This is a genomic window from Acinetobacter sp. NRRL B-65365 (genome assembly GCF_001605865.1).
GTDB classification, from domain to species: Bacteria; Pseudomonadota; Gammaproteobacteria; order Pseudomonadales; family Moraxellaceae; genus Acinetobacter; species Acinetobacter vivianii.
Genome location: NZ_LRPD01000001.1, coordinates 57,672 through 270,914, shown reverse-complemented (window position 1 = coordinate 270,914; position 213,243 = coordinate 57,672). Strand labels below are relative to the sequence as shown.

Genomic DNA, 213,243 nt, shown 5'->3' with positions numbered 1-213,243 from the left:
TAGAAACACCCCCTCCGCTTACGCAGAGGGGGTGTTTTTTATTGCGTGAAATTTTATATACTGAATCCTTTAAGAGCTTTCTCATATGACTTGGATTGTTGTACAAAGCTTTTCATTTCCTTATGAAGCACAAATTGCTAAAACACAATTGGAAGCCGCCGAAATTCCTGCCCGTATTGAAAATGAACATACCATTAATATGGATTGGCTTTATTCCAATGCATTGGGTGGTGTTCGTTTATTAGTTCCGGAAAGTTATTTGAAAGAAGCACAAGCCCTACTAGCACAAGATTTTAGTCAGGAATTAGAACAAGAGTTTGGTTTAAGTGAATGCTGTCCTAATTGTGGAAGCACAGATATAAAGCCTTATACGGAAGGGAAGAGGCCTGCATATTTTGTTTTCTTATTGCTGGGTTTCCCATTATTTTCATATAAACATGGAACTAAGTGCCAACAATGCCAACATTTCTGGACTTAAGTTTGCATAAGCATCGATTAACAGAACCAGATTTGAATTTATGCATGTCGTGCTGTAAAAATAGATAGAAAATTAAAAAAGGAAAAAAGATGGAATACAAAGGAAGTTGTCATTGCGGAAAAATTACCTTCATTGCACAGGGTGAACTGACTGAAGCATTATCTTGTAATTGTTCAATTTGCCAGAAAAAAGGCTCTTTGCTCTGGTTTTTACCGAAAAGCGAAGTCGAAATTACTGTTGAAGAGGACGCACAAGCGACTTATCAATTCAATAAGCATGTAATCGAGCATCATTTCTGTAAGGACTGTGGGATTCATCCCTACGCAATAGGTACTGATCCAAAAGGAGTTTCGATATGTGCAATCAATGTGCGTTGTATTGATGATCTGGATTTGGAAAGCATCAAGGTCAATCATTTTGATGGCCGTTCGGTGTAGCCATAAAATTTAGAGTATAAAAATGACTAAGAATAAAAAGTTAGATCCCGCAGCAGTTGATGCACTATTAGAGATATTAAAGACTCGTTTTGAAAAAAATATGCATCGTCACAAATATCTGAGTTGGTCTGATATTGAAGAACGATTACAGCAGCAGCCAGAAAAGTTATGGTCCCTTAATCAAATGGAAGATACGGGTGGAGAGCCAGATGTAGTTTCATTGGATTCAAAATCATCTGAAATTATCTTTTATGATTGTGCTATGGAAACACCAAAAGGGCGTAGAAGCCTTTGCTATGATCGTGCTGCTTTAGATGCGCGTAAGGAACATAAACCACAAAATAATGCGGTTGAGGTGGCAGAGGCCATCGGAATTGAGTTGTTAACAGAAGAAGAATATAGACAGTTACAGTCTGTTGAGCATTTTGACTTAAAAACCTCAAGTTGGGTCAAAACGCCAGAAGATGTGCGTAAATTGGGCGGTGCAATTTTTTGTGATAGTCGTTATGGTCGAGTCTTTACTTATCACAATGGTGCGCAATCTTACTATGCGACTCGTGGCTTTCGCGGCCGATTAACAATATAGTTTTCTCGTTTTCACTGGCTTTTCTAAGTATTTTTTAACTTTTAATTTTGCCAAGCGCTTGCTTGGTTTTTCTGGTTTTGCTACTTTAGTGCTCATTCAATAAACAATGATGAATAATTGCTAGGAAGCAGATATGCACCTTAATCCTTTGTACTATAACGAGCAGCATCTTGAATTTTCCAAGAGTATTCGACGTTTCGTAGAAAAAGAGATTTCACCTTTTATCAATGAGTGGGATGAAAGTGAGACTTTTCCCAGAGAGCTTTATAAGAAAGCCGCAGATATTGGTTTGTTGGGACTCGGGTTTGAAGAGCAATATGGTGGGGTTGCGGGAACAGATGCATTTTATACCCTGTTAGCTTCTATTGAGCTGGCAAAATGTGCATCAGGTGGTTTAGCTGCTTCTTTACTTTCACATACGATTGGCGCGCCACCGATCCAGCATTTTGCAAATGAAGAGGTAAAATCTCACGTACTTCCACAGATTTTATCAGGTGAAAAGATCTCGGCATTAGCGATTACGGAGCCTGGTGGTGGGTCGGATGTGGCAGCACTTAAAACCAAAGCTGTCCGAGACGGCGATTATTTTCTGGTAAGTGGAGAAAAGACCTTTATCACTTCAGGGATGCGAGCAGATTATTATTCAGTGGCAGTGCGTACTGATCCAAATGCGAAAGGGGCAAACGGTATATCCATGCTGTTGATTGATGCCCATAGTGAAGGGATCAGCAAAACGAAACTGGACAAAATGGGGTGGTGGGCATCAGATACCGCGCATTTGCATTTTGATAACGTTAAAGTGCCAGCAAGCAATTTGTTAGGCCCTGAGAATATGGGCTTTCTGGTGATTATGAATAACTTCAATATGGAGCGTTTTTTCCTTGCAGCTAGTAGTTATGGCTTTGCTTTGACTTGCTATGAAGAGGCACTGGATTGGGCACAGCAACGTCAAACCTTTGGCAAGAGGTTGGTTGATCATCAGGTGATGCGTCATAAGCTGGTAGATATGGCAACTCGATTGACTGCAACCCGTGCTTTACTCGAGGATACTGCTTATCGCTTGGGTAAGCCAGAATTGCAAGGCAGTGAACTAATTGCCCAGATTTGTATGCTGAAGAATGTTGCTACTCAAACCATGCAATTCTGTGCAGATGCGGCAGTACAGACGTTAGGTGGAATGGGCTTTATGCGCGGTACTAAATCCGAACGTATTTACCGTGAAGTGAAGGTAAATATGATTGGTGGTGGCGCAGAAGAAATTATGAAAGATTTAATTAGTAAACAATTGGGTTATTAAACTGATCGCTAGGAGCTTATTGTATGGGTTCAATCCAATAAGCTCCTTTTCCCTCAGGATGAACTGCGATATACCAAATCGATGAACCCTGAGCATAGACCAAAAACTGGAATCCCTGATCCTGCATTTCTTTCTTTTTACCTCGGGTCGCATTATTGATTTTAATTGGGATGGCACCTTGAGCGCTAAAATAGTTGAGATCTGTTGATGAAAAGGTAAAAGAGCCATCACCTCTGCTTAGATCTAAATCATTTATTTCAATAATATTTTTTGTGCTCGGTGGTAAAATTGGAGGTAACCAACCACGTTCAAATGCATGTTCAGCTTTCGCATGCTGCAAATCTGTAAACTTGGTTGTCACTCTATCATCAGTACAGCCGAGAATTAGGCTGGAAAGTAAAATCAAGATTATGCGTTGCATATATTTTCGGCTAAAGAATTGGCATCAGCTTATTTCTAACTGAATACATCAGATATCTCAACGATTAAAAGGCTTGATATTTCGTATCTGTCCAATCCGAATTTAAAATTGCCCAACGTTCATGATCTTTCCATTCTTTTCCACCGACTCGTAGATACTGGCGGGAGAAGCCTTCTTTTATAAAACCAGCATTTGCGACAAGGCGAATAGAGGGTAGATTGTCTGGTTGAATATTGGCTTCTAGTCGATGTAGATTCAGGGTTTGAAATGCTTCTTTTAAAACCAGTTGTAGCCCTTGTCGCATATAGCCTTGCCTTGCATAAGGAGAAAAAGCTTCATAACCTAAATAAGCAGAATGGAAATAACCACGAATAATATTCGAGATATTAAAGGTGCCAACAATGGCATGATTTTCTTTCAAGCAGACAAAATAACGATGTTCTTGAGCGAGATAGTGTTCAAAATCAGTTGGCGGATAGGTCCACGGCTGATGTAGATGAATACTATTTGAGTATGCATGTTTAATTTCGGCTAAATCAGTGAGTTGAGGCTTACGTAAATAAATATGCTGCATTCTCTTCTTTCTATATTTGGCTTATTTGTATTGCTTTAACTCATTTTCTAACTCTTCTTTTAAGTCGAGTGGATCTATAATCCAAACAGAAATATCTAAATTTGGTAGAACCCCAATTTTTATACCATCATCATTTAGAATCTGTAACCATTTTTCGATAAAATTATTCAGATCGACTTTAGTTGGTGTGAAAGAAGGATAAACTTCAAGGAAGGAGGCCGCGTAGTCAGCATGTGGCCATACAGGTAAGTATTCTAAATTTTCTTGAGGTGTAAGGATAAGATAATTTGCCTGTTCATCTTCTAATATCCAGAGTTCTTCCCAGTCACATACTTTTGAAACAAAATGCTCATAACGTTGTTTAGGCGTTAAAGAAAATATATTTTCAATTTGTTTAGGATGCATTCGATAACCCATTATTTCACAGCCATTTCCCAAACCATTTCAGTCAACTCATCAATTTTGACTTTACCCTCGGGTTTGTACCATGTCACCGTCCAAGAAATCGAGCCACCGAGCAGACGACGCCAAATAAAAGCATCGTGTTTCACTTTGCCTTGAGCACGTAATTTTTCAATCACATCCAGCCAAACTTGCTCATATTCATTACGCATTTTTAGAAGGTAGTCTTGTTTTTCCTTTGATAGCGCAAACCACTCATGTACAAGTACCGCCATAGCCGCACCTGTATCACCAGCAATTGATAATAATTCAGCTTTGATGAGGTGGCGTAATTGCTGTTCAGGATCGCTTGAGCGTTCAGCCGCTTCTTTTAAGCGGGCAAAGTTATAAATGATGGTTTGTTCCATCACTGTCGCCAGAATTTCATCTTTACTTTTAAAGTGGTGAAATAAGCTGCCAGATTGAATTCCAATAAACTCACCGAGTTGACGAACCGTGGTTTTGTCATAACCCTGCTTATAAAAAAGATAGGCCGCACCTTGCAATAAACGTCCACGAGGACTGTCATCAAAACAAACAATTTTGGGGATTTGTTCAATTGAAGTTGCGATCATGCCTATCCGTCTATCCTATTTAAGCTGAGGTACATTGTAACAAAATTCATCTGATGCATTGTCTTATCTTTTTATAACAAGCAGTTGCTTGCGTTTGACTGTTTTTGCCAATACAGCATAGCATTATGCACTTTACAAACCAAGCACTTGCTTGGTAATGTTAAGGCGTTTTTAGCAATAACAATGAGAAAGCGCATGACAAGTGTCAAACAGGATGACCAGAGGGTAGTCAAAATCGGGTGTGCATCAGGGTTCTGGGGCGATACCAATACCGCTGCATTTCAGTTGGTACACCTAAGTGATATTGATTATCTGGTCTTTGATTATCTGTCTGAGATTACCATGTCGATTATGGCGAAGGCGATGATGATGGACCCAAGTCATGGTTATGCACTGGATTTTGTCAGTCGTGTCATGTCGCCACTGATCAATAAAATTGCTGAGAAAAAAATTAAAGTGATTAGTAATGCAGGTGGGGTAAATCCGCTGGCTTGTCGTGATGCCTTACAGAAAATCATTGATGAAAGAGGCTTGGATTTAAAAGTTGCTGTGGTATTGGGAGATGATGTATTACCCAAGCATGCCGAATTATTAAAACAAGATATTCAAGAAATGTTTAATGGCGATGCCTTGCCTGCACATGTTGCCAGTAGCAATGCCTATTTAGGCGCTGTTGCGATTCGCGATGCGCTCGACTTAGGAGCAGATATTGTGATTACAGGTCGTGTGGTCGATTCAGCGGTTGTGCTTGCACCATTATTGCATGAGTATAAATGGTCACTTGAGGATTATGACAAGTTAGCACAAGGCTCATTGGCAGGGCATGTGATTGAATGCGGTGCGCAATGTACAGGTGGAAATTTTACTGATTGGCGTCTAGTTCAAGGCTTTGACAATATGGGCTTTCCAATCGTAGAGGTCAGTGCTGATGCATCATTCATCGTGACCAAGCCGAAAGGGACAGGTGGGCTTGTTTCAAGTGCGACTGTAGCAGAGCAAATTGTCTATGAGATTGGCAATCCGCAAGCCTATCTTTTACCTGATGTGATTGCTGATTTTAGTCAAGTCCATTTAGAACAGGTGGGCGAACATCGAGTCAAGGTGACTGGTGCCACAGGTCGTGCACCAACTCAACAATATAAAGTCAGTGCCACATATGCTGATGGCTACCGAGTTTTAGTCAGTTTCTTAATTGCTGGTCGTGAAGCATCAGAAAAAGCCCAAATGATTGCCGATGCCATTCTGAATAAATGTGAACGGGTATTGGCGTTACGATCAGTCCCTCCGTTTAGTGAAAAGTCAGTCGAGATTCTCGGGATTGAAAGTACCTATGGCACACACGCCCGAATCAAAGACAGCCGTGAAGTCGTGGTCAAAATCGCGGTCAAACATCTGTTTAAAGAAGCTTGTATGTTCTTTGCTTCTGAAATTGCCCAAGCTTCAACGGGCATGGCACCTGCATTGGCAGGGATTGTCGGAGGCCGTCCTAAAGCATCGGCAGTAGTGAAATTATTTTCATTTTTGATTGATAAAGATCAACTGAAAGTCGAAGTCGATTTTGCGGGACAGCGTTACCCTGTACAGATTCCTACGGGGCAAAAGGCACCAACTGTCGAGCTACATCCCGTTGGTGAAGTGGCAACCTATCAAGGTGATGAAGTTGAAGTGCCTTTGATTGAGGTGGCGCATGCACGCAGTGGCGATAAGGGGAATCATAGCAATATCGGGGTGATTGCACGCCAAGCGGAATATTTACCTTGGATTCGTGCAGCACTGACTGAAGCCAATGTTGCCGCGTATATGCAGCATGTTTTAGATCTTGAAAAATCAAAAGTGATTCGTTATGAATTACCTGAGATGCATGCGCTGAATTTCATGCTGGAAAATGCTTTGGGTGGTGGTGGGATTGCCAGCTTGCGGATCGATCCACAAGGTAAAGCTTTTGCACAGCAATTATTGGATATGCCGGTGAAAGTACCAGCACAACTGTTAGAAAAATAAGTAAGGATGTAAACATGGGTTATCAATCAATTTTTAGGGCAGATGCATTTGCTGACAAAGTGATTATCGTGACAGGCGGTGGTTCAGGGATTGGCCGCTGTACGGCACATGAGTTGGCATCCTTAGGTGCGCAAGTTGTGATTACGGGACGTAAAGTTGAAAAATTAGAAAAGGTCAGTCAGGAAATTCTGGAAGATGGCGGCAAAGTTCATTTCATCGTCTGTGATAACCGTGATGAAGAACAAGTTAAAAACATGATTGCTGAAGTCATTGAAAAATTCGGCAAACTCGATGGTTTAGTGAATAACGCAGGAGGACAATTTCCTTCTGCGCTTGAAAATATTTCTGCCAATGGTTTTGATGCGGTGGTTCGTAATAACCTGCATTCAACCTTCTACTTGATGCGTGAAGCCTATAATCAGTGGATGGCAAAACATGGTGGCAGCATTGTCAACATGACCGCAGATATGTGGGGCGGTATGCCGGGTATGGGCCATTCAGGTGCAGCACGTTCAGGTGTCGATAACCTCACCAAAACTGCTTCGGTTGAATGGGGGAAGTCAGGTGTGCGTGTCAATGCGGTCGCACCTGGCTGGATTATTTCTTCGGGCATGGATAACTATAGTGGTGATTTTGCCAAAGTGATTATTCCAAGTCTGGCGAGCAATGTCCCGTTAAAACGTATGGGTACAGAGTCAGAAATTTCTTCTGCGATTTGTTATTTACTCTCCGATGCTGCTGCTTTTGTATCAGGGGTAACACTCCGCATCGATGGAGCTGCTTCACAAGGCACACGCATGTATCCATTGGCAGATGCGACCAATAATGAAGCCTTTAATGGTTTCCATCGTGCTTTTATTCCAGACATATTCAAAACAGATGGAGAATAAATATGAGCATTCTCCAATCTGAAATTGCAGTGGGTAGTGAGCAATATGAGCAAAATCGAGAGGCGTTATTAACGCAGCTGGCTGAAGTGCGTGCGGTGCAGCAAAAAAGCATCGATAAATCTTATGCGGCAAAACCCAAGTTTGATAAGAAAGGCAAAATTTTGCCCCATGAGCGTATTCGACTGTTATTAGATGCGGATTCACCTTTTGTCGAGCTGTGTGGTTTGGTTGGCTACAACATGCATGATGATAAAGATGGCTCCGAGGCTGGTGGGGGGGTGATCGCTGGCATTGGTTTTGTCAGTGGTGTACGTGCGCTGGTTTCTGCCAGTAATAGTGCGATCAAAGGTGGCACCATGTCACCGATGGGAGTACATAAAACCCTCCGCCTGCAAAAGATCGCATTAGAGCAAAAGCTGCCAATGGTCACCTTGACTGAAAGTGGTGGGGCTAACCTGAACTATGCTGCGGAAGTGTTTACCTATGGCGGTATGACCTTTGCCAATCAGGCACGATTGTCTGCTGCGGGAATTCCACAAGTTGCGGTAGTGCATGGTAATGCCACCGCGGGTGGTGCTTATCAGCCAGGTTTATCTGATTATGTGATTGCCGTACGCAAACAGACAGAAATGTTATTGGCTGGACCACCACTGTTATTGGCAGCAACAGGTGAGGTTGCAACGGCTGAAGAGCTGGGTGGTGCAGAAATGCATACTCAAGTTTCAGGCGTGGCTGAATATCTGGCCGAGAATGATGCGGATGGTATTCGTTTGGCGCGTGAGATTTTTGAGCATCTGAACTGGAAGGAACAAACTGCGCAATCGAATCAGAATTATAAAGAACCACGTTATGCTGCGGAGGAATTGTTAGGCATTATTCCTCAAGATCCGAAGCAACCTTTTGATATGAAGGAAATCATTGCACGGATTATCGATGATTCAGACTTTCTGGAATTTAAACAGGAATATGATGCTTTAACTGTTTGCGGTTGGGCAAAAATAGGTGGTTTGCATATTGGCATCATTACCAATAATGGTCCCATTACCCCGCAGGGTGCGGCTAAAACGGCGCAATTTATTCATCTGTGTGAACAGACTCAGAGACCGCTTTTATTCCTGCACAATACCACAGGTTTTATGGTCGGAACGGATGCAGAGCAGAACGGTATTATCAAGCATGGTTCTAAACTGATTCAGGCAGTCGCTAATGCGACGGTGCCAAAAATCTCGATTGTGGTTGCGGGTTCTTATGGGGCAGGCAACTATGCGATGTGTGGACGCAGTTTGTCGCCACAATTTATCTTTGCATGGCCAAATTCGCATGTGGCAGTAATGGGTGCGGCACAAGCAGGTAAGGTATTGCGTATCGTGGCTGAGGGTAAACAGAAAGCATCAGGGATGGAACCGAATCCGCAGATGCTGGATTTCCTGGAACAAAGTACAGCAATGAAACTGGAACAGCAGTCGACGGCTTTATTCAATACCGCAATGCTCCATGACGATGGAATTATCGATCCGAGAGATACCCGAAAAGTACTGATTTTCTTATTACAAACCATTTTTGAAGCACAACAACGTGAGTTAAATCCAACACGATTTGGTGTGTCGAGATTTTAATTTTTAACACCCTCATCCTAGCCTTCTCCCTGAGGGAGAAGGGATTCCCTCGCCCTTTTGGGGAGAGGGTTAGGGAGAGGGGGAAAACAATTTTTAAGGAACAAAAACAATGAAATTTACCGCAGAACATGATGCTTTACGCCGTACCACACGCCAGTTTGTTGAAAATGAATTAAATCCATTTATCCCAGAATGGGAGGAGGCAGGGCGTTTCCCGATTCATGATGTGTTTAAGAAAATGGGGGATTTAGGTTTATTGGGGATTTGCAAGCCTGAAGAAAATGGTGGTTTAGGGCTCGACTATTCTTATAATCTCGTAGTGGCAGAGGAGCTAGGCCGCGCTGCTTGTGGTGGTGTACCCCTCGCGATTGGCGTACAAACCGATATGGCAACGCCTGCACTAGCTCGTTTTGGTAGCAAAGAACTACGAGATGAGTTTTTAAATCCTGCGATTCGTGGTGAATATGTCGCGTCGATTGCGGTATCCGAAGTGCATGCGGGTTCTGATGTGGCAGCCATTAAAACCACAGCAAAAAAAGATGGCGATGACTATGTGATTAACGGCAGCAAGATGTGGATCACCAACTCATTACAAGCAGATTTCTTCTGTTTACTTGCCAATACCTCTGATGATAAGCCACACGTCAATAAATCCATGATTATTGTGCCAGCAAAAACGGCAGGGATTAGCTTTTCAGAACCCTTGAATAAATTGGGCATGCGTTCAACCACCACTGCACAGGTCTATTTCGATAATGTTCGTGTACCGCAACGCAACCTTGTGGGTGCAGAAGGCATGGGCTTTATGATGCAAATGATGCAGTTCCAAGAAGAACGGATGTGGGCTTGCGCCAATGCGGTGGGTGGCATGGAAAAAGTCATTCAGCAAACTATTGATTATACTAAAGAACGTACCACCTTTGGTCAGCCCTTGATTAACAATCAATATGTGCATTTCCGTTTTGCTGAGTTGATGACCGAAGTGGAAGCTTTACGCGCATTAACTTATCAAGCCTGTGAACAGCATATCGCAGGTGAAAATGTCACCATGATGGCCTCAATGGCGAAGCTGAAAGCAGGTCGTTTAAGCCGTGAAGTGGCGGATAGCTGTCTGCAATATTGGGGTGGTAATGGCTTTATGTGGGATAACCCAGCATCACAACTATTCCGTGATGGTCGTTTAGGTTCAATTGGCGGCGGTGCAGATGAGATTATGTTGGGGATTATCTGTAAGTTGATGGATATTTTGCCTAAAAAGCAGAAAAACTAGGAGACGAAAGATGGGGCTTTCAACTTCTCTTGCAGACTTGAATATTGATGACAGCATTGAACTAGAGCAACAAGGTAGCATTTTAACCTTATGGCTAAATCGTCCTGAAAGCCGTAATGCTATGAGCTTGAATATGGTCACTGCCATTCAACAGGTGTTTAGCCAGATTGCGGATGATTCATCAATTCGCGCTGTCATTCTGCGTGGTAAGGGCGGGCATTTCTGTGCAGGTGGTGACATTAAGGATATGGCGAGCTTACGTGTTGAAGCTGCAAATAGTGGCAGTTTGCAACCCTACGTCGATTTTAACCGCCGTTTTGGTGCCATGATCGAACAGGTTGACCAAGCACCCCAGACCGTTGTTGCTGTACTGGAAGGGGCGGTGCTTGGTGGTGGTTTTGGTCTGGCTTGTGTTTCAGATATTGCCATCAGCCGTGATACCGCTCAGTTTGGCCTACCTGAAACAGGCTTAGGTATCTTACCCGCGCAAATTGCGCCTTTTGTGGTGAAGCGGATTGGTCTGACTCAAGCGCGTCGTTTGGCTTTATTAGGTTTACGTTTTGATGGTCATGCTGCTTTGAATTTAGGGATGATTCATCAGTTGGCGCAGAATGACGCTGAACTGGAACAGCAGCTTGCTGAGACGATTCAACAGATTAAACGTGCTGCACCTTTGGCTTCTCGTGCCACCAAAGCTTTATTACATCGAACGCTCAATGAACCTTTAACTTCTCTGCTGGATGATGCTGCACAACAATTTGCACAAGCAGTCGGTGGTGCAGAAGGACAAGAAGGAACGATGGCTTTTATTCAAAAACGTTTGCCAAACTGGACTGAGCAGTAAAAGAGCAAAGTATGACTTTGCGTACCGTATCGGTCAAAACCATATAAATACGGTGCTTTGAGGGATTAAATAATGAAATTTTCAAAAGTATTAGTGGCAAACCGTGGTGAAATCGCCGTTCGTGTCATGCAAACGGCCAAAGCGATGGGCTATCAAACGGTTGCCGTGTATTCAGATGCCGATGCCAATGCACGCCATGTCCAGCTGGCAGATGAGGCGGTTTATATCGGTGCTTCTAAAGTTTCAGAATCTTATTTATCGATTGCCAATATTATTGAAGCGTGCCAAAAGACAGGTGCGAATGCGGTACATCCTGGTTATGGTTTCCTGTCTGAAAATACTGACTTTGCTCAGGCTTGTCTTGATCATGGTATTACATTTATTGGACCAACAGCGGCTGCGATCGAATTAATGGGCAGTAAGCGTCTGTCTAAAATTGCCATGATTCAAGCTGGAGTACCTTGTGTGCCCGGTTATGAAGGTGATCAGCAGGATATTGATTATCTAGCTGAACAGGCAGAGAAGATTGGTTATCCTTTAATGGTCAAGGCTTCGGCAGGTGGTGGTGGACGTGGCATGCGCTTGGTCCATCAGGCTTCGGATGTATTGGATGCCTTAAAAACAGCACGTTCAGAGGCAGAAAATGCCTTTGGTTCAGGTGAGCTGATTTTAGAGAAAGCCGTGATTGCCCCACGCCATGTCGAGATTCAGGTCTTTGGTGATACGCATGGCAATTATGTGTATTTGTTTGAACGTGATTGTTCAATCCAGCGTCGTCACCAAAAGGTGGTCGAAGAAGCCCCTTGTCCTGTGATGACGCCTGAACTTCGTCAGCAAATGGGGGAGGCGGCCGTTGCTGCGGCCAAAGCTTGTGATTATGTCGGGGCTGGTACAGTTGAGTTCTTGCTGGATCAATCGGGTGAGTTCTATTTTCTGGAAATGAATACCCGTTTGCAAGTCGAGCACCCCGTTACGGAAATGATCACAGGGCTAGATTTGGTGGAATGGCAGCTTCGGATTGCCAATGGTGAAACTTTAGCTTTGCAGCAACATGAACTGACACTAAATGGGCATGCGATTGAAGTGCGTCTTTATGCCGAAGATCCACGACAGGATTTCTTGCCACAAACAGGTAAAGTGCTGCGTTGGCAGCCTGCGGGTGCTGATGGTATGTTGCCGAATGTCCGTATTGACCACGGCATGTTAGAACAAGGTGAAATTAGTCCATTCTATGATCCGATGGTGGCCAAGGTCATTGCTTATGGTAAGACTCGTCAGGATGCGATTCGATTGCTCGCTCGCGCCGTTGATGATTGTGTCTTGTTGGGCGTGAATAGTAATAAACAATTCCTGAGCAATTTATTGCGTCATCCGATTATTGTCGCTGGGGATACCAATACTGCCTTTATTCAGCAGCATTTTCAGGATGATATTAGTCTACATCAACAAAGCTTAAAGATTGAAACACTTGCGGTGGCAGCAGCACTATTTACTCAACAAAATCAGCAGCAAGTGGCTTGGCAAACAGGTGTCGCGTTGCCATTTCCGTTGAAACTGAAATATGCAGATCAACAGTTATTGCTATATGTACAAAATGATCAGCAGCAGGTCAAAGTTGAATTATGTGACCAACAGGCAACGATCAACATTATAAGCATCAATGGTGAAGAGATTGTTTATTGCTGTGATGGCGTTCGCCGTAAGCTGGCTTATGTATTTGATCAAGATCAGCTGTATTTAGATGTAGGCAATGGCAATGTGGTGATTGAGAATATTACCTATGCAGCACCTGAAGCCGCAGAAGTTGTTGGTGATGGAAAAATCCGAGCACCGATGGATGGGGCGATTGTGAATCTGTTGGTCAATGTCGGCGATCAGGTAGTGAAAGGACAAACTCTATTGGTGCTCGAAGCCATGAAAATTCAACAACAGATCAAATCCGATGTTGATGGTGTAGTCGAAGAACTGATTGGTCAGGTTGGGCAGCAGGTGAAAAAACGTCAGCAATTATTAAATGTTTCATTACTTTAGCTGAATCCGTTGATTGAACCCTTACGATCAGCGATCGCTTGGGTTCGATCGATTTAGGGGAACATTTTTAAGCGTAGACTCTCTAAACGACTCTGATACTGTTTTTGCCATTCTGTCTCTGAGAGTTGTGCTTTTAATGGTTCCATCTCTTGTTGTAGCTGCTGCAAGGCTTGCTGATATTGATCAACTTGCTGCTGTTGCTGAGCTTCGCGTCGTTCTCTTTGCTGAACCTCTTGGCGTTCCTGCTCTGTTAAATATTGCTGTTGTAATTGTTGCTTTAAGCGTTCAGTTTCAGTAGTATTTTGTTGGCCTTGCTGAATCAAATTTAAGGCTTGTTTATATTGTCCGATCTTGCCTTCCTGCTCAGTTGCATCAGGATATTGTTGCTGCAATTGTTCAAAGGCTTTTAAACGTTGTTCAGCGCTGAGTTTTTGATTCTGAGCCAAATCATTATAGGCAAAACGATATTCCGCATAACTGCGCTCTTGCCCAAAACCAAGCATGGTTTCTGCTTTTCCCAAAGTCTGCTCTCTCAGTTTCCATAAGCGATCAAAACGCTCTTTCGGTGATAAAGAGGTGGATAGCACCGTACTTTGCATCTGCTGCTCATACTCAGGCAAACGTTTGAGTAGATTCGCGACCAGTTGTGCAAACTTTTGATCAGGATAATGGGCTAAGGCTTTTGCCAAAGCAGCATTACAGTCAGATACAGGGCAGTTGGCCTTAAAGTCATTGAGAAACTGAGTGATATTGCCAGGTTGCTGCTGTAAATTCTTGATTTGCTTTAAGAGCGAGTCCTGAAAAATTTCATCCTTGCTTTTATTTGGCATGCTGTCATCACGCATCTGTGTCGATGAATCCTGAGATACTGTGGATCTGGTGTGCTGGATTGCAGCGGAAGAGGCGGTGCTCTTCCAGACAACAATCCCAACCAAGACCACGACAACAATTATTATTGTCAGCAATAGTCTTTTATTCATACCCTCTTCCGTTTATGGCTTGTAATTAAATTGGCCCATCACAGGGAAATGGTCTGAGAGATCCCATGTCATGTATAGCGGGTCAGCCGTAGTACGCAAGATACGCACATCATTACGGGACTGAGTGGGCTGACGATGGTTATTCGATGCCACGATATAGTCCAGATATTCAACAGTTGAACCACCTGAACCTGCTGCACCTGCCAATTTATTCACACGCGGATCAAAGGTCGAAGCGGTATAGCCTGTGCTGGTTGCTGCGGTGGCATTCAGATTGCTTAACATATCTTGATAGTCTTGCGGCCAAAGTAGTTTATTTACATTAAAATCACCGCCCATCAATACGGCATCAAAACTTGGAATATTTTGTTGATTGACCAATTGGCGGATTTGTTTGAACTGAACTTGGCGTAGGGCGCGTGCTTCATCGGTATCAAATGAGGCGGTATGCGTTGAAGTCACATGATAAGCCTTACCATTTTTAATGATTTCAGCATACAGCACACCTTTATCGGCGAAGCAATCGGTTCCTGTACAATCTGGATAAATCAATTGAGCCGTTTTCGCGATGGGATAACGGCTGACAATCACCAGACCACTGTCAAACAGGTTATAACCAGAACCGACAGGAATATGGGTTTGATACGGATATTGTTGTGCCAGTTGGTTCAACATGTCTGTACGCGATGAGGCAAATGCTTCTTGCATCATAATCACATCGTAACCATTCAGATGCTTCGGCAGTTCAGCCAGACGTTCACTGATTTTACTCGCCACCATTGGCAGAGTATAAATATTATAGGTCAGCACTTTGAGTTCATTGGCGCTGGCTGAAACAGGCTCTTGCACCGTGTTTTGGTGAATGGTGTAGTGGAAGTCATCATAACCACCCGTATATTCAGCTTTTACTGCCGCCTGAGCGGATAAGCCTGCATAAGGGGTATTGATACGATGAACATTACGATCTGAATACCAAGGGGATGTTGTGGTCGCCGTTTGAATCCCGTGCTGAATGTTGCTACCAGACCAAGTGCCAGTCATGGTTTGTTTTAAGGTCACTTGTGAATTGCCGCTGGTTACTACAGTATCAAAGTTATAGGTTTTACCTGATTTGATCCCTGTATAACGGTTCATTCGTAAAATACGTTTGGTTTCGTAAGGCGCAATTTGTGTGGCTTCCTGTGCCCATTCATTGCCTTGCTGTAATGAGTCTCCAGTTTGATTGACTTGTATCGATACCGTTTGTGGCGTGGTATTGGTCACAAAAACATAGGAATCGGCCATCGCCTGCTGACTTGAAAAACCACAGATAAACAACGCAACCCCTGCGCCGATTTTTAAGCTTTTCAGCTTCATTTTTCTCTCTCCATAGTGCTAATTGTTTGAACAAAGATGGGATGTATTATTAAAATTATTCATTTATGAAAAATTTATGATCGTTATTTGTTCGAAATTTATAATAATGAAAAAATGTTGCTAAATCATTTAAATTCATGACCATTTATCTGATGTTTGAAAAGTCATATCTTATTTATAGTTATGGAGATTTTTGGAAGGAATTAGGAATCGGTATGAAATGCTGTAGTGTTATTAAAATATACAAGTGTTCATAAACGAAAATAAAAAAAGAGTTTTAAATTATACGGTGTATAGATGAAAAAAATCTGACAAGGACTACACCATGCCAGATTATTTGTTCGGTAAGCCGTTTAAGCTTGATCAGCTTCGGAAATGGCTGTGCTTGCTTGCTTTAAACTATAGAGCAGTTGTCCCAATAGTACATCTTTATTACTCAAGGTCACCATCACCATTGGATGATGTTGCGCTGGGATAGAGGTGAGAATCGCTTTACCATTTTCAGCATCCAGCGTAATACTTTGGCATCCTGTTAGCTGAATTTCATTAAGAAAAGCCGTGACCATTGCCAGAATTGAACTGCTGACAGCAGCCAGTTTTGTACTGTTATACGGATTCTTCTTATAAATTGCGGCTAACTCAAAACCATCCGTTGAGCACAGCATAATATAATCCACGCCTCGAATATTCATCAGAATATCATTGGCTTGTGCCTTGGCAAACTGGATCAGCTCTTTCGGTGCTGTACGTTGCTGACTGGGAATACTGAACATAATTCTTCTCTTTTATAAAGTAATTAATTTGTTGCTTTTAAATTGACTTCTAATGCTGCAATGAGAGATTCAATCATGAGCAAGATATGCTCTTGTTTACGCGCATCGATAAAAAATAGGGGATATTGATAGTCATTCTGAATTAACCAATCTCGGTAGATGCTGGTCGATTGCTCTTTGTTTTCATCGACATGCGTGATGCCAATCGAAATATTCTGGGTGTAATCCTTAAATGTTTCCAGATACGCTTCAAGTTCTTCAATCGGCACTTTACTGTTATGGTCGACCAACAGAATAACGCCCAAGGCACCTTGGCAAATCACAGGCCAGATAAAATCAAAACGTGATTGACCAGGCGTACCATACAGGCCGATTTTGACGCCGTCATCCAGCGTGATTTCACCGTAATCAATACCCACCGTAGTTTGCATCTTATTGTGGGCCTGGCTGTCTGTATTTAATGCTTCAGTCGCAAGCACAGGAATTTCTGAAAGCGATTTAATAGCTTCTGTTTTTCCTGCGCCCATGCTTCCTGCAAAGACAATTTTATATTGTTGGAGAATCATAGCATTCCTTAAAGCCCAAAGCGGCGTCTGATTTTGCCGAAAAATTTATTTAAAAAACCTTTTTGTTCAATCGTTTGTTCGTCTGCTTCTGTTTTTAGGTAATGACTTTCTGAAGCTGGAATAATGCCGCCGTTGTTAGAAATCATGCAGGCAGCGATAAATTGTTGAACCGTTTGAATTGGAAGTTTTAACTGTGTTGCAACTTGATAAAGTTGGGCGCCTTGTATAAAGCAGGCTGAAAGCAGAAGGGCGGTTTTACGACCTTCGCTTTGAGCAGGCTGCGGCCAGTATTCGATTTTATAATATTCATTTTCATTGGGTGCCAGACGTTGGAACTCCATAGAGTGCCAGAACAGATTCCAGACCCAGTCCTGTAAGTTATATTCCACTTTACGAGAGACTTTAGTGAAATTGGAGGTGGTTGCAAATTCGTATTTAAAGCTGTGATTGGTTTTTGTATGAATCCGTGTTGGTTCTAGCCATGCAATTTGACTGCGTGTATCAATAATGGCCAAGGTACCATGATCATCGAAAAGGTGAAGTCTGGCATTTTCCGGATTGAGCATATCCGTTAAATACTTTGCATTTATTGCATTGTGAGTTGAAACGGTTTCTGTCTTTGGCTGTTGAGATTGTTGGTGCGATAGATAGCTGAGCAATCGAAGCTGAATCCAGTTTTTTAATGCATCTGTATGCTGAAAAGGTAAATATAAGGTGTTGTGTTGTTCGATATGATGTGAGCCTTCTCCTTTAGCAACTTTTAAGCAGGGAAGTTGTTTTTGTTCTAAAATGCGTTGAATGCCTTCGGTTTCAAAGAAATTTTCATTTATTAATAATAAGTCGATATTGGGATCTGCAATATTGATCCAGTTAATGCCAAACTCGTGCGGTATGGTTTTTCTAAGTTCTATTTTTAATTCATCTGAAACTTTTAAACTTATACCTGAAATTGCGATATTAATGCAATGTCCATTCATAGTATCACTTTAATGTTTTTAAAATATTGGACTGCAAAAAATAGCCATTATACTAAAGGCTAATATTAGGGTGCTTGTATTATTTCTATTTTATTATTTTGAATAAGTAAAACAGAAATATATACAAGAAACCTAATATATTAAATATTTTTAAATTAAGAATTAAGCGAAATCTAATTCTTTTTCGAACGTTTTAAGTTCGTGACGCGCCATTGCAAGATTTGATTTAGTACGATCTAAAACAAGATAAAGGAACAAATTGCCATTGCTTTCTAGTGGACGAATTAAGTGATATGCCTTACCTAATGTAATGAGAATGTCTTCAATATCATCGTTAAGTTTCAGTGAGTTAGCTACACGACGTTTCGCACGGATAACTTCAGTATTACCTGCAGCTGCTAATTCTAAATCAAGTGACCCCCCACCTTGTGTTGCTAGCGCCAAACCGCTTTCTGTATCAACTAAAGCTGCTGCAACGAACCCATCAATATTTGTTAAGCTTTCTAATGAAATTTTAGCCATGATTTTATCTCTACTAATACATCTTTGTTTATGAATTTATATATTCACTACTTTTGTTTCTGATTGGTTTTCAAAAGCAGATAAACTCATTATAGGAAACTCTTTTATTAAATCAATCATGCTTTAAATGAATTGAAATTTAAGTAATGCTAATAATTGACATTTTTTGTCAGATAAACAAATAAAAATATTAATTAAGGTGGGGAATTGGTTTTTAGTGTGATTTTATTCACATTAATATTTGGATTTAATATGTGGTTTTGATTGTAAATAAATGTAAATCTATTAATTAGGTCGATTAAATTGTTGTTTTAATTTTAATTAATTTTTTATTAAGTTAATGATAAAGAAAGAATTTAATTCTTTCTTTATCTAGGTGTTTAAAATCAAGCCGAGATTAATTGGCAATATGAACAATACAAAAATATAAGAATGACCAATGCCACTAAAGGAGAAACGATATACGCCCAAGTTGGTGTTACCAGTGGCGCAACCTCTGCGGCGTCATGATGATCATGAGCAACGGGTTGTGCCTGATTCACCATCTGATTAAATTCTTGCATGGTGGCTTCAAGAGAGACTTCTTCTTGTACAACAGGCTTCGAGCCAAGTAATTCAGTAAGTTGGTTGGTTGACCATACCCAATCTTCCGCTTGACCAGATAAATGCTCGATTTGACCCATTAATAGCTCAGTGAGTCCTGTCTGTCCGAAGCTGCCAGTCTGGTCGAGTTGCTTCAATTCTGCCAATTGTAAGGCCAGTACCTCTGAAAGACTATTTTCGAGTTCTGTGGCTTTCAGCTCAGACTGATTATGAGCTGAAGTCGTCAGGTGACGAGCAATCTCTTGTATATAAAGCGGATCAGCGGTTTGAACTTCCTGATAAAGTTTCTGGGGATTCTGTTTCCACAGACTGATCAATTGACCAAGCGCTAAAACATTGACTTCATCAATATAAGATTGCTTTTCTTTTGGAGAATATTGGCTAAAAAGCTGCGGTTTTTGAATTTTAATCTGTTCAGCAAAATACTGAACCAAGTCAAATGCCATTGTATATATCCTCGCTTAATCTAAAATTCTTAGTGAAGGTTTCTTTTTCGCTGGTTCTGCTTCTTGCTTTGTTTCTTCTGTTTCTGGCACAGCAGTTTCTTCTATCTCTTCATATTCAGAAGGATCAAAGAATAAACCTTGTCCATTTTCTCTGGCATAAATTCCAAGCACGGCACGAATGGGCACATAAATTTCTTTTGCAACACCGCCAAAACGGGCTGAGAAGGTAATTGCGTCATTACTCATGTGTAGTTGGTGAACTGCATGTGGTGCAAGGTTCAAAACAATTTGCCCATCTTTTACAAATTGTAAGGGAACATCGGTATGTGGTTGTGTTGCATCAACTAACAAATAAGGCGTCAGTTGGTTATCGCAAATCCATTCATAAATGGCACGAGCAAGATATGGGCGTGTAGGCGTAAAAGTTATTTGCTCTGACATAATTGAAAAACTTATTAAATCGTAGAAATCAATTCATTGTAGCTGTTTTTTTCTTGAGCTGTCATTGATTTAATGAAAGATGGACGGCTAAAGATACGATGACAATACAAGAAAATCGGTCGGCAATGCTGTGCTGGTAATTCGATCCCCATACTTTTCAGGCGCAAGAAGATCGGGGCCAGCATACAGTCCAGAATTGAAAAGGTTTCCGACATAAAAAATGGAAAATGTTGAAATAGGGGAGTTAGTGAAATCAAGGTATCCCTGAGTTCTTTTTGTGCTTTTTGTTTTTGTTTCAGATCGAGGCTGTCGGCATGTCTAAGCATGTGATCTACCAGTTTGAACCAGTCCTGCTCAAAGCGCCAGATATATTGACGTTGTTCTGCTCTGGCCATTGGTGCATCGGCATAGAGTTTATTCTGGCGATAACGATCATCCAGATATTCAGCAATGACATTGGCTGAAAATAGCTTCAGATTTTGTTCAATCAACATCGGGAGCTGATTGTAGGGATTGAGGTCTGCTAAATCCTCATCTTCATGGTCTGTGATAATGAGCTGATATTTGATTTGTTTTTCAGCAAGCAAAAAACGAATCCAGTGTGAGCGGAAATCATCTGCATGACTATAAAGCGTAATGCCTTGGACAGGGCTTGGGGGATTTTCTAAAGACATAAATCCAAAAAATTCTGATTGACTGTTTAGAATACTAAAATTAACGTTGGAAAGCACTTAAACATTAATAATATGAGCCTTACAGAATAGATTTATTATTCAATAAGTTCAATGAGAGAAAATAGAATGAAGCGAGATTACCTGATTGTATTGTGTGGTGTGTTGTTACTAGGTGGTTGTGCGGGTTCACCTCAGGGAGTGGTACAGAACAATATCTCTTCAGTAGAGAGTGAGGCAGCGGCCGATGCGGTGATTGCTGCTGGAGCTGATGATGATAGTGGTCAACAATATGGTGGCATCAAAAAACAGTATGTGGTCAAAGCTTGTCAGGTGACTATTTATAATGATGGGCCGATCCAGATGGTACATGAAAAAACGGGGCAACCTTGTAATGCACCGATTCCGAAAGATCATCAATTTTCCAAAAGCACTCGAAGCTATCAGGAAAATGGCTGTACGATCACGGAATTCTCTTCTGCCGATGGCACAGGTGATGCAGTCATGGATTGTTCTAAAAAGAAGTAATAAATTAGGGCAATAAAAAAACCTCGGAAAATCCGAGGTTTTTTTGTCCAATTCGTAAAACGATTAACGTTTAGAGAATTGAGGACGTTTACGAGCTTTACGTAAACCAAGTTTCTTACGTTCAACTTCACGAGCATCACGAGTAACGAAACCAGCTTGACGAAGAGCAGGTTTTAAGTTTTCGTCAGCAGCGATCAATGCACGAGTAATACCGTGACGGATAGCGCCAGCTTGACCACCGATACCACCACCTTTAACAGTGATGTAAAGGTCAAATTTTTCAGTAACTTCTAAAAGCTCTAAAGGCTGACGTACAACCATACGAGCAGTTTCACGACCGAAATATTGCTCTAAAGTACGATTGTTGATTACGAGTTTGCCTGTACCAGCTGATAAGAAAACACGTGCAGTTGCGGTCTTACGGCGACCTGTACCATAATTAGTAGCCATGTGCTGTATCCCTTAGATGTCCAAAACTTGTGGCTGTTGAGCAGTATGAGGATGCTCGCTACCAGCGTACACTTTCATTTTTTTGATCATTGCATAACCAAGAGGACCTTTTGGCAACATACCTTTAACAGCTTTTTCTAAAACAGCTTCAGGTTTGTGAGCAATTAACTTCTCGAAGTTAGTCTCACGGATACCACCAGGGAAACCAGTATGGCGATAGTATTTCTTATCAAGCGCTTTTTTACCAGTCACTTGAACGTGTTCAGCATTGATCACAACGATGTAGTCACCAGTGTCAACGTGAGGAGTATAAGAAGTTTTGTGCTTACCGCGTAAACGACGAGCGATTTCAGTCGCAAGGCGACCTAAAGTTTTGCCAGAAGCATCAACAACATACCAGTCGTGTTGAACTTCAGCTGGCTTAGCGCTGAGAGTTTTCATTTAAACCACTACCTATTATAGTTGGTTTGGACGGTGGAATCTGTCCAAACAAAAGGAGACCGAATTCTACATGAGTTTATAAATGCACACAAGAAAAATTAGTCTGAGAAGGCACAAATTGCTGTAATGTGACTGAATTGAGAACTAATCAGCGCTGAGTTGAATCGCCTATTATTTATCTTGAGAGCGGGTGGGATTTAACCTATCATTTTTATACCAATCATTTGAAATAAATAGAAGTATTTACCTCTTCTCTCGGGGAATTTGATGAAGTTGTCGCTTTCTACAAAAATTGTTGTAGTTACAATATTAGTGGGCGTTTGTTCTACACAAACCAATGCACGACGACTATATAAATGGGTAGATCAAACCAGTGTCACCAATTACTCCGAGTTCCAACCAAAAGAAGGCACTAGCCGTAAACTTGAAGTTCTGGAAAGTCGTGGCAATGACCATGTCGATCCTGCAATGGCGGTTACTGCGGAAATGAAAGCGATTGAAATCCCTGTTGATCAAATGAATTTGCAAGGCGCTTCAAGTGTTGCGGGTTCAACGCCAACGACTCAAATACAACAACCCACCACTCAAACGATCGTGAAACAAGGTGCAATTGCTGCGCCTTATACCCGACCTGTGAATACAGTTGCTGCAACTACAGGGGCAGAGAAAAAAGAACCTCAGCTTCAGCAAACTATGCAAGCTTTGGAAAAGAAAGAGAGTGTAAGCAATCCTTCTATTGAGAAGGCTGTGAGTACTGTCGTCGTGAGCGAGAAAAAAGATGAAGTGGCTTTGGTGCAGCCCGAGAAGAAAGTACAACCCAAAGTGAATCCTTGGACGCGTAAGGTTGAGTTTGTCCCATCGAATCTAGTACCACAGAATTTAACCAAAGCTTCGGCACCTTAAACTTAAATTATAAAAATGTAGGGCTATACTGCTTTTAGATTTTCGTTACACTAGAACTGAATCAAAAGATTGGCGGTATGTATGCTTCCTTTATATGTCACTTCAGGTGAACCTGCAGGCATTGGTCCTGATATTTGTCTCAGTCTGGCAGAACGTGTAGATGAGCGGCCGATTGTTATCCTTGCTGATCTACCGATGTTACAGCAGCGCGCTAAAGTGTTGGGTATGGATGTTGAGCTGATTGCTTATCAGGGACAAGCAGAATCCAGTTTGAAAGGGCAACTCTTTGTTGAACATGTATCATTGGCAAACCCAGTGGCTTTAGGGCAGTTAGATCCTGCTAATGCGGCTTATGTACTAGAACAATTACGCCGTTCAGCCGATTATGCAATATCTGGACAAAGTGTGGGTGTAGCAACAGCGCCTGTACAAAAGTCCATTATCAATGAGGCAGGCATCGCGTTTAGCGGACATACAGAATACTACCAAGAGTTTGCCGGTATTGACCGTGTGGTGATGATGCTGGCAACGAAAACGCTACGGGTGGCTTTAGCAACGACACATTTACCCCTACGCGATGTTCCCGCTGCTATTACCACGGAACGTTTGCATCAGGTGATTGATATTCTGATCCACGATTTAATAACAAAATTTAAAATTGCGGCTCCGCGTATTCTGGTGTGTGGTTTAAATCCGCATGCTGGCGAAGACGGATATTTAGGCCGCGAAGAAATTGAAGTGATCAACCCTGTGTTGGAAGGTTATCGCGCGCAGGGTGTCAATATGAGTCTGGCTCTGCCTGCGGACACCTTATTTACGCCTGAAAATCTGAAAGATGCAGATGCCGTTTTAGCGATGTATCACGATCAGGGCTTACCTGTGTTAAAATCACAGGGCTTTGGTGAAGCAGTAAACATTACATTAGGCTTGCCATTTATTCGAACCTCTGTCGATCATGGTACAGCACTCTCTCTTGCAGGCACTGGACAGGCAAAAGCATCGAGCTTGCATGTTGCAGTGGATTTAGCACTTGATTTAGCTCGTCAGTGATTAACGAGTAAATTATTCACGTTGGAATTATTATGTATCAAATTAATGCCCTAAACCCTAAAGATGAAGGGCATCAGGCTCGAAAACGTTTTGGTCAAAACTTTTTACATGATCAACGTGTGATTGCCAAAATTGTACGCTCAGTGAATCCTCGTGCGGGCGAAAACATTGTTGAAATCGGTCCAGGTTTGGCTGCATTAACTTCGCCTTTGATCGGTGAATGTGATGCGTTGACGGTGGTGGAGCTCGACCGAGATCTGGCAGCAGGCTTGCCTGGCCGCGTACCGCATCCTGAGCGTTTGACCATTGTTGAAGCTGATGCTTTGAAATATGACTTTACCCAACTATTTCACGAAGGCCGTCCACTACGTGTAGTGGGGAATTTACCTTATAACATTTCAACACCACTGTTGTTCCATCTCTTGGAGTTTGGCGACAAAGTGAAAGATATGCACTTCATGTTGCAAAAAGAAGTGGTTGACCGTATTACCGCAACGCCAAATACTAAAGAGTATGGTCGTCTGTCGGTCATGATTCAATATTACTGCAAACCCACTTTCTTATTTGAAGTACCGCCGGGATCATTTAACCCACCGCCAAAAGTGACGTCAGCAGTTTTCCGTTTAGAGCCATACGAAACCAAACCTATTGTGGCAAAAAATGAGAAAGCGTTAGCGCGTTTGGTGGGACATGTATTTACTCAACGCCGTAAAACCTTGCGTAATAGCTTAAAAGGCATGTTGGTAGAAGATGGCTTTGAAAAAGCGGGTGTTGATCCAATGGCGCGTCCAGAAACTTTAAGTCTGGCAGATTTTGTGGCTCTTTCTGATCAGATGGTGGCTTGATGTCTAAGCGCTATAACTACGTCATTGGTGATGTGCAAGGCTGTTTCGAAGCGCTGAAAACTTTGCTGAAAGAAATTCGCTTTGATCCAGACCAAGACTTTTTATGGTTTGCTGGGGATCTTGTGGCACGCGGTGAAAACTCGGTGGGTGCATTACGCTTTATTAAAAAGCTGGCCGATCGTGGGGCAGCCGCAACTGTATTGGGTAATCATGATCTGACCTTGATTGCCTGTGCGCGTGGCTTTAAAAAGGCTAAAGAAAAAGATCATACGCAAGAAGTGATTGATGCGATTGATGGCGATGAGCTGATTGATTGGTTGCGTAAACAGCCTTTAAGTTTGTCTCCTAATGAACAGACCTTAATTACGCATGCGGGTGTGCCTTGTATCTGGAGCGCTGAAAAAACTGTTGCATTGGCGCAAGAAGTGCAACAGGTTGTTGCGCATGAAGACCTCTCTGTACTAGATGGATTTCTGGCAGAAATGTATGGTTCTCAACCTGATCTTTGGTCAGATGAGCTGACAGGCATGGCACGGTTGCGTTGCATCACCAATTATCTGACCCGTATGCGCTTAACAGATGCAGAAGGGCGTTTGGAATTCGAATTTAAAGATGCCCTAGATGCGCCGATGCCAGTGGGTTTTCAACCGTGGTTTGAGTTTGAAAGTCAGGCAGCACAAACGCATCAGTTGATTTTTGGACATTGGGCTGCTTTGCAGGGCAAGACCATTAATGCTCAAATTCAGAATGTAGATGGTGGCTGTGTATGGGGGCAACAATTGGTAGCTTTCCGTTTGGAAGATCAGCAGATTTTTGCAGTAGATAATCCATTGGCTTGAATAAGTGCAGTGTGAGTTTGATCTAAATATTTTTATCTAGAGTCTGTTGGGAAAAAATTATCTTAACGGAGTCTTGATAAATTCTCATCGGATTACAGAATCAGCCTGCGGCTCGCCCTACTTTTCTTTTGGGAAAAGTAGGCAAAACCATTGTCATCAGCAAAACCTGTTCACTTTTGGAATTTATTCCAAATGTATCGCAAAAACATTATCTTGCTTAAATCGCGCAGGTTGCTGATGACCTTTCCGAGTACCATATTTCTGATCAAATTTAGGTTAAGTATTTATTGTGTTATGTATAAATACCCAGTTTCAGGTTGGGCATTTTTTATTTTTAGATTGTCAAAAAACTGTCATACATTGATCATTAAAGTGTCAAAAAATGCTTTTAAGCTGAAAGCATGAAAATAACGACACAAATGGATGGCGATATGCAGAGTACATACGCGACATCTCTATTAAAGCAAGAGTTTCCTGAAAATTTTAAATTTTACTTTAAAAGGAAACAACTCAAAAATAAACAAGATGAATTGTCTGAACTTCAAGATTTAGTTCGTCCTCGTCTCAGAATTGCAATTGTGACTGAAACCTGGCCCCCAGAAATTAATGGTGTGGCTTTATCAATGATGCAATTGTGTCAGGGTTTACAGCGACTTGGACATAAAATTTTACTGGTACGACCAACACAAAAAGCAGTATGTACCGAATTCCATCCAGATCAGGAATGTCTGGTGATGTCACAGCCGATTCCTAAATATCCAAGTGTACAATTCGGATGGCCGCAATATCTCAAGGTTTCAAAAGCCTTTGAAAAATTTATGCCAGATGTGGTGCATATCGTCACAGAAGGGCCATTGGGTCTAACCGCTTTGCAGGCCGCAAAATCGCGAAAGGTTGCAGTTTCTAGTGGCTTCCATTCAGCCTTTCATGATTTTAGCCGTTTCTTTGATCTGGCTTTTCTGGTCAAGCCGATTCAGCGTTACTTAACATGGTTTCATAACAGTACCGATGTGACCTGCGTACCAAGCCAATATACAGAGCAGGCCTTACGCGGTTTTGGCGTAACGTGTCCTTTGGTGGTGGTGGGGCGTGGTGTGGATACCGAAAAGTTTTCACCGAAACATCGTTCAGAGCAGCTGAGACAACAATGGGGCGCTGATGCTGACACCCGTGTCATGCTATATGTCGGACGTTTGTCACCTGAAAAAGAAGTCGATGTGTTGGTGAAAAGCTTCCATGCTTTACAGGCACGACAAGGTAAAAACATTAAATTCGTGATTGTTGGAGAAGGGCCAGATCAGACACGTCTGAGCAAGATGGCGCAATCCAGTGATGTTATCTTTATGGGGAGCTTGAGTGGAAAGGAACTTTCGGCAGCTTATGCCAGTGCCGATGTATTTACCTTTGCAAGTCAGGCCGATACGTTTGGGAACGTCGTTTTAGAAGCCATTGCCAGTGGCCTACCTGTGGTTGCCTATGACTATGTCTGTGCGCATCAACATGTGAGACATGAAGTGACAGGCTGGCTGAGTCAGCTTGGAGAGACGACTGATTTTATTCAATCGATTTGTCATTTACCTGCGCTGCCACAGTTGAGACAAATGGGATTGCTTGCCAGCGAAAGCGTACAACAAAGCAGTTGGCAGTTTCCGGTACAACAATTAGAACACGCATTTTATCAGGTCGTGAGGAGTCTCCCATGACGACGACCTAAATCCTGAAGAGGAGAAAAAGTATGAAATTTCAAAATGCAAAAATAAAAATGCTGGATCTCGATTTAAAAGGGTGTGTCTACCTTAATCATCTTTCACAGTCGCAACGAGTCGCTTTATTTTTTAAGACAATCAGTCGTTTGGGCGATGGGCCATTTTGGTATGTCATGTTGTTGTCGGTATGGGTAATGCATGGTTTGGCGTACGGTGTGCAGATCTTGTATTTGATAGGTGCAGGGTCAGTGGGAACCTTGATTTATAAATTTTTAAAAAATAAAACCACGCGTCCAAGACCTTATCAGGTGCATCAGGTGATCATCTTGGGAGAGCGACCACTAGATCATTTTAGCTTTCCCTCTGGTCATACCCTACATGCTGTTATGGTGACCATCACATTGGGCTATATTGAGCCGTTGTTATTGATCCTGATGTTACCGTTTACGATCTTGGTCGCATTGTCCCGCATGATTCTGGGACTACACTATCCAAGCGATGTCATTGTGGGTGCAGTGATTGGTGCATCGGTTGCAAGTGCAATCATTTTGCTGGCACCGAGCTTTAATCTCATTTTGTAACGCATTATATAAATATTTTAGCGACAATTTAGCACTTCAACACTATCTCTTAAATCTGGTGTTTTGTTAAAGTACGCTCAATCACATACTTTTATTCAGGTTGTTATATGGGCTTACGCTGGACAGATACGATTGATATTGCGATTGAACTCACTGAAGCGCATCCAGAAGTCGATCCACAGTGGATTCGATTTACGGATCTACATGCATGGGTGTGTGCTTTACCAGACTTTAGTGATGACCCTACTAAATCAACGGAAGGTTTGCTTGAAGCCATTCAAATGGCTTGGCTGGATGAAGTTCGTTAGAAATTCGTCAGAAATCGCTGAACTTTTGCATTTTCAAGCTGATTATTAGCGATGACATCGGTATAATGCGGCAAATTTTTTTAGTTTAAACCATAATAGGAGTCAATCATGGCGATTGAACGTACTTTATCTATCGTAAAACCAGATGCAGTTTCTAAAAACCACATCGGCGACATCTTTGCTCGTTTCGAAAAATCAGGTTTGAAAATCGTTGCAACTAAAATGAAACACCTTTCTCAAGCTGATGCTGAAGGTTTCTATGCAGAGCACAAAGAACGTGGTTTCTTTGCTGACCTTGTTGCATTCATGACTTCTGGTCCAGTTGTTGTTTCAGTTCTTGAAGGCGAAAACGCAGTTCTTGCTCACCGTGATATCTTGGGCGCGACTAACCCTAAAGAAGCTGCTCCAGGCACAATCCGCGCTGACTTCGCTGTAAGCATTGACGAAAACGCTGCTCACGGTTCTGACTCAGTTGCTTCTGCTGAGCGCGAAATCGCTTACTTCTTTGCTGATAACGAGATTTGCCCACGCACTCGTTAATCCAAAGTATTCGAGCCAGATAAGTGGTATACTACTTATCTGGTTTTTTATTTTTTATAGATTGTATTGTGTAAATAATGCACAGTATTTTTTAGCGCTGATATTGTTTAGGTAAATATACATGAGTTCTGCAGTGGTCGTTTCATCAGAAAATTTAGATGAAAAACAACAGTCTGTTCCTACGCCTGTCGTTCAAGCTGCCGATAATAAAGTAAATTTACTTGGCATGTCTCGAGCTGAACTGGAAAAATTCTTTGAAGATCTGGGCGAAAAAAAGTTTCGTGCGGGTCAGGTCATGAAGTGGATTCATCAATATTTTGTGACAGATTTTGCTGAGATGACCAATATCTCAGGAAAATTACGTGAAAAATTAGAAAAAATTTGTGAAATTAAAGCGCCTGAAGTGGTGCATCGTAACTATTCCAAAGATGGTACCCGTAAGTGGGTATTCCGTGTCGGTGATGGTGATGGTTCGCTGGTTGAAACCGTATTGATTCCAGCAGATGATAAAACTGGCGCGCGTAAAACCTTGTGTATTTCTTCACAAGTGGGTTGTGCACTGGATTGCTCATTCTGTTCTACTGGTAAGCAAGGTTTCCAGCGTGACTTAACTCCAGCGGAAATTATTGGTCAGTTGTGGATGGCGAACTACTCCTACATGGAAGATGTTCCTGTTGCAGAGCGTGAACGTACCGTGACCAATGTGGTTATGATGGGTATGGGCGAACCTTTACTCAATTATGATGCTGTTCTAAGTTCTATGCAGTTGATGCTTGATGATTTTGCTTATGGCATGTCTAAGCGCCGTGTGACCTTATCAACTTCTGGTGTCGTTCCGAAGATTGATCAACTGGCGCAGGATATTGATGTTGCATTGGCAATTTCACTGCATGCACCTAATGATGAGCTGCGTAATGAATTGGTGCCGATCAATAAAAAATATCCGTTACAGCAACTGATTGCGGCTTGCCAGCGTTATTTGGGCAAAGATGGCAATGAAAGCTCTCGTCGCCATGTCACGATTGAATATGTGATGCTTGAAGGGGTCAATGACCAACCTGAGCATGCACAGCAATTGTTAAAATTATTGAAAAACTTACCAAGTAAAATCAACCTGATTCCATTTAATCCGTTCCCGCACGCACCATATGGCCGTTCGAGCCGTAACCGTATTATTTCGTTCCAAAAAACTTTGTCGGATGCCGGATTTGTGTGTACGATTCGTCAGACACGTGGTGATGATATCGATGCGGCGTGTGGACAATTGGTAGGACAGGTTGCTGACCGTACTCGTCGTGCTGAACAGTGGAAAAAGAAAGTGGCGCAACGACAAGAAATATTGCGCACACAAGGATAAAACTTGGGGAAAAAGCGTTGAATACAACTCGATCAAAAACGATTATAGCGACAGCTGTTGTGTTTACTTTACTGGGCTTAACAGCTTGCCAGACGCCATCTACAACATTAAAAAAAGATCCGGAAAAAGCGGTGCAGGTTCGTACACAACTTGCGGCAGAATATATTCGTACACGTGATCTGGATTCAGCCAAGCGTTCGCTTGATCAGGCGTTAAAACTGAATTCCCGAGATGCCAACGCCAATATGATGATGGGCATCTTGCTGCAACAAGAAGGTAGTGCAGCAAATATGGAAAAAGCGGAATCTTATTTTAAGCGCGCTATTTCTACCGAACCAGATAACGCTCAGGCTCGTAATAATTACGGTACATATTTGTACCAGCAGCAACGCTATAATGAAGCCATTGAGCAATTTACCCGTGCGGGCGCAACCCTAGGTTATGATCAGCGTTTTCAGTCGCTGGAAAACTTGGGGCGAATCTATTTAAAACTTGGCGATGTTGCGAATGCTGAAAAATCATTCAAACAGGCGCTACAAGCGAATCGAAACGCAACAATTTCAATGTTAGAGTTGGCGGAAATTTTCTATTTGCAACAAAATAATAGAGATGCATCGCAACTATACGAACAATATGTTCGTAATGTAGGTCAGAAAAACCAAGGTGCCCGTGCGCTTTGGATTGGTTTACGCATTGCTCGCGCAAATGCGGATCAGTTAGGAATGCAAGTGTTAGTCAATCAGTTACGCGCTTTATTTCCTGATAGTCCAGAATATCAACGTTATTTGCAATTACAGTACAGTACTGAGGCCGTATGGAAATAAATCCAAATTCACATCAGCCAACTGGCTCAACCTCGCCATCGTCTGCGTTAGGAAATATTCAACGACCTGGTGAGTATTTGCGTCAAATTCGTATTGCACAAAAGAAAGAAATTGAAGAGATTGCAAACGTATTGAACATGCCTGTCAAAACTTTGACGGCATTAGAGCAAGATGATTATAAGTCATTGCCAGAAGCGACTTTTATCAAAGGTTATTATCGTGCTTATGCAAAGCATTTAAATGCGGATGCAAGCGCGATTATTCAGCGTTTTGATGAAATTTATGTTAATGATACAGGTCTTAAAGCCAGCCATGCCCTGAATAATTCTCCGATTAAAATCATGGGGAAATTATCAGGTTCGAAAAGCGTACGTAACCGCAAATGGTTAAAACGCATTGCGATTGTGGCGGCTATTGCATTATTGGCATGGTTAGCAGTCGTGGCTGTACAGAATTGGACATCAAGCCATAAGGATGATGCGGATGTACCAAAGATTAAAAACTCTGAAGTTGAAATTCTGCCAATGAGCGGAAATACAACAGCAGCAACATCTGGTGACCAATTAGTCCTGAACTTTAACCGTCCAACCTCTGTGCATATTGTGGACGCAACAGGTAAAGTATTGGCAACAGGTCGTCAGGCATCGACATTGAATTTGAGTGGTCAGTCTCCATTCCAGATTCGTTTGGATGATGCGACCGCTGTATCTCTGGTGCTAAATCAGGAACAAATTTCATTGTCTCCATATACCGTCAATGGAAAAGCAGAATTCCGTTTGTCTCGTTAATGACAAAGAGTAGAGCTATACGATGATTGTGAACCCAATTAAACGCCGTCCAACACGTAAAATCCGTGTTGGTTCAGTGTATGTCGGTGGTGATGCCCCGATTAGTGTTCAAAGTATGACGAATACTGAAACTTGTGATGTTGATGCGACCGTGGCGCAAATCCAGCGCTGTGCAGATGCTGGTGCAGACATCATGCGTGTTTCTGTTCCTTCAATGGAAGCGGCAGAGGCATTTGGTGCAATCCGTAAACGTGTGAGCGTGCCGTTGGTTGCGGATATTCATTTTGATCATCGTATTGCTTTGGCTGTCGCGGATTATGGCGCGGATTGTTTGCGTATTAACCCCGGCAATATCGGTTCAGATCAGAAAGTACGAGAAGTGGTTGCTGCGGCAAAACATCATGGCATTTCGATCCGTATCGGTGTAAATGCGGGTTCATTGGAAAAAGACTTGCAAGCAAAATATGGTGAGCCGACAGGGCAGGCCTTGCTTGAGTCTGCAATGCGTCATATCGATATTCTAGACCGTTTAGATTTTCATGAGTTCAAAGTCAGCGTAAAAGCGTCGAATGTGTTTTTGACCATGGACGCTTACCGCTTATTGTCACAACAGATTGATAATCCGTTGCACCTCGGTGTTACAGAGGCTGGCATTTATCGTACGGGTACGGTGAAGTCGGCGATTGCGCTTGGTGGATTATTGATGGAAGGCATTGGCGATACCATGCGTATTTCGCTTGCGGCCGAGCCAGAAGATGAAATTAAAATCGGTTTTGATATTTTAAAATCGTTGGGCTTGCGCTCAAACGGCATTAACTTTATTGCTTGCCCAAGTTGCTCACGCCAAGAATTCAATGTGATTCAGGTGATGCAGGCGCTGGAAGAGCGTTTAGAAGATATTCGTACTCCGATGGACTTGTCTGTCATCGGGTGTAAAGTGAATGGTCCAGGTGAAGCCAAAGAAGCAGATATAGGGATCGTGGGAGCATCTCCTCGTTCACTGGTCTACCGTAATGGCGAAAAGAGCCATTTAATTGACACAAATCAGTTGGTTGATGAAATTGAAACAATGGTTCGTCAACGTGTTCAAGAGCTTGAAGAAGCAAAATCTAAAGAAATTATTCGTAGTTCATCATGAGTTCAATCGTCGCTATCAAAGGTTTTAATGACATCCTTCCAACGCAAACCGCGGCTTGGAGAAGTCTGGAACAACAACTTGCATCTTTAATGGATGCTTATGGTTATCAACAGATCCGCTTACCGATCGTTGAGCAAACTGGTTTATTCAAACGTGCTATTGGCGATGCGACCGATATCGTTGAAAAAGAAATGTATACCTTTTTCGACAAAGGTAATCCGCCTGAATCACTGACCTTACGTCCAGAAGGGACTGCGGGCTGTGTACGTGCGTTGCTTGAACATAATTTATTGCGTGGCGCGACACCGCGCGTGTGGTATATGGGACCAATGTTCCGTTATGAAAAACCACAAAAGGGCCGTTACCGTCAGTTCCACCAGTTTGGTGTGGAAACGTTTGGTGTGGCAACGCCAGATATCGATGCAGAGTTAATTTTACTCACAGCACGTCTGTGGAAGCGTATGGGGGTTGCTGACAAGGTTCAACTTGAGTTGAATACTTTAGGTGAAACCGACGAGCGTGCAGAATACCGTGCAGCATTGGTTGAGTTTTTAAATCAGCACAAAGATGCTTTGGATGAAGACTCTCAACGTCGTTTGACCACCAATCCATTGCGTATTCTGGATTCTAAAGTTGAATCAACGCAAAAGATTCTGGAAAATGCGCCAAAGTTGCATGATTTCCTCAAAGAAGATTCAATCAATCACTTCCAGCAATTACAGCAATATTTAACCGATGCTGGTATTGAGTTTGTGATTAACCAGAAGTTAGTGCGTGGGTTGGACTACTACAACAAAACCGTATTTGAATGGACCACCACCATGTTGGGTTCACAAGGTACGGTATGTGCAGGTGGTCGCTATGACGGCTTGGTTGGACAGCTAAAAGGTAAAGCAGATCAGTCTGTCCCTGCGGTTGGTTTTGCGATGGGAATGGAGCGTTTGCTACTGTTACTCGAGCAAGTTGAACAAGCCAAAGCTGTACGTGATTGCGAAATCTTCTTATTGGCTGAGCCTGCTTATCAAGCTAAAGCTTTGGTATTGGCTGAACAGATTCGTGATCAGTTGGAAGCGGCAAATAGCCCGATTCGTTTAAAAACAGGTTCACAAGGCAGCATGAAAAGCCAAATGAAAAAGGCCGATCAGTCTGGTGCGATCTTTGCGATGATCTTGGGTGAGCGGGAGTGGGAATCACAGCAGCTTCTCATTAAAGAACTTGCGACAGCAGAACAGTCACAAGTTGCTTTAACTGAACTGACGCCATTTTTGATCGAAAAATTTAAACAATAAGTTGAAAAATTTAGGAAAAGGACAATCACATGAGTTTAAGTGATGATGAACAGCTCGACAGTTTAAAGTCGTTTGCCAAAAAATATGGTTCTGCAATCATTAGCGGAATTCTCATTGCCTTGATTGCCTTTTTCGGATGGGAATACTGGCAAAAAAAGACCCTTGCTGAAGCTCAGAACCAGACAGCGAAGGTACAGAAGTTGATGGATGAGGCAAAAGCTGCCACAGGTCAGCCAAATGCCTTTGCAACCTTATCTGAAGCAGCAGATAAAATTGTGAAAGAAGATGCTGATTCTGCTCAAGCGATTCAGACGCAATTTATCATGGCGAAGCTTGCGTATGAAAAGCAAGACTATGCTGCTGCTGAGAAAGCTTTGAAGAAAGTTGAAAACTCAAAAGTGAAAGATGAGGGTTTGCTACAAGTTGTTAAATTACGTTTGGCTGATGCTCAGTTGGCACAAAACAAGTTTGATGATGCGTTAAAAACTTTATCTGCTGTGACAGAGCCTGCGTTCAAGGCCACTGCTGATGAGCTTCGCGGTGACATTTTTGTTGCGAAAAAAGATAACGAATCTGCTCGTAAAGCGTATCAAAGTGCATGGGATAACTTGCTCGAGCGTAAACAAGAGCGTCAGCTTTTACAAATTAAACTCGAAAGTGTTGGCGTTTTAGTAGATGATCCTGAGTTTGAGCGCCCGATCTTAGATACCAAAGTGGATGAGTCTTAATGCAGAATAAACTAAAACTTCCTTTGGCAATTGCAATTGCTTCAGCTTTACTTGTTGGATGTTCGAGCAATAAAGTAAAAGAGGCAAAACCAAACCCATTGCCAAAAATCACGCAAGAACAAAGTTTAAACCTTGTTTTTTCACAAAGTGTTTCGTCTACAAAAGCTGCTGAAGCATTGCGCTTGCAACTGGATACAGACAATGGTGTGATTTTTGCGATTGACCCTGATGGTCAGGTTTCTGCTTACAAAGGTAAAGAACGCCTTTGGAAAAGCAAGATTACCAAACAAGAACTGACTGCGGGTGTAGAAGCAGGGGAAGGGATTGTTGTAATCGGTAATCGCAAAGGACAGTTATTTGGTTTAGATCAGGCCACAGGTGAACAAAAGTGGACGGCAAAATTGTCTGGTGCAATTCTGTCGCCATCGTTGATCCAGTCTGGTCGTGTGATTACCATTGCCAATGATGGTACTGTGTTTGCACATGATACGGTAACGGGTCAGCAAGTCTGGGCTTATAAACTGCCAAACGTACAGTTTAGTTTACGTGGCCAGCCAGCTCCAGTTCGCTTGGATGATCGTACGGTGTTGATTGGTTCTGCAAATGCTTATGTGTATGCGCTAGACATTATCAGTGGTGTACCTCGCTTCCAGCGCCGTGTTGCGATTAGCGATGGTCGTTCAGACATTCAACGTTTGATTGATGTGGTTGGCGATCCAGTGGTTGCGGGTCAATTCCTTGTAACGACCAGCTTCCAGGGTCAGGTAACCGTGACAGATCTTGCTTCACAACGTGTGGTGTGGAGTGAAGATGCAAGCAGTACCAACAGTGCTGAAGTTGCCGAAGATAAAGTATTTGTGACCACAACCGATGGTAAGTTAAACGCGTATAGCTTGGCGACTGGCGAGTTGGTTTGGCAGAATGAAGAATTGTTAAATCGTCAGTTGAGCAACCCTGTGATGTTGGGACAAAACCTTGTTGTTGGTGACTTAGATGGAGTACTTCATCTGATTAATCCAGCATCAGGCAAGTTGATCGGTCGTGCGAAAACCAGCGGTGAAGTCCGTTCATTACGTGTGATTGACAATCAGCTTTATGTTGCCACTCGAAAAGGTGTATTAACCATTTGGCAGAATCGATAATTTTGCCTTAGCTTGTGGTAAAATGCTCAATTAGCTATTGCTAGACAAAACATATATCGGGGTGTTTGATTATCAAAGCCCCGAATTTTTATTTTATTTACTTGAGTTCGGTATCAAATTTTAACTGAAATATGGTACTCGAAAACGTCATCCGCAACTGTTTGAGACAGGACTACATTGATTAGATGTGGTTTCTGTGATGGGGCAAGAGACTCGATAACAATGAACGAGTTTTGCGGATGACAATGGTTTTGCCTACTTTTCCCGAAAGAAAAGTAGGTCGAGCCGACGGCTTATTCCAAAATAGGATGAGTACTCGGCAAGATCCCATTATGATCATTCATACCTCAAGGTTATTCTCTATATCAAGGTTAATCTATGAAACCCGTTATTGCGCTCATTGGTCGTCCAAACGTCGGAAAATCAACGCTATTTAACCAAATCACCAAAAGTCGTGATGCTTTGGTTGCTGACTTCGCTGGTTTAACTCGTGACCGCAAATATGGCGATGCGGTTTATCAAAATAAATCATTCATTGTCGTAGATACGGGCGGTATTGGTGAGAATGAAGGTGGCATTGACTCCTACATGGCAGAGCAGTCAAAAACTGCAATCCATGAAGCAGACATCATTGTTTTTGTCGTTGATGCACGTGCTGGCTTATTGGCTTCAGATGAGCAAATTGCTCGTGAGCTACGTACATTAGGCAAGAAAGTACATTTGGTTGCTAACAAGGTCGATGGTGTACATGCAGAAGCTGCATTAGTTGAATTCTATAAGCTCGGTATGGGCGAACCGATGCAGGTTGCGGCCAGTCATGGTCGTGGTGTGCAGCAAATGCTTGAAGAAGTGTTGGCTGAAGTTCCAGAAGATGAAAATCCAGACGAGCACAACAAAAATACAGGTTTGCGTTTAGCGATTATTGGTCGTCCAAACGTTGGTAAATCAACTTTGGTCAACCGTTTACTGGGCGAAGAACGTGTTGTTGCGTTTGACCAGCCGGGTACAACGCGTGACTCGATTTATATTCCTTATGAGCGTGATGGTCGCCAATACACCTTGATTGATACTGCGGGTGTACGCCGTAAAGGTAAGGTTGATGAGATGATTGAGAAATTCTCAATCGTTAAAACTTTGCAAGCGATGAAAGATGCGCATGTGGTGGTTGTGGTTGTCGATGCACGTGAAGGGATTGTTGAACAAGACTTACATTTGATTGGTTATGCGCTCGAAGCGGGCCGTGCTATGGTTATTGCGATCAACAAATGGGACAACATGACCGAATATGATCGTAAGCAATGTAAACTTGATGTTGAACGCCGTTTTGACTTTATTCCATGGGCAAAAATCCATTTGATTTCAGCTTTACATGGTACAGGCGTGGGTGAGCTTTATCCTTCGATCCATCGTGCTTATGAGTCAGCAAACTTAAAAGTTTCACCTGCAAAACTGACTCAGATTCTAAGTGATGCAACTGAGGCACATCAGCCGCCAATGATCAGTGGTCGTCGTATTAAAATGCGTTATGCGCATATGGGCGGACAAAATCCGCCAACGATCGTCATTCATGGTAATAAGGTGGATAAGACACCAGCGGATTATCGTCGTTATCTGGAAAATGTATTCCGTAGAGTGTATAAGCTTGAAGGTACACCTGTCCGTATTGACTTTAAAACTTCTGAAAACCCATTTGAAGGACGTAAGTCGCAAGTGGATGAACGCGTTGCAGCACGTAAACGTCGTTATGTTCAGAAATTTAAAAAAGCGGAAAAGAAATTCAAGCGTTAAGCCGTACTTAATGCTCAAAAGCCCAAAGTTTGCTTTGGGCTTTTTTGGTTCTATTGTTTTATTAATAAATATTAATAATCAGGTTTTTTGTTTAGCTAGACTTCAGAGAAAATTGACAATAAGTATTTAAGCATAAGTTATTGAAATATAATGAAAATAAATTTTTTGTTAAATTTCGTGCTAGTGCTATAATGCCACCGCAAAATTTCCTTAAATTGTCTATTTTTTAAACCAGATTGGATTGTGCATTGCATGTTTAAATTACATCTAACGCAGCCTCAGCTTACCTATGCACAGCAAAACTATGCTGCGCTAGAGGCTATTCCTGCAATGCAACGTCGCCGTTTATCTCCATTGGCAAAAATGGCTCTCCATGGCGCATTAACCGCTTTGGCAGGCAAGCATGCAGATTATATCGTCTGGGTTTCAAAATACGGGGATGAGCAAAAAACTTTAGATATTTTAAAAGATGTATTACAAGAACAAACACCATCACCTACACAATTTTCAACCTCTGTCCATAATGCGATTGCAGGCTTATATTCGATTTTGTGTCAGGACGATACACCTTCTACAAGCTTGAGTTGTGAATGGACAGAAGCCTTGATTGAAGCCTATGCCATTTTAAAATCCAGCACCACAGTAAAGCGTGTTTTGGTGGTGGCTTATGATCAAGCTTTACCTGATCTCTACAGTGATGCATCTGATTTTCCAGCATTTTCGTTGGCAACGGTTGTGAGTCTGGAAGAGCCTAATTTAGAGATTCTGGCATTATCTGGTTCAGAGCACATGGAAAGTTTGGCTTTTTACCAATTTTGGCAATCTGTAGAAGAAAACCCGTCTGTAGTGAGATGGAAAAAATGTTAAAGCTTAAGCAGATCAAACAAAAAACCAATTATTTTTGGCGTGTTGCCGCCACAGGATTTAGCTTTGCAAGTTTTGGTGCAGGCGGTATCGGCATTGCAACATTGGTTGCGCCTTTGGTTCATGTGACCAGCCGTGATCCACAAATCCGCCAGCAACGTGCGCAGCAAGTGATTCGTTATAGCTTTAAAGGCTTTACCGAAATGATGGTCAAGTTAGGCGTCATGACCTATTCGGTAGAAGGGCTGGAAAAATTACAAAATAGTCGCCAAGAACTGGTGATTGCCAATCATCCCACCTTGATTGATGTGGTGGTGATGATTGGTCTGATGCAACAAGCCAATTGTGTGGTTAAGCAATCATTATGGTCAAATCCCTTTACGCGTGGGCCAGTCCGTAGCGCAGGTTATATTCTAAATGCAGGTTCGCAGCAGTTTATTGAGGATTGCGTGGTTCGGTTAAAAGAGCAGGGCGCAGCTTCATTGTTGATCTTTCCTGAAGGGACCCGCACGGAAAAAGGCGAATCTCTGAACGAGTTTCAACGCGGTGCTGCAAATATTGCCATCCGTGCCAATGTGCCAGTGCGTCCAGTATTGATACGTTGTACACCGTCGACCTTAACCAAAAATGAAAAATGGTATCATGTACCTGCGCAACCCTTTCATATTGAAATTAAGGTACTCGATGCAATTGAGGTCAAAGACCTATTAGCGGATTCAGACGTTAGCCCTAAGCAGGTACGTCAGTTGAATCAACAGTTTTATCAAATTTTTAATGATGAGTTATCTAAAAATGAGCAATCTTGCTGATGAATTAAAGCAAATGATTATTGATGTTCTCGCACTTGAGGATATTAGCATCAGTGATATTGAAACCGACGCTCCACTTTTTGGTGAGGGTTTAGGTTTAGACTCAATTGATGCTCTAGAGTTGGGCTTGGCATTGAAAAAGCGTTACAACATTCATTTGAATGCCGAGTCAGATGAGACCAAACAACATTTTAAATCAGTTCAAAGTCTAGTGGCTTTGGTTGAAGCACAGCAAGCAGTTTAAGGAGTAGATCGATGTTAACTCAAGAACAGGTGCTGGCAAAATTAAGAGAATGGATGCAGGATTTATTTGAAATTGAGCCTGACGATATTCAGCTTGATTCAAATTTATATGAAGATCTTGACGTCGACAGTATTGATGCCGTGGATTTAGTGGTGAAAATTAAAGAACTGACTGGCAAGCAAGTGAAGCCAGAAGACTTTAAGGCCGTCAGAACAGTACAAGATGTGGTTGTTGTCATTCAGAATATGACGGCTGAATGAAACATCTGTTCAGAGGGGGCGTGATCACATTTTTTGTGTTATACCCCTTTATTGTCGGATGGAGTCTATCGCATGGTCAGTTTCTCTGGGTCAGTGGTTTACTCGTCGTTCTGGGTATACTTCGTTTAGTCAGTGCGAAAAAAGACTTGATGTTACCTTTGACTGGACTGGCCATTATTTGTGGTGGTTTGAGTCTGATTTTAAAAGATCATGCCTGGCTAAAGCTTTATCCAGTTGGGATGAGTTTGGGCGCTTTGCTTATCTTTGCCCTGACATTATATAAGCCACCTTCCATGATTGAGCGTTTTGCCCGTCTGATGGAACCTGATTTACCGGCATCGGGGGTACAGTGGACACGTAAAGTGACTGTGGTCTGGTGTATATTTTTCAGTATCAATGCCCTGATTGCATTGGCAACCTGCTTTGCACCAATGAAATTTTGGGTGATCTATAATGGTTTTATCTCTTACGTTTTGATGGGAATTTTATTATTGGGTGAGTTTATCTTGCGCAAAAGACATCAACGTTTAAATCAAACAATATCTTAAAATACTATGCCTATCTTCTTTTATAACGATACCGATTCAGCGAAAACGTTTTGTATTAGTGCTGAATTTAAAACCATTTCTTATGCGGACTTTTGGCAAGATGTTGCTGAACAGACAGCGGCTATTCAAAATTTACCTCAACATATCTGGGCGTTATGGGAGCAGGACAGTTACCAATTTAGCGTTCTGTTTTTTGCAGGCTTGCTCGCGAACAAAAAAATTATTTTACCGCCGCATCGAGTGCGTGATTTAGAGCAACAATTTTTACAGCAAGATATTCATTTTCTTGAGCGTCAACCTGTTCAAGCATCTTTAAAGGGCAGTGAATATGAAGCGAACCTGATGAGCTTACAAAAGGATGAATTCCTCAATCAGGCGGAAGTAATGTTTTTCACCTCTGGCTCAACAGGGGAACCAAAAAAGATTGAACGTACTTTAAAGCAGCTTTTAAATGAAGTTTCAGGCTTGACCAGTAGTTTTCAGCTCAATAAAAAAAGTGCTGCGATTGCGACGGTTAGCCACCAACATATCTATGGATTATTGTTTAAGTTGCTTTTACCGTTGGCAACGGGTCGTCCTTTTTTCAATACACAACTGGCTTTCCCGGAAGATGTTATTCAGGCACAGCAGCGCTTAGCTCAAGCGGGTTGGACGAATTATGTGATCTCAAGTCCTGCGCTATTAAAACGTTGGAGTCAGGATTTAGCTTTAAAACATTGTGAAATGACCTTTAGCTCAGGTGGAAAACTGGATGCAGGTATTCGTCCGAATTTGAATGTACCGATTGTGGAAGTTCTGGGTAGCTCTGAAACGGGGGGCATCGCACACCGTCATCAGGATGAGGCCGCTTGGACAGCATTTGATAATGTTGAGATTCAGATTTCGGCAACCACGCAGCTTATGGTGCAAAGTAACCATGCTGGTGAGTCTGGCTGGATCATTACTGGGGATGCGGCTGAATGGATCGACATCAATCTGAAGCAATTTAAATTATTGGGACGACTGGATCGGATTATCAAGCTCGAAGAAAAGCGTTTAAGTCTGGATGCCATTGAACAGCAGATCAATACTTTGGTTGAGGTTGAACAAAGTCATGCCTTGGTGACGGAACATCAGAATCGCCAAATTCTGGCGTGCATTGTGGTGCTTACACCAGCGGCTCAGCAGCAACTGATTGAACTGGGTAAAGCTACATTTGTGAAGAAGTTAAAGCAGCAGCTCCAGTTTCAGCTTGAAACCATTGCGATTCCAAGACAATGGCGTTTCCTCAGTCAGATTCCACAAAATGCGCAGTCAAAACGAGATAAAAACTATTTAAAAGCGCTCTTTGCACCAATGCTACAACCCGTGGTTTTATCTCAGTGGCAGGTGCAGGATGAGCAGTATCTTTTACTCGAGTTTCCTCCTGAACTGGAATGTTTTAAAGGACATTTTCCGAATCAACCGATTTATCCTGGCGTTGGGCAGATCAGTTTTATTCAGCAGTTTGCCAAGAACAGCTGGTCTGACTTAAATGAGTGTCAGGGCTTGGAGCAGATCAAGTTCCAGAATCTGATACGTCCTTATGCGGTGATACAATTAAAATTAACGCGAAAACAGCATAAAATTAGCTTTGAAATGACTGCTGCAGAACAGACTTTGGCTTCTGGCCGTCTTTCGTTTGCCGTTGATGAGGTGTAGGGGCAGTTATGTTGACATATAGCATTGTGATTCCTGTTTATAATCATCCGCACTATCTGGCTGATCTGGTGCAGCATTTATCCCAGTTCCAGTATCCGATCATCTTGGTTAATGATGGCAGTGATGCTGCCTGTACAGCGATTCTGCATCAACTGGCACAACACAATGCTTTGGTCGATTTGGTTGAGCATCCAGAAAATTTAGGTAAAGGCCAAGCCGTGATAACGGGCCTGCAACATGCAGCACAACGAGGCATGAGCCATGTATTGCAAATAGATGCAGATGGTCAGCATTGTTGGGACGATGTGGCGAAATTTATTGCGTTATCGCAACAGCATCCACAGGCGATGGTAATTGGGCAACCTGTTTTTGATGCTTCTGTACCGAAAAAGCGCCTCTATGGCCGTTATGTCACACACTTCTGGGTCTGGCTGAATAGCCTGTCTTTTGAGATTAAAGACAGTATGTGCGGTTTCCGCATCTATCCATTGGCACAAACAATACCGATCCTGAACACAGCTCGATTCCAGCCGCGAATGGGCTTTGATAGTGAGATTCTGGTACGGTTAAAGTGGGAAAATATCCAGTTTGTAAATGTGCCGACCAAGGTGATTTATCCTGAACATGGCATTTCTCATTTTAATGTGTGGCGAGATAATCTCGGATTAAGCAAAGCGCATGCAAGACTATTTGCTGGCATGCTGATTCGTTTGCCTAAATTAGTCTGGCATAAGATCAAGGCTGACTAATTTTATGGTACAGCACAGAACAGATCGCACTTGGCACGATATTAAAGAGCGTGGCGGGCTTTTACCCTTGATGCTGATGCTTGGTTTTTATCGTTGTGGCGGGCGCTGGTTATGCCGTGTCGTGCTGTACTTTATTATCATGTGGTATTGGCTCTTTGCCGTGACTGCACGTAAGGCATCGCTGCAATATTTACAACGTTTGCATCAGTTTGCAGGCACACAATCACCATTTGAAGCGATGCCGAACTGGACCAATAGCTATACGCATTTTATGCAATTCGGCGAATGCATTTTAGATAAAATTGAAGGCTGGTTAGGTCATATTCCTGAACAAAAATTACAGTTATTCGGGCATGAGCATTTTCAGCAGCATTATCAGAAAGGTACGATTATTGTGGTGTCGCATTTTGGCAATATTGAATTGTTGCGTGCGATAAAATCTGAACATCCACAAAAAATTAACGTGCTGGTCTATCAAAAGCACGCGTCTCAATTTAACCAGTTTTTAAAAAAAATTAATGATAAAGCCGATGTGAATTTAATTTCTGTCGATGAATTGGGAATTGAAACTGCCATATTGTTGCAGGAAAAAATGCAGCAAGGTGAGTGGGTCATCGTGGCCGCAGATCGTGTCCCTGTGCAATCAGATCGTGTGCAAAGCGTACAGTTTTTAGGTCGAGAAGCGGCTCTACCTCAAGGTGCATGGATTCTGGCAAATTTACTCAAAGTGCCTGTGCTAGCAGTGTTTTGTTATCGTGCCCAGCAAAACTTTCAGGTGCATATTCATTTGATTGCTGAACAGGTCGATTTACCGCGTAAAACCCGTTTAAGCAGCATGCAACACATCACACAATCCTATGTCACCGTATTAGAACAGCATTGCTTACGTGCACCGTATCAATGGTTTAATTTTTATCAGTTTTGGACAAAATAACGTGAATGCAAGTCAAATTGAAGTAAGGGTCAAGCCTGTTCTGATTGTGGGGGAACAAGCGCTGAGTATCGAAGATGTGGTGGCCGTTGCCCGACAAGAGATGCAAGTGGCTTTACCTACGTCAACGGCTTGGCGTGAATTGATTCAGCGCGGGGCTGACTTTTTAGATCAACTCTTGCTTGATGAAGGTGTGATTTATGGTGTAACCACGGGTTATGGCGATTCCTGTCTGGTTGAAATTCCCATGCATCAGGTCAATGAACTACCTTTGCATTTGTCTCGTTTTCATGGCTGTGGTTTGGGTGAAAATCTGGACCTGATCACTGCACGTGCGGTTGTGATAACACGTCTTTGTTCATTGGCGCGTGGTTATTCAGGTGTCTCTTTGGCCTTGCTGGAGCGTCTGGTCTGGATGCTCAATGAAAATATCATTCCTGTGATTCCATCGGAAGGTTCTGTTGGCGCAAGTGGTGATTTGACCCCTTTATCTTATATTGCTGGTGCTCTGGTCGGCGAGCGGGATGTCTATGCACAAGCTAAGGTTGTGCCGATCGCCCAAGTCTATACCGAGAAAGGAATTCAGCCGCTCATCTTGCGTCCCAAAGAAGGGTTGGCACTGATGAATGGTACCGCTGTGATGACGGCGATTGCTTGCTTAAACTATAAAAAGGCTGAACAGGTGGCATTGGCAAGTACTTTGATTACAGCCTTAAATGTACTGGCACTTGAAGGGAATCCAAGTCATTTCGATGAAGTCCTCTTTGCACAAAAGCCTCATCAGGGGCAGCAGCTGATTGCACAGCAACTACGTGAATGGCTGAATAGTGAAGTACAAACAGCACATCAAAGTCCACGTTTGCAGGATCGTTATTCCTTACGTTGTGCACCGCATATTATTGGGGTGTTTGAAGATTCAAAAACATGGTTACGCCAGTTTATTGAAAATGAATTAAATTCGAGTAACGATAATCCATTGATCGATCCTGTGAACTTACGGGTACTGCATGGTGGACACTTCTATGGTGGGCATATTGCACAGGCTATGGATAGTTTAAAGATCATGATTGCTAATATTGCGGATCTGATGGATCGTCAAATTGCACAACTGGTTGATCATAAAATGAATCATGGATTGCCGCGTAATCTGACAGGCTCTGGTGCAGACCGCTTGCCACTAAATCATGGTTTTAAAGCGGTACAAATCGGGGTGTCAGCTTGGACTGCTGAAGCATTGAAACATACGCTAGCGGCCTCTATTTTTTCTCGTTCTACCGAATGCCATAATCAGGACAAAGTGAGTATGGGCACCATTGCAGCACGGGATGCAACTCGTGTGATTACCTTGACTCAGCAGGTTCTGGCGGCTTTATGTTGTGCCAGCGTACAGGCGGTGCATTTAAAAGGTGTGGTCTCACAACTCAGTCCAAGTTTAAAAGCCTTTGTCGAATGGACCTTACAAAGTTTTGCATTACTTGAAGAAGACCGTCCATTACAAACTGAATTACAACAAATCATTGATCGTTTCGACAACTTTGAATTGTTCAATCAGTTTCAGGAAAAGGCATAGGAGCGCACAATGCAGGCAGATGTAATCATTGAGATTCCTTTTCATGATGTCGATACCATGAATGTGGTCTGGCATGGACATTATTTAAAGTATTTTGAAATCGCCCGTTGTAAGTTGCTGGAACAGTTTAATTATAACTACAACCAGATGAGAGCATCAGGCTATGCATGGCCCGTGATTGAAAGTCATGTGCGTTATGTACAGGGCATTGAGTTTGAACAGAAAATCAAAGTCCGTGCCATTTTAAAAGAGTGGGAGAATCGTTTAAAAATCGAGTATTTGATTCTGGATGCAGAAACTGGACGCCGCTTAACCAAGGGTTATACCACACAAGTTGCGGTAAACATTGCCAATCGTGAAATGTGTTTTCAGTCTCCGCAAGTTTTACTGGACTGTTTGAATGCTTGGGATGCATTTAAGGAGCATCATCATGATTAATCTGCTCTCGAATATCTTACAGTGCCTGCTGCAAAAACGTCACTGGTTAGCACTGCACAGTGTTGTTTGGAGTTTGTTGCTCAGTTTCAGTGTGGCTGCTTCTGCCAATACTGAACAGGTATCTTCGATTTTTAAGCAGCTGTCTAAAAGTGACATCGTACGTGCTGATTTTGAGCAGCAAAAGAAACTCGCCAGTTTGAATAAAACCTTTACTTCTAATGGTGCCTTGACCTTTGCCAAAGCTAATGGCGTGCTGTGGCAAATTAAGCGTCCTGTTCAGGCAGATCTGATCGTTACGCAAAAGAAACTCGTCCAGAAAACACAGAGAACCTATAGCCAGATTCAGATTGATCAGTCACCTTATAGTTCGGTTGCAACTTTATTTTTACAGTTGATGTCTGGTGATGAAAAGGCACTGGCAAAGAATTTTAATGTCGTTTCAGCGGATTATCGACCAACAGGCTGGAATATTGCTTTAACACCTAAATCAGGATTATTTAAAAAGCTGTTTGTGCGAATAGATGCACAAGGACAGCAATATGTGAATAAAATTGTGATTCAGGAACAGGGCAATAACAGCACCACGATTTTATTCCGTAATCAAAATACTCAACCGAACCAACTCACGGCTGCTGAAGATGCGCTTTTCCAATTGGCAAAATAAATTTACTGCCATCTGGTTAGTTTTTTTAACCATTGTTGGACTTGCGCTTGCAGTGGCATGGTTGAAAAAGGATATTCATATCCAGACCAATATTTTTGCTTTGTTGCCTGAAACACAGCAAAATCCTGAACTCGCGCAAACTCAGAAATATATAAGCGATCAACTGAATGAGAAAGTTTTTGTCGTTTTAGAGAGCTCAGATCAACAGGCCTTAGCGCAAGCGACTCAACTGTTCCAGCAGAAACTGCAACAAAGTGATTTGTGGCAGCCGCTGAAACCACAACTCGATTTAGAACAATTTTCCAAACAGTTGTATCAGCATCGGGCAGGCTTACTGAGCCAGCAAGATCGGCAGGTCTTACAGCAACAGGATTATGAAGCACTGACTGAGCAAAGCTTGATGCAACTCATGAGTGTCGGCATACCGATTACCGCGTCCTCATTGCAGCAGGATCCGTTGTTGTTATTTCCACGTTATATGTTAAATGTGGTAAATCAGGCGGGAAGTCATATCGAGTTGGAAGACGGATTCGCCACGATTCATGATGAGCAGAAAATATCCCGTTTATTGGTGTTGGAATTAAAGAACAGTCCTTATAACATCGATTATCAGGAACAGGTCACAGGCTGGATTGAACAGCTAAAACCGCAGCTTGCACAGCTCAAGGTCAAGTCACATTGGACTGGAACCATTTTATTTTCTAATTTCGGCACACAGTCTGCGAAACAGGAAATTTCAACCATTGGGTTAGGCTCGACGTTTGGATTAATTTTATTGGTCTGGTTTGGTTTCCGTTCATTTCGTCCACTCATCACTGAATTTATCGCTGTATCAACTGGGAGCTTGCTGGCATTTGCAGTGACCCATCTGGTGTTTGGGGAAATTCACCTGATGACGCTGGTGTTTGGGGCAAGTTTAATCGGGGTCTGCGTCGATTTTTCTTTCTATTTTATGGCGATGCAATCCCAGCACCGTCAGCTGGATGGCTTTAAAATTCTAACCCCGTTGTTACCCAGCTTGTTTATGGGCTTAATGACAACGGTGGTGGCTTATATTTTTCTAAGTTTCACGCCATTTCCTGCCTTTAGACAAATTGCAGTCTTTTCGATTGTCGGTCTGGTTGCGGCCTGGATCACCAGTGTCTTGTTATTGCCACGCTTACCGCCTTTAAATGCACAGCCTGCAATTCGCCGTCTGGTCTGGATCGGGCAGGTGAGACAATGGTTTCAGCAGCATCAGAAAGTTCGCTATGGCTTTATTTTAACTATTCTGGTGATCGGTGGTGTCAGTCTATTCGCTTTGCAAGCGAATGATGATATTCGTAATTTGCAAAGCATGGACAGCAAGCTGAAACAGGAAGATCAGTATATTCGTTCTCTATTTGGGCAACAGCAAAGTAGTGACTATTTTGTGGTACGGGCAAACTCGACTGCTGAGCTTGAACAACAGGAGTCAAAATTAGTTCAGCAACTGCAACACTTGCAGGCGCAAGGCCAGATTGAAAGCTTTCAGGCTTTGGGACAATGGATTCCACCCTTCGCTCAGCAACAGCAAAATGTGAAATTGCTGCAGCAAATTCCAGCAACCGCACTGAAAAACTATGCAGAAAGCATGGGTTTAAAGTTTGCAGATGTGCAGCAGTGGCAACAGCAATTGCAGCAGCAACCTTTATTGACACAGCAGGTTTTTCAGCAGCATCCATTGGCATTTTTGCAGCCTAATCCAACCGAACGTCTGGTCATGGTCAGTGGGGTGAAACAGGTCGATATATTGCAGCAACTGGAATCGTCCCATATTGATTTTCAGCAACCTGTCAGTACGCTTTCGCTTGCTTTTGCACAGCATCGCCAGCAAGCCCAGCACTTACTGATTTATGCTTTGCTGAGCTTGGCTATCGGGTTGGGTATCATCTATGGCAAGCATTCAATCCTGCCGCTGGTTCTACCGGTCAGTTTGGCGTTATTGACGACGTTTGCCATTCAGGCATGGCTAGGTGTGGAAATTAACCTGTTTAGTATCATGGGAACTTTCCTGATTATCGGGATTGGCGTGGATTATGCGATTTTCTATCGACATGGACATGATCATCCCCAGATCGTTGGCATGGCACTGTTTTTGTGTATGATGTCGACCTTATTGGGCTTTGGTTTATTATCATTAAGTCATACCTATGCAATTCATTGTTTCGGTTTAACTGTTTTATTGGGCGTCATCTTTTCATTTATTTATGCGACATTGCTTACACCAGCAGATCAAAAACATATTGTGAACTTACAAGAGCATTAGAAGATTTAAGTTTTAGGGGTTGAGATGAGTACTTTACAACACACAGATGTGGTGATTATAGGCGCTGGGCCTTCGGGCAGTTCAGCCGCAGCCTTACTTCGTCAAAAAGGCTATGCAGTGACGGTGATTGAGAAGCAATATTTTCCACGCTTTTCAATTGGCGAATCGCTATTGCCACAATGTATGGTGTTTCTGGAAGAAGCGGGACTATTGGAAACGGTGCGTGCGCATGTTGAAGAGCATGCTTTCCAGTTTAAAAATGGTGCTGCATTTCTATGTGGTGAGAAACGAAGTTACTATGATTTCACTGAGAAGTTTAGTGAAGGTCCTGGTACCACTTGGCAAGTTCGCCGTGCTGATTTTGACCATTTACTGGCTCAGCAGGCACAGCATTATGGTGCTGATATACGCTTTGGGCACGAAGTGATTGCAGTCGATGTTGAGACTGAACATCCAGTTTTGACAGTGATGGATGAAGCACAACAACACTATCAAATTCAGGCCAGATTTTTATTGGATGCCAGTGGATTCGGGCGCATCTTACCGAAGTTTCTAGAATTAGAAAGTCCGTCAAATTTTCCTGTTCGTCGTGCCTTATTTACCCATATTGAAGATGGCATTGGTGACCGTGCCGATTTCGATCGTGAGAAAATTCTGATCACGGTCCATGAAAAAGATCGCCGTGCATGGTACTGGCTGATTCCTTTTGCGGATGGTCGCGCATCATTTGGTGTGGTGGCAGAACAGGATTTCTTTGATCATTATCATGTGGAAGATGTGACACAGAATGAGCCAGAAGCATTATTGAAACGCATTCTGGCAGATGATCCTGCTTTATCTGCGATATTACAGCAAGCAAAATTTGATACACCAGTGCGTACTTTGGTCGGTTACTCCGCCAATGTAAAACATTTGGCAGGGCGTAATTATGCTTTACTCGGCAATGCGGGAGAGTTTCTTGATCCGGTATTTTCCTCGGGTGTAACCATCGCACTGAAATCTTCCAGTCTGGCGATTCCTTTGCTTGATCGTATGTTGCAAGGTGAACCAGTGGACTGGATGCAGGAATATGAAATGCCTTTACGTAAAGGTATTCAGGTGTTCCGTGCTTATGTGGAGTCTTGGTATGAAGGTGAATTTCAGGATGTGGTATTTGCAACGCATCAAAATGACGGAATTCGCCGTATGATTTCCTCACTTTTGGCAGGATATGCATGGGATGATCACAACCCAATTCATAAAAATGCCAAGCGCCGTTTAAGTACTCTGGCTGAGTATTGCCGTGATGGTGTGGCGCAAGAGAAAGCCTTTGAGGTTTAATATGCAATGGATTTGGGCCAGCCTATTGTGCTGTAGTGTATTAGTATTTACGGGCTGTCAGCTGACACCGCATGCGCAAGGGCTGCAAAGCAGTCATTGGCCTGCGCAGCAATATCAACGACAAGATCAAGTTGAAGTGCAGTGGAAAGACAAGAGCTTTGGTTTTTTGCTATATCAGCAGCAGCAGGGACAGCAGCTTAGTCTGGTGGGTCTTGGACTGACAGGACAAGCCTTGTTTCAGTTGCAGTTTGATGGACAGCAGGTCAAGGTACAGCAACGCATTGACCAGATGCGCTTACTTCCTTTTGAGTTTGTGGTTCGGGATATTTTATTTGCAACTTATCCTGAATTTGCAACCTTGGGACAGCAGGGCGTCACTGTTAAAAATGGCGAGTATCAGCAGCAGGTGTTGATTCAGCAGAAAGTCATTTTGCAGATCCAGAAAAATGGCAGTTCAATTGAGTTGGATAATGTGCAAGTCCCTTATCGCATGACTTTAAGTCCGATTGAAAATACTTTAAATAGTGATCAACCTGAGCAAGGGATGCAGCCATGAGTCACTCTTTATCTCAGCAAGCACCGTTGCAAGCGGTTGGTATTCCCCTCAGTGTCGGACTATCCGCATTAGGTCAGGATATTCCGCACATTCGCGAACGTTTAACGACGCCTGACAATACCCTAACACTGGAAACAGGATTTTTAGCTGATCGTCCAGTTTGGGTAGGGCGTTATGCAGATGCATTAATTGAAACCGTGCCAGAATCTTTAAAGATATTTGATTCGCGGAATCTACGTTTTGCCTTGACTGCGCTGCAAAAAATTGAGGTTGAGCTCCAACAGCAGATTGCGGGAATTGATCCAAAACGTCTTAGTATTGTGATGGGAACTTCAACCTCTGGTATTTCTGACAGTGAGAAATTACTCAAGCAGTACTTTAATGGTGATGAAACGCTTGAAATTTCACATCAGCCACAGGAAATGGGCTGTCTGGCAAAAGCACTGCAACATTATCTAGGCTGGCAGGGCGCTGCTTATACCATTTCGACGGCTTGCTCATCGAGTGCAAAAGCATTTGCTGCGGGACAGCGTTTAATTCAGGCTGGATTGGCAGATGCGGTACTGGTGGGTGGTGTCGACAGCTTATGTCAATTGACCTTAAACGGGTTTAATAGTCTGGAAAGCTTATCTGCTGATATTTGCCAACCCTGCGGTATCAATCGTGATGGAATTAATATTGGTGAAGCTGCTGCATTATTTTTACTAACCAAGGCATCTGCACCCATCATGCTCTACGGTGTGGGTGAGTCGATGGATGCATGGCATATTTCTGCACCTCATCCTGAAGGTTTAGGGGCTGCGACAGCGATGCAGCGCGCTTTAGAAAGTGCCGCGGTTACACCTGAACAGGTGGGATATATCAATTTGCATGGGACTGCCACACCGCAAAATGATGCAATGGAAATCAAGGCAGTTCGGCAAATCTTCTCCGCTCAGCATGTGGCATTAAGCAGTACCAAGCACAAGACAGGGCATTGTTTGGGTGCTGCGGGAGCGATAGAAGCTTTTATTTGTACCCAGTTATTAAAAGATCAGAACTGGTTGCCCTTACATCAACACACAGAAATTGATCCTGATCTGGCGGACCAGCACTATGTCACTGATTCTCAGCAGACTGGGAATATTAAGTATGTGTTGAGTAACTCTTTTGCCTTTGGGGGCAGTAATATCAGCTTATTATTTGGTGTGGGAACATAAATGAAACTGGATGCAATTCAATATATTCCGCACGAACAGCCCATGGTCTTTATTGATCATCTGGTTGAGGTCAATGACGGTTATGCGATTGCTGAACTGACCATTTGCCCTGAGCTAATGTTCTGTGAAGCAGCAGGTTTGCCAACATGGACAAGCATTGAAATTATGGCACAGACCATTAGTGCTTATTCTGGCTGGATGGGACAGCAATTACAGCAAGCGCCCAAGGTCGGCTTCCTATTGGGAACACGAAAACTTCAATTACCTTTTGCCTATTTTTCACTTGGGCAGACACTAAAAGTTCGGGTTGAACAGCAATATCTGCATGAAGGCTTAGGGCAGTTTTCTTGTGAAATTCACTGCAATGCGCAGGTGATTAGTGCCATGTTAAGTGTTTATGAGCCGACAGATCCATCGACACAGACTTTATCGTTTTAGGAACAACAATGAATAGAAGAATATTAGTGACAGGCTCAAGTCGTGGGATTGGTAAGGCAATTGCATTGCAACTGGCTCGAGCGGGTTTTGATGTCACCATTCATGCGCGTTCGCGTGAAGCAGAAGCCGCGCAAGTGGTTGAACAGATTCAAAGTCTTGGGCAAAACAGCCATTATTTATTATTTGATGTGAATGAACGGGAACTGGTAAAAAGCCTATTAGAACAAGATGTTGAGCAGCATGGGGCATTCTATGGTGTGGTGCTGAATGCAGGTCTTACCCATGACGGTGCATTTCCAGCTTTAACCGATCAGGACTGGGATGAAGTCATTTCGACCTCGTTAGATGGGTTTTATAATGTGCTTAAGCCTTTGATTATGCCAATGATCCATTTACGTAAAGGTGGGCGTATTGTCACACTTTCTTCGGTATCTGGGATTATGGGCAATCGTGGACAAGTGAATTATAGTGCAGCAAAAGCAGGGCTGATCGGCGCGACTAAAGCATTGGCTCTGGAATTAGCCAAGCGCAAAATTACGGTGAATTGTGTTGCACCAGGCCTGATTGAAACCGAAATGGTCACTGAAGAAGTTAAAGAGCACGCCTTAAAAATGATTCCAATGCAACGCATGGGACAGGTCGATGAAGTTGCTGGTGTAGTGAAATTCTTGTGTTCAGATGAGGCATCGTATATTACCCGTCAGGTGATTTCGGTCAATGGAGGACTGATCTGATGAAGCGTGTTGTGGTTACAGGCATGGCAGGTATTACCTCATTAGGCGAAACTGCGGATGAAATTTTTGCGCAATTCCATGCAGGTAAAAGTGGCATTTGCTATATGCCTGAGTGGGAGCAATATCCAGATTTAAGAACCAAGCTGGCGGGACCTGTTAGTAGCTTTCAGGTTGCCAAGCATTTTAACCGCAAGGTCACGCGTGGCATGGGACGGGTTGCGCTTATGTCCGTGATCAGTGCGGAAAATGCATTACAGGATGCAGGACTTATTGATCACGAAATCCTGAAAAGTGGCGATGCTGGCGTGGCTTTCGGTTCATCGGCAGGTAGCGTCGATGCCGTTCGCGAGTTTGGTAATATGTTGATTGATCAGGATATGAGTAAGATCAATGCCACCACTTATATCCGGATGATGTCCCATACCAGCGCCGTGAATATGACGGTCTACTTCGGTTTAAAAGGATTAACCTTACCGACTTCAAGTGCATGTACCTCAGGTTCAATGGCCATTGGTCAGGCTTATGAAGCGATTAAATATGGCAAACAGACTGTCATGATTGCAGGCGGAGCAGAGGAACTGAGTGCCGCAGGGGCAGCAGTTTTTGATGTGCTATTGGCCACCAGTGGAATGAATGATCATCCTGAAAAATCCCCCCGCCCATTTGATACACAACGTGATGGCTTAGTGATTGGTGAAGGTGCGGGTAGCCTGATTCTTGAAGAATATGAACATGCCAAGCAGCGTGGCGCCACGATCTATGCTGAAATTATTGGCTATGCAAGCAATACCGATGGACAGCATGTCACCAGACCTGATACTGAAAGAATGGGACAATGCATGCAAATGGCACTTAAAGATGCCAAGCTGGATGCCAGCCAGATTGATTATGTCAATGCACATGGAACTTCTACCGATCAGGGTGATATTGCAGAAAGTCAGGCCACTGCACGAATATTAGGACGTAAACCGATTAGTTCCTTAAAAAGCTATTTTGGACATACTTTAGGTGCTTGTGGTGCGATCGAGGCGTGGTTAGGAATTGAAATGATGCAACGCGGACAATTGATTCCCACCCTGAATCTGGATGAAATCGATCCACAATGCGGTGATCTGGATTATATTACTCAACAGGTAAGAACGAGTGATATCAATATAATGATGAGCAATAACTTTGCTTTTGGCGGTATTAATACGTCACTGATTTTTAAACGTGTAACATAACGAGGGGCATAATAATGTCAATGAAACAATTATTTCTAGCAACAATTTTAAGCACAGGTTTTGCTGCATCTGTTCAAGCTGCCGATACTGTACATAATTTTGATTTTAAAACTGCTGTAGATCGTGCAGTTGCTGATGGTACTTTAGATGGGAGCGTAAAGTTCTATCTGAAAGGAAATAAAGCAGGCGGCAAGGTGTTAGAACAAGATATCGTGACCAATCAGAAGACCAATGGCTTTGGCAAGTCGGCTGAAAAGTCATGTGACTGGGTACTTCGTTCTGCATTGATACAGTTAGACAAAGCTGCGAAAGCACGTGGTGCCAATGCTGTGACGAATATTGTAAGTTATTTTAAAAAGAATGAAGCACAAAGCTCAACCACCTATCAATGCTATAAAGGCATGGCGGTAGCAAGTGTTGCGCTCAAAGGCGATCTTGTTAAATTTTAAGCATAGATAAGATCAGGTTAAGCCAATGACGACACGTGAAATTGAAATCCATGTTCAGGCATTGGCTCAACTGCTTGAAAAGAAGAAAACAGATTTTTCTGATTTAAGAAGCTTTAATCATTATAAAAAACAGCAGATTCAGGCCCGACGTAATCAGTTGCTTGCCGAACAACTGGATTGCTGCATAGATAAACTGATTTTTGACAAACATGAGCATGGTAAACCTTTTTTAAGCTCTCATTCCTTACATTTTAATCATTCGCATAGTCAGCAATATTATGCGTTGGCAATGAGTGAGCGTGTTCAAGATATCGGTATTGATGTTGAGGAGCTAGATCGAAAAGTCCGTTACGATGCTTTGGCGCAGCATGCATTTCATCCCGAGGAATACCATATTTGGCAACAGCAAGATCAGGATCTGGAATATTGGTTTAGAGTTTGGACCACCAAAGAAGCGATTTTAAAAGCCTCTGGTTTAGGGATTCGTCTGGATCTGAATAGCTTGAATACGCAGGTTCATCCCTCAAATCAGGGCGGCATGTGTTCACATCCATTGATTGGAACTTTTGCATATCAGAACTTTATCCTGAACCAGAAAATCGTGGTGACTATCGCATGGCGGGCAGAGCAATCTTGCCGAGGTTTTCAGTTTCCAAAAATTCAGATTGTTCAGCATTAAGGCCGACAGGTATTGTAGATTTTAACGCGATAAAAAATGCCAGCATATTGCTGGCATTTTATTTGAATCCAAGAGGAGAGGGATTTAAGGAATCTCTTCTTCTTCAAATTCAGGTTTAACTTGAACAATAAAGTCCTGACGATTCAGACCACGCCATAAAGCGAATGCTGTACCGATATAAATCGATGAGTAAGTTCCCACGAATACACCGACAAACATAGCAACAGAGAACCAGTGTAAGCCATCACCACCCAAGAACATCATGGCAAGTACCACGAGTAATAAAGTCATCGAGGTGTGGATGGTACGACGTAAGGTTTCTGTCAGTGCAATATCAACGATTTCACGAGGTGTTGCACCGCGAATCTTACGGAAGTTCTCACGGATACGATCCGATACAACGATGTTATCGTTGAGCGAGAAACCAATCACCGCAAGTACCGCAGCCAATACGGTTAAGTCGAAAGGCCATTGGAACAATGCGAATGCACCGATGATAATGATGATGTCGTGAAATAACGACATGACCGCACCCATCGCGAGTTTAAACTCGAAGCGGATGGTCACGTAGATCAGCATCAAGATCAATGCAAGCGCCACTGCACCTGCAGAACGCACATAAAGCTCATTACCTACTGCACCACCAACAGAGTCCACTTTATGAACTTCTACGGTGTTATTTGGCAATTGAACGGCTTTAGTAATGCTATTGCTCAGGTCTTCGACGTCCAGATCTTCTTGTACAGGCATACGTACGATCAGGTCAGTATTACTTCCCAAGGTTTGTACCACTGCATCTTTAAAGCCAGCACGATCAAGTGCCTGCACCACTTGCGAAGGCTGCACACCTTGCTTGTAGTTCAATTCAGCAGAAATACCGCCAGTGAAGTCCAAACCGAGGTTTAGACCTTTGGTTGCGATAAAGAAGATACTCGCAATCGTCAGCAGGATCGAGAAGATAGCCGCAGGTTTGGCAATCTTCATGAACGGGATAATTTTCAGGTTATCCGGGCGACCGTATTGTTTTGAGTCTTGTTGAGTCAGATCAGTCATGTGAATCTCCTTAAATACTCAACTTTTTCAAATTACGGCGTTTGCCATAAATGAGCTGTACGATGGCACGAGTTACGGTAATTGCAGTAAACATCGAACACACAATACCAATCATCAAGGTCACAGCGAAGCCTTTAATCGGGCCTGTACCAATAGCGAATAAGATAAACGCAACGAGGAATGTGGTTAAGTTCGAGTCAAGAATGGTGTTATAGGCTCGATCATAACCCGCCACAATCGCCTGTTTTGGCGAGGCGCCCCAGAGCATTTCTTCCCGTATTCGTTCACAGATCAGGACGTTGGCATCGACCGCCATACCGATGGTAATGACAATACCCGCAATACCTGGCAAGGTGAGGGAAGCCCCAATCCAAGACATCACGGTTAAGATCATGGCAAGGTTAAAGACTAAGGCAAAGTTTGCGATTAAACCGAATAAACGGAAGAATACAACCATCCAGATCGCAACCAGTAAGAAGCCGATCTGAGTCGATAACACACCTTTGTCAATGTTTTCCTGACCTAAGCTTGGACCAACTACACGTTCTTCTACGAAGTACATCGGCGCAGCAAGTGCACCTGCACGAAGCATCAAGGCAAGTTCAGCCGCTTCTTGTGGTGAATCTAGACCGGTAATACGGAATTGTGAACCAAGCACCGCCTGAATGGTTGCAGCATTGATCACGACAGATTCAGTATATGGGGTACGAACTTCGGTTTGAACGCCAGTATTCGGGTCTGCAACGTAAGAGATTTTTTGTTTATTTTCAATAAACAGTACCGCCATACGTTTGCCGACAGCACCACGTGTTGCATCTGACATGAGCTTACCGCCCGCAGTGTCTAGCGTGATGTTTACTTCGGCGCCGCCTGAGTCCTGACTAAAGCCAGAGCTTGCATTCTGAACACGTTCACCCGTCAAGATACGGTTACGTTGCAACAGCAACTGACGACCGCTATCAAGTGATTGGTAAGCGAACACTTCAGTGCCTGGAGGAAGTGGCTGACCATTATATTTACCTGTATATGGATCGATATATTGATCATTACTATCCGCAACCAGACGGAACTCTAAGTTTGCTGTACGACCCAAGACACGTTTTGCTTCTGCTGTATCTTGGACACCGGGTAATTCAACCACAATACGGTTGCTACCTTGTGTTTGTACCAAAGCTTCTGCCACACCGAGTTCGTTAATACGGTTACGTAAGGTGGTTAAGTTTTGGTTCACTGCATAAGATTGAATTTCCTGACGACGTGTATCGGTATAATTCAGTCTTAAGGTTGCACCAGATGAAGTCGCAACAGCCTGTTGTGTAAACTCATTCCCATTGCGACGCAAGAAATCAGTCGCTGCATCACGGTCTGCATTGTTTGCAAACTGGACAGTAATGGTGTTGTTGTTTAACGCCAAGTTGTTAAATTTGATTTTGTTATCACGGAATTGACGACGCAAATCAGTCGCAGATGTTTCCATACGCTGACTAATTGCTTTATCCATGTCGACTTCGAGCAAGAAGTGTACACCGCCACGTAAGTCCAAACCGAGTTTCATCGGTTTCGCACCAATCTTTTGCAACCACTCAGGTGTGGTCGGCGCAAGGTTGAGTGCAACTACATAGTCATCACCGAGATCACGACGAAGGACTTCTTTCGCTTTTAACTGCGCTTCAGAAGAACTTAAACGTAATAATGCCGCATTGTTGGTGAAGCTATTGTCGTGACTGCTAATATCGGCAGTTTTTAAAATCTGCTCAGCTTTTTGCACGATAGTCTGATCAATCTTGGTGCCTGCTTTGGCCCCAGAAATCTGGACAGCAGGTTCATCTGGATACAGACTTGGAAGTGCATATAACGTACTGATCACAAGGACAACCAGGATCAGTAAATATTTCCATGCAGGGTAACGCATTCGCTTTCTTCTTAAATGAAAAAGTCGTGCTGAGGCACGACTATTTTATGATTAAAGGTTATTTAATGTGCCTTCAGGTAATACTGAAATGACACTCGCACGCTGGATTTTTACCTCAACACCACGAGTGAGTTCAACAACTGCAAAGTCACCTTCGAGTTTGATAATTTTCCCCATTAAGCCACCAGCAAACACGATTTCGCTGCCTACACCCAAGCTCTCGATCAAAGAACGATGTTCTTTGGCACGTTTCGCTTGTGGTCTCCAGATCAAGAAGTAGAAAATTGCGATAAATACCGCGATCATCAACAAGTTAGCCATCAAGCTTGGACCTTGTGTCGCAGCAGGGGCAGCGTGAGCAGTAGAGATGAAAAGACTCATTTCGTTTTCCTAAAATTAAAAAGCCAAAAAATTAACAATAAATTCCAATTCGTTTTGCAATGTACCTTGTCTTGCGATCAGGCGCAAATCTTGATGAATTAATCTTCAGGGCAAGGTGGAACGTCTAATCCACGACGTGCATAAAAGTCCTGAACGTATTCATCAAATGTGCCGTTATCCAGTGCATCACGCATACCTTGCGTAAGGCGCTGGTAGTAACGCAAGTTATGGATTGTGCCGAGCATTGATGCCAGCATTTCACCGCACTTCTCTAAATGATATAAATAGGCACGCGTAAAGTTTTTACAAGTGTAGCAATCGCAATGTGGGTCTAATGGCCCTTTATCATGACGATATTTGCTGTTACGGATTCTCACCAGACCATCGGTCACAAAATAATGACCATTACGTGCATTACGGGTTGGCATCACGCAGTCAAACATATCGACACCACGGCGCACCGCTTCCACGATATCTTCTGGTTTACCTACACCCATCAAGTAACGTGGTTTGTCTTGTGGCATTTTGTTTGGTAAATAATCAAGTACCTTGATCATTTCTTCTTTCGGTTCACCTACCGACAAGCCACCAATCGCATAACCATCAAAACCAACTTCTAACAAGCCTTTCAGTGACTCATCACGCAGGTCTTCGTACATGCCACCTTGAATGATGCCGAATAACGCATTTTTATTCTTAAGCTCATCATGGTGGTGGGTTTTACAACGTTTTGCCCAGCGTAAAGAAAGCTGCAATGATTTTTGCGCTTCTTCATGTGTCGCAGGGTAAGGGGTACACTCATCAAAAATCATTACGATGTCTGAATTGAGTACCTGTTGAATCTCCATTGAAATCTCTGGAGACAGGAATACTTTTGAACCATCGATTGGCGAACGGAAAGTTACACCTTCTTCTTTGATCTTACGCATTGCACCCAAGCTAAAGACTTGGAAACCGCCAGAGTCGGTCAAAATCGGTTTATCCCATTTGATAAACTCGTGCAGACCGCCGTGCTCTTTAATGACTTCCAAGCCAGGGCGTAAGTAAAGATGGAAGGTATTACCTAGAATAATTTGTGCCTGAATGTCTTCAATATCGCGTGGCAACATGCCTTTCACAGTACCGTAAGTACCGACCGGCATAAATACAGGTGTTTCAACCACACCATGCTCTAAAGTGAGTCGACCACGGCGGGCGCGCCCCGACTGGCCTAATTTTTCAAATTTCATGACACTATCCATCAAGGCGAAAAAACAGTTCGCTGATCAAAAGCGGCTATTTTCCTTGATTATGGCGTCCAGTTCTACTACTAAATGTAGCCATAGCCAAAAAATAATAATCTCCCCTAACCCCTCTTTGAAAAGAGGGGGATAAAGGGATATTTTTTATGAGAAATTCAAATGCACTAAAAATTCGGTTTATAGTCAAAATTTTCAGTGGCAAGATTATCCTTAAACGGACGAATCGTCTTCTTGGATAAGGTTAGGGTATTGATCAAGTTGTTTGGAAACACTTCGATCTGGTTATTAAACAATTCCACGTTACGATTAAAGATGGTAATGGCTGCACCGACATTTTCATTTTGTTCCTGAATGTCATCCATCATTTTGCTATACAGCGCATCCGCTTTAAGTTCAGGATAATTCTCAACCACCACATTTAAGCTGCGGATCAGCTCTTTACTCATTTTCTCAATTTGTTGTAATTGTGAAATATCCGTGTCATTGACATTAAGATTCAGAATCTGTTGACGTAACTCGGTGACTTTTTCCAAAGTTGATTTTTCAAACTGGGTATATTGATCCAGCGTCGCTTCGAGAGCTTCCAATGTTTTTACTTTTTGACGCTCGAAGTTAGCCACTTCTGACCACGCACGTTTGGTGGCATTAAAATATCGTACGATGTTGTTGCGAATAGAAACGCCCCATACGATCAGTACTACAAAAATCCCCAAAAAGATCAGTAAACCTGTCATCACATTCCCCTTATTGTTATTTCCCTTAAATTCTCGCTTTATTAAAAGAGAGCTTGGGAGAATTATTGAATTACATTCAGCATCAATTGTTGAAATTTCTGATATTGCGGCATGGTCATGGTGCGCAAGTGTCCGCGTAATGCTGGAATATCATGAATTTCACTGCGTTTACTGGCGGTTTGGAAAAGATTTTGTTCGCCCACGTAACACAGGATTTGCTCTTGATGATGATAAATTAAATCACCTGTAAAATGTTGAAAAAAATCATGTAATTTTAGGGTTAAACTCGGGCTGATTTCCTTGGCTAACTGATGTTGATTCAATCCAAAAATATTCAATTCCTGATTAATCAAAATATCGCTGCTTTGCCATGAACTGTTATAGGGTTCAAAAAAACGGGAACGCTGATTACTGACAGCAATCCCCAAGTTGGGCATTTGAAAAATAAAGGCGCCCCACAAATCCTTATGAATTTCTTTGACGATTTTCTTATTGTTGCCTTGATCTTGCAAAATCGGCATTTCATTGACGTAATGATATTGAAAAAGCAGCACTTGATGCGTGGTCGTGCCATCATTCCACGTCGTTGATGCATAGTGCGTGATGTCGTTGGATTCACTACCACGATTAAATAAGGGAAAATGTTGCTTTAATTTACTCATCACTAGCAGTGGTTGCGCTTGAATGGGTAAATAAGCAGGCAGTTGCTGGAACTGCAAACCATAACGCAATACAGTAATGCGTTCTTCTAAATAACGAATCACACGAGTCAATGGCTCTTGCGGTTCATACAATAGATAAGCGAGAAAACCGGTCAGAAATGCCCCGAGCAGACTCCAGATGTATTGAATATGCGGATGGAGAAAATAGCCAAAAACCAGCGTTCCGATGCTGATGATACCCAGTAGGTAGGGAAGGGCATTAAAGAAACACAGATTATGGTCTTCACGCCAAGGATGCAGCGCATCTAACAAATCCTGATCACTATGCGATTTTTGTCCAGCCTCCCACAAACGGGCGATATTACGGAACACCTGCGCATTTTTTTTACGTCGGATATGGAGAGCTTGTTGTACTGTATCGATCGGCATGGAGGTTTTATTTCATTATAATTGCTTTGTATGAGCTGAATTATGCTTTAAATTTCAGAAACTAAGAAGTGTGTAATCTGAATTTGGCGGTCTTTTTTATTTTAATAAACAGTGGTCTGTTTAATCTATTCTGAAAAAAATAGGCTAAACCTGAATTTAGCCTATTGATCTGTTTTAAGCGTCAAGCTTGTCCACCAACATCGCATCGCCATAACTAAAGAAGCGATAACGTTGTTCCACTGCATGTTTATAAGCAGCCAAGATATTATCCCGATTCGACAAAGCTGAAACCAACATCAATAAGGTCGATTCTGGTAAATGGAAGTTGGTAATCAAACGATCCACGATACAGAACTGATAACCTGGATAAATAAAGATCTGTGTATCGCCTGTCCACGCTGCAATTTTGCCTTGATTGGCTTGCGCTGCACTTTCCAGCGCACGGGTCGCTGTAGTGCCTACCGCAATCACTTTATTACCGCGTGCTTTGGTTGCCAAAATCAGGTCAATCGTCGCTTGTGGCACATCACACCATTCACTGTGCATAATGTGATTGGTAATGTCTGTAGTGCGTACAGGCATAAAAGTCCCTGCACCAACATGTAAGGTCACAAAGGTTTTTTGCACGCCTTTAGCGGCTAATTGTTCTAATAAGCCTTGGTCGAAATGCAGACTGGCTGTTGGCGCAGCAACACTGGCAATTTTTTCAGGATCATGGAACACAGTTTGATAACGTTCAGTATCAATCTCTTCAGCTTCACGATTGAAATAAGGTGGAATCGGGAGCTGACCGTATTGATCCAGTACTGACAAAATCGGTTGTGAAAACTTCACCACAAACAGATTTTCATGGCGACCTTGTACGGTGACAGGTACTGCATCTTCACCGATATACAGTTCTGCGCCTGCTTTAGGTGAGTTACTTGATTTGATATGGCAATGGGCAGTGTGGGTATCCAACATGCGTTCAACTAGCACTTCGATTGCCCCCCCTGTAGCACGTTTGCCTTTTAAGCGTGCTTTCATGACTTTGGTGTCATTCAGTACCAGCAAATCACCGTCTTCAAGTAGATCAAGAATATCGGTAAAGGCATGGTCATGGTATTGACCTTGGTTATCGATATGCAGCAGGCGAGATGCGCTACGGCTGTCTAATGGATAGCGAGCAATAAGTTCATCGGGGAGATCAAACGAAAAGTCGGAGAGTTGCATACATCGGAAACATTGCAAAAATTGGGCGTAGTATAGTCTTTTTTGCGTTTTCTCGCTGAGTTCGTGTGTTTATAAGCAGAAAAATATCTGAGTGATTTAAAAGTGAGCAATAAGCGTGAGTTAGTGTTTGACAATAAAATCAAACAGGTTATTATACGCAACACAAAGCATCGCACTCTTCCCGAGGTGGTGAAATTGGTAGACGCGGCGGACTCAAAATCCGCTGTCAGAGATGACGTGTCGGTTCGAGTCCGACCCTCGGGACCAAGATTCAAAGACCCCAAGCTGGTATTAAAGGCTTGGGGTTTTTTTATTTTTCATCGATGGGGTTTTCAAAGGTACATTTACAAACTTTGATAAAAATTTTTCTAAACTTATAATTACTTCACCCGTAAGTATGTCAGGATTTACATCATTTTTAAGTTCAAATTCGATATCCGAAAACCTCTTTTTAAGGAGTTTTTGGATTTTTTCTTGGGATAATTTTTCCATGTTCTAAGAAGCCTAAATGGCGTTTTATATTTACATTTATATCATGAAATACGTGTTAATTGATTGATATTAAAATAGAGAAGTATCTAATAAATATATGTTTATCTAACTTTGTGAAGATGATATAAATGTTAAATAATTTATATTTATTTAAAAAGTGATCATGAGTCAGGATAAAAAATATCAGGTTTTTATAAGTTCTACATATAACGATTTAATTGAAGCTAGAGAGAAAGCTACAAAAGTTATTTTAGATCTCTATCACTTACCTGTAGGTATGGAAATGTTTAGCGCTGATGATGATGATCAATGGAAGATCATTACTGATGCCATAGATGTTAGTGATTATTATGTATTGATCATTGGGCACCGATACGGAAGTTTGAATAATAATGGAATAAGTTACACAGAAAAAGAATTTAATTACGCTAAGTCAAAAAAAATTCCAATCATTTCATTTATTAGGGAGAGAGATGTAGCCGTATCTAACTCTCACCGGGAGACTGTACCAGAGTCTTTAATAAAACTAGATAAATTTATTGAAAAAGCTAAAAATGGAAAAATGTGTGCATTTTGGACTGACGTAAGTGATTTAGAACGTCAAATTGCAGTAGCTTTACCCAAATCATTTGCTAGACATAAAGGTGTCGGATGGATACGAGGTGATACAAAATCTGAACATATTGCTGAAGAGATCGCTAAACTAAGTGAAGAAAATCGTAAGTTGCGTGAGGAAAATGAACGATTGAAGCAGTCAGTCTCAACAAAACGACCAATTCTCAAAGTTTCTGTGAACGGTATAAACAATATTGAATATGATGAAGGAGATACTATAGAAATTCGTTGGAAAAAATTAAGAGAAGATTATTTTTATATAAAACCTGAAAAAAGAATTAAAAATTTAGGTTTAAAGAAAACTAACGATTATAGTTCAAGTGCCTTGCTAATTGGGTTTTCTAAAGTTGATGACTTTATCGATGAGTACAATAATGATATAGATAGTGTTACTGATGATATTTTAAAGCAGCATCATATCGCACTAAGAGATTATAATTTTATTGAGATGGAAAATGGACGGTTAAGTATAGATGTATCAAATCTTGGAAATGTTATAGCAAGTAAAGTGAGCATTGAAATTAGGTTTCCTTCTTTCGTTTTTATAGTTGATGATGACTCAATGGAGAATTTAAAATATTATAAAAATGAATTAGATCAATTGATTGTTGGGCATATAGAAACCCCTGAAGAACGACATAAAAGATTTTTTTCTCCAACATTGTCAATGAATAATATAAGCTATATTCCAGATTTTCCTATAGAACATCCTTATAAAAAAAGTAACTCACAAACTGTAATATTTGAATTTGATTCATTATTACACTCCAGAGGTATTTCTAAAAAAAACATTTCAATATTGCCCAAATCATTGGGTGAAGGCACAATATATGTGAATATTATGTGTTCTGAATATGAAGAACCTGTCTATTTTGAAATACCACTTCAAGTAGTGGAGTAGAAATAAGCCTTATTGCGAGGAATTTTGATATAACTATTATTCATAGATATTTAGAAATAATGTAATTTCTTGAAGTTGTTTAATATTTGAATATAAAGAGTTTTTTATGAATTTTGATATGGATATTGCGATTAAACTAGCTTTAGGTTTGGTTGCGATGTGGACGTTATATTATAAGAGAACTGAAATTATAGCTTTGACGCACAAAGATTTTGGATCAAAGTTAGAATCTACCTCTCGATTTTTTAAAGATTTTTTGTATGATAATAAGAAAAGTAAGTTAGAACGGGATAGAGCTGCCCAAGAGATAGCCCGACTGGATTACGTGGATTATGATTTAGTGGCTTATCTGATAAAATTACATGAAGCTAGATTGATTAATTTTGATCAAATGATTCGTTATTATAAACTTGGTCGAAAATTTATTGTGTATACGCCTGGTGAAAACATAACAGCTCAAAACTTCAAGTTGAAATTAAAAGAAGGGCGGACTGTTAACAAACAAGTTCTTATTTATGGTGCTCAATATGTCATTTTTGCTATGCTTTTTATAACTCCCTTAGCATTCTCATCCGAGATTCTTCCTAATATAAATTTTGAGCCTACTTTTTTTCATTATTTATTTGGGGGAATTTATCTATTTGGGTGCTTTATCCTATCTATATTAGCATTGCTAGACACTGGTAAAATTCATGATGCTGAAACATTTTTTGAGCGTGTAAAGAAAGCTGACTCAGAGTATGAAACTATTCGGAAAATTGAACATAGCGAGAATCTGAACAATTCAAGCATAAGTAATATTAGCGAATATCGAAGAAGTAGACACTTCTAAAAAAAAAGCCCTCTTTCGAGGGCTTTTTCTTACTCTTTATTCATAGAATTTTGAACGAGGCGAACTTGCTCTTGAATAATTAATAAAGTTGCATTGACATAATAAACTAAGTAATAGAGGTAGCTCAGCTGTTGTTAATGTTGGACAGGGCTCAAGTTAAAATTCAATGAAATTTCACGTTTTGTTGCGAATTGATTGAATCAACAATTGCCTTTTCTGTTAAAGTTTGTTACTACTAAGTGATAGTTTTCACATTTTTTCTATAAAACGTAAAGAACCGTATAACGATAATATTCGAGAGGCGGGAATGGCGATTCAATTATTAGAACTACAGCAAGCCGAAAAGTTAAGTGCTTGTAAAATCTCTCTTTCTTTGGGGCTAAACTCAGAGCAGAACCTGCTTGAGCAATTTTTACAATTCAATCGTAAATTGATGCAAGCCAGTACGGCATTACTCGCTTTTCATCAGGAACCTTACCTTTGGCATCGTTGTCCTGAAAAGTTACAAGCAATTGATGCTTCAAAGATTACCAAAAGCTTAAATACGCTATTTGTAAATGGCGATCTGGTCGACTGTGATCATCCACAATATCAAACCCTATTGGCATTTTTACATCCCATCAAAAAGAAAGTCCAGTCGGCAATTGCCTTACACCTCAGGCATCCAGACCAAACCTCACTCGGTTATATCATCTTGTTTGATGAAGCTGCACAAGGCTTTAGCGAATTACAAAAACAACTGCTGCAAGAGCATAGTGTCAATTTCATGCAACAACTGGAATTGAAGTTTAACCACGATGAACTCAAAGAATTATACGAACAAGAAGCTGCACTGAATTTTAGTAAAACCAAATTCTTTTCCATAATTTCCCATGACTTACGTGCACCATTTCATGGCTTGTTAGGCTTCTCTGAAATACTCGCGAAAGAGCGTGATACCTTGGATGAGTCAAGTATTCAGAACATTGCCGATTATCTCTACGATACCTCGCAGTCGACTTATAACTTATTGGAAAGCTTACTGAATTGGGCGATGGCAGAGGGTGGGCGCTTTGTCTATCATCCCATTAACTTCAAGTTACGTCAGATCACCAATATTGTGACCGATATCCTGAAAACTTTGGCGATTAAAAAGAATATTCAACTGATTAACGAAGTCGATGAAAACCTGAAAGTCTATGCCGATATGAATATGATTACCTCGGTGATTCAGAATCTGGTCTCCAATGCACTGAAATTTACTGATGTGGATGGTTCTGGCAAAGTTTATATTCAGGCGCAGCACAAGGGCACCTATGTTGAGATCTATGTTAAAGACACAGGCTTAGGTATGACCCAAGAACAAATTAAAGATTTGTTTCAGCCACGCATTACCATGAGCTATAAAGGTACCGCAGGAGAAAAAGGTGCTGGACTGGGGTTAAGCTTATGCAAGCGCTTTGTGGAAATGAATCTGGGTGAAATCAATGTGACTTCCAATGAAGGGGAAGGCACGGTATTTACAGTGCTGCTCCCGATAGAACGTGAGCAGGTTGATTTATGTACAAGTCAGGCAAAAACCAAAGCAAAATTAGTCTAAAGAGATTTTAAAGATAAGCTTGTAACTGATATAACTAACCAAGATGAGATGACGTCAGTCGAGCCTTTTTATATGAATGCGGAACAGCTACAAAAAACCTTGGTCGCAAGCCAATATGCTGAACAAGTTTTAAATTTATACCAAGCAGAATTAGAACAAGATTATAACCAAGATCATTTTCTTGATGCATTGTCGACTGAAACCATCTATCAAAAAGTTCAGCAGGCTGTGGCTGAATGCAGTAATGAACAAGCATGGATGAAGGCTTTACGTGTTTTACGTGCCAAGTTGATGTTTCGCTGGATTTGGCAAGATGCCAATCAATTAACCAATGTGGTCACACTGACGCGAGAATTGTCTGATTTTGCTGATGCCAGTATTTGTGCTGCCAAAGATTTTGCATTACCACCTTTACTCGCTAAGCATGGCGAACCGATTGGTTATTCAGGCCAGTTGCAGGATCTAATTGTCATTGGCATGGGTAAGCTGGGCGCTCAAGAACTGAATCTGTCTAGTGATATCGATTTGATATTTGCCTTTGATGAACAGGGTGAAACCAATGGGCGTAAATGTATTGATGTGCAGCAGTTCTGCATTTTGTGGGGACAGAAATTAATTTACCTACTGGATCACATTACTGCCGATGGTTTTGTATTCCGTGTCGATATGCGCTTGCGGCCGTGGGGCGATGGCTCGGCTTTGGCAATTAGCCATAGTGGTTTGGAAAAATATCTGAGCCAGCATGGGCGTGAATGGGAACGCTATGCATGGATTAAGGCACGCGTGATTACGGGCGGCAAAGCGGGTGCAGAGTTACTGGACATGTCGCGTCCATTCGTATTTCGCCGTTATGTTGATTATTCTGCTTTCGCTGCTATGCGTGAAATGAAGGCGATGATTGAGCGTGAAGTCATGCGCCGTAATATCGAAGAGGATATTAAGCTTGGCGCAGGCGGGATTCGTGAAATTGAATTTATTGTGCAGGTGTTCCAGCTCATCTACGGTGGATCGAAGCGTGAACTGCAAGATCGTCAATGTCTGGTCAACTTGCATCATTTAGGTGAAGCCGAGTTGCTGGATCAGCAAGCGGTGATTGATCTGGAAGACGCTTATCTATTTTTAAGACGGGTGGAGCATGCAATTCAGGCCTTGAATGATCAGCAAACCCAGTCTTTGCCAACCGAACCTGAACTGAGACAACGGATGCTGGATACATTAGGCTTTGCAGATTGGCCTGCATTCCTAGAGGTATTGAATAAGAAGCGTGACAAGGTCAAAGTCCAGTTTAAACAGTTGATTCAGGAAAAAGAATTTTCTGAACCTGTGGATGATTTCGTTCAGCTTGAGCAAAAACTCAATGCGGTACTTGATGACAATGCCAAGAACCTGATTCAAAACTTCTGGCATGGACAAGCCTTACGTAAAATTCCTGCCAGTGCCTTAGAGCGTTTAAAGAAATTTTGGCCACATTTGATTGAAGCGATTTTGCAGTCCGATCAGCCGCAAGTGGCTTTATTGCGTTTAATGCCTTTGGTTGAATCCGTGTTACGCCGTACCGTGTATTTGGTGATGCTGATGGAAAGCCGTGGTGCGTTACAACGACTGGTAAAAATGTCGACGGTCAGTCCGTGGATTTGTGAAGAACTGGCGCAATATCCCGTACTTTTAGATGAATTCCTGTCCATGGATTTTGGTCTGCCACAGCGTCAGGATCTGGAAGATTCTCTGCGTCAGCAATTGCTTCGGATCGAGATTGACCAAGTCGAAGATCAGATGCGGGTATTGCGCTTATTTAAAAAGAGCAATGTATTGACAGTCGCTGCCAGTGATGTGTTGGCCGAAAGTCCTTTAATGAAAGTGTCGGATGCACTTACCGATATTGCTGAAGTCAGCGTACAGGCAACCTTACGCTTGGCCTATGAAGCTGTCGCTGCGCGGCATGGTTATCCTTTGGGTAATGACGGGCAACGTTGTAGTCTGGACCGTAAAGGCTTCGCGGTGATTGCGTATGGAAAATTAGGTGGCATTGAACTGGGTTATGGCTCAGATCTGGATCTGGTATTTATTCATGCGCTTGAAGAGCAAAGTGAAACGGATGGTCGCAAAGGCATTAGTGGAGCTGAGTTTGCCATTCGGGTGGCACAAAAATTTATGTCGCTGATGACCACGCAAACCCTTGATGGACGTGTCTATGAAATTGATACGCGCCTGCGACCTTCGGGTGAAGCAGGCATGTTGGTCACCAGTTTAAAAGCCTATGAACAGTATCAACAGAAAAATGCATGGTTATGGGAACATCAGGCTTTAGTCCGTGCTCGTTCGATTGCGGGTGATCAAAGTTTATGCCAGCAATTTGAGCAGATTCGCTGCCAGATCCTGACGCAAGTTCGTGATGAAAATGAAGTGCGTGAAGAAGTGTTAAAAATGCGTCAAAAGATGAAAGATCATTTGGGATCATCTTCTGAGCAAAAAAAACATGGTATTTTTCATTTAAAACAGGACTCAGGTGGTATCGTTGATATCGAATTTATGGCACAGTATGCTGTACTTGCATGGAGTGGGACGAATACAGATCTCGCCCATTTTTCCGATAATGTAAGAATTCTAGAAGATGCTGCTAAAGCAGGCTGCTTATCCAGTGAAGATGCCACAGCATTAATACACGCTTATCTCCGTGAACGAGCTGAGAGCCACCGTTTAGCACTTGCAAACCAATCTATGCAAGTTAATGCTGCGGATTGGCACGATACCCGCGAGATCGTTTGCAAGTTATGGCAAAGATTAATTGATCCAACTGCGATAGCATTGGAAAGTGAATAATTGTGTAAAAAAGAAAATGGAGTATGTGCGATGAGTTTGGCTGATCGTGATGGTTTTATTTGGCAAGATGGAAAATTGGTTGATTGGCGTGATGCAAAAATTCACGTCCTGACTCACACATTACACTACAGTATGGGTGTCTTCGAAGGCGTCAGAGCTTATGAAACACCGAATGGTACCGCAATCTTCCGTTTGCAAGATCACACTAAGCGCTTATTAAATTCAGCAAAAATTTATCAAATGAATGTTCCATTTGATCAAGCGACATTAGAACAAGCACAAATTGATGTTGTGCGTGAAAATAAACTGGCTTCTTGCTACTTACGTCCACTGATCTGGATTGGTTCTGAAAAGCTTGGCATTGCAGCGACAGAAAACACCATTCATGCAGCAGTTGCAGCATGGGGTTGGGGTGCGTATTTAGGTGAAGAGGCAATGGCACGTGGTATTCGTGTAAAAACCTCTTCATTCACGCACCATCACCCTAACGTGACCATGTGTAAAGCAAAAGCATGTGGTAACTATACGGTATCAATTCTGGCACATCAGGAAGTTGCACGTTCAGGTTATGACGAAGCAATGTTGCTTGACCCACAAGGCTTTGTTTGCCAAGGTGCGGGTGAGAACGTATTCCTGATCAAAGATGGTGTGTTACATACACCTGATCTGGCTGGTGGTGCACTTGAAGGGATTACCCGTCAAACAGTTATTACCATTGCCAAAGATTTGGGTTATGAAGTGGTTGAGCGGCGTATCACGCGTGATGAATTCTACATTGCAGATGAAGCATTCTTTACAGGTACAGCGGCTGAAGTCACGCCAATTCGTGAATACGATGACCGTGAAATCGGTTGTGGTTCACGTGGCCCGATTACCACTGAAATCCAGAAGACTTTCTTTGATGCGGTTCAAGGCCGTAATGAGAAATATGCACACTGGTTAACTTATATCAAATAAGTTCAAATCAGCGCAAAGGCGGAGCTTAGGCTTCGCTTTTTTATTGACGAATTAATAGTAAAAAAAAGCCTAGGCTCTATGCTAAGATGGCAATATATTCAGTGCATATGTCTGAACGTTTTTAAGTTTTATCTAAAGCGGGACAGCATATCTCAAGCAATTAAGGTTATCAGATGGTAGATATTCAACAAGATTCGGCAACTCCTGAAGACAATGTCATTTTGTGTATGAAATGGGGAACCAAATATGGTGCCGAGTACGTTAACCGTCTCTATAACATGGTCAAACGTCATCTGACTTTGCCATTTAAAATGGTCTGTTTGACTGACCGTACTGAAGGGATTGATCCTAATATTCAATGTTTTCCGATTCCATCACTGGATCTGCCTGCGGGTAGCCCTGAACGGGGCTGGAACAAGCTTTCGACCTTTGAACCTGATTTATATGGTTTAAAAGGCAATGCGCTGTTTATCGATCTGGACGTGGTGATTGTTGATAATATTGATTGCTTCTTTCAGGCCGAAGGTGAGTTTTTGGTGATTCATGACTGGAAACGTCCATGGCGGATTACTGGCAATAGTTCAGTATATCGTTTTAAACTGGGAGCTTTCCCTGATGTTCTGCCATATTTCCGCGAGAACTTTAATGAAATCCGCGAGAAGTTCCGTAACGAGCAGGAATATCTGTCTTGGTTTATGCACAAAGAAGGCAAGCTCAGCTATTGGGATAAAGACTGGTGTAAGAGTTATAAATACCATTGTTTAAGAAAAGTTCCTTTTGCTTACTTCCAGCCGCCCGTTAAGCCTAAAGGCGCAAAAATTATTATTTTCCATGGTGAGATCAATCCACCTGATGCGATCAGCGGTGGAGGTGGTAAATGGTATCGTTATGTCTTGCCATCTGACTGGATCAAAGAATCTTGGCAGTAAGCTAAGTGGGTGTCTTGCTAAACTTAGCGATGACAGCAATAAAAAAAATCAGGCGCTTAGCCTGATTTTTTGCATTTAGGGTGCTTACTTAAATGTTGTGATACTGACGATACCAATCCACAAAGTTTTTCACGCCGTCCACAACCGAAGTTGCTGGCTTATAGTTGACATAGTCTTCCAGTGCCGAACTATCAGCAAAGGTATCAGGGACATCACCAGGTTGAAGCGGAAGCAGGTCTAAAATCGCTTCTTTACCAGCAGCTTTTTCAATCGCCTGAATATATTCAATCAATTTCACTGTGCGATTGTTGCCAATGTTGAAAATTCTAAATGGTGCATTGCTGGTCGCAGGGTTTGGATGATTGCTGTCCCAGTTTTCATCCGGTATCGCAATCTTGTCGCTGGTACGGATAATTCCTTCCACAATATCGTCGATATAGGTGAAATCACGGGTATGGTTGCCATGATTAAACACTGGAATTGGTTTACCTTCAAAAATATGCTTGGTGAACTTAAAGAGTGCCATATCTGGACGTGTCCACGGCCCGTATACCGTAAAGAAACGTAGACCTGTCGTTGGAAGTTTAAATAAATGGCTGTAGCTATGCGCCATCAATTCATTGGCACGTTTAGTCGCTGCATAGAATTGTAGAGGGTGGTCAACGCCATGCTGTTCGCTAAATGGCATGGTAGTATTAGCCCCATACACGCTACTGGTGCTTGCATAGGTCAGGTGAGGTGTTTCTGCGTAGCGACATGCTTCCAAGATATTGGTAAAGGCAATCAGGTTGCTTTCCACATAGCTATGCGGATTCTCAAGCGAGTAACGCACGCCTGCTTGTGCGGCTAAATGGATAACACGATCAAAAGCATGTTCTTTAAAACACTGGTCAACCACTGCTTTATTGGCCAGGTTTTCTCTGATCAGTGTGAAGTTGCCTGTCTCACTCTTTTCGGCCACTTGTTGTAATTGTTTGACACGAGCTTCTTTAAGGCTTGGATCATAATAATCATTAAAATTATCAAAACCGACTACATCATCACCGCGTTCAAGCAGTTTTTGTGCAACACTAAAGCCGATGAATCCAGCAGCGCCTGTGACTAGAACTTTCATTCATCGCCTCCAAAAATATCTCGTGTATAAACTTTATCTTGTACATCTAGCAATTCATTGGAGAGGCGATTGGCAATAATCACATCACATGATTGCTTGAATTCATTTAGATCCTGCGTAACTTTCGATTTAAAGAAGCTATCTTCGTGAAAGGTTGGCTCGTAAATAATGATTTCAATACCTTTGGCTTTTAGGCGTTTCATCACGCCTTGAATTGCTGAGGCGCGGTAATTGTCAGAACCGCTTTTCATCACCAGACGATAAATACCGACGGTACTTGGATTCCTTGCGATAATTGAATCGGCAATAAAATCTTTACGGGTACGGTTGGCATCGACAATTGCTTTAATCAGGTTACTTGGAACATTGTTATAGTTTGCGAGCAACTGCTTGGTGTCTTTTGGCAGGCAATAGCCGCCATAGCCAAACGATGGATTGTTATAATGACTGCCAATACGTGGATCTAGACAGACCCCGTCAATCACTTGCTTGGTGTCTAAACCGAAACTTTGCGCGTAGGTGTCCAGTTCATTGAAGAAAGCAACACGCATGGCAAGATAGGTATTGGCGAACAGCTTAATCGCTTCAGCTTCGGTTGAATGGGTCAAAAGTACAAGAATATCCTGTTTGATTGCACCCTCTACCAGTAAGTCTGCAAATTGCTGGGCACGTTCAGATTGCTCTCCAACAATGATGCGGGATGGGTAGAGGTTATCGTGCAGTGCTTTGCCTTCACGTAAAAACTCAGGCGAAAAAATAATATTTTCAGTCTGGTATTTGTTTTTGACGTGCTCGGTAAAACCCACAGGAACGGTTGATTTAACAATCATGGTCGCGGCAGGATTAATCGCGAGCACATCCTGAATCACACTTTCAACACTTTGTGTATTAAAGTAATTGGTCTGTGGATCGTAATCGGTAGGTGTTGCAATAATAATAAAATCAGCATTTTGAAAAGCGTGTTGCTTGTCGGTTGTCGCTTTAAAATTTAAGTTTTTTTCTTTTAAAAATAGCGAAATATCATGATCTTGAATCGGTGATACTTTATTGTTTAGTAGTTCTACCTTGCTTTCTAAGATATCAAGTGCAATGGTCTCATGGTGTTGTGCAAATAGCATCGCATTTGACAACCCCACATATCCAGTTCCAGCAATAGCTATTTTCATAAGTACCTAACAGATTCGAAATACATGATGGACGGTTAATAGGATAGCCAGAGTGAGCCGAGTTTTAAATCCCATTCTACTGGTGTGATCACCATTCGTCCTGCATTTGGGGTGAGCGTAATTTCACTGAAGTAAACGTGATCCTGAGATAATAAGAAATCTACTCGACTATAACCATACGCAAAACAGAGTTTTTCTGACAATTCGATAATATTTTTCAATTGTGGTGGCTTGGCTAAAGCATCAGGTGAGTTATCTTTCAGGTCGACACGAAATGGCTGTAAGTTCCATTCAGTATCATACATGTTTGAATAGTCATTACCTTGGGTATCTTGTACATCAATTTCCAGATATTCTGGACGCCCTTCAAAACAGTGAACACGACAGGTGGTAATGACTGACTGGGTTGCTGGATCGACATATAAATCAACATATTGTTCAATCAGAATTTTGGGGCAAATGTCTTTGTAGTGCCACTCGCGTTTTCTGAAATACATGTTCTTTTTCAAGTGATCCTTGATTTTAGCCTTGACCATGCTGACATCAAGTTTGCTTTTATCACGGCAAATCTTGGCACTACCACTGTCATGGGTACATTTCAGCACAAACTGGTTAGGTAGCTGCTCAAAATCGATTTCATCAGCACAGCCATAGACGCCAACCAGAGGAACCAAATAGTCATTTCCGACTTTTGCTGAAATTAAATCTCTGACGGCACATTTATCCGCCAGTTTAGTCAATAACGGACTTCTTTCGTAGATCATGCGCGCCGTGACTTTTTCATTAAAGCTTTTAGGCGCGCCAAAGTCGGGTGTATAGCCCAACTTACACATAAAACGTTTGGTGAGATACTTTTTATCTGAGACAAATTTAGTTCTAATTACTTTTGCTTGATATTCAAAATAGTCATAGTTAATCATTTTAAAAAAAGGTTTAATCCCATAAAAGTAGTCGATAATTATAGTAAAAATGCTTAAATTCGTCTAATTAAAATGTAATATATTTTTTTACTAACTGATTCCAAAAGGTTTGATTTTGTTAAAGATTGTGAGTTTTAAGCTGATGTTCATGTACAGGAAAAATACGATAAGAAGATAGATGGCATGCTTCATCTAAGACAATAAAATACTGAATAAATATAATATATTGATTTATATGAAATGATTGACTTGTTCGCTCTGGAAGCTATTACGAAAAGAGGCTGACGGTAAACAGATCAGTGGTGTTATCATAGGTCATTAGATTAAACATCTTTAGCCGTATTTTCGGGCTTTCTAATTGTTTAAGAGTGAATTGATGAGTGAAATGATGCAACCGGTTGATGTGGTGATTGCCTGGGTAGACGGTAATGATCCAAAGTTAAAGCAAAAACGCCTCCAGTATCAGGGTAAAAAACAAGCTTCTGATGCAGTGAGTGATACCCGCTTTGCCAGTAACCATGAAATTTATTATAACGTTGCATCGATTTTAAAGTATGTTCCATTTTGCCGTCATATTTACATTGTGACGGATGCCCAGCAACCGCAATGGATTGATGACTTTGTAACCGATGGCATTTGTGAAGCAGGTAAGATTCGTATTGTTGACCATCGTGAAATTTTTGCTGGTTATGAACAGTATCTTCCGACCTTTAATACCCGTTCCATTGAAACCATGTTATGGAATATTCAGGGCTTATCGGATTACTTTTTCTATTTAAATGATGACTTTTTCTTTAATGCGCCTGCGCAACTAGAAGATATTGTTATCGATCAGAAAATGGTGATTTACGGACATTGGCAAAGTAGTTTTGTGCTTAAGGCCAAGCTCTGGTATCGCCAATTATTAAACCAGTATTTTGCCAAGCCGATTCAACCCAAACATATGATTGCGCAAATGTTAGGGGCCGATAGACTTGGATTTAAAAAGTTTTTTGAAATTCACCATTATCCACATGCAGTAGATCGTAAAATACTCCAAGACTATTTGCTTACTCATCCTGAGTTTCTGGAAAAACAGATTCAGTATAAATTCCGCAGTGTAGAGCAAATTAACCCGATTTCATTGATGAATCACTTAAAAATTAAGTCTAATGAGGCGGTGTTAAAACCTGATCTTGAAATTGCTTATTTGAAAAATGAAGGCAGTTTAAACAGTTTCTTGCAAAGCTTGGGTAATGAACAGATTAAATATGGTTGTATGCAAAGTCTGGATCAGTTGAGTGATACAGCCGCCCAGCAGATTTATCATGCTTTAAATCAGAAATTGGCGGGCTACTTACCACACGTTTTATTGGCTCAAACGGCCGAAGGATAAATAATGAAAGTCGTAACTTATCTGATTAATCTGGATGGTAGTGATCAACGTCTGGCGAGTGCAACAGCACAGTTACAGCAACAAGATTGGCCATTTATTCGTTTTTCTGCCTACGATGGTCGTGGCAAAGCGCTCTCTGAGTTTAAACAATATGATGATGCCGAGGCGCAACGGATTTTGGGCCGTAGCTTGATCAACTCAGAGCTGGGTTGCTATTTGAGCCATTATGGGTGTGTTGAAAAATTCCTTGAAACAGACGCCGATTATCTGGTGGTTTTGGAGGATGATATACATGTTCTACCGAACTTTAAAAATAATCTGCAATCACTTCTCAATTATCTAGATCAGCATAAAGCGCTGGACTGGTATGTCGTGAATCTGGCGGCGAAAAAGAAGAAACTTGCCAAGGATATTGTTCAGATGGAGCATTATAACTTGTGGCATGCTTACTATTTCCCGATCCGTGGTGTGGGACTGGTCTGGTCAAGAAAAGGCGCTGAGGAGTTTGTCAGACTCGGGAAAGAGATTCATGTTCCTGTTGATATCTTCTTCCAAGGCTGGCTCAGTAAAAATGGGAAAGGACTCGGAGTCTGGCAGCCGTTCGTGAAACCTGCTGGTCTGGACAGTGATATTTTGGGCACGGTTGCAACACAGGGAATCCAGCGTAAAGATCTGGAAAAACGTGATGCCTCTCATGGCTTAAAAAAACAGAAACGTATGTGGCGTGATCGTTTTTACGCATTCAAGCATCTTTACTTTTAATTAACATTGTCGGGGCAAATCACTTCAGCGCAAAGATGAACTGAAGTGATTTAAAAATATGGCTGAGTGACCTGTATGAAAATATTTAAAAAAATATTCTATCTCTTGAAGTTCTATACGATGTATTCGAATAAAAAGAGAGGGGTGAATGAAGCCATAGACAATGAAGCTGATCTGATTGTGCTTAATCCAACAAGTGTTGATGCGATCATCCCAAAGAAAATCTGGATGTATTGGGAAGGGCCACTGGCTGGATTTGTGGAAAAATGTGTTGAACAGGTTAAAAAGACCAATCCTGATTATGAGGTTCATTTTCTCACACCAGATACAGTGAAAAGCTTTTGTGATATTGATTTTGGTCGCTTCCCCAAGGCAACACCACAACAAAAGGCCGATTTACTCCGTTTTGAATTGATTTATCAATATGGTGGTATTTGGTTAGATGCCAGTACGATTGTATATGAGTCTTTAGACTGGATTCAGGATCTGGTTAAAAAGACCCAGACCAATAGTTTTGCTTATTATCGTGCCAAGAACACGACCATCAAAACTTCTCCTGTTTTAGAAAACTGGTTGTTGGCAAGTGCTGCAAAAAATCCATTTTTTAAGTACTGGTTTGATGAACTGGTTACGGCGATTGAATTAACGCCCAAAGCTTATCTGCAAAAACTCAAAGAAACAGAGCCTGATTATCAGGACTTGATTCAGCATATTGGCCGGCTGGAATATCTGGTGGCGTATGTTGCCTGTCAGAAAGTGATGCGTAATCATTTACCAAGTATGTGCTTAATTAACTGCGATAAGAATGCGCTGTATTTTCAGGTCAAGCACCAATGGGTCAAAGAAAAAGTACTTATTGATATGGCAATTCACTATCCACCTGCTGAAATGCCAAAACTGATCAAGCTTGCAGGAAAGGAAAGAAAAACCCTCAGTCATTATTATGAAAAAGGGATGTATCTGGAAGGTTCATTACTCGATATCTAAAACAAGATCTGTCACAGTTTAAAGCAAGTTTTTTGGATCAATCTTCTCAAAGGCATGTACGGCGCTGGTTTGAGATAGATTAAAAACTTTAATCTCTTTTTCTTGAAACAGCGTTGCAGCAACATCGAAGGCTTGAAATACCTCGTTAACATGGCGGTTTAAGGTGGTGGGTTGTTGTCGTTCACTACTTTCGTAAAAACGCGGCTGTGTGAAATTGTTCATATCCAAACCAGCAATATAAATTTCTTTATAACTTAGGGTGTAGATCACCTGAAGAGCCACATACGCTACCGTAAAGTAGTCGAAGGTTCCTTTGAAAATATCTTGTGAAAATCCAAAACCATTCTGAATAAAAAAATCTTTTTCATTTTGATCGAAATGCTTTGCGCGATCTAAAAAAACTTCAGTGACATTATCTGTAATGGTTTCAATCGTCTTGATCTGACAGCGAATATCTTCTATCGGAACTTGTCTGAGAATTATATCTAGACAACGTGGTGTCGTGAAAAATGTACATTCTGTATTCAGGACTTTCTGAACAAGATCAAAGCGACAGCCAACAAAGTTATGATCGATAATGATATAGCTGGAAAATTTGATTGAATCAAATGCGATTGCGCCGTTGACCCCAATATAATCTATGTCAGTACGATGCAAAATTTCGCGATCTAGTTGCTGAATAGACGGGCCAGCCGCCACTAGCATGCATTTCTTATGATTAATCTGCTGTGGTGCAAGATTGTCAGAAACTAATTGTTTTTTATAATAAATCTGTTCAATACGATGGTATTGATCTCTTGTTACGCTATAAAGAGGCCAGTAACGGCGGTTATGCTTTGCCGCTTTAGGAAAGAAAATTTTATAAATTAATTTATAAATACTTCTGGAAATAGAACCTGAGAAGAAGTGGATCATTTAAAAAAACCATTTATAAAATATCATCAGGAAGAATGGAACTAGATGCCCGTGGGAGACGACCTAGTTCCATTTATATTAGTCGTCTAAAGAAAAACTTTTCTTTTTAAACTTGGCTTTTAAATTATGTAGAGAACGGGCAAACCAGTTTTTATCTTCAGGACGTGTCACTTTGTTTCCACGATAATGAATTTGAGTGGCTTTAGAAAAATCACCAAATGGTTCAATCTGATAATTTTCTGGACGATAGCCCGCTGCTAATGCTTCTTCATAATATTGATCAAAGAGCTGTGTCAGATCACTTCTCGGATGAGGCATGATTTTACCGTCGAACCAGTGTTTTTGACCTGAAGCTTCTAAGCGTGGTAAAGAATATTTATGACTGAACTGAGTTCCCATATCTGAATAGTGAAGAATTTTGATCTGTTCAATCGCTAATTCTTCTCCATCAATATTATTGTACGAATCTTGATAAGGCTGAACCAGTTTCGGTTTATCTTTTAGCAAACGCATCAATTTTTTGTGGCTTTCTGGATCTGCTTGTATTTCTTTTAATGGCGGTAAATACGCTTTCGCCTTTTCGCAGTCCCAGACACAGGTACATAGTCGGGCAGCGTTCTTACCACCTTTGGCAATCACCATGGCATCGTCTTTTTTAGGATGTGCCCATAACTCTGCGATATCGCATAACACAACCACATCCGCATCCATATAAATGGCACGGCCCTGAAAATTACATGACTCTGGAATTGCCCATCTAAAACCTGAAAAAGGAGTCGCCCAATGCTCAGTATGCCAGCCTTCACCCGTCTGTTGATTGGTATACCATGGACTATTTGGGTCGTGGCTGAGTTGCATCCATATGATTTCAACGGGATGTTTGGTATGCTTGCGGACACTATAGTCCAGTACCATCATTTGTTCTAGATCACAGTTATTGGGATCGCAACCGACAAAAATTTTAATTGTGGAGTTAGACATTCCTAGCTTCCATCTTTAAGGCTGTATTCATAATTATAGTCTAAAAAGAGTGGCGATTTTTGAAATATTTCTCTGGTCGTGATGAGTTTGTAAAGTGTTTATGTGAGGCAATGTAGTGATAACAAATACATTTATTGAAAAAACCAAAAAAAAGATTGCCAGAGCTGAAGTCGTTTCTTTTGATATATTTGATACTTTGTTATTACGTCCATATCTCTCTCCTCGTGATTTATTCTTACACATTGAGATTGATCAATGCCTAGAGGGGTTTGCATTTGCCCGAAGAGAGGCAGAACTGAATGCCCGAAAGAAAAATCCTGATAAACAGGAGATTTGTTATGATGATATTTATAGTGAAATTGAAACACGTTTTGCAAGCGCCAAAGAAATTGAATTAAATTGGGAGCTTATGGTTCTTCAATCGAATCCTGAGATGAAAATACTTTGGGATTATGCGCTTGAGTTAAACAAAAAAGTGATTGTCATTTCAGACATGTATCACTCATATGAAGACCTTAGTCAATTACTCATTAAAAATGAATTTCATGCTTTTGAGCATCTCTATGTGTCTAGCTGCTATGGCAAAACTAAGAAAAAAGGGACCTTATTTGAACAGGTCTTTCAGGATCTACAGGTGAAGCCACAGGATATTGTACATATTGGGGACAATAAAAAGGGTGATTTTAGAACGCCAGCAAAATTAGGTATTCAGGCAATTTTATATAAACAGGTTGCACATCAGTTTTTAGCTGTAAATGAGCGAGCAAGACGATTTACTGAACAGAATGTCCCTAGTCTAGGCAAAAGTATTCTGGTGGCCATGTTGGCAATGAGATGGCATAAGCAAACTTTGCAGCAAGACAGTAGTCAATATTGGGACGACATTGGTTATGCCTATGCAGCCCCTCTGGCTTATGGTTATACCAAATGGATTGAAACAACAGCTCAGCAGAAACAACTCGACCATCTTCTTTTTGTTGCTCGAGATGGATTTTTACTACAAAAAGCTTTTGAACATTTCCATTGTGGTGAGATAAAGACAAGTTATGTTTATGCACCACGGTTACTGAATCTGGTTTATCGATTGGATTATGACAAGCGTAATATTGAGCATGCCCAACCAATTGTTGATTTCTATAGCCAGAAATATGCAGATATTCGGGAGTTAAGAGATGCAAACTCTCTGATCAAAGCAAATGATTATCACGAATTTATTCAAGCGCATAAGCATACATTTGAGCATTATGCCAAAGAAATGTATGCAGATTATCATGTCTATATTGATGCAATCGTGAATAAACAGGAAAGCGTTGGTCTGATAGATAGTAAGACTGTCGCATTTACTTCACAAAAAATGTTGGAAGATGTTTTACAGCGACCAGTTCAAGGCTTCTATTGGTCAACGTTTTTACCTTATCGAACCAAGAAATATGCATTTGAGACGTTTATACCGAATAATTTAAATATACTCGATCCGAATGTGTTCACTAAAAACTGGAAATTTGTGGAGCTACTTTTAAGTGCGCCTGAGTTTTCAATTCAGGGTGTTACACGAGAAGGCCAAGCAATCTATAAAGATAATTCAGGTACAGATGAGCGAATCATTAAAGATAATTATGCTCAGATTGTGCAAGGCGCTGATGTGTTCTTTGCTGATGTAAAAGCTATGTTTGGGCAAACACCTATTTATCTTGAAGGGCAAGAGCTTGTTTCCTGGGTGAATATTTTTTGTGATCACCCCAATAGTCATGACATCAAGGAAATGGCGGAGATCAAATTGGCTGTCGATGTATCACATCGTCGTAGTGTGCCTTTATTTGCGATGAAGACTTCATGGCTAGATTTTTTAAAAAAACCGAAAGCCACTCTAAATCTGTTAAAAACTATAATGTGGAGAACACCTCTACAATCACTTATTTTACATATGCTTAAGCCAATAAAAATAAAAAGGAAACAGACCAAGCAAATAAAAATCAACTTTTTCCCATATCTTAAAGTTCGATATTTCTTATGGACCTTATCACTGTTTAATCGGTTTTCTTTTCAATTGAGCTTAGGTGATCATAAAAAGCATAGTACTTAGGCTTGGGCTTTGTTAAGCCTGCTTCAGTTGCTTTTATGGCTCAAATTAGAGAAAGAAGCTTTAGTTTTAATGCGTATTTTTGTTTAGAAAAGGACGTGTTGAGTAATCTTGGTATTAGAAATTAATATTTAATGTTTTTAAGTGGTTGAATTTAATTAAATTAAGCGTAACTCTTGTTTGTGAAGAATGTACTTTAAAGCTAAAAAACTATTTTTTATCCAGTATTTATGAGATTCCCTCTCATCTCGATTGATGTGTATCTGAAATAATGTACATCATAATCAAAAACAAGTATTCTTAGCGCCTACAGGCATGTGGCCTAATTTGTATGAATTATTACTATCCCGATATGAAAAAGTTTGTTGTAAGTCTCTCAAGCGCAATCGAGCGTCGTAAGCATATTTCAGCTCAATTTGAGAGACAGGGCATAGAATTTAGCTTTTTCGATGCTGTAACACCTGATATTGCAGCTTCGGATGCGCAAGCAATGAAACTCAGTGTGCATGAAAATCATATTGCTCGGGGAGAGCTTGCCTGTTTTATGAGCCATGTCCATTTATGGAAAAAAATTGTTGAGGAAGATATTCCTTACATGGCTATTTTTGAAGATGATATTCATTTGGGTGAAAAAGCAGATTTCTTTCTAAATCAATCGGATTGGATTGAGAAAGATTGGCATTTGGTCAAATTAGAAGCATTTACGCCCAAAGTAATACTTGGCCCTAAGCAGAAGCAATTTCCTCAGGAAGGGCGTGAGATCTATAAATTAACAGGTAAAAACTTAGGTACGGCAGGTTATATCCTTTCATTTGATGGGGCAAAATTTCTATTAAATGAAATTAAGAAAATGGATTATATTATTCCATTAGATAATTTTATGTTCGAATATGCTGTTAAAAATCATAATTTTATGATGTATCAAATGCAACCGGCATTATGCATTCAAGATACCATCTTGCATTATCGTTCTACCAGTATTCAACTGAAAAGCCAGTTGACCTCTGAAAGAAAGAAAAGAATGCACGCCAACAAGGCCAACGGTTTACAAAAAATTCTGGTCGAATTATCTCGAATTACGACACAATTGAAAATTACTCTGTTTGCTCGTCGAGTGACTTTCAAGTGAAAAATTTTGTTATTAGCTTAAAATCGGCTTCTGATCGTAGAAAGCATATTGAAGAACAGTTTGGGGATAAGGGAATTGCATTTGATTTTTTTGATGCGATTGAACCTCCTCAGGTTGATCTTCAAGCTGAAAAAATTGGACTGATTCTTCGTCAGGGTGATCTCAGCCGAAATGAATTGGCGTGCCTATTGAGCCATGTTTCTTTATGGCAAAAAGTTATTGATGAAAAAATTCCTGCGATCGCAATTTTTGAAGATGATGTACATTTGAGCCATGATGCAGAGCTGTTCCTAACAGATTCAAGCTGGTTGCAGTGTGATATTGTCAAGCTGGAAAAATCATATAAAAGTGTGATTCTAGACTTGGAAAAAATACAAGTTTTCAAGGATAAAGAGTTCATTTTGAGGAAGTTAAAAAAACCTCATTTAGGTGCTGCTGGCTATATCTTGTCGTATCAAGGGGCGGTGGCGCTTCTAGATTATATGAAAAGCCAGAATGAACTTGATCATGTTGATCAAATTGTTTTCCGAAAATATATTCATGAAGGAGAGCTTGGAATCTATCAATTGAATCCAGCTTTATGTATTCAGGACTATATTCTAAATCCTGAAGAACAAAAATTTAAAACCAGTCTGCAATGGCGTAATAAAGAAAAAATTAAGGTCAAAGGATTGAAGAAGTTATTGCGCGAATTGAACCGCTTTTTAACTCAGTTGAAAGAGTCTCCTTATAAAACCAAGCTAAAATTCATGAAGCGTAATAAGCAGTAAATTAGCGTTATATTGGTTTAATCAGGGCTTATTTTTGATTTCGCATAGTGCGAATATTTCCTTGTAGTTCATTTTATACTGTTTAGTTGTATAATCCTGATTTTTATTCTCAAGCATGATGGTTGTCTAAGTGAGTATTTTTGTCATTAGTTTGGATTCTGCAGTTGAGAGAAGACAACATATTGAAGCGGAATTTAAAAAATATTTAGTTGATTTCAACTTTTATGATGCAATCACCCCAGTTACATCTGACGAAGCTGCAAAAAGTGTCGGGATTGATTTAAGTCGACGTGGTGACTTAACAAAAGGGGAGGTTGCCTGTTTGTTAAGTCATGTCATGCTCTGGAAAAAGATTGTTGATCTTGATCTGAAGTATATGGCTATTTTCGAAGATGATATTTATCTTGGTGAAAATATACAGAATTTTTTTAGTGACTTTTCATGGATACCTGAAGATGTCCATATCATTAAATTAGAAGCTTTCGATAAAAAAGTTGATATGGCTTTTTTCCCAAAATTATCAAAAGATGGTAGAAGCTTATATCACCTTAAGGCGATGCATTTAGGTGGAGCTGGTTATATTTTATCAAAAGCAGCAGCTGAACATTATCTTGCACTTATTGCGAATATGCCAAAATTGGTACCTGTAGATCACATCCTGTTTGGTTGTGATGTTAAATATGGGAGGTATGAAACTTATCAAATCACTCCAGCGATTTGTGCTCAAGATTTCTATGTTTATAATAAATATGATAATTTGCCAAGTCATTTGGAAGAAGACCGTTCAGTTCGTCATAGAGCAGAGAAGTTGGCCCGACTGCAACAAAAGAAGAAATTAAGTCTATCTCTAAAAGTTAAAAGAGAACTTTTCAGATTAGTTTCGCAAATCTTGAAGCTGACGAAGCTCTCTGCTTATCGAACGGTAAAGTTTAAATAATTAGATTTTTATGAATCTACGTGAGCTGTCTGTAATTCATTTATAGACAGTCTTATCACCACCCCTAAACCGTTTATAACCCCACATATATTCAGTAGGAAAGCGGTTGATCATCTGTTCAACTGCTTGATTGAGTGCAGTGGTCGCAACTTCAATATCTCGATCATAGAGTGCTGGATCATTCAGATCATCGCAATATACATCAAATCCTTCACCATCCTCACGACGGAAACAGCTTAATCCCACCAGACGACATTGGGTTTTTTGAGCCATTTTGCTGGCCAGTGTACTGGTCAGGCAGGGAATTCCGAAAAAAGGAACCACGACACCGCCAGACGGATCGGGAACATGGTCAGGCAGAATCACACTGAAACCACCTTGTTTTAGATTCTTAAATAGCGCTTTGACACCTGAAGCATCTGTCGGCACTAAAGTTGCGTTGAGGCGTTGACGTGCATGCAATGCAAAAGCATTGAAGTCTGAATCTTTCATGGGTTTATACATGATGGTCGGGATGCCATATTGATGTACCCATGCATTCATCATTTCCCATGTACCCAGATGTGGGGTAATGATCAGTGCACCACGAGGATCGCTCAGCGCATCGGTCAGGACTTCCAGATGATGCACAGTATGAATCTGTTGAATGCTCCATTCGGGTGGCATTGCCCAGCATTTTCCAGATTCGATATAACTGAGACATTGCTTGGTAACACTTTCTCGTGCAAGCCGTTCTTTCTGCTCTTGACTGAGTTCAGGATAAGCCAGTCCAAGATTGACTCTGGTTTTCCATAGCATACTTTTATTCGGGTTTTGATTGATAAAGTAAGCCGCCACTTTTGCGATACTGCGCAAAAATGGGAGGGGTAAAATACGGAGCAGAGTAGGGTAAAAAGACATTCTAATGGGGCTTATTTATCGGCGTTGCCTTTAAGCACCATATAAATCAGTGCAACAAAAATCAGTAAAGCGCCAACCAGACTACTTACGCAGAAATATAAAATACGTTGGTTGGTATCCATATTGAAAAGTTCATTTGCCAAGATGTAACGCATAAAGAACCATTGAGCAAGTGAAAATACAATGATGATAATTGTATGTCGACGTACATCAGGACGCATTGCCATAAGACTGACCTCTCAATAAAAAGCAGTCTATTATGCCATTAGCGGACATGATCTCAAAGCAAAACTAGGGATTATAAAAAACCCTGCACAGTGCAGGGTTTTTGTTGAAGCATAAACTCAAGGTTTATTTTTCTTCAGCTTTTGGCTTTTCGCGTAAACGAATACCCAAGTCACGCAATTGATTTGCTTCAACTGGCGCTGGTGCTTGAGTTAATGGACATTCAGCAGTCTTGGTTTTCGGGAATGCAATTACATCACGAATCGAAGATGCACCTGTCATGAGCATGATCAAACGGTCAAGACCGAATGCCAAACCACCGTGCGGAGGCGCGCCATAACGTAATGCATTGAGTAAGAAGCTGAATTTCTCTTCTGCTTCTTCTTCGCCAATACCTAAAGCTTCAAAGATTGCCTTTTGCATCTCTAAAGTATAGATACGAAGTGAACCGCCACCGATTTCAGTACCGTTCAATACCATGTCGTAGGCAACAGAAAGTGCTTCACCTGGATTGTTCTTCACTTCTTCAACGCTTGATTTTGGAAGTGTGAATGGGTGGTGAACAGAGGTCCATTTACCATCATCAGTTTCTTCAAACATTGGGAAATCAACAACCCAAAGTGGCGCCCACTCACAAGTTGCAAGGTTAAGATCATGACCGATTTTCACACGAAGTGCGCCCATCGCATCGTTTACAACTTTGGCTTTATCTGCACCAAAGAAAACGATGTCGCCATTCTCGGCACCAACACGTTTTAATAGATCAAGTACGATTGGCTCGATGAATTTAACGATTGGAGATTGAAGACCTTCGATACCTTTTTCAAGTTCGTTGACTTTAATGTAAGCCAAGCCTTTCGCACCGTAGATGCCTACGAATTTGGTGTATTCATCAATTGCACTACGCGGTAATGAACCAGCACCCGGTACGCGTAAAGCAACGATACGGCCTTTAGGATCTTTTGCAGGGCCTGCGAAAACTTTGAATTCAACGTCTTGCATCAAGTCTGCAACGTCAACAAGTTTCAATGGAATACGCATATCTGGTTTGTCAGATGCATAATCACGCATTGCGTCAGCGTAAGTCATACGTTCAAACTTATCGAATTTTACATTCAATAATTCGTTGAACATTTTAACTGTTAAGCCTTCCATTAAATCCATGATGTCATCGTCACTCATGAACGATGTTTCAACGTCGATTTGGGTAAATTCAGGCTGACGATCCGCACGTAAATCTTCGTCGCGGAAACATTTAGCAATTTGGTAATAACGATCGATACCACCAACCATCAACAACTGTTTGAACAACTGTGGTGATTGTGGAAGCGCATAGAAGCTACCATTTGAAACACGGCTTGGTACTAAATAGTCACGTGCACCTTCTGGCGTTGCGCGTGTCAAAATTGGTGTTTCAACGTCAAGGAAACCATGATCTTCAAAATAGTTACGGATCAAGTTGGTCACTTTAGAACGGAAACGTAAGCGCTCTAACATTTCTGGACGACGGATGTCCAAGAAACGGTATTTCAAACGAATTTCTTCTGAAATATTGGTATTTTCGTCATTCAACGGGAATGGCGGAGTATCAGAAGCTGCAAGAACTTCGATCTCTTTACCTAAAACTTCAATCTGGCCACTCACCATGTTGGCATTTTCAGTACCTTCATAGCGACGACGAACACGACCTGTAATTTTTAAAACAAATTCTGAACGTGCTTTATCTGCTGTTGCGAATGCTTCAGGGGTATCTGGATCGATAACAACCTGTACAAGACCATCACGGTCACGCATATCAAGGAAAATCACACCGCCATGGTCACGGCGACGATGAACCCATCCGCATAAAGTAACTGTTTGATCGATTTGGGCTTCAGTTAAAGAGCCACAGTAATGAGTGCGCATCATATTGAATTATTTATCCAAACTATATTGGCTGTAGAAGGTGAATGCGTAAACAGCGCAGCACCAATGAAGGGGAGATTATGCCTTGTTGAACGTATAGTCTCAAGTCTTAATGTTTTCAAGCGAATTTTAAACAGACGCTTTTTGTTAAAATGATTTCATACGGCCAGTCCGATCCAAAAACAAGAATAATAGACAAGCCATGGTAAAGACAGTTAAGCCAGCTTGTGTAAATTCATTAATCGATTTGCCAATAAAAAAATAGCGTTCAGTATTCCAAAGATCAGTATTGATATGACGGCTATAATCCCATACCGAGAAAAGCCCATATAAGATGGAAAGAATCATACTGATGAGTGCAAATCCCTTGAGTCGAGTGGGAACAGGATGATGATGTTTATGCGTCTTATAATAATCCCAGCACATTTTCATCAAAAAGGGCAGAGCAATAATTGAAGAGCCAATCTGTAAGACAAAATGTAATGGATAACTGAAGCCAAAAAATGAAACGTTATGGGCCAGAATTTCTTTAAAAGCAAATGTTCGAAAATCAAGATGGGTTAAGCCATCCCAGATTAAATGTGTGCTAATTCCAATAATAAGTGCAATGCAATTCAGAAAGCTGAAAGAAATAAAATCATCCAGTGACTTGATATTTAAAGGATCTTGAATCTCAAGACAACGATAAGTCACAGGACGATAGATTAAATACCACACTAAACAAAAGCATAGGCCCAATGGCAGGTTCGGAAATAAGATACCTGCCCATTGGTGTGTTAAAGGTGTATTTTCTTGCGTAAATAATCGATAAAGATCAGGTGTCATACAGCCAATTGCCAGTGCTGCAACAGGCAAATGACCCTGACTTAATTTGGATAAAGGCGGAGCGAGAACTGCATGGGAAAGTGTAAAAGGCATATCGTTGGAAAACGACCATTCATTGAATCATGGATAAGCAGTGTAGCAAATGTCCTTTGTTGCACTGTTTTTTATTGCAAATTAAATGAAATGTTATAATATAACAAAAAATAACGATCAACTGATTCGGGACACGGTATGTCATTTCCGCAAAATATTTTGACCTTATCCATTTTAGCTGTTGTATCTGTATCTACATTTGCAGCAGAAAATGAACAAGTTACTACCTTAGATACCATACGAATTAAAGCGCATCCGCTTGAGCAAACCTCAAAAGATTTTGCTGTTGCAGATACCGTTGTAGATGAAAAGCGTTTACAACAGGGGGCTGTCACCATTGGTGAGGCGCTAAGCAGCGAGCCTGGCATTTATTCAAATCAGTTTGGTGCTGGTTCTAGCCGTCCTGTCATTCGTGGACAAGATGGGCCGCGAGTTAAGGTGCTGCAAAACTCATCTGAAAACATTGATGTATCCACCTTGTCTCCTGACCATGCGGTAACAGTCGATCCTGCATTGGCAAAGCAGGTTGAAGTGATTCGTGGCCCATCAACTTTATTATTTGGTGCAGGAACGGTCGGTGGTTTAGTCAATGTCACCGATAGCAAGATTCCAACAGAAATGCCTGAAAAAGGTTACGAGGGTAATGTTGGCTTACGTTACAACACTGGAAGTGATGAAAAGCTGGCAACTGCGGGCGTAACCGTTGGTCTGGGTGATCAGGTTGCGTTACGTGTCGAGGGCTTAAAGCGTGAAGCCAATGATTATATCGCTCCAGATTATGTACATGAAGGAGAGCGAGAGCGCCGTGTAGACAATACCTTTGCCAAAGGTCAAACCGTGAATGTTGGTTTATCCTGGATTTATGATCGTGGCTTTACAGGCATTTCTTATAGCAATCGCCAAGATCAATATGGTTTGCCGGGGCATAGTCATGAATATGAAAGTTGCCATGCACATCTTTCTGGACGCCCTCATTTACATTGCGGAGAGCATGATCATGGCGACGGTGAAGATAATCATGGTCATGAGGATCACGACCATGAACATGGTACAGGGCCTTGGATTGACTTAAAATCTGAGCGCTATGATGTACGCACAGAACTGAATGATCCATTTGCAGGCTTTAAAAAGTTACGTGCTCAAGCGAGTTATACCGATTATAAACACGATGAAATTGAAGAAGATACCATCGCTACGCGCTTTAAAAACAAGGGCTATGATGGGCGTTTAGAATTGGTACATAATCCAATTGGCCCATGGGAAGGGGTGATTGGAACGCAATATGGTCAACAAAAACTGGAACTCACCGGTGAAGAAGCGTTCTTGGCACCAAATACCACCAAGAAGTGGAGCGTCTTTGGCTTAGAGCATGCACAATTTAATGATGTACATGTTGAACTGGCAGCACGTGCAGAAAAACAAAAAATTGATATTGATGACTCAAGCAAAAAAGATTTTGACGGTTCAGCCTTTTCTGTTTCAGGCGCTGCCAACTGGGAGTTTGCACCAGACTATAAACTTTCGTTAGTTGCCTCACATCAGGAGCGTTTACCTTTAGCGCAAGAGTTGTACGCCAATGGTGGACATTTCGCGACCAATACCTATGAGCTGGGTAATGATCGTTTAAGTAAAGAGAAGTCAAATAATGTTGAATTGGGCTTTCATTATGACAATGACAAATTTGACTACCATGTACATGTCTACCACAACTGGTTTGATGACTATATCTACGCTCAAACCTTAGACCGTTATAAAGATTTCCGTTTGGTGGAATATACGCAGGATCAGGCACGTTTCTATGGAGCTGAAGCAGAGGCGGGTTATCAGATCTCAGACATGTATAAAGTGGGTGTATTCGGTGATTATGTTCGTGGCAAGATCGATAATGAAAATGCCCCACGTGTTCCAGCAGGTCGTCTAGGAACCAAATTAAATGCGGACTTTGGCGATGGCTTTAGCGGTTCAGCTGAATACTACCACGTGTTCGAGCAAGACAAGATTGCAGCTTATGAAACCGATACCCAAAGCTATAACATGTTAAATCTGGGTGTGGCTTATTCAGGTAAATACAGCAATGTCGGTGATTATCGTGTTTATCTAAATGCCAATAACTTGCTGGATGATCAGGTTTATCAACATGCATCGTTCTTATCAACGATTCCACAAGTGGGCCGTAACTTTACCGTTGGGGTGAATTTTAACTTCTAATTTTTCACTTAAATCTTATTGAAAAATCAAAGTATAAGCTCTAGCCTTAGACCATTAGGCTAGGGCTTTTTTTGTTTATATGCGTATCTTCCAACGAATCCATCGAAAATTAAACTGGTCAGGTCGACGTTACATGGCAGTCATATTGAGTATTTTTGCGATTGGGTACATTGCTTCGGCAGTCTACCACACAGTAAAACCACTCCCGAAAGGGTTGGATTTTACTGGGCAGTTGCGTCATGCCAATGTGAAATTTTTAGCCGATCAGACCTATATCGATGCACAAGGTCAGCAACAGGTTGATCAGCATATTTTCAAGGAAGTCTTTCATTTAATTGATCAGGCCCAGTCCACGATTGTGCTGGATATGTTCCTGTTTAATCAGGAAGTGGGAAAGTCAAAGGTTAAGCAATTTCCTTTGATGCAAGAGTTGACAGATGCGTTGATCGTTAAGCGTCGTTTGCATCCAAATGTTGAAGTTGTGGTGATAACCGATCCGATTAATTCGGTTTATGGTGGAATGACACCGAAACATTATCTACAGTTGCGTCAAGCGGGTGTGGATGTGATCGAAACTGATTTAAAACCATTGCGCGCTTCTAATCCGCTTTGGTCAGGCTTTTGGTATATCTGTTGTCAGAACTTAGGTAATAATCCTGAAGGTGGCTGGTTAAGTAGCCCATTTGGTGATGAAAAAATTACCTTGCGTAGTTATCTTGAGTTATTCAACTTCAAGGCCAATCATCGTAAAACCTTGGTAGTTGATACTGAACAGGGCTGGAAAAGTTTGGTGACCTCTGCCAATCCGCATGATGGCAGTTCGCATCATAGTAATGTTGCACTGGTGGTGGATGGGCCAACCGCGATTGATGTCTTACAAACTGAGCAAGCCGTTGCCAATATGTCAAAGGGTTCTAGTCCTTTTGTGATTATGGGTGGGGTGAGCGAAGACAAAACCTTGCCGCAGGTGCAAGTACTGACTGAAAAAGCCATTTATGATGGCATCTTGAAGATGATTCAGACAGCCAAGAGTAAAGAGCATCTGGATATGGCGATGTTCTATTTGTCGGAACGCAATATTATTGAAGCACTGAAACAAGCGCAGCAACGTGGTGTCAACATCCGTATCATGATCGATCCGAATAAAGATGCATTTGGCCGTCAGAAGAATGGCATGCCGAATCGCCAAGTTGCATCAGAGCTCAATGCTGCTGGTATTCCAATTCGTTGGTGCGATACTCGTGGTGAACAGTGCCATAGCAAGATGTTGCTTAAATACAATGCACAGCAAGCTGAGATGATTCTGGGTTCTGCTAACTTAACGGCACGTAATCTGAAAAACTATAATCTTGAGACTGATATGCGTGTGATTGGTTCAGCACAAGCGCCAGTGTTTAAAGATGCCGGGCAATACTTTGATGCAGCATGGAGCAACGCCAATGCACGTCAAATCACAGTGGATTATGCAAAATATGCTGATGAGTCAAAAGTAAAATACTGGATCTATCGTTTTATGGAATGGACAGGGTTATCCACTTTTTAATTCAGCATAAATAGAGTTCTACACAATGGCGAAAATTAAACTCAATATCAGACAGGATGAGCAGATTGATTTAGATGTACATCAATTCAATCATTATGCAGATATTGTTGAAATTCAAAGTTGGGCAGAACTCTTGGAATGCTATCGCTCCCTTAAACAGGAGGTCTATCCTAAAAAGGTGTTTCTGGTTCTGGATGATAGGGCACAGGCAGAATACACCTCTATGCATGCTCAATTGGGTGATCAACTTTATTTCGACGATCGTCAATATTTTGAAGGAATCGAAGATCTTGGAAGTCGGGACAGTCTTCTGATTGAAAGTAATATTGTCACACCTTTGTTGTTTCAACATCATGTGCAACAGCTGAGCTGTCTAGATCACCAGCGGAGTTTTGAAAGCTTGGCTGGAAAAATGCAGCACTATGATGAAAGTGATCTAGAGGCGCTCGTTTACTTCAATCAACATCTATTGATCTCTACTCATACTGAAATCATGGTTAAAGTGGCTGTTGTTGAAACAGAAGCATTGAAGTTGGCGATGATGCCGAATGGCTATTTTTCTTGTGATTTTGATTCTTTTGAGAATTATGCGCTAATTCAGAAAATGCAGCATTATGGCTTCGAATTTATCGGGCTTGGAGCAGCGTTGTTAGGCTGGATCAAAACAGCAGATTTTAATGCAGAAAAAATTGAAGATTTAATTCAGGATCTTGCTTGCATTTATCCTTTAGATTCCTCTCATCAAAAGGCAATGAAAGACTTGATTTTAAAAAATAATTATCTGATTTTACCTTACTCTGAATCACCACAAGAATATTTGGGTTACGACTTATCGTGATTCAGAACGAGAGTTCAACAAGCTGAATTTGGAGGTTTACTTGGTATTCAGCTTATTGAAAGAAATATACGATCAATAAAAATTAAGGACTCGGTGGAATTAATTGATCCAGATCTTTATCCGCTAACTGATCCAGTTCACTTAAATCGGTTTTGATTTTCCACTGGCTGTCATCATCGACAGGGTTGGGTAAACGCGCTTCTAACCAGTCACAGACGATATCTGGGCTAAATTCAGGATGATTACACTGGATCACCCAAGCCAGAAAATCTTTGGCTTCACCGTTCATATAGGGCGGTGGTGATACGGGGAAAAATTGGGTGGGAAGACGCTCATTCGTCGATAAATAATTGAGGACATGTCCCAGTTCCTGAACTGTTTGCCATGCCAATGGATGTTCAACATCAATATTGAACTTAAACCACCATGCATGCTGACCATCTGCACCATGCGCCACGATACGGGATTCTTGTACGCTAGGAACTTTACAGAAAAATTGATAGAGACGATCAAAATTCATTTCAGCCACAGATGTTGCCTCAAAACCAAAAAATTGATTCTAACATATCTCGGAGAGGCCATATCGAACAGCTCTTTATCCACGGAATTAAACAGTTAGTCTGAAAAAATATTATTACAACAGTGGCGCTTATTTTTTATTCTAAAATAAAAGCATACTCTGATTTTGGGAGATCATGATGCAGCAATCTAAACTTTATATCTATGGCTTGGTCAGCCTACTCAGCGGTCTCCCTGTAATGAGCTATGCTGATAATGCATGGGGTGGATATAGTGGGGTAGAACGCCGTTCTTATCATCAGAATGCACCTGCCTATCAGCCGCCTGCGCAAGACCCATTTGCGTTCTCGAATCAGCGCGCGACACCCACTGCGCCACCGAAAGGCTATTATTATCAGCCGAATCAAAATAACTATTATCCTCATTCGAACCATCGCCCTGGCGTTCGGATTGAATATTATCCAGAGACTCAATATGACCGCAGCTATCGCCGTGAGTCCTTTGTGGTAGGAAATGAATTACCAGGTGAGTTCCGTAGCGAGCGTTATGTGGTGCGGGATTGGGATTATTATTCTTTGCGTGAACCGCCACGTGGTCGACATTGGGTAGTCGTCGATGGACGTTATCTTTTAGTGACCGATGATAACTTTACCATTGAGATTATTCGCTGATTTGACATCTGTTTTTAAATTTTGAATAGAGAGTATTCTCCACAATTTCTCGCTATTCATTACAAAGCTTTGCAATGTCGCGAGTTTTATTCATGCTTTCTCCTAGAGTTTTTCTTAATCTGATTTCAGATCGAAAAAACAGAGGATCACACAATGAAAAAGACCGTCGTTTTGCTTGTATCAACACTCATGCTCGGTGTATCTGCATCAGCAATGGCAGATTCAAACCGTTGGAATAATGATCATAAAGACCGTTATGATCAGCGCTATGATCGTTATGACCACCGACATGATCACCGTGAACAACCGCGCTGGTCAAATGGTGATCGCGGTAATCATTATGGTCAACGTATCAACTTCAAACGTGGTGAGCGTTTACCGTCAGAATTCCGTAGTAAGCGTTATATGGTATCCAATTATCGCTACCATCGCCTTTATCAGCCACCACGTGGCTATAACTGGATGCAGGTACAAGGCAAATATGTATTGGTTGATTCCAAATATCGTATCTTCCGAGTGGCATAATCCTCATATGAGAAAAGCAGGCAATCCGCCTGCTTTTTTATTTATGCCAATTCATCATCTTGCGGTCGAGGCGTTTTATTGGAAGGCAATTGTTGCTCCTGATCTTTGCCACGAATCACAGAAGGGTAGTTCCATGATGCAAAACGCACCACCAGAATCGCAATTGCCAAAATCAGGATCGAACCTGTGGTAATGACCAAATCCATTGACGCTTTATGATTATGCTGAATATCGGCAATCAGCAAACGAGTCAGGGCAGTAATCGCGACATAGATCAGAAAGCGCACTGGCATATGATTGGTCTTGAAATAAATCCCGACCATGGCACCCAGTTCCAGATAGATAAACAACAGCAAGATATCATCAATGGTGGCGTATTGTTTAACCGTCAGAATCTCAATCACGGTATGTACGGCTGACCATGCAATCATACAGCCGATAATAAACAGGGCTAAATAATGAAAGGCTTCAACTGCGTAGTGACCGAAGCGGTCAAGTAGACGAGGTAAGCCTTCAAGTTTATCTTTTGAATTCGACATGGCGGTTTATATGCTCAACATGATGATTGGAATGATATGCAAGTTTTATGCTGTTTTTATTATAGGCATAAAAAAACTGCCTCAACCTAGATTGAGGCAGTTTTTATGATTGAATGCGACTTAAGCTTGATTAGTGAAGTAATCTTCGCTGAAGTTCATGATCAAGTCTGAACCTGCTTTGATTTTCGCTAAACGTGTATCTAATTCAGGCAAGATACGATCTACAAAGTATTGCGCTAATGCAATTTTGTTTTGGTAGAAATCACCAGATTTGTCTTTTGCCGCGGCTGCAATTTTTGCGAACATATAAGCAAAGCTGAGTAAACCAACAGCATGTAGGTAATCAACCGCAGCTGAGTTCGGGAACTCTGCATTTTCAGCTGCTTGTTCAATGATGAACTGGGTGATCGCTTCAATTTCAGTTGCAGCGTCAAGAGTTGCATCTTTAATGAAGTTTAAATCCGTATCTAGATCATTGGCAAAGTCACGGATCTCTGTGATGTATTCTGCGATGAATGCACCACCACATTTAATGGTTTTACGACCAATTAAATCTTGAGATTGAACGCCGTTGGTCCCTTCGTAAATTTGAGCAATACGAAGATCACGGATACATTGTTCCATGCCCCATTCACGGATATAACCGTGACCACCGAAGACCATTTGCGCATCTAAAGTCGCTTGGAAAGCAGTGTCAGTGAGGTAAGCTTTTGCGATTGGTGTTAAAAGTGCAACGCGGTCGTTGGCTTTCTTCACGGCTTCAGTATCAGTTGAGAATTTAGTGATGTCGAGCTGTTGACCAACATACACCGCAAATGCACGAGATGCTTCGTTGTTGGCACGGACATTGAGCAACATACGACGTACATCACCATGTACTAAAATGCTGTCTGCTGGTTTGTTTGGAGATTGAACGCCAGATGCGCTACGACCCTGTAAACGGTCAGTCGCGTATTGTGCCGCATTTTGATAAGCAAATTCAGAAGCACCTAGACCTTGGATACCCATTGATAAACGTTCGTAGTTCATCATTACGAACATTGCAGCAAGGCCTTCGTTTTCTTTACCCACGAGGTAGCCTTTGGCACCATCAAAGTTCATCACGCAAGTCGCAGATGCCTTGATTCCCATCTTGTGCTCGATTGAGCCTGGTCCAACAGGGTTACGCTCGCCCAAAGAACCATCTTCATTCACCAAGAATTTTGGTACGATAAATAACGAAATACCACGTGAACCCGCAGGTGCATTAGGGGTTTTTGCAAGTACCAAATGAATGATGTTTTCAGCGAGATCGTTGTCACCACCCGTGATGAAGATTTTCGTACCGGTAATGTTATACGTACCATCTTCATTCGGTTCAGCTTTAGTTTTGATAATCCCTAAATCTGTACCTGCATGTGGCTCGGTTAAGCACATCGTACCTGACCATTCACCCGAATAGATTTTAGGTAAATAGGTTTCTTTTTGCTCTTGTGATGCATAGCTGTTTAAAGCCATACCTGCACCCACAGAAAGAAGCGGGTAGAGCATGAATGATGGATTGGTTGCGAATAGCATTTCATCAGACAGTACAGTCAGCATTTTTGGCATGGCCTGACCGCCCCATTCTTCGTCTGCACCTAAGCCGATCCAGCCGCCTTCAGCGTATTGACGGAATGCTTCTTTAAAACCTGCTGGGGTGAAAACCTCACCATTTTCCCAACGTGCGCCTTCTTCATCACCCGTACGGTTTAACGGATGTGTCACGTTTTGGGCAAACTTCGCCATTTCTTCTAAAATTGCTTCAGCTGTTGCAGCATCTACATGAGCCAGGTTTTCATTCGCCTGCCAAAATTGTTCTGCTTTAAATACATCATTTAAGATGAATTTCATGTCTGCTAGAGGAGCATTGTAAATTGGCATAATCGTTCCTTTCTACGCACAGCGTCATGTGCAAAATGATCAAATAAAACGAACAAATAAATTGAATCGTATAAATTTAGCATTGATTAAACAAAAAAAGGACGGTCAAAACTGACCAGTCCTTTTTCTGTGATGAACGTTGCATCTCATTCTAAACTATGTTTAGAAAGCGAAGTGTTCCGCATCGAGTTCAAACAATGGCGCAACGCCAGTTGAAAGTACGTCTACATGCGAACGAACACGTGGCAAGATCTTCTTGAAGTAGAAGCGAGCAGTCGTCACTTTTGCATTGTAGAAGTCAACATCAGTTGTACCTTCAGCCAATTTCTCTTGCGCAACAAGTGCCATACGAGCCCATAAGTAAGCAAGCGTTACATAGCCAGAGAAGTAGAGGTAGTCAACCGCAGCTGCACCAACTTCATCAGGGTTTTGCATTGCACGCATACCAATTTGCATAGTGATATCGCCCCATTCTTTGTTTGCAGCAGCCAATGGCGCAACGAATTCTTGCATCGCAGCATTGTCTTTGTTTGCTTCAACAAATTTGTGGATGATCTTGGTGAAGTCTTTCAACATTGCACCTTGAGTTTGCAATACTTTACGACCTAACAAGTCAAGCGCTTGAATCTCGGTTGTTCCTTCGTATAGGCAAGCGATACGTGTATCACGTACGATTTGCTCCATACCGTGTTCAGAAATGAAGCCGTGACCACCAAAGACTTGTACACCGTGCTTCGCAGATTCAGAACCAGTTTCTGTTAAGAATGCTTTTGCAATTGGTGTTAACAAAGACAAGATGTTGTCAGCAAACTTACGCTCTTCTTCAGTTTCGCCTTTTTCAACGATGTCTGCATATTGAGCCAATAAGTAAACCAGCGCACGACCACCTTCAGCAAATGACTTTTGCGTTAAAAGCATGTTGCGAACAGCAGGGTGAACGATAATTGGGTCAGCTTCTTTTTCAGGTGCTTTAGGGCCAGAAAGCGAACGCATTGCTAAACGGTCTTTCGCATACGCCAAAGCGCCTTGGAAAGAAGATTCAGATGCAGATAAACCTTGAACCGCAGTACCGATACGTGCAGTGTTCATGAAGGTGAACATGCAGTTTAAGCCACGGTTTTCAGGGCCAATCAAGTAACCTTTTGCTTGGTCGAAGTTAATCACACAAGTCGCGTTACCATGGATACCCATTTTGTGTTCGATTGAACCACAACGTACGGCATTACGCTCACCGACAGAACCGTCAGCATTCACGTGGAATTTAGGTACGATGAATAATGAAATGCCTTTGGTACCTTTTGGCGCGCCCGGTAAACGTGCAAGTACGATATGGATGATGTTTTCAGCCATGTCGTGTTCACCAGCAGAGATAAAGATTTTCTCGCCAGAGATTGCATAGCTGCCATCAGCATTTGGTTCAGCTTTAGAACGGATGATACCTAAGTCAGAACCTGCATGAGATTCAGTCAAGCACATCGTACCTGTCCAAACACCTGAAACAAGGTTTGGCAAGTAAGTATTTTTTTGCTCATCAGAACCGTGGTGTTCTAAAGTACGCACAGCACCATGAGAAAGGCCAGGGTACATACCCCATGACCAGTTTGCAGTACCGACCATTTCAGAGATTGCGATCCCTAAAGAGTTTGGTAATGCCTGACCGCCAAACTCTTCATCAGCAGAAAGAGACGGGAAGCCAAGTTCGATATATTTTTGATACGCTTCTTTAAAGCCTGTCGGGGTAGTAACAACACCGTCGTTCCAAGTACAACCTTCACGGTCGCCCACTTGGTTTAAAGGAGAAAGTTCGTTCTCGCAGAAATCAGCCGCTGCTTCTAAGTATTGATCAACCAATTCACGGCTTACAGTGTCTTGAAATGCAGGAAGTTTTGCGTAATGTGCTTCAGCATTTAATAATTCGTGCAATACGAACTGCATATCACGTAAGGGTGCTTTGTATTGTGGCATAGCGGGTTCCTCAATACTGGTTAAACCAGAGTTATAATCTTAGTCAATGATAAATGTGCCCAAGAGCACCATTTTGTACCGCTAATCGTGCAACAAGTTATAGTTCGGTACAAGCTTTTGCAGGTCATTTCTTAGTGACTGCTAAGTCAAAGTTTGTTGGTCAACCTGCATAAGCGCTTAGATTGTAGGTGGTTTTCCAGCATTTGAGTGAAACTGTTCATGTAAAATCGTAAGCAGCTGTGTAAATGAAAAATCAATCATTTAACGCATAAAAAAAAGGCGCTTCGAAAGCGCCTGAGAGGAGAGGGTGATTATGTTGTTGGATTGGCTTGACGCTTGAATTGTGATTTGTCTGGTGTAAAACGAACTTCACAGGTACCTTCAATCACACGTTTATTCCATTGAACGTTCACGCGTTCTCCGATACGTTTACCTTGACATGCCTGTTCGATCTGAGCGCGTTGTGCCTGATGTTCCTGACGCATTTGTTCGCGTTGTTCTGAACGCTGTTCACGTTTCGCTTGCCATTCAGCACGCTGTTCTGGGGTAAGCGGTGCGCGTTGCATATTATGACGATGGTGGTCACGATTCATTGACTGTTCTGCTGGCGTGGTCGACTGACAGGCAGCCAAACCTAAAACAGAACCGAGTAAGGTGGTCATCAATACAATTTTTGTCTTGTTCATTGTTTTATCCAGCATAAGCAGTTGTGATTTGATGATTAAAGATTAGATAATAAAGATGAAGAAACAATGGAGAGTTTTTTTGAACCATGTTGGTTACAATCCATAAATAGAACACTATTGAGATTAAGCTTTTGAATGTTCGTCGTGTCCCTTTAGCCTTACGCCTGTTTTTAACGGTATTACTGACCACCTTACTGATCGCTACGATCAGCTTAGGTGTTTTGCACTGGACGATGCAAAAGAACTTTGCACGCTATGTGGCCGATGTCGAGATGCAAAAACTGGATCGGTTAATTGCCAACTTAGGCAATGTCTATACCGTTTATCATGATTGGGGCAATGCTATTCAGGCGCAGATCTTGCAAATCGAGGGAACCGCAGCGCCAGATGACTACGACCGGCTGTCTCAATGGTGGTTACGCCGTCAGTATGATATCGCTTTGCAGCAACGTTATTTTAATGACCATACTTTATTGAGTCTTTCGCCGACTTTGGCGCAAAATAATGTTGAGATGAGAAATCGTCAGATCTTTAATGATGAAGAACTCAAAATTCTAAAGCAGAATTTACCTTCCGAATATCAACCCTTTGAAGGGTTACGTTTTCCGCTCAGTCCAAGTCAGTTCCGTTTAAAGAAAGATGATAAAGAGGATAAACAGGAGCATAAATTAAATACGCCTGTTGAGCATGGTAAAAAGCGTTTTGTCTCAATTCCAGACCGTTTAGGTTTGAGTTCTCGTTTATCCTTATATGATGAAAATCAGCAGTTTATTGTTGGTGAACCCGCGACGGACCAAATCTCGTTCCGTCCGATTATTGTGGATGAACGGGTGGTAGGCTATCTGGGATTAAAACCTGTACTTGATCAGGATGATGCATCCAGTATTAACTTCTTTAGTAATCAAAAACGTTATTTGCTTTTAGTCTATGCATTAACCGTGCTATCTAGTTTGATTGCAGCACTGCTAATGGCGACCTATTTTAAAAAGCCGATTCAGCGCCTGTTAAAAGCAACGCTAGAATTAACACGGGGTAACTATCAGCATCAGGTTAAGATCAGACGTAATGATGAACTAGGTGATTTGTCTAATCAGATCAATCATTTGGCTGATATTTTGCACCATCATGAAGAATCACGCCGTCAATGGGTATCCGATACTTCACATGAGTTAAAAACACCATTGGCTGTGTTGCAGGCACAAATCGAAGCCATGCAGGATGGGATTCGTAAAGCCACACCTGAACACCTTGCGGCCATGATGCGTCAGGTCAGTAGTTTGAAAAAATTAACTCAAGATCTGGCAGATCTGGCTCAGGCCGATGCACAACAGTTGAAATGCTATTTTGCTGAAGTTAATCCGTGGGATGTAGTCCTGCAAGAAGTCGAAAATTTCAGATCAACCTTTGAGCAAAATCAGCTAGACGTCAGCTTGTCTGGTGAAGGGGCTTTACTCTCGTTAGATCGTGATCGTTTTAAACAGATTATTGTCAATTTACTGGGGAACTGTGTTCGTTATACTGAACAAGGTGGAAAAATACAGATTCATACTCAACAAAACGAGCAACAATGGATATTGTATGTAGATGACAGCCCATTGGGGATGAATGATGAGCAACTGGCCCGTCTGGGTGAACGTTTCTACCGTGTCGATGATTCACGTACACGTAGTACAGGCGGTACAGGATTAGGTTTGGCTTTATCATGTAAACTGGCACAAGCTTTAGGTGGTTCACTGACTTTCGATCATTCACCATTAGGTGGATTACGTTGTGTACTGACTTTCCCAAAACAAAATACGTAACTTTTAGATCCTCTCTGGTTGAGGATGATGGATAGGATGAAGACCATGAAACATATCATGTTGGTTGAAGATGAGGTTGAACTGGCACAGTTGGTTCGTGATTATTTAGAAGCTGCTGGTTTTGAAGTCAGTATGTTCCATGATGGTCAAGATGCTTTTACCCAGTTCCAGCAACGTAAACCAAGCTTGATGATTCTGGATTTGATGGTGCCGCGTATGGACGGTTTAACCATCTGTCGTAAAGTACGTGAGCAGTCTGATCTGCCGATTATTATGGTGACAGCACGTACTGAAGAAATTGACCGTGTTTTAGGTTTGAATATGGGAGCAGATGACTATATCTGTAAGCCTTTTAGTCCTAAAGAACTGGTTGCCCGTGTCCAAGCTGTTTTGCGCCGTTTAGAACGTAAAGCAGAGCCTGAGCAAAACGATTTATTCCGTATCGATAAAGCACAACAACGGATTTGGTATCAACAAAAAGCATTGACCTTGACACCAACCGAATTCCGTTTATTGGAGCTGTTTTTAGAACATCTTGGACAGGTTTATTCACGTGCACAGTTACTCGATCATATCAATCCAGACAGCTTTGATGTGGCAGACCGTGTGATTGATAGCCATATTAAAAACCTGCGTCGTAAGATTTCAGAGGCGGCTGATACGGGTAATCGTCATGAATGGATTCAAGCGGTGTATGGCGTGGGTTATCGTTTTGAATATCCAGATGAGTAATCAGCTTTAATTGATCTGTGGTGGCTCATACCCAAGAAAATATGGAACAGTTTCTATAGATAAACTCGTCTCTTTTCCTTCGTATAGAGAGGCTGATATGAGATGAGTTTTGATGAGGATAAAGGGTAGAGCACTGCAAAAACTTTTATCCTGTGGCTACCCCTTGCACCGCTACAACGCCTTGCACTGCTATAGTCGCAGTTCATATCCAAGAAAATATGGAACAGTTTCTATAGATAAACTCGTCTCTTTTCCTTCGTATAGAGAAGCTGACATGAGATGAGTTTTGATGATGATAAAGGGTAGAGCACAGCAAAAACTTTTATCCTGTGGATAACCACAGCGTTATCCACAGAAAATGTGGATAGTTTCTTAAAGGTTTTGTAGAAATTATCTTCTTTTCTAGTTTTAAGTGAACCCTCACTGGATTCTGTGCTAAATAAGATTACATTACTTTACAATCACTTGTGGTGAGCTAGATTGCGGTAATAAGATTATTCCTGGATGAGAAACTTATCCCCTGAATAAGCATTGTTCGGTTTGATCACCGCCTTTATCCGCAAACTCGCCTGAGCGTTGCCCCATTATGGGTGAATGATAATGGGCGTATGATCAGTAACCAGTTGCCATATTTCATCTATATCCGAGTTGGTCACTGCAATACAGCCTAAGGTCCAGTCTTTGCGTGGCATATAGCGCGCACTTGCAGGAAATGAGGTGGCACGTGTCGGAACCGTACCATGAATCATGACATCGCCACCCGCAGAACGATTGTGCTGTTGGGCATAGCTTGTATCAGTTTTATTGGGGTAGGAGATGTGCAAAGATTTATAATAAGCGCTTTGTGGATTGCGCCAATCAATAGAATAAGTTCCTTCAGGCGTTTTGCCATCACCTTCAAACTGTTTATGTCCGATCGGATCAAAGCCCAAACGCATCGGATAGCTGCGAATGACTTCCTGTTGATGTTTTAATTGCAAAATACGCTGACTCTTAAAGACTTCAATTGAGGTCACGGGTTTACTTTGTTTGAGCTGCTGTATTTCTTTGGTTGAAAGCGGCGTATGTGTTGCTGTAAATGTTGGGATGAACTTGCCATACTGATAAAAGGCCAGTGCCAATAAAATGATTAAAACAACACATCCAGCAATCAATCCAGTTTTCATTATTTTCTTCTTTTAAAATAAGTAACTCACTTGAGCCGCAATCGCGACCCAAGTGAATCATAACGACTCAAAATTAAGATGAACAGCTCACCATTACCTCTGGTACATCACTGGGTAAAGGTGCCGTATCTGCTTCGGTTTCCAGATCAGGCTGTTTTTGGTAGGGCTGATTCAACAGCTTAAATAAACGATCAACTTCACTAAAATCACCACGTTCAGCCTGTTCAATGGCTTTCTGCGCCATATGATTGCGCAGGATATATTGTGGATTGATCTGTTGCATCTGCTGGTCTAATTCATCGGTATCCTGATGTTGACGGATATTCTGGTAATGCGTCAGGAAATCATCGAATTGCTGGACATGAATACAGTCATCTCTTAAAGCTTTGTAATCTTGTTGTTGTAGACGAATAAAGCTTTGAGTGTAATCCAGTTGCTCGGTTTGCAAAATTCTCAAGAAGGCAAAGCTGCAATCCAGACTGTCTTTATGGAAATGCGGTAATCCCATCTTTTGACATAAGCCCTGACCATAATGTTGCAAAAAGGTGGGTTCAAATTTTTCTAGGCAAGTTGCCAGATCCAGTTTGAACTGTTCTTTGTCTTCGGCCGATGCTAATGGAATCAGATTGTTCAGCCATGTCCAAAGATTCCAGTGTCCAATACTTGGCTGGTTCTGATAAGTATAACGCCCCTGATAATCGGAATGGTTGTTAATCCAATTCGGGCGGAAACGCTCCATAAACCCGTAAGGACCAAAGTCCAGTGTTGAACCTGTAATATTAAGATTATCGGTATTCATGACCCCATGCGCAAAACCCACCAGTTGCCATTTGGAAATCATGATGGCTGTGCGCTCAATCACGGCTTCAGCAAACGCTAGAATTGGATTTTCAGCTTCAAGACATTCTGGATAATGCCATTCGATACATTTTTGCGTGAATTCAGCCAAGAGTTCAGGCGAGTATTGATTGATCCATTCAAAATGTCCCAAACGAATATGACATTCAGACGTGCGCAATAACATTGCACCCAGCTCTAGGGTTTCCCGTTGTACGCCCTGAGTTGAGCTGGTAAAACCGACTGCGTGACTTGATGCAACGCCCAAAGCATTTAACGCATGTCCAGCGAGATATTCACGAATTACCGAACGCAGCACAGCACGACCATCGCCCATACGTGAGTAGGGAGTAGAGCCTGCACCTTTCAGATGTAGATCAATTGTTTCGCCGTGTTTATTCAGGATTTGTCCGATGAGCAAACCTCGACCATCACCGAGTTGTCCTGCCCATTGTCCAAACTGATGGCCTGCATAGACCATGGCAAGCGGTGGAAATTCAGCAAAGGTTTTTTGTCCACTACAGATTTCAACCCAGTTGGCTTTATCTTCTTCACTCCACTGCAACTCATTCGCTAAGGCTTCATTGAAATGGCCTGCTTTGGCGCCACGCAACGGACTTGGCTGTTGCTGATGATAAAGCTTTGGATTTAAAGAATCATAGCGAGAATTGAATTGCATAACTGAAACATCATGGTGAGCTGAATCATGACTATAGCAAATTAACGGATGCAGTGGGGAAGGGTAAAACGCAAGGATGAAACAGTAGATATAAAAAATGGCCTCGATTTGAGACCATTTTTAATGGGTATTCTGTTATTCAGAAACCGGCGCTTTTTTGATGTTACGCATTAAGGTTTCTAAACATTCACGGTGATGACTTAAACGGTGTTCAAGTAACTGGAAATCAACTTTTAGCTTGTGATCCATTTGATGAATTTTTTCAGCCATTGCTGCTTTCTTGGCATGAAGCTCTTGTTCTTTCAGCTTCGCCCAATCATTTAAGGTATGAGTAAATGCTTCGTATTCTTGTGCAATACGTTGCTTCATTTGCACGATGTCAGTATTGACATCATGACCATAAATCGCAAGATCGCGTTCAGCATATTTAAACTTCATCGCAAGCTCAGCTTTTTTGATATTAAAGCTTGGAATACGACGTAAATTTTTAGCTAAACCAAGTTTTGAGCTGGTCCAGATTAACCATTTGGTTGGATCATATTGCCACCATTTCACGCCATTACGGTAATCGTACTGGAAGATGTGATGATAGTTATGATAACCCTCACCCCAAGTAAAAATAGCTAAGACAAAGTTGTCACGTGCTGTATTTTCATCGGTATAAGGACGTTTGCCCCACATGTGGCAAAGCGAGTTAATAAAGAAGGTGACGTGGTGGCTAATGATTAAACGTAATAAACCACCCAGTAAAATCACGCCCCAGATATCGCCAGTTGCCCAACCGATTAAGCCTAATACACCGACATGAACTGCGATGACCATTGGCACATAATATTTATGCTGGAACATCACTAATTTGTCATTGAGCAAATCAGGTGCATTTTTAAAGTCAGGTTCAGATGGCGAATGATCGCGAATCATCCAGCCTAAGTGCGCGTACCAAAAACCACGTTTAATTGAATACGGGTCTTGATCCACATCATCGACATGGCGGTGATGGGTACGGTGACCTGAAGCCCAGAACAAAATACTGTTTTGGACAGCAAAGGTACCACCAATCATCAATAAAATTTTAAGTGGTAAAGCTGCTTCATAAGCACGATGTGCCCAAAGACGGTGATAACCTGCTGTAATTCCTAGGCTACTGAGCGCCAAAAGGAAGATCATGCTCACCCAAGCACTTACACTAAAATCATAATAATAAGCGTATAAAGGGATTAAAATAGCGGCAAGAATTGGTGTGCCAATTAAGGTAATGCTAGCAGTCCAGTTAATGGGTGCCTTTTTTTTGAGTGGGGCGGAAGTCATATCCGTCAGCGCTCCTAAAAACCTTGTTTGTACAAGATAATAAAACTAAACGAGATAGCAAAACCAATCATGACGATATATTGCTATTTTATCACTGATATTAGCATGTCCAAATCGATTAGCACTAGTATTATTGTACAGTTGTATCGAAAGAACAGTAACAGAATTCATTTGTAAATTTGATCAATGAATTAAAAGGTGAAATAAATCAATGTCTGAGCAAAATACCATGAAAAATCCTATTTTTTCTTTGAAGGCATTTTTTAACAAAACTTTAATATTCTCTGCTGCTGTCATGCTTGCAGCCTGCCAAAGCCAACCCCAGCCGGCGCAAAAGAATACCTTGCAGCCGAAACGGGTGACACAGCCGCCCGCCATGCAAGTACGTAAAAGTACCGATGGTGTGCAAGATGTGGATTGGCAAATTACCACCATTCAAGGCAAGCGAGCTTTGTTCTTTAACCAGTATCCGGGTTTTCAGCTCAATTCCATTTCAAAGATGGTGTCAGGGCATACGGGCTGCAACAATATTTATGGTCGTTATAAATATGATTTCACCCAGCGTAAACTGGATTTTGATGTGATGGCACAGCATCAAAGCTGTAACCGCGCTTTAGCGCAAGAGGCGGATTTGATGGATGCGATTCAACGAGTTGAGCGCTTCCAGCTAGATGGCGCAAACCTATATTTGTTAGATGCAAAAGGGCAGCGTTTGATTCAGGCCCAGCGTAAGAAATAAAAGAAAAGGCGGAATTTATTCCGCCTTTTGTTATTTTAAATGTTGCAACATGGTACTTGGAACATCAGTAATTAAACCTTGAATACCCAGCTGCTGCAGATGCTTGGCACGTTCAACCTCATTTACCGTCCAGACACTGATTGCAAGATTTGCCTGTTGAGTCCGTTGAATAATTTCATCGGTTGCTAGAGCATCTCCCCAACCAATTTGACAACAGTCATATTGCTGGGCAAGTTCAATCGCATATTCCCCAATTGGAATTTCAACCAGTAGTCCACGCTTAAAATGGCTGTGATGACGCTGTAAGGCAGCTAAAATTTTGACATCAAAACTGGTAATGGTTGCGCTTTGCTCAAAATCTTTTAAATCTTGATGAAGTTGATAGACCAAGCGTTCAGCCGCTGCATCGTCTGTAACCGCCTTGATTTCAACTTCAATATGCTCAAAGTCCGTTAAGCACTCAAGGACATGGGGAAGACTAGGCGTATATTCTTCAAAGGCCCATGCCTGCCATTGATGACGATGATCGAATTGCTGCGCTTCTAATAAATTACAGCTTTCAACCTGTTGTGAACGGCCTGCAGTGCGAACAAAGTCATCATCATGGATCACGACCAATTGATCATCTTTCAATTGGCGTACATCAAACTCGACTGCACGTACGCCTAAATCATGCAGATAACGAAAGCCACCTAACGTATTTTCAGGGGCTTCACCACGCGCACCACGATGACCAATAATTCGCATTTGTCTCTGCCTTTATTGAAAAGTTATGCTTGATCAATACTGTCGTTAATATTCTTTTGCCATAGCACTTCGCTACCACCTTCGGCGCGTTGAAGAGCGCGTGAGGCAACGAATAACCAGTCGGATAAGCGATTCAATAATTGTAGTGCAGTCGCTTGAATATTTTGGTCGCGATTATGTACTGACAATAAAGCACGTTCTGCACGACGGCAGACAGCGCGGGCTTGATGGGCATAGCTACAAGCCAAAGTACCTGATGGTAAAATGAAGTCTTTTAACATCGGTAAAGATTCATTCATGTGGTCGATTTCTTTTTCCAGAAAGTCGATACATACAGGTTGAAGCAGGTGATAATTTGGAATACAGACTTCGCCACCTAGATCGAACAACCAATGTTGAATCAGGCTTAAACTTTTATCCCAGTGTGCTTTATTTTCAACTTGGCTGGCACTGATTTGTGCGCGAAGCACACCAATGGTTGCATTGAGTTCATCGACATCACCCAAAGCTGCGATGCGTAAATCATCTTTGGCAACACGTGAACCATCTCCGAGACCTGTGGTGCCTGAGTCGCCTGTACGTGTATAGATTTTACTTAAACGATGTCCCATAGTTCTGTTTCTCTGATCCTGAAAATAAAAAGGGGATAATGTCGGTCAGAACATTACCCCGAAACTGGAGTTAAGAAAATGTTTTTATTATTTTAGCGCACGATTAATAACGGAATGTGACACCCGCAGAAGCTAAGCGACCACCGTTGATGTAGTAACTACCGCTCCCATATGCAGTACGATATTTTGAATCGCCTACATTTTGGATATTGGCAAAGATATCTACATTTTTATTCACTTTGTATTGTCCATGCATATCTACACGGAAGTGCCCAGGGATTTGAGCATTATCAAACGCACTGTTGTCATAATCACCATTCGCAAGCATTGTGGTCGAGAAGGTATATTGTTCATCTGTCCAACCAGCAGTCAACGCAATATTTTGACGAGGGCGACGACTTAGATCTTCATCATTTTTCTTGTCTTTAGCGCGAACATAGTTATAGCTTAAATTAGTAAACAGGTTTTCACCTTGCCATTTTACATACAGCTCACTACCTTCCATTTTAGCTTTTTCAAGGTTTCTCATTTGATTCAGAACGCCATCAAAATCAATAAGATTATCTACTTCTGTTGTATAAAGAGATAAACCCGTTGAAATGTTGTAAGCCAATTTTTGATCTAGACCGATCTCATATGAAAAGCTTTCTTCTGGTTTAAGGTCAGGGTTACCGCCATAAGCGTACATATCGTTGAGTGTTGGTGCCTTAAAGGCTGAACCAATATTTGCATAAATACTGGTTAGAGGTAGTACTTGGTAACGAACAGAGCCTTGAGCAACGGTATGGGTACCAAATTTTTCATTGTCTTCAACACGGACTCCGACTTGGGTATTTAACCCAGCTTGGTCATATTTGTGCTGAATATAATATCCTGTTGAATCAATATCTTCTTGGTATGGCGTACCGTATGAAAGCACATCCCCATCAATATTTCGGTGTGTAACACCAACTAATAGCTGTTGATTCGCTGTAAAACCCCATTGACCATAGATTTCAGATTCTTGCGTTTTACTATGAATGAAATCTGTTGAATTATTTTGTTCTATTTCATCTTTGAATTGAGAGAAACGGGCATGTAAGGCTAAATTCTCAAGAATATTCAAACGACCTTTGATATTTATGATCTCATTTTTGAAGTCTTGAGAAACAAGGCTTCCATAATTGTCATAATCGCTATAACCCTGATTCTCGCTATAATCAACCGAAGCAGCGTACTGTTCTTTATCTACGCCAATTTTTGCACTATAACCTTTCTGGTCATATGAGGCATCTATTGCATTTTTTACTTCTTTTACTGGAGTGCCGTCAGTTTCTAGACGTTGCCCACGAATTTGTGCATAGAAACCATTTTCAGCCAAGTCTGCACCAACTACCGCTTTATAGGTTTTGTTTTCACCGATTTCACCGGTTACAAAAGCTGAAGTTTTTTCAGGTGTTTTTGAAATCAGTTGAACCACACCAGAGATTGCATCCGTACCATATAAAACAGAGGCTGGGCCTTTTAATACCTCAATCTGTTTAATATCTGTTGTATCAATAAATGATAAAGACGCTGTGCCAGAAGTCGCTGAATTCAGACGTACACCATCTCTTAAAACCAATGTCTGGTTTGAATTACCACCACGTAAGAAAATAGACGCGGTTTGTCCATAGCCACCGCTTTGTACCATATTGATTGAAGCATCGGTTTCTAATAATTGTGGTAAAGAGGCAATCGGAGACTGCTCAAGAATTTTAGGTTCAATAATATTGATACGTGCAGGAACTTCACTAATTTTCTGTTCACTACGAGATGCGGTCACAACGATTGTATCGAGCGTTGCAGTTTTATCTGTTGATTGATTTTGAGCAAAAGCTGGTGAAGTAAACCCCATCGCAATAGCGATAGCCCCAACTAAACGAGTTGGTTGAAAAGCAGTAGACATGCGCACTCCAGACATTCACCCGTCGTGAATGATAATGTGGAAATAAACAACAAGCAGGTCTCCGGACTTCACTATAATCATCAAACAAATGATATTACTCATCATCTTCCCACATCATACCGATGCAGTGATTTGGCGTTGAGCTGAGATGAGTGATTCGGTGTTACCGTTGCGAGGGCAGTGCTGGAATTTCACCAACTTCCCTATAAGCAAAAGAATTTGCTTTAGACTTGTTGCAAGATTACGCAAAGTATAAAGTGTTAACGTTTTTTAAACAATTGCATTTCAGAATGAACTTTGCACAAAGTCAGTCAAATTGCATTACAATGCGAGAGCTTCAAAAATATTCAGATTAAATTGGACAGCTCATGCGCCAAAGCCAAATGCGAACTCGCGCCAAGATTTGTGGAATTACCCGAGTACAAGATATTCACGCCGTTGTACAATCTGGTGCAGATGCGATCGGCTTTGTATTTTTTCCGCCAAGTCCACGAAATGTCAGCATTGAACAAGCACAAATATTAGCAAAGCAAGTGCCGCCTTATGTACAACTGGTCGGCTTATTTGTGAATGCGACTGTTGAAGACATTCAAACGGTGCTTGATTCAGTTCCTTTGGATGTATTACAACTACATGGCGATGAAACGCCAGAACAATGTCAATCAATTGCAACGCAATGCAAACGTCGCTGGTATAAAGCCATTCAGGTCAAACCTGATCTGGATATTGTCGCTGAAATCCAGCGCTATCAAGCAGCAGGTGCCAGTGCAGTTTTATTAGATGCATGGCATCCTGAGCTAAAAGGTGGGACAGGGCACAGTTTTGACTGGACGCAATTTCCCCAACTTGAAATTCCACTCATCTTGGCTGGGGGATTAACCCCTGAAAATGTCAGTGAAGCTATTGATACCACAGCAGCTTTTGCTGTGGATGTCAGCGGAGGCGTCGAGTCCGCAAAAGGTATAAAAGACCAACAACTCATTGAAAAATTTATGCAAGGAGTCCAACGTGGATCAGCAAAACTCTAATCAAGAAAATCAGGTTATTGATTACACCCAGTTTCCAGATGCGCAAGGGCATTTCGGTATTCATGGTGGACGTTTTGTATCAGAAACGCTGATGGCTGCACTTGAAGACCTCGAAAGTCTTTATGGTCGTATGAAGAATGATGCTCAATTCTTGGCAGAGTTTGATCGTGATCTTGCGTTCTATGTTGGTCGTCCTAGTCCGCTTTATCACGCTGAGCGATGGTCTCAGCACCTCGGTGGTGCGCAAATTTATCTGAAACGTGAAGATTTGAACCATACGGGTTCGCACAAGGTCAATAACACGATTGGTCAGGCGTTATTGGCAAAGCTTTCAGGTAAGAAGCGCATTATCGCGGAAACAGGGGCTGGTCAACACGGTGTGGCGACGGCAACCATTGCAGCACGTCTGGGTATGGAATGTGTGGTGTACATGGGCGCTGAAGACGTGAAACGTCAAGCGATGAATGTCTACCGTATGCGTTTGTTGGGCGCAACGGTCGTGCCCGTACAAAGCGGTTCTAAAACTTTAAAAGATGCCATGAACGAGGCAATGCGTGACTGGGTTACTAATGTCGACAGTACTTATTATGTGATTGGTACTGTGGCTGGCCCACATCCATATCCGCAACTTGTTCGTGATTTCCAGTCGATTATTGGTCGTGAAGCACGTCGTCAAATCCAAGAACAAGCAGGGCGTTTGCCAGATGCTTTGGTCGCTTGTGTGGGCGGTGGTTCAAATGCAATGGGCTTGTTCTATCCATTCCTGAATGATCAAGATGTGAAAATGTACGGTGTTGAAGCCGCAGGTTATGGTATTGAAACAGGTAAACACTCAGCGCCTTTGAATGCAGGTCATGTGGGTGTGTTACATGGTAACCGTACTTATTTGATGTCGGATGAGCAAGGTCAGATCATCGAAACTCACAGTATTTCAGCTGGTTTGGACTACCCAGGTGTAGGCCCAGAGCATAGTTTCCTGAAAGACATGAACCGTGTGGAATATGTGCCAATCAATGATGATGAAGCACTACAAGGTTTCCGTGATCTCACCAAGATTGAAGGCATTATCCCTGCTCTTGAAAGTTCACATGCGATGGCTTACGTCACTAAACTTGCACCGACCATGTCGAAAGATCAAATCATTATTGCGACAGTTTCAGGCCGTGGTGATAAAGACTTGATGACCGTTGCGCGTATTGATGGTGTTGAAATGGTCGAGATGTAAGCTGCCGCTATGCCAAGTTTGTTTATGGTGATGTTGGGCGGCCGACATGCAAAAGCCAATACGGAAGTCCATGATGTAGTGATGGTAATTGGTCATAGCTTATCTGAGCTTACACCGCAACTGAAACAGGCTTGGTTTGGTGAATTAAAAGGTTTACATATTGATGCTTGGGCGCAGATTTCTGGTGTGCAATCGCAAGGTGTGAATTATCAGATTCACTTCTTAGATGCTGCACCGTCAGTGACTGAGGCAAAGCTGTATCTGATTAATCTGGGTGCTTACACGCCCGATACTTTTGGTGAGTTGCATAGCTATCATCTTGTCGTTGCACCTGATGCAGTGGCGGCAAAACAGTTAGGTAAACAGTTCATCAAGCAACACTGGCATAAGCCACATACAGATCGTGTGGTGGATGTCGATGATTGCATTCCGATAGATCATATTGCAGGACGTTATATCCATTTAGTTCAAGGTGAGTTTGACCCTATGATTTGGGAAAATACTTATCTCACCTTAGCTTAATAATCGTTTTAGAAAAGAAAGAGGGAAGCATTTGCTTCCCTCTTTTTATTTATGATGTGATTAAGGTGTGACTTTGATTCGATCGGTTTTTGGTGCTGTCAGTGGAGAATGCAGAGATACATATTTTTCTAGTGCATCAATATCTTGTCCACCACCGACAGGATTTTTACCTTTTTTTAAGATGGTAAAGTTATCACCACCATCGGCAAGGAAGCTATTTACGGTCACACGGTAAACCGTACTATCATCCAGCGCTTGTCCTGCTACCAAAATATTGCTGGCACGTGGTGAAACCGAATTGTCTTTCTTATATGAATAATTGAATTCTTTAGATGGTTGTAGGATACGTACTGTAGCTGCATTGGCACCTGACCATTGTTGTTCTAAGACATCACGAATCTGTTTGCCAGTGAGGCTTAGCGTCACAATCGAATTGCCAAATGGCTGAACGGTAAATACATCACCAAAGGTGATCTGATTATTGGTATTGACCTGTAAATCGGCACGTACACCACCTGGATTCATCAGGGTGAAATCAGAACCTTGATTGCTCGCAGTTAATGCCATGGCTTGTTGCGCATCGGCAATTAAATTACCCAAAGCACTTTCACCGCTTTCAGTGGCATTACGATTAATCACGCCATCTGCCGTACCAACGACACGGGCGGAAATAGTGGTCACAGCCTGACGATATTTATCCAGAATGGCTTCAATACTTGGGGTCTTATTAAATTTTTGGTATAGATCCGTCAAGTTTACTGTGGTTGTGCCAGAAGTGTAGGCTTCACTCTGAACAGGAACTTGAGCCGCATCTTTCTTGATGACATTGCCCGTTTTACCATCCAGTTCGAGCTGGATATTGGTAATAATTGTGCCGTATTGTCCTGCAGAAGTGAGTAAAAATGGTTTTTGTGGATTTTTGGTCGAGTAATCACAAATATAAGACTGATGGGTATGACCAGAAACCACCACATCAACCGCAGGATCTAAACGGTCTAAAATGCCCAGTAGAGGACCACTTAAACCTTCACAGGTTTTTTTATTAAATTTGGTACTTGGCGCGACGCCCTCATGTACCACCACCACAATCGCTTCAATCCCTTGTTTCTTTAATTCAGGAATCAAGGCATTCACAGTATCGGCTTCATCATTAAAGTTAACATCTTTAATGCCCGCAGCTGACACAATGCTTGGTGTTGCTTTTAGGGTCATGCCAATAAAGGCAACAGGAATGCCGCCGTAGGTTTTGACTTTATACGCAGGAAATAAGGTCTTGTTGGGATCTGCTTTCATCGAGACATTGGCTGCCAGAAAATTAAATTTGGCACCCTCAAAATTTGGATTGATCTGACATGGTTTGGCGCTGGTATATTGTTGACAGCCACCATTTTGCAAACGACGTAGTTCATCGGTTCCACGGTCAAATTCATGATTACCCACAGCATTGAAATCGATTTGAATGTCATTCATTGTTTCAATGGTCGGTTCATCTAGGAACAGTGATGAGGTTAGGGGGGAAGCACTAATCAGATCACCTGCTGAAACCACAGCATTGTTTGGATATTGAGCGCGTAATTTTTTAATGGCATCAGCAAAATAACTCACGCCACCGACAGGAATACGTACCGTTTTGCTACTATCATTCGGATCATCTGCTTCGATAAAGCGTTTGGGTGGTTCAAGATTACCGTGAAAATCATTGAAGGCGAGAATGTTGATGGTCTGATTTTTTCGTTCTACCTGAGGAGATTCATGATCATCATTGTCGTTACAAGCCGTCAAGGCAAGCAGCATAAGGCAGCATACTTGAGCTTTTAATAATTGTTGCGTCATCATTGTTTTTGATCGGGTGGTATAAGATTGTTTTCAAAAATAAAACTTCTGTATGAATGTTTGATGAAATTATGAGCTAGAATCATTCGGAAGAAACTTGGATTTAGCGGTAAAAATGCAAAGGATTCATCATTTTTACAGACAAAACGATGAGTTAATTTGTCCGCTTAAGCTTTATTATTGAGGCAGATGCAAACCCGTAATCATGGAATGAAATAATGGATTTGATACAAACCAATGGTCAGCCACGTTATGGACGTTTTGATCAGATACCATCGAGAATCAATCTGGATGACTATATTTGTAAAACGCCGTATGGACAGGTCTTAACGGGCTGGCGCAAGCAACTTAAATATAAAAAATTTAAATTCTGTGGATTGCAACATGAGCACTACAGCATTGGAGTGGCGATTGTCGATCTATCTTGGGCAGGGCATGGTTTCTTTTATGTCTATGATCATCAAACTCAAAAAGTGATTGAATGGAATGCAATCCAGCCACTGGCATTGAAAACCCATCTCGATGAACAGCCGTTATTTAGTCAAAGCCATTTTAAAAAATCAGCCTATCAATTCGATATGCAACATGCTAATGGTGTGCGTTATATTCAGGTCACCAAACATGGTGAGATTCAGTTAAAAGCACGGATTTTTTGTGCAGGTACGGATGCGCTCAGTTTATGTAGCCCAACAGGAATTAATGGTTGGACTTATACGCAAAAGCAGACCACGCTTGCCGTTGAAGGCTTTTTTATTAGTCCAGCTCAGCAACAGATTGAATTTAATGCACATAGTCTTGCGGCTTTGGATGATACCTGTGGTTTTTTACGCCCTGAAACGGCTTGGTTCTGGTTGTCTTGCCAGTTCCGTGATGCGCAAGATCGCCGTATTGGTATCAATCTGGCATCAGGTGTGAATGAAAGTTTTGGTAATGAAAATGCTTTGTGGGTCAATGGACGTTTGTATCCGCTGACGGATGTTTTATTTGAGCAAAAAGATGAAAAAACTTGGTCAATTCGTTCTTTGGGTGGATGTTTAAACTTGGTGGTGGAAACAGGCTGGTGCCGTTTTGAGAATATTAACTTGCGTTTGATCGGCAGTCAGTTTAATCAATGGCAAGCCAAAGTCAGTGGAACGATTGCGCATGAACAGGTCGAATTAGTGTCATTAGATAGCCAATATGGTTTGTTAGAACAACATTACGCGAAGTGGTGATGTTTAAACAGTATCAAGTTAGCTTGATAAAATAATTTTATGCTTCAGCAGCTCTATTTATAAAGGAAATATTTATTATAGATGGTTTTAAAACATTAACTTGATAAGTTTATTATAAATTAAGTGGTTTAGTATAAATATGAAATGAGGTAAATCTGATGGATTACCAAATATTGAGAAATCTATTAGCATCTGTTATGTCGGTAGATGTAGGGTTAACCGAGGAACGTGAAGAAGTTGTTTTGATTACCTCTTTGCAGAAACCAGCGTATAGGAATAAGCTTAGAAATGAGTTAGAAGAGGCGTTATGTGACTCTAATTTATCATTAGTAAATCTTTTAGATAATGAACGATACTGTGTTTTCTCTGCTGATTCCGAAGATGAAGCTCGCAATTTTCTTTTAGAGCGAATCTGGAGTAAAATTGTTTTATTTGATTCTAAATAATTTCAATTCATAACTTAGACATTATTACCTCGTCCAATTAATGTGTAATAGAACGAGGGATATTGAATAGAAAATATATTAGTAGGATGGACGAGATATATTTATAATCCTGCTTGCCAGAATGCTTCACCCGCAGCAATTGGATCATTGGTCTTGGCTAAAGTATCGATCCAGACATCATATTGGCGAATAACAGGATGTTGATTTGGATGGAAATCCTTTTTAAACCAATCGCTATATTGTGCTCTTTTTGCAGTCAAAATACCGTTACGACCAAAGAACCACGGTAAACCTTTACGTGCCATATCAAAACGTTGTCTCAAGTTAAAACCATCGGTTTTGAGCATCACATCAGTACGATAGAGAGTAAAACCAAACATCATGACAGTTGTGAACACTAAGGCAAAGCGACGGGTTGCTTCAGGCACTTCACCAACTTCTCGCATCACATCAAATGCGACATCTCGATGTTCCATTTCTTCAATCGCATGCCAAGCAAAAAGTGCGCGAACAAAAGGATCAGCTTCGGCCAACGTCTCTTTTTTTCTATAGAAGGTATCCGCCATCAGCGCAGTTAAATGCTCGGCTGCGGCGGTCATGGCAATGTTGTATTGGGGAGAGCGATTCTTCAATTCAAAGCGAAAGATTTTCTTTAAGCGAGTGGTGAACTGCTCCACAGGCATCCCTTGATCTTTCATGATCTGGTTCATTTTGTCATGTGCAATGCCATGTTGTGCTTCCTGACGAATAAAGTCAGCCACACGTTCTTGCAAGTCTGGATCATCAATTTTGTCACGGAATAAACGGACACATTCAATAAAATAACGTTCGCCATCGGGGAAGGTCAGGCTGAGGGCATCAAACATACGGGTACGGAATGGATCGCCACCGAACCAGAAGCGGGGGGCTTGTTCTAAATGGAAGTCCAGTTTGGTTCTGACCACAGGATCAACTTGATAGGAAACATGTGCATTCATTTTGACAATTCCTTATTTTTCTTCATGTCGCCAGTATGGAAAAACTCCGATGAAATGTTTTGACAGTTACAGCCAATTTTTATACAAATAACGACAGCTCAGGATGAGATTGGCCCATGTCAGTTAAAATAATAATCGGATACTTGCGTTTGTTTAGTCGCGTGCTGCAACAGGAACAAGTTGATTTATCTAAAGTTGTTGCACCTGAACTGTGGCAAGCCTTTCAAGCCTGTTTAGACAATCCAGATGAAAAAGACTTTGATGTCGAGCGTTATGCCTTGTTATTACAGGCTGCTCAACCACATTTCACTCGTCCCATTACCTTGGTTTTGGCAGAGCATGCCAATTTGCAGGACTTAGGTTTGATGGGTTATCTGGCATCAACCAGTATTGATCTACAACAAGCCTTGCAGCTATTACAGCGTTATTATTCTCTGGTCTTTAAGCAAACTAATTTAGAACAGCTCGATGTCCAGCAGTTTCCAGACTATATTCAAATTGTGTGGAGTGCCTCTTATCGTGATTATCGGGAAATGTATGAATTGAATCTGGCCCTGATCTTCAAGATTGCCCAATCCATTGTCCAAGATGCCCTGATTCCGCCGCAGAACATCCAGTTTGGTTATGCGCCCCATACTGCACTTTATCATTTTGAAAAATTTTATGGCTGTCCGATTCAGATTCAGCAAGGGCAGTATGCGATCCGCTTTTCTAACCAGATTTTAAAAGCAAAAAGTATTGCTGCAGATCAACAGTTGAATCAGGTGTTATCTACTCAGGCACAGCAATCCTTGAACAGTGTCAGTTCTTTTGAGATTCAACAGCAGCAATTTAGACAAAAGATACATAGCCTGATTGAACAGGGTTTATTGCAGCAGGAAGAGGTATTGCAGAGTTATGTTGCCAAGCGATTGCATTGTTCAGAACGTACTTTACAACGTCAGCTTAAAGCGTATGAACTGAATTTTCAGGATGTGCTGGATCAGTATCGTTTGGAGCAAAGTAAGTTGTATTTGCAACAAGGTAAGTCTTTTTCAGAGATTGCGGAGCGGCTGAATTATGCGGATCAGAGTGCGTTTGGACGGGCGTTTAAGCGTTGGACAGGCGTTACGCCCAAGCAGTTTTTAAAATCTTTGTAGATTTAAAATGAATCTTTTCACTAGGCATAATTCTTATTTAAATGGGGGAGGCTCAACGGAGTCATGTTGTATTCTCATCTAATTATTGTATAAACCTTCGGTTCGACCTACTTTTGTTTTGGCAAAAGTAGGCAAAACCATTGTCATTCACATGAGGAGCGATTGAAGCTCCGCAAGGTTCACTTCCTCGTTCTTGCGCTTCACCAAAGCTTCAGTCGCTTTGGCTTGCTCAGGTTGTGAACGACATTTTCGAGTCTCATATTTGTAGAGGATTTTAACGTGTTTTTAAACGCGGATAATTAAAGACAATGGCAAGTACTGCGCAAATCGCAAGAATCCAGCAATAATAGATATTGCCAATCAATTCAATAGGTGAGAGTTTGGCAATTGAACAGGCGAGTAGTAACTGCGCGCCGTAGGGAATAATCCCTTGAATGACACAAGAAAAAATATCCAGTAAAGCTGCACTACGTTTAGGATCTACGCCATATTCCTTTGCCACTTCACGTGCCATATCGCCAGAAAGAATGATCGCAACGGTATTATTGGCCACAAACAAATTTGAGAATACCACCAGAAAGCTAATGCCGAATTCACCTGCACGTTGTCGGCCAAACTTAAACAGGCGAGTAATGGCATAAATGCGTTGAATTAACCACTGCAATCCGCCTTCTTTTTGCATTAAAGCAGATAGCCCGCCCAGCAACATGGAAAGTAATGCCACCTCAAACATGCTGACAAAGCCATCATAGATTGAGCTATTGAGCTTCAAAATATCAAACTCAGGCTTTTCAACCAGACCAATCACACCCGATAAAATCACACCAATCATCAGCACGGCTAAGACGTGTAAACGGGTAAAAGCGAGGAAGAATACTGCAAGATAAGGCAGAATTAGCCATAAATCATAAGGCTGTGATTGAATGGCTTCTGCATCGTGGCTCAGTGCTATATAAACACATAGTGTGATAATGGCAGCAGGAAGGGCAATCCAGACATTGACCCGAAATTTATCTCTTAACTCAACATTCTGGCTACGTGTTGCAGCAATAGTGGTGTCGGAGATCATCGATAAATTATCGCCAAACATGGCACCGCCGACCACCGCACCAATCGCATAGATCGGTGCAATATCAGTAGCTTGCGCGAAACCAAAGGCAATCGGTGCACAAGCAGCAATGGTGCCCATTGAGGTTCCCATTGCAGTCGCAATAAATGCTGCAATGATAAACAGCATAGGCAACACATATTCAGCTGAAATCAGTGAAAGTCCGAGTTGTACGGTCGCATCGACACTGCCAATCGCACTGGATACACTGGCAAAAGCCCCTGCCAGCATAAAAACCATAAACATTAAGATTAGATTCGGATGGCTGGCACCTTGCAGGAATTCGTCAATGGCTTTATTGAGTTTCTGTTTATAGAGCAGAAGGGCGAGAATCACCGCTGGAATTGCAGCCACAGGTGCTTTGACCTGATAGAAGGCAAATTCTGTTCCGATCATTGAATGATACAGACCACTCCCGAGAAAGATGATCAAAAATACCAATAGCGGCAGCAAAGCAAGGGCATTGCTTTGTACTTTTTCCGGAGAGTGGGCAGACATAAAAATAAAAAGGAAACTTAAAAATTGCGGGTAGTATAAAGGAGCTTGGCGGATTTCTAAAATGCTACGTGATAAGCCCGAAATTAGGAATCTTTGATCATTGAGAAAAAACTCAAAATATAGATAAATGTACAAGGGGAGTTGTAAGTCTCAGGATTCGCTGTCGCATTCACGTCAAACTCTGTTCAATGAACAAAAAATAGCGTTACAATGCAGTGTTTTTAAATGACCACAAACAACTCCTTAATTTATATAAATCAGGAAAGCATAATCCTATGTCACGTCTTGCCACTCGTTTTGAACAGCTTAAATCTCAGCAACGTAAAGCGCTTGTTTCTTATGTAATGGCAGGTGATCCGCATCCACAGGTAACTGTTCCATTGCTTCATCAAATGGTAGAAGCGGGCGTTGATGTCATTGAACTGGGTCTTCCTTTCTCTGACCCGATGGCAGATGGTCCCGTGATTGCTTTAGCGGCTGAACGTGCTTTGGCAGGTGGAACCAATACTTTAGATGCATTGAATATGGTGAAAGCCTTTCGTGAAAAAGATCAAACGACACCAGTGGTATTAATGGGATATTTAAATCCTGTTGAAGTCATTGGTTATGAAAAGTTTGTTGCTTATGCGAAAGACTGTGGCGTTGATGGTGTACTTTTGGTGGACTTACCGCCTGAAGAATCTCAGCAATTAGGTGAAGTTCTTAAACAAAATGGAATGGATCAGATCTTCTTGCTCGCACCGACCTCAACAGACCAGCGTATTCAACATGTGGTAAATCAAGCAAGCGGCTTCGTTTACTATGTGTCATTAAAAGGTGTGACAGGTGCGGCAACTTTAGATACTTCTGAAGCAGCAGCGCGTATTGCAAAAATTAAATCTAAAACCAATGTGCCAGTCGGTGTGGGTTTTGGAATTAGTGATGCAGCGTCTGCAAAAGCGATGGGTCAAGTTGCCGATGCCGTTATTGTAGGAAGTGCTTTCGTTAAATCTTTTGCGACATTGCCAGCCGATGAAGCTGCGCAACAGACGGTGAATAAAGTGAAGGAGCTTCGAGCTGCGCTCGATGAGTTAGTATGAGTCAAGAGTTAACATCAGGGAAGGTTCTTAACCCTTCAACACCTTGGACTGAGCGTCATGTCCCAGGTATTCAGGTTGCAGATCAACAGCAAACATTTAAAGCGACCTTTACTGAGCCTACGATTGAATGTCCTGAGTGCCATGCACTGGTGACACGTACTGCCATGTCATTTAATGCCTATGTGTGTCCTCAATGTGATGAACACTTACGTATGCGTGCACGTGATCGTCTGAACTGGTTCTTTGATCAGGTGAATGGCGAATTAGGTCAGGAATTTAATGCCAAAGATCCATTAAAGTTTGTGGACAGCAAACCTTATCCAGATCGTATGCGTGAAGCCCAAGACAAAACCGGTGAGACTGAAGCACTTGTGGTAATGCAAGGTTCGCTTAAAGGTTTAGACCTTGTTGCCTGTGCCTTTGACTTTGATTTCATGGGTGGTTCAATGGGTACGGTTGTAGGCGACCGTTTTGTACAAGCGGCTGAACGTGCAATTGCATTGCATCAACCGATGATCTGTTTTGCTGCTTCTGGCGGTGCACGTATGCAGGAAGGTATGTTGTCCTTGATGCAAATGGCGCGTACTGCGGCTGCCATCCAGAAAATGAAAGAAGCACGTGTGCCTTATGTGGTGGTATTGACCCATCCTGTCTATGGTGGTGTGACTGCTTCATTGGCAATGCTGGGTGATGTACATATCGCTGAACCGAAGGCGATGATTGGCTTTGCGGGTAAACGTGTGATTGAGCAAACAGTACGTGAGAAACTGGAAGAACCGTTCCAACGTGCAGAATATTTGCTTGATCATGGTGTGGTCGATCAAATTGTTCATCGTCACGCATTACGTGATACTGTATACAGACTTGTTGCAAAACTGATGAACTTACCTTGAAACCGCACGCTCCACATTCAACGGATACATTAACAACATGGCTCGATTATTGGGGCCATGTTCATGTTACAGGCATTGATTTAGGTTTAGAGCGCGTTATTCCTGTGGCTGAAAAGCTGGGGGTAATGCAACCTGAGGCAAAAGTATTTACAGTCGCAGGAACTAATGGCAAAGGCTCGACCACGACAACTTTAGCTGCAATTTTAAATGCACAAGGTTATAAGGTTGGACTTTACCAGTCACCGCATATTTACCGTTTTAATGAGCGAGTGAAGCTGGCGGGTGTCGAGGCTGATGATCAGACTCTGGTAGATGCTTTTGTACAGGTCGATCAGGCTCGCCGTGAATGTGGATTAAGTCTTTCTTTTTTTGAAGCAACCACTTTGGCTGCTTTTTTGATTTTTAAACAGCAGCAATGTGATGTCTGGGTGCTTGAAGTCGGTCTTGGTGGCCGTCTAGATGTGGTCAATGTGATTGATCCAGACGTTGCTGTCATTACCAATATTGGTTTAGATCATGTCGATTGGCTCGGCGATACGGTCGAAAAAATCGCATTTGAAAAAGCGGGAATCATTCGTCCGAATATTCCAGTGGTTTTTGCAGGGCAACAGCAACTCCCGCAAGCCATTCAGGATAAAGTGGCTGAAACCCAAGCGCAGTTATATACACTCAATCAAGATTATTTCTATCAGTTAGATGAAGATGGTCAAACATGGTCATTTGCATCTTCTGGTAGCACTTTAAAGCTTCCAGTTGGACAGCTTGCCTTAGATAATATTTCAACTGCGGTTGCCACTGTACTGGTGAGTGGGATTGAAGTATCACAACATGCCATTGCAACGGGTATTCAGCAGGCACGTCTACAAGGCCGTTTTGAAATCAGACAAATTCAGGATAAAACGGTTATTTTTGATGCTGGGCACAATGCGCATGGCGTCGAATTTTTATTGAAGCAGTTGCGAAAATTCTTAAAATACAATAAACAGTACACAGAAGTTGTTGCAGTATTTTCAATGTTGGCAGATAAAGACATTCCATCTGTCACTGATTTACTAAAAACAACAGTAAAAGATTGGTTTATTGCTAATTTAGATGTGCCTAGAGCCGCACCAATGCAACAGATTCAAGACGCATTGCAAGGGCAACAGGTCCATGAGTTCGGCAGTATCCAGCAAGCGTTTGAAACTGTGCTGAAACAAGGTAATAACAATCAGCTGATTTTAGTCTGTGGTTCGTTTCATACTTTAGAAGCGGTCTGGGAGTATTTAGAAGAATGTCGATGAATAACAAACAACGTTGGATGGGTGGCGTTGTTCTATTAGGAGGTGGTGTTTTATTGGCCGCATTACTTCTTAAAGGTAATGAAGAAATAGAGCAAGATCATACGCAAGCTAACGTTACTCATCCTATTCCCAAAACAGAGTCTAAGCCAAAAACTGCTCAGCCTGCCCAAGAGAGTGAAATGGTTTCATTACAACCTTTAGCGGTTGATGTTGAAACAGAAAAACGTTTGCTTGAAGAACAACGTCGCTCTCGTGAAAAAGCGGTTGCTGAACAAGAGGCGCGTGCTGCTGAATTTTTAAAAATGCAGCAGCAAGCAGAAGCAGCGGCGGCTCGTAAAGCGGCTGAAGAATACGCGGCAATCAATGCACGCCGTACTGCTGCACAAGAAAGTTCAGACAATATTCCACCTGAGCTGGTTGAAGATGAAAAAGCAAAAGCAAAACGAATTGCTGAAGACAAACGCAAAGCGGATGAAAAGAAGCGAGCGGAACAGTTAAAAGCAGACCAGCAAAAGACGACTGATGCTGACAAAAAGCTAGCGGAAGATAAACGTAAAGCAGAAGCGGCAAAGAAAGCGGAAGCTGATCGTAAAGCTGCGGAAGACAAACGTAAGGCAGAGGCAGACAAAAAAGCTGCGGAAGACAAGCGTAAAGCAGAAGCGGATAAAAAAGCTGCCGAAGATAAACGTAAAGCTGAAGCAGACAAGAAAGCTGCGGAAGACAAACGTAAGGCCGAGGCAGATAAGAAAGCCGCTGAAGATAAACGTAAGGCAGATGCAGACAAGAAAGCTGCTGAAGATAAGCGTAAGGCTGAAGCAGATAAGAAAGCAGAAGCTGAAAAAGCCCGCGATCTTATGGAAAATGGCGATAAGAAATGGATGGTACAAGTGGCACTGGCTGCAAATCAGGCCAATGCAGATGCTGTCGTTTCAAAATTACGCGCTAAAGGCTATAAGGTGACAACTAGCCCGACATCTAAAGGGATTCGTATCATGGTTGGCCCAGCCAAAGATCGTGATACGGCAGATACTACCCGTAAGAAAATTACGTCTGATGATAGTCTGAATATGAAATCAGCTTGGGTGATTGATTGGGTTCCACTCGATCAACGTTAAATGAAACCCTTCTGATTTGATGTTATGAAGATGGATTCGACAGTTGTTGTTGAATCCATTTTACATTTTCAGGGGTAAATAAGTGGTCGATATTTTTCCAGATCACATGAAAGCCATAGCCGCCTTGTTTCATTTCTTTTACTGCATCTTCAATCGACCAGTGTTCAAAAATAATGCGGTACATGGCAATGGTCGCACCTGTACGGTCTGAACCATGATAGCAATGGATCAATACTTTTTGATTGTGCTGTTTCGCGGTTTGAATGGCACGCATCGCTTGTAATAAGTCTTCACGATTGATTGCCCAGGTATAAATCGGGATGTGTACCAGATTAAAGGGTTGATCTTTGAGAACTTTTGCATCTTCATTTCGAGCGCGAAGATTGATGACAGTATCAATGTTGTACTGTTTTAAGCTTGGAATTAATTCATTACTCGGCTGATCGCTACGAAACACATCATTGCTGATTTGATAAAAGTTATGTGTATTGGAAATCAATGTTCCCCAGTTTTTAGGGCGTTGTTCATCATCTAGACTTGGATGTTTCATGCAACCACCCATGCTGAGGGTGGAAATAAGTGTCAGGGCAATGAGTGTTTTTTTCATAAGATGGATTGATAGCGACTGAATTCAACGGGATCGTGCGCACAAATTAACTCAATCTGGGGTTCATGTTGAGCCAGATATTGTAAGCGTTTTAGGTTATGCACACGCTGCTGGTTATCTTCAGCCAATAAGTGTTCGGTGAGGTCGAGTGCTCTGAGTTTATTTTTAGGATTGAGCTCTAGGTGGGAAAAGTAAGCATCGCCACAAAAGAGAATCCAGCAATCCTGTTTTTTAATTGCAATGCCTGAGTGCCCAAGCGTATGTCCGAGCAACGGCACCATGAGAATTTCATCCTGAAAGAACGGAAGGCCTTTCACACGCTGGAGATTGAACCAGTCTTCACCATCGTTATGTTCTGCAAAGCTCCAATGTCGATGCTGTTTAAACTGCTCGGTTTTATAACGTAGTTTCCCTTTGGCAGATAATGTCTGGGTCGCATTAAATTCTGAGGCCAGCACATGTACGGTTGCATGGGGAAAATCAGAGATACCACCCGCATGGTCGAAATCCAGATGCGTCACAAAAATATGTTTTACATCATTGGGACTAAAGCCGAGTTGCTGAATCTGTTGAATGGCACTGAGTTTCAGGTTCGGCACGATAGAACCAAATTGAGTCAGCAGGTTGCCCAGACGCTGTTCAGTATGTAAATAGTCTTGTAAGCCCAAGCCTGTATCAATCAGAACCAGTCCACGATCAGTTTCAATCAACAGGCAATGACAAACCAGATGAGCTTTCCAGCCTTTTTGTCCGAATAAGGGTGCGCAGACAGGGCAGAAGCTGCCACAATGCAGATGATGAATGTTATAGATCATGATGATTTTTATTGTGTTTCGGATCGAATTATTCTTATAACGTATTGATTAAAAAATACCAAAATAAATTTGAGTCTGGCATTAAAAAGCCTATCAGTGAGATAGGCTTGATATGTCGTCTTGCACTGCGATTGAAGCTTTCGCTTTAATCTCTTAACTCACAGCATAGCTGTTCACCTTGCGTTTCGGAACGAGCGTTGCTCGTTTGATCCTCACTCAGGCTGGGGCGTGAGTCTTAAATACGGTTTAACTGCCTTATAGCCTTTCGGGAAGCGTTGTTTGATTTCTTCTTCATCTTTCAATGACGGCACAATCACCACATCTTCACCCTGTTGCCAGTTTGCTGGTGTTGCAACTTTGTGATTATCGGTGAGTTGCAGTGAATCGACTACGCGTAACACTTCATTGAAATTACGCCCTGTTGACGCTGGATAGGTAATGATCAAACGCACTTTTTTATTCGGATCAATAATGACCAATGAACGAACAGTTAAGGTTTCACTGGCATTGGGATGAATAAATCCATAAAGTTCAGATACTTTACGATCTTTATCTGCAATGATTGGAAAATTAACCGTGGTATTCTGGGTTTCATTAATGTCTTGAATCCAGCCTTTGTGCGATTTCACATCATCAACAGAAAGGGCGATGGCTTTTACACCACGCTTGTCAAATTCATCTTTCAGCTTGGCTGTGTAACCCAGCTCAGTGGTACAGACTGGCGTATAATCCGCCGGATGGGAAAATAGAATACCCCAGCTATCGCCTAAAAAGTCATAAAAATCAATAGTACCTTCGCTTGATTCTTGCTGGAAGTTTGGGGCAGTGTCGCCTAAACGTAATGTCATGATCAGTCCTCTATACTTTTTCTATGTCGTTTCTCCATTCAATATGCAGCATTCACTTTATAAATAAAATTATTGTTTTTGTATTTTGTTATGAACTTTTGAGATATTGCTTATGGATCTTGTTAAAAAATGAGCAGAAATTCACATTGAAGTCGATGTAAGTTAAATGCAAATTTGCTACATTAACGCTCTTTAGTTGTGTGATGTCAGAATCGCCTCGCAGATTTTTTTACCTGTTTGGATGCAAAGCACTTGTAGTTCTTATTTCTGACTCCATAATAACAGCTAAGAAAAAATTAACCGACCTAGGGTTTGTTGTTATTGACGAACCTTATAACAAACAGGATTAGAGAGTTTATTCATGTTGGCAAGTCTGATCGGAGGTATCTTCGGTACAAAAAATGAGCGCGAGCTCAAACGCATGCGTAAAATTGTTGAACAAATTAATGCGCTTGAACCGACGATATCTGCTCTTAACGATGCAGACCTCTCTGCAAAAACTCCAGAATTCAAACAACGTTTTAGTAATGGCGAAAGTTTAGATAAATTATTGCCAGAAGCTTTTGCGGTTTGTCGTGAAGCGGCAAAGCGTGTCATGGGTATGCGTCACTACGATGTGCAGTTGATTGGTGGTATTACCTTGCACGAAGGTAAAATTGCCGAGATGCGTACAGGTGAAGGTAAAACCCTGATGGGTACTTTGGCTTGTTATCTCAATGCATTGAGTGGTCAGGGCGTTCACGTAATTACCGTGAATGATTACTTGGCACAACGTGATGCCGAGTTAAACCGTCCATTATTCGAATTTTTAGGCTTGAGCATTGGTGTGATTTACTCAATGCAAATGCCTGATGAAAAAGCTCAAGCCTATACTTCCGATATTACTTACGGTACCAACAACGAATTCGGTTTCGATTATCTTCGTGACAATATGGTGTTTTCTCTACAAGAGAAAAAACAGCGTGGCCTAAGCTATGCCATTATCGATGAAGTCGATTCGATCTTGATTGATGAAGCGCGTACACCATTGATTATTTCGGGTCAAAGTGAAGATTCATCTCATTTGTATGAGCTCATCAACAGTATTCCTCCAACATTACGCCCACAGAAAGAAGAAAAAGTGGCTGATGGCGGACATTTCTGGGTAGATGAAAAACAGCGCTCAGTTGAAATGACTGAAGTAGGTTATGAAACAGTAGAACAGAAACTCATTGAAATGGGTCTGTTGGCCGAAGGCGAAAGTCTGTATTCAGCAACCAACCTGAATCTGGTTCATCATGTTACTGCTGCAATCCGTGCACACTATTTGTATCAAAAGAACGTGCATTACATCATTGGTATTAATCCTCAAACGCAAAAAGAAGAAGTGATTATTGTCGATGAGAGCACGGGTCGTACCATGCCAGGTCGCCGTTGGTCTGAAGGTCTGCATCAAGCGGTTGAAGCCAAAGAAAACATGGAAATTCAGCCAGAAAACCAGACACTTGCAACTACAACTTTCCAGAACTATTTCCGTCTTTATAAAAAGCTGTCAGGTATGACTGGTACTGCCGATACTGAAGCTGCGGAAATGAAAGAAATTTATGGTCTGGATGTAGTGATTATTCCAACCCACCGTCCAATGGTACGTGTCGATCATAACGATTTAATCTATTTAAACCGTAATGGTAAATACACTGCGATTATTGAAGAAATTACCAAGATTCGTCAGCAAGGTGTTGCGCCGATCCTGATTGGTACAGCAACCATTGAAGCCAGTGAAATCTTATCTGCCAAGTTATTACAGGCGGGTATCCATCACGAAGTCCTTAACGCGAAACAGCATGAGCGTGAAGCGGATATCATTGCGCAAGCGGGTAGTCCGAATGCGGTTACGATCGCAACTAACATGGCGGGTCGTGGTACCGATATTTTGCTTGGTGGTAACTGGAAAGCAAAACTTGCCAAAATTGAAAATGCGACACCTGAAGATGAAGCGCGTTTACAGGCACAATGGGAAAAAGATCACGAAGACGTTTTAAGTTCGGGTGGTTTGCATATCATTGGTTCTGAGCGTCATGAATCACGTCGTATTGATAACCAGTTGCGTGGTCGTGCAGGTCGTCAAGGTGACCCTGGTGTATCTCGTTTCTATTTATCGCTTGAAGATGATTTGATGCGTATCTTCGCGGGTGACCGTGTCGTAGGCATGATGCGTGCGATGGGCTTACAAGAAAGCGAAGCGATTGAACACAAAATGGTGAGCCGTTCGATTGAAAATGCGCAACGTAAAGTTGAAGCACGTAACTTCGATATTCGTAAGAACCTATTGAAGTACGATGATGTCAATAACGAACAACGTAAGATCATTTACTCACAACGTGATGAAGTTTTGGCAGAAAGTACGCTACAAGACTATATCGAAGAAATGCATCACGAAGTCGTAAAAGGCTTAATCGCTAACTTTATTCCACCAGAGTCAATTCATGACCAGTGGGATATCGAAGGTCTGGAAGGTGCGTTACAGTCTGACCTCGGTATCGAATTGCCAGTACAGCAATGGCTGGATCAAGATCGTCGTTTAGATGAAGAAGGCTTGATTGAGCGTATTTCAGATGAAGTGGTTGCTCGTTATCGCCAGCGCCGTGAACAAATGGGTGATGAATCGGCAGCAATGCTTGAACGTCACTTTATGTTGAATTCGCTGGATCGCCATTGGAAAGATCATTTGGCGGCAATGGATTACTTGCGTCAAGGGATTCATTTGCGCGGTTATGCACAAAAGAACCCTGAGCAAGAATACAAGAAAGAAGCATTCAACTTATTCGTGAATATGTTGGGCATTATCAAATCTGATGTCGTAACTGACTTATCTCGTGTTCATGTACCGACTGCAGAAGAATTGGCGGAACTTGAAGCTCAGCAACAACGTCAGGCTGAATCAATGCGTCTTTCATTTGAACATGATGATGTGGATGGCTTAACGGGTGAGGTAACGGCTTCTGAGGAAACAGAAGGCTTTACAGACAATGCACCATTCCCGGTACCAGAAAGCCGTAATGCGCCTTGCCCATGTGGTTCAGGCTTAAAATACAAGCAATGCCACGGTAAAATCTAAAGCTGGATTTTAGATTGCACTAAAATAAAAAGCAGAGCATTGGACTCTGCTTTTTTACGATAAATAACTTGAGTCAATGACAGCTTTGTAGTTTCATTATTGAACTTACAGATCTTGATTGAATTCGCATTAAAAGCGGGAAGACAATGAAAAAACCATTACAACTTTTAATTTTAGCAAGTGCTGCAGTGTCAGGTTTTGCATTTGCAGCTGAAGCACCACAAACTACAACTGTCGATAAAGTATTGGCAGCAAAAGGTAGTAACACAGCAGAAGCACAAGTCAAACGTGAAGTGACGACTGTCGTGAGCCCACGTACTGGTATTCGCTATACGTTGGGTGAGACAGGTAACCGTCCAATCGTATTGCAAACTGCGGCAATTGCACCAGCAAACTCTGCAAACATCAATCGTATTGTGGCATCAAACCCGGCATTGTCTGCAAAAAGCCAAGAGAAAGCGAAGATTGCTTTGATTGGTGAGACTGCTGTTCAAGCTGCCAATGCGGCTGCTGCACAAACTGCTGGCGCGCAAACAGCTCAAGCGATTCAATAAATCATCGTTTTAAAATAAAAAAGAGATGCAATTGCATCTCTTTTTTTGTGACTAAAAAAATAGCCTTAAAGAAAACTTGGCAGCAAGATCAGGCCAATAATAATCGCAAATAATAACCACTTTGATGCGTAGTAGAGTGGGCGGTTACGTTCTTTTAAGCCACGGCCATAATGATGTACCGCATAGCCATATTTGAAGATGCGATTGATAAAGCCAGTTTTGTCCTGATCATCATTTGGTGAGCTTGCCGCTGACATGACATTACGACCGAACCAGTGGTTGAACTTTTGTGCCCAGCCCCATTTCATTGGACGTTCAATATCACAGAACAGGATAATACGTGTTTCATCGGTCTTATTCTCAGCCCAGTGTACGAAGGTTTCGTCAAATACAGTCGCTTCACCATCTCTCCAGCTATAACGCTCCTGATCGACTTCAATGAAGCAGTCATCGCTATTTGGCGTGACTAAGCCAAGATGATAGCGTACAGAACCTGCATAAGGATCACGGTGCTTACCCAGATAACTTCCAGAAGGAAGTTCGGTAAACATCGCTGCTTTTACTGATGGAATGCTTTCCAGTAAGGCAACGGTTTTGGGACAAAGTTGTTGTGCTGACGGATGACTATCTTGATACCATTTCAGATAAAAGCGTTTCCAGCCACGTTTAAAGAAAGTGTTAAAGCCAGCATCATTATTTTTTTCAGAGGCTTTAATCTGATTCTGTAGTTGAATGGCTTCCTCGCGAATTACTTCCCAATTATCTTGTAGCGGTTTGAGTTCAGGGAACTGAGCCACATCAAAGAAAGGTTGGTTCGGCAATTTGGAAAAGCCCGTCATAAACATGTTGATCGGCGCTAAAAATGTCGAATGGTCAAATAATTGTCGAGATGCTTTTAAGCGCTCTTTACCGCGTAAATAGGTATATAAGAAGCTGATTAAAAATACGGCAACGATAATCACTGCGTACATAACACAATCGTCTAAGAAAAAATAAAGGCGGTTATTTTAGCACAAAAAATATTTGGAAGAATGCAGTCAGAAAAGCAACTTTATAAGATAAAAAGGCACAAATTGAATGGTATTTCAGATGATCGGGATCGGTTATCCACAGATCATCTGAAATTAAGTGCTTAAATTTGATTATTTACATCATCATGCTTGGTTTCACGAATCAGTAAAAAGGCAATTAAAGAAAGGATCGATGCGCAACTGAGATATAAACCGACGGCACCTAGACCATAACTTTCAGCCAGCTTCGTCGCAATATAAGGCGCAAAAGAAGCACCGAAAATACCTGCCAGATTAAAAGTTAATGCAGAGCCGGTATAGCGTACAGAAGTCGGAAAGATCTCTGACAATACAGTCCCAATTGGCCCATAGGTTAAACCCATAATCGCAAGACCGATACACAGGAATAAGAATACCAAGAATGGACTACCTGAGCCTAATAGCGGTGCAAAGCAAAGTCCGAATAATGCTGAAAGGACACAGACTGCAATCGACGTATTCTTACGACCAAACTTCTCTGCAAGAATGGCAGAGAGCGGAATAAAGGCTGCAAAGCATAAGGTCGCAACCAGTTGCAACACCAGAAACTCACCGCGTGCATAACCAAGTTTTGTAGTTCCCCAGTTCAGGGCAAAAACCGTAGTGAGATAAAACACCACAAAGGTACAGATTGCTGCGATGGTACCAAGGATTAACATTGGCAAATGTTTGGTCATGACTTCCTTGAAAGGTACATTCACTTCTTTTTGCTTATTCAATACCTTCTGGAACGCAGGTGTTTCATGCAGCTTTAAACGGATATACAAGCCAACCAAGACCAATACTGCACTGGCAATAAATGGAATACGCCAGCCCCAAGTCATAAATGCCTGTTCAGACATAAAAGCATTGAGCAGTAAAAATGAACCTGTTGCGAGAATAAAGCCGATTGGAGCACCGAGTTGTGGGAACATGCCGTACCAGGCGCGTTTGCCCTCTGGGGCGTTCTCCGTAGCCAGTAAGACTGCGCCACTCCATTCCCCACCGAGACCTAAACCTTGACCTAAACGGCATAGCGCGAGAAGCAGGGGAGCTGCAAGACCAATCTGTGCATAAGTTGGCAACAGACCAATACAAACCGTAGAAATACCCATCGTTAGCAAGGCTGCAACCAAGGTTGCTTTACGTCCGATCCGATCACCAAGATGGCCAAAAATAGCAGCGCCGATTGGGCGTGCAATAAAGGCGATGGCAAATGTTGCCAGTGATTTTAGAACCGCAGCACCATCGCTACTTTCTGGGAAAAATAAATGTGGAAAAATGAGTACAGCTGCTGTGGCATAGATATAAAAGTCAAAAAACTCAATCGTAGTACCAACAAGGCTGGCAAATAATACCCGTACTTTTGAATTGCTGGCCACTTCTGGGGTGGCAGTCGTAGTGCTTGACGACATACAAGAGACCTTCATGTTATTCGTTCAAGAATACTAGGGGCTATTGATATTTCACAAATACTTGCGACAGAGGACATTTTTTAGACGGTACAAGGCAAGTTTTGTGAAACTTAGCCTTCTAAGTAAGTAGAACTTAACATAGTAATGGCAAAAAATGTCCCTGTCCCATAGGGTTATAGCTAAAACTTCCCTAAACTACGTTATGAAACTTGACAAGGGAGTGCCATTGTCTGCGTTTCATGCCTTGTTTATGTTGTTTTAGCCAATAACGCAATGTATGGATGAAACGTCAACAGCCCCTAAAGTCTGTCTTGAAAAATTCCTTTTGAATATGCAGTTTTACTTAGAAAAACTGAATGCTATATATGGACTTATAATACATAACAGTAGATTGCTAAAAAGTGTAATCCTGCCCCTAGTAGCACAAAAACATGCCAAATTGCGTGGGTATATCTTACCTTTTTTAAAGCATAAAACAATGTGCCGATGGTATAAGCCAACCCGCCTGCAACTAAGAGTTGTATCGCATCCTTACTCAGATAACGTTGCATATCATCCATCACCAAAATCGCTAACCAGCCCATCAATAGGTAAGCTGCCAAGGAAATCTTTTGGAAGCGGTGGATAAAGACCAGTTTAAAAAGAGTGCCAATGAGGGCAATCACCCATAGCGCAATCAGTAAATAATGGGCTTTGGCGGTTGGAATCGCAATACTCAGAAATGGCGTATAGGTGCCTGCAATCAAATAGTAAATCGCAGTATGATCCAGTTTTTTATACCAATAGCGCTTACGTTCATCCACAGCAAAGTGATACAGCATAGAACTCGCAAGCAAGAGGACTAGGCTAAAGCCATAGACCCATAGACTCATCCATTGGCCTAAGGGGAGAGAATGTCCCTTAATGATAAGAAAAATTGAAGCAATTAAGGCAAGGACAGCACCCAGCCCATGACTATAGGCATTAATCAGTTCTTCTTTTGGGTCATAGTCCAGTAGTGTTTTTGAGTTCATCAAGCGATCAGGTTGCATAAAAATACAACTGTATCGTAATGCAATTTCCCTTTTAAAGTAAGACGCTTTAAAATTTAGTTTCTATTTGTCAGGTTTTCATTATGTTTGCGCCGAATTTTTCTTTTGAACAAGAACAGCAGTTTTTCTTGGATATCCAGCAATCTATTGAAAATAAAAGCTTTGATCGCCTGATACTGAGTCAGTACAAAGGTGATTTGGCACAATTAGAAAAAATGACTTTTCGTATGATTGAATTGCAGGGACAGGCAACATTGTCCTGTTTGTATCATCACACTACGCAAGACATTACAAAAAACTATTCAATTACAGAAGGTCTGGAAAAAATTGCTGAATTGTTGGCACAATCTAAACAGGCAAATTTATTTACCTTGAATCAAGACATACAGCTTAAGAAAAATAAAAAGAAAGCGATGTTGAATAGCCAGAAAAAACAGGCAGCAACGGATAAGGTTGAACAACAGCAACATAATCGTGAAAAGCAGCGTTATGTGCAACAGCAAAGCCCGTTCTTAAAACATCTTGGTATTACCGATGAAAAAGGGCAGATCGTGCCAAGCATGGCGCGAAAATGGAAACAAATTAATAAATTTATTGAAATCTTTTCCAATGCCTATGAGCAGATCGATGCTTCACAGCAAGAATTAAATATTGTCGACTTTGGTTCAGGTAAAGGCTATTTAACTTTTGCGTTGTATGACTATTTGCAAGCACAACAGAAAACGCCTTTAATCACGGGCGTTGAGCTGCGTTCGAATCTGGTGGAGTTTTGCCAGAATATTGCTGATCAGGTTGATTTTAATCACTTAGACTTTTTTGAAGGCGATGTTCGTACCTATCATCCAGAAAAACTGGATGTGATGATTGCTTTACATGCTTGTGATATTGCGACAGATTTTGCCATTCATACAGGGATTCGCCTCAATGCATCGATGATCATGTGCGCGCCGTGCTGTCATAAAGAGCTACGTCCGCAATTACAAAGTCCAGAGGTGTTACAGCCCATGCTTCAGTTTGGTATTCATGCAGGCCAGCAGGCAGAAATGTTGACCGATACCTTGCGTGCTTTATTACTAAAAGCCTATGGCTATGAAACCAAAGTCTTTGAATTTGTATCTTTGGAACATACCAGCAAAAACAAAATGATTCTGGCGACCAAGCGCAAAGATATTCAGCAGCCTGATGCCAAAATTATGCAGCAGATTCAAGCGTTAAAAGCAATGTATGGCATTGAGAAACACAGTTTGGAACTGTTATTACAAGATCAAATGCCAGTCGAGAATATAGGTTGTAAGTGTTAATGACATTCGAGGGAAATATGCTACGCGTTCAACAGGGAAGTTGGGATCAATTACAGCGTGATGCCAAATTGATTCGAGAGCAAGTTTTTATCGTAGAGCAAGCCATTCCAGAACAGGATGAGTGGGATGAACAAGATGCGATCTCACAACACTTTGTGATTTATGATCAGGAGCAGCCGATTGCAACAGCACGATTATTACAAAATAATAGTGTGGGGCGGGTTGCAGTACTCAAAGCCTATCGAGGACAAGGGATTGGTCAAATGATCATGCAAGAGATTCTGGCCTATGCACGGCAGCAACATCGCGCATTTCTTCATTTGTCATCGCAAGTGCATGCGATTTCATTCTATGAGCAGCTTGGTTTTGTAGTGCAAGGAGAGGAATATGATGAGTGTGGTATTCCACATATTGAGATGATTATGCCAATCACAGGAATGGTTTGACCTGTAAGATTGGCATCTACCGATTGTTCTGACTACTGCTTAGTTTGTGCAGGCACTTCGGAGCTTGCAGGAGAGGCTTCCTGAGAAAGCTCTTTTTGTTGTTGTGCCTTACGCTGTGCTCCAGGCATGTAATCTGGTTCTTGGGTCATTGCTAAATAGAAAAAGCTTAAAAAAATGGTACTGAGCACCCCAACAATGATGACAAATTTCCATCCCAATACGGTTTCATTTGAATCTTTTTGTGGGGATGGTTGCTTATTCATAATAAATTCCCAAATAAATAAAAAAATAAAAGCAGATTTTGCGCCTTTTTAGCCGCTATTGCCAAGTATAAAAATAGGAATGTGAATAATGTTGGGTTGGAGAAAACTTTTAAAATAGAAAAATTCGAGGGAGATGTGAGACAGGATGAGCATGATCAGGCTTATCCTGCCTCAATATATTATTGATGATTCGACAACGATTTAAAGTTTATTCCAGTCTTCGATGGCTTGTAAGCCAACGTCTAAGCCGACATCATAGCTATAGCGGATTTTGGCCTTATTCTTGGTGAGTCGACCAGCCATATTTTTAAGATCAGGCGGACAAACTTCCAGAATTTTTTGTCCTGAGGGTGTGCGCACAAACTGAACCGAATCATTGTAGCGTTGTGTTCTGGACAATAGACTCTGCGCAAAGCCATGATTTTGCTTGAATAGATATTTCGCAAGGAACTGATCGCCTTTACTACTGGCTTTATAGTAGTTTTGAGGACGGGTTCTTAACACCATTAATTTTGATACATCATGTTGTTGTGCTGCCCAAAGTACAGGCAAGGCATCTGCTACACCACCATCGAAATAAGGTTCTCCAAATACCTCAACTGCTTGGCGCGTCAATACTGGAATTGAGCTAGAGGCTCTTAGACCATCCAGAATATTGTCTTTGGAAGCTTTGATATAAGTGGCTTCACCCGTAATGGCGTGAGTGAGTACCATATAAAATTCAGGATGATTCGCAAATAAATGTGCCTGATTCAAAGGATGTTCGCTTTCCACGATATCCCACATCCATTTTAAATCGAGCAGATCACCGCCTTTGAAGAAACGGCCATAATGAATAAATTCGGTGCGAAGCGAATGATCTAAATAGATCTGAAGCGTGCGGCCTTGTTGTGCGGCCAGATAGTTGGCGACATTGGTTGAACCAGAAGAAACACCAACACAGAGATCGAAGGGATTAAACTGTTGCTGTAAAAATGCATCTAAGACACCGCTGGTGAATGCACCTCGCATTCCACCGCCTTCAACGACCAGTGCCTGACGATTTTGTTGAAGCATTGAATATCTCGAATAACATGATAAATCCCTGTTTAACAGGATTTATCATGTTCGACAAGCATTTTAGTGATTGTGCTGATGTGTTTCCGTGCTGGTTTCAGACATCATTGACGATTGTGACATTTCAGACTGAGGCGCCACTTTATTTTTGTTCATTGGCATATAGTCTGGCTCATTATTCATGGCTAAATAGAAAACGACCATAAAAATGAAGCTTAGAATACAGGTGATAATTAATGCTTTCCAACCCCACGGTGAGGTTTCTGGACAGAGTTTCTCAGACATAAGATAGTTCCAAAGGACAAAAAAATTAAAGCAAAACTGTTGGTGGTTATAGCATAAATCGTGATGTAATGCTCGAAAGTTTTGCTACGGCACTGTTGAAACCAGAAAAAAGCCCGTATAGACAACGAGTTCCATACGGGCTGATCTGCAATGCAGAGAGAACAAAATTATTGAATAATTTCTTTTCTCTGAGCAAGGTCTTTTAACAGTTGAGGTGGCACAAAACGTTCACCATATTGGCCTGCAAGTTGTTCTGCGCGTTGCAATGATTGCTCAATTCCATTCTGATTCAGGAATTGAATCGCACCACCGGTCCACGGTGCAAAGCCAATTCCAAAAATTGAACCGACATTGGCATCAATCACTGATTCTAAAACACCTTCTTCATAGCAACGTAAAGTATCCAGTGCTTGTACAAACAGGAAGCGGTCAATCATATCCTGTTCAGTAATACTGTTGTCTTTCTGCCAACGGCTGAGTCCATCCCATAAATGCTTTTTGCCATTTTCTGGATAGTCATAGAAACCAGCACCCGCCGCTTTACCTTTACGGTTCAGCTCGTGAATCATGGTATGAACGACTTCATCCACAGGGGTTTTTGGCAAATCTTTACCTTCAGCTTGCAATGCTTTACGGGTTTCACCAGCCACATGCTCAGTCAAAGTTAAAGAGACTTCATCCTGAATTGCGAGTGGGCCAACTGGCATACCAGCTTTTAGTGCAGCCATTTCAATTTTGGCAGGATGAACGCCTTCTGCAAGTAAACGCATACCTTCCTGAATAAAGGTTCCGAACACACGGCTGGTAAAGAAACCACGGCTGTCATTGACGACGATCGGTGTCTTGGCAATTTGTTGAACAAAGTCATAGGCTTTCGCCAATGTGTCCGCAGAAGTCTCTTTGCCTTTGATAATTTCAACCAGTTGCATCTTATCTACTGGACTAAAGAAGTGGAGCCCAATGAATTTCTTGGCATCTTTACTTGCTGTTGCCAAACCCGTGATTGGAAGGGTTGAGGTATTTGATGCAAAGATGCCACCTTCAGCTAAATATTGTTCAGCTTCTTGTGTCACTTTGGCTTTTAATTCCTGATTCTCAAATACCGCTTCGATTATCAAATCACAGCCTTGCAAGTCTGCTGCATTTGCTGTTGCTGTAATCAGTGCTAAGACTTGGTCACGCTTTTCTGCGCTCATACGACCTTGAGAAACACGCTTATCGAGAAGTTTTTGCGAATACGCTTTGCCTTTTTCTGCATTCTCAACTGATACATCTTTGAGTACCACAGGGATGCCTTTGATTGCTGTCGAGTAGGCGATACCCGCACCCATCATCCCAGCACCCAATACACCGACTTTAGTGGCTTGCCATTTTGCAACATCCGCAGGACGACTTGCACCTGATTTGATTGCATTAAGACCATGCCAGAATGTGCCGATCATATTTTTAGAAATCTGACCGACCGTGAGTTGAGTAAAGTAACGTGATTCGATACGTAAAGCGGTATCAACATCAACCTGCGCACCTTCTACTGCTGCCGCCATGATCGCTTCAGGCGCAGGGTAACAGCCTTTGGTTTTGTCGCGCAGCATGGCTGGAGCAATGGCAAGTATTTGAGCCACAGCAGGAGTTTTGGGATCACCCCCTGGGATTTTGTAGCCTTTAACATCGAAAGGTTGTTGTGACTTCGGATTGGCTTTGACCCAAGCAATCGCTTTGTCTAAAAGCTCTTGTTCATTTTCAGCGGTGTCATGAACTAAGCCTAGCGATTTTGCTTTGTCCACACCAAACTGTTTGCCTTCCATCAAGAATGGAAACGCATTCTGTAAACCAAGCAAGCGAACCATACGGACGATACCACCACCGCCTGGCAACAAACCTAAAGTCACTTCTGGTAAACCAAACTTGGTTTTTGGATCGTTAATGGCAATACGATAATGACAGCCTAAAGCGATCTCCCAACCGCCACCGAGCGCCGTACCATTTAATGCGGCAACAACAGGAACCCCTAATGTTTCAATCGCACGTAAGTCGCCTTTGAGTTCCTCAATCATTTTAAAGAATTCAGTGGCATGTTCGGGTTGAACCTGAATTAACTCATCCAAGTCACCGCCTGCAAAGAAAGTTTTCTTGGCAGAACGGAAAATAATGCCTTTCAGATCAGTTTCTGTTTTGAGTTTTTGGCTAACTTCTTGGAGTGACTCACGGAATTCTGCATTCATGGTATTGGCAGATTGACCAGATGAATCAAGGGTAAGAATTACAATATTGTCAGCGTTTTTTTCGTATTTAATAGCGCTCATGTTGTGCTCCTTACACCAACTCAATAATGGTAGCGATCCCCATTCCACCACCCACACACAAAGTGGCTAGGCCACGTTTTTTACCTTGACGCTCTAATTCATCAAGTAAAGTTCCTAAAATCATGGCACCCGTAGCACCCAATGGATGGCCCATGGCAATTGCACCACCATTGACATTGACTTTCTCAGCAGGAACTTTGAGCTCATTGATAAAACGCATGACGACCGCAGCAAAAGCTTCATTGACTTCAAATAGGTCAATATCATCAATTGTTAAACCAGCTTTAGCTAAAGCTTTACGCGCAGCAGGGGCAGGGCCTGTCAGCATGATTGTTGGGTCTGTACCGACCAAGGCAGTTGCTAATACTTTGGCGCGTGGTTTCAAGCCTTGTTCTTTGACTGCTTTTTCAGAAGCCAATAACACCACAGCCGCGCCATCAACGATACCTGATGAGTTGCCTGCATGATGCACATGATTAATTTTCTGCGCTTCTGGATATTTCTGTAATGCAACGGCATCGAAGCCCATTTGTCCCATCATTTCGAAGCTGGCATTCAGTTTTGCCAAGCCTTCAACTGTGGTCGTACCTCGAATAAATTCATCTTTTTCTAAAATCAGCACCCCAGAATGATCTTTAACAGGCACCACTGATTTGTCGAAATAACCGTTGGCTTGAGCTGCCGCTGCTTTTTGTTGTGAGCCGACGGCAAATGCATCAACATCTTCGCGGCTATAGCCATCTAAAGTAGCAATGAGGTCTGCACCAACGCCTTGTGGTACAAAAGAAGATTTTAAGTTGGTTTCAGGATCAAGTGCCCACGGACCACCATCAGAACCCATTGGAATACGTGACATCGATTCAACGCCACCTGCAACGACGATATCTTCCCAACCTGAACGGACTTTTTGTGCAGCCAAATTGACAGCTTCTAAACCAGATGCACAGAAACGGTTGATTTGCACACCAGCAACATCATCATTCCAGCCAGCCGCAATCGCTGCGGTTTTGGCAATATCACCGCCTTGGTCTGCAATCGGGGTGACGCAACCTAAAACGATATCATCCACTTTTGACGTGTCGAGTTGGTGGCGTTGTTGTAATTCATTCAGTAATGATGTGAGTAAAGTAATCGGTTTGACTTCATGCAGTGAGCCATCTTTTTTTCCTTTTCCGCGTGGCGTGCGAATGGCATCAATAATGTAGGCCTCGCTCATAGGTTTTCCTTGTATCACCTTAAAATTGTTGTTTATCGAGTGTACTCAATTTAAGTGTCAGCGCAATGATGATAAACATTGGCAAGTTTGATGTTTTTCGCCAATCTAACGACTTGATTGAAAAATAGGTTCATCAGTACACTAGCCAACCATAAATAAAATATATTGATTACATGAAATTCATTAATATTATTGGTACGACAGGCTCTGGTAAATCTACACTGACCCGTGAATTGGCAGTAAAAACAAAATTACAAAACATCGAACTTGATAATTTACTCTGGCTGGATGATTGGCAAGAATCGTCAAATGATGCTTTATTTTTGAAGCTCAAAATCGCGATGGAAAATGCTGAGACTGGGTGGGGATAGATGAAATTTATTAATGTTGTAGGAACCTCTGCTTCTGGAAAAACGACCTTTGCCCGTCAGCTCGCTCAAAAGCTAGGGGTGGCACACATTGAAATGGATGATTTATTTTGGCTGGATGATTGGCAAGAAACATCTGATCAGGAGTTTTTTGCTAAATTACAAAGTCAAATGAATCAGTCACCTAGAGGATGGGTACTTGATGGTAATTATTCTCGAACACTAGATTTAAAGCTTAAATATATTGATACGGTTATTTGGCTGGATTATTCATTTTCATTGAACCTGTACCGCTCAGTTAAACGAGCAATTGCTCGCGCGGCAACACAAAAAAGACTATGGCCAAACTCGAATAATCGAGAAAGTTTCAAGACTAGCTTTCTGTCTAAGGACTCTATTATTTTATGGATGATCACTCATCACGCTAAAAACCGTAAAAAGTATTTAGCCATGAGCAAGGACCCTCAGTATAAACATATTCAATTTATTCGTCTGACTTCGCCAAAACAGACGGAAGCATTTTTAAAGCAGATGAAGGCAGAGTGATGCATATCAAAACAAAAGCCCAGTGCTTGTTTAGGCATCAGGATAAGGTGTTATTGGCTTATGGTTATGACCCTGCTAAAGATGAAACTTATGATAAAGATAAGTGAAAGAACTGGTTATAGGGCGATTCAGTATATTCTGCAAACGCCGCGCCTTGAACAAAACCAAACTTTTTATAAAGGCTAATTGCAGCATTAAAGTGAGCATCTTTGCCTGTTTCTAAACTGACGCGTTGATATTGACGTTGTTGAGCAACTTTCAATAAATACTCCAGCAATTGCTTTGCAACACCTTGACGTAAATGATCAGGATGAGTCCGCATAGATTTGAGTTCAGCATGTTGAGGTGTCAGTTCTTGAATCGCGCCACAGCCAAGAAGCAAATCGTTATTCCAAAGGGTATAAAAGCTTATAGAATCGTTTTGTAGATGAGAGAGATCTAATGCAAAACTATGTTCAATAGGTGTGTTCTGATGCAGGCCATGCAAATGGATGTGGATCAAATTTTGAACTTGGGGATGCGTGAAGTCGCCTTTTTTTATGATCATTGTTGTTCAAGCTTATCGTAAAATTAGGCTTGATTATTACCATAATTTTAAAGAAGTGTTCAACCATATTAGGCTGAACACCCGTTTGGAAACAATTAGCTATGATGTCCGTGCAACTGACGATATAAACCGGGGGTAACACCTGTCCATTTCTTAAAGGCACGGTGGAACGTACTGGTTTCACTAAAGCCGACTTGTTGTGCTACATCTTCAAGGGTGAGATTTGGAGTGAGTAATAAGTGAATCGCAGCATCACGACGCAAGGCGTCTTTGACACCTTGATAGCTTTTACCTTCGGCAGCTAAACGACGACGCAAAGTTTGTGGTGATAAATACAACATTGCGGCAACATCGTTGAGTGTTGGCATTTCTTCGCCAATCTGACTCTTTAATACATCACGAATACGTGAGGTAAGTGAGTTGGTGTTTTTGAATTTCACTAATAGTTGTGCAGGTGCTGCTTTCAGGAATTCTTCTAAAGTCTTTTCATCTTGACGGATTGGCAGGTCAAGATAATCAGCAGCAAAGGTGATCTCTGTACGTGGCGCATCAAATTGCATCACGGGTGCAAAGAATAAAGCATCGTATTCATCGGCATGGCTTGGGCGTTCATAACCAAAATGAACACGTTCTAAAGGTAAACGACGTTCGATTAACCATGAAGCAAGACCATGCCAAATCATTAGCATGCTTTCAGTAATGAAATGGTCTGGATCTAAAGCTTTAGGAATGTGGGGAACCAAACGTGCTTCATGCTTGTCACGTTCCAAGCTTACTGACCATTCATCTCCAAACAGTTTGTAGAATTGAGAGGAGAGTTCAAGTGCTTGTCCGAGTGTCTTGGAATGGATTATCAATTGACACATGATTGCGAATGTACCCAAGCGACGAGGCTGTACATCGAAACCAACGTGTTCGTCTTGAGTGACCATCCATAACATTTTTACAAAACGGGTGTACTGCTCAGGAGAGATTCGAGCTTTCGGTTGACGGAGCAATTCTGCTTCTATACCGACATGTGAAAGTAATGTTTCAACGTCCATGCCTAGGCGTTTAACACCTGTTAAAGCCGCATTCACGAAGTGGATGCTGATCGTATCACGGCTCATATTGAATCCTTCAGTTTCTTTACTATTCACGATAATTGACCTAAATAACCGTCTAAAATATCAAATTGAGCAATTGACAAGAAAATTATCTGCTCATTGTATACATGTTAAATTGCCGAAACTATCAAGGTAAATGGCTGAACATGACATTGTTTTTGTGTTTCTTCACACCTAGTATAAAAGAAAATTTGAACAAATTGAGTAAAAATTATCATGCCATCTGCTCTAAAGGGATTGAAAGTCCTAGATTTTTCTACTTTATTACCTGGGCCATTTGCCAGTATGTACCTTGCGGACATGGGTGCAGAAGTTATCCATGTTGAATCTCCAACACGTCCTGACTTGGTACGGATAATGCCACCCTATGCGAACGGACAGGCCACTGCACATAGTTATCTCAATCGAAACAAGCAGTCGATTGCACTCGATCTAAAAGATGCAGCCAATATTGAACTGATCAAAACAAAAATTTCCGAGTTTGATATTGTGCTGGAACAGTTCCGTCCAGATGTAATGCGTCGTCTAGGGCTGGACTATGAAACTTTAGCCGAGATTAATCCACGTCTCATCTATTGTTCAATTACTGGATATGGCCAGACAGGCGCTTATAAAGATCGGGCAGGGCACGATATTAATTACTTGGCACTTGCGGGCATTTCTGGACACAGCGGTCGTCAAGACAGTGGGCCACCACCTTTAGGGATTCAGATTGCCGATGTAGCTGGCGGATCATTGCATGCCGTGATTGGTATACTTGCGGCTGTCGTTGAACGTCAACGCAGCGGTCTAGGACAATATATTGATATTTCCATGACAGATTGTGTGGCAAGCCTCAATAGTATGGCGGCTTCTGCAAGTCTGGCAGGGCAGACACCGCAAGCGCCTGAGGCAGGCATGCTCAATGGTGCGAGTTTCTATGATTATTATGAAACCAAAGATGGCCGCTATTTCTCTGTAGGAAGTTTAGAGCCACAATTTATGGCTGGCTTGGCAGCTGCTTTAGAATTGCCTTTACTACTGGCAAAAGGTGCCTCTTTTGACCCAGAAGATCGTCAGGCAGTAAAACAAGCGCTACAAGATAAGTTTAAGACTCAGAATTTTTCAGAATGGCAACATTTGTTCCAGAGTCTGGATATTTGCGTAGAACCAGTTCTCAGTCTGGATGAGGCTTTGGATTCACCAATCGCTCAGCAACGCGACTGGGTTGTAGATGTCCCTGTATCTGAAAACTCGGATCAAACTGAAGCGCAATTGGCCTGTCCAATCAAGTTTTCTCGTTCTCAAATGAAGTATGCATTCATCGGTCAGGGGCTAGGTGAAGGCAAATGGTAGAAAATATGTGCGACTAATCACTGATTGTTAAAATATTGTACAGATTGTTAACATTTTGAATAAGTTGTAATTTAAAAATAAGAGTAACCTTTTATACACAATAACATAAAAGGTTACGTAAACATGACAATCTCGAAGTCATTGATTGTTTCTTGTTTATCCGTTCTATCATTGAGTCTTTTTGCACAACATACTCAAGCCGCTTCATCAGCCTTTGATCCGAATGGTCAATGGCTATTTGGTGATTGGAACGGTCAACGCACGGCGTTGCAAGAACAGGGTTACAAATTTTCTGCTGATTACACTGGTGAATTCGCAGGGGTTTTAGATTCTAAACAGCATTCAAGCCATGGCAGTGAATTTACTGGACAATTGGCTTTAGGTACACATTTCGATCTAAATAAAATTTTAGGTTGGCAAGATACTGAAGCACAGATCACGGTCACTTATCGTGATGGTCAATCTTTATCGCAAAAGGCTGATGCATTACAGGGCCATTTGAGTTCTACACAAGAAGTGTGGGGGCGTGGTCAAACATGGCGTCTAACAGACTTGTGGATCAAAAAGAAATTTTTAGATCAAGCTTTGGATATTAAAGTCGGTCGTTTTGGCGAAGGTGAAGATTTCAACAGCTTTGACTGTGATTTCCAGAACTTGGCTTTATGTGGTTCGCAAGTGGGTAACTGGGTAGGCGACCAATGGTACAACTGGCCTGTGAGTCAGTGGGCATTGCGTGTGAAGTACAACTTACAGCCAGATCTATATGCTCAAATCGGGGCTTATGAATATAACCCTGAAAACTTGCAACGTGGTAAAGGCTTTAATTTAAGTACTGATGGTTCACATGGTGCGATTATTCCAGCCGAAGTGGTCTGGACACCAAAACTCGGTGCATTATCTTTACCGGGTGAATATCGTTTCGGCTACTACTACAGTACGGCTGATGCAGCAGAAATTGAGAATCCTGCCAAAACTGGACACAAACAAGGTGGCTGGTTCACTGTGAAGCAGCAGTTAACCCGTCATGACGGTCAGTCTGATCGAGGTTTAACTGGTTTTGTGAATGTCACAGTACATGATTCAAAAACTAATTCTGTCAAAGACATGCAAAATGTTGGCTTGATCTATAAAGGTTTACTTGACCAACGTCCGCAAGATGAACTTGCACTGGGCGTAGCACGTATTCATGCCAATGATGATGCAAATGGTTTGCTGGATGAGGAATATAACACTGAGTTGTATTACGGCATTCACGCAACCAACTGGCTGACGATTCGTCCGAATATTCAATATGTCCACCATGTTGGCGCATTGAAAAATGGCGATAAGACATGGGTTGGCGGAATTAAGTTCCAAACCGTTTTCTAATTTCGATACTCGAGCAATTGTGCAGATGAAACTCATAAAGTGGGCCGTATCTGCACCATACTTGTTGTGATTTGAACTTCGACCATTAAGTGGATCATTCATCTTCTTAATGGATCTAAAAATACAAAAGATGCAAGGTGATCTTATGAATCAATCTGCTTCAAAATCTGGGCTAAGAACATTGACGGTGATTATTATCGCCCTCATTGCGCTGTTCTTGCTCATTGGCGGTATCTGGCTCGCTGCCATTGGCGGGTCTTTTTATTATGTGATTGCAGGTGTGCTGTTGCTCATTGTGGCAGTACAACTCTATAAACGTGCATCAGGCCCTTTATGGGTGTATGCCGCGCTCATGTTAGGCAGTGTGATCTGGGGTGTTTGGGAAGTTGGTACAGACTTCTGGGCACTTGCACCACGTCTAGATATTCTGGGTATCTTGGGTCTTTGGTTACTCGTTCCTGCGGTAACACGCGGTATTGATAATCTGGCATCAAGTAAAGTGGCCTTATCTTCAACTTTAGCGATTGCTATCGTGGTGATGGTGTACTCGATCTTTAATGATCCACAAGAAATCAATGGTGTGATTCAGACGCCGCAACCTGCACAGGCGAAAGCGGTTGAAGGCATTGCACCTGAAGATTGGCCAGCTTATGGTCGTAGTCAGGGTGGTGAACGTTATTCTCCATTGACACAGATCAATGATAAAAACGTCAAAGATCTTAAAGTGGCTTGGACATTACGTACCGGTGATTTCAGAACTGAAAATGATTCAGGTGAAACCACTAACCAAGTAACACCAATCAAGATCGGCAATAACATGTTTATGTGTACACCACATCAACATTTAATCTCGATTGATCCTGCGACAGGTAAGGAAAAATGGCGTTTTGATCCTAAGCTTAAAACGGATAAAACCTTCCAGCACTTAACTTGTCGTGGTGTAATGTACTACGATGCTGCCAATACCACTGAATTTGCAACCAGTTTACAAGCGAAGAAGTCGACCTCAACAGAGTGTCCACGTAAAGTTTTTGTTCCTGTGAATGATGGTCGTTTGGTTGCAGTGAATGCAGATACAGGTAAGGCATGTTCTGACTTTGGTCAAAACGGTGAAGTGAACTTACAAGAGTTCATGCCATATGCGTATCCGGGTGGTTATAATCCGACATCTCCGGGTGTTGTGTCTGGTACGACCGTTGTGATCGCTGGATCTGTAACAGATAACCATTCGAATAAAGAGCCATCAGGTGTTATTCGTGGTTATGACGTGAACACAGGTAAATTATTATGGGTGTTTGATACAGGCGCTGCTGATCCAAATGCAATGCCGGGTCAAGACACAACATTTGTGCATAACTCACCAAACGCATGGGCGCCACTTGCCTATGATGCAAAACTGGACATCGTGTATGTTCCAACAGGTGTAGGTACGCCAGATATCTGGGGCGGTGACCGTACAGAATTGAAAGAGCGTTATGCAAACTCAATGCTGGCGATCAATGCAACCACAGGTAAACTGGTATGGCATTTCCAGACCACACATCATGATTTGTGGGATATGGATGTACCGTCACAACCTTCATTGGCGGATATTCAGGATAAATCTGGTCAAACAGTGCCTGCAATTTATGTGTTGACTAAAACAGGTAATGCCTTTGTTCTAGATCGTCGTAATGGTCAGCCAATTGTACCGATTACTGAAAAACCAGTGCCGCAAACAGTGAAGTGGGGACCACAAACCAAAGGTGAGTTCTATTCTAAAACTCAACCATTCTCTGACTTTAACTTAGCACCGAAAGATAAATTGACGGATAAAGACATGTGGGGTGCCACAATGTTTGACCAGTTAATGTGTCGTGTGAAATTTAAACGTCTGAACTATGATGGTATTTATACGCCGCCTTCAGAAAACGGAACTTTAGTTTTCCCTGGTAACCTCGGTGTATTCGAGTGGGGCGGTATGTCTGTGAATGCTGATCGTCAGGTTGCAGTCATGAACCCGATTGGTTTGCCATTCGTGAGCCGTTTAATTCCAGCAGATCCAAACCGCGAGCCAGTTGCGCGTGGTGCGGGTACAGAACAAGGTATGCAACCGATGTATGGCACACCATACGGCGTTGATATCAGTCCGTTCCTGTCGCCATTCGGTTTGCCATGTAAACAACCTGGCTGGGGCTATGTTGCTGGTGTGGACTTGAAAACCCATGATGTAGTTTGGAAAAAACGTATCGGTACCATCCGTGACAGCTTGCCGAATCTATTCCAGTTACCGCCAGTGAAAATTGGTGTACCAGGTTTAGGTGGTTCAATCTCGACTGCGGGTAACGTAATGTTCGTTGGTGCAACTCAAGATAACTACATCCGTGCATTCAATGTTTCAAATGGCGACAAGTTATGGGAAGCACGTTTACCAGCAGGTGGACAAGCAACTCCAATGACTTATGAAGCCAATGGTAAACAGTACGTCGTGATTATGGCGGGTGGACATGGTTCATTCGGCACGAAAATGGGTGATTATCTCGTGGCTTATGCTTTGCCAGATAAGAACTAATTTCATTTAAAAATGATAGAGAAAAGCTCAGATTCGTCTGGGCTTTTTCTTTTTATGGCAATTAGATAGGCTTATCAATAAAACCGTTATTAAATATGCAAAAAAAGCATTTTGTTGATGAATGAAAGCTCGCTATGCTAGTCGCCTTTATAATGAATGACTAGCCATACGCCATGTATTTATATACGGATTTCGATCAACAACTGATTAACCAACGTGTTGCTCAGTTTCGTGATCAAACAGAACGCTATTTAGCAGGAAAATTAACAGAAGACGAATATCGTCCACTACGTTTGCAAAATGGTTTATACGTGCAACGTTATGCGCCAATGCTCCGTATTGCTGTGCCGTATGGCTTGATGAATACCAAACAACTCAGAAAAATTGCTGAAATTGCGACGGAATATGACCGTGGTTATGCCCATGTTTCAACGCGTCAGAATATTCAGTTGAACTGGCCTGCATTAGAAAATGTGCCTGATATTCTTGCTGAACTGGCAACAGTGCAAATGCATGCGGTACAAACTTCAGGTAACTGTATCCGTAATACCACCACCGACCAGTTTGCGGGTGTTGTAGCAGGCGAGATTGCTGATCCACGTCCAACGTGTGAATTGATTCGTCAGTGGAGTACCTTCCATCCTGAATTTGCGTTCTTGCCACGTAAGTTCAAGATTGCAGTTTCAGCATTGCAAGAGAAAGACCGTGCTGCAACAGCATTCCACGATATTGGTGTATATCTGGTTCGTAATGACGCGGGTGAAATGGGCTATAAGATCATGGCTGGCGGTGGCTTAGGCCGTACCCCAATCATTGGTAGCGTCATTCGTGAGTTCTTGCCACGCGAAGATTTAATTGCTTATCTTGAAGCGACCCTACGTGTATATAACTTGCATGGTCGTCGTGATAACAAATACAAAGCACGTATCAAGATTTTGGTGAAAGCATTAACACCAGAAGTATTTGCTCAAAAAGTAGAAGCTGAATTTAAACACACGCGTGAAGCTTTGAAAATTCAACCTGAAATCTTGAAAAAAATGGATGAAGAATTTACACCATTTGATTATCAAGATCTGGAAGATCAAGATTTTACGGCTTTATTTGCTGAATATCCTAAATTCAAGCAATGGTTCAACGTCAATACCAACGCACATAAAGTGAAAGGCTATCGTATTGTTACGATTTCCCTGAAACGTGCAGGGGTTGCGCCGGGTGATGTGACTTCTGAAGAAATGAACTTAATTGCTGATTTGGCGGATAAGTACACCTTTGGTGAGTTCCGTACCACACATGAACAAAACATTTCATTGGTGGATGTACCACAAAAAGATTTATTTGAATTGTGGCAAACCCTTGAACATCACAACATGGCGCGTGCGCATATCGGCTTTATTACCGATATCATTTGCTGCCCGGGTGGTGATTTCTGCTCATTGGCGAATGCGAAATCGATTCCAATTTCAGAAGCGATTAGCCGTCGTTTTGAAGATTTAGATACCATCTACAATCTTGGTGAGCTTGACCTGAATATCTCAGGTTGTATGAACGCTTGTGGTCATCACCATGTCGGTAATATCGGTATTCTGGGTGTTGATAAAAAAGGTGCTGAGTTCTATCAAATCACTTTAGGTGGTCATGCAGATCATGATGCATCTTTAGGCGATATCTTAGGCCCATCTTTTGCTGCCGATGCCGTACCTGATGTGATTGAGGAAATCTTGAATACTTACCTTGACTTGCGTAATGAAGGTGAGCGTTTTATTGATACCTATCGCCGTGTTGGCATTCAACCATTCAAGGAGCGTGCTTATGCTTAATACATCGCTACAAGTGCTTTCTAAAGATGGCACAATTGCAGACAATACTTATCAAGTCATTGCAGAAGATGGTGCGCTTCCACAAGGTGATGTTGTATTAACAACGGCACAACTTGATCAATTGGCACAGGTACAAGGCAAAAAAGCATTGTACATTACAGTAAACGATTCACCTGAAACCCATCAATTTCCACTAGATGAGTTTGATGCAATCTTCATTGAATTTGCGGGTTTCAATGATGGTCGTGGTTATTCATTTGCTGCCTTATTGCGTCGTCAAGGCTATCAAGGTGAATTGCGTGCGGTCGGTGATATCTTCAAGGATGTTCTAAATTATTTAAAGCGTTCTGGCTTTGACACTTTTGTAGTGAAAGAAGGTAAGGATATTCATGAAGCCGCTGCTGGTCTTCAGGATTTTACCAATCCTTATCAGGCGTCAACTGCCGTACCTCAAGCAAGTTATCAGACTGGGGCTTAAGCCTTCTGAAATAAAAAAGCTGAACTTTGGTTCAGCTTTTTTATTTGATGTTGATTATTCATCGAGCTGACAATTGATCATCCATTTGATCCCGAACTGATCGGTAAAAGCGCCGTAGAGTGCACCCCAGAAGGTTTTTTCCAAGGGCATTTCAACTTGACCATTGACGGACAAAGCATCGAAAAGTCTTTGAGCATCCTCAAGTTCATCAGGATCTAGATTAATCGAAATATAATGATTATTGCCTTGGGTAAATACACTATGTGGGGCACAGAATTGATCGTTGATATCCGAGGCCATCAATACGGTAAATTCATTGATGGGTAGGGAAACATGTAGAATCAAGTTTTTATCAGCATCAGAAAGTGTGATCCCTTCTGTTGGTGGCATATCACCATAACGGCTGAGCATGGCAAACTCACCGCCAAATACAGATTTATAAAAATTAAATGCCTGTTCGGTTTGTCCTTTAAAATTTAAATAATGATTGAGTTGCATGCGGGACGTCCTGTTGTTTTTTTATACAAAATATAACTTATCGGGAATTGCGCTATAGGTGCATTATTTTTTGTAATTCTCAAAACAAAAAATCCTGCGCTTGGCAGGATTTTTAAGTTATCAAATTGATACTTAGATCAATTCAATTGCAACCGCTGTTGCTTCACCACCACCGATACACAACGCTGCAACACCTTTTTTGCCGCCTGTGCGTTTAAGTGCATGAATGAGCGTAAGAATGATACGAGAACCTGTAGAACCAACAGGGTGGCCCAGTGCACAAGCACCGCCATTGATATTCACTTTTTCTGCATCTAATTTGAAATCATCAATTGGGCACATGGTGACCATTGCAAATGCTTCATTGATTTCCCAAAGGTCAACTTCTTGTGCATCCCAGCCCGCTTTCTTCAATACTTTTTCAATCGCGCCTACAGGTGCAATGGTAAACTCTGAAGGGTGTTGTGAGTTTGAGGCAGTTGCAATAATTTTTGCCAAAGGCTGTAAGCCACGTTGCGCTGCAACATCACTAGAGGTTAAGACCAGTGCAGATGCACCATCTGAAATTGAGCTGGCATTTGCTGCTGTAATCGTACCGTCTTTTGCAAAAGCAGGTTTAAGTGATGGGATCTTGTCAATTTTTGCACTAAGCGGTTGTTCATCTTGGTCAACAACCACATCGCCTTTACGCGTTGAAACCGTTACAGGCACGATCTCATCTTTAAAATAGCCTTCAGTAATTGCTTTTTGCGCGCGGTGTAAAGAACGAATCGCGAAGTCATCCATTTGTTCGCGAGTATAACTACGTTGATTTGCCATGTCCTGAGCAAAAGAACCCATCAAACGACCAGTTTCAGCATCTTCCAGACCATCTAGGAACATATGATCTTTAATTTCACCATGGCCCATACGGTAGCCACCACGTGCTTTAGGAAGAACGTATGGTGCATTGGTCATTGATTCCATACCACCAGCAACGACGATGTCTGCACTACCAGCCTTGATCATATCTGCTGCTTGCATCACCGCTTTCATGCCAGAACCACACAGCTTATTAATGGTGACTGCACCTGTAGAATCTGGTAATCCTGCCTTACGCATTGCTTGACGAGCTGGGCCTTGTTTGAGACCAGCAGGTAATACGCAACCCATGATGACTTCTTCTACATCAGTGGGTTGTAGGCCAGAACGGGCAATTGCTTCTTTAATTGTTACTGCACCTAATTCAGGCGCTGTTACGCCAGAGAGTGCACCTTGGAAGCCGCCCATTGCAGTACGAGCGCCATTAACAATTACGATGTCAGTCATTATGTGTCTCCACACTTATAATTTATAAAAAATGTTCCAAACTTAAGCAGTATATTAAAAAAAGAACTGGAATAAAGCGTTTTACTTTTTTTAAGCTAGACTGAGGAGTTTTTAACAGCTGGATATTTTCTCAAAGCGAGTATTTCCCATGCGGCTTAAGCGCATTTTACTGTGATAGTCAGGCGAAGTTGAACAATAGGTAAAGCTACCATTCGCTGCAAAGGGGAGTCCGTTTTCTCCCTGAAAAATGATCGCATAGGGTGTCGCACCAAAAGCACTATAATGTAAATGACCATATTTGAGATTAAGTGATACGGCAAAGAGTAAAGGTTCATTGTGATCTCGTTTTCTATTCTTATTGGTGTCAAGGAAGCCGATAAAGCCCTTATTCCAGTCTTTGCCACAGTCAATCAGGTCATTACTTGGGCACAGCATCACATTTTTATGGTAAAGCTGTGCATCGGTTTTTGCTTTTTGTATGTGAATTGTGAGGTTTCTTTTTAAATGATTTGCTTCACCTGAAACCATTAAGTCGCGAAAATATGGTAGGGCGATATAGCTAAGAATCGCCAGAATACTGATAACGATAAGCAATTCACCCAATGTAAATCCATGTGGTCTAAACATGTTTTTCCTGTCTATTTTTATTAACTTTTTTATTAACAATATGTTAAGCATAAACGTTATTTGTTTTAATAAAAAACACTAACAAATAAGTTAAATATTACTTAAACATAGATTGATAAACAATAATCTATTCGCCGATGTATGAAAATTGAAAATTTACGGAACTACAACGGAAATTGTAAGCAATTTTGTCAATAATTTACGAGGTTAAAGTTATCAAGCACTTGGAAAATTCATCAAGTGTTTGTATGATTCAAAGTGAAGTGAATGGCTTAAAAATAATGTTGTAGAACATTAATGTTCTCAGTACGAAAAATCATAGGCTGAGCTTACACAACAAACAATTGTTATCTCTGGAGGATATCCATGAAATTGAGTCGTATTGCACTTGCTATGCTTGTTGCTGCTCCTTTAGCTGCTGCTAATGCTGGCGTAACAGTAACTCCATTAATGCTTGGTTACACATTCCAAGACACTAAACACAATAATGGTGATAAGCATTTAACAAATGGTCCTGAAATTCAGGATGATTTATTCGTTGGTGCTGCATTAGGTATTGAGTTAACACCTTGGTTAGGCTTTGAAGCTGAATATAACCAAGTTAAAGGTGATGTTGACGGTACTGTTGCTAACGCTGAATACAAACAACAACAAATCAACGGTAACTTCTACGTTACTTCTGATTTGATCACTAAAAACTACGATAGCAAAATCAAGCCATATGTATTGTTAGGTGCTGGTCACTACAAATATAAATTTGATGATGCTACTGCTGCTGAATTCGGTCGTGCTGGTCGCGGTTTGAAAGAAGAAGGTACTTTAGGTAATGCTGGTTTTGGTGCTTTCTGGCGCTTAAACGATGCTTTATCTCTTCGTACAGAAGCTCGTGGTACTTATAACATCGATGAAGATTTCTGGAACTATACAGCACTTGCTGGCTTAAACGTAGTTCTTGGTGGTCACTTGAAACCTGCTGCTGCAGTAGTAGAAGTTACTCCAGTTGAACCAACTCCAGTGGCTCCACAACCACAAGAGTTGACTGAAGACCTTAACATGGAACTTCGCGTATTCTTCGATACGAACAAGTCTGACATCAAGCCACAATACAAGTCTGAAATTGCTAAAGTTGCAGAGAAGTTAGCTGAGTACCCGAATGCGACAGCTCGTATTGAAGGTCACACAGATAACACTGGTCCACGTAAGTTAAACGAACGTTTATCTTTAGCGCGTGCTAACTCTGTTAAATCTTCACTTGTAAACGAATACAACGTTGATGCATCTCGTTTGTCTACTCAAGGTTTCGCTTGGGATCAACCGATTGCTGACAACAAAACTAAAGAAGGTCGTGCTATGAACCGTCGCGTATTCGCTGCGATTTCTGGTAGCCGTACTGTTCTAGTACAACCAGGTCAACAAGCTCAATAATTTGAGTTTTTGAACTGAATAAAAAAGCGACTCGTTAGAGTCGCTTTTTTTATGGATAAAATGATGAGGTCTTATTGGTCAAGAAAATGGCTCATAATATTTAAAAGTACAACAAGATGGGTTTAACTTCGTATGTTGTGTAGGAATTATTTAGCTTTATTGAAAAGATTTTGATAGCTTGTTAAAATTTTGATTAAAAAGTGATAAGCTCTCACAGCTTTGTTAGGTGTTGTTAAATTAGAATTTTCTAAGCTTTTTGAAGAGAAATAAATCGTTTTCAGTGGCTGCTGACTAAAATGTTATTAAATACTTGGAAAATTGATCAGGTATTTGTATGATTTAACATAAGGTGAATGACTGAAAAAGATACAACAAAACTATTTCTCAGCATTCAAAAGCTATTAGCGTTTAGAGAACAAACAATTTTTTGTTTTTGGAGGATATCCATGAAATTGAGTCGTATTGCACTTGCTATGCTTGTTGCTGCTCCTTTGGCTGCTGCGAATGCGGGCGTAACAGTAACTCCTTTAATGCTTGGTTATACAATGTTCGATACAGAACATAACAACCGTGGCGATAAAGGTCAATTAACTCCAGGTGCAGAACTTGATGACGATTTGTTTGTCGGTGCTGCATTAGGTGTTGAAATTACTCCTTGGTTAGGTGCTGAAGTTGAATATAGCCAGATTAAAGGCGACACAAGCACAAATAATGATTACAAAGGTCGTAACATTGCAGGTAATGCTTATGTTACTTCTGATTTGATCACTAAAAACTACGATAGCAAAATCAAGCCATACGTATTAGCTGGTGCTGGTCACTACAAATACGAAGGTGATGATATCTATGGCGGTAAGCAAGAAGGTACATTAGCTAATGCTGGTGGTGGTGTATTCTGGCGCTTAAACGATGCTTTATCTCTTCGTACAGAAGCTCGTGGTACTTATCACTTTGATGAGAAATTCTGGAACTATACAGCGCTTGCTGGCTTAAACGTAGTTCTTGGTGGCCACTTGAAACCTGCTGCTCCAGTAGTAGAAGTTGCTCCAGTTGAACCAACTCCAGTTGCTCCACAACCACAAGAGTTGACTGAAGACCTTAACATGGAACTTCGCGTATTCTTCGATACGAACAAGTCTGACATCAAGCCACAATACAAAACTGAAATTGCTAAAGTTGCAGAGAAGTTAGCTGAGTACCCGAATGCGACAGCTCGTATTGAAGGTCACACAGATAACACTGGTCCACGTAAGTTAAACGAACGTTTATCTTTAGCGCGTGCTAACTCTGTTAAATCTTCACTTGTAAACGAATACAACGTTGATGCATCTCGTTTGTCTACTCAAGGTTTCGCTTGGGACCAACCGGTTGCTGACAACAAAACTAAAGAAGGTCGTGCTATGAACCGTCGCGTATTCGCTGCGATCACTGGTAGCCGTACTGTTCTAGTACAACCAGGTCAACAAGCTCAATAATTTGAGTTTTTGAACTGAATAAAAAAGCGACTCGTCAGAGTCGCTTTTTTATTTGAGACATATACGTAATTAGACATTGGTAGCTCCTTTTTTCTGTTCATTTGTTTAATGCATTGAGTGGTTTATTTACCAGCTTTGTTTTTTTAGCTGTTGTTTAGCATTTTGTCTATCTCGGCGGTGCTGTGCTCTTGGTTTTTCAGTTTCATGAACTCCACCTTTATGTAGTAAAGGGGAGAGCGCAACAGGATTGCGTACTTTGATTTTGGGCATTTCTTTCAGTTTCATAGAATTAACCTTTAATACATAAAATTTGCTTGAGTGTGTGCACAATTTCGATCAAATCTGATTGGTTTGCCATAACTTGATCAATGTCCTTATATGCACCTGGAATTTCATCAATAACGCCACTGTCTTTTCGGCATTCGATACCTTGCGTTTGCTGAATTAAATCATCTTGGCTGAAAAGTAGTTTTGCTTTGCTGCGACTCATCTTTCGTCCTGCGCCATGTGAACATGAGCAGAAGGATTCAGGATTGGCTTTACCTCTAACGATAAAGGAACGTGCACCCATGGAGCCTGGGATAATGCCTAATTCATCTAGGCCAGCACGAATGGCACCTTTCCGCGTAATCAGCAAGTCTTCCCCATAATGGTTTTCTTGGCTGACATAGTTGTGGTGGCAGTTAATTGCTTCTTTGGTCATCTGAAAGGGCGGTAGCAGCGGACGAATCGCCTCTAAAATCAGACGCATCATTTCACGTCTATTTTCAAAAGCGTATTCCTGCGCCCACTCAACTGCTTCCACATAATCATTAAAGCTATTTGAACCTTCCGCAAAATAGCTCAAATCTTTATCTGGTACATGTCCAAATCGATGTTGAGCCTCTTTCTTGGCAAGTTCGATGAAATAAGTGCCAATCACATTGCCTAAGCCACGGCTGCCTGAATGTAGCATTACCCAGACATCCTGATTTTCATCAAGGCAGAGTTCAATAAAGTGATTACCACCTCCTAAGGTACCGAGCTGTTTTTGCCAAGTCGCATCAAACTTCCTGAGCATGCGAACAAGGCCCGGATGTTTATTAATGATGGGTTGTAAGCGTTTTTCAAGTGGAATAATCGTCGAAGCTTTTGCTTTAACCTGCTTGTGTAATTCAAAGCCTACGGGGACTTTACGTTCAATTGCATGACGTAGTGGTGTGAGATTGTCTGGAAGCTGTGAGGCTTTTAAATTGAGCCGTATCGCATTCATACCACAACCAATATCCACACCAACAGCGGCAGGGATGATTGCATTTTTAGTGGGGATTACACTACCTACAGTGGCACCTTTGCCCACATGTACATCAGGCATCACGGCAATATGTGAATAAACAAATTGCAGTTGTGCCATTTTTTTCAATTGTTCAATACTTTCGCTATCAATATCGTTCGTGAAGATTTTCACTGGAACGCCATATTCAGCATCGGCATTGAGTATTTTTTGTATGCCCATTTTCTTGTCTCGGGATATTTTAATTTTTCGTCCGAATAGGCATAAAAAAACCTAGCGAATGCTAGGTTAAATAAAGCATTCGGACAAGTGATCAATCAATTTGTACACTTGTCCGTGAGTCGACAGTGCCAAATCTTATCGTGTAGTTCCTGATTGTAATGGCATGCTGTCGTCCTCCTATTATGTGGTGCCGTTGAAAATATGAGCGAAATTCTACTCATATTTTCATTGGGGTCAAGTGAAAAGTATTTTTTTATTCGCCTTCTTTCACATTCATGTCTTTATACGCAATCAGTTTGGTCTTGTGTTTCCACTTATAACCTAGCCAGATTGCCAAGAATAATGGAATGCTGATATAGGTTGAAACTAAACCTAACCAGTCAATTTTTCCACCAAGTAAAGCTTGGTAGTTTTGACCTAAGATAATGATTGAACAAAGAATAAATGCAAACCATGGGGCGAATGGGAAGAACTTGGCACGATAAGCAAGGTCTTCAACTTTATAGCCTTGAGCAATATAACCTTTACGGAAACGGTAGTGTGAAATTGCAATCCCTAACCAGACAATGAAACCACACATACCAGACATGTTGAGTAGCCAGTTAAAGACTTGTTTCTCACCAATAAAGGTGGTTAAGAAGCACAGTGCTGCAACCGCAGTCGTCGCATAAAGTGCATTCATTGGTACACCACGGCCATCCAGTCTTGAGAACCACTTCGGTGCACGGCCTTCTTTTGCCATATCAAATAGCATACGGGTAGAAGAGTACATGCCTGAGTTACCCGCAGACAGAATTGCACTGAGAATCACTGCATTCATTAAGCTGGCTGCAAAGGCGAAACCTGCTTTTTCATACAATAAAGTGAATGGTGAAAGGGCAATATCTTCGCTTTGAGCTGCTTTTAACAATAGTGGATCATCATAGCTGACTAATGTACCTATGATGAAAATACAAAGGATATAGAACAGTAGAATACGCCAGAAGATTTGCTTGATTGCCAATGGAATGGTCTTTTTCGGATCTTTCGACTCACCTGCTGCAACTCCGACCATTTCAGTACCTTGAAAGGAGAATCCGGCAATCATGGCTACACCAATCAGTGCTTGGAACCCACCAACAAAAGGGGCTTCCTTATACGTCCAGTGCTGAAATACCGATACATTAGGTGTCATCATGATTTTAGCAATCATCCAGATACCAATGACGATAAACACAATAATGGCAACGACCTTGATCAACGAGAATAAGAATTCACTTTCACCAAATCCTTTGACTGTTAAGGCGTTAATTCCAAAAATAATGGCAAGGAAGATGGCGCTCCAGTAGAACCCCGGGATATCGGGAAACCAGAACTTCATAATGAATTGTACTGCAACCAGTTCGAAAGCCACAGTAATAGCCCAGTTGTACCAGTAGTTCCAACCTAAGGCGAAACCAAAGCCATCTTCGACATAACGGCTGCCATAGGTAAAGAATGCACCAGACGTTGGATTATGCGTCGCTAATTCGCCTAAACTGGTCATCAAGAAATAAATCATGATACCGATCAGGGCATAAGCCAATAACGCACCACCAGGACCTGCATTGGCAATGGTTGAACCTGAAGCGAGGAATAAGCCTGTGCCGATCGATCCACCAATGGCAATCATGTTCAGGTGACGTGCCCCGAGCTTACGCTGTAGGTGTTGAGGAGCAGATGTATCGCTCATAAAAATTCCTTAAAATGTTTATTTTGCACAGGCATATAACACCTTGAATCCTTGTTGATCAGCTTTCACCATACATTGACCAAAACTTTGTTCAATGAGAGGGGGATAGTTCAGAAAACGGTTTGCCACGATCCATAATTCACCTGAATTTTTCAGATGTACGCTCGCAAGTTGGCAAAGTTCTTCACTTGCATCGTAATTTGTATGAATCCCCTGATGAAAAGGTGGATTGCTTACAATTGCATCCAGATCTTTGGGCGCATCTCTAAAACCTGTAACTGGTTGTAGAGTTAACTGATTGAGATCCAGATTATTTTTCTGAAATGTCAGTTCAGTTGAACGTAAAGCAAATGCATCAACATCAAGTGCAAAAATTTGCTGGTTCTGATTTAGCTTGGCTAAATAAGCGCTAATAATTCCAGCACCACAACCAAAGTCGGCAATCTTACCTGATTTTACTTGACTAAGGTAAGGGACTAATACCGCTGTTCCGACATCTAAATGATCCTGACTAAAGACACCCGGCAGGGCGCAGACCTTTAATTGATCCTGATCTATTTGAACTGTATAGCTTTTTAACCAATGTTCAAGTGGTTTCAACTGTTCAGTTTTTTCGATCTTCATTTGCCAGAATTGACAGTGACGTGCGCTATCCAGCTTTAGCGTTTTACCATAGGGCTGTAGTTGTTTTGCTGCCCGTTCTACGCCGCCTTTCTTTTCACCGACGAGAAAAACATTTTGCCCAAGTTTAAGATGGCTCACCACAACATGCAGAATATAATTCAATAACTCTTTTGATTTAGGGACAAAAATTACGACCTGATCAAAGCTGGCTTGCGGAAACTCAACGGAAAAATGTGAGTGAATGCCAGCATTTTGAAAACCTTGATGATCAGCATAATTCCAAGTCCAAACCGATGCCTGAACCCGATCTGGTAAATTTTTTGCGAGCTGATCATTAGGCGCATTAATCAGTAAGACGTGCCCATTTAAATAATCTTGCTGTCTGATGACAACTTCACTACGTGGATCCATTTTGATCTCTCATCAAAAACAAAGCCCAGTCGTGAAACTGGGCACTTGAAGTTGTTTGTGGATTACTTATGTGTTTCAGGTAAAACAATATTTAAAATCAAGGCTGCAATACCGCCTGTTGCCACACCTGAGCTAAAAATATTTTTAAATAACTCTGGCAAGTGTTCAAGGATTTGAGGAACTTGAGCAACACCGAGACCGAGAGCAAGTGAAATGGCAATAATCAGTAAGGCACGACGATCAAGATGAATACTTGAAAGAATGTTGATACCAGAAGCAGCAACCGCGCCAAACATGACCATCACAGCGCCACCCAGTACCGCTTGAGGTACGGCTTGAATCACGGCAGCAACAGCAGGGAATAAGCCCAGAATGATCAGTAATACCGCAATCCAGATCCCTACATAGCGACTTGCGACACCTGTAAGTTGAATCACACCATTATTTTGTGCAAACACTGAACTTGGGAAGGTATTGAAGATTCCGGCCAAGAATGAGTTTGCACCATTGACCAGTACACCGCCTTTGATTCGTTGCATCCAGACAGGACCGTCAACAGGCTGATTAGAAATTTTACTGGTTGCGGTTACATCACCAATTGCTTCAAGGGATGTCACCAAATAAATAAATGCCATCGGAATGAACAAGCTCCAAGAGAAACTCAATCCAAAATGCATTGGTGTAGGAATTTGAACTAAAGGTGCATCTTGTAGCACAGCAAAGTTTAAATGTCCCATGAAGCCTGCAAGGATATAACCGATCACTAAAGCAATGAGAATGGCTGAACTTTTAACCCAGATAATTCGAATACGGTTAAGAAGGATGATAATAGCCAGCACACTACATGACATGATCAGGTTATCGGCATTGGCAAAAGTATTATCCTGCATTGCAGTATAACCACCGCCCATGCTGATCAGACCTTCTTTAATTAAGGTTAGGCCAATCAGAAGTACAACAATGCCTGTCACCAATGGTGTAATCAGCTTTTTCACCCATGGTAAAATTCGAGAAACGCCCATTTCAATGAATGAACCTGCAATGACGACACCAAAAATGGCAGCCATCACTTGTTCAACTGGGGTGCCTGCCGCAACCATTGCGCTACCAATACCGATGATTGGGCCAATAAAATTAAAACTTGTACCCTGAACAATTAAAAGTCCTGCACCAAATGGGCCAACTTTTTTACATTGTAAGAATGTTGCAATACCCGAAATGATCAATGACATGGAAAGGATCATGTTGGTGTCTTCGCGAGAGACGCCAAGTGCCAGACAAATCAATAATCCAGGAGTAACAATCGGGACTAAAATCGCCAAAAGATGCTGTAAAGCGGCTAAAAATGCAACAAAAGGTTTCGGTCGGTCATTGAGTCCGTAGACCAGATCAAGCTGCTGCTGAGGTTGTGAATTCGACATGGGAGTATAAAAAGCGAGAGGCATTAGCCCAATATTCTAATAGAGTTAGCTCGCTTTACCAACGATTCAATGACACTTCGTCAGAAAAAAAGTGCACTGTCAATAAACTGTCACTACTAAAGTGTAGTATTTTTCTGTATAATTTGCCCTCAAATTTAAAGCGTATCGAATTACATGTCAGATATTAAAACTCTCCGTAACATTGCCATTATTGCGCACGTCGATCATGGTAAGACGACTCTAGTCGACAAACTTTTACAACAATCAGGTGCTCTTGGTGATCGCGCAGGCGAGATTGAACGTGTTATGGATTCTAACGCGCTTGAGTCTGAACGTGGTATTACCATTCTTGCAAAAAACACTGCAATCAAATGGTTAGATGCACGTACAAACACCGAATATCGCATTAACATCGTGGACACCCCAGGACACGCCGACTTCGGTGGTGAAGTGGAACGTGTAATGTCGATGGTTGACTGTGTATTACTTCTTGTTGACTCTCAAGAAGGTCCAATGCCACAAACTCGTTTCGTAACGCAAAAAGCGTTCGCGCGTGGTTTGAAACCAATCGTAATTATCAACAAAGTTGACAAGCCTAGCGCGCGTCCAGACTGGGTTATTGATCAAGTTTTTGATTTGTTTGATAATCTTGGTGGTAGCGACGAACAGTTAGACTTCCCAGTTGTCTATGCTTCTGGTCTTCGTGGTGTTGCAGGTCCTTCACCAGAAGAATTAGCGGAAGATATGACGCCGTTGTTCCAAACAATCGTAGATATCGTTGAACCACCAGCAGTTGATGTTGATGGTCCATTCCAAATGCAGATTTCATCACTTGACTATAACAGTTTCGTAGGTGTTATCGGTGTTGGTCGTATTCAACGTGGTTCTGTAAAATTAAATACACCTGTTACTGTTATCGATAAAGATGGCAATACACGTAACGGTCGTATCTTAAAAATCATGGGTTACCATGGTTTAGAGCGTGTTGATGTTGAATCAGCTTCAGCTGGTGACATTATCTGTATTACTGGTATTGATGCATTAAACATTTCTGACACGATTTGTGATCCTAAAAATGTTGAAGCATTACCAGCATTGTCTGTAGATGAACCGACTGTATCGATGACTTTCCAAGTAAACAACTCACCGTTTGCTGGTAAAGAAGGTAAATTCGTTACTTCACGTAACATCCGTGAACGTCTTGACCGTGAATTGATTCACAACGTAGCACTTCGTGTTGAAGATACTGACAGCCCAGACCGTTTCAAGGTTTCAGGCCGTGGTGAACTTCACCTTTCAGTTTTAATTGAAAACATGCGTCGTGAAGGCTTCGAAATGGGCGTATCACGTCCACAAGTGATCATGAAAGAAATCGATGGCGAAAAACAAGAGCCATACGAAAATGTAACTTTTGACGTTGAAGAACAGCATCAAGGTTCTGTAATGGAACAAATGGGCTTCCGTAAAGGTGAAATGACCAATATGGAAGTTGACGGTAAAGGCCGTATCCGTATTGAAGCAACTGTACCTTCACGTGGTTTGATTGGTTTCCGTTCTGAATTCTTAACCATGACTTCAGGTACAGGGATCATGACATCAAGCTTCTCGCACTACGGTCCAGCAAAAGCAGGTACTGTTGCGAAACGTCAAAATGGTGTGTTGATTTCTATGGTTCAAGGTACTTGCTTGGGCTATGCATTATTCACACTTCAAGACCGTGGTCGCTTATTCGCTAAGCCACAGTTAGAAGTGTATGAAGGTATGATCATTGGTATTAACTCGCGTTCTGACGATATGGTTGTAAACCCAACCAAAGCGAAGCAGTTAACTAACGTTCGTGCATCAGGTACTGATGAAGCTTTAACTTTAACACCTGCAATGGAATACACGCTTGAACAAGCGCTTGAATTCATTCAGGATGATGAGTTAGTTGAAGTAACACCAAAATCGATTCGTATCCGTAAGCGTTACTTAACTGAAAACGAACGTAAACGTAATCGTGATAAATAATTTTTCTTTGTGAAAAATGCAAAAACCGCTAAATTTATTTAGCGGTTTTTTTATACCTTTAAATTCATTGGGATGAGTTCTATAAGTTCATCTTTTTATTGGGATAAAATATGTTGTTAAAGTGTGAAATGACTTTCTTTTTTCCATAAAAATATTAAATTATCTTCATTATGATGAATAACTGCGTCTGTGTAATAAACAATGCAAAAACAGGCTGCGATCAAGTTCAACTCTGGAGAGTGATATGAGTATTATTAAAGAATTTAAAGAGTTTGCCATCAAAGGCAATATGATGGATTTAGCGATTGGTGTCATCATTGGTGGCGCTTTCGGTAAAATTATTGACTCATTGGTAAAAGATATTGTGATGCCAGTGATTTCATGGATCTTGGGTGGTGAAGTGGACTACACCAACTGGTTCCTGATCTTGGGCGATAACCCAACCAACATTACAACACTTAAAGCGGCACAAGATGCTGGATTGAACGTATTTGCATATGGTAACTTCTTAACCATCTTGATTAACTTCCTGCTATTGGCTTGGGTCGTATTCTTGTTGGTGAAAGTGATGAATCGTATTCGTAAGCAAGAAGAAGCAGCGCCTGAGCCAGAAGCAACACCAGAAGATGTTCAATTATTACGTGAAATTCGTGATGAATTGAAAAAGCAAGGCTGATCACTCAGTTTATGAAAAAACGGTATCTTAGATGCCGTTTTTTATTGTCGGCAAAATAGATAGGGGATGATGCACATTTTCATTTTAAGATACGGTGCAGATTAAAAAGGGGAGAGATTGATGAATCGATTATTTGTATATGGCACTTTATGTCCAAATCGCGAAAATGCACATATTTTAGGGGAGATTGGGGGAGACTGGCAGCCTGCTATGGTTCATGGAACCATTCATATCCTTGACTGGGGGCCAGATCAAGGTTTGCCTGCAATCGTTTTAAACCCGAATGACCCTTTGGTTGAAGGCTATTTGTTTAGTACTGAAAAACTAGAACAGAACTGGCAAATGCTGGATGATTTTGAAGGCATGCAATATCAAAGAGTACAAACTCAAGTCCAGTTAGCAACAGATGAAACCATTACCGCATGGACTTATGTCATGAAAGAACAAGTGTAGTCGGAAAAGAGGTGAGCTTAACGGCCAGTTTAAGCTCGATCTGCTTACCTTAAATTTCCCATACGGAATTTAACTTCCAATAGATGAAAACCAAACTGGCTTTTTACAGGGCCATGTAAAACCCGTTCTGCTGCAGTAAATACCAGTTTATCAATGACAGGAACCAACTGACCCTTTCTCACTTCACCGAGCTCGCCACCACGTTTGGCAGAGTTGCAGGTAGAATATTGCTTGGCAATTTTGGCAAAATCAGCGCCTGACTGAATGCGTTTTTTCAGCTGTTCAGCCAAATCTTTATCTTTTACGAGGATATGTCGAACAATTGCAGTTTGCATAAAGTTGTTCTCCTTCAATACATCTTAAATCGTTTAGGTTTTCTTTCGCTTTAAAGGCTGGCATTGTGGGCAGAATACACTGGCACGTTGACCTAACTTCAAGTTTTCCAATGTGGTCTCGCAATTAACGCACATTTCTCCAGCACGACCATAAGCGAGGAGGGTTTGTTGGAAATATCCGTTTTCACCCATCGCATTACTGTAATCACGTAAAGTTGAACCACCTAATTCAATGGCTTGTTTTAAGATGCGTTTAACTTCAATCACCAGCTTTTCCACTTGTACCTTACTTAAGGTAGACGCTGGTTGTGCTGGATGCACGCCAATATTGAACAGGCTTTCAGTTGCATAAATATTGCCAACACCAACCACCACATGGTTATCCATTAAAGCAATTTTAATGCCGACATTTTTTTTACTGAGCTTTTCACGCAGATAATTGGCATTAAAATCTTCACTCAGAGGTTCTGGACCTAGTGTATCAATCAGCTTGCTTTGATTATCTGGATCGAGCCAAAGAATACAGCCAAAACGCCGTGGATCATGATAACGGAGCTGTTGATTTTCAAAGTCAATGATGAGGTGATCGTGCTTTCTCAATTCATCACTCGGCTGGCACAGGCGGAAACTACCTGACATACCTAAATGCCAAAGCATCTGATCTTGTTCAAATTCGGCCAGAATATATTTGGAACGACGCTTAAGCGCTGTTAAACGTTGCCCCACCAATTTTTCCAGATCATTGGGGATGGGCCAGCGTAAGCTCGAATTAAAGACTTGAACAGCTTGAACGCGTTGCTCTAGTAGCGGGAGTAAACTGGTTTTGGTAGTTTCAACTTCAGGAAGTTCGGGCATGGTGTACTCAAGTTGTTTCAACAACAATACAATGAGGGCAAATGTTTGACTTACAATTATGCTGGTATTTAATTTTATTTGCTAATCTAGGCCAATCTTAATCTTGACCGTTGTAGCAAGGGTTAAATATGTAAGATAAATATAAAATAATCATAATCTTACTTTTACACTCCGCTTTTTATTTTTGAGAAATAAGGAATCTTCATGCCTTCATTGAAAATTAACCTCCTCTATGGTTGCGTAGCCATGTGCATGGGGGCGGGTAGCTCTTTTACATGGGCAGCTGAATCTGATTCAGAGTCAACGGTGCAACTTCCGACGATTAAAGTTGAAGCAACACGTACAGATACCACTTATATGGAAACGCCTGCATCCATTTTTAGAGTCGATATACCTAAAAATGATCAATCAGCGCAGGTCAATTTAACCGAAGTTGTTAAAGGCATTCCAAGCGTTCAGTTACGTAATCGTGAAAATTATGCTCAAGATTTGCAGCTCTCGATGCGTGGTTTTGGTGCACGTTCAACATTTGGTGTGCGCGGGATTCGTTTATATACTGATGGTATTCCAGCAACGATGCCAGATGGTCAAGGTCAAACCTCAAATATTGATTTGGGGAGCTTGAGCCATCTTGAAGTTTTAACGGGGCCATTTTCATCGCTGTATGGTAACTCATCGGGTGGGGCGATTTTGGCAACAACTCGAGAGGGGCAGGGTAAAGATTCTATTGAGATGAGTTATGCGGGTGGTAGCCATAATAAAAATCGTGCAGGTATCGTGTTACAGGGGGGCGCTAAAAACCAGAACGAACCGAGTTATATCGTCAGCTCCTCTTATTTCGATACCGATGGCTATCGTGACCATAGTGGCGCAAATAAAGTTTTAAGCAATGCCAAGCTGACATGGAATCTCGATGATGGTAGTAAGATCAACTGGGTCACGAACTATGTCAAGATTGATGCAGATGATCCGGGCGGTTTAACCCGTGCTGATTGGGAAAAGAATCCCAAACAGGTTGCTAAAAATGTTCTGGATTACAATGCCCGCAAAACAATTGATCAAACTCAGACAGGTTTGACTTGGTCAAAACCAATTAATGATCAAAATGAATTGTATGCGATGACTTATATTGGGCAACGTCAGGTAACACAATACCAGTCTATTCCAGATACGGTACAGAAGAATCCAAACACACCCTATCAAGCTGGTGGCGTGATTGATTTTAAGCGTGATTATTATGGTGCTGATTTCCGCTGGACAGGAAAAGATTTACTACCGAATACCCAATTTAGTGCGGGTGTTGCGATCGATGCAATGAACGAAGATCGACAAGGCTATCTAAACTTTAATGATGCGGGTGATAAAGGTATAAAAGGTGCTGTGCGCCGTGATGAACGCAATACTTTGTGGAATGTCGATCCTTATCTACAAGCATCTTGGTCTTTTTTACCAACCATGCGTTTAGATACAGGGGTACGTTATAGCAATGTGCATTACAAGTCGAAAGATCATTATATCGTTGGTCTGAACGGTGATAACAGCGGTAAGACAACATACGAAGAGGTATTACCTTCAGTTGCATTAAGCTGGCAAATCATCCCAGAAGTGCTGGCTTACGCGAGCTATGCCAAAGGGTTTGAAACACCGACTTTTACTGAAATGGCTTATCCTGCACAAGGTGGCGCAAGTACGCTCGATTTAAAACCATCGAAAAGTGATAACTATGAACTCGGTTTAAAATCTTCAAATACGCTGGGTGATTTTAACTTGGCGACCTTCTATATCGAAACCAAAGATGACATTGTGGCAGCCGAAAGCATGGGTGGCCGTGCGACATTCCGTAATGCGGATAAAACCCTACGTAAAGGTGTTGAATTTGCATGGAATAAGAAGCTTTGGAAAGACTTAGCAGTGAATGCGAGCTATGCATATTTAGATGCAACTTTTGATTCGAAAGTGCCTGCGGTTGGGAAAGTTGCAGAGATTCCAGAAGGCAATGCAATTCCCGGAATTGCTAAGAATCAAGCCTTTATTGGTTTAGCGTGGCAGCCAGAGCAAGGTTTCTATGCAGGACTTGATACCCAGTTTATGGATAAGGTCTATGTCAATGATATCAATAGCGATGTTGCTGCAAGCTATACTGTGGCATCAATTTATACAGGTTATGCATGGAAACGTGCTGATTGGGGCATTAATGGCTTTGCGCGTGTAGATAATCTGTTCGATAAAAACTATGCAGGCTCAGTGATTGTCAACGAAGGAAGCAGCCGTTTCTTTGAACCTGCCGATGGTCGTAACTGGAGTGCGGGAATTAAAGTCAGCAAGCAATTCTAAGTCATATGCAGCAGCACTTGCATAGTGAAGTGCTGCTGCATAAATTATTTTTTAGGTGTCTGAGCTGCTGCAGCTTTTTTCGCAGCAATCGCTTCATCAACTTTAGCTAAAGACTCTTTTGCATTCGGATAATTCTGTTTAGCTAAGCCACTGAAAATTGATCTGGATTCCTCCAGATTTTGTGTAACAATCCCGCCATTCGCTAGCATATTTCCTAATACCATTAGAGAAGGTGCATATCCTTTTTTCGCTAAATCTTTAAGTGTTTCAACTGACTGTTGCTGCATAAATGGATTTTTGTTTTTTACCCCCAAGCTTAAATCATAAATCGCTTTTAAATGCACAGCTGGGTAATAGTTCTTTCTTAACAAGGGCAATAGTTTCTGCACAGCCATCTGGTCGTATTCAGGCTTACCTTGTCTGAATAATATATTTGCAGATTCAACAATCGCTTCTTCTGAACCTTGATTCGAAGCTTTATCCAAATACTCTTTATATTTCTGATCGCTTTTCGCGACACCTAGATCACCTGTGTGATAGAGCTGGGCAAGCGTGAAACTGGCTTTGCCATAGCCCTTGTTAGATGCATCCTGATAGTATTGCAAAGCTTTTCTATCGTCCTTATTTGTTCCTTGTCCCATCTGGTGCATATAACCGAGGTTATAAATCGCTTGGGTATTTCCTGTATCTGCCAGACGGTGCATTTCCTGAAAGGCAGCATTGTAGTCTTTTGCGTCATAGAGTTGAGTGGCTTTTGCAAACACATCAGTGGTAGCATTTTTACTGTCAGCGGCGAAGGCAGTGTGGCTTGCAAGGGTGATTAAACTCGCAATGAGCAATTTTTTCATCTTTATTTTTCCTTTCTCATGTTGATCTGCTTTCATCCTTTGCATAGCAGAACTCAATATGCTGTTCTCATCATAAAAGCTTGCGCCAAAATGTAAATAAGGAATTTGTATAAATCTTGGCAGGGGGAAAAGCGAGTTTTGATCTTTTTTATTATTATAATTTATTTAAAATCAAATGAGTATAATTGATTTTTTAGAGAAAGACTTGCGACTCCTTGCTGGCAAAAGAGTCAACAAGCCTCCATATTTTATCTTTATTTCTTGCTGCTAGCTTCTTGTAAAAGCTGTTCAATCTGCTCAGCATTTTGCGGGCTACCAGAAAGTCTCATTCCATTTTGCAGGAATAATGTAGGTGTTCCATCAATTTGCAGCTTCTGTCCTAAGGCTAAATTTTTTTGTATAGGTGTCTCGCATTGTGTCGCATTTTTTGGTGCTTTACGATGCAACATATAATCTTCCCAAGCCTCATACTGATTTTTAGCACACCAGATTTTATTGGCAACAGCTTCAGCTTTAGGGTGTAAATTTTTAAGTGGGAACAAGAATAAATAGACGGTGACATTGTCTATTGAGGTCATATTCTGCTCGAGCTTTTGGCAGTAAGGGCAATCAGGATCGCTAAACACATAGAGTGTGCGTTCGCCTTTACCCTTTACATATTTAATCGCTTGATCAAGAGGGAGTTGCTTAATATCAATCTTGCTTAACTCGGCTAAGCGATCTTCAGTCAGATTCTTTTTGTTTTGTACATCGAGTAAATTACCGAAAAAAAGATATTTGGCTGTTTCATCGGTATAGATAATTTTACCTGCTGCATAAACTTCATAAATCCCCGGTAATGGTGATGTATTTACTGATTTGACAGGAATCTCTGGATAATTTTTTTTGAAGTTTTGTTCAAGCGTTTTACTGTCTGCATGGACTGTTTGTAAACCAATCAGGCTCAAGGTGAGTGCTGAAAGCAGTGTTTTGATCATTATTTTCATTAGAAATCAGTTGAGTTGAGGATAGATGAACAATACCGCTCATTTCTATTTTCGACAAGAACGGGATTTCAACTTTATTTTAAATAGAATTGGTAGTGCTGTTGAAGTCATTTGGATTGTTGCAAGGTGAGTATGTTTTTATTTATATCGTTGCTGTTTCAAAAGTAACTAAAAGCCTCCAGTTTTGGAGGCTAATCAATACATTATGTTATATGGATGAGGTGTTATTGAGGTCTTGCCACATCGCCATTCAATGCTTCAGGCAAGTCCAGAACAGTCACGCCAAGTTCTGCAAGTGCAGCAGGTTTGGCAATCACGAGCGCTAGATAGCCATCTTCAAATGCGATGCTATTGACCACTTCAACATCTTTGCTCAGTTGGGTTGCAGGTGCTGGCAGATCCGCTTGAGCCTGTATAAGGTGTAACCAGTGTTTTGGTTTTGCTTTAAACCAAAGACGTGCCACGATTTCCTGACCTAAGTAACAGCCTTTATCGAAATGGACACCATCACGTTGATGCAGGCGTAATTCTTGTGGTTGGAACAAGTGTTCAGTACTTTGCTGAATCCATGCTTGTCCAGATTGAATTGCTTGAATTTGCCAAGCATTGATATCTGTTTCTGTTGAAGAAAAATCGGTTTGAATATCATTGACTGTTGGGAAAACCGAACCTGTTTCTTCTAATTTCATTTTGGAAAAAGCACCAAACTTTTTAATATGCTTGGCACATTCTTCGGCTTGGTCTTGAGTGGTCACTAACTCAAAACTTTCTGGATTTAATTTTTTAATCCATAGACCAAAATGAATACGTCCTTTTAAATCACAAATAGCAGTATAGCGACTTTCATTTTCTGGTAAGCGTTCAACATGAATGGTGACTTGGCCTTGTAAAAATTTTTGCGCATCTACACCATTTAAGCTAAAAGCAGTAAAAGCAAGTTGACTCATAGATCAATCCTAAGCTGCATTCTGATCACTAAAATATGGACTGTTATTTTGCGCCATTTTTCACAAAAAAGCAGCTTTAGATTCTCGATAATCGTGTTCAAATGAAAGATCAGTGGCATAGCATTCACATGCCAAGTCGCTATGATAAATCGACCAAACACAATGATCGTGATATGGGAGAACAATAATGACTGGAACAGTAAAACTACATCGAGTATTGAGTGCGCCCCCAGCGCGTGTTTTTAAAGCCTTTCTTGATCCTGACGCGTTGGTAAAATGGCTACCACCCCATGGATTTACCGCAAAAGTCCACCATCTGGATCCACAGGAAGGTGGAACTTATAAAATGTCATTTACCAATTTTTCGACAGGACGTAGCCATTCATTTGGTGGGAAATATATTAAAATTGTCCCGAATGAGCTGCTGCGTTATACCGATAGATTCGATGATCCAAATTTGCCTGGTGATATTCAGGTTACGATTGAGTTAAAAGCCGTTGCTGTAGGTACTGAGGTGCATATTACGCAAGCTGGTATCCCAGATGTGATTCCTGTGGAAGCCTGTTATCTTGGGTGGCAAGAATCCTTGTATTTATTAGGCTTGTTGGTTCAAGCGGATATACCTGACGAATAAAGACTTTCGTTAAGTAAAATCGGTTGAGTGAGAAAAACAAAAAAATATTGGATGAATAAATTAAATTGGAGAATCAAATGTCTGAACAAGCAATTGTTAAAGGACGAGAACAGCTTGCGCGTGTTGCAATGCGGGCAGCTTTAGAAAATCAGCAAGCAGAAGATAGTGTGGAGTTATTTATCCAGCATCATCTTGAAGAAATTGAGCCTGATTATTGGAAAAAATATTTTGGAAGCGCTGTACCTACACCGTTACAGGTTCTGGATTTATTGGTGCTTGCCGACCAATGGGAAAGTGATGAGATCGATAGCCGTGAAATGCTGGATTTCACTTTGCCGGATGAGATTACCCAATATGTGATTTGTGTTAGCTTTGATGCGAAAGGTCAGGTGATTGATATTTCAATGGAAAGCTAAGCAGAAGCCCAACAGGAGAGTAATGTGCTGATTGCAATTAAACGTATTTATGATCCTGTTGCAGCAACTGATGGCCAGCGTGTGCTGGTTGATCGGTTGTGGCCCCGAGGGATTTCCAAAGAGCGTGCACAGCTGGATTTATGGCTTAAGGACATTGCGCCTTCCACTGAATTAAGAAAGGCGTTTTGTCATAAAGCTGAGCATTGGTTGAGTTTTCAGGAAGGTTATTATCAGGAGCTTGAAGGCAATCCAAATGTAAACGAACTTAGACAGATGGCAGAACATGAGCAGTTAACCCTGATTTATGCGGCTAAAGATCCTGAGTTAAATCATGCGCTGGTCTTAAAGAATTATTTGCTTGGGAAGGACATTCAACCTTAAAGTTTTGAAAAAAGGCATCTATCCCTCATAATAGCCTTTTTGAGATTTTTTTATGTCTTTTCCAAATTGCCCACAATGCCAATCAGAATATACTTATCAAGATGGCGATTTATTGATTTGCCCTGAGTGCTCACATGAATGGAAAGAAGGCGAGAGTCAGGCTACTGAAGTACAAGACATTATTAAAGATGCAAATGGCAATGTTTTAGCCGATGGAGATAGCGTCACTGTTGTTAAAGATTTGAAAATTAAGGGTTCATCATCTGTTGTTAAAGTGGGTACCAAAGTAAAAAGTATTCGTTTAGTGCCAGATGCAAGCGATGGTCATAATATTGATTGTAAAATTGATGGCGTCGGTGCAATGAAACTGAAGTCTGAGTTTGTGAAAAAAGTTTAATTAAATAGACTTGGAAAGGAGCATATAAATGCTCCTTTCTGCTTTTAGCTTAAAGCCATTTTTATTTTCGCTTTATGTATACGTTTAAATAAAGAATATTGAGCCCTTACCACTCAAAAGAAATATATTTGCTCGGCAAAAATAAATATAGAGATCGATGTTCAATTTAAAGTATTAAAAATTATCATAAGTTTTATGTGGCTATGCTATGTGGTGTAGTTCACATTCTTTTACATAAGCAGCCACTTTATTTGAGTAGAAAAATTTATACTTGAAATTTCACTCAATAAATAGACTTTATAAATGAAAATTAATCGTCCTTGGCATAATGAATACCAGAAGTATAATATTTCTCATCAGTTACAGTTACCCGCTCAACATGAATCTCTCCTTGAGATGCTTGAGCAATCTTTTCAGCAATATCGTCATGCTGCTGCTTTTATTTTTCACGATCAAATACTTTCTTATGCAGAACTGGATGAACTTAGTCTTCGATTTGCCAGTTATTTACAACAATTAAATTTGCCCAAGCAAACACGCATCGCAATCATGCTGCCTAATGTATTGCAATACCCAGTCATTGCATGTGCCATTCTTCGTTCAGGTTATATCGCGGTTAATGTTAATCCTCAGTACACTGCTCGTGAACTGCAATATCAATTAAATGATTCAGGCGCGGAAGCACTGATTATGATTGATGCCGCGGTTGCAACTTTTCAGGAAATTGAAGCACAAACAAAAGTTAAAACGATTATTCAAACATCAATTTCAGATTTGTTGACTGAAGACACATTAGCTAAATATCCACATTTAAAAGAAAATAAAGCAGATCAACCTGTATTTACAGGACGTACCTATCATTTCAAAAATATTATAAATGAGACCAGTTCACTTGATTATCAGCGACCTGAACTAGAGCTGAAAGATATTGCTTTACTTCAGTATACGGGTGGAACCACAGGGCTATCTAAAGGCACGATCCTAACGCATGGGAATTTGTTTATTAATACCTTGCAGATGGATGCTGCTTTTTCTCCCAATCTGGTGTTATCAGCGGAAGGTGGCAGTAGCCGAATTTTATGTATTCTGCCTTTTTATCATATATTTGCATTTTCATTTAGTATCTTATATAGCTTATATTCTGGGCAAACCGTGGTATTGATACTGAATCCACGAGAGATCAATTACATTCTCGAAACCTGGAATCGTTATTCGCCACATGTATTTCCTGGCGTAAATACCATATTCAATACACTCGCAAATCAGCCTGCATTTAAAACCATCGACTTTTCTGATTTTAAACTTGCCGTGAGTGGGGGGATGCCGACTTTACAGGCCACGGCAGAGCTATGGCAGCAACTGACGGGCAATATTATTTGTGAGGTTTATGGTCTTTCAGAGACGGGTCCGTTGGCAACTTTTAATCCCAAAGGTCAAACGACTTTCAGCGGAAAGGTGGGTATTCCTGTTCCCTTAACAGATGTGGTGATTATTGATGAACAGGGCAATGAGCTGCCTTATGGTCAGGCGGGCGAGGTGGCCATACGTGGTCCTCAGGTGATGCAGGGATATTGGAAAAAAATAGAAGAAACCGCACAGGCAATGACTCAAACTCAGCTTTTTCGTTCAGGTGATATCGGAATAATGGATGAGCAGGGATATATTGAGCTGATTGATAGAAAAAAAGACATGATCGTGGTTTCTGGCTTTAATGTGTATCCAAGAGAAATTGAAGAAGTGATGGCGCAATATTCTAAAGTTCTTGAGGTGGCGGCCATTGGTATAAAAGATGAAAAATCGGGTGAGGTACCTAAAGTCTTTATTGTTAGAAAAGACGAATCTTTAACGGCTGATGAAATTTTAACTTATGCGAAAGCCAATTTGACTGCATATAAGTGTCCAAAATATATCGAATTTGTGAGTGAAATTCCGAAATCAAATATTGGAAAAATATTACGCAGACATTTAAAAGAAAGCGAGTAGCTCGAGGAATCAGTACTTTATAACTTAGCTTAATTTGAAAACTAAGTTATAAAGTAAATTACCAAAAACGAACAAAATTTAATCTTCTTAAACGGCAATTGCTGATCTATATTGGATGAGATAACAATCAAAATGTAACTCCAATAATAGAGGTCCTTATGGCAGGATGGTTCGAAGTAAGTCAGGCGAGCGATGGGCAATACCGTTTTGTACTCAAAGCAGGAAATGGTGAGCCAGTTTTAAATAGTGAATTATATAAGACCAAAGCAGCGGCAATGAATGGCATTGCATCTGTTCAGAAAAATAGTCCAGAAGATGCCCGTTATGAGCGTTTAACTTCAAAAAATGACAAGCCGTATTTTAATTTAAAAGCAGCGAATCATCAGGTGATTGGTACCAGTCAGCTTTACGCGAGTGAGCAGTCGCGTGACAAGGGCATTGAATCTGTTAAAAATAATGGTCCATCTGAAACCGTAAAAGATTTAACCGTGTAATTGAACCATAAAAAAAGCCGTTTAAATTAAACGGCTTTTTTTACATCTGTTATGCAGATTAACGGACAAGTTTTGCCATTAACTCTTCTTTAGTCAGATTGCTTGCTTCTGCATCGCGACGGCCTTTGTATTCAAAAGTGCCTGCATCCAGACCTTTTTCACCAATCACGATACGATGTGGAATCCCCATCAATTCAAGATCAGAGAATTTCACCCCTGGACGTTCATTACGGTCATCCAGTAACACGTCGTAGCCTTGTGCTTGCAGTTCTGCATAAAGGGCTTCAGCGGCTTCGAGTGTACGCGGTGACTTGTGTGCATTCATCGGTACGATTGCCACTTCAAAAGGTGCAATCGCTTGTGGCCAGATAATGCCTTTGTCATCGAAGTTTTGTTCAATAGCAGCCGCTACTACGCGTGTTACACCAATGCCATAACAACCCATTGTCACGGTTAATGGCTTACCATCTTCACCCAATACTTTACAGTTTAAGGCTTCTGAATATTTGGTGCCTAACTGGAAGATATGACCGACTTCAATACCACGTTTGATTTGAAGTGTGCCTTTACCATCTGGAGATGGATCGCCTTCGATGACATTACGTAAGTCGAATACTTCTGTGAATTTGGCATCACGATCCCAGTTTACACCCGTCGCATGTTTGTCCACTTCATTGGCACCAGCAACAAAATCAGCCAATACCGATGCTGCACGATCTACGATAACTGTTAAGCCTTTTTCAACCAGACCTTGTGGACCACAGAAGCCAGCAGTCAAACCATGTTCTTGTAACTGTGCTTCAGTTGCAAAAGTCAAAGGTGCAGCAATTAATGGATGTTTTTCAGCTTTAATATCATTCAGCTCATGGTCACCACGTAAGAACAGGGCAACCACTGGTGTATTGCCTTTTTCATCCGTTGGGCCTTGCACCAATAATGCTTTGACCGATTGCTTTGCATCTGCATTCAGGAATTGGCAAACATCTGCAATGGTTTTCTGATTTGGTGTGTCGACAAGCGTATAAGCTTGAGTCGCGGTAGCACGTTCACCTACTAGAACTGCTTCAGCCATTTCAACATTGGCTGCATAATCAGATTCAGTTGAGAACGCGATATCGTCTTCACCACTGGCTGCAAGTACATGGAACTCATGTGAAGCTGAACCACCGATTGAACCTGTATCTGCCTGTACTGGACGGAAATCCAGACCTAAGCGGGTAAAGATACGGCTATAGGTGTCATACATCACATCATAGGTTTCTTGCAATGATGCCTGATCTGTATGGAATGAATACGCATCTTTCATGATGAATTCACGAGAGCGCATTACCCCAAAACGTGGACGAATTTCGTCACGGAATTTGGTTTGGATCTGATAAAAATTCAGGGGTAATTGCTTATAACTTTTCAGCTCATTACGTGCCAAATCGGTAATTACTTCTTCGTGGGTTGGACCCAATACGAATGGATTATCATGACGATCTTTAAAACGTAATAATTCTGGGCCGTATTGTTCAAAACGACCAGACTCTTCCCAAAGCGCAGCAGGTTGCGTTACAGGCATAAAGACTTCTAATGCACCTGAACGGTTCATTTCTTCGCGCACAATCGCATCTACTTTCTTTAAAACGCGCGTTCCCATGGGCAACCAAGAGTATAAGCCTGAAGCTAATTTACGAATCATCCCCGCACGTAACATGAGCTGGTGTGAAATGACCTCAGCATCATTTGGGGTTTCTCTTAACGTTGCAAATAAAAAGCGGCTTGCGCGCATGGAAACTGTCCTAAAGTTAAGTGTTATTTAGATGCTACAACAAGGAGCAAAAATAATAGGCTCACTTTGAGCTGTTGGCATTATGACATGAATCATTCAATTTAGCGCAGTATAAACCACTGCAATGTATTTAAATGTTGAAAATGTAGAGTCATTTAGATGAGATAAAAGCAGAATTGGTGCTGTAATTTCTTACTTTTAATGGCTACGTTTTATTCCAGTGTCTTTAAACGGCTAATGATATCTGCGTATTCAATTTCTGTTTTATGGTAGGCATTGCGCAGGCTTTCAACGGTTTTTTTGACGTTATCAATATTCTTGGAATTATTTTCCAGATTACTTTTTAATTGGGCTGGCAGCATTTCACCTTTACGATGGTAATCCATTTCCTGACGCTTAAAAGCAATCTTGTCTTTTTGCAGTTGCTGTAACTGCTCTTGTTGATAATTTAGCTGTTTCTTTAAATTCACTAAAATCTGATCACGTTTGGCGGTGGCGATCTGGGTATTGCCATAAGCACGTTTTAATCTTAGATCCTGTTCCCGACGACGGGCAACAGATTCACGTTGAGCAGATTGTTGCGCATCAACAGTAGCATTATAAGGTCGATTACGCTTAATCACCTGCATATTGCGGTCAAGCGCTTCATAACCATAACGGATGTGTTCAGGGGTGACAGAGGTGCTGACATTGGCAACGCCGTTCTTGTCATAATAGCGGTACCAAGTGGCTTTGGTGGGTTCCACTACGGCAAAGGTTGAGCTTGCAACAAAAAATAGAAAAAATGAGCAGATGTAAGTACGCGTAATCGTTGTAAAGTGACGAATGCGGAAACCGCACTTTAACGAACCAGCCATTACATTCCCCGAAAAAAGTTAATTAAATCACTTATTTTTAAATAATAATCAGTTGTATATTAGTGCTAATTTATACATTTAAAAATACTTATTAGGCAAAAAAATTAGGAATTTAATTAAAAGTGTGATCTGCTTAGGATTGTTTAGAGAAACTGATAGGTTGGTTCAAAAAACTTCATTGATAATGCAAGTAAAGATATGTTAAAAATATCAACTGATCTGTATAAAACAAATTAAACCAACCATAATTTGTATTGAGTATTGGGGCAGGACAATAAATGGAAGATAAATTTCAAAATTTAAAGGTGATGGTGATTGACGATTCTAAAACGATTCGTCGTACAGCTGAAACGTTATTGCAACGTGAAGGCTGTGAAGTCATTACTGCGGTTGATGGCTTTGAAGCATTATCAAAAATTGCAGAAGCTAATCCGGATATCGTTTTTGTTGACATCATGATGCCTCGTTTAGACGGATACCAAACCTGCGCATTAATTAAAAACTCTCTAAATTATCAAAATATTCCAGTCATTATGTTGTCAAGCAAAGACGGTTTGTTTGATCAGGCGAAAGGCCGTGTCGTGGGTTCGGATGAGTATTTAACCAAGCCATTCAGTAAAGATGAGTTGTTAAACGCGATTCGCAACCACGTTAGCGCATAAAATTAAAGATTGAGGAAAAAATGGCTCGCATACTTATTGTAGATGATTCACCTACTGAAACTTTTCGCTTTAGAGAAATTTTAACAAAGCACGGTTATGATGTAATTGAAGCAACCAATGGTGCAGATGGGGTGACCTTGGCACAAGCAGAATTACCTGATTTAGTGCTTATGGATGTGGTTATGCCAGGGATGAATGGCTTTCAGGCAACCCGTCAAATCAGCAAAGGTAAAGACACACAGCATATTCCTGTGGTGATCGTTAGTACCAAAGATCAGGCAACTGACCGTGTTTGGGGTAAACGTCAGGGTGCTTGTGACTATTTGACCAAGCCTGTAGATGAACAACAACTTATTGATGTGATTAAACAATTATTAAGTTAATTCGCTCAATGTGAGCCTTCTCATTATTCAATACGGGATAGGGTATGGCAGCAAATGGATTTATCGAGTTGCTTCGTTTATCCAAGCGAGGCAATAAACAATATACTTCAACTCAAAATGAAACGAACCGTTGGTCGGGCATTGCATTTGAGATGTTGGGGCAATATTTTGTTGCGCCATTGGGGGAAATTTCTGAGGTAATTTATCCTCCGAAATATACACCGGTACCAAATACTCAGGCGTGGGTACGTGGTTTGGCAAATATTCGTGGAAGACTGCTTTCGGTTTCTGATTTAACACATTTTATTTCAGGGCAAAGAAGCCAGTTTTCTCCGACGCAAAAAGTGATTTGTATTAGCCATCAAGATCATTATGTGGGGTTGGTCGTTGATCAGGTTTTGGGGATTCAGCACTTTAATAAAAAGAGTTTTTTCTCTCAAAATAATGATCTGGATAATAAGTTAAAAGACTATTGCCAAGGTCATTTCCACCAACATAATCAACAATGGCATGTGTTCTTATTGAGCCGATTATTAAAAAATCCTCAATACATGAATGCATCAATAAAATTTATAAACTAATTTAATACGCTACGGAAGATAAAGGCGTATTTCGGGGAGAAGCTGACATGGGCTTTAAACTTAAAAAAAAGAATGGTAGTGATAGTGCGGGGCTGAAAAAGGGTGGAGCGTTTCTCGATAATATACGAACGCAACTCGATCAGTTCTCCCGTTTATTCGGTGAAACTGAGAAATCAAAACCGATTATCTATCGTGCTTTAATTGCTTTGGCCCTTGCAGTCATCCTCTTAATCTACTTGTTCGTTAGTGTACCGCGTTCAAACCAGTTAACCCGTAGTCTGGGTGAATTGCGTTTGTTATCGCAAACCATTTCACGTCAGGCGACAGAAGCGACAGCTTCGGGTAAACCTGAAGAGATGAAAAAGCTGGTTGAATCGGAAAAGCAATTTACTGAAAACCTTGAAACGGTTGAAAGTGTCTATGGTAAAGGCTCAGATGAATACAAGAAGGTGAATGAGCTTTGGGGCGGAATCTCTAAAAATATTGACCTGATTGCATCACAACAGAAAGTCATTAATCAGCTTTATGATACCAACATTGCGATTAGCGATACCATCCCTGAGATTCAGGCTGAATATAACCTGATGGTTGACCAGATGGTGCGTGAGAACATGCCGAGTAGTCAGGTAATTATCACCAAGAACCAGGTGTTTATTGCTGAACGTATTTTACGTTCGATCAACTCGGTATTGGTTGGTACAGATAATTCTAGCGTTTCTGCAAATGACTTCGGTGCCGATATTGATACCTTTGGTGTGTATTTAAATGCACAGTTAAACGGTAGTTCTGAACTGGGCGTAGACCGTATTAGTTCGGCTGCTTTACGTGAGTCTGTAGACAGCATTAAATCTGACTATGACGCCGTATTGAAATCTGCAGCGGCAACGGTATTGCAAAACGCGAACCAGATCGTGCGCGTACGTCAGGCATCTTCGCAAATCTTCTCTCAATCTGATGCACTGTTGAACTCTTTAAATGCCTTATCAAATAAAGCGGAAGGTGGCTGGGGCAATGTGATTGCAGGTATCGTACTGATTGGTGCTTTAGGCTTGCTGGTTTTCTCTGCACTACAATTACTTGCTTTACGTAGTAACACCGATAAAGAACGTGTCACCCGTTTACAAGACGAATATGACCGTAACCAGAATGCGATTTTACGTTTACTTGATGAGATCGCGGACTTGGCAGATGGTGACTTACGTTCTTATGCGACAGTATCTGAGGACTTTACAGGCGCAATTGCCGACTCGATTAACTTTGCGATCGATCAGTTACGTGACCTTGTATCGCGAATCACGGATACATCGCAAGAAGTGGCACGCTATACCCAAGATACCCAGAACATTACCAACCAGTTAGCTGAAGCTTCTGAACATCAGGCACAAGAAATTGCTGGTGCTTCGGCAGCGATGAATGAAATGGCACTGTCCATTGACCAGGTATCTGCCAACGCATCTGAATCTGCTGATGTAGCACAACGTTCGGTACAGATTGCGACCAATGGTGCACAAGTGGTAAACCGTTCAATTGAAGGTATGGATCACATTCGTGAACAGATTCAGGAAACCTCGAAACGTATTAAGCGTCTGGGTGAATCTTCTCAAGAGATTGGTAACATTGTCTCGTTGATTAACGATATTGCCGACCAAACCAACATTCTGGCATTAAACGCAGCAATTCAGGCGTCGATGGCCGGTGAAGCAGGTCGTGGTTTCGCGGTCGTAGCCGATGAAGTACAGCGTCTTGCAGAACGTTCTGCATCAGCAACCAAACAGATTGAAAGTCTGGTTAAAACCATTCAAACGGATACCAACGAAGCTGTAATCTCGATGGAACAAACCACTTCTGAGGTTGTTCGTGGTGCGAATCTGGCAAAAGATGCGGGTATTGCACTGGATGAGATTCAAACAGTATCGGGTGACTTGGCGAAACTGATTGCAAGCATTTCGGATGCAGCAAAACTTCAGTCTGCTTCTGCAAGTCATATTGCAACCACGATGAATGTTGTACAGGAAATTACGTCACAAACGACAACAGCAACGTTTGATACAGCACGCTCAGTCTCTGAGTTGGCAAATATGGCTGAATCGTTACGTGAATCAGTAACTGACTTTAAGTTACCTGAGTAAAACGAATTGGAAAGGCAGATGGGGGTGTCTGTCTTTCCATTTTAGATGTGTTGGATATCTCAACAAGGTGATGGCGAAGTGGAACTACATCTTGTGTGATAGATAGACGTAATTTTTACCCACGTTGGTGGATAAAAACGAAAGAAGCAGCTATGAAACAAATATTAAAAACGTTAGTTGAAACGATGACGCTTCCTGAAGACAGTTATCTTGAACAAGATGCAGAGATTCTTGAAATTTTTATTGAAGAATTAGATGAGATCTTTGTTGAGTTAGAACCATTACTTGTTCAATGGAAAGAACAGCCACATCAGCAGAATGTGCTGACCGATATTCGCCGTCATTTCCATACTTTAAAAGGTTCTGGAAGAATGGTCGGCGCGAAGTCTTCAGGTGAGCTGGCATGGACAGTTGAAGATACTTTAAATCGTGTGATTGCAGGCACGATTACTTTAAATGCTGATATTCAGCGTTATGTACAGACGGTTTTTAATCTTTATCGCTTTAAACTTGCGCATGACTTTAAGGCCGTTCAGGCCCATCAGGTCGACTTCAAGCCATTGGTTTTACTCGGACAACAATTACAACAACAGCAAAGTCCTGAACCTGCGCTGGCAGAGCTTTTAAATCTTGCCACTGATCTTAATCATGACGAGGTACTGACTGGCCTTGAGCTAGTGGATGATGCTGTCGTTAAAGCAGATGCACAGGAACAGGCGCCACAGCAAGTTGAGCCTGTATCTGAGCTTGAATTGGCGACGCCGTTTGAGGATGAGGCATTGGCCAAAGAAACTCTGGCCATTTTCCAAGAAGAAGCAGAAGAACATCTGGCGACCATCAATCAGTTCTTACAAAATGATCGCCCAAGCAATGATCAATACAATACCTTGATTCGTGCGTTGCACACCTTGCGTGGCAGTTCAGCAATGGCGCATGTCGATCATGTCTTTGAAGCCAGTTCCAAAGTTGAAAATCTGTTTAAAACATTATTACAGGAAGAGCTGGACTCAAGTTCAGATGAAACGGCTTTACTAACTCATTATGCGCAGTTTATCGGTGATTATTTACATACCTTGAAGCATGAAGGCACTCAACAAAAGTTCAATGAAATTTATGAGACTTTTAATGTCGCTTGGGACAGCTATGACTTCCAGTTAGAAGAAAAGAATGGTGAAGCAATACGTCCACAAGGTCTGGTATCTCAATTAATTGAATTGGAAATTAATGACTTACTGGATGTCGAATTTGATTTCGAGAAGCGTGCACGCCATGAGTTCCCGCAATATATCCAGTTACTGAGTCAACAGGCCGAAATCCTGTTGCAGCATACGCATCATCATGCAACGATTGGTATGTATCAGTACACCAGTTTATTGCGTTCAAGCTATCAAGATCTTATTTTTAAACCAAGTTTACTCAATCTTGATTATGCCTTTGAACTTTACCATCAAGTTCATCAACAGTTTATCCAGTTATTTGATACCTTGGCAGCCGGCCAGCGTGTCACTTTAACCAAAGCACATGAACGTGTCTTAAATGAGTTAAGCTCATTTACTCAGCAAAATGTTGAGTCTGTGCAGCAAGAAGCTGTGGATGTTGAGACCCATACAGTTGAAGAAACTTTGGCGGTTGAACCACAAGCAACTTCAAGCGCTGTGACTGACTTAGCTGCCCAATTTGCACTGGATAAGCAACAGTTAGATTCGGATGAAGCGAACCGTGATTTTGACCCAGACTTGCTGGATATCTTCCTTGAAGAAGCAGATGAACTGCTTGCTGGGATTGATACTGATCTCAATACATGGGCGGCGGATCATAAAAATATTGATGCTTTAAAGAATTTGATGCGTTACTTGCACACCTTAAAAGGTGGTGCAAATATGATTCAGGCACGTCATATTGGCCTGATTTCGCATGAGCTCGAAAGCATTTATGAAAAGCTGATTAACCAGCAAATTCAAGCAACGCCTGCACTCATTGCTGTGATTCGTGCGGTACAGGATGACATTGCTGATCGCATCCAAATTATCCGAGATCAGCAGGTCGATTATCCTGCAACGCATGCTTTGGCCGCTCTCCATAATCTGGAAAAAACCACGGTTACAGCTCCGCAAGCCGATCTTACTTCCGCTGCGGCTCAACCTGTCCTTGAGACGGTTGAAACACAGGCTAATGAGAGCGCTGTTGAGACAAGTATTTCGGGAATTGCAACCCCAGCCAATGCTGCTGTCGATTTAACTGCGTTTGCAGCACAACTGGCACTGGATAAACAACAATTACAATCAGCAGAGTCAAATCGTGACTTTGATCCAGACTTGTTGGATATTTTCCTTGAAGAAGCAGATGAACTGCTTGCAGGGATTGATACTGACTTAAGCACATGGACCGCCGATCATCAGAATTTGGATGCTCTAAAAAACCTGATGCGTTATTTGCACACCTTAAAAGGTGGTTCAAATATGATTCAGGCGCGTCATATTGGTTTGATTGCGCATGAGCTGGAAACCATTTATGAAAAACTGATTAATCAGAAAATTCAGGTGGCTCCACGATTGGTTGCAATTATTCGTTTAGTTCAGGACGATATTGCAGACCGCATTCAGACCATTCGCGATCAACAAACAGATTATCCATCAACACATGTGGTGCAGTTACTTCAACAGGCAGACCAAACAGTTGCTCCTGCAACGCTTGAGCCAGTAATTGAGACTGTAGATGCATTTGCAGCGATTGAAACAGATGTTGTTGAAGCGCAAGCCGAATTACCTGAATTCGCCGAGGTTGAACCTGCACTTGATGCACAGACGCTGACATTAGAACCAGAAACAAGCACGGTTGCCTCAGATGAGATTCTTGATGCGACTTCTGCCGCTCAAACCCTTGAGACAGTGGCAGAGCCATTGGACGATGATGTTCGTTCACTGGTCGAACAGACTTTCCTAGAGGAAGCAGAAGAGCTGCTGGAACAGGCACAAAGCTTATTGAAGCAATGGTTTGAACAACGTGGTAATCGTAGTGTGCTGCTACAGTTACAACGTAATGCCCACAGCTTAAAAGGTGGTGCGCGCATGGCTGAAATGGATGCCATTGCCGTAATTGCCTACCATTTAGAAAATGCTTTTGAGCAGTTTGGTGTTCATCATTTTAATTCAAATGTGTATGACAACCTGCTGAATACCGCATTGGCATGGCTGCATGAGGCGATCTTTAAACGTCAATATGCGAATTTTGATGGTTTAAAACAAAGTCTGGAGAAAATGGAGTTTGTCGATGTTTCGGCACAACTTCCTCAAAAACTTTCTGCGAGAGATATCTTTACACCTGAATACACGATGGAGTTTGTTCAGGGCGATGGGACAGAACCGCCGTCAATGCTGGGTGAGTGGGAAACCACAGAACGTATTGAACAGAATAATGAAATGATTCGTGTCTCTGCGGATGTCATCGAGAAGATGATTGACCTGTCTGGGGAGAATGCGATCAACCGTTCACGTATCGAGATGGACTTAGGTCAATTGGGCGGTACGTTGACGGAAATGGAGCTGGCGATCAAGCGTTTGGCGGATCAGTTACGTCGAATGGAAGGTGAGCTGGAAAGTCAGATTATTGCACGACATGGTGGAGAAGATGCGCGTTATGCCGACTTCGATCCATTAGAGATGGACCAATATTCATCTCTGAACCAGTTGTCAAAATCACTGGCCGAATCAGCTTCGGATTTGGTTGACTTCAAGACCACCTTGTCTGAGAAGATTCGTGATACAGAAGGCTTGTTACTGCAACAATCTCGTATTCAGGCTGAGATTCAAGAAAGTTTAATGCGTACCCGTCTGGTACCATTTTCACGCCTGTTACCGCGTTTACAGCGTATCGTGCGTCAAACCGCTTCAGCATTGAACCGTCCAACTGAATTGGTAGTGAATAATACCGAAGGGGAGTTAGACCGTAGTATTCTTGAGCGTCTGGTTTCACCTTTTGAACATATGTTACGTAACGCGATTGACCATGGTATTGAAGATCGTGAACAGCGTTTACAAGCCAATAAACCTGAAACTGGGCACATCGTACTGAACATTGGTCGTCAAGGTACTGATGTGGTTGTGACTTTCAGTGATGATGGTAAAGGGATTGATGTTAACCGCATTAAAGAAAAAGCACTGCAAACGGGCCTAATGACGCCAGATCAGAAGCTGGAACAGGAAGAGATTTTACAATTTATCTTCCATCCTGGTTTTAGTACTGCTGCTCAGGTCACGCAGATTTCTGGGCGTGGTGTCGGGCTGGATGTGGTACAAAGCGATATTAAAGCTTTGGGCGGGCATGTCAGTGTGGATTCGACATTGGGTAGAGGCACCACCTTTACCATCCGAGTTCCAACAACGGTTGCAGTAAGTGATGCCTTGATGGTTAAAGCAGGCGATCAACAGTTTGCATTCCCATTGGCACAGATCGATCGTATTGTTCGTATATCACCAATGGCTCTTGAGCAGTACTTTGACAGTCAGGATGACTATTTCAGCATTGATCAGGAACGTTACCGTTTACGCTATCTTTCTGAGTTTGTGGCAGGACAGCCAATTCCGCGTTTGAGTGGCGTGGTGCATTCTTTACCAGTGTTGCTGATCAAAGGTGCACAAGGCCAGACCACCGCATTACTGGTGGATCAGTTGATTGGTTCGCGCGGTCAGATTGTGGTGAAACCTGTCGGGCAGCAGTTCTCTAGTATTGGTGTGATTGCGGGTGCAACGATTCTGGGTGATGGTCAGGTCTGTTTAATTCTGGATGGTCAGAATATTGCACGACAAGCGCAGTCGACTGCGCGGAGTAAGCAGGCCGATGAGACTTATACCAAACAGCGTTATGATGAACGCCGCCTGATCATGATTGTCGATGACTCGGTCACCGTACGTAAGGTGACTTCGCGTCTGTTAGAGCGCCAAGGTTATGATGTGGTCACTGCCAAAGATGGTGTTGATGCGATGGAGCAGCTCGAAACAGTGAAACCTGATCTGATGCTACTGGATATTGAAATGCCACGTATGGATGGTTTTGAGGTCACAAACCTTGTACGACACCATGAGTTGCATAAGGACTTGCCAATTATCATGATCACCTCGCGTACAGGTGAGAAACATCGTGAACGTGCATTGTCGCTTGGTGTAAGTCAATACATGGGTAAACCATTCCAGGAAGAAGCACTTCTGGAAAATATTGAAAGTTTACTGGCTGTGCGCTAAGAGGTAGAAAAAATGGTAAAGAAAGGCGCAAACTCGGCATTGGGACAGATTGACCAGCAAGAGTTACAACATTTAATTACGGTCTCAACGGGATTTATTGATGCATACATTATTGAATGCCATCAAAAGGTTCCGATGTTGTTGCCGCAGAATATTGTCTTGTCAGCAATGGATACTCAAACCAATGTTGAACATATTGAATGGCATGATTTGAAGCTGCCTGTTTATGCGGTGAATGATCCTGAGCAAAAACAAGGTGTGGCGCTAGTTGTAGAAGGTGAGGATGTGTCACAGCGTTTTGCACTGGTTTGTAATGAAATGCCTGAGTCGATCCGTTTACGTATTTCAGAGATTGTCGATGAAGAACGTGAAATTGATGATGATAAAGTCTTTCAATATGTGAAGATGGGGGAGAACAAGTTTTATGTCCCCAATCTGCAAAACATACAAGCTCAACTGGGACTGTAATAAAAAAGGAACTCATTTGAGTTCCTTTTTTATGTGCTTTCGCAATGTTTAAGCAAGTAGCTCTACTAAAATTTGCTCATAGATTTCAGCGAGTGGCTCTAATTCTGCGACATTGACATGCTCATTGATCTGATGAATGGTGGCATTCAATACGCCTAGCTCAAGCACCTGTGCACCTGTTGGTGCGATAAAGCGACCATCTGAGGTTCCACCGCTGGTTGATAGTACAGTGTCAACGCCAGTCACATTTTTAATTGCTGTTTTTGCTGCATTCACTAGCTCACCGACTGGAGTCAGGAAGGGTAAACCAGACAATGTCCATTGAATGTCGTAATTAAGCTGATGTTTATCTAAAGTCTCAAGTACGCGTTGTTTCAAGATGTCAGCAGTGACTTCAGTTGAGTAACGGAAGTTGAAAGTTACTTTCAAAGTGCCCGGGATCACATTGGTCGCACCTGTACCTGCCTGAATATTTGAAATCTGGAATGAGGTTGCAGGGAAATATTCATTGCCATTGTCCCAAACAGTTTCACACAATTCATTGAGGGCTTTAGATGCGGTATGAATGGGATTCTCTGCCAGATGTGGATAGGCAACATGGCCTTGTTTACCATGAACAGTTAAAACGGCATTTAACGAACCACGACGACCATTCTTAACGATATCACCAAGCTGATGCGTACTTGATGGTTCACCCACCAGACACCAGGTCATTTTTTCATTACGCGCTTCTAATGTTTCAACAACTTTAACCGTACCATTAATCGATGGGCCTTCTTCATCAGAAGTGATTAAAAATGCAATTGAGCCTTTATGGTTCGGATGTTTGGCAACAAAACGTTCAGAAGCAACCACCATTGCAGCCAGCGCTGTTTTCATATCAGCAGAGCCACGACCATACAACTTACCGTCACGAATACTTGGTAAAAATGGGTCTGAATTCCATGCATCTAAATGGCCGGTCGGCACTACATCGGTATGGCCTGCAAAGCAGAATACCGGACTTTCAGTACCACGACGCGCCCATAAATTATCAACATCTTCAAAACGCATGTTTTCGATATTAAAGCCAATCTTTGCTAAGCGTTCAGCCATAATATTTTGACAATCATGATCAACAGGAGTGACAGATGGCTGACGTAGAAGTTGTAAACTAAGTTCAAGAGTATCGGAATGGTTCATGCGAGATGTAGCTAAATCTGGTGAAATATGAACCGGTATAATAGGGGAATCTGATCGAGAAAGGTATTAAAAATAAACCTTATCTAGGTCTAGATAAGGTTCAGGGATGCTTTTTCTATAAAAATTACATTTTATCCTGAGTTTTTTCGGCAGTCTGAGTAACCTTGTCACCAGCTTTAGATACATCTTTACCAAAACCCTTAAATGTATTACAGCCAGTTAAAACAACAGTAGCCATGATCGAAGCAACTAAGATTTTTTTCATCATCTTCTCCGTTTAAATGTAATTATGATGTACTTAAGAGGCTAAAAAATTTACCATTAAATGAACATAAGGGTTTGATGGTAAATGTGTTATGAAATGTTATTTACCTAAGTAACAAATCAATTAAGTTAAACTAAATAAAAGCGATGGTTGGCGGAACATATAATAACTAGGCGTTGGTGCGTGGTGATAATAAAGCCCATTGGTCCACCACATAGCAGGTTGCGATGAAGCGTCCTGATCAGGACAGAGCCATTCATGTCGTTGTAAGCGATAATAGGGTGTGGTTGGTATCTGCGTTCCCCATTGACCTAAACGCCGTGAAGTATTAATCCACGAAGGTATGCTTAATTCACTTTGATCTGTAGGCATGTATAACTGACCTTTCATCACCGCAAACTTACGCTGAATTGGATGATGATTTGCTTCGGTAAACTGGAATTGACGTTCGGTAAAATGTTTTAATTTACGCTGTAACGTATCTTCTCTATTTAACCCAAACCATTGTGCCAGATCGAGTTTGCCTTCGCCTAAATAATATTTTAAGGCAACTTCCCAATGTTCAACTTGTTGTGTTTCCTGATTGAGCACAACAAAATCTAACTCACCTAAGGTAATGGCACCTGCAATTTTTTGAATGCTATGCCCAAGCAGTTGATAGGGATGGTGGTCATCGTCTAATAACCAGAACCAGAGTAAGTTTTCAAAACGTAAGCCAAGTCGTGTGCTTTTAAGTTGGGCTAGAAAATCAATCAGCTGCTGTGGCTGCTGATCCAGTTGCTTTAAACGTGATTCATAATTTTGATAATGCGTTTGCCATTTCTGATCAGGATGTAATTTAAAATGATTTTTTATGGCGAGATCGTTTGGAATTTCAGTCAGGATATTCGGGCTGGCAATACAGAATGCCAAATGCCGTACGATTGGATTGTTAAACTGTAACCACGGCTCAAAAAAACAAGGGGTGGTAATCATTTTAGACATCAAGCCACTCAATCATTGAAATAATAGGTTAAGTTTAAGAAACCACAATAAAAACACTTTATACTAGCACGGTTGTAAACAGCTGTTGGTTAATTGCTCAATGAAAACTTTATTCTGGCGTAGCTTGGTCGTGATTTTTATTACGTTGGGAATCATTGGGGCAATTTTACCGGGCATGCCTACAACCGTCTTCCTGATTTTGGCTGCATGGGCGGCTTCTAAAGGCTGGCCTGAAATGGATGCATGGTTATTGAACCATCCTAAATATGGCCCGACCTTACGCAACTGGCGTGAACATGGCACAGTACCGCGTAAAGCAAAATGGATTGCCAGTATCATGATGCTGCTCAGTGGTATTTTGATGCTATTCACCAATGCACCATTCCTCGTCAAAGTTTTTACCGATGTCACTATGTTTATCGTGGCCGTGTGGTTGTGGTTACGACCCGAGCCTGAGCAGCGTTAAGAAAAGCAACGCTCTTGCGGAATATATTCCTCATGCGCAAGATGAGCAGCTATGCTGCAAGTGGCGAGGATAAACAAACTTAAAACATCGCTTTAAGGATTTGCCCGAAGCGCAAGACCTTGCGCCAAATATGGCTCATATGCTGCGAGTGGCGAGGATAAACAAACGCCTTTTACTGAAGTGCAAGACGAGAACTATGTTCGAGTAAATACGTTAAGAAAAGCAAAGCTCTTGCGAAATGTATTCCTCATGCGCAACATGAAAACCGTATTCGAGGAAATGCATTAAGCAATCTTTGTCTTGAGTCCGATCAAAAATATATCCGAATAACACGAACAAAGAACGAAACTAATATCTTCCAATGGTATTTTATTTTCCTACACCAACTTTAAGATTGATACACGACTAAAACTACTGAAAAGTACAAGAAAAAGTGCTTCATCTATGTTGAAATAAATGTGTTCTATCATTTATCGAGATAATAATGACCTATACCCTTGATCAGGCAGACATCATCATAGACTTGGCACAACAAACGCTACGTTTGCCGAAACATAATAAATTCTATGTGATCTCTTCGGGCAAAAACGGTATTGGTGAACAGGAAAATAGCGGTAAGACCCCAAGAGGTTGGCATCAGGTCGCACAAAAGATTGGTGGTGATGCCCCAAAACATGCCGTATTTATCGCGCGTCAACCGACTGGTGAAGTCTATGATCTGCAATTAGCTCAGCAATTTCCTCAACGAGACTGGATCTTGTCACGCATTTTATGGCTGGATGGTCTGGAAGAAGGCTTTAATCATGGTGAAGGGCACGATACCTTTAAGCGTTATATCTATATTCATGGTACACCTGACACCGAACCAATGGGCATTCCAATGTCTCATGGTTGTATTCGAATGAAAAATGATGAAATCGTTGAGCTGTTTGATCTCGTTTCTGAACAAGCGCTGGTCTTTATTTCTGAACAAGCCTTAGAAAACTAAAGATGAAAATACGAATAAGTGCTTAAATAAAATACGAAAATATCGGTTTTTGCATGGAATTACTTATTTTTTAATCATTCGTTCGGTTTTTTCAGAAAAGAATGGCAAAAGCGTTTGACAGGCTGTAAAGATTCTCTATAATGCACCTCACAAACGATGAAGACGTTAAGGGCGCTTAGCTCAGTTGGTAGAGCGTCTGCCTTACAAGCAGAATGTCGGCGGTTCGATCCCGTCAGCGCCCACCAAGCCTTTACGTTAAGACTCAAGTGCAGCGGTAGTTCAGTTGGTTAGAATACCGGCCTGTCACGCCGGGGGTCGCGGGTTCGAGCCCCGTCCGCTGCGCCACTTAAGTTTTAATATTCGTTTGCCATGATTGCAAAATTATCGTGCAGCGGTAGTTCAGTTGGTTAGAATATCGGCCTGTCACGCCGAGGGTCGCGGGTTCGAGCCCCGTCCGCTGCGCCACTTTAAGATTGCAAGATTGGATAGAGTTGAGTAAATTAGAATTTATTCTTTTTATTCAAACAAATTCCTAAAGCATTGCTTTAGATTTGTTACCTCGCTCAGGGCGCTTAGCTCAGTTGGTAGAGCGTCTGCCTTACAAGCAGAATGTCGGCGGTTCGATCCCGTCAGCGCCCACCATAATTTGTGACATTTACTTCTCTATGGAAGTAATACAGTGCAGCGGTAGTTCAGTTGGTTAGAATATCGGCCTGTCACGCCGAGGGTCGCGGGTTCGAGCCCCGTCCGCTGCGCCATTCTCTTGATATCGGTTTAAGAGAATGTTAGTTTTAAACAAGTATTTTTATACTTGATCTCTGATACGAGATGCCATTAGAAAAATCAAAGATTTTTCTCTTGCGCTCAGACAAAGCTTCGCTTTGTTGATCCTCGCTCAGGGCGCTTAGCTCAGTTGGTAGAGCGTCTGCCTTACAAGCAGAATGTCGGCGGTTCGATCCCGTCAGCGCCCACCATATTTCTTCCCCAATCTCATATCATTGTAATCAATACAAAGTTATTTTATGATTAGCGTCAATATAATGATTCTAATATGAAGTACTTTATGAGAAATCCTTATCAACGCAAGGCTGCGTCGAAATCTCAAGCTACACCTGCTAATTCTTCGCTCAAAGATACATACCGTCAATTTATTCAAAATATTATTATGCAACGTCACGTGATTGCGCTCTATCATGATGGCTGGGCTTTATGTTCGACACCATCGGGGCAGCATGCGTTATCTGTATGGCAAAATAAAAGCTTGGCGAAATTATTGATTAAAGACAATTGGGCGCAATACGAAATTCAGGAAGTACCCTTATTGGCTTTTATTGAGAAGATGATTCCCTTTCTAAAAGAAAATAACACGATTTTATCTTTGGATTTAACACCTGAAGGGAATAACCTGCTGGTTACCCCTGATGCTTTATTATTAGATATTAAGAATTTTTTATACCAGATTTATTTACAACGACCGGATGTGTTTGCTGAGTTAAAGCTTCCGTTGCCTCGAGATATTCGTTTGCATAACTCAGCTTCATCATAATTTGAACAGAAAAACCTGAATCAATATTCATCCAGCAACCAGCCGCTGGCATACGCAAAATATTCTCTTAACCAGGCGTTATAGCGTGTAGCTAAAGGCGTGGTTGCACCGAGCAAGATAATATCTCGATAGCCTTGTTTCTTGGCAATTGCAGCAGCTCTTAAGGTGTGGAAATCACTGGTCACAATTGCAATAGGTTGCTGGATATTGATGTGTTGGGCTTGTAATAAAGCCTGACTGTTTTTCAGATTGAGTTCAGTACTGGTACTTTTATCTTCCAGAATGATTTGTGACATAGGAATATTATATTGCTTCTGTAGATAACGAGACATCACCACGGCTTCGCTATCCGTTTCACCATAATCAATCCCGCCTGTCATTACCAGTTTCGCATCTGGCTGAGCTAGGGCAACAGGAGCCGCACGGTCTAAACGTTTTGCCAGCGTCGCCGACGGTTCTCCATTTTCTACACCGCTACCCAAAACAATAATGGCCTTTACGGGTAAAACATGTTGTGTTTTTGCATTGTTGTCAGCAAGATAATCAAAGAAATAGCCTAAGCTAATTAACCATGCCCAAAAACAGAGCCAGCCAAAACGCCAGATTGAATGCAAACGGAAGTGGTAGAAAAAGAAACGCTCAATATGATAATAGAAGTAAGAATATAGGCAGAAAAATAATCCAAGCAGGAGAGGGAGTACTGTACCAATATGAATCTTTTTAAATGCGATGAGAATAGCGCCATCTAAAAATAAAACTGAACCAATAAGGGCGAGAAAAACACGAACCCATGAACTTATTTGCATAATCTTAATCGTAGTCGATTTGAACCGTGCTAAGTGTATGCAAAATTAAAAGAAAGGCAAACTCTCCGATTGTATTAGGAAAATAAAAAAACGAGTGACTGGCACCCGTTTTTTAGAAAAGAATAACGTTAGTAAACGTCGCGGCGATAACGACCTGCTTGTCGTAATTCATCCAGCGTTGCTTCACCGAGAATATCCGTTAAAGCTTGGTCTACACCTGAGGCCATACCTTCAATACTACCGCATACATAAATCACAGCGCCTTGCTGAATCCACTTCAACAGTTCCTCTGCATTGTTACGTAAAACATCCTGTACGTAGATACGCTGTTGTTGATCTCTTGAAAAAGCGAGATCAAGTCGTTGCAATGTACCCATGTTTTTCCACGCTTCAATCGTTTCCTGATAGAAGAAATCATGTTCGCGTTGGCGTTCACCAAAAATGAGCCAGTTGGCAGTATAATTTTGTCGGTTACGCTGTTGTAACAGGCTCATTAAACCTGCGATACCAGTACCATTACCAATACAGATAATTGGACGGTTATCATCGATTAAATGGAACGATTCATTGGTGCGGATACGTAATGCAATCGGTTGTTTAAGTGGCGCATATTCGGTTAACCATCCAGAACCTAAACCGAGCTGATTATTTTCATCACGGTTTTGACGTACCACCAGTCTTAATAGCTGTTGGGCAGGAATACTGGCAATTGAATATTCACGCGTTGGCAAAGTTGGAAGCTGAGCTAATAATTCTTCTACAGTATTGAAAGGTTTAACTTCAACACGTAGATTTTTATCCCAAAGTGCCTGTGCAATAGTCTGGTTAATAGATTCAACAACAGTCTTTGCTGCAATTTGGTGTTTAACCAAAAAGTTTTGGATATCTGTCTGGCTATTTGCTGGCTGAATCTCAGCAATATCTCCCGCATGCCACGTCATATCCGAAGCTGTGGTCAGTTCAATATTGTAAGCCGCTTGGCCTACACTATTTGGGTTGAGTAGAGTGCGTTCGCTTAATGTCCATTGATCGAAGACTTTTTCGATATTCATGGCATGTAATTCATGCTTGGTCACGACTGAAAGTGCTTCATTCCAGCGCTGAATATCATTGGCATTGGCGTTATCTACCTCGATGAGATCGAAGAACGGTTGTGCCTTAGATTGTTTTAACCATGCATCAACTGCATAGCCAAAGCTGCAATAACTTTCTGCATATTCTTTTGAGCCAAGCGCAAGCACTGCATATTGCATGTGACTTAAATCAAGATTTTGCTGCATCAGCTTTTTGCTAAAACTTGAGGCGAGGTCTGGTGCATCACCAGTACCATAGGTACTGATCACGAATAAAACCTGTGGTGCCTGTAGCAGATCTTGTTCAGTAAGCTGTTGAATCGGTTTTACGGTGGTTGGTTGTTGTGCTTCTTGTAAGCTTGTCGCTGTACGCCACGCCAGTTGCTCTGCGACACCTGTTTGAGACGCGTAAGTAATCAGCCAAGGTTGTGCATTTGGATCAATCTGTTGAGTACCAAGTGATTGACGTGCGGCTTGAGTGAGTTTCTTTTGTTTACGACGCTTTAAGTACAACATCCAGCCAGTTACGAAAAACAGTGGCATGGTCAGTGATGCTAGCATCGCAATGAATTGATAGGTCGAACCAAAGAAACTACCGCGGTGTACAGGAAGCATACTGCTCATGATTTTTTCATTGAGCTTTTTGTCTTCATACAGTTCAAATTTTTCAAACTGTTTATCTTGGTAATTATAGACGGCCTGATTTCGTGCGCGCTCGTGTTGCGGGATGATATCCACAAAAGACACTTCAACTTTTGCATCATCACGCTTTGGAATATTTAAGGTCAACGTTGAATATTCACGACCAATTTGAGCATTCACACCTGTCCAAGTCTGGGTCAGGATGGTATTGACCTGCTGGGTCGATAAACCTTCTTCTTTATGCTTTCTATTTCTAGGTTCATTGTGCTGTTGGTTACGTTGTGGTTGTTCGACGCCCATGACTTTGAACATACCCGCACGCCACCAGTCATACGACCAATATAAGCCTGTGCAGGCAAACAGTAGATAGAAGATAACCACCCATGTACCGACAACGGCATGTAGATCCCAAATAAAATTACGGCCTTTTAACTTGGGTTTGATAAAGAACCATTGTTTAAAAGTATGTTTCTTTGGAAAGCGTAAATAGAGTCCACTCAATACAAAGAAAATCAGCATCAGGGTAGAAGCACCCGTAATTTGTGCACCAAACTCACCTGCAGTTAAATTTCGGTGTAAACGTTGGATAAATTGCAACGTATCACGACCTTTAATCTCGGGTAAGACTTCCGCTGTATATGGGTTGACCATCATGTTATAACCGCGACGCGCACCTTCTTTTTTGATATTGACGGTGGAAGAGGCAGCGGGATCAGAAGCGATTGTAATACTGTTGATTTCGATTTCTGGTTGTTGTTGGTTGAAATGTTGATAAAGCTGGGCAGGTGTTAATTTGGGTGATTGAGCCACTTCAACAACATAGCTGTCCTGATTAATCCATTTGAGAATTTGTGGTTCATAAGAGTAAATCGCCCCCGTTACGCCCATTAAAGAGAGTATAAGCCCCGCGGTGATCCCTAAAAACCAGTGAATCTGGAAGAAAACTTTTTTAAACATGGTCAAAAAATGTAAATAGAGTGGAATTCATGTAAAAAATTATAACTCAAGAATAAGAATACATTGTGGATTTTGCAGGTAATATTGATTTTGATTCTCATTTATTTTACGGGCAATAAAAAAACCTCTCATTGCGAGAGGTTTTTGTTCATCCGTGTCTTAAATCGATTTAGGCGCGCCTACAGTTTCATTTAAGTGCTTACGAACGGTATTGAAAGAAAAGTTCTTTGAATCCATACGTTTTGGCAAAATATAAGCACCTTGCTGTTCTTCACCTTTTGGTGTTTTTACCTTGAAATTTACAAGGATAAAGTCTGGTGAGCTATACCATTCATAAATATCTTTCCAGCCAATTGTCGCTGTGCCTTCTTGCAGGCCAACTTTTTGACGCATCACGATACCATGCGGTTGTACACCTAAACGTAAACCTTTAATTTCCTGAACAGGGAATTCAGTCATTTTACGTTTGACGTACCACTCCAGACCAAATTTCTTGATCAAATAAAAAAGAACCACACTCACAATCACTACCCAGCAAATCACGGTAGAGTAGGTTGAGTAATATTTAATAAGTCCTGCTGCAACTAAAGAAAGCACAACAAGTGCAATCATAATCATCCATGCTTTGCGGCTGAATTTGTTGGTACTACGCCAAATCATAAGTTGAGCTTGACGTTGTTCAGCTTCAGAAACTTCGTAAGGAACAGGTTGTAGCGTATAAGCGTATAGCGTTTTGGCGGTCATAGTGTAAAAAATGAGTTTAGAACTGGGTTAAGTTTAACACCTATTGGCATGCAAAGATATTATGCCAATGGTGAATGATTAGAGCGATGCATACTCTGTGCCGTCTTCATTTGGTTCATGACTCAGGCTTTGTTTCAGCATACTTAAACGGGTCAGTACACCTAGCATCAATGACAGTTGCTGCAAGATAATTAATGAGTTTTGATCATTTTCTTCATTGCGGCTTAGACGGTCACGAATGGTTTGCATCATGTTTTGTGCTGATAAATCAGGAACTTCATCTCTGAGTAATGCACCTTGAATATCATCCAGTGCCTGATCAAGTAGGGATAATACTTCCTTATCCTGAATTTTTTCACGGTGTGCCCCTAATGCCGCGATATAACTTAAAAAAGTATGGCTGAGACATAGAAACTCGAAGGCCAGACTTTTTTGGTTTACATCAATATTCGGTTCGGTGGCAATGGTTGAAATCAGCGAAGCCACCTCTGCATCAGTATTGTGAGCAGCGCGTCGGACAACACGATAATTCAGGGCATTATTACGGCCATGATGATATTGCTCGACCACTTCTGCAAGATATTTACATTGCGCCTGTAAAGAACGACGGATCGAGCGGGGCAGTCTGCGGAATTTCCAGTCTGGCCAGATAAAACTGACACCAAACCAAGCCAGAGCACAACCAATCACCGTATCAATCAAGCGTGGAAAACCTGCTGCAAAGGCTGAGCCATCCAGATTAAAGTTGATTAAGGCTAAAATGGTAATAAAGGCAGTGGCTTGTGCATACTGTTTACTGCGCAATTCTAAAAATAGCACACCGCTCAGCACCAGCATGACCAGTTGTCCTTCAATCGAAGGGATAAAATAGATAATCGCAAGACCGACAATAATACCGACCAAGGTGCCGACAATTCGCAAATACAAACGGCGTTTGGTGGCGTTAAAGTTGGGTTGGCAAACAAACAGTGCGGTTAACAGAATCCAGTAGCCATAGGCGATATCCGTCATCTGGATAAATAGATAGCCGATAAACAGCACAATCGATAAACGGACAGCATGGCGAAATAACACCGACTCAGGTGAGAGATGTTGTTTGACACGCACAATAATGTCATTCCAGCCTTTGAGATCGTCGTCTTTGAGCTGGCTTTCTGCATGCTGTGCATTGATTTTTTGCAGATTTCGTTCGGTTTCCAAATTCTGTAATTGTGCATCAATTGATTTCAGGTTCTGATATAGCGCAAACAATGCATTAATCCGCACCTGATCATAATGTCCATCTTCGCGCAGTTTTTCCAACGACATCCTTAAATTTTCAAAACTATGCTTGAAGCGTTTGTTATGGACATAACGGGTACGACTAAGGATCGACTGAGACAAATCCTGACAGGCCTTGCCTTGAATGGAAAGAATGCGCTGGAAACGGAACAGAATATCGCTGTGCTGGAAGACTTTTGCCAGTTTCTGATAATCAATATGCGCAGAATCTGCACGCTCATGGATATCTTGAGCTACAAAATAATATTGCAGGCTACGCCGTGTGTCCTTTTGACCGCGGTCACCTTTGAGACGAGTTAACAGTGACATACGCAGATCATTAAAGATCGCCACCAGCTTGCCATTCTCCATGGCAATATCAATCATGCTTTGTTGATAACTGGATGGGGTCATATCCACATCAAACAGGTTGGACTTGGCAAATAAGAAACTCCCCAGCGCAGAATAGGAAGCCGAAAGCTGATCCCGAACTTTCCGCACAGGAAAAAGCAGGAAACTGATGGTGGAGAGTAAGCCATACCAAGCCGCACCTGCGACCAACAGGGCGGGTTGAACATACCATTGCTCAAATAAATGCACACCCAACATGGTATAGACGGAAGTGACCAGACAGCCGTAAGCAATCGTGGCATAACGTCGCCCGAGTGAACCAAGTAAGATCCAGCCGATACATGAGGCAATTAATCCGATTGCAAAGGCAACAGGATAGGGGAATAACAGTTGAACCGATGCAGCAGTGATAAAAAATCCGATATAGGTATAAATCAGATTCATGATGCGCACAGAGAAGCGGTCATCAATATCACTAATCGCTGCAGCGACGACACCTAATGTTAAGGGAATCGTTGCAAGTTGATAATCTAATAAATAAGGAACAAAAGCTGTCCCTGTAAAGGCAATTAACATACGCACGTTATACATAAACGTGGTGTTATAGGTTGTTTGTTTTAAACGTCCGAACCAAGGATTCAAGGGTTGTCCTTCTTGTATTCTACAATTGAATTTTCATCGTGACTGTTCACAGGGATAAAGTGTTCGCAGACGTTAATATTATGCACAAATCTGGTGGGGATGCTAAGCTTAGAATATTCCAAAATTTGTTAAAGTGGGGCAGTATGCAGGCCGAGCAAACCAATCAACGTCAATATTCAACAGCATGGATTATGTTGCTTGCTTTGTTAACTGCGTTAGGGCCGTTATCCATTGATATGTATTTACCTGCTTTGCCTCAAATGGCAGATGAATTCGGGGTAAGTACGCAAATGGTTGCCAATACCTTACCTGCCTATTTCTTGGGTCTGGCAATTGGTCAGTTGATTTATGGCCCTGTCAGTGACCGAATTGGACGTAAAACCCCTCTTTATTTTGGCTTGGCGCTTTATGCCATCGCCAGTCTGGCTTGTGTGTTTGCAACCAATGAATGGGCCCTGATCGCAGCCCGTATTTTTCAGGCTTTAGGTGGCTGTGTAGGCGTCGTGATGGCACGCGCTGCAATTCGTGACCGTCTGGACATGCAAGGATCTGCACAAGCATTTTCCAGCATGATGATTGTGATGGGATTAGCTCCAATTCTCGCACCGATGTTTGGGGCGTGGATTCTGAATTTCTTCCCGTGGCAAGCGATCTTTATTAGCTTGGCTATTATTGGTGTAATTTGCTGGTTCTGTGTACATTTCTTCTTTAAAGAATCTTTGCCCGTTGAGCGTCGTTTAAAATTATCGGTCTATCAAGTCACAACATTATATGGGGCGATCTTAAAGGATGAGAGTTTCCGTGTGCCGATGTTTGCGGGGTGTTTAACAGGTGCTGCCTTATTCTGCTATATCAGCTCTGCTTCAGCTGTTTTCATGGGACAGTATGGTTTATCTCAGCAAAATTTCTCTTATGCTTTTGCCTTAAATGCGGCAGGCATTATGCTGATGTCGTCGATTAATAAACATTTAAATACCCGTATGGGCATTTTCCAGCGTTTAAAGCTGGGTGGTGCGATTCAGTGTTTTGGCGCGTTGATTGTGCTAGGGGCGGGCTTTATGGTGCATGCGCCATTGTGGTTACTCATGTCTGGCTTGTTCTTGGTGGTGTCTGGCATCGGTTTAACGGGGCCGAATGCGATGGCTTTGGCAATGTCTCAACAAGGCGCACGTGCAGGCACCGCCAGTGCGATTATGGGCAGTATGCAATTTGCTTGCGGTCTATTGGCGGGGATTATCCTGAATTTCCTGCTCTGGAAAGCGTCCCTGAATATGGGTATCATGATGCTGTTATTTACCAGCGCAGGTTTCTTGGCGATTTTAAAAGTGGGTAAGTTGCAAAGCAGTCGTTCTAGCTAAAGAACTACTGCTGCATTTCTAGTGGTTTAATCTAAAAAGACGGTGAAGTTTTCAACAGGCTCGCGTGGCGTAATGAAAGTATTCACAATATGGTCAGGATCGGCATAACCCAAAGCAATTGTGCATACCAGTTCTTCGTCTTCTGGTGCACCTAAAATATCTAAAACGATTGGGTGGAAATGATTCCATGCGGCTTGTGGGCAAGTATCCAGACCACGCGCTTTGGCAGCCACCATGACATTTTGGAGCATCATGGAAATATCCATTTTGGAACCAATACCCATTATTTTATTCACGGTAAAATACAAGGCAACAGGCGCATCAAATAGCTGAAAGTTACGCAATTGCTGCGCTGCCATTTTTTCTTTTTCGCCTTTCTGGATGCCGAGCAAGCCATAAAGTCCCCAGCCATTGGCACGACGACGATCAATAAACGGTGAAATCCAGGTTTCAGGATAGTAGGCAAAAGTTTCCTGATATTGGGCAGCCAGTTCAGGTTTTTGCAAAAGTTCGATTTGTGCTGCACAAACACGATCAATCATTTCAGCACGTTTTTGCCCTGTCACCACATAGACTTTCCATGGCTGAACATTAGTACCAGAAGGCGCACGACTGGCAACCGTCAAGATATCTTTAATGGTTTGGGGATCAACAGGGGTATCTAAAAACGCACGTACCGAGTGACGAGATGTAATGGCCTCGTCCACAAGGCGGACTTGTTCCGTGTTCATGAAGACTCCTCAACATTTTGATTTTTTAATGTCTGGAGACTATAAATCAATAAGTGTTTTTTGTTGCCAGTTTTTTAGGTATAAATATAGGCTTGAGTAAAAAATATGCAAATAAATTAGCGGATTAACACTAATTGTTGTGAGTTTTCTATCTTTTGTCTGATTTGTGTGAAAAATAATTCTATTGGTAACATAATGAAATCGAAATAATATTTATGCATACTCAATGAAATCAATAAAACTCTTTAAATAAAAAGTACACACAATATTCGAAATTTATGCATAATACGCCCTTTTTAAAATTGATTAGGCTTTCCTTGCTGATCTGGTGAGGGGGAATTTTCTATTTAAAAGACAGCTTGAGTTTATCCAGTTCAATGTCTGTGGGAATTGTTGAAATATACACTATATACAAGGAGCTTCTCATGAGTTTATCTCTCATCCGTAAGCCGTTCGTAATGCAAGGTCTGGCAATTACTGTTGCAACCTTAATGATGAACAGTACACATGCTGCTTCAGAGCAAGAACAGATTCAGCAACTTCGTGATGAAGTGAAGGAATTAAGCGCTTTATTACAGCAATATGTTCCCCAAGCAAAACAACAAAATGATACCCTTCAAGTTGCCGTAGCTCCTGCTAGTACAGGGGTTACCACCAATAATCAAAATACTCCTGCTGTTGTCGCGGCTAATACCCCGAAAAAATCTCCATTAAGTTTTAGCGCTGCATCTGGTGCAGAAGTAAAGCTTTATGGTTTCTTGCGTGGTAATGCTTTGTATCAATCAAAAGGCGGCGATGGTATTTTTAACCGCATCAATAAGGTTGATCTGGAAGGCGCTGAAAAGAATAGCGACCGAGGGTAAAGATAATCGTGTAGGGGCAATGGCTTGCTATAACTTCTAAGCCATCTATCCTGCAGATGAAAATCATCCGTGAAAATTGAATCACTATAATGTGTAAAAGGTTCTTATATCGGACTGTATGCTTTTTATAAAGTTGATTGAGTTTTCACTCATTTTGAGAGTTACTATTTTAGCAGTTTTGAGGTGGGGACAAGCCATCAAAGGAACTGGTGAAATAAACGGAAGAAGATATGGAATTTACTTTTAATGGTTTTTATACCCTGATTTCAGCCGTTATCGTGTTGTTATTAGGGCGTTTGCTCGTTAATAAAATTGATTTTTTAAGACGCTATAACATTCCTGAGCCTGTTGCAGGTGGTCTTGTTGCTGCGGTAGTTTCGCTACTTGTGCATTCGCTTTGGGGTTATAGCATTGTCTTTAGTAGCGAGTTACAAACCAGTTTTATGTTGATCTTCTTTGCTTCTATTGGTTTAAGTGCCAATTTCATGAAGCTTAAAGAAGGCGGTATCGGGTTGGTGATCTTCCTGGTCTGCGTTGCATCATTTATCGTGGTTCAGAATGCTGTCGGTATGAGTTTGGCAACGATGCTGGGTATCGATCCGCTGGTTGGTCTGATTGCAGGTTCAATCACATTGACAGGTGGACACGGTACAGCAGGTGCATGGGGTGAGATTCTTGAAACTCAACATGGGATTCAAGGTGCTTTGGCGTTAGGTATGGCGAGTGCAACGTTTGGTCTGATTATCGGTGGTATTATCGGTGGTCCATTGGCTAAATTGTTGATTAACCGTTATAGCCTTGCTCAAGCACAGACACCAGCAGAAATCAAAAACCGCGATACGCATTTAGATCAGCATCCTGACGAACTGGCACCATTTGAAAATCCACATCAAGTCCGTTTAATCACTGCTGATAATGCCATTACTACTTTAGGTATGTTTGCTGCGTGTCTTGCATTTGCAGAGTTCATGACTGGCTTTAGTAAGGGAACATGGTTCGAGTTACCAACTTTCGTTTGGGCACTCGGTGGTGGTGTTATTTTACGTAATATCTTAGAAAGCGTATTAAAGATTGATATCTTTGATCGCGCAATTGATGTGTTTGGTAACGCGTCATTGTCACTTTATTTAGCAATGGCATTGCTTTCGCTTAAATTATGGCAGTTGGCAGATCTTGCTGGGCCGCTCGTCGTAATTTTAGGTGCGCAAACTATTACTATGGCATTGTATGCAGCATTCGTGACCTTCCGTGTCATGGGTAAAAACTACGACGCCGCTGTATTGGCAGCTGGTCACTGTGGTTTTGGTATGGGGGCAACACCAACAGCAGTTGCAAACATGCAGGCAATTACCAACATGTATGGACCATCTCATAAAGCGTTCCTGATTGTTCCGCTTTGTGGTGCGTTCTTCGTTGATTTAATTAACGCAACAGTAATTCAATTAATTTTGAAATTCTTTGCCTAAGTCGGATCAAAAGCCCCCAACGGGGCTTTTTTGATTCATCCATTGTTATCGTATATGTACGGATGTACATAAAATATTTAAAAGCGAATAAGTGATGAATGAAAAATTAAATGACACCCTGATGGCTTGGGTAAGTTTTTTCAATGATCCTTTATGGGACTTCCTCGTCGTTTTCCTTCTTGCAGTGGGTATCTTCTATACCGTTGCGACGAAAGCTGTGCAGATTAGAATGTTCTTTCACAGTATCAAGGTGATGAAGGGCAGTCGTACTAAAGGTGAAGAGAAAGATTCACACGGACTTACACCCTTTCAGGCATTTGTAACGGGTTTAGCAAGCCGTGTTGGTGTAGGTAACATTGCGGGTGTTGCGATTGCGATTGCGATTGGTGGACCTGGCGCCGTGTTCTGGATGTGGTTTACTGCATTATTGGGTATGAGCTCAGCTTTTATTGAGTCTTCGCTTGCTCAGTTATTTAAAGTGAGAGATAGTAATAGCAAGCAGTTTCGGGGTGGACCAGCTTACTATATTACTCAAGGCTTACGCAGTAAAACCTTTGGTGTGATCTTCGCACTTGCACTGATCTTTACTTATGGTTTCGTATTCAACTCAGTTCAGATCAATGCGATTGCCAACGCTTCTTCACATGCATGGGGCTGGGACAAAGCCAATCTTGTTGCGCACCTAGGTGGTGTTGATCTTGAAATCTCATGGGTTGGTCTGGCACTTGTTGTTTTAGTGGCACTCGCAATTTTTGGTGGTATTAAACGTATCGCTAAATTTGCTGAAATGTTTGTTCCATTAAAAGCAGGTCTGTATTTAGCCGTTGCTTTATATATTGCACTGAGCAACTATGAACTTCTTCCTGGCATTTTCAAATTGATCTTCACTGAAGCGTTCCAGTTCAACGCAGCAGCGGGTGGTTTCTTCGGTGCCATGATTTCTATGGCAATGATGCAAGGGATCAAGCGTGGTTTGTTCTCAAACGAAGCAGGTATGGGTTCGGCTCCGAATGCTGCCGCAGCTTCTGATGTAAAACATCCTGTGAACCAAGGTTTGGTTCAAATGCTTGGCGTATTCGTAGATACCTTCATTGTATGTACAAGTACTGCGATCATTATCCTTGTTTCTGGTGTTTACCATGATGCAGGCTTCGTGGGTGTTGAATTAACTCAACGTGCTTTAGAGTCTCAAGTGGGCAGCTGGGGCGGTGACTTCCTTGCGATTCTCTTATTCTTGTTCTGTTATTCAGCCGTGTTAGGTAACTATGCTTATGCGGAAAGTAATGTGCAGTTCATCAATAACAATCCAAAAGTCATGTTCATCTTCCGAATTTTTGTGTTGGTGATGGTGTACTTTGGTGCAATTGGTAGCGTTCCGTTAGTTTGGTCTATGGCTGACTTGTTCATGGGGATCATGGCAACCATTAACTTGATCGCAATCTTATTGTTAACACCAATGGCGCGTACTTTATTGAAAGACTATACCTCACAGTTGAAGAAAGGCATTAAAGAGCCAGAATTCAAAATTGATAACTATCCAGAACTGAAGAAAAAAGTCGGTTCTGATATTTGGTAATTTGCTTTTAATAACACATTGAATCAATGAAAAAAGTCCCTTTCGAGGGACTTTTTTTATGAAGTTTTTATGACAAATGCAAAGAAATTGATACATCTTTTCAAATGTGCTGGCGCTAAAATCCGACACAGAAAAATAGTCAATATGGCAACACTGCGTATGAAACAGCTTAAATTATGGACGCTTGCGCTTTCAATGGTGACCTTGGCGGGTTGCCAAACGACAACTCATTTAAGTCCTGCTGTGGAAGATGCTCAAGCACATGCTGTTTCGCAACCATTTACCTATATTAAACAGCAACAAAAGCGTCCTGTGGTAGCTCTGGTGCTTGGAAGTGGTGGGGCGCGTGGCTATGCCCATATTGGTGTGATCGAAGTTTTAGAGCAACAAGGCATTCGTCCTGATTTTATCGTGGGAACCAGTGCGGGTAGTATTGTGGGTTCAATCTATGCCAGTGGAAAAAGTGCAGCTGAATTACGTGATATTGCCTTGAAGCTAAAAGCCAATGATGTCCGTGATGTCAATCTGAGTCTGAAAGGCTTTTTTGATGGCAAAAAGGTTGAAGACTATATCAATCAGCAAGTTCACAATACACCCTTAGAAAAGCTGAAAATCCCGCTCTATGTGGTCGCGACAGAGTTAAAGGATGGCACAAAAACCGTATTTAACTATGGCAATACAGGGCAGGCTGTTCGTGCTTCTGCTTCGATTCCAAGTATGTTTGTGCCGACCATGATTCATGATGTGGAATATGTTGATGGTGGTCTGGTCAGTCCTGTACCTGTGCAGGTGGCACGCGAATTGGGCGCAGATGTGGTGATTGCAGTAGACATTCTGGCTCAGCCGATCCATACCGAAACCACCAATGTATGGGGCTTGTTTAACCAGAATATTAACATTATGCAAGGTCGTCTGGCTGAAGAAGAGCTTAAAGAAGCAGATATTGTGATTCAACCTGATCTACGTGAGAAAGCGCATATTTTTGATGTGAAAGGTCGAGAGTCGACCATGCAGGCAGGGATTGATGCAGCCAATGAAAAACTGGCGGATATTCAATGGGCCATTCAAAGTAAAACAGTTTTTTCAAAGACCGATCAGCAAAATATGGCGGTACAGCAAAACCGTTCTTTATCAAGATAACTTGATATTCTTCATATTTATACATGGGCTTAAGTCGTTGAGTCCATTTACTAAAATGAATTTTCTATAAGAATAAGTTATAAATATTCTACAAAATGCTATTAAAAAGTGCAGAAAAATAGTAAATAACTACAAATCATAAAACTTTTCTATCAGATAGTTTTAAGTTTTGAGTCATAGGATGACGCATTAAAGTTAATTGCAGCACAACAAGGATTGTTAAACACGATGTTTAAGTCTTTTTTTCCTAATCCACGATTGTTTTTTATTTCAGTGATTGTGTGGTTATCTCTCAATATGTTGCTCTGGTATACCGGTGGGCATAGTTGGGGAGAGTATCTTGGTTTTCCTAAAGGCTATGCCGATGCTGAACTACCGATTGATGTCAGCCGGTTTTGGACACCTTCATTTATCTGGTTTTATTGCTGGTTCTTTACTGCTACAGCGCTATTCGCTGGGTTCTGGCGTTTGATGTCAGATAATAAATGGCAAAAATGGTCGATCTGGGGTTCCGCCTTTATCCTGTTTAATATCTGGTTTGCAGTACAAGCAAACGTCGCGATTAATGCATGGTACGTACCCTTCTGGGATTTAGTGCAGAGTATGCTCTCTGCAAAAGGTGGGGATGTCATGGGACTCTATAAAGAGCTAACAGTCTTTTTATGGATTGCCATGGTCTATGTCACTTTGGGAACACTAAATGTATTTTTTACCAGCCATTATGTATTCCGCTGGCGTACAGCAATGAATGAATACTATGTTGAGAACTGGGAAAAACTCAGACATATTGAAGGTGCATCGCAACGTGTACAGGAAGACACCATGCGCTTTGCCACGATTGTTGAAGATTTAGGAGTAGAGTTTATTAAAGCGATTATGACTTTAATTGCATTTTTACCTTTACTTTTTGTCTTATCCAATCATGTGCCAGCATTACCTTTGATTGGTGAAGTTAAATATTCATTGGTCTGGGCTGCTGTAGTCTGGGCAGTTTTTGGAACGATACTTTTAATGGTTGTGGGGATAAAATTGCCAGGTCTCCAGTTCAACAACCAGAAAGTTGAGGCAGCTTACCGTAAAGAATTGGTCTATGGTGAAGATCACGTTGAATACGCTCAGCCAGCAAAATTAAAAGCGTTATTTGCCCAAGTAAGAAAAAACTATTTCCGTCTCTATTTTCATTATTCTTATTTCAATATGACGGCAAATTGGTATGGGCAACTCGATATTTTATATAAGCTGGTAGTGTTATTTCCATCCATTTCAGCGGGCTTGTTAACACTTGGTTTGTTCCAGCAAATTGTGAATGTTTTTAGTAATGTACGGGATTCTTTCCAATATCTGATTACTTCTTGGAAAACCATTATCGAGCTACTCTCTATTCATAAACGTCTTAAAGCTTTTGAAAAAATCTTGGATTAGTTCAGTCATTTGTATAGCAAGGCCTTAGTTCAACACTAAGGCTTTTTTATTGGTGATGATTTTTTTGTGTATTAGTTTTTATGTGAAAAGTGAATATATATTGCAGGGAAAATGACTTTATTCAGCAAAAGTGTTTCACTATAGTCTGTTGATAAAATTAATGATCTCTCATTTTTCTCTTGTATCGCTTAGAACTTAAATAAACAGGATAAATCATGAAACCTTTATTGCTTAAAAGTGCCTTGGCCGTTGCGCTGACTGCGACAACAATAAATGTCTGGGCAGCTCAAGTCATTCAATCCGCCCAAACTCAAAAAATCTCAGGTATTGATCAACAGTATATTGATCAGAATGGCAGTGCAAATAATGACTTTTATGATTATGTGAATGGAACATGGCTGAAACAAACTGAAATTCCAGCGGACAAGGCTCGTTGGGGCGCATTTAATGAGTTACATGAATTATCAACCAATCAATTACATCGCATCGTTGAAGACTTGACTGCACAAAAATGGGCAGCAGGCAGCGTAGAGCAAAAGATTGCCAGTCTGTATGCCAGTTTTATGGATGAAAAAGCGATTGAAGCGAAGGGCATTCAATCTTTGCAGCCAGAGTTAGCACGGGTCGATGCACTTCAAAGTAAACAAGGTTTTGCCCAATTAATGGGGCATTTTTCTCGAATTGGCGTCAGAACGCCGTTTGATATCAGTATTGGACAGGATATGAAGCGCTCTGATGTGATGATTGCGGGATTGGTGCAACGTCGACTGGGGTTGCCTGATCGTGACTACTATTTAAAAGACGATCAGAAATTTGTAGAAACGCGTGCAAAATATCTCAAGCATATTGAACATATGCTGCAACTGTCAGGTGATTTGCAAGCGGCTCAACATGCAAAAGAAATTTTAACGCTTGAAACGGAATTGGCGAAGATTCAGTGGAGCAATGTTCAGAATCGTGATTTATCGAAGCGTTATAATATTTATAAAACCAAAGATCTAAAAAAATTGACGTCGACATTTGACTGGAACACCTATCTCAGCTCGGTTGGGGTGAAGGATAAAATCCAGACCATTCAGGTGAACCAGTTAAGTTATTTTCAATCCCTTGATCCAGTGATTGATCGAATTCCTTTAAACGTTTGGAAGGCTTATTTTAAATGGAATCTCATTAGTAGTTTTGCGCCTTACCTGAGTAAAGCCTTTGTCGATGAAAGCTTTGCCTTCTACGGTAAGACCTTACGTGATGTTGCCGAACAGGAAGTGCGCTGGAAACGTGGTGTACAAACTGTGAATGGGGTATTGGGCGATGGTCTAGGCAAAATCTATGTGGAAAAGCATTTTTCTGCGGATAAAAAACAACGCATGGATACATTGGTTCAGAACCTGATACAGGCTTATGATCAAAGTATTAGCCAATTGGACTGGATGAGTCCTGAAACTAAAGTACAGGCCAAAAAGAAATTATCCAGTTTGTCGATTAAAGTCGGTTATCCGAAGAAATGGCGTGATTACTCAGCACTAGATATTAAAGAGGGTGATTTGATTGGCAACGTGATTCGTGCCAGCGAGTTTGAGCATCAAGATGATTTAGATAAACTAGGTAAGCCAGTGGATCGTGATGAATGGTTTATGACACCGCAGACGGTGAATGCCTATTACAATCCATCATCTAATGAAATCGTATTCCCAGCCGCCATTTTACAACCGCCATTTTTTAATATCGATGCCGATGATGCGGTTAATTATGGGGGCATCGGTAGTGTCATTGGACATGAGATTAGTCATGGTTTTGATGATCAGGGTAGTCAGTTTGATGAATTGGGCAATATGCGTAATTGGTGGACTGCCCAAGATCACAAGCGCTTTAAAGCCAAAACACAGGCTTTGGTGGCACAGTACAATGCCTATGAACCGATTGCAGGGTATCACGTCAATGGTGAACTGACTTTAGGTGAAAATATTGCAGATAATTCTGGACTATCGATTGCCTATAAAGCCTATCAAATTTCATTGGCAGGCAAGCCCGCACCTGTTATTGAAGGCCGAACTGGTGAGCAGCGTTTCTACATGGGCTGGGCACAGGTCTGGCGTGCCAAGACCCGAGAAGCTCAAGCGATTGTATATTTAAAAACAGATCCACATTCGCCAGATAAAGTTCGGGCCAATGGCGCTTTGGTCAATCAAGCACCGTTCTATGATGCGTTTAAGATTAAGGAAGGGGACAAAATGTATTTGGCGCCTGAAAAACGGGTCAGCATCTGGTAATTCGAGACTCAATAAAAAAACCTGCATCAAGCAGGTTTTTTTATTGATGTTTAAAGCTTAAAGGAAGGCAATTCCCAGTCCTGCACCCGCAGCCATCACCCAGAGCGGATGAATCTTTTTAAACATGCCGAGGATTGCGGTCACGATTACGATCATTACGAGAAGCAGGTTTTGTGCAGATGCATCGGCAATCAACCACGCACTGACCAGCACCAAACCCACAGTAATCGGTTTCAAGGCTTTTTCAAAACGAGCACGTAGTGGATTGGCTTTAAAACGTTCCCAGAATTTAAGTGCGTAAATGGTAATGATGGATGAGGGGCCAAACTTCGCTAGTGACGTAACCAGTAGTCCTGCTGGGCCTGCGACATGCCAACCAACCAAAGGCACGATCATCATATTCGGGCCGGGGGCCGCTTGAGCCATCGCAAACAGTGAGCTAAATTGCTCGGCCGTGAGCCATTGATGGACGGTAACAACCTGATGCTGCATCTCAGGCAGAATGGCGTTACCACCACCAAAAGCCAGCAATGAAAGTTGAGTAAAAACGATGGCAAGGGTGAGTAAGATCATGATTTTTTCACTCCTAAAACCAGCATGTTAATTGCGAGTAGAATGGCCAAAGTCAGTGCCAGAGGCAGCTTGATCCAGATCATAAAGACGAAGGTCAATCCAATGGTAAAGATGGTCAGGTAACTTTTTAAGATCGGTCTGAGCATCTTCAATCCTGTTGCAAACAGTAAGCCTGCCGCCGCTGCCGCTAGACCTTGAATCATATGTTTGACTGCTGGGAGATACTGAAAATATTCATACACCTGATAAATGATCAGCACGATTGCGGTTGGTGCGGAGATCAAGCCAAGCACTGAGCTGATTGCGCCTTTAACACCTTCGAATTCCATGCCAATCGCAACAGCCATATTGATGATGTTGCCGCCGGGCAATAATTGGCAGACGCCTAACAAGTCGGTAAATTTGCCTTCATCTATCCATTTGTGTTCTTCAACGATGATGCGATGAGCCAAGGGTAAAACCCCACCAAACCCCATCAATCCCAACTTCATAAATCCCGTGAATAATGCCTTACAATCAGGAGCAGTTGTGATGGGCTCATTCTGTATTGATAGGGCTTGGGCTTTCATTGGATAACCTTTCTGTTCAACTTCGTGAGCTATAGCATGAAAGATTTATGGTATATTCACAAATGCTATTTTTGCTGTTAGATATACTTTTAAGGTATGTATGATTGATATCCATAAACTGAACGCATTCGTTGCTGTGGTTGAGGAAAGTAATATTTCCAAAGCTGCCGTTCGACTACACATGCAACAGCCACCTTTGACCCGACTGATCAAAAGTCTGGAAGAGGAGTTGGATACAATATTGCTCAAACGTTTGCCGCGTGGGGTTGAAGTCACCGAAGCGGGGAAGGCTTTATATCAGGAAGCCATCACGATTCTGGCGCATGCCCAATCCAT

General features: G+C 41.7%; 201 protein-coding genes, 7 tRNA genes, 1 pseudogene and 1 riboswitch (1 of these 210 cut by a window edge). Of the genes and pseudogenes, 125 read left to right on the top strand and 84 right to left on the bottom strand.

Features of this window, described 5'->3' with window-relative positions; translation table 11 throughout:
* Positions 1-85: 85 nt before the first annotated feature.
* From AWW72_RS01310 to AWW72_RS01295, 4 genes are all read left to right on the top strand, one after another.
* Positions 86-478: a putative signal transducing protein gene (locus AWW72_RS01310; protein WP_004775677.1), complete on the top strand. Its 393-nt coding sequence runs from the start codon at positions 86-88 to the stop codon at positions 476-478.
* An 89-nt stretch (positions 479-567) separates the two neighbouring features.
* On the top strand, positions 568-915 hold the full coding sequence (locus AWW72_RS01305; RefSeq protein WP_062846185.1) for a GFA family protein: 348 nt from the start codon (positions 568-570) through the stop codon (positions 913-915).
* A gap of 22 nt (positions 916-937) precedes the next feature.
* The gene (locus AWW72_RS01300) at positions 938-1,501 is read left to right on the top strand and encodes a DUF4256 domain-containing protein (RefSeq protein ID WP_062846184.1); all 564 of its coding nucleotides are present in this window, start codon (positions 938-940) and stop codon (positions 1,499-1,501) included.
* 133 nt (positions 1,502-1,634) lie between these two features.
* On the top strand, positions 1,635-2,798 hold the full coding sequence (locus AWW72_RS01295; protein WP_005259676.1) for an acyl-CoA dehydrogenase family protein: 1,164 nt from the start codon (positions 1,635-1,637) through the stop codon (positions 2,796-2,798).
* Between the two features lie 16 nt (positions 2,799-2,814).
* Here the strand turns inward: AWW72_RS01295 and AWW72_RS01290 are convergent, their stop codons facing one another.
* The 4 genes from AWW72_RS01290 to AWW72_RS01275 form a co-directional block, all read right to left on the bottom strand.
* Positions 2,815-3,219 (bottom strand): YbbD-related protein, encoded by a 405-nt coding sequence (locus tag AWW72_RS01290; RefSeq protein ID WP_062846183.1) that lies wholly within the window; start codon positions 3,217-3,219, stop codon positions 2,815-2,817.
* A 64-nt stretch (positions 3,220-3,283) separates the two neighbouring features.
* The gene (locus AWW72_RS01285; RefSeq protein ID WP_062846182.1) at positions 3,284-3,793 is read right to left on the bottom strand and encodes a GNAT family N-acetyltransferase; all 510 of its coding nucleotides are present in this window, start codon (positions 3,791-3,793) and stop codon (positions 3,284-3,286) included.
* Positions 3,794-3,814: 21 nt separating this feature from the next.
* Positions 3,815-4,198 carry a DUF2750 domain-containing protein gene (locus AWW72_RS01280; RefSeq protein WP_062846192.1) on the bottom strand — a complete coding sequence of 128 codons (384 nt, stop codon included), beginning with the start codon at positions 4,196-4,198 and terminating at the stop codon, positions 3,815-3,817.
* 11 nt (positions 4,199-4,209) lie between these two features.
* Positions 4,210-4,809: a TetR/AcrR family transcriptional regulator gene (locus tag AWW72_RS01275; RefSeq protein WP_005226741.1), complete on the bottom strand. Its 600-nt coding sequence runs from the start codon at positions 4,807-4,809 to the stop codon at positions 4,210-4,212.
* 195 nt (positions 4,810-5,004) lie between these two features.
* On the opposite strand from AWW72_RS01275, the gene AWW72_RS01270 reads away from it, so the two are divergent.
* The 6 genes from AWW72_RS01270 (at position 5,005) to AWW72_RS01245 (ending at position 13,461) form a co-directional block, all read left to right on the top strand.
* A complete protein-coding gene (locus tag AWW72_RS01270; protein WP_062846181.1) occupies positions 5,005-6,810 on the top strand; it encodes an acyclic terpene utilization AtuA family protein in 1,806 nt (601 codons plus the stop codon).
* A gap of 14 nt (positions 6,811-6,824) precedes the next feature.
* A complete protein-coding gene (locus AWW72_RS01265) occupies positions 6,825-7,700 on the top strand; it encodes an SDR family oxidoreductase (RefSeq protein WP_062846180.1) in 876 nt (291 codons plus the stop codon).
* A 2-nt stretch (positions 7,701-7,702) separates the two neighbouring features.
* Positions 7,703-9,316 (top strand): acyl-CoA carboxylase subunit beta, encoded by a 1,614-nt coding sequence (locus tag AWW72_RS01260; protein ID WP_047429225.1) that lies wholly within the window; start codon positions 7,703-7,705, stop codon positions 9,314-9,316.
* A 109-nt stretch (positions 9,317-9,425) separates the two neighbouring features.
* The gene (locus AWW72_RS01255; protein WP_062846179.1) at positions 9,426-10,586 is read left to right on the top strand and encodes an acyl-CoA dehydrogenase family protein; all 1,161 of its coding nucleotides are present in this window, start codon (positions 9,426-9,428) and stop codon (positions 10,584-10,586) included.
* 10 nt (positions 10,587-10,596) lie between these two features.
* Complete coding sequence (locus tag AWW72_RS01250) at positions 10,597-11,430, top strand: enoyl-CoA hydratase/isomerase family protein (protein ID WP_062846178.1); 834 nt, start codon at positions 10,597-10,599, stop codon at positions 11,428-11,430.
* 72 nt (positions 11,431-11,502) lie between these two features.
* Positions 11,503-13,461 (top strand): acetyl/propionyl/methylcrotonyl-CoA carboxylase subunit alpha, encoded by a 1,959-nt coding sequence (locus AWW72_RS01245; RefSeq protein WP_062846177.1) that lies wholly within the window; start codon positions 11,503-11,505, stop codon positions 13,459-13,461.
* Between the two features lie 53 nt (positions 13,462-13,514).
* Here the strand turns inward: AWW72_RS01245 and AWW72_RS01240 are convergent, their stop codons facing one another.
* From AWW72_RS01240 to AWW72_RS01200, 9 genes are all read right to left on the bottom strand, one after another.
* The gene (locus AWW72_RS01240) at positions 13,515-14,441 is read right to left on the bottom strand and encodes a lipase secretion chaperone (RefSeq protein WP_062846176.1); all 927 of its coding nucleotides are present in this window, start codon (positions 14,439-14,441) and stop codon (positions 13,515-13,517) included.
* A gap of 12 nt (positions 14,442-14,453) precedes the next feature.
* Positions 14,454-15,797 carry a sphingomyelin phosphodiesterase gene (locus tag AWW72_RS01235; protein ID WP_062846175.1) on the bottom strand — a complete coding sequence of 448 codons (1,344 nt, stop codon included), beginning with the start codon at positions 15,795-15,797 and terminating at the stop codon, positions 14,454-14,456.
* Between the two features lie 353 nt (positions 15,798-16,150).
* The gene (locus AWW72_RS01230; protein WP_004775657.1) at positions 16,151-16,570 is read right to left on the bottom strand and encodes a roadblock/LC7 domain-containing protein; all 420 of its coding nucleotides are present in this window, start codon (positions 16,568-16,570) and stop codon (positions 16,151-16,153) included.
* A gap of 23 nt (positions 16,571-16,593) precedes the next feature.
* Complete coding sequence (locus tag AWW72_RS01225; RefSeq protein ID WP_062846174.1) at positions 16,594-17,136, bottom strand: GTP-binding protein; 543 nt, start codon at positions 17,134-17,136, stop codon at positions 16,594-16,596.
* Positions 17,137-17,144: 8 nt separating this feature from the next.
* Positions 17,145-18,113, bottom strand: coding sequence for a hypothetical protein (locus AWW72_RS01220; RefSeq protein ID WP_004775653.1), 969 nt, complete (start codon positions 18,111-18,113; stop codon positions 17,145-17,147).
* A gap of 162 nt (positions 18,114-18,275) precedes the next feature.
* Positions 18,276-18,635, bottom strand: coding sequence for a roadblock/LC7 domain-containing protein (locus AWW72_RS01215; RefSeq protein ID WP_004775651.1), 360 nt, complete (start codon positions 18,633-18,635; stop codon positions 18,276-18,278).
* 386 nt (positions 18,636-19,021) lie between these two features.
* Positions 19,022-19,684 carry a hypothetical protein gene (locus AWW72_RS01210; RefSeq protein WP_062846173.1) on the bottom strand — a complete coding sequence of 221 codons (663 nt, stop codon included), beginning with the start codon at positions 19,682-19,684 and terminating at the stop codon, positions 19,022-19,024.
* A gap of 15 nt (positions 19,685-19,699) precedes the next feature.
* Positions 19,700-20,125: a ClpXP protease specificity-enhancing factor gene (locus AWW72_RS01205; RefSeq protein WP_004775648.1), complete on the bottom strand. Its 426-nt coding sequence runs from the start codon at positions 20,123-20,125 to the stop codon at positions 19,700-19,702.
* 14 nt (positions 20,126-20,139) lie between these two features.
* Entirely contained in the window at positions 20,140-20,799 is a 660-nt protein-coding gene (locus tag AWW72_RS01200; RefSeq protein ID WP_062846172.1) for a glutathione S-transferase N-terminal domain-containing protein, read from the bottom strand.
* Positions 20,800-20,925: 126 nt separating this feature from the next.
* Between AWW72_RS01200 and AWW72_RS01195 the strand changes: the two genes are divergently transcribed.
* The gene (locus AWW72_RS01195) at positions 20,926-21,324 is read left to right on the top strand and encodes a putative periplasmic lipoprotein (protein WP_047429244.1); all 399 of its coding nucleotides are present in this window, start codon (positions 20,926-20,928) and stop codon (positions 21,322-21,324) included.
* Between the two features lie 63 nt (positions 21,325-21,387).
* On the opposite strand, the gene rpsI is transcribed toward AWW72_RS01195, so the two are convergent.
* Both rpsI and rplM read right to left on the bottom strand, forming a co-directional pair.
* Positions 21,388-21,774 (bottom strand): 30S ribosomal protein S9, encoded by a 387-nt coding sequence (gene rpsI / locus AWW72_RS01190; RefSeq protein ID WP_004775642.1) that lies wholly within the window; start codon positions 21,772-21,774, stop codon positions 21,388-21,390.
* A gap of 12 nt (positions 21,775-21,786) precedes the next feature.
* On the bottom strand, positions 21,787-22,215 hold the full coding sequence (gene rplM, locus AWW72_RS01185) for a 50S ribosomal protein L13 (RefSeq protein WP_004775640.1): 429 nt from the start codon (positions 22,213-22,215) through the stop codon (positions 21,787-21,789).
* 267 nt (positions 22,216-22,482) lie between these two features.
* Here rplM and AWW72_RS01180 point away from each other — a divergent pair, with 267 nt between their 5' ends.
* The 36 genes from AWW72_RS01180 (at position 22,483) to AWW72_RS01005 (ending at position 55,683) form a co-directional block, all read left to right on the top strand.
* On the top strand, positions 22,483-23,118 hold the full coding sequence (locus AWW72_RS01180) for a hypothetical protein (RefSeq protein WP_062846171.1): 636 nt from the start codon (positions 22,483-22,485) through the stop codon (positions 23,116-23,118).
* 81 nt (positions 23,119-23,199) lie between these two features.
* On the top strand, positions 23,200-24,168 hold the full coding sequence (gene pdxA / locus AWW72_RS01175; RefSeq protein WP_062846170.1) for a 4-hydroxythreonine-4-phosphate dehydrogenase PdxA: 969 nt from the start codon (positions 23,200-23,202) through the stop codon (positions 24,166-24,168).
* A gap of 32 nt (positions 24,169-24,200) precedes the next feature.
* On the top strand, positions 24,201-25,013 hold the full coding sequence (rsmA, locus tag AWW72_RS01170) for a 16S rRNA (adenine(1518)-N(6)/adenine(1519)-N(6))-dimethyltransferase RsmA (RefSeq protein WP_062846169.1): 813 nt from the start codon (positions 24,201-24,203) through the stop codon (positions 25,011-25,013).
* The gene (locus tag AWW72_RS01165; RefSeq protein ID WP_062846168.1) at positions 25,013-25,852 is read left to right on the top strand and encodes a symmetrical bis(5'-nucleosyl)-tetraphosphatase; all 840 of its coding nucleotides are present in this window, start codon (positions 25,013-25,015) and stop codon (positions 25,850-25,852) included. Before rsmA ends, AWW72_RS01165 begins: the two co-directional genes overlap by 1 nt.
* A 431-nt stretch (positions 25,853-26,283) precedes the next feature.
* Positions 26,284-27,555, top strand: a complete 1,272-nt coding sequence (locus AWW72_RS01160) for a glycosyltransferase family 4 protein (protein WP_047429493.1) — start codon at positions 26,284-26,286, stop codon at positions 27,553-27,555.
* A 32-nt stretch (positions 27,556-27,587) separates the two neighbouring features.
* Positions 27,588-28,139, top strand: a complete 552-nt coding sequence (locus AWW72_RS01155; RefSeq protein ID WP_004775631.1) for a phosphatase PAP2 family protein — start codon at positions 27,588-27,590, stop codon at positions 28,137-28,139.
* Between the two features lie 107 nt (positions 28,140-28,246).
* Positions 28,247-28,447 (top strand): Fe-S cluster assembly protein IscX, encoded by a 201-nt coding sequence (gene iscX / locus AWW72_RS01150; protein ID WP_004775630.1) that lies wholly within the window; start codon positions 28,247-28,249, stop codon positions 28,445-28,447.
* Between the two features lie 108 nt (positions 28,448-28,555).
* Positions 28,556-28,987, top strand: a complete 432-nt coding sequence (ndk, locus tag AWW72_RS01145) for a nucleoside-diphosphate kinase (RefSeq protein WP_004775629.1) — start codon at positions 28,556-28,558, stop codon at positions 28,985-28,987.
* Between the two features lie 121 nt (positions 28,988-29,108).
* Positions 29,109-30,344, top strand: coding sequence for a dual-specificity RNA methyltransferase RlmN (rlmN, locus tag AWW72_RS01140; protein WP_004775628.1), 1,236 nt, complete (start codon positions 29,109-29,111; stop codon positions 30,342-30,344).
* Between the two features lie 17 nt (positions 30,345-30,361).
* On the top strand, positions 30,362-31,168 hold the full coding sequence (pilW, locus tag AWW72_RS01135; protein WP_004775625.1) for a type IV pilus biogenesis/stability protein PilW: 807 nt from the start codon (positions 30,362-30,364) through the stop codon (positions 31,166-31,168).
* Positions 31,159-31,956, top strand: a complete 798-nt coding sequence (locus AWW72_RS01130) for a helix-turn-helix domain-containing protein (protein ID WP_062846167.1) — start codon at positions 31,159-31,161, stop codon at positions 31,954-31,956. Before pilW ends, AWW72_RS01130 begins: the two co-directional genes overlap by 10 nt.
* A gap of 22 nt (positions 31,957-31,978) precedes the next feature.
* The gene (gene ispG / locus AWW72_RS01125; RefSeq protein WP_005259644.1) at positions 31,979-33,094 is read left to right on the top strand and encodes a flavodoxin-dependent (E)-4-hydroxy-3-methylbut-2-enyl-diphosphate synthase; all 1,116 of its coding nucleotides are present in this window, start codon (positions 31,979-31,981) and stop codon (positions 33,092-33,094) included.
* Positions 33,091-34,383, top strand: coding sequence for a histidine--tRNA ligase (gene hisS, locus AWW72_RS01120; RefSeq protein WP_047429258.1), 1,293 nt, complete (start codon positions 33,091-33,093; stop codon positions 34,381-34,383). The genes ispG and hisS overlap by 4 nt, the downstream gene beginning before the upstream one ends.
* A 29-nt stretch (positions 34,384-34,412) precedes the next feature.
* Positions 34,413-35,111: a YfgM family protein gene (locus AWW72_RS01115; protein WP_047429260.1), complete on the top strand. Its 699-nt coding sequence runs from the start codon at positions 34,413-34,415 to the stop codon at positions 35,109-35,111.
* The gene (gene bamB / locus AWW72_RS01110) at positions 35,111-36,253 is read left to right on the top strand and encodes an outer membrane protein assembly factor BamB (RefSeq protein ID WP_062846166.1); all 1,143 of its coding nucleotides are present in this window, start codon (positions 35,111-35,113) and stop codon (positions 36,251-36,253) included. The genes AWW72_RS01115 and bamB overlap by 1 nt, the downstream gene beginning before the upstream one ends.
* Before the next feature lie 378 nt (positions 36,254-36,631).
* Positions 36,632-38,041 (top strand): ribosome biogenesis GTPase Der, encoded by a 1,410-nt coding sequence (gene der / locus AWW72_RS01105; RefSeq protein ID WP_004775614.1) that lies wholly within the window; start codon positions 36,632-36,634, stop codon positions 38,039-38,041.
* Between the two features lie 252 nt (positions 38,042-38,293).
* On the top strand, positions 38,294-38,908 hold the full coding sequence (locus tag AWW72_RS01100; protein ID WP_062846165.1) for a beta-ketoacyl synthase chain length factor: 615 nt from the start codon (positions 38,294-38,296) through the stop codon (positions 38,906-38,908).
* Complete coding sequence (locus AWW72_RS01095) at positions 38,893-39,714, top strand: lysophospholipid acyltransferase family protein (RefSeq protein WP_139126642.1); 822 nt, start codon at positions 38,893-38,895, stop codon at positions 39,712-39,714. The genes AWW72_RS01100 and AWW72_RS01095 overlap by 16 nt, the downstream gene beginning before the upstream one ends.
* Positions 39,698-39,958 carry a phosphopantetheine-binding protein gene (locus AWW72_RS01090; RefSeq protein WP_004775609.1) on the top strand — a complete coding sequence of 87 codons (261 nt, stop codon included), beginning with the start codon at positions 39,698-39,700 and terminating at the stop codon, positions 39,956-39,958. The genes AWW72_RS01095 and AWW72_RS01090 overlap by 17 nt, the downstream gene beginning before the upstream one ends.
* A gap of 11 nt (positions 39,959-39,969) precedes the next feature.
* A complete protein-coding gene (locus AWW72_RS01085) occupies positions 39,970-40,218 on the top strand; it encodes an acyl carrier protein (protein WP_005193178.1) in 249 nt (82 codons plus the stop codon).
* The gene (locus AWW72_RS01080; protein ID WP_005259640.1) at positions 40,215-40,766 is read left to right on the top strand and encodes a COG4648 family protein; all 552 of its coding nucleotides are present in this window, start codon (positions 40,215-40,217) and stop codon (positions 40,764-40,766) included. Before AWW72_RS01085 ends, AWW72_RS01080 begins: the two co-directional genes overlap by 4 nt.
* Positions 40,767-40,772: 6 nt before the next feature.
* Complete coding sequence (locus AWW72_RS01075) at positions 40,773-42,446, top strand: ApeI family dehydratase (RefSeq protein ID WP_062846164.1); 1,674 nt, start codon at positions 40,773-40,775, stop codon at positions 42,444-42,446.
* An 8-nt stretch (positions 42,447-42,454) separates the two neighbouring features.
* Positions 42,455-43,195, top strand: coding sequence for a glycosyltransferase family 2 protein (locus AWW72_RS01070; RefSeq protein ID WP_062846163.1), 741 nt, complete (start codon positions 42,455-42,457; stop codon positions 43,193-43,195).
* A 4-nt stretch (positions 43,196-43,199) separates the two neighbouring features.
* Positions 43,200-44,129 (top strand): lysophospholipid acyltransferase family protein, encoded by a 930-nt coding sequence (locus AWW72_RS01065; protein ID WP_062846162.1) that lies wholly within the window; start codon positions 43,200-43,202, stop codon positions 44,127-44,129.
* 1 nt (position 44,130) lies between these two features.
* Entirely contained in the window at positions 44,131-45,696 is a 1,566-nt protein-coding gene (locus AWW72_RS01060; RefSeq protein ID WP_062846191.1) for an HAL/PAL/TAL family ammonia-lyase, read from the top strand.
* Between the two features lie 9 nt (positions 45,697-45,705).
* Positions 45,706-46,134 (top strand): acyl-CoA thioesterase, encoded by a 429-nt coding sequence (locus AWW72_RS01055; protein ID WP_004775601.1) that lies wholly within the window; start codon positions 45,706-45,708, stop codon positions 46,132-46,134.
* Complete coding sequence (locus AWW72_RS01050; protein ID WP_062846161.1) at positions 46,127-46,798, top strand: LolA family protein; 672 nt, start codon at positions 46,127-46,129, stop codon at positions 46,796-46,798. The genes AWW72_RS01055 and AWW72_RS01050 overlap by 8 nt, the downstream gene beginning before the upstream one ends.
* Positions 46,773-49,085: an MMPL family transporter gene (locus AWW72_RS01045; protein WP_062846160.1), complete on the top strand. Its 2,313-nt coding sequence runs from the start codon at positions 46,773-46,775 to the stop codon at positions 49,083-49,085. The genes AWW72_RS01050 and AWW72_RS01045 overlap by 26 nt, the downstream gene beginning before the upstream one ends.
* 24 nt (positions 49,086-49,109) lie before the next feature.
* Positions 49,110-50,405 (top strand): NAD(P)/FAD-dependent oxidoreductase, encoded by a 1,296-nt coding sequence (locus AWW72_RS01040; protein WP_062846159.1) that lies wholly within the window; start codon positions 49,110-49,112, stop codon positions 50,403-50,405.
* A 1-nt stretch (position 50,406) separates the two neighbouring features.
* Entirely contained in the window at positions 50,407-50,961 is a 555-nt protein-coding gene (locus AWW72_RS01035) for a DUF3261 domain-containing protein (protein WP_062846158.1), read from the top strand.
* Complete coding sequence (locus AWW72_RS01030) at positions 50,958-52,160, top strand: beta-ketoacyl-[acyl-carrier-protein] synthase family protein (RefSeq protein WP_062846157.1); 1,203 nt, start codon at positions 50,958-50,960, stop codon at positions 52,158-52,160. The genes AWW72_RS01035 and AWW72_RS01030 overlap by 4 nt, the downstream gene beginning before the upstream one ends.
* A complete protein-coding gene (locus AWW72_RS01025) occupies positions 52,161-52,598 on the top strand; it encodes a hotdog family protein (protein ID WP_062846156.1) in 438 nt (145 codons plus the stop codon).
* An 8-nt stretch (positions 52,599-52,606) separates the two neighbouring features.
* Positions 52,607-53,332 carry a 3-ketoacyl-ACP reductase FabG2 gene (locus tag AWW72_RS01020; protein ID WP_004775592.1) on the top strand — a complete coding sequence of 242 codons (726 nt, stop codon included), beginning with the start codon at positions 52,607-52,609 and terminating at the stop codon, positions 53,330-53,332.
* Entirely contained in the window at positions 53,332-54,555 is a 1,224-nt protein-coding gene (locus AWW72_RS01015) for a beta-ketoacyl-ACP synthase (RefSeq protein WP_047429288.1), read from the top strand. The genes AWW72_RS01020 and AWW72_RS01015 overlap by 1 nt, the downstream gene beginning before the upstream one ends.
* Before the next feature lie 14 nt (positions 54,556-54,569).
* A complete protein-coding gene (locus AWW72_RS01010) occupies positions 54,570-55,004 on the top strand; it encodes a hypothetical protein (protein WP_062846155.1) in 435 nt (144 codons plus the stop codon).
* A 25-nt stretch (positions 55,005-55,029) separates the two neighbouring features.
* Entirely contained in the window at positions 55,030-55,683 is a 654-nt protein-coding gene (locus AWW72_RS01005; RefSeq protein ID WP_062846154.1) for a 4'-phosphopantetheinyl transferase family protein, read from the top strand.
* 84 nt (positions 55,684-55,767) lie between these two features.
* Here AWW72_RS01005 and secF read toward each other — a convergent pair whose 3' ends face one another.
* The 7 genes from secF to queA all read right to left on the bottom strand — a co-directional run bounded on the left by secF (position 55,768) and on the right by queA (position 63,307).
* Positions 55,768-56,736: a protein translocase subunit SecF gene (gene secF, locus AWW72_RS01000; protein ID WP_005259599.1), complete on the bottom strand. Its 969-nt coding sequence runs from the start codon at positions 56,734-56,736 to the stop codon at positions 55,768-55,770.
* 10 nt (positions 56,737-56,746) lie between these two features.
* Positions 56,747-58,648 (bottom strand): protein translocase subunit SecD, encoded by a 1,902-nt coding sequence (gene secD / locus AWW72_RS00995; RefSeq protein ID WP_005259597.1) that lies wholly within the window; start codon positions 58,646-58,648, stop codon positions 56,747-56,749.
* 51 nt (positions 58,649-58,699) lie between these two features.
* A complete protein-coding gene (gene yajC, locus AWW72_RS00990) occupies positions 58,700-59,029 on the bottom strand; it encodes a preprotein translocase subunit YajC (RefSeq protein ID WP_004775585.1) in 330 nt (109 codons plus the stop codon).
* A gap of 98 nt (positions 59,030-59,127) precedes the next feature.
* Entirely contained in the window at positions 59,128-60,258 is a 1,131-nt protein-coding gene (gene tgt, locus AWW72_RS00985) for a tRNA guanosine(34) transglycosylase Tgt (RefSeq protein WP_005289237.1), read from the bottom strand.
* 176 nt (positions 60,259-60,434) lie between these two features.
* Positions 60,435-61,004, bottom strand: a complete 570-nt coding sequence (locus AWW72_RS00980) for a LemA family protein (RefSeq protein WP_004775583.1) — start codon at positions 61,002-61,004, stop codon at positions 60,435-60,437.
* Positions 61,005-61,066: 62 nt separating this feature from the next.
* On the bottom strand, positions 61,067-62,095 hold the full coding sequence (locus AWW72_RS00975) for a hypothetical protein (RefSeq protein ID WP_062846153.1): 1,029 nt from the start codon (positions 62,093-62,095) through the stop codon (positions 61,067-61,069).
* Between the two features lie 174 nt (positions 62,096-62,269).
* Positions 62,270-63,307: a tRNA preQ1(34) S-adenosylmethionine ribosyltransferase-isomerase QueA gene (queA, locus tag AWW72_RS00970; RefSeq protein WP_062846152.1), complete on the bottom strand. Its 1,038-nt coding sequence runs from the start codon at positions 63,305-63,307 to the stop codon at positions 62,270-62,272.
* Positions 63,308-63,487: 180 nt separating this feature from the next.
* Between queA and AWW72_RS00965 the strand changes: the two genes are divergently transcribed.
* Positions 63,488-63,574: transfer RNA gene (locus AWW72_RS00965), tRNA-Leu, on the top strand.
* 24 nt (positions 63,575-63,598) lie between these two features.
* Here AWW72_RS00965 and AWW72_RS00960 read toward each other — a convergent pair.
* Positions 63,599-63,799 carry a hypothetical protein gene (locus tag AWW72_RS00960; protein ID WP_062846151.1) on the bottom strand — a complete coding sequence of 67 codons (201 nt, stop codon included), beginning with the start codon at positions 63,797-63,799 and terminating at the stop codon, positions 63,599-63,601.
* A 163-nt stretch (positions 63,800-63,962) separates the two neighbouring features.
* On the opposite strand from AWW72_RS00960, the gene AWW72_RS00955 reads away from it, so the two are divergent.
* The 6 genes from AWW72_RS00955 (at position 63,963) to AWW72_RS00930 (ending at position 72,432) form a co-directional block, all read left to right on the top strand.
* Positions 63,963-65,315 carry a DUF4062 domain-containing protein gene (locus tag AWW72_RS00955; protein WP_062846150.1) on the top strand — a complete coding sequence of 451 codons (1,353 nt, stop codon included), beginning with the start codon at positions 63,963-63,965 and terminating at the stop codon, positions 65,313-65,315.
* Between the two features lie 106 nt (positions 65,316-65,421).
* The gene (locus AWW72_RS19545) at positions 65,422-66,147 is read left to right on the top strand and encodes a hypothetical protein (RefSeq protein WP_212815483.1); all 726 of its coding nucleotides are present in this window, start codon (positions 65,422-65,424) and stop codon (positions 66,145-66,147) included.
* A gap of 307 nt (positions 66,148-66,454) precedes the next feature.
* A complete protein-coding gene (locus AWW72_RS00945; protein ID WP_047429308.1) occupies positions 66,455-67,726 on the top strand; it encodes a sensor histidine kinase in 1,272 nt (423 codons plus the stop codon).
* Positions 67,727-67,798: 72 nt separating this feature from the next.
* Positions 67,799-70,546, top strand: a complete 2,748-nt coding sequence (gene glnE / locus AWW72_RS00940) for a bifunctional [glutamate--ammonia ligase]-adenylyl-L-tyrosine phosphorylase/[glutamate--ammonia-ligase] adenylyltransferase (protein ID WP_004775539.1) — start codon at positions 67,799-67,801, stop codon at positions 70,544-70,546.
* 30 nt (positions 70,547-70,576) lie between these two features.
* On the top strand, positions 70,577-71,503 hold the full coding sequence (locus AWW72_RS00935) for a branched-chain amino acid transaminase (protein WP_004775537.1): 927 nt from the start codon (positions 70,577-70,579) through the stop codon (positions 71,501-71,503).
* 173 nt (positions 71,504-71,676) lie between these two features.
* A complete protein-coding gene (locus AWW72_RS00930) occupies positions 71,677-72,432 on the top strand; it encodes a hypothetical protein (RefSeq protein ID WP_004775535.1) in 756 nt (251 codons plus the stop codon).
* Between the two features lie 88 nt (positions 72,433-72,520).
* On the opposite strand, the gene AWW72_RS00925 is transcribed toward AWW72_RS00930, so the two are convergent.
* The 3 genes from AWW72_RS00925 to AWW72_RS00915 are packed head-to-tail and all read right to left on the bottom strand — an operon-like array spanning position 72,521 to position 75,632.
* Positions 72,521-73,546, bottom strand: a complete 1,026-nt coding sequence (locus AWW72_RS00925; protein WP_062846149.1) for an NAD-dependent epimerase — start codon at positions 73,544-73,546, stop codon at positions 72,521-72,523.
* Complete coding sequence (locus tag AWW72_RS00920) at positions 73,543-74,712, bottom strand: nucleotide sugar dehydrogenase (RefSeq protein WP_062846148.1); 1,170 nt, start codon at positions 74,710-74,712, stop codon at positions 73,543-73,545. The genes AWW72_RS00925 and AWW72_RS00920 overlap by 4 nt, the downstream gene beginning before the upstream one ends.
* 35 nt (positions 74,713-74,747) lie before the next feature.
* Positions 74,748-75,632, bottom strand: coding sequence for an ATP-grasp fold amidoligase family protein (locus AWW72_RS00915; RefSeq protein WP_062846147.1), 885 nt, complete (start codon positions 75,630-75,632; stop codon positions 74,748-74,750).
* Between the two features lie 376 nt (positions 75,633-76,008).
* Between AWW72_RS00915 and AWW72_RS00910 the strand changes: the two genes are divergently transcribed.
* The 3 genes from AWW72_RS00910 (at position 76,009) to AWW72_RS00900 (ending at position 78,756) form a co-directional block, all read left to right on the top strand.
* On the top strand, positions 76,009-77,007 hold the full coding sequence (locus tag AWW72_RS00910) for a stealth family protein (RefSeq protein ID WP_062846146.1): 999 nt from the start codon (positions 76,009-76,011) through the stop codon (positions 77,005-77,007).
* Positions 77,008-77,010: 3 nt separating this feature from the next.
* The gene (locus AWW72_RS00905; RefSeq protein WP_062846145.1) at positions 77,011-77,769 is read left to right on the top strand and encodes a glycosyltransferase family 25 protein; all 759 of its coding nucleotides are present in this window, start codon (positions 77,011-77,013) and stop codon (positions 77,767-77,769) included.
* Positions 77,770-77,844: 75 nt separating this feature from the next.
* On the top strand, positions 77,845-78,756 hold the full coding sequence (locus tag AWW72_RS00900; protein ID WP_062846144.1) for a glycosyltransferase family 32 protein: 912 nt from the start codon (positions 77,845-77,847) through the stop codon (positions 78,754-78,756).
* 18 nt (positions 78,757-78,774) lie between these two features.
* Here AWW72_RS00900 and AWW72_RS00895 read toward each other — a convergent pair whose 3' ends face one another.
* Together AWW72_RS00895 and AWW72_RS00890 are read right to left on the bottom strand one after the other, a co-directional pair.
* Positions 78,775-79,671, bottom strand: a complete 897-nt coding sequence (locus tag AWW72_RS00895) for a WaaZ-like lipopolysaccharide core biosynthesis protein (protein WP_062846143.1) — start codon at positions 79,669-79,671, stop codon at positions 78,775-78,777.
* A 78-nt stretch (positions 79,672-79,749) separates the two neighbouring features.
* On the bottom strand, positions 79,750-80,652 hold the full coding sequence (locus AWW72_RS00890) for a hypothetical protein (RefSeq protein ID WP_004775516.1): 903 nt from the start codon (positions 80,650-80,652) through the stop codon (positions 79,750-79,752).
* 115 nt (positions 80,653-80,767) lie between these two features.
* Between AWW72_RS00890 and AWW72_RS00885 the strand changes: the two genes are divergently transcribed.
* From AWW72_RS00885 to AWW72_RS00870, 4 genes are all read left to right on the top strand, one after another.
* The gene (locus AWW72_RS00885; RefSeq protein ID WP_062846142.1) at positions 80,768-82,735 is read left to right on the top strand and encodes an HAD-IA family hydrolase; all 1,968 of its coding nucleotides are present in this window, start codon (positions 80,768-80,770) and stop codon (positions 82,733-82,735) included.
* 328 nt (positions 82,736-83,063) lie between these two features.
* Entirely contained in the window at positions 83,064-83,861 is a 798-nt protein-coding gene (locus AWW72_RS00880; RefSeq protein ID WP_081410352.1) for a glycosyltransferase family 25 protein, read from the top strand.
* Positions 83,858-84,631, top strand: coding sequence for a glycosyltransferase family 25 protein (locus AWW72_RS00875; protein ID WP_062846141.1), 774 nt, complete (start codon positions 83,858-83,860; stop codon positions 84,629-84,631). The genes AWW72_RS00880 and AWW72_RS00875 overlap by 4 nt, the downstream gene beginning before the upstream one ends.
* Positions 84,632-84,761: 130 nt before the next feature.
* Positions 84,762-85,568: a glycosyltransferase family 25 protein gene (locus AWW72_RS00870; protein WP_062846140.1), complete on the top strand. Its 807-nt coding sequence runs from the start codon at positions 84,762-84,764 to the stop codon at positions 85,566-85,568.
* A 36-nt stretch (positions 85,569-85,604) separates the two neighbouring features.
* Here the strand turns inward: AWW72_RS00870 and AWW72_RS00865 are convergent, their stop codons facing one another.
* From AWW72_RS00865 to AWW72_RS00850, 4 genes are all read right to left on the bottom strand, one after another.
* Positions 85,605-86,468: a lysophospholipid acyltransferase family protein gene (locus AWW72_RS00865; RefSeq protein WP_062846139.1), complete on the bottom strand. Its 864-nt coding sequence runs from the start codon at positions 86,466-86,468 to the stop codon at positions 85,605-85,607.
* Between the two features lie 11 nt (positions 86,469-86,479).
* The gene (locus AWW72_RS00860) at positions 86,480-86,695 is read right to left on the bottom strand and encodes a hypothetical protein (RefSeq protein WP_005226863.1); all 216 of its coding nucleotides are present in this window, start codon (positions 86,693-86,695) and stop codon (positions 86,480-86,482) included.
* A gap of 124 nt (positions 86,696-86,819) precedes the next feature.
* Positions 86,820-88,601: an aspartate--tRNA ligase gene (aspS, locus tag AWW72_RS00855; RefSeq protein ID WP_005226864.1), complete on the bottom strand. Its 1,782-nt coding sequence runs from the start codon at positions 88,599-88,601 to the stop codon at positions 86,820-86,822.
* Positions 88,602-88,745: 144 nt separating this feature from the next.
* Positions 88,746-89,516, bottom strand: coding sequence for a DUF4184 family protein (locus tag AWW72_RS00850; protein ID WP_062846138.1), 771 nt, complete (start codon positions 89,514-89,516; stop codon positions 88,746-88,748).
* Positions 89,517-89,654: 138 nt separating this feature from the next.
* On the opposite strand from AWW72_RS00850, the gene znuD reads away from it, so the two are divergent.
* From znuD to AWW72_RS00835, 3 genes are all read left to right on the top strand, one after another.
* Positions 89,655-91,724, top strand: a complete 2,070-nt coding sequence (znuD, locus tag AWW72_RS00845; protein ID WP_062846137.1) for a zinc piracy TonB-dependent receptor ZnuD — start codon at positions 89,655-89,657, stop codon at positions 91,722-91,724.
* 79 nt (positions 91,725-91,803) lie between these two features.
* The gene (locus tag AWW72_RS00840) at positions 91,804-93,267 is read left to right on the top strand and encodes a phospholipase D family protein (protein ID WP_155858536.1); all 1,464 of its coding nucleotides are present in this window, start codon (positions 91,804-91,806) and stop codon (positions 93,265-93,267) included.
* A 25-nt stretch (positions 93,268-93,292) separates the two neighbouring features.
* Positions 93,293-94,105, top strand: a complete 813-nt coding sequence (locus tag AWW72_RS00835; RefSeq protein ID WP_062846135.1) for a hypothetical protein — start codon at positions 93,293-93,295, stop codon at positions 94,103-94,105.
* A gap of 82 nt (positions 94,106-94,187) precedes the next feature.
* On the opposite strand, the gene AWW72_RS00830 is transcribed toward AWW72_RS00835, so the two are convergent.
* Entirely contained in the window at positions 94,188-94,625 is a 438-nt protein-coding gene (locus tag AWW72_RS00830) for a hypothetical protein (RefSeq protein WP_032864114.1), read from the bottom strand.
* A 178-nt stretch (positions 94,626-94,803) separates the two neighbouring features.
* On the opposite strand from AWW72_RS00830, the gene AWW72_RS00825 reads away from it, so the two are divergent.
* Together AWW72_RS00825 and AWW72_RS00820 are read left to right on the top strand one after the other, a co-directional pair.
* Complete coding sequence (locus tag AWW72_RS00825) at positions 94,804-95,295, top strand: RcnB family protein (protein ID WP_062846134.1); 492 nt, start codon at positions 94,804-94,806, stop codon at positions 95,293-95,295.
* Between the two features lie 153 nt (positions 95,296-95,448).
* Entirely contained in the window at positions 95,449-95,820 is a 372-nt protein-coding gene (locus AWW72_RS00820) for an RcnB family protein (protein WP_062846133.1), read from the top strand.
* A gap of 41 nt (positions 95,821-95,861) precedes the next feature.
* Here AWW72_RS00820 and AWW72_RS00815 read toward each other — a convergent pair whose 3' ends face one another.
* The 4 genes from AWW72_RS00815 to AWW72_RS00800 form a co-directional block, all read right to left on the bottom strand.
* A complete protein-coding gene (locus AWW72_RS00815) occupies positions 95,862-96,359 on the bottom strand; it encodes a phosphate-starvation-inducible protein PsiE (protein WP_062846132.1) in 498 nt (165 codons plus the stop codon).
* A 120-nt stretch (positions 96,360-96,479) separates the two neighbouring features.
* Positions 96,480-98,261 carry an acyl-CoA dehydrogenase C-terminal domain-containing protein gene (locus AWW72_RS00810; RefSeq protein ID WP_062846131.1) on the bottom strand — a complete coding sequence of 594 codons (1,782 nt, stop codon included), beginning with the start codon at positions 98,259-98,261 and terminating at the stop codon, positions 96,480-96,482.
* A 162-nt stretch (positions 98,262-98,423) separates the two neighbouring features.
* Positions 98,424-100,226, bottom strand: coding sequence for an acyl-CoA dehydrogenase C-terminal domain-containing protein (locus AWW72_RS00805; protein WP_004775488.1), 1,803 nt, complete (start codon positions 100,224-100,226; stop codon positions 98,424-98,426).
* A gap of 311 nt (positions 100,227-100,537) precedes the next feature.
* Positions 100,538-100,912: a hypothetical protein gene (locus tag AWW72_RS00800; protein ID WP_005259465.1), complete on the bottom strand. Its 375-nt coding sequence runs from the start codon at positions 100,910-100,912 to the stop codon at positions 100,538-100,540.
* Positions 100,913-101,043: 131 nt separating this feature from the next.
* Between AWW72_RS00800 and baeS the strand changes: the two genes are divergently transcribed.
* Both baeS and AWW72_RS00790 read left to right on the top strand, forming a co-directional pair.
* Positions 101,044-102,714, top strand: a complete 1,671-nt coding sequence (gene baeS, locus AWW72_RS00795) for a sensor histidine kinase efflux regulator BaeS (protein WP_062846130.1) — start codon at positions 101,044-101,046, stop codon at positions 102,712-102,714.
* A 45-nt stretch (positions 102,715-102,759) separates the two neighbouring features.
* Entirely contained in the window at positions 102,760-103,446 is a 687-nt protein-coding gene (locus tag AWW72_RS00790) for a response regulator (protein ID WP_004775485.1), read from the top strand.
* Between the two features lie 584 nt (positions 103,447-104,030).
* On the opposite strand, the gene AWW72_RS00785 is transcribed toward AWW72_RS00790, so the two are convergent.
* The 3 genes from AWW72_RS00785 to AWW72_RS00775 form a co-directional block, all read right to left on the bottom strand.
* Positions 104,031-104,612, bottom strand: a complete 582-nt coding sequence (locus AWW72_RS00785) for a L,D-transpeptidase family protein (RefSeq protein ID WP_062846129.1) — start codon at positions 104,610-104,612, stop codon at positions 104,031-104,033.
* 73 nt (positions 104,613-104,685) lie between these two features.
* On the bottom strand, positions 104,686-106,128 hold the full coding sequence (locus AWW72_RS00780; protein WP_062846128.1) for a protein adenylyltransferase SelO: 1,443 nt from the start codon (positions 106,126-106,128) through the stop codon (positions 104,686-104,688).
* 135 nt (positions 106,129-106,263) lie between these two features.
* Entirely contained in the window at positions 106,264-107,436 is a 1,173-nt protein-coding gene (locus tag AWW72_RS00775) for an acyl-CoA desaturase (RefSeq protein ID WP_004775465.1), read from the bottom strand.
* A gap of 211 nt (positions 107,437-107,647) precedes the next feature.
* Between AWW72_RS00775 and AWW72_RS00770 the strand changes: the two genes are divergently transcribed.
* Positions 107,648-108,175, top strand: coding sequence for an META domain-containing protein (locus AWW72_RS00770; protein ID WP_062846127.1), 528 nt, complete (start codon positions 107,648-107,650; stop codon positions 108,173-108,175).
* A 30-nt stretch (positions 108,176-108,205) separates the two neighbouring features.
* On the opposite strand, the gene AWW72_RS00765 is transcribed toward AWW72_RS00770, so the two are convergent.
* From AWW72_RS00765 to AWW72_RS00755, 3 genes are all read right to left on the bottom strand, one after another.
* A complete protein-coding gene (locus tag AWW72_RS00765) occupies positions 108,206-108,922 on the bottom strand; it encodes a glycerophosphodiester phosphodiesterase (protein WP_062846126.1) in 717 nt (238 codons plus the stop codon).
* A 23-nt stretch (positions 108,923-108,945) separates the two neighbouring features.
* Positions 108,946-109,533, bottom strand: coding sequence for a cob(I)yrinic acid a,c-diamide adenosyltransferase (locus AWW72_RS00760; RefSeq protein WP_005259460.1), 588 nt, complete (start codon positions 109,531-109,533; stop codon positions 108,946-108,948).
* 103 nt (positions 109,534-109,636) lie between these two features.
* Positions 109,637-111,460 carry a TonB-dependent receptor plug domain-containing protein gene (locus AWW72_RS00755; RefSeq protein ID WP_062846125.1) on the bottom strand — a complete coding sequence of 608 codons (1,824 nt, stop codon included), beginning with the start codon at positions 111,458-111,460 and terminating at the stop codon, positions 109,637-109,639.
* 35 nt (positions 111,461-111,495) lie between these two features.
* A riboswitch (cobalamin riboswitch) is annotated at positions 111,496-111,709 on the bottom strand.
* Between the two features lie 119 nt (positions 111,710-111,828).
* Between AWW72_RS00755 and AWW72_RS00750 the strand changes: the two genes are divergently transcribed.
* Genes AWW72_RS00750 through AWW72_RS00740 form a run of 3 tightly spaced genes read left to right on the top strand, consistent with a single transcriptional unit; the run spans position 111,829 to position 114,235 of the window.
* Positions 111,829-112,488: a phosphoribosylanthranilate isomerase gene (locus AWW72_RS00750; protein ID WP_062846124.1), complete on the top strand. Its 660-nt coding sequence runs from the start codon at positions 111,829-111,831 to the stop codon at positions 112,486-112,488.
* Positions 112,469-113,713 (top strand): tryptophan synthase subunit beta, encoded by a 1,245-nt coding sequence (gene trpB, locus AWW72_RS00745; protein ID WP_004775454.1) that lies wholly within the window; start codon positions 112,469-112,471, stop codon positions 113,711-113,713. The genes AWW72_RS00750 and trpB overlap by 20 nt, the downstream gene beginning before the upstream one ends.
* Positions 113,714-113,722: 9 nt before the next feature.
* Positions 113,723-114,235: a DUF1543 domain-containing protein gene (locus tag AWW72_RS00740; protein ID WP_062846123.1), complete on the top strand. Its 513-nt coding sequence runs from the start codon at positions 113,723-113,725 to the stop codon at positions 114,233-114,235.
* 60 nt (positions 114,236-114,295) lie between these two features.
* Here AWW72_RS00740 and AWW72_RS00735 read toward each other — a convergent pair whose 3' ends face one another.
* Positions 114,296-116,071, bottom strand: a complete 1,776-nt coding sequence (locus AWW72_RS00735; RefSeq protein ID WP_062846122.1) for a bifunctional metallophosphatase/5'-nucleotidase — start codon at positions 116,069-116,071, stop codon at positions 114,296-114,298.
* A 215-nt stretch (positions 116,072-116,286) separates the two neighbouring features.
* On the opposite strand from AWW72_RS00735, the gene AWW72_RS00730 reads away from it, so the two are divergent.
* Together AWW72_RS00730 and AWW72_RS00725 are read left to right on the top strand one after the other, a co-directional pair.
* Positions 116,287-117,282, top strand: coding sequence for a DUF2804 domain-containing protein (locus AWW72_RS00730; RefSeq protein ID WP_062846121.1), 996 nt, complete (start codon positions 116,287-116,289; stop codon positions 117,280-117,282).
* 158 nt (positions 117,283-117,440) lie between these two features.
* Complete coding sequence (locus tag AWW72_RS00725) at positions 117,441-117,728, top strand: hypothetical protein (protein ID WP_032881470.1); 288 nt, start codon at positions 117,441-117,443, stop codon at positions 117,726-117,728.
* Positions 117,729-117,829: 101 nt separating this feature from the next.
* On the opposite strand, the gene AWW72_RS00720 is transcribed toward AWW72_RS00725, so the two are convergent.
* Positions 117,830-118,705 (bottom strand): metal-dependent hydrolase, encoded by an 876-nt coding sequence (locus tag AWW72_RS00720; protein ID WP_062846120.1) that lies wholly within the window; start codon positions 118,703-118,705, stop codon positions 117,830-117,832.
* Positions 118,706-118,821: 116 nt separating this feature from the next.
* Here AWW72_RS00720 and AWW72_RS00715 point away from each other — a divergent pair, with 116 nt between their 5' ends.
* On the top strand, positions 118,822-119,844 hold the full coding sequence (locus AWW72_RS00715) for an AraC family transcriptional regulator (protein ID WP_062846119.1): 1,023 nt from the start codon (positions 118,822-118,824) through the stop codon (positions 119,842-119,844).
* A gap of 274 nt (positions 119,845-120,118) precedes the next feature.
* Here AWW72_RS00715 and AWW72_RS00710 read toward each other — a convergent pair whose 3' ends face one another.
* On the bottom strand, positions 120,119-121,450 hold the full coding sequence (locus tag AWW72_RS00710; RefSeq protein WP_062846190.1) for a Na+/H+ antiporter NhaC family protein: 1,332 nt from the start codon (positions 121,448-121,450) through the stop codon (positions 120,119-120,121).
* Positions 121,451-121,725: 275 nt separating this feature from the next.
* On the opposite strand from AWW72_RS00710, the gene trpA reads away from it, so the two are divergent.
* From trpA to AWW72_RS00690, 4 genes are read left to right on the top strand one after another with little or no spacing between them, the layout of a single operon-like run.
* Positions 121,726-122,529 carry a tryptophan synthase subunit alpha gene (gene trpA, locus AWW72_RS00705; RefSeq protein ID WP_005259451.1) on the top strand — a complete coding sequence of 268 codons (804 nt, stop codon included), beginning with the start codon at positions 121,726-121,728 and terminating at the stop codon, positions 122,527-122,529.
* Positions 122,526-123,422: an acetyl-CoA carboxylase, carboxyltransferase subunit beta gene (gene accD / locus AWW72_RS00700; protein ID WP_004775442.1), complete on the top strand. Its 897-nt coding sequence runs from the start codon at positions 122,526-122,528 to the stop codon at positions 123,420-123,422. The genes trpA and accD overlap by 4 nt, the downstream gene beginning before the upstream one ends.
* Positions 123,419-124,705, top strand: a complete 1,287-nt coding sequence (gene folC / locus AWW72_RS00695; RefSeq protein WP_062846118.1) for a bifunctional tetrahydrofolate synthase/dihydrofolate synthase — start codon at positions 123,419-123,421, stop codon at positions 124,703-124,705. The genes accD and folC overlap by 4 nt, the downstream gene beginning before the upstream one ends.
* Positions 124,696-125,820 carry an SPOR domain-containing protein gene (locus AWW72_RS00690; RefSeq protein ID WP_062846117.1) on the top strand — a complete coding sequence of 375 codons (1,125 nt, stop codon included), beginning with the start codon at positions 124,696-124,698 and terminating at the stop codon, positions 125,818-125,820. The genes folC and AWW72_RS00690 overlap by 10 nt, the downstream gene beginning before the upstream one ends.
* A 22-nt stretch (positions 125,821-125,842) precedes the next feature.
* Here the strand turns inward: AWW72_RS00690 and AWW72_RS00685 are convergent, their stop codons facing one another.
* The 3 genes from AWW72_RS00685 to AWW72_RS00675 form a co-directional block, all read right to left on the bottom strand.
* Positions 125,843-126,427, bottom strand: a complete 585-nt coding sequence (locus tag AWW72_RS00685) for a dual specificity protein phosphatase family protein (protein WP_062846116.1) — start codon at positions 126,425-126,427, stop codon at positions 125,843-125,845.
* Entirely contained in the window at positions 126,424-127,242 is an 819-nt protein-coding gene (locus AWW72_RS00680) for an MBL fold metallo-hydrolase (protein ID WP_062846115.1), read from the bottom strand. Before AWW72_RS00680 ends, AWW72_RS00685 begins: the two co-directional genes overlap by 4 nt.
* Before the next feature lie 212 nt (positions 127,243-127,454).
* Entirely contained in the window at positions 127,455-128,090 is a 636-nt protein-coding gene (locus tag AWW72_RS00675) for a peroxiredoxin (protein ID WP_005259436.1), read from the bottom strand.
* Positions 128,091-128,451: 361 nt separating this feature from the next.
* On the opposite strand from AWW72_RS00675, the gene secA reads away from it, so the two are divergent.
* Positions 128,452-131,187: a preprotein translocase subunit SecA gene (secA, locus tag AWW72_RS00670; protein WP_004775436.1), complete on the top strand. Its 2,736-nt coding sequence runs from the start codon at positions 128,452-128,454 to the stop codon at positions 131,185-131,187.
* Positions 131,188-131,333: 146 nt separating this feature from the next.
* Positions 131,334-131,741: a hypothetical protein gene (locus AWW72_RS00665; RefSeq protein ID WP_004775435.1), complete on the top strand. Its 408-nt coding sequence runs from the start codon at positions 131,334-131,336 to the stop codon at positions 131,739-131,741.
* Between the two features lie 65 nt (positions 131,742-131,806).
* Here AWW72_RS00665 and lpxO read toward each other — a convergent pair whose 3' ends face one another.
* The 3 genes from lpxO to trhA all read right to left on the bottom strand — a co-directional run bounded on the left by lpxO (position 131,807) and on the right by trhA (position 135,197).
* A complete protein-coding gene (lpxO, locus tag AWW72_RS00660) occupies positions 131,807-132,712 on the bottom strand; it encodes a lipid A hydroxylase LpxO (RefSeq protein WP_004775434.1) in 906 nt (301 codons plus the stop codon).
* A gap of 161 nt (positions 132,713-132,873) precedes the next feature.
* Positions 132,874-134,184, bottom strand: a complete 1,311-nt coding sequence (locus tag AWW72_RS00655) for an MFS transporter (protein ID WP_004775433.1) — start codon at positions 134,182-134,184, stop codon at positions 132,874-132,876.
* Between the two features lie 371 nt (positions 134,185-134,555).
* On the bottom strand, positions 134,556-135,197 hold the full coding sequence (gene trhA / locus AWW72_RS00650) for a PAQR family membrane homeostasis protein TrhA (protein ID WP_032811078.1): 642 nt from the start codon (positions 135,195-135,197) through the stop codon (positions 134,556-134,558).
* Positions 135,198-135,298: 101 nt separating this feature from the next.
* On the opposite strand from trhA, the gene AWW72_RS00645 reads away from it, so the two are divergent.
* Both AWW72_RS00645 and AWW72_RS00640 read left to right on the top strand, forming a co-directional pair.
* Positions 135,299-136,516 (top strand): class I SAM-dependent methyltransferase, encoded by a 1,218-nt coding sequence (locus tag AWW72_RS00645; RefSeq protein WP_004775431.1) that lies wholly within the window; start codon positions 135,299-135,301, stop codon positions 136,514-136,516.
* A 17-nt stretch (positions 136,517-136,533) separates the two neighbouring features.
* Positions 136,534-136,962 (top strand): GNAT family N-acetyltransferase, encoded by a 429-nt coding sequence (locus tag AWW72_RS00640; protein WP_062846189.1) that lies wholly within the window; start codon positions 136,534-136,536, stop codon positions 136,960-136,962.
* 32 nt (positions 136,963-136,994) lie between these two features.
* Here AWW72_RS00640 and AWW72_RS00635 read toward each other — a convergent pair whose 3' ends face one another.
* The 5 genes from AWW72_RS00635 to AWW72_RS00615 form a co-directional block, all read right to left on the bottom strand.
* A complete protein-coding gene (locus AWW72_RS00635; RefSeq protein WP_047429407.1) occupies positions 136,995-137,225 on the bottom strand; it encodes a hypothetical protein in 231 nt (76 codons plus the stop codon).
* Positions 137,226-137,426: 201 nt separating this feature from the next.
* Complete coding sequence (locus AWW72_RS00630) at positions 137,427-138,281, bottom strand: patatin-like phospholipase family protein (protein WP_005259431.1); 855 nt, start codon at positions 138,279-138,281, stop codon at positions 137,427-137,429.
* Between the two features lie 63 nt (positions 138,282-138,344).
* On the bottom strand, positions 138,345-138,566 hold the full coding sequence (locus AWW72_RS00625; protein WP_047429412.1) for a hypothetical protein: 222 nt from the start codon (positions 138,564-138,566) through the stop codon (positions 138,345-138,347).
* Positions 138,567-138,733: 167 nt separating this feature from the next.
* Positions 138,734-140,869, bottom strand: coding sequence for a 3-hydroxyacyl-CoA dehydrogenase NAD-binding domain-containing protein (locus AWW72_RS00620; protein ID WP_062846114.1), 2,136 nt, complete (start codon positions 140,867-140,869; stop codon positions 138,734-138,736).
* Between the two features lie 10 nt (positions 140,870-140,879).
* Positions 140,880-142,085 carry an acetyl-CoA C-acetyltransferase gene (locus AWW72_RS00615; RefSeq protein ID WP_047429418.1) on the bottom strand — a complete coding sequence of 402 codons (1,206 nt, stop codon included), beginning with the start codon at positions 142,083-142,085 and terminating at the stop codon, positions 140,880-140,882.
* Between the two features lie 173 nt (positions 142,086-142,258).
* On the opposite strand from AWW72_RS00615, the gene AWW72_RS00610 reads away from it, so the two are divergent.
* Both AWW72_RS00610 and AWW72_RS00605 read left to right on the top strand, forming a co-directional pair.
* A complete protein-coding gene (locus tag AWW72_RS00610; RefSeq protein WP_004775417.1) occupies positions 142,259-142,456 on the top strand; it encodes a P-loop NTPase family protein in 198 nt (65 codons plus the stop codon).
* The gene (locus tag AWW72_RS00605) at positions 142,457-142,999 is read left to right on the top strand and encodes a P-loop NTPase family protein (RefSeq protein WP_004775415.1); all 543 of its coding nucleotides are present in this window, start codon (positions 142,457-142,459) and stop codon (positions 142,997-142,999) included.
* Positions 143,000-143,087: 88 nt separating this feature from the next.
* Here the strand turns inward: AWW72_RS00605 and AWW72_RS00600 are convergent, their stop codons facing one another.
* Together AWW72_RS00600 and AWW72_RS00595 are read right to left on the bottom strand one after the other, a co-directional pair.
* Complete coding sequence (locus AWW72_RS00600; RefSeq protein ID WP_004775411.1) at positions 143,088-143,546, bottom strand: GNAT family N-acetyltransferase; 459 nt, start codon at positions 143,544-143,546, stop codon at positions 143,088-143,090.
* A 95-nt stretch (positions 143,547-143,641) separates the two neighbouring features.
* Positions 143,642-144,655 carry an AraC family transcriptional regulator gene (locus AWW72_RS00595; protein WP_005259415.1) on the bottom strand — a complete coding sequence of 338 codons (1,014 nt, stop codon included), beginning with the start codon at positions 144,653-144,655 and terminating at the stop codon, positions 143,642-143,644.
* A 213-nt stretch (positions 144,656-144,868) separates the two neighbouring features.
* Between AWW72_RS00595 and AWW72_RS00590 the strand changes: the two genes are divergently transcribed.
* From AWW72_RS00590 to AWW72_RS00570, 5 genes are all read left to right on the top strand, one after another.
* A complete protein-coding gene (locus AWW72_RS00590; RefSeq protein WP_005259414.1) occupies positions 144,869-145,987 on the top strand; it encodes a CaiB/BaiF CoA transferase family protein in 1,119 nt (372 codons plus the stop codon).
* A gap of 144 nt (positions 145,988-146,131) precedes the next feature.
* A complete protein-coding gene (locus AWW72_RS00585) occupies positions 146,132-147,355 on the top strand; it encodes a carbohydrate porin (protein WP_171254659.1) in 1,224 nt (407 codons plus the stop codon).
* Between the two features lie 145 nt (positions 147,356-147,500).
* Positions 147,501-149,906 (top strand): glucose/quinate/shikimate family membrane-bound PQQ-dependent dehydrogenase, encoded by a 2,406-nt coding sequence (locus tag AWW72_RS00580; protein WP_004775406.1) that lies wholly within the window; start codon positions 147,501-147,503, stop codon positions 149,904-149,906.
* Positions 149,907-150,079: 173 nt separating this feature from the next.
* Complete coding sequence (locus AWW72_RS00575) at positions 150,080-151,723, top strand: nitrite/sulfite reductase (RefSeq protein WP_062846112.1); 1,644 nt, start codon at positions 150,080-150,082, stop codon at positions 151,721-151,723.
* Entirely contained in the window at positions 151,716-152,201 is a 486-nt protein-coding gene (locus AWW72_RS00570) for a DUF934 domain-containing protein (protein WP_062846111.1), read from the top strand. Before AWW72_RS00575 ends, AWW72_RS00570 begins: the two co-directional genes overlap by 8 nt.
* A gap of 54 nt (positions 152,202-152,255) precedes the next feature.
* Here AWW72_RS00570 and AWW72_RS00565 read toward each other — a convergent pair whose 3' ends face one another.
* From AWW72_RS00565 to AWW72_RS00555, 3 genes are all read right to left on the bottom strand, one after another.
* The gene (locus AWW72_RS00565) at positions 152,256-152,699 is read right to left on the bottom strand and encodes a VOC family protein (RefSeq protein ID WP_062846110.1); all 444 of its coding nucleotides are present in this window, start codon (positions 152,697-152,699) and stop codon (positions 152,256-152,258) included.
* A 132-nt stretch (positions 152,700-152,831) separates the two neighbouring features.
* The gene (locus AWW72_RS00560; protein ID WP_004775399.1) at positions 152,832-154,007 is read right to left on the bottom strand and encodes a thiolase family protein; all 1,176 of its coding nucleotides are present in this window, start codon (positions 154,005-154,007) and stop codon (positions 152,832-152,834) included.
* A 111-nt stretch (positions 154,008-154,118) separates the two neighbouring features.
* Complete coding sequence (locus tag AWW72_RS00555) at positions 154,119-154,634, bottom strand: GspH/FimT family pseudopilin (RefSeq protein ID WP_062846109.1); 516 nt, start codon at positions 154,632-154,634, stop codon at positions 154,119-154,121.
* 366 nt (positions 154,635-155,000) lie between these two features.
* On the opposite strand from AWW72_RS00555, the gene omp38 (AWW72_RS00550) reads away from it, so the two are divergent.
* Positions 155,001-156,059, top strand: coding sequence for an outer membrane protein Omp38 (gene omp38, locus AWW72_RS00550; RefSeq protein ID WP_005259405.1), 1,059 nt, complete (start codon positions 155,001-155,003; stop codon positions 156,057-156,059).
* Between the two features lie 446 nt (positions 156,060-156,505).
* Positions 156,506-157,534, top strand: a complete 1,029-nt coding sequence (gene omp38 / locus AWW72_RS00545) for an outer membrane protein Omp38 (RefSeq protein WP_062846108.1) — start codon at positions 156,506-156,508, stop codon at positions 157,532-157,534.
* 126 nt (positions 157,535-157,660) lie between these two features.
* Here the strand turns inward: omp38 (AWW72_RS00545) and AWW72_RS19380 are convergent, their stop codons facing one another.
* The 5 genes from AWW72_RS19380 to AWW72_RS00525 all read right to left on the bottom strand — a co-directional run bounded on the left by AWW72_RS19380 (position 157,661) and on the right by AWW72_RS00525 (position 163,196).
* Positions 157,661-157,819 carry a hypothetical protein gene (locus AWW72_RS19380; protein WP_005259400.1) on the bottom strand — a complete coding sequence of 53 codons (159 nt, stop codon included), beginning with the start codon at positions 157,817-157,819 and terminating at the stop codon, positions 157,661-157,663.
* A 4-nt stretch (positions 157,820-157,823) separates the two neighbouring features.
* Entirely contained in the window at positions 157,824-159,029 is a 1,206-nt protein-coding gene (locus AWW72_RS00540; protein WP_062846107.1) for an RtcB family protein, read from the bottom strand.
* A 253-nt stretch (positions 159,030-159,282) separates the two neighbouring features.
* Positions 159,283-160,740, bottom strand: coding sequence for an amino acid permease (locus AWW72_RS00535; protein ID WP_005259390.1), 1,458 nt, complete (start codon positions 160,738-160,740; stop codon positions 159,283-159,285).
* Between the two features lie 18 nt (positions 160,741-160,758).
* Positions 160,759-161,775, bottom strand: coding sequence for a methyltransferase (locus tag AWW72_RS00530; protein WP_062846106.1), 1,017 nt, complete (start codon positions 161,773-161,775; stop codon positions 160,759-160,761).
* Positions 161,776-161,837: 62 nt separating this feature from the next.
* Positions 161,838-163,196, bottom strand: a complete 1,359-nt coding sequence (locus tag AWW72_RS00525; protein ID WP_009514998.1) for a uracil-xanthine permease family protein — start codon at positions 163,194-163,196, stop codon at positions 161,838-161,840.
* Between the two features lie 174 nt (positions 163,197-163,370).
* Between AWW72_RS00525 and typA the strand changes: the two genes are divergently transcribed.
* The 3 genes from typA (at position 163,371) to AWW72_RS00510 (ending at position 166,335) form a co-directional block, all read left to right on the top strand.
* Positions 163,371-165,206 carry a translational GTPase TypA gene (gene typA / locus AWW72_RS00520; protein WP_004775386.1) on the top strand — a complete coding sequence of 612 codons (1,836 nt, stop codon included), beginning with the start codon at positions 163,371-163,373 and terminating at the stop codon, positions 165,204-165,206.
* Positions 165,207-165,450: 244 nt separating this feature from the next.
* Positions 165,451-165,882, top strand: a complete 432-nt coding sequence (gene mscL, locus AWW72_RS00515; RefSeq protein WP_004775383.1) for a large conductance mechanosensitive channel protein MscL — start codon at positions 165,451-165,453, stop codon at positions 165,880-165,882.
* Between the two features lie 120 nt (positions 165,883-166,002).
* Positions 166,003-166,335 (top strand): gamma-glutamylcyclotransferase family protein, encoded by a 333-nt coding sequence (locus tag AWW72_RS00510; RefSeq protein ID WP_062846105.1) that lies wholly within the window; start codon positions 166,003-166,005, stop codon positions 166,333-166,335.
* 44 nt (positions 166,336-166,379) lie between these two features.
* Here AWW72_RS00510 and AWW72_RS00505 read toward each other — a convergent pair whose 3' ends face one another.
* A complete protein-coding gene (locus tag AWW72_RS00505; RefSeq protein WP_004775379.1) occupies positions 166,380-166,670 on the bottom strand; it encodes a peptidylprolyl isomerase in 291 nt (96 codons plus the stop codon).
* Positions 166,671-166,703: 33 nt separating this feature from the next.
* Positions 166,704-167,525, bottom strand: a complete 822-nt coding sequence (mutM, locus tag AWW72_RS00500; RefSeq protein ID WP_062846104.1) for a bifunctional DNA-formamidopyrimidine glycosylase/DNA-(apurinic or apyrimidinic site) lyase — start codon at positions 167,523-167,525, stop codon at positions 166,704-166,706.
* Positions 167,526-167,729: 204 nt separating this feature from the next.
* Between mutM and AWW72_RS00495 the strand changes: the two genes are divergently transcribed.
* Positions 167,730-169,859, top strand: a complete 2,130-nt coding sequence (locus AWW72_RS00495) for a TonB-dependent receptor domain-containing protein (RefSeq protein ID WP_047429457.1) — start codon at positions 167,730-167,732, stop codon at positions 169,857-169,859.
* Between the two features lie 44 nt (positions 169,860-169,903).
* On the opposite strand, the gene AWW72_RS00490 is transcribed toward AWW72_RS00495, so the two are convergent.
* The 3 genes from AWW72_RS00490 to ygfZ all read right to left on the bottom strand — a co-directional run bounded on the left by AWW72_RS00490 (position 169,904) and on the right by ygfZ (position 172,640).
* Positions 169,904-170,707, bottom strand: a complete 804-nt coding sequence (locus AWW72_RS00490) for a tetratricopeptide repeat protein (RefSeq protein WP_062846103.1) — start codon at positions 170,705-170,707, stop codon at positions 169,904-169,906.
* A 254-nt stretch (positions 170,708-170,961) separates the two neighbouring features.
* Complete coding sequence (locus AWW72_RS00485; RefSeq protein ID WP_062846102.1) at positions 170,962-171,684, bottom strand: DsbC family protein; 723 nt, start codon at positions 171,682-171,684, stop codon at positions 170,962-170,964.
* 233 nt (positions 171,685-171,917) lie between these two features.
* Positions 171,918-172,640: a CAF17-like 4Fe-4S cluster assembly/insertion protein YgfZ gene (ygfZ, locus tag AWW72_RS00480; RefSeq protein ID WP_062846101.1), complete on the bottom strand. Its 723-nt coding sequence runs from the start codon at positions 172,638-172,640 to the stop codon at positions 171,918-171,920.
* Positions 172,641-172,827: 187 nt separating this feature from the next.
* Between ygfZ and AWW72_RS00475 the strand changes: the two genes are divergently transcribed.
* The 6 genes from AWW72_RS00475 to AWW72_RS00450 all read left to right on the top strand — a co-directional run bounded on the left by AWW72_RS00475 (position 172,828) and on the right by AWW72_RS00450 (position 176,945).
* Entirely contained in the window at positions 172,828-173,274 is a 447-nt protein-coding gene (locus tag AWW72_RS00475; RefSeq protein WP_004775373.1) for an SRPBCC family protein, read from the top strand.
* Between the two features lie 77 nt (positions 173,275-173,351).
* Positions 173,352-173,690: a DUF2004 domain-containing protein gene (locus tag AWW72_RS00470; protein WP_062846100.1), complete on the top strand. Its 339-nt coding sequence runs from the start codon at positions 173,352-173,354 to the stop codon at positions 173,688-173,690.
* Between the two features lie 24 nt (positions 173,691-173,714).
* On the top strand, positions 173,715-174,071 hold the full coding sequence (locus tag AWW72_RS00465) for a DUF488 domain-containing protein (RefSeq protein WP_062846099.1): 357 nt from the start codon (positions 173,715-173,717) through the stop codon (positions 174,069-174,071).
* 52 nt (positions 174,072-174,123) lie between these two features.
* Positions 174,124-174,468 carry a zinc ribbon domain-containing protein YjdM gene (locus AWW72_RS00460; RefSeq protein WP_004775370.1) on the top strand — a complete coding sequence of 115 codons (345 nt, stop codon included), beginning with the start codon at positions 174,124-174,126 and terminating at the stop codon, positions 174,466-174,468.
* Positions 174,469-174,777: 309 nt separating this feature from the next.
* Positions 174,778-176,451 carry an AMP-binding protein gene (locus AWW72_RS00455; protein WP_062846188.1) on the top strand — a complete coding sequence of 558 codons (1,674 nt, stop codon included), beginning with the start codon at positions 174,778-174,780 and terminating at the stop codon, positions 176,449-176,451.
* Between the two features lie 158 nt (positions 176,452-176,609).
* Complete coding sequence (locus AWW72_RS00450; protein WP_062846098.1) at positions 176,610-176,945, top strand: YegP family protein; 336 nt, start codon at positions 176,610-176,612, stop codon at positions 176,943-176,945.
* A gap of 58 nt (positions 176,946-177,003) precedes the next feature.
* Here the strand turns inward: AWW72_RS00450 and AWW72_RS00445 are convergent, their stop codons facing one another.
* Together AWW72_RS00445 and AWW72_RS00440 are read right to left on the bottom strand one after the other, a co-directional pair.
* Positions 177,004-178,719, bottom strand: a complete 1,716-nt coding sequence (locus tag AWW72_RS00445) for a proline--tRNA ligase (protein WP_062846097.1) — start codon at positions 178,717-178,719, stop codon at positions 177,004-177,006.
* A 212-nt stretch (positions 178,720-178,931) separates the two neighbouring features.
* Positions 178,932-179,576, bottom strand: coding sequence for a hypothetical protein (locus AWW72_RS00440; protein ID WP_062846096.1), 645 nt, complete (start codon positions 179,574-179,576; stop codon positions 178,932-178,934).
* A gap of 278 nt (positions 179,577-179,854) precedes the next feature.
* Here AWW72_RS00440 and pilG point away from each other — a divergent pair, with 278 nt between their 5' ends.
* The 6 genes from pilG to AWW72_RS00410 all read left to right on the top strand — a co-directional run bounded on the left by pilG (position 179,855) and on the right by AWW72_RS00410 (position 189,036).
* Positions 179,855-180,238, top strand: coding sequence for a twitching motility response regulator PilG (pilG, locus tag AWW72_RS00435; RefSeq protein ID WP_004652356.1), 384 nt, complete (start codon positions 179,855-179,857; stop codon positions 180,236-180,238).
* A 20-nt stretch (positions 180,239-180,258) separates the two neighbouring features.
* On the top strand, positions 180,259-180,621 hold the full coding sequence (locus AWW72_RS00430; RefSeq protein WP_004775365.1) for a response regulator: 363 nt from the start codon (positions 180,259-180,261) through the stop codon (positions 180,619-180,621).
* A gap of 44 nt (positions 180,622-180,665) precedes the next feature.
* Positions 180,666-181,202 carry a chemotaxis protein CheW gene (locus AWW72_RS00425; protein WP_004775363.1) on the top strand — a complete coding sequence of 179 codons (537 nt, stop codon included), beginning with the start codon at positions 180,666-180,668 and terminating at the stop codon, positions 181,200-181,202.
* Positions 181,203-181,249: 47 nt separating this feature from the next.
* Complete coding sequence (locus tag AWW72_RS00420) at positions 181,250-183,331, top strand: methyl-accepting chemotaxis protein (protein ID WP_005259361.1); 2,082 nt, start codon at positions 181,250-181,252, stop codon at positions 183,329-183,331.
* A gap of 152 nt (positions 183,332-183,483) precedes the next feature.
* Positions 183,484-188,568: a hybrid sensor histidine kinase/response regulator gene (locus AWW72_RS00415; protein WP_062846095.1), complete on the top strand. Its 5,085-nt coding sequence runs from the start codon at positions 183,484-183,486 to the stop codon at positions 188,566-188,568.
* 12 nt (positions 188,569-188,580) lie between these two features.
* A complete protein-coding gene (locus tag AWW72_RS00410; RefSeq protein ID WP_005259357.1) occupies positions 188,581-189,036 on the top strand; it encodes a hypothetical protein in 456 nt (151 codons plus the stop codon).
* 48 nt (positions 189,037-189,084) lie between these two features.
* On the opposite strand, the gene dapE is transcribed toward AWW72_RS00410, so the two are convergent.
* The 3 genes from dapE to AWW72_RS00395 all read right to left on the bottom strand — a co-directional run bounded on the left by dapE (position 189,085) and on the right by AWW72_RS00395 (position 191,467).
* Positions 189,085-190,218 carry a succinyl-diaminopimelate desuccinylase gene (dapE, locus tag AWW72_RS00405; RefSeq protein WP_004775356.1) on the bottom strand — a complete coding sequence of 378 codons (1,134 nt, stop codon included), beginning with the start codon at positions 190,216-190,218 and terminating at the stop codon, positions 189,085-189,087.
* Positions 190,219-190,342: 124 nt separating this feature from the next.
* The gene (locus AWW72_RS00400) at positions 190,343-190,486 is read right to left on the bottom strand and encodes an entericidin A/B family lipoprotein (protein ID WP_171254656.1); all 144 of its coding nucleotides are present in this window, start codon (positions 190,484-190,486) and stop codon (positions 190,343-190,345) included.
* 120 nt (positions 190,487-190,606) lie between these two features.
* Complete coding sequence (locus AWW72_RS00395) at positions 190,607-191,467, bottom strand: DUF1853 family protein (RefSeq protein WP_062846093.1); 861 nt, start codon at positions 191,465-191,467, stop codon at positions 190,607-190,609.
* Between the two features lie 100 nt (positions 191,468-191,567).
* Between AWW72_RS00395 and AWW72_RS00390 the strand changes: the two genes are divergently transcribed.
* From AWW72_RS00390 to AWW72_RS00350, 9 genes are all read left to right on the top strand, one after another.
* On the top strand, positions 191,568-191,933 hold the full coding sequence (locus AWW72_RS00390) for a YbaN family protein (protein WP_004775350.1): 366 nt from the start codon (positions 191,568-191,570) through the stop codon (positions 191,931-191,933).
* 484 nt (positions 191,934-192,417) lie between these two features.
* Positions 192,418-192,921 (top strand): cell wall-recycling L,D-carboxypeptidase ElsL, encoded by a 504-nt coding sequence (elsL, locus tag AWW72_RS00385; protein WP_062846092.1) that lies wholly within the window; start codon positions 192,418-192,420, stop codon positions 192,919-192,921.
* A gap of 169 nt (positions 192,922-193,090) precedes the next feature.
* A tRNA-Val gene (locus tag AWW72_RS00380) sits at positions 193,091-193,166 on the top strand.
* Between the two features lie 23 nt (positions 193,167-193,189).
* A tRNA-Asp gene (locus AWW72_RS00375) sits at positions 193,190-193,266 on the top strand.
* 43 nt (positions 193,267-193,309) lie between these two features.
* Positions 193,310-193,386, top strand: a tRNA-Asp gene (locus AWW72_RS00370).
* 101 nt (positions 193,387-193,487) lie between these two features.
* Positions 193,488-193,563 (top strand) — tRNA-Val (locus AWW72_RS00365).
* A 39-nt stretch (positions 193,564-193,602) separates the two neighbouring features.
* A tRNA-Asp gene (locus tag AWW72_RS00360) sits at positions 193,603-193,679 on the top strand.
* 140 nt (positions 193,680-193,819) lie between these two features.
* Positions 193,820-193,895: transfer RNA gene (locus tag AWW72_RS00355), tRNA-Val, on the top strand.
* Between the two features lie 89 nt (positions 193,896-193,984).
* Complete coding sequence (locus AWW72_RS00350; RefSeq protein WP_004775348.1) at positions 193,985-194,467, top strand: DUF2750 domain-containing protein; 483 nt, start codon at positions 193,985-193,987, stop codon at positions 194,465-194,467.
* Between the two features lie 20 nt (positions 194,468-194,487).
* Here the strand turns inward: AWW72_RS00350 and AWW72_RS00345 are convergent, their stop codons facing one another.
* The 4 genes from AWW72_RS00345 to yccS form a co-directional block, all read right to left on the bottom strand.
* Positions 194,488-195,273: a YdcF family protein gene (locus AWW72_RS00345; RefSeq protein ID WP_062846091.1), complete on the bottom strand. Its 786-nt coding sequence runs from the start codon at positions 195,271-195,273 to the stop codon at positions 194,488-194,490.
* Between the two features lie 128 nt (positions 195,274-195,401).
* Positions 195,402-197,945 carry a PepSY domain-containing protein gene (locus tag AWW72_RS00340; protein WP_062846090.1) on the bottom strand — a complete coding sequence of 848 codons (2,544 nt, stop codon included), beginning with the start codon at positions 197,943-197,945 and terminating at the stop codon, positions 195,402-195,404.
* 159 nt (positions 197,946-198,104) lie between these two features.
* A complete protein-coding gene (locus tag AWW72_RS00335) occupies positions 198,105-198,689 on the bottom strand; it encodes a YcxB family protein (RefSeq protein WP_005259343.1) in 585 nt (194 codons plus the stop codon).
* A 78-nt stretch (positions 198,690-198,767) separates the two neighbouring features.
* Positions 198,768-200,942 carry a YccS family putative transporter gene (gene yccS / locus AWW72_RS00330; protein ID WP_062846089.1) on the bottom strand — a complete coding sequence of 725 codons (2,175 nt, stop codon included), beginning with the start codon at positions 200,940-200,942 and terminating at the stop codon, positions 198,768-198,770.
* A 143-nt stretch (positions 200,943-201,085) separates the two neighbouring features.
* On the opposite strand from yccS, the gene AWW72_RS00325 reads away from it, so the two are divergent.
* Positions 201,086-202,300 (top strand): multidrug effflux MFS transporter, encoded by a 1,215-nt coding sequence (locus tag AWW72_RS00325; RefSeq protein ID WP_062846088.1) that lies wholly within the window; start codon positions 201,086-201,088, stop codon positions 202,298-202,300.
* Between the two features lie 26 nt (positions 202,301-202,326).
* Here the strand turns inward: AWW72_RS00325 and AWW72_RS00320 are convergent, their stop codons facing one another.
* On the bottom strand, positions 202,327-203,031 hold the full coding sequence (locus AWW72_RS00320) for a nitroreductase (RefSeq protein ID WP_062846087.1): 705 nt from the start codon (positions 203,029-203,031) through the stop codon (positions 202,327-202,329).
* A 425-nt stretch (positions 203,032-203,456) separates the two neighbouring features.
* Between AWW72_RS00320 and AWW72_RS00315 the strand changes: the two are divergent.
* From AWW72_RS00315 to AWW72_RS00290, 6 genes and pseudogenes are all read left to right on the top strand, one after another.
* Positions 203,457-203,888, top strand: a pseudogene (locus tag AWW72_RS00315) (hypothetical protein); the annotation flags it as partial.
* Positions 203,889-204,124: 236 nt separating this feature from the next.
* A complete protein-coding gene (gene gltS, locus AWW72_RS00310; RefSeq protein ID WP_004775335.1) occupies positions 204,125-205,360 on the top strand; it encodes a sodium/glutamate symporter in 1,236 nt (411 codons plus the stop codon).
* Between the two features lie 94 nt (positions 205,361-205,454).
* A complete protein-coding gene (locus AWW72_RS00305; RefSeq protein ID WP_004775334.1) occupies positions 205,455-206,936 on the top strand; it encodes an alanine/glycine:cation symporter family protein in 1,482 nt (493 codons plus the stop codon).
* Between the two features lie 159 nt (positions 206,937-207,095).
* Positions 207,096-208,076 (top strand): patatin-like phospholipase family protein, encoded by a 981-nt coding sequence (locus AWW72_RS00300; protein WP_062846187.1) that lies wholly within the window; start codon positions 207,096-207,098, stop codon positions 208,074-208,076.
* Between the two features lie 228 nt (positions 208,077-208,304).
* Positions 208,305-209,498, top strand: coding sequence for a peptide antibiotic transporter SbmA (gene sbmA / locus AWW72_RS00295; protein ID WP_004775330.1), 1,194 nt, complete (start codon positions 208,305-208,307; stop codon positions 209,496-209,498).
* Positions 209,499-209,713: 215 nt separating this feature from the next.
* Positions 209,714-211,765, top strand: coding sequence for a M13 family metallopeptidase (locus AWW72_RS00290; protein ID WP_062846085.1), 2,052 nt, complete (start codon positions 209,714-209,716; stop codon positions 211,763-211,765).
* A 57-nt stretch (positions 211,766-211,822) separates the two neighbouring features.
* Here the strand turns inward: AWW72_RS00290 and AWW72_RS00285 are convergent, their stop codons facing one another.
* Both AWW72_RS00285 and AWW72_RS00280 read right to left on the bottom strand, forming a co-directional pair.
* Positions 211,823-212,338, bottom strand: a complete 516-nt coding sequence (locus AWW72_RS00285) for a chromate transporter (RefSeq protein WP_004775328.1) — start codon at positions 212,336-212,338, stop codon at positions 211,823-211,825.
* The gene (locus tag AWW72_RS00280) at positions 212,335-212,907 is read right to left on the bottom strand and encodes a chromate transporter (protein WP_004775326.1); all 573 of its coding nucleotides are present in this window, start codon (positions 212,905-212,907) and stop codon (positions 212,335-212,337) included. Before AWW72_RS00280 ends, AWW72_RS00285 begins: the two co-directional genes overlap by 4 nt.
* A 100-nt stretch (positions 212,908-213,007) precedes the next feature.
* Here AWW72_RS00280 and AWW72_RS00275 point away from each other — a divergent pair, with 100 nt between their 5' ends.
* Positions 213,008-213,243, top strand: partial view of a LysR family transcriptional regulator gene (locus tag AWW72_RS00275; RefSeq protein WP_062846084.1) — the 5' portion only. The gene runs 664 nt beyond the window's last position; 236 of the gene's 900 nt are visible here — the first part of the coding sequence; the start codon lies at positions 213,008-213,010; the stop codon falls past the right edge of the window.

What these genes read in the sequence shown, in the direction of transcription:
- AWW72_RS01310 (WP_004775677.1), top strand. Translation starts at nt 86, where the DNA reads ATGACTTGGATTGTTGTACAAAGCTTTTCATTTCCTTATGAAGCACAA.
- AWW72_RS01305 (WP_062846185.1), top strand. Translation starts at nt 568, where the DNA reads ATGGAATACAAAGGAAGTTGTCATTGCGGAAAAATTACCTTCATTGCA.
- AWW72_RS01300 (WP_062846184.1), top strand. Translation starts at nt 938, where the DNA reads ATGACTAAGAATAAAAAGTTAGATCCCGCAGCAGTTGATGCACTATTA.
- AWW72_RS01295 (WP_005259676.1), top strand. Translation starts at nt 1,635, where the DNA reads ATGCACCTTAATCCTTTGTACTATAACGAGCAGCATCTTGAATTTTCC.
- AWW72_RS01290 (WP_062846183.1), bottom strand. Translation starts at nt 3,219, where the DNA reads ATGCAACGCATAATCTTGATTTTACTTTCCAGCCTAATTCTCGGCTGT.
- AWW72_RS01285 (WP_062846182.1), bottom strand. Translation starts at nt 3,793, where the DNA reads ATGCAGCATATTTATTTACGTAAGCCTCAACTCACTGATTTAGCCGAA.
- AWW72_RS01280 (WP_062846192.1), bottom strand. Translation starts at nt 4,198, where the DNA reads ATGCATCCTAAACAAATTGAAAATATATTTTCTTTAACGCCTAAACAA.
- AWW72_RS01275 (WP_005226741.1), bottom strand. Translation starts at nt 4,809, where the DNA reads ATGATCGCAACTTCAATTGAACAAATCCCCAAAATTGTTTGTTTTGAT.
- AWW72_RS01270 (WP_062846181.1), top strand. Translation starts at nt 5,005, where the DNA reads ATGACAAGTGTCAAACAGGATGACCAGAGGGTAGTCAAAATCGGGTGT.
- AWW72_RS01265 (WP_062846180.1), top strand. Translation starts at nt 6,825, where the DNA reads ATGGGTTATCAATCAATTTTTAGGGCAGATGCATTTGCTGACAAAGTG.
- AWW72_RS01260 (WP_047429225.1), top strand. Translation starts at nt 7,703, where the DNA reads ATGAGCATTCTCCAATCTGAAATTGCAGTGGGTAGTGAGCAATATGAG.
- AWW72_RS01255 (WP_062846179.1), top strand. Translation starts at nt 9,426, where the DNA reads ATGAAATTTACCGCAGAACATGATGCTTTACGCCGTACCACACGCCAG.
- AWW72_RS01250 (WP_062846178.1), top strand. Translation starts at nt 10,597, where the DNA reads ATGGGGCTTTCAACTTCTCTTGCAGACTTGAATATTGATGACAGCATT.
- AWW72_RS01245 (WP_062846177.1), top strand. Translation starts at nt 11,503, where the DNA reads ATGAAATTTTCAAAAGTATTAGTGGCAAACCGTGGTGAAATCGCCGTT.
- AWW72_RS01240 (WP_062846176.1), bottom strand. Translation starts at nt 14,441, where the DNA reads ATGAATAAAAGACTATTGCTGACAATAATAATTGTTGTCGTGGTCTTG.
- AWW72_RS01235 (WP_062846175.1), bottom strand. Translation starts at nt 15,797, where the DNA reads ATGAAGCTGAAAAGCTTAAAAATCGGCGCAGGGGTTGCGTTGTTTATC.
- AWW72_RS01230 (WP_004775657.1), bottom strand. Translation starts at nt 16,570, where the DNA reads ATGTTCAGTATTCCCAGTCAGCAACGTACAGCACCGAAAGAGCTGATC.
- AWW72_RS01225 (WP_062846174.1), bottom strand. Translation starts at nt 17,136, where the DNA reads ATGATTCTCCAACAATATAAAATTGTCTTTGCAGGAAGCATGGGCGCA.
- AWW72_RS01220 (WP_004775653.1), bottom strand. Translation starts at nt 18,113, where the DNA reads ATGAATGGACATTGCATTAATATCGCAATTTCAGGTATAAGTTTAAAA.
- AWW72_RS01215 (WP_004775651.1), bottom strand. Translation starts at nt 18,635, where the DNA reads ATGGCTAAAATTTCATTAGAAAGCTTAACAAATATTGATGGGTTCGTT.
- AWW72_RS01210 (WP_062846173.1), bottom strand. Translation starts at nt 19,684, where the DNA reads ATGGCATTTGACTTGGTTCAGTATTTTGCTGAACAGATTAAAATTCAA.
- AWW72_RS01205 (WP_004775648.1), bottom strand. Translation starts at nt 20,125, where the DNA reads ATGTCAGAGCAAATAACTTTTACGCCTACACGCCCATATCTTGCTCGT.
- AWW72_RS01200 (WP_062846172.1), bottom strand. Translation starts at nt 20,799, where the DNA reads ATGTCTTTAGAAAATCCCCCAAGCCCTGTCCAAGGCATTACGCTTTAT.
- AWW72_RS01195 (WP_047429244.1), top strand. Translation starts at nt 20,926, where the DNA reads ATGAAGCGAGATTACCTGATTGTATTGTGTGGTGTGTTGTTACTAGGT.
- rpsI (WP_004775642.1), bottom strand. Translation starts at nt 21,774, where the DNA reads ATGGCTACTAATTATGGTACAGGTCGCCGTAAGACCGCAACTGCACGT.
- rplM (WP_004775640.1), bottom strand. Translation starts at nt 22,215, where the DNA reads ATGAAAACTCTCAGCGCTAAGCCAGCTGAAGTTCAACACGACTGGTAT.
- AWW72_RS01180 (WP_062846171.1), top strand. Translation starts at nt 22,483, where the DNA reads ATGAAGTTGTCGCTTTCTACAAAAATTGTTGTAGTTACAATATTAGTG.
- pdxA (WP_062846170.1), top strand. Translation starts at nt 23,200, where the DNA reads ATGCTTCCTTTATATGTCACTTCAGGTGAACCTGCAGGCATTGGTCCT.
- rsmA (WP_062846169.1), top strand. Translation starts at nt 24,201, where the DNA reads ATGTATCAAATTAATGCCCTAAACCCTAAAGATGAAGGGCATCAGGCT.
- AWW72_RS01165 (WP_062846168.1), top strand. Translation starts at nt 25,013, where the DNA reads ATGTCTAAGCGCTATAACTACGTCATTGGTGATGTGCAAGGCTGTTTC.
- AWW72_RS01160 (WP_047429493.1), top strand. Translation starts at nt 26,284, where the DNA reads ATGCAGAGTACATACGCGACATCTCTATTAAAGCAAGAGTTTCCTGAA.
- AWW72_RS01155 (WP_004775631.1), top strand. Translation starts at nt 27,588, where the DNA reads ATGAAATTTCAAAATGCAAAAATAAAAATGCTGGATCTCGATTTAAAA.
- iscX (WP_004775630.1), top strand. Translation starts at nt 28,247, where the DNA reads ATGGGCTTACGCTGGACAGATACGATTGATATTGCGATTGAACTCACT.
- ndk (WP_004775629.1), top strand. Translation starts at nt 28,556, where the DNA reads ATGGCGATTGAACGTACTTTATCTATCGTAAAACCAGATGCAGTTTCT.
- rlmN (WP_004775628.1), top strand. Translation starts at nt 29,109, where the DNA reads ATGAGTTCTGCAGTGGTCGTTTCATCAGAAAATTTAGATGAAAAACAA.
- AWW72_RS01130 (WP_062846167.1), top strand. Translation starts at nt 31,159, where the DNA reads ATGGAAATAAATCCAAATTCACATCAGCCAACTGGCTCAACCTCGCCA.
- ispG (WP_005259644.1), top strand. Translation starts at nt 31,979, where the DNA reads ATGATTGTGAACCCAATTAAACGCCGTCCAACACGTAAAATCCGTGTT.
- hisS (WP_047429258.1), top strand. Translation starts at nt 33,091, where the DNA reads ATGAGTTCAATCGTCGCTATCAAAGGTTTTAATGACATCCTTCCAACG.
- AWW72_RS01115 (WP_047429260.1), top strand. Translation starts at nt 34,413, where the DNA reads ATGAGTTTAAGTGATGATGAACAGCTCGACAGTTTAAAGTCGTTTGCC.
- bamB (WP_062846166.1), top strand. Translation starts at nt 35,111, where the DNA reads ATGCAGAATAAACTAAAACTTCCTTTGGCAATTGCAATTGCTTCAGCT.
- der (WP_004775614.1), top strand. Translation starts at nt 36,632, where the DNA reads ATGAAACCCGTTATTGCGCTCATTGGTCGTCCAAACGTCGGAAAATCA.
- AWW72_RS01100 (WP_062846165.1), top strand. Translation starts at nt 38,294, where the DNA reads ATGTTTAAATTACATCTAACGCAGCCTCAGCTTACCTATGCACAGCAA.
- AWW72_RS01095 (WP_139126642.1), top strand. Translation starts at nt 38,893, where the DNA reads ATGGAAAAAATGTTAAAGCTTAAGCAGATCAAACAAAAAACCAATTAT.
- AWW72_RS01090 (WP_004775609.1), top strand. Translation starts at nt 39,698, where the DNA reads ATGAGCAATCTTGCTGATGAATTAAAGCAAATGATTATTGATGTTCTC.
- AWW72_RS01085 (WP_005193178.1), top strand. Translation starts at nt 39,970, where the DNA reads ATGTTAACTCAAGAACAGGTGCTGGCAAAATTAAGAGAATGGATGCAG.
- AWW72_RS01080 (WP_005259640.1), top strand. Translation starts at nt 40,215, where the DNA reads ATGAAACATCTGTTCAGAGGGGGCGTGATCACATTTTTTGTGTTATAC.
- AWW72_RS01075 (WP_062846164.1), top strand. Translation starts at nt 40,773, where the DNA reads ATGCCTATCTTCTTTTATAACGATACCGATTCAGCGAAAACGTTTTGT.
- AWW72_RS01070 (WP_062846163.1), top strand. Translation starts at nt 42,455, where the DNA reads ATGTTGACATATAGCATTGTGATTCCTGTTTATAATCATCCGCACTAT.
- AWW72_RS01065 (WP_062846162.1), top strand. Translation starts at nt 43,200, where the DNA reads ATGGTACAGCACAGAACAGATCGCACTTGGCACGATATTAAAGAGCGT.
- AWW72_RS01055 (WP_004775601.1), top strand. Translation starts at nt 45,706, where the DNA reads ATGCAGGCAGATGTAATCATTGAGATTCCTTTTCATGATGTCGATACC.
- AWW72_RS01050 (WP_062846161.1), top strand. Translation starts at nt 46,127, where the DNA reads ATGATTAATCTGCTCTCGAATATCTTACAGTGCCTGCTGCAAAAACGT.
- AWW72_RS01045 (WP_062846160.1), top strand. Translation starts at nt 46,773, where the DNA reads ATGCGCTTTTCCAATTGGCAAAATAAATTTACTGCCATCTGGTTAGTT.
- AWW72_RS01040 (WP_062846159.1), top strand. Translation starts at nt 49,110, where the DNA reads ATGAGTACTTTACAACACACAGATGTGGTGATTATAGGCGCTGGGCCT.
- AWW72_RS01035 (WP_062846158.1), top strand. Translation starts at nt 50,407, where the DNA reads ATGCAATGGATTTGGGCCAGCCTATTGTGCTGTAGTGTATTAGTATTT.
- AWW72_RS01030 (WP_062846157.1), top strand. Translation starts at nt 50,958, where the DNA reads ATGAGTCACTCTTTATCTCAGCAAGCACCGTTGCAAGCGGTTGGTATT.
- AWW72_RS01025 (WP_062846156.1), top strand. Translation starts at nt 52,161, where the DNA reads ATGAAACTGGATGCAATTCAATATATTCCGCACGAACAGCCCATGGTC.
- AWW72_RS01020 (WP_004775592.1), top strand. Translation starts at nt 52,607, where the DNA reads ATGAATAGAAGAATATTAGTGACAGGCTCAAGTCGTGGGATTGGTAAG.
- AWW72_RS01015 (WP_047429288.1), top strand. Translation starts at nt 53,332, where the DNA reads ATGAAGCGTGTTGTGGTTACAGGCATGGCAGGTATTACCTCATTAGGC.
- AWW72_RS01010 (WP_062846155.1), top strand. Translation starts at nt 54,570, where the DNA reads ATGTCAATGAAACAATTATTTCTAGCAACAATTTTAAGCACAGGTTTT.
- AWW72_RS01005 (WP_062846154.1), top strand. Translation starts at nt 55,030, where the DNA reads ATGACGACACGTGAAATTGAAATCCATGTTCAGGCATTGGCTCAACTG.
- secF (WP_005259599.1), bottom strand. Translation starts at nt 56,736, where the DNA reads ATGACTGATCTGACTCAACAAGACTCAAAACAATACGGTCGCCCGGAT.
- secD (WP_005259597.1), bottom strand. Translation starts at nt 58,648, where the DNA reads ATGCGTTACCCTGCATGGAAATATTTACTGATCCTGGTTGTCCTTGTG.
- yajC (WP_004775585.1), bottom strand. Translation starts at nt 59,029, where the DNA reads ATGAGTCTTTTCATCTCTACTGCTCACGCTGCCCCTGCTGCGACACAA.
- tgt (WP_005289237.1), bottom strand. Translation starts at nt 60,258, where the DNA reads ATGAAATTTGAAAAATTAGGCCAGTCGGGGCGCGCCCGCCGTGGTCGA.
- AWW72_RS00980 (WP_004775583.1), bottom strand. Translation starts at nt 61,004, where the DNA reads ATGACAGGTTTACTGATCTTTTTGGGGATTTTTGTAGTACTGATCGTA.
- AWW72_RS00975 (WP_062846153.1), bottom strand. Translation starts at nt 62,095, where the DNA reads ATGCCGATCGATACAGTACAACAAGCTCTCCATATCCGACGTAAAAAA.
- queA (WP_062846152.1), bottom strand. Translation starts at nt 63,307, where the DNA reads ATGCAACTCTCCGACTTTTCGTTTGATCTCCCCGATGAACTTATTGCT.
- AWW72_RS00960 (WP_062846151.1), bottom strand. Translation starts at nt 63,799, where the DNA reads ATGGAAAAATTATCCCAAGAAAAAATCCAAAAACTCCTTAAAAAGAGG.
- AWW72_RS00955 (WP_062846150.1), top strand. Translation starts at nt 63,963, where the DNA reads ATGAGTCAGGATAAAAAATATCAGGTTTTTATAAGTTCTACATATAAC.
- AWW72_RS19545 (WP_212815483.1), top strand. Translation starts at nt 65,422, where the DNA reads ATGAATTTTGATATGGATATTGCGATTAAACTAGCTTTAGGTTTGGTT.
- AWW72_RS00945 (WP_047429308.1), top strand. Translation starts at nt 66,455, where the DNA reads ATGGCGATTCAATTATTAGAACTACAGCAAGCCGAAAAGTTAAGTGCT.
- glnE (WP_004775539.1), top strand. Translation starts at nt 67,799, where the DNA reads ATGAATGCGGAACAGCTACAAAAAACCTTGGTCGCAAGCCAATATGCT.
- AWW72_RS00935 (WP_004775537.1), top strand. Translation starts at nt 70,577, where the DNA reads ATGAGTTTGGCTGATCGTGATGGTTTTATTTGGCAAGATGGAAAATTG.
- AWW72_RS00930 (WP_004775535.1), top strand. Translation starts at nt 71,677, where the DNA reads ATGGTAGATATTCAACAAGATTCGGCAACTCCTGAAGACAATGTCATT.
- AWW72_RS00925 (WP_062846149.1), bottom strand. Translation starts at nt 73,546, where the DNA reads ATGAAAGTTCTAGTCACAGGCGCTGCTGGATTCATCGGCTTTAGTGTT.
- AWW72_RS00920 (WP_062846148.1), bottom strand. Translation starts at nt 74,712, where the DNA reads ATGAAAATAGCTATTGCTGGAACTGGATATGTGGGGTTGTCAAATGCG.
- AWW72_RS00915 (WP_062846147.1), bottom strand. Translation starts at nt 75,632, where the DNA reads ATGATTAACTATGACTATTTTGAATATCAAGCAAAAGTAATTAGAACT.
- AWW72_RS00910 (WP_062846146.1), top strand. Translation starts at nt 76,009, where the DNA reads ATGAGTGAAATGATGCAACCGGTTGATGTGGTGATTGCCTGGGTAGAC.
- AWW72_RS00905 (WP_062846145.1), top strand. Translation starts at nt 77,011, where the DNA reads ATGAAAGTCGTAACTTATCTGATTAATCTGGATGGTAGTGATCAACGT.
- AWW72_RS00900 (WP_062846144.1), top strand. Translation starts at nt 77,845, where the DNA reads ATGAAAATATTTAAAAAAATATTCTATCTCTTGAAGTTCTATACGATG.
- AWW72_RS00895 (WP_062846143.1), bottom strand. Translation starts at nt 79,671, where the DNA reads ATGATCCACTTCTTCTCAGGTTCTATTTCCAGAAGTATTTATAAATTA.
- AWW72_RS00890 (WP_004775516.1), bottom strand. Translation starts at nt 80,652, where the DNA reads ATGTCTAACTCCACAATTAAAATTTTTGTCGGTTGCGATCCCAATAAC.
- AWW72_RS00880 (WP_081410352.1), top strand. Translation starts at nt 83,064, where the DNA reads ATGAATTATTACTATCCCGATATGAAAAAGTTTGTTGTAAGTCTCTCA.
- AWW72_RS00865 (WP_062846139.1), bottom strand. Translation starts at nt 86,468, where the DNA reads ATGTCTTTTTACCCTACTCTGCTCCGTATTTTACCCCTCCCATTTTTG.
- AWW72_RS00860 (WP_005226863.1), bottom strand. Translation starts at nt 86,695, where the DNA reads ATGGCAATGCGTCCTGATGTACGTCGACATACAATTATCATCATTGTA.
- aspS (WP_005226864.1), bottom strand. Translation starts at nt 88,601, where the DNA reads ATGATGCGCACTCATTACTGTGGCTCTTTAACTGAAGCCCAAATCGAT.
- AWW72_RS00850 (WP_062846138.1), bottom strand. Translation starts at nt 89,516, where the DNA reads ATGCCTTTTACACTTTCCCATGCAGTTCTCGCTCCGCCTTTATCCAAA.
- znuD (WP_062846137.1), top strand. Translation starts at nt 89,655, where the DNA reads ATGTCATTTCCGCAAAATATTTTGACCTTATCCATTTTAGCTGTTGTA.
- AWW72_RS00840 (WP_155858536.1), top strand. Translation starts at nt 91,804, where the DNA reads ATGCGTATCTTCCAACGAATCCATCGAAAATTAAACTGGTCAGGTCGA.
- AWW72_RS00835 (WP_062846135.1), top strand. Translation starts at nt 93,293, where the DNA reads ATGGCGAAAATTAAACTCAATATCAGACAGGATGAGCAGATTGATTTA.
- AWW72_RS00830 (WP_032864114.1), bottom strand. Translation starts at nt 94,625, where the DNA reads ATGAATTTTGATCGTCTCTATCAATTTTTCTGTAAAGTTCCTAGCGTA.
- AWW72_RS00825 (WP_062846134.1), top strand. Translation starts at nt 94,804, where the DNA reads ATGCAGCAATCTAAACTTTATATCTATGGCTTGGTCAGCCTACTCAGC.
- AWW72_RS00820 (WP_062846133.1), top strand. Translation starts at nt 95,449, where the DNA reads ATGAAAAAGACCGTCGTTTTGCTTGTATCAACACTCATGCTCGGTGTA.
- AWW72_RS00815 (WP_062846132.1), bottom strand. Translation starts at nt 96,359, where the DNA reads ATGTCGAATTCAAAAGATAAACTTGAAGGCTTACCTCGTCTACTTGAC.
- AWW72_RS00810 (WP_062846131.1), bottom strand. Translation starts at nt 98,261, where the DNA reads ATGCCAATTTACAATGCTCCTCTAGCAGACATGAAATTCATCTTAAAT.
- AWW72_RS00805 (WP_004775488.1), bottom strand. Translation starts at nt 100,226, where the DNA reads ATGCCACAATACAAAGCACCCTTACGTGATATGCAGTTCGTATTGCAC.
- AWW72_RS00800 (WP_005259465.1), bottom strand. Translation starts at nt 100,912, where the DNA reads ATGAACAAGACAAAAATTGTATTGATGACCACCTTACTCGGTTCTGTT.
- AWW72_RS00790 (WP_004775485.1), top strand. Translation starts at nt 102,760, where the DNA reads ATGAAACATATCATGTTGGTTGAAGATGAGGTTGAACTGGCACAGTTG.
- AWW72_RS00785 (WP_062846129.1), bottom strand. Translation starts at nt 104,612, where the DNA reads ATGAAAACTGGATTGATTGCTGGATGTGTTGTTTTAATCATTTTATTG.
- AWW72_RS00780 (WP_062846128.1), bottom strand. Translation starts at nt 106,128, where the DNA reads ATGCAATTCAATTCTCGCTATGATTCTTTAAATCCAAAGCTTTATCAT.
- AWW72_RS00775 (WP_004775465.1), bottom strand. Translation starts at nt 107,436, where the DNA reads ATGACTTCCGCCCCACTCAAAAAAAAGGCACCCATTAACTGGACTGCT.
- AWW72_RS00770 (WP_062846127.1), top strand. Translation starts at nt 107,648, where the DNA reads ATGTCTGAGCAAAATACCATGAAAAATCCTATTTTTTCTTTGAAGGCA.
- AWW72_RS00765 (WP_062846126.1), bottom strand. Translation starts at nt 108,922, where the DNA reads ATGCGAATTATTGGTCATCGTGGTGCGCGTGGTGAAGCCCCTGAAAAT.
- AWW72_RS00760 (WP_005259460.1), bottom strand. Translation starts at nt 109,533, where the DNA reads ATGGGACATCGTTTAAGTAAAATCTATACACGTACAGGCGACTCAGGC.
- AWW72_RS00755 (WP_062846125.1), bottom strand. Translation starts at nt 111,460, where the DNA reads ATGTCTACTGCTTTTCAACCAACTCGTTTAGTTGGGGCTATCGCTATT.
- AWW72_RS00750 (WP_062846124.1), top strand. Translation starts at nt 111,829, where the DNA reads ATGCGCCAAAGCCAAATGCGAACTCGCGCCAAGATTTGTGGAATTACC.
- AWW72_RS00740 (WP_062846123.1), top strand. Translation starts at nt 113,723, where the DNA reads ATGCCAAGTTTGTTTATGGTGATGTTGGGCGGCCGACATGCAAAAGCC.
- AWW72_RS00735 (WP_062846122.1), bottom strand. Translation starts at nt 116,071, where the DNA reads ATGATGACGCAACAATTATTAAAAGCTCAAGTATGCTGCCTTATGCTG.
- AWW72_RS00730 (WP_062846121.1), top strand. Translation starts at nt 116,287, where the DNA reads ATGGATTTGATACAAACCAATGGTCAGCCACGTTATGGACGTTTTGAT.
- AWW72_RS00725 (WP_032881470.1), top strand. Translation starts at nt 117,441, where the DNA reads ATGGATTACCAAATATTGAGAAATCTATTAGCATCTGTTATGTCGGTA.
- AWW72_RS00720 (WP_062846120.1), bottom strand. Translation starts at nt 118,705, where the DNA reads ATGAATGCACATGTTTCCTATCAAGTTGATCCTGTGGTCAGAACCAAA.
- AWW72_RS00715 (WP_062846119.1), top strand. Translation starts at nt 118,822, where the DNA reads ATGTCAGTTAAAATAATAATCGGATACTTGCGTTTGTTTAGTCGCGTG.
- AWW72_RS00710 (WP_062846190.1), bottom strand. Translation starts at nt 121,450, where the DNA reads ATGTCTGCCCACTCTCCGGAAAAAGTACAAAGCAATGCCCTTGCTTTG.
- trpA (WP_005259451.1), top strand. Translation starts at nt 121,726, where the DNA reads ATGTCACGTCTTGCCACTCGTTTTGAACAGCTTAAATCTCAGCAACGT.
- accD (WP_004775442.1), top strand. Translation starts at nt 122,526, where the DNA reads ATGAGTCAAGAGTTAACATCAGGGAAGGTTCTTAACCCTTCAACACCT.
- AWW72_RS00690 (WP_062846117.1), top strand. Translation starts at nt 124,696, where the DNA reads ATGTCGATGAATAACAAACAACGTTGGATGGGTGGCGTTGTTCTATTA.
- AWW72_RS00685 (WP_062846116.1), bottom strand. Translation starts at nt 126,427, where the DNA reads ATGAAAAAAACACTCATTGCCCTGACACTTATTTCCACCCTCAGCATG.
- AWW72_RS00680 (WP_062846115.1), bottom strand. Translation starts at nt 127,242, where the DNA reads ATGATCTATAACATTCATCATCTGCATTGTGGCAGCTTCTGCCCTGTC.
- AWW72_RS00675 (WP_005259436.1), bottom strand. Translation starts at nt 128,090, where the DNA reads ATGACATTACGTTTAGGCGACACTGCCCCAAACTTCCAGCAAGAATCA.
- secA (WP_004775436.1), top strand. Translation starts at nt 128,452, where the DNA reads ATGTTGGCAAGTCTGATCGGAGGTATCTTCGGTACAAAAAATGAGCGC.
- AWW72_RS00665 (WP_004775435.1), top strand. Translation starts at nt 131,334, where the DNA reads ATGAAAAAACCATTACAACTTTTAATTTTAGCAAGTGCTGCAGTGTCA.
- lpxO (WP_004775434.1), bottom strand. Translation starts at nt 132,712, where the DNA reads ATGTACGCAGTGATTATCGTTGCCGTATTTTTAATCAGCTTCTTATAT.
- AWW72_RS00655 (WP_004775433.1), bottom strand. Translation starts at nt 134,184, where the DNA reads ATGTCGTCAAGCACTACGACTGCCACCCCAGAAGTGGCCAGCAATTCA.
- trhA (WP_032811078.1), bottom strand. Translation starts at nt 135,197, where the DNA reads ATGAACTCAAAAACACTACTGGACTATGACCCAAAAGAAGAACTGATT.
- AWW72_RS00645 (WP_004775431.1), top strand. Translation starts at nt 135,299, where the DNA reads ATGTTTGCGCCGAATTTTTCTTTTGAACAAGAACAGCAGTTTTTCTTG.
- AWW72_RS00640 (WP_062846189.1), top strand. Translation starts at nt 136,534, where the DNA reads ATGCTACGCGTTCAACAGGGAAGTTGGGATCAATTACAGCGTGATGCC.
- AWW72_RS00635 (WP_047429407.1), bottom strand. Translation starts at nt 137,225, where the DNA reads ATGAATAAGCAACCATCCCCACAAAAAGATTCAAATGAAACCGTATTG.
- AWW72_RS00630 (WP_005259431.1), bottom strand. Translation starts at nt 138,281, where the DNA reads ATGCTTCAACAAAATCGTCAGGCACTGGTCGTTGAAGGCGGTGGAATG.
- AWW72_RS00625 (WP_047429412.1), bottom strand. Translation starts at nt 138,566, where the DNA reads ATGTCTGAGAAACTCTGTCCAGAAACCTCACCGTGGGGTTGGAAAGCA.
- AWW72_RS00620 (WP_062846114.1), bottom strand. Translation starts at nt 140,869, where the DNA reads ATGAGCGCTATTAAATACGAAAAAAACGCTGACAATATTGTAATTCTT.
- AWW72_RS00615 (WP_047429418.1), bottom strand. Translation starts at nt 142,085, where the DNA reads ATGAGCGAGGCCTACATTATTGATGCCATTCGCACGCCACGCGGAAAA.
- AWW72_RS00610 (WP_004775417.1), top strand. Translation starts at nt 142,259, where the DNA reads ATGAAATTCATTAATATTATTGGTACGACAGGCTCTGGTAAATCTACA.
- AWW72_RS00605 (WP_004775415.1), top strand. Translation starts at nt 142,457, where the DNA reads ATGAAATTTATTAATGTTGTAGGAACCTCTGCTTCTGGAAAAACGACC.
- AWW72_RS00600 (WP_004775411.1), bottom strand. Translation starts at nt 143,546, where the DNA reads ATGATCATAAAAAAAGGCGACTTCACGCATCCCCAAGTTCAAAATTTG.
- AWW72_RS00595 (WP_005259415.1), bottom strand. Translation starts at nt 144,655, where the DNA reads ATGAGCCGTGATACGATCAGCATCCACTTCGTGAATGCGGCTTTAACA.
- AWW72_RS00590 (WP_005259414.1), top strand. Translation starts at nt 144,869, where the DNA reads ATGCCATCTGCTCTAAAGGGATTGAAAGTCCTAGATTTTTCTACTTTA.
- AWW72_RS00580 (WP_004775406.1), top strand. Translation starts at nt 147,501, where the DNA reads ATGAATCAATCTGCTTCAAAATCTGGGCTAAGAACATTGACGGTGATT.
- AWW72_RS00575 (WP_062846112.1), top strand. Translation starts at nt 150,080, where the DNA reads ATGTATTTATATACGGATTTCGATCAACAACTGATTAACCAACGTGTT.
- AWW72_RS00570 (WP_062846111.1), top strand. Translation starts at nt 151,716, where the DNA reads ATGCTTAATACATCGCTACAAGTGCTTTCTAAAGATGGCACAATTGCA.
- AWW72_RS00565 (WP_062846110.1), bottom strand. Translation starts at nt 152,699, where the DNA reads ATGCAACTCAATCATTATTTAAATTTTAAAGGACAAACCGAACAGGCA.
- AWW72_RS00560 (WP_004775399.1), bottom strand. Translation starts at nt 154,007, where the DNA reads ATGACTGACATCGTAATTGTTAATGGCGCTCGTACTGCAATGGGCGGC.
- AWW72_RS00555 (WP_062846109.1), bottom strand. Translation starts at nt 154,634, where the DNA reads ATGTTTAGACCACATGGATTTACATTGGGTGAATTGCTTATCGTTATC.
- omp38 (WP_005259405.1), top strand. Translation starts at nt 155,001, where the DNA reads ATGAAATTGAGTCGTATTGCACTTGCTATGCTTGTTGCTGCTCCTTTA.
- omp38 (WP_062846108.1), top strand. Translation starts at nt 156,506, where the DNA reads ATGAAATTGAGTCGTATTGCACTTGCTATGCTTGTTGCTGCTCCTTTG.
- AWW72_RS19380 (WP_005259400.1), bottom strand. Translation starts at nt 157,819, where the DNA reads ATGAAACTGAAAGAAATGCCCAAAATCAAAGTACGCAATCCTGTTGCG.
- AWW72_RS00540 (WP_062846107.1), bottom strand. Translation starts at nt 159,029, where the DNA reads ATGGGCATACAAAAAATACTCAATGCCGATGCTGAATATGGCGTTCCA.
- AWW72_RS00535 (WP_005259390.1), bottom strand. Translation starts at nt 160,740, where the DNA reads ATGAGCGATACATCTGCTCCTCAACACCTACAGCGTAAGCTCGGGGCA.
- AWW72_RS00530 (WP_062846106.1), bottom strand. Translation starts at nt 161,775, where the DNA reads ATGGATCCACGTAGTGAAGTTGTCATCAGACAGCAAGATTATTTAAAT.
- AWW72_RS00525 (WP_009514998.1), bottom strand. Translation starts at nt 163,196, where the DNA reads ATGTCGAATTCACAACCTCAGCAGCAGCTTGATCTGGTCTACGGACTC.
- typA (WP_004775386.1), top strand. Translation starts at nt 163,371, where the DNA reads ATGTCAGATATTAAAACTCTCCGTAACATTGCCATTATTGCGCACGTC.
- mscL (WP_004775383.1), top strand. Translation starts at nt 165,451, where the DNA reads ATGAGTATTATTAAAGAATTTAAAGAGTTTGCCATCAAAGGCAATATG.
- AWW72_RS00510 (WP_062846105.1), top strand. Translation starts at nt 166,003, where the DNA reads ATGAATCGATTATTTGTATATGGCACTTTATGTCCAAATCGCGAAAAT.
- AWW72_RS00505 (WP_004775379.1), bottom strand. Translation starts at nt 166,670, where the DNA reads ATGCAAACTGCAATTGTTCGACATATCCTCGTAAAAGATAAAGATTTG.
- mutM (WP_062846104.1), bottom strand. Translation starts at nt 167,525, where the DNA reads ATGCCCGAACTTCCTGAAGTTGAAACTACCAAAACCAGTTTACTCCCG.
- AWW72_RS00495 (WP_047429457.1), top strand. Translation starts at nt 167,730, where the DNA reads ATGCCTTCATTGAAAATTAACCTCCTCTATGGTTGCGTAGCCATGTGC.
- AWW72_RS00490 (WP_062846103.1), bottom strand. Translation starts at nt 170,707, where the DNA reads ATGAAAAAATTGCTCATTGCGAGTTTAATCACCCTTGCAAGCCACACT.
- AWW72_RS00485 (WP_062846102.1), bottom strand. Translation starts at nt 171,684, where the DNA reads ATGATCAAAACACTGCTTTCAGCACTCACCTTGAGCCTGATTGGTTTA.
- ygfZ (WP_062846101.1), bottom strand. Translation starts at nt 172,640, where the DNA reads ATGAGTCAACTTGCTTTTACTGCTTTTAGCTTAAATGGTGTAGATGCG.
- AWW72_RS00475 (WP_004775373.1), top strand. Translation starts at nt 172,828, where the DNA reads ATGACTGGAACAGTAAAACTACATCGAGTATTGAGTGCGCCCCCAGCG.
- AWW72_RS00470 (WP_062846100.1), top strand. Translation starts at nt 173,352, where the DNA reads ATGTCTGAACAAGCAATTGTTAAAGGACGAGAACAGCTTGCGCGTGTT.
- AWW72_RS00460 (WP_004775370.1), top strand. Translation starts at nt 174,124, where the DNA reads ATGTCTTTTCCAAATTGCCCACAATGCCAATCAGAATATACTTATCAA.
- AWW72_RS00450 (WP_062846098.1), top strand. Translation starts at nt 176,610, where the DNA reads ATGGCAGGATGGTTCGAAGTAAGTCAGGCGAGCGATGGGCAATACCGT.
- AWW72_RS00445 (WP_062846097.1), bottom strand. Translation starts at nt 178,719, where the DNA reads ATGCGCGCAAGCCGCTTTTTATTTGCAACGTTAAGAGAAACCCCAAAT.
- AWW72_RS00440 (WP_062846096.1), bottom strand. Translation starts at nt 179,576, where the DNA reads ATGGCTGGTTCGTTAAAGTGCGGTTTCCGCATTCGTCACTTTACAACG.
- pilG (WP_004652356.1), top strand. Translation starts at nt 179,855, where the DNA reads ATGGAAGATAAATTTCAAAATTTAAAGGTGATGGTGATTGACGATTCT.
- AWW72_RS00430 (WP_004775365.1), top strand. Translation starts at nt 180,259, where the DNA reads ATGGCTCGCATACTTATTGTAGATGATTCACCTACTGAAACTTTTCGC.
- AWW72_RS00425 (WP_004775363.1), top strand. Translation starts at nt 180,666, where the DNA reads ATGGCAGCAAATGGATTTATCGAGTTGCTTCGTTTATCCAAGCGAGGC.
- AWW72_RS00420 (WP_005259361.1), top strand. Translation starts at nt 181,250, where the DNA reads ATGGGCTTTAAACTTAAAAAAAAGAATGGTAGTGATAGTGCGGGGCTG.
- AWW72_RS00415 (WP_062846095.1), top strand. Translation starts at nt 183,484, where the DNA reads ATGAAACAAATATTAAAAACGTTAGTTGAAACGATGACGCTTCCTGAA.
- AWW72_RS00410 (WP_005259357.1), top strand. Translation starts at nt 188,581, where the DNA reads ATGGTAAAGAAAGGCGCAAACTCGGCATTGGGACAGATTGACCAGCAA.
- dapE (WP_004775356.1), bottom strand. Translation starts at nt 190,218, where the DNA reads ATGAACCATTCCGATACTCTTGAACTTAGTTTACAACTTCTACGTCAG.
- AWW72_RS00400 (WP_171254656.1), bottom strand. Translation starts at nt 190,486, where the DNA reads ATGATGAAAAAAATCTTAGTTGCTTCGATCATGGCTACTGTTGTTTTA.
- AWW72_RS00395 (WP_062846093.1), bottom strand. Translation starts at nt 191,467, where the DNA reads ATGTCTAAAATGATTACCACCCCTTGTTTTTTTGAGCCGTGGTTACAG.
- AWW72_RS00390 (WP_004775350.1), top strand. Translation starts at nt 191,568, where the DNA reads ATGAAAACTTTATTCTGGCGTAGCTTGGTCGTGATTTTTATTACGTTG.
- elsL (WP_062846092.1), top strand. Translation starts at nt 192,418, where the DNA reads ATGACCTATACCCTTGATCAGGCAGACATCATCATAGACTTGGCACAA.
- AWW72_RS00350 (WP_004775348.1), top strand. Translation starts at nt 193,985, where the DNA reads ATGAGAAATCCTTATCAACGCAAGGCTGCGTCGAAATCTCAAGCTACA.
- AWW72_RS00345 (WP_062846091.1), bottom strand. Translation starts at nt 195,273, where the DNA reads ATGCAAATAAGTTCATGGGTTCGTGTTTTTCTCGCCCTTATTGGTTCA.
- AWW72_RS00340 (WP_062846090.1), bottom strand. Translation starts at nt 197,945, where the DNA reads ATGTTTAAAAAAGTTTTCTTCCAGATTCACTGGTTTTTAGGGATCACC.
- AWW72_RS00335 (WP_005259343.1), bottom strand. Translation starts at nt 198,689, where the DNA reads ATGACCGCCAAAACGCTATACGCTTATACGCTACAACCTGTTCCTTAC.
- AWW72_RS00325 (WP_062846088.1), top strand. Translation starts at nt 201,086, where the DNA reads ATGCAGGCCGAGCAAACCAATCAACGTCAATATTCAACAGCATGGATT.
- AWW72_RS00320 (WP_062846087.1), bottom strand. Translation starts at nt 203,031, where the DNA reads ATGAACACGGAACAAGTCCGCCTTGTGGACGAGGCCATTACATCTCGT.
- gltS (WP_004775335.1), top strand. Translation starts at nt 204,125, where the DNA reads ATGGAATTTACTTTTAATGGTTTTTATACCCTGATTTCAGCCGTTATC.
- AWW72_RS00305 (WP_004775334.1), top strand. Translation starts at nt 205,455, where the DNA reads ATGAATGAAAAATTAAATGACACCCTGATGGCTTGGGTAAGTTTTTTC.
- AWW72_RS00300 (WP_062846187.1), top strand. Translation starts at nt 207,096, where the DNA reads ATGAAACAGCTTAAATTATGGACGCTTGCGCTTTCAATGGTGACCTTG.
- sbmA (WP_004775330.1), top strand. Translation starts at nt 208,305, where the DNA reads ATGTTTAAGTCTTTTTTTCCTAATCCACGATTGTTTTTTATTTCAGTG.
- AWW72_RS00290 (WP_062846085.1), top strand. Translation starts at nt 209,714, where the DNA reads ATGAAACCTTTATTGCTTAAAAGTGCCTTGGCCGTTGCGCTGACTGCG.
- AWW72_RS00285 (WP_004775328.1), bottom strand. Translation starts at nt 212,338, where the DNA reads ATGATCTTACTCACCCTTGCCATCGTTTTTACTCAACTTTCATTGCTG.
- AWW72_RS00280 (WP_004775326.1), bottom strand. Translation starts at nt 212,907, where the DNA reads ATGAAAGCCCAAGCCCTATCAATACAGAATGAGCCCATCACAACTGCT.